Origin of the sequence: Bradyrhizobium sp. RDI18 (assembly GCF_043203335.1) — a bacterium.
GTDB classification, from domain to species: domain Bacteria; phylum Pseudomonadota; class Alphaproteobacteria; order Rhizobiales; family Xanthobacteraceae; genus Bradyrhizobium; species Bradyrhizobium retamae.
On the sequence record NZ_JBICRN010000008.1, the window covers coordinates 616,081 to 846,766 of the forward strand.

The 230,686-nt window shown below is 61.7% G+C and carries 192 protein-coding genes, 4 tRNA genes, 25 pseudogenes and 1 riboswitch (2 of these 222 running past the window's edge); of the genes and pseudogenes, 135 read left to right on the top strand and 86 right to left on the bottom strand.

The genetic code is table 11. From position 1 onward, the window contains the following. Window positions 1-154 carry the start of an ABC transporter substrate-binding protein gene (locus tag ACFXS9_RS11740; protein ID WP_392688892.1) on the bottom strand. The gene continues 791 nt to the left of window position 1, outside the view, so 154 of the gene's 945 nt are visible here — the first part of the coding sequence; the start codon lies at window positions 152-154; its stop codon lies beyond the left edge, outside the window. Window positions 155-220: 66 nt separating this feature from the next. Here ACFXS9_RS11740 and ACFXS9_RS11745 point away from each other — a divergent pair, with 66 nt between their 5' ends. The 4 genes from ACFXS9_RS11745 to ACFXS9_RS11760 all read left to right on the top strand — a co-directional run bounded on the left by ACFXS9_RS11745 (window position 221) and on the right by ACFXS9_RS11760 (window position 5,732). Next, window positions 221-1,204: a fumarylacetoacetate hydrolase family protein gene (locus ACFXS9_RS11745; protein ID WP_392688894.1), complete on the top strand. Its 984-nt coding sequence runs from the start codon at window positions 221-223 to the stop codon at window positions 1,202-1,204. Window positions 1,205-1,252: 48 nt separating this feature from the next. After that, window positions 1,253-2,029: a cyclase family protein gene (locus tag ACFXS9_RS11750; protein ID WP_392688897.1), complete on the top strand. Its 777-nt coding sequence runs from the start codon at window positions 1,253-1,255 to the stop codon at window positions 2,027-2,029. 40 nt (window positions 2,030-2,069) lie between these two features. Beyond that, window positions 2,070-3,167 carry an amidohydrolase family protein gene (locus tag ACFXS9_RS11755; protein ID WP_392688900.1) on the top strand — a complete coding sequence of 366 codons (1,098 nt, stop codon included), beginning with the start codon at window positions 2,070-2,072 and terminating at the stop codon, window positions 3,165-3,167. Window positions 3,168-3,920: 753 nt separating this feature from the next. Next, the gene (locus ACFXS9_RS11760; RefSeq protein ID WP_392688903.1) at window positions 3,921-5,732 is read left to right on the top strand and encodes a carbamoyltransferase; all 1,812 of its coding nucleotides are present in this window, start codon (window positions 3,921-3,923) and stop codon (window positions 5,730-5,732) included. A gap of 30 nt (window positions 5,733-5,762) precedes the next feature. Here the strand turns inward: ACFXS9_RS11760 and ACFXS9_RS11765 are convergent, their stop codons facing one another. Beyond that, the gene (locus ACFXS9_RS11765; RefSeq protein WP_392688906.1) at window positions 5,763-6,908 is read right to left on the bottom strand and encodes an OpgC domain-containing protein; all 1,146 of its coding nucleotides are present in this window, start codon (window positions 6,906-6,908) and stop codon (window positions 5,763-5,765) included. Window positions 6,909-7,137: 229 nt separating this feature from the next. On the opposite strand from ACFXS9_RS11765, the gene ACFXS9_RS11770 reads away from it, so the two are divergent. Next, the gene (locus tag ACFXS9_RS11770; RefSeq protein ID WP_392688909.1) at window positions 7,138-7,443 is read left to right on the top strand and encodes an ETC complex I subunit; all 306 of its coding nucleotides are present in this window, start codon (window positions 7,138-7,140) and stop codon (window positions 7,441-7,443) included. Between the two features lie 54 nt (window positions 7,444-7,497). On the opposite strand, the gene ACFXS9_RS11775 is transcribed toward ACFXS9_RS11770, so the two are convergent. Together ACFXS9_RS11775 and ACFXS9_RS11780 are read right to left on the bottom strand one after the other, a co-directional pair. Continuing rightward, the gene (locus tag ACFXS9_RS11775; protein WP_392688912.1) at window positions 7,498-7,995 is read right to left on the bottom strand and encodes an Lrp/AsnC family transcriptional regulator; all 498 of its coding nucleotides are present in this window, start codon (window positions 7,993-7,995) and stop codon (window positions 7,498-7,500) included. A gap of 7 nt (window positions 7,996-8,002) precedes the next feature. Continuing rightward, a complete protein-coding gene (locus tag ACFXS9_RS11780; RefSeq protein ID WP_392688915.1) occupies window positions 8,003-8,671 on the bottom strand; it encodes a TetR/AcrR family transcriptional regulator in 669 nt (222 codons plus the stop codon). Window positions 8,672-8,855: 184 nt separating this feature from the next. On the opposite strand from ACFXS9_RS11780, the gene ACFXS9_RS11785 reads away from it, so the two are divergent. The 4 genes from ACFXS9_RS11785 (at window position 8,856) to ACFXS9_RS11800 (ending at window position 14,662) form a co-directional block, all read left to right on the top strand. Continuing rightward, a complete protein-coding gene (locus ACFXS9_RS11785) occupies window positions 8,856-10,028 on the top strand; it encodes an isovaleryl-CoA dehydrogenase (RefSeq protein ID WP_392688918.1) in 1,173 nt (390 codons plus the stop codon). 112 nt (window positions 10,029-10,140) lie between these two features. Beyond that, window positions 10,141-11,745: a carboxyl transferase domain-containing protein gene (locus ACFXS9_RS11790; protein ID WP_392688920.1), complete on the top strand. Its 1,605-nt coding sequence runs from the start codon at window positions 10,141-10,143 to the stop codon at window positions 11,743-11,745. 2 nt (window positions 11,746-11,747) lie between these two features. Then, window positions 11,748-13,757, top strand: a complete 2,010-nt coding sequence (locus ACFXS9_RS11795; protein ID WP_392688923.1) for an acetyl/propionyl/methylcrotonyl-CoA carboxylase subunit alpha — start codon at window positions 11,748-11,750, stop codon at window positions 13,755-13,757. Further along, on the top strand, window positions 13,754-14,662 hold the full coding sequence (locus ACFXS9_RS11800; protein WP_392688926.1) for a hydroxymethylglutaryl-CoA lyase: 909 nt from the start codon (window positions 13,754-13,756) through the stop codon (window positions 14,660-14,662). Before ACFXS9_RS11795 ends, ACFXS9_RS11800 begins: the two co-directional genes overlap by 4 nt. 5 nt (window positions 14,663-14,667) lie before the next feature. Here ACFXS9_RS11800 and ACFXS9_RS11805 read toward each other — a convergent pair whose 3' ends face one another. The 4 genes from ACFXS9_RS11805 to ACFXS9_RS11820 all read right to left on the bottom strand — a co-directional run bounded on the left by ACFXS9_RS11805 (window position 14,668) and on the right by ACFXS9_RS11820 (window position 18,569). Continuing rightward, on the bottom strand, window positions 14,668-15,594 hold the full coding sequence (locus ACFXS9_RS11805) for a dihydrodipicolinate synthase family protein (protein WP_392688929.1): 927 nt from the start codon (window positions 15,592-15,594) through the stop codon (window positions 14,668-14,670). A gap of 76 nt (window positions 15,595-15,670) precedes the next feature. Beyond that, a complete protein-coding gene (locus ACFXS9_RS11810) occupies window positions 15,671-16,654 on the bottom strand; it encodes a TRAP transporter substrate-binding protein (protein WP_392688932.1) in 984 nt (327 codons plus the stop codon). 26 nt (window positions 16,655-16,680) lie between these two features. Next, window positions 16,681-17,946, bottom strand: coding sequence for a TRAP transporter large permease (locus tag ACFXS9_RS11815; protein WP_392688935.1), 1,266 nt, complete (start codon window positions 17,944-17,946; stop codon window positions 16,681-16,683). Further along, window positions 17,946-18,569 (bottom strand): TRAP transporter small permease, encoded by a 624-nt coding sequence (locus tag ACFXS9_RS11820; protein WP_392688938.1) that lies wholly within the window; start codon window positions 18,567-18,569, stop codon window positions 17,946-17,948. The genes ACFXS9_RS11815 and ACFXS9_RS11820 overlap by 1 nt, the downstream gene beginning before the upstream one ends. A 172-nt stretch (window positions 18,570-18,741) precedes the next feature. Here ACFXS9_RS11820 and ACFXS9_RS11825 point away from each other — a divergent pair, with 172 nt between their 5' ends. Beyond that, window positions 18,742-19,422: a GntR family transcriptional regulator gene (locus ACFXS9_RS11825; protein WP_392688941.1), complete on the top strand. Its 681-nt coding sequence runs from the start codon at window positions 18,742-18,744 to the stop codon at window positions 19,420-19,422. Window positions 19,423-19,441: 19 nt separating this feature from the next. On the opposite strand, the gene dctP is transcribed toward ACFXS9_RS11825, so the two are convergent. Next, window positions 19,442-20,464 (bottom strand): TRAP transporter substrate-binding protein DctP, encoded by a 1,023-nt coding sequence (gene dctP / locus ACFXS9_RS11830; RefSeq protein ID WP_392688944.1) that lies wholly within the window; start codon window positions 20,462-20,464, stop codon window positions 19,442-19,444. Window positions 20,465-20,665: 201 nt separating this feature from the next. Here dctP and ACFXS9_RS11835 point away from each other — a divergent pair, with 201 nt between their 5' ends. Beyond that, window positions 20,666-20,893 (top strand): pentapeptide MXKDX repeat protein, encoded by a 228-nt coding sequence (locus ACFXS9_RS11835; protein ID WP_392688947.1) that lies wholly within the window; start codon window positions 20,666-20,668, stop codon window positions 20,891-20,893. Window positions 20,894-21,016: 123 nt separating this feature from the next. Here ACFXS9_RS11835 and ACFXS9_RS11840 read toward each other — a convergent pair whose 3' ends face one another. Continuing rightward, window positions 21,017-21,370, bottom strand: coding sequence for a DUF6481 family protein (locus ACFXS9_RS11840; protein ID WP_334368889.1), 354 nt, complete (start codon window positions 21,368-21,370; stop codon window positions 21,017-21,019). A gap of 127 nt (window positions 21,371-21,497) precedes the next feature. On the opposite strand from ACFXS9_RS11840, the gene ACFXS9_RS11845 reads away from it, so the two are divergent. Then, entirely contained in the window at window positions 21,498-21,680 is a 183-nt protein-coding gene (locus tag ACFXS9_RS11845) for a hypothetical protein (protein ID WP_392688950.1), read from the top strand. Between the two features lie 8 nt (window positions 21,681-21,688). On the opposite strand, the gene ACFXS9_RS11850 is transcribed toward ACFXS9_RS11845, so the two are convergent. Then, window positions 21,689-21,934 carry a hypothetical protein gene (locus ACFXS9_RS11850; protein WP_392688952.1) on the bottom strand — a complete coding sequence of 82 codons (246 nt, stop codon included), beginning with the start codon at window positions 21,932-21,934 and terminating at the stop codon, window positions 21,689-21,691. Window positions 21,935-22,129: 195 nt separating this feature from the next. On the opposite strand from ACFXS9_RS11850, the gene ACFXS9_RS11855 reads away from it, so the two are divergent. From ACFXS9_RS11855 to ACFXS9_RS11865, 3 genes are all read left to right on the top strand, one after another. Beyond that, a complete protein-coding gene (locus ACFXS9_RS11855; protein WP_392688955.1) occupies window positions 22,130-22,378 on the top strand; it encodes a hypothetical protein in 249 nt (82 codons plus the stop codon). 44 nt (window positions 22,379-22,422) lie between these two features. After that, entirely contained in the window at window positions 22,423-22,722 is a 300-nt protein-coding gene (locus ACFXS9_RS11860) for a hypothetical protein (protein ID WP_392688958.1), read from the top strand. Window positions 22,723-23,798: 1,076 nt separating this feature from the next. Then, complete coding sequence (locus ACFXS9_RS11865) at window positions 23,799-24,122, top strand: H-NS family nucleoid-associated regulatory protein (protein ID WP_392688961.1); 324 nt, start codon at window positions 23,799-23,801, stop codon at window positions 24,120-24,122. Window positions 24,123-24,315: 193 nt separating this feature from the next. Here the strand turns inward: ACFXS9_RS11865 and ACFXS9_RS11870 are convergent, their stop codons facing one another. Together ACFXS9_RS11870 and ACFXS9_RS11875 are read right to left on the bottom strand one after the other, a co-directional pair. After that, the gene (locus ACFXS9_RS11870; RefSeq protein WP_392688964.1) at window positions 24,316-24,585 is read right to left on the bottom strand and encodes a hypothetical protein; all 270 of its coding nucleotides are present in this window, start codon (window positions 24,583-24,585) and stop codon (window positions 24,316-24,318) included. 207 nt (window positions 24,586-24,792) lie between these two features. Beyond that, window positions 24,793-25,044: a PilZ domain-containing protein gene (locus ACFXS9_RS11875; RefSeq protein ID WP_375293218.1), complete on the bottom strand. Its 252-nt coding sequence runs from the start codon at window positions 25,042-25,044 to the stop codon at window positions 24,793-24,795. A 260-nt stretch (window positions 25,045-25,304) separates the two neighbouring features. Here ACFXS9_RS11875 and ACFXS9_RS11880 point away from each other — a divergent pair, with 260 nt between their 5' ends. Then, window positions 25,305-25,580: a hypothetical protein gene (locus ACFXS9_RS11880; protein ID WP_057844215.1), complete on the top strand. Its 276-nt coding sequence runs from the start codon at window positions 25,305-25,307 to the stop codon at window positions 25,578-25,580. Between the two features lie 66 nt (window positions 25,581-25,646). On the opposite strand, the gene ACFXS9_RS11885 is transcribed toward ACFXS9_RS11880, so the two are convergent. The 3 genes from ACFXS9_RS11885 to ACFXS9_RS11895 form a co-directional block, all read right to left on the bottom strand. Then, a complete protein-coding gene (locus ACFXS9_RS11885) occupies window positions 25,647-25,916 on the bottom strand; it encodes a DUF3551 domain-containing protein (protein ID WP_392688967.1) in 270 nt (89 codons plus the stop codon). A 102-nt stretch (window positions 25,917-26,018) separates the two neighbouring features. Continuing rightward, the gene (locus ACFXS9_RS11890) at window positions 26,019-26,276 is read right to left on the bottom strand and encodes a hypothetical protein (protein WP_213289997.1); all 258 of its coding nucleotides are present in this window, start codon (window positions 26,274-26,276) and stop codon (window positions 26,019-26,021) included. A gap of 113 nt (window positions 26,277-26,389) precedes the next feature. Continuing rightward, window positions 26,390-26,466, bottom strand: a tRNA-Arg gene (locus ACFXS9_RS11895). Window positions 26,467-26,774: 308 nt separating this feature from the next. On the opposite strand from ACFXS9_RS11895, the pseudogene ACFXS9_RS11900 reads away from it, so the two are divergent. The 6 genes and pseudogenes from ACFXS9_RS11900 to ACFXS9_RS11925 all read left to right on the top strand — a co-directional run bounded on the left by ACFXS9_RS11900 (window position 26,775) and on the right by ACFXS9_RS11925 (window position 37,964). Further along, window positions 26,775-31,985 (top strand): annotated as a pseudogene (locus tag ACFXS9_RS11900) (alpha-2-macroglobulin). A gap of 12 nt (window positions 31,986-31,997) precedes the next feature. Further along, a pseudogene (pbpC, locus tag ACFXS9_RS11905) lies at window positions 31,998-34,141 on the top strand (penicillin-binding protein 1C). A 77-nt stretch (window positions 34,142-34,218) separates the two neighbouring features. Beyond that, complete coding sequence (locus ACFXS9_RS11910) at window positions 34,219-35,961, top strand: ArnT family glycosyltransferase (RefSeq protein ID WP_392688970.1); 1,743 nt, start codon at window positions 34,219-34,221, stop codon at window positions 35,959-35,961. A gap of 1 nt (window position 35,962) precedes the next feature. After that, window positions 35,963-36,808, top strand: coding sequence for a phosphatase PAP2 family protein (locus tag ACFXS9_RS11915; protein ID WP_392688973.1), 846 nt, complete (start codon window positions 35,963-35,965; stop codon window positions 36,806-36,808). A 74-nt stretch (window positions 36,809-36,882) separates the two neighbouring features. After that, window positions 36,883-37,626: a glycosyltransferase family 2 protein gene (locus ACFXS9_RS11920; protein WP_392688976.1), complete on the top strand. Its 744-nt coding sequence runs from the start codon at window positions 36,883-36,885 to the stop codon at window positions 37,624-37,626. Next, a complete protein-coding gene (locus ACFXS9_RS11925; RefSeq protein WP_213247201.1) occupies window positions 37,626-37,964 on the top strand; it encodes a lipid-A-disaccharide synthase N-terminal domain-containing protein in 339 nt (112 codons plus the stop codon). Before ACFXS9_RS11920 ends, ACFXS9_RS11925 begins: the two co-directional genes overlap by 1 nt. Window positions 37,965-37,967: 3 nt before the next feature. Here ACFXS9_RS11925 and ACFXS9_RS11930 read toward each other — a convergent pair whose 3' ends face one another. Continuing rightward, window positions 37,968-39,653, bottom strand: coding sequence for a Na/Pi cotransporter family protein (locus tag ACFXS9_RS11930; protein ID WP_392688979.1), 1,686 nt, complete (start codon window positions 39,651-39,653; stop codon window positions 37,968-37,970). 282 nt (window positions 39,654-39,935) lie between these two features. Here ACFXS9_RS11930 and ACFXS9_RS11935 point away from each other — a divergent pair. Both ACFXS9_RS11935 and ACFXS9_RS11940 read left to right on the top strand, forming a co-directional pair. Then, a pseudogene (locus ACFXS9_RS11935) lies at window positions 39,936-40,182 on the top strand (PilZ domain-containing protein). A 151-nt stretch (window positions 40,183-40,333) separates the two neighbouring features. Then, window positions 40,334-41,161, top strand: a complete 828-nt coding sequence (locus ACFXS9_RS11940) for a tetratricopeptide repeat protein (RefSeq protein WP_392688982.1) — start codon at window positions 40,334-40,336, stop codon at window positions 41,159-41,161. An 81-nt stretch (window positions 41,162-41,242) separates the two neighbouring features. On the opposite strand, the gene ACFXS9_RS11945 is transcribed toward ACFXS9_RS11940, so the two are convergent. The 5 genes and pseudogenes from ACFXS9_RS11945 to ACFXS9_RS11965 form a co-directional block, all read right to left on the bottom strand. Beyond that, window positions 41,243-42,526 (bottom strand): CpaE family protein, encoded by a 1,284-nt coding sequence (locus tag ACFXS9_RS11945; protein ID WP_392688985.1) that lies wholly within the window; start codon window positions 42,524-42,526, stop codon window positions 41,243-41,245. After that, window positions 42,523-43,265, bottom strand: a pseudogene (locus ACFXS9_RS11950) (CpaD family pilus assembly protein). Before ACFXS9_RS11950 ends, ACFXS9_RS11945 begins: the two are co-directional and overlap by 4 nt. 41 nt (window positions 43,266-43,306) lie before the next feature. Continuing rightward, complete coding sequence (locus tag ACFXS9_RS11955; protein WP_392688988.1) at window positions 43,307-44,740, bottom strand: type II and III secretion system protein family protein; 1,434 nt, start codon at window positions 44,738-44,740, stop codon at window positions 43,307-43,309. Between the two features lie 44 nt (window positions 44,741-44,784). Next, window positions 44,785-45,576 carry a Flp pilus assembly protein CpaB gene (gene cpaB, locus ACFXS9_RS11960; RefSeq protein WP_392688991.1) on the bottom strand — a complete coding sequence of 264 codons (792 nt, stop codon included), beginning with the start codon at window positions 45,574-45,576 and terminating at the stop codon, window positions 44,785-44,787. A 280-nt stretch (window positions 45,577-45,856) separates the two neighbouring features. Next, entirely contained in the window at window positions 45,857-46,516 is a 660-nt protein-coding gene (locus tag ACFXS9_RS11965; protein ID WP_392688994.1) for a GntR family transcriptional regulator, read from the bottom strand. Window positions 46,517-46,637: 121 nt separating this feature from the next. On the opposite strand from ACFXS9_RS11965, the gene ACFXS9_RS11970 reads away from it, so the two are divergent. The 9 genes from ACFXS9_RS11970 (at window position 46,638) to ACFXS9_RS12010 (ending at window position 57,561) form a co-directional block, all read left to right on the top strand. Then, a complete protein-coding gene (locus ACFXS9_RS11970; protein WP_392688997.1) occupies window positions 46,638-47,438 on the top strand; it encodes an enoyl-CoA hydratase/isomerase family protein in 801 nt (266 codons plus the stop codon). Between the two features lie 8 nt (window positions 47,439-47,446). Further along, window positions 47,447-48,697: a CaiB/BaiF CoA transferase family protein gene (locus tag ACFXS9_RS11975; RefSeq protein WP_392689000.1), complete on the top strand. Its 1,251-nt coding sequence runs from the start codon at window positions 47,447-47,449 to the stop codon at window positions 48,695-48,697. A 52-nt stretch (window positions 48,698-48,749) separates the two neighbouring features. Continuing rightward, window positions 48,750-49,742, top strand: coding sequence for a Bug family tripartite tricarboxylate transporter substrate binding protein (locus ACFXS9_RS11980; RefSeq protein WP_392689002.1), 993 nt, complete (start codon window positions 48,750-48,752; stop codon window positions 49,740-49,742). Between the two features lie 99 nt (window positions 49,743-49,841). Then, window positions 49,842-50,234 carry a tripartite tricarboxylate transporter TctB family protein gene (locus ACFXS9_RS11985; RefSeq protein WP_392699739.1) on the top strand — a complete coding sequence of 131 codons (393 nt, stop codon included), beginning with the start codon at window positions 49,842-49,844 and terminating at the stop codon, window positions 50,232-50,234. A gap of 11 nt (window positions 50,235-50,245) precedes the next feature. Beyond that, window positions 50,246-51,772 (top strand): tripartite tricarboxylate transporter permease, encoded by a 1,527-nt coding sequence (locus ACFXS9_RS11990; RefSeq protein ID WP_392689005.1) that lies wholly within the window; start codon window positions 50,246-50,248, stop codon window positions 51,770-51,772. Then, window positions 51,769-52,800: a 4-hydroxythreonine-4-phosphate dehydrogenase PdxA gene (locus tag ACFXS9_RS11995; RefSeq protein ID WP_392689008.1), complete on the top strand. Its 1,032-nt coding sequence runs from the start codon at window positions 51,769-51,771 to the stop codon at window positions 52,798-52,800. The genes ACFXS9_RS11990 and ACFXS9_RS11995 overlap by 4 nt, the downstream gene beginning before the upstream one ends. Before the next feature lie 226 nt (window positions 52,801-53,026). Next, a complete protein-coding gene (locus ACFXS9_RS12000; RefSeq protein ID WP_392689011.1) occupies window positions 53,027-53,272 on the top strand; it encodes a hypothetical protein in 246 nt (81 codons plus the stop codon). 1,306 nt (window positions 53,273-54,578) lie between these two features. Further along, window positions 54,579-55,793, top strand: a complete 1,215-nt coding sequence (locus tag ACFXS9_RS12005) for a LuxR C-terminal-related transcriptional regulator (RefSeq protein ID WP_392689014.1) — start codon at window positions 54,579-54,581, stop codon at window positions 55,791-55,793. Next, window positions 55,735-57,561, top strand: coding sequence for a M10 family metallopeptidase C-terminal domain-containing protein (locus ACFXS9_RS12010; protein ID WP_392689016.1), 1,827 nt, complete (start codon window positions 55,735-55,737; stop codon window positions 57,559-57,561). Before ACFXS9_RS12005 ends, ACFXS9_RS12010 begins: the two co-directional genes overlap by 59 nt. Before the next feature lie 200 nt (window positions 57,562-57,761). Here ACFXS9_RS12010 and metC read toward each other — a convergent pair whose 3' ends face one another. After that, complete coding sequence (gene metC, locus ACFXS9_RS12015; RefSeq protein ID WP_392689019.1) at window positions 57,762-58,955, bottom strand: cystathionine beta-lyase; 1,194 nt, start codon at window positions 58,953-58,955, stop codon at window positions 57,762-57,764. A 335-nt stretch (window positions 58,956-59,290) separates the two neighbouring features. Between metC and ACFXS9_RS12020 the strand changes: the two are divergent. The 4 genes and pseudogenes from ACFXS9_RS12020 (at window position 59,291) to ACFXS9_RS12035 (ending at window position 63,812) form a co-directional block, all read left to right on the top strand. Continuing rightward, window positions 59,291-60,308 (top strand): annotated as a pseudogene (locus ACFXS9_RS12020) (amino acid ABC transporter substrate-binding protein). A 24-nt stretch (window positions 60,309-60,332) separates the two neighbouring features. Continuing rightward, window positions 60,333-61,538 (top strand): amino acid ABC transporter permease, encoded by a 1,206-nt coding sequence (locus ACFXS9_RS12025; RefSeq protein ID WP_392689022.1) that lies wholly within the window; start codon window positions 60,333-60,335, stop codon window positions 61,536-61,538. Next, window positions 61,535-63,058, top strand: a complete 1,524-nt coding sequence (locus tag ACFXS9_RS12030) for an amino acid ABC transporter permease (protein ID WP_392689024.1) — start codon at window positions 61,535-61,537, stop codon at window positions 63,056-63,058. Before ACFXS9_RS12025 ends, ACFXS9_RS12030 begins: the two co-directional genes overlap by 4 nt. A gap of 10 nt (window positions 63,059-63,068) precedes the next feature. Beyond that, the gene (locus tag ACFXS9_RS12035; protein WP_057844192.1) at window positions 63,069-63,812 is read left to right on the top strand and encodes an amino acid ABC transporter ATP-binding protein; all 744 of its coding nucleotides are present in this window, start codon (window positions 63,069-63,071) and stop codon (window positions 63,810-63,812) included. A 108-nt stretch (window positions 63,813-63,920) separates the two neighbouring features. Here the strand turns inward: ACFXS9_RS12035 and ACFXS9_RS12040 are convergent. Continuing rightward, window positions 63,921-64,960 (bottom strand): annotated as a pseudogene (locus tag ACFXS9_RS12040) (cysteine synthase A). Between the two features lie 90 nt (window positions 64,961-65,050). Then, the gene (locus tag ACFXS9_RS12045) at window positions 65,051-66,280 is read right to left on the bottom strand and encodes a class I SAM-dependent methyltransferase (RefSeq protein ID WP_392689028.1); all 1,230 of its coding nucleotides are present in this window, start codon (window positions 66,278-66,280) and stop codon (window positions 65,051-65,053) included. A gap of 691 nt (window positions 66,281-66,971) precedes the next feature. Here ACFXS9_RS12045 and ACFXS9_RS12050 point away from each other — a divergent pair. From ACFXS9_RS12050 to ACFXS9_RS12090, 9 genes are all read left to right on the top strand, one after another. Then, complete coding sequence (locus ACFXS9_RS12050; protein WP_392699741.1) at window positions 66,972-68,384, top strand: efflux transporter outer membrane subunit; 1,413 nt, start codon at window positions 66,972-66,974, stop codon at window positions 68,382-68,384. Beyond that, the gene (locus ACFXS9_RS12055) at window positions 68,374-69,774 is read left to right on the top strand and encodes an efflux RND transporter periplasmic adaptor subunit (protein WP_392689031.1); all 1,401 of its coding nucleotides are present in this window, start codon (window positions 68,374-68,376) and stop codon (window positions 69,772-69,774) included. Before ACFXS9_RS12050 ends, ACFXS9_RS12055 begins: the two co-directional genes overlap by 11 nt. Window positions 69,775-69,822: 48 nt before the next feature. After that, window positions 69,823-72,972, top strand: coding sequence for an efflux RND transporter permease subunit (locus tag ACFXS9_RS12060; protein WP_392689034.1), 3,150 nt, complete (start codon window positions 69,823-69,825; stop codon window positions 72,970-72,972). Next, complete coding sequence (locus ACFXS9_RS12065; RefSeq protein ID WP_392689037.1) at window positions 72,973-76,077, top strand: efflux RND transporter permease subunit; 3,105 nt, start codon at window positions 72,973-72,975, stop codon at window positions 76,075-76,077. Between the two features lie 36 nt (window positions 76,078-76,113). Further along, a complete protein-coding gene (locus ACFXS9_RS12070; RefSeq protein ID WP_392689039.1) occupies window positions 76,114-76,845 on the top strand; it encodes a tRNA-uridine aminocarboxypropyltransferase in 732 nt (243 codons plus the stop codon). Between the two features lie 205 nt (window positions 76,846-77,050). Continuing rightward, entirely contained in the window at window positions 77,051-77,527 is a 477-nt protein-coding gene (locus ACFXS9_RS12075) for a hypothetical protein (protein ID WP_392689042.1), read from the top strand. Between the two features lie 393 nt (window positions 77,528-77,920). Next, the gene (locus tag ACFXS9_RS12080; protein WP_392689045.1) at window positions 77,921-78,781 is read left to right on the top strand and encodes a hypothetical protein; all 861 of its coding nucleotides are present in this window, start codon (window positions 77,921-77,923) and stop codon (window positions 78,779-78,781) included. 115 nt (window positions 78,782-78,896) lie between these two features. Next, window positions 78,897-79,577, top strand: coding sequence for a hypothetical protein (locus ACFXS9_RS12085; protein WP_392689048.1), 681 nt, complete (start codon window positions 78,897-78,899; stop codon window positions 79,575-79,577). A gap of 106 nt (window positions 79,578-79,683) precedes the next feature. After that, window positions 79,684-79,757 (top strand) — tRNA-Cys (locus tag ACFXS9_RS12090). Window positions 79,758-79,890: 133 nt separating this feature from the next. On the opposite strand, the gene ACFXS9_RS12095 is transcribed toward ACFXS9_RS12090, so the two are convergent. Next, complete coding sequence (locus ACFXS9_RS12095; protein WP_392689051.1) at window positions 79,891-80,685, bottom strand: hypothetical protein; 795 nt, start codon at window positions 80,683-80,685, stop codon at window positions 79,891-79,893. 517 nt (window positions 80,686-81,202) lie between these two features. On the opposite strand from ACFXS9_RS12095, the gene ACFXS9_RS12100 reads away from it, so the two are divergent. From ACFXS9_RS12100 to ACFXS9_RS12110, 3 genes are all read left to right on the top strand, one after another. After that, entirely contained in the window at window positions 81,203-81,490 is a 288-nt protein-coding gene (locus ACFXS9_RS12100; protein WP_392689054.1) for a hypothetical protein, read from the top strand. Window positions 81,491-81,833: 343 nt separating this feature from the next. Further along, window positions 81,834-81,989 (top strand): hypothetical protein, encoded by a 156-nt coding sequence (locus ACFXS9_RS12105; protein WP_392689057.1) that lies wholly within the window; start codon window positions 81,834-81,836, stop codon window positions 81,987-81,989. 538 nt (window positions 81,990-82,527) lie between these two features. After that, window positions 82,528-82,613 (top strand) — tRNA-OTHER (locus ACFXS9_RS12110). Between the two features lie 58 nt (window positions 82,614-82,671). On the opposite strand, the gene ACFXS9_RS12115 is transcribed toward ACFXS9_RS12110, so the two are convergent. Further along, window positions 82,672-82,851: a hypothetical protein gene (locus ACFXS9_RS12115; protein ID WP_392689059.1), complete on the bottom strand. Its 180-nt coding sequence runs from the start codon at window positions 82,849-82,851 to the stop codon at window positions 82,672-82,674. A 255-nt stretch (window positions 82,852-83,106) separates the two neighbouring features. Here ACFXS9_RS12115 and ACFXS9_RS12120 point away from each other — a divergent pair, with 255 nt between their 5' ends. Further along, window positions 83,107-83,364, top strand: a complete 258-nt coding sequence (locus tag ACFXS9_RS12120; protein WP_392699742.1) for a hypothetical protein — start codon at window positions 83,107-83,109, stop codon at window positions 83,362-83,364. A 33-nt stretch (window positions 83,365-83,397) separates the two neighbouring features. Here the strand turns inward: ACFXS9_RS12120 and ACFXS9_RS12125 are convergent, their stop codons facing one another. Beyond that, on the bottom strand, window positions 83,398-84,051 hold the full coding sequence (locus ACFXS9_RS12125; RefSeq protein WP_392689063.1) for a TetR family transcriptional regulator: 654 nt from the start codon (window positions 84,049-84,051) through the stop codon (window positions 83,398-83,400). Window positions 84,052-84,154: 103 nt separating this feature from the next. On the opposite strand from ACFXS9_RS12125, the gene ACFXS9_RS12130 reads away from it, so the two are divergent. Then, on the top strand, window positions 84,155-84,976 hold the full coding sequence (locus ACFXS9_RS12130) for an NmrA family NAD(P)-binding protein (protein WP_392689066.1): 822 nt from the start codon (window positions 84,155-84,157) through the stop codon (window positions 84,974-84,976). Between the two features lie 2 nt (window positions 84,977-84,978). Beyond that, a complete protein-coding gene (locus tag ACFXS9_RS12135; RefSeq protein ID WP_392689069.1) occupies window positions 84,979-85,464 on the top strand; it encodes a DUF1772 domain-containing protein in 486 nt (161 codons plus the stop codon). A 76-nt stretch (window positions 85,465-85,540) separates the two neighbouring features. On the opposite strand, the pseudogene ACFXS9_RS12140 reads toward ACFXS9_RS12135, so the two are convergent. The 3 genes and pseudogenes from ACFXS9_RS12140 to ACFXS9_RS12150 form a co-directional block, all read right to left on the bottom strand. Then, a pseudogene (locus tag ACFXS9_RS12140) lies at window positions 85,541-85,633 on the bottom strand (choice-of-anchor K domain-containing PEP-CTERM protein); the annotation flags it as partial. Between the two features lie 100 nt (window positions 85,634-85,733). Continuing rightward, window positions 85,734-86,312 (bottom strand): hypothetical protein, encoded by a 579-nt coding sequence (locus ACFXS9_RS12145; RefSeq protein ID WP_392689072.1) that lies wholly within the window; start codon window positions 86,310-86,312, stop codon window positions 85,734-85,736. Between the two features lie 288 nt (window positions 86,313-86,600). Then, a tRNA-Asn gene (locus ACFXS9_RS12150) sits at window positions 86,601-86,675 on the bottom strand. Window positions 86,676-86,958: 283 nt separating this feature from the next. Between ACFXS9_RS12150 and ACFXS9_RS12155 the strand changes: the two genes are divergently transcribed. From ACFXS9_RS12155 to ACFXS9_RS12180, 6 genes and pseudogenes are all read left to right on the top strand, one after another. Beyond that, window positions 86,959-87,165 carry a hypothetical protein gene (locus ACFXS9_RS12155; RefSeq protein WP_392699744.1) on the top strand — a complete coding sequence of 69 codons (207 nt, stop codon included), beginning with the start codon at window positions 86,959-86,961 and terminating at the stop codon, window positions 87,163-87,165. A 132-nt stretch (window positions 87,166-87,297) separates the two neighbouring features. After that, a complete protein-coding gene (locus ACFXS9_RS12160) occupies window positions 87,298-87,963 on the top strand; it encodes a protein-L-isoaspartate O-methyltransferase (RefSeq protein WP_392689075.1) in 666 nt (221 codons plus the stop codon). A 248-nt stretch (window positions 87,964-88,211) separates the two neighbouring features. Continuing rightward, window positions 88,212-89,618: a TolC family outer membrane protein gene (locus tag ACFXS9_RS12165; protein ID WP_392689078.1), complete on the top strand. Its 1,407-nt coding sequence runs from the start codon at window positions 88,212-88,214 to the stop codon at window positions 89,616-89,618. A gap of 318 nt (window positions 89,619-89,936) precedes the next feature. Then, window positions 89,937-90,631, top strand: a pseudogene (locus ACFXS9_RS12170) (PopZ family protein). Window positions 90,632-90,920: 289 nt separating this feature from the next. Continuing rightward, a complete protein-coding gene (locus tag ACFXS9_RS12175; protein WP_392689081.1) occupies window positions 90,921-93,788 on the top strand; it encodes a valine--tRNA ligase in 2,868 nt (955 codons plus the stop codon). Window positions 93,789-93,935: 147 nt separating this feature from the next. Next, window positions 93,936-94,322: a VOC family protein gene (locus tag ACFXS9_RS12180; RefSeq protein WP_392689084.1), complete on the top strand. Its 387-nt coding sequence runs from the start codon at window positions 93,936-93,938 to the stop codon at window positions 94,320-94,322. Between the two features lie 42 nt (window positions 94,323-94,364). Here ACFXS9_RS12180 and ACFXS9_RS12185 read toward each other — a convergent pair whose 3' ends face one another. Then, window positions 94,365-96,671 carry a glycoside hydrolase family 113 gene (locus ACFXS9_RS12185; RefSeq protein WP_392689087.1) on the bottom strand — a complete coding sequence of 769 codons (2,307 nt, stop codon included), beginning with the start codon at window positions 96,669-96,671 and terminating at the stop codon, window positions 94,365-94,367. A gap of 184 nt (window positions 96,672-96,855) precedes the next feature. Here ACFXS9_RS12185 and ACFXS9_RS12190 point away from each other — a divergent pair, with 184 nt between their 5' ends. Further along, complete coding sequence (locus ACFXS9_RS12190; protein ID WP_392689090.1) at window positions 96,856-97,086, top strand: hypothetical protein; 231 nt, start codon at window positions 96,856-96,858, stop codon at window positions 97,084-97,086. 819 nt (window positions 97,087-97,905) lie between these two features. On the opposite strand, the gene ACFXS9_RS12195 is transcribed toward ACFXS9_RS12190, so the two are convergent. Beyond that, window positions 97,906-98,511, bottom strand: coding sequence for a DNA-3-methyladenine glycosylase (locus tag ACFXS9_RS12195; RefSeq protein ID WP_392689093.1), 606 nt, complete (start codon window positions 98,509-98,511; stop codon window positions 97,906-97,908). Window positions 98,512-98,689: 178 nt separating this feature from the next. Here ACFXS9_RS12195 and lipA point away from each other — a divergent pair. The 5 genes and pseudogenes from lipA (at window position 98,690) to ACFXS9_RS12220 (ending at window position 103,433) form a co-directional block, all read left to right on the top strand. Next, window positions 98,690-99,650, top strand: a pseudogene (lipA, locus tag ACFXS9_RS12200) (lipoyl synthase). A 15-nt stretch (window positions 99,651-99,665) separates the two neighbouring features. Next, a complete protein-coding gene (locus tag ACFXS9_RS12205) occupies window positions 99,666-100,205 on the top strand; it encodes a DNA topology modulation protein (RefSeq protein ID WP_392689096.1) in 540 nt (179 codons plus the stop codon). Next, window positions 100,205-100,679, top strand: a pseudogene (locus ACFXS9_RS12210) (type II toxin-antitoxin system RatA family toxin). Before ACFXS9_RS12205 ends, ACFXS9_RS12210 begins: the two are co-directional and overlap by 1 nt. Window positions 100,680-100,735: 56 nt before the next feature. Then, window positions 100,736-101,650: an NAD(P)-dependent oxidoreductase gene (locus ACFXS9_RS12215; protein ID WP_392689099.1), complete on the top strand. Its 915-nt coding sequence runs from the start codon at window positions 100,736-100,738 to the stop codon at window positions 101,648-101,650. Window positions 101,651-101,760: 110 nt separating this feature from the next. After that, window positions 101,761-103,433 (top strand): annotated as a pseudogene (locus ACFXS9_RS12220) (thiamine pyrophosphate-binding protein). A 7-nt stretch (window positions 103,434-103,440) separates the two neighbouring features. On the opposite strand, the gene ACFXS9_RS12225 reads toward ACFXS9_RS12220, so the two are convergent. Continuing rightward, window positions 103,441-104,043 (bottom strand): CinA family protein, encoded by a 603-nt coding sequence (locus ACFXS9_RS12225; protein WP_392689101.1) that lies wholly within the window; start codon window positions 104,041-104,043, stop codon window positions 103,441-103,443. Window position 104,044: 1 nt separating this feature from the next. Continuing rightward, on the bottom strand, window positions 104,045-105,226 hold the full coding sequence (locus ACFXS9_RS12230) for a bifunctional 2-C-methyl-D-erythritol 4-phosphate cytidylyltransferase/2-C-methyl-D-erythritol 2,4-cyclodiphosphate synthase (protein ID WP_392689104.1): 1,182 nt from the start codon (window positions 105,224-105,226) through the stop codon (window positions 104,045-104,047). Between the two features lie 285 nt (window positions 105,227-105,511). Between ACFXS9_RS12230 and dusB the strand changes: the two genes are divergently transcribed. The 7 genes and pseudogenes from dusB (at window position 105,512) to hflX (ending at window position 114,959) form a co-directional block, all read left to right on the top strand. After that, on the top strand, window positions 105,512-106,513 hold the full coding sequence (gene dusB / locus ACFXS9_RS12235; RefSeq protein ID WP_392699746.1) for a tRNA dihydrouridine synthase DusB: 1,002 nt from the start codon (window positions 105,512-105,514) through the stop codon (window positions 106,511-106,513). Then, window positions 106,510-107,686 (top strand): annotated as a pseudogene (locus ACFXS9_RS12240) (nitrogen regulation protein NR(II)). The gene dusB and the pseudogene ACFXS9_RS12240 overlap by 4 nt, the downstream one beginning before the upstream one ends. A 9-nt stretch (window positions 107,687-107,695) precedes the next feature. Further along, window positions 107,696-109,139 (top strand): annotated as a pseudogene (gene ntrC, locus ACFXS9_RS12245) (nitrogen regulation protein NR(I)). 158 nt (window positions 109,140-109,297) lie between these two features. Further along, window positions 109,298-111,642 (top strand): annotated as a pseudogene (locus ACFXS9_RS12250) (ATP-binding protein). Continuing rightward, window positions 111,632-113,002, top strand: coding sequence for a sigma-54 dependent transcriptional regulator (locus tag ACFXS9_RS12255; protein ID WP_028346102.1), 1,371 nt, complete (start codon window positions 111,632-111,634; stop codon window positions 113,000-113,002). The pseudogene ACFXS9_RS12250 and the gene ACFXS9_RS12255 overlap by 11 nt, the downstream one beginning before the upstream one ends. 320 nt (window positions 113,003-113,322) lie before the next feature. Then, a complete protein-coding gene (gene hfq / locus ACFXS9_RS12260; RefSeq protein ID WP_006020546.1) occupies window positions 113,323-113,571 on the top strand; it encodes an RNA chaperone Hfq in 249 nt (82 codons plus the stop codon). A gap of 11 nt (window positions 113,572-113,582) precedes the next feature. Continuing rightward, window positions 113,583-114,959 carry a GTPase HflX gene (gene hflX / locus ACFXS9_RS12265; protein ID WP_392689113.1) on the top strand — a complete coding sequence of 459 codons (1,377 nt, stop codon included), beginning with the start codon at window positions 113,583-113,585 and terminating at the stop codon, window positions 114,957-114,959. Window positions 114,960-114,979: 20 nt separating this feature from the next. Here the strand turns inward: hflX and mazG are convergent, their stop codons facing one another. Continuing rightward, the gene (gene mazG / locus ACFXS9_RS12270) at window positions 114,980-115,834 is read right to left on the bottom strand and encodes a nucleoside triphosphate pyrophosphohydrolase (RefSeq protein WP_392689116.1); all 855 of its coding nucleotides are present in this window, start codon (window positions 115,832-115,834) and stop codon (window positions 114,980-114,982) included. A 129-nt stretch (window positions 115,835-115,963) separates the two neighbouring features. On the opposite strand from mazG, the gene queC reads away from it, so the two are divergent. After that, window positions 115,964-116,674 carry a 7-cyano-7-deazaguanine synthase QueC gene (gene queC / locus ACFXS9_RS12275; protein WP_392689119.1) on the top strand — a complete coding sequence of 237 codons (711 nt, stop codon included), beginning with the start codon at window positions 115,964-115,966 and terminating at the stop codon, window positions 116,672-116,674. 57 nt (window positions 116,675-116,731) lie between these two features. Here the strand turns inward: queC and ACFXS9_RS12280 are convergent, their stop codons facing one another. From ACFXS9_RS12280 to nthA, 3 genes and pseudogenes are all read right to left on the bottom strand, one after another. Then, window positions 116,732-117,118, bottom strand: a complete 387-nt coding sequence (locus tag ACFXS9_RS12280) for a nitrile hydratase accessory protein (protein WP_392689122.1) — start codon at window positions 117,116-117,118, stop codon at window positions 116,732-116,734. Beyond that, window positions 117,118-117,777, bottom strand: a complete 660-nt coding sequence (nthB, locus tag ACFXS9_RS12285; RefSeq protein ID WP_392689125.1) for a nitrile hydratase subunit beta — start codon at window positions 117,775-117,777, stop codon at window positions 117,118-117,120. Before nthB ends, ACFXS9_RS12280 begins: the two co-directional genes overlap by 1 nt. Further along, window positions 117,777-118,411, bottom strand: a pseudogene (gene nthA / locus ACFXS9_RS12290) (nitrile hydratase subunit alpha). The gene nthB and the pseudogene nthA overlap by 1 nt, the downstream one beginning before the upstream one ends. Window positions 118,412-118,563: 152 nt before the next feature. On the opposite strand from nthA, the gene ACFXS9_RS12295 reads away from it, so the two are divergent. Together ACFXS9_RS12295 and ACFXS9_RS12300 are read left to right on the top strand one after the other, a co-directional pair. Then, window positions 118,564-119,370 carry an enoyl-CoA hydratase/isomerase family protein gene (locus ACFXS9_RS12295; protein WP_392689127.1) on the top strand — a complete coding sequence of 269 codons (807 nt, stop codon included), beginning with the start codon at window positions 118,564-118,566 and terminating at the stop codon, window positions 119,368-119,370. Between the two features lie 207 nt (window positions 119,371-119,577). Next, on the top strand, window positions 119,578-119,955 hold the full coding sequence (locus ACFXS9_RS12300; RefSeq protein WP_392689130.1) for a rhodanese-like domain-containing protein: 378 nt from the start codon (window positions 119,578-119,580) through the stop codon (window positions 119,953-119,955). A 160-nt stretch (window positions 119,956-120,115) separates the two neighbouring features. Here ACFXS9_RS12300 and ACFXS9_RS12305 read toward each other — a convergent pair whose 3' ends face one another. Continuing rightward, window positions 120,116-121,318, bottom strand: coding sequence for a M24 family metallopeptidase (locus ACFXS9_RS12305; RefSeq protein ID WP_392689133.1), 1,203 nt, complete (start codon window positions 121,316-121,318; stop codon window positions 120,116-120,118). Window positions 121,319-121,459: 141 nt separating this feature from the next. On the opposite strand from ACFXS9_RS12305, the pseudogene ACFXS9_RS12310 reads away from it, so the two are divergent. Next, a pseudogene (locus ACFXS9_RS12310) lies at window positions 121,460-121,912 on the top strand (ATP-binding cassette domain-containing protein); the annotation flags it as partial. Window positions 121,913-122,057: 145 nt separating this feature from the next. Here ACFXS9_RS12310 and ACFXS9_RS12315 read toward each other — a convergent pair. After that, window positions 122,058-122,417: a MarR family winged helix-turn-helix transcriptional regulator gene (locus ACFXS9_RS12315; RefSeq protein ID WP_392689135.1), complete on the bottom strand. Its 360-nt coding sequence runs from the start codon at window positions 122,415-122,417 to the stop codon at window positions 122,058-122,060. Between the two features lie 297 nt (window positions 122,418-122,714). Here ACFXS9_RS12315 and ACFXS9_RS12320 point away from each other — a divergent pair. The 10 genes and pseudogenes from ACFXS9_RS12320 (at window position 122,715) to ACFXS9_RS12365 (ending at window position 133,507) form a co-directional block, all read left to right on the top strand. Continuing rightward, window positions 122,715-123,991 (top strand): annotated as a pseudogene (locus tag ACFXS9_RS12320) (amidohydrolase/deacetylase family metallohydrolase). A 130-nt stretch (window positions 123,992-124,121) separates the two neighbouring features. Then, window positions 124,122-126,413: a xanthine dehydrogenase family protein molybdopterin-binding subunit gene (locus tag ACFXS9_RS12325; RefSeq protein ID WP_392699748.1), complete on the top strand. Its 2,292-nt coding sequence runs from the start codon at window positions 124,122-124,124 to the stop codon at window positions 126,411-126,413. Beyond that, window positions 126,410-127,246, top strand: a complete 837-nt coding sequence (locus ACFXS9_RS12330) for an FAD binding domain-containing protein (protein WP_392689138.1) — start codon at window positions 126,410-126,412, stop codon at window positions 127,244-127,246. The genes ACFXS9_RS12325 and ACFXS9_RS12330 overlap by 4 nt, the downstream gene beginning before the upstream one ends. After that, a pseudogene (locus ACFXS9_RS12335) lies at window positions 127,243-128,447 on the top strand (2Fe-2S iron-sulfur cluster-binding protein). The gene ACFXS9_RS12330 and the pseudogene ACFXS9_RS12335 overlap by 4 nt, the downstream one beginning before the upstream one ends. An 80-nt stretch (window positions 128,448-128,527) precedes the next feature. Next, complete coding sequence (locus ACFXS9_RS12340; RefSeq protein WP_392689141.1) at window positions 128,528-129,682, top strand: ABC transporter substrate-binding protein; 1,155 nt, start codon at window positions 128,528-128,530, stop codon at window positions 129,680-129,682. 72 nt (window positions 129,683-129,754) lie between these two features. Continuing rightward, on the top strand, window positions 129,755-130,624 hold the full coding sequence (locus ACFXS9_RS12345) for a branched-chain amino acid ABC transporter permease (protein ID WP_392689144.1): 870 nt from the start codon (window positions 129,755-129,757) through the stop codon (window positions 130,622-130,624). Continuing rightward, window positions 130,621-131,667: a branched-chain amino acid ABC transporter permease gene (locus tag ACFXS9_RS12350; RefSeq protein ID WP_392689147.1), complete on the top strand. Its 1,047-nt coding sequence runs from the start codon at window positions 130,621-130,623 to the stop codon at window positions 131,665-131,667. The genes ACFXS9_RS12345 and ACFXS9_RS12350 overlap by 4 nt, the downstream gene beginning before the upstream one ends. Continuing rightward, window positions 131,667-132,449 (top strand): ABC transporter ATP-binding protein, encoded by a 783-nt coding sequence (locus ACFXS9_RS12355; RefSeq protein ID WP_392689150.1) that lies wholly within the window; start codon window positions 131,667-131,669, stop codon window positions 132,447-132,449. Before ACFXS9_RS12350 ends, ACFXS9_RS12355 begins: the two co-directional genes overlap by 1 nt. Further along, window positions 132,442-133,146: an ABC transporter ATP-binding protein gene (locus tag ACFXS9_RS12360; RefSeq protein WP_392689153.1), complete on the top strand. Its 705-nt coding sequence runs from the start codon at window positions 132,442-132,444 to the stop codon at window positions 133,144-133,146. Before ACFXS9_RS12355 ends, ACFXS9_RS12360 begins: the two co-directional genes overlap by 8 nt. Next, complete coding sequence (locus tag ACFXS9_RS12365) at window positions 133,136-133,507, top strand: Rieske (2Fe-2S) protein (protein ID WP_392689156.1); 372 nt, start codon at window positions 133,136-133,138, stop codon at window positions 133,505-133,507. The genes ACFXS9_RS12360 and ACFXS9_RS12365 overlap by 11 nt, the downstream gene beginning before the upstream one ends. A gap of 7 nt (window positions 133,508-133,514) precedes the next feature. On the opposite strand, the gene ACFXS9_RS12370 is transcribed toward ACFXS9_RS12365, so the two are convergent. Next, on the bottom strand, window positions 133,515-134,357 hold the full coding sequence (locus ACFXS9_RS12370; protein WP_392699750.1) for an alpha/beta hydrolase: 843 nt from the start codon (window positions 134,355-134,357) through the stop codon (window positions 133,515-133,517). Window positions 134,358-134,766: 409 nt separating this feature from the next. Here ACFXS9_RS12370 and ACFXS9_RS12375 point away from each other — a divergent pair, with 409 nt between their 5' ends. The 8 genes and pseudogenes from ACFXS9_RS12375 (at window position 134,767) to ACFXS9_RS12410 (ending at window position 144,253) form a co-directional block, all read left to right on the top strand. Further along, window positions 134,767-136,113 (top strand): PotD/PotF family extracellular solute-binding protein, encoded by a 1,347-nt coding sequence (locus tag ACFXS9_RS12375; protein WP_392689159.1) that lies wholly within the window; start codon window positions 134,767-134,769, stop codon window positions 136,111-136,113. An 89-nt stretch (window positions 136,114-136,202) separates the two neighbouring features. Continuing rightward, window positions 136,203-137,063, top strand: coding sequence for an ABC transporter permease (locus tag ACFXS9_RS12380; protein WP_392689162.1), 861 nt, complete (start codon window positions 136,203-136,205; stop codon window positions 137,061-137,063). Between the two features lie 29 nt (window positions 137,064-137,092). Beyond that, a complete protein-coding gene (locus ACFXS9_RS12385; protein WP_392699752.1) occupies window positions 137,093-137,953 on the top strand; it encodes an ABC transporter permease in 861 nt (286 codons plus the stop codon). A gap of 8 nt (window positions 137,954-137,961) precedes the next feature. Then, a complete protein-coding gene (locus ACFXS9_RS12390; protein WP_392689165.1) occupies window positions 137,962-139,068 on the top strand; it encodes an ABC transporter ATP-binding protein in 1,107 nt (368 codons plus the stop codon). A 25-nt stretch (window positions 139,069-139,093) separates the two neighbouring features. Then, a complete protein-coding gene (locus tag ACFXS9_RS12395; RefSeq protein WP_392689167.1) occupies window positions 139,094-139,582 on the top strand; it encodes a (2Fe-2S)-binding protein in 489 nt (162 codons plus the stop codon). A gap of 2 nt (window positions 139,583-139,584) precedes the next feature. Then, on the top strand, window positions 139,585-141,972 hold the full coding sequence (locus ACFXS9_RS12400) for a xanthine dehydrogenase family protein molybdopterin-binding subunit (RefSeq protein WP_392689170.1): 2,388 nt from the start codon (window positions 139,585-139,587) through the stop codon (window positions 141,970-141,972). A gap of 12 nt (window positions 141,973-141,984) precedes the next feature. Next, window positions 141,985-142,787: pseudogene (locus tag ACFXS9_RS12405) on the top strand (FAD binding domain-containing protein). A gap of 8 nt (window positions 142,788-142,795) precedes the next feature. Continuing rightward, window positions 142,796-144,253, top strand: coding sequence for an amidase (locus tag ACFXS9_RS12410; RefSeq protein ID WP_392689173.1), 1,458 nt, complete (start codon window positions 142,796-142,798; stop codon window positions 144,251-144,253). Between the two features lie 87 nt (window positions 144,254-144,340). On the opposite strand, the pseudogene ACFXS9_RS12415 reads toward ACFXS9_RS12410, so the two are convergent. From ACFXS9_RS12415 to ACFXS9_RS12450, 8 genes and pseudogenes are all read right to left on the bottom strand, one after another. Beyond that, window positions 144,341-145,171: pseudogene (locus ACFXS9_RS12415) on the bottom strand (LysR substrate-binding domain-containing protein); the annotation flags it as partial. A 646-nt stretch (window positions 145,172-145,817) separates the two neighbouring features. Next, window positions 145,818-146,174, bottom strand: coding sequence for a hypothetical protein (locus ACFXS9_RS12420; protein WP_392700328.1), 357 nt, complete (start codon window positions 146,172-146,174; stop codon window positions 145,818-145,820). Window positions 146,175-146,258: 84 nt separating this feature from the next. Then, a pseudogene (locus ACFXS9_RS12425) lies at window positions 146,259-146,627 on the bottom strand (TniQ family protein); the annotation flags it as partial. A gap of 4 nt (window positions 146,628-146,631) precedes the next feature. Next, window positions 146,632-147,654, bottom strand: coding sequence for an AAA family ATPase (locus ACFXS9_RS12430; protein ID WP_392689176.1), 1,023 nt, complete (start codon window positions 147,652-147,654; stop codon window positions 146,632-146,634). Window positions 147,655-147,704: 50 nt separating this feature from the next. Continuing rightward, window positions 147,705-150,677, bottom strand: a complete 2,973-nt coding sequence (locus ACFXS9_RS12435) for a hypothetical protein (RefSeq protein WP_392689179.1) — start codon at window positions 150,675-150,677, stop codon at window positions 147,705-147,707. 510 nt (window positions 150,678-151,187) lie between these two features. Further along, on the bottom strand, window positions 151,188-151,490 hold the full coding sequence (locus ACFXS9_RS12440) for a hypothetical protein (RefSeq protein WP_392689182.1): 303 nt from the start codon (window positions 151,488-151,490) through the stop codon (window positions 151,188-151,190). A 62-nt stretch (window positions 151,491-151,552) separates the two neighbouring features. Next, the gene (locus ACFXS9_RS12445) at window positions 151,553-152,086 is read right to left on the bottom strand and encodes a hypothetical protein (RefSeq protein WP_392689185.1); all 534 of its coding nucleotides are present in this window, start codon (window positions 152,084-152,086) and stop codon (window positions 151,553-151,555) included. Continuing rightward, window positions 152,083-152,802 carry a hypothetical protein gene (locus ACFXS9_RS12450; protein WP_392689188.1) on the bottom strand — a complete coding sequence of 240 codons (720 nt, stop codon included), beginning with the start codon at window positions 152,800-152,802 and terminating at the stop codon, window positions 152,083-152,085. Before ACFXS9_RS12450 ends, ACFXS9_RS12445 begins: the two co-directional genes overlap by 4 nt. 699 nt (window positions 152,803-153,501) lie before the next feature. Here ACFXS9_RS12450 and ACFXS9_RS12455 point away from each other — a divergent pair. The 3 genes from ACFXS9_RS12455 (at window position 153,502) to ACFXS9_RS12465 (ending at window position 156,332) form a co-directional block, all read left to right on the top strand. Next, complete coding sequence (locus ACFXS9_RS12455) at window positions 153,502-154,593, top strand: tyrosine-type recombinase/integrase (RefSeq protein ID WP_392689191.1); 1,092 nt, start codon at window positions 153,502-153,504, stop codon at window positions 154,591-154,593. Window positions 154,594-155,027: 434 nt separating this feature from the next. Continuing rightward, window positions 155,028-155,507 carry a hypothetical protein gene (locus tag ACFXS9_RS12460; protein WP_392689194.1) on the top strand — a complete coding sequence of 160 codons (480 nt, stop codon included), beginning with the start codon at window positions 155,028-155,030 and terminating at the stop codon, window positions 155,505-155,507. A 696-nt stretch (window positions 155,508-156,203) separates the two neighbouring features. After that, entirely contained in the window at window positions 156,204-156,332 is a 129-nt protein-coding gene (locus tag ACFXS9_RS12465; RefSeq protein WP_392689197.1) for a hypothetical protein, read from the top strand. Between the two features lie 330 nt (window positions 156,333-156,662). Here ACFXS9_RS12465 and ACFXS9_RS12470 read toward each other — a convergent pair whose 3' ends face one another. After that, on the bottom strand, window positions 156,663-157,073 hold the full coding sequence (locus ACFXS9_RS12470) for a hypothetical protein (protein ID WP_392689200.1): 411 nt from the start codon (window positions 157,071-157,073) through the stop codon (window positions 156,663-156,665). A gap of 609 nt (window positions 157,074-157,682) precedes the next feature. Here ACFXS9_RS12470 and ACFXS9_RS12475 point away from each other — a divergent pair. Both ACFXS9_RS12475 and ligD read left to right on the top strand, forming a co-directional pair. Continuing rightward, the gene (locus tag ACFXS9_RS12475; RefSeq protein WP_392689203.1) at window positions 157,683-158,150 is read left to right on the top strand and encodes a hypothetical protein; all 468 of its coding nucleotides are present in this window, start codon (window positions 157,683-157,685) and stop codon (window positions 158,148-158,150) included. After that, window positions 158,114-158,998, top strand: a complete 885-nt coding sequence (ligD, locus tag ACFXS9_RS12480) for a non-homologous end-joining DNA ligase (RefSeq protein ID WP_392689206.1) — start codon at window positions 158,114-158,116, stop codon at window positions 158,996-158,998. The genes ACFXS9_RS12475 and ligD overlap by 37 nt, the downstream gene beginning before the upstream one ends. A gap of 254 nt (window positions 158,999-159,252) precedes the next feature. Here ligD and ACFXS9_RS12485 read toward each other — a convergent pair whose 3' ends face one another. After that, the gene (locus ACFXS9_RS12485; RefSeq protein ID WP_392689209.1) at window positions 159,253-159,399 is read right to left on the bottom strand and encodes a hypothetical protein; all 147 of its coding nucleotides are present in this window, start codon (window positions 159,397-159,399) and stop codon (window positions 159,253-159,255) included. Window positions 159,400-159,698: 299 nt separating this feature from the next. On the opposite strand from ACFXS9_RS12485, the gene ACFXS9_RS12490 reads away from it, so the two are divergent. The 3 genes from ACFXS9_RS12490 (at window position 159,699) to ACFXS9_RS12500 (ending at window position 162,166) form a co-directional block, all read left to right on the top strand. After that, window positions 159,699-160,088: a response regulator gene (locus tag ACFXS9_RS12490; RefSeq protein WP_392689212.1), complete on the top strand. Its 390-nt coding sequence runs from the start codon at window positions 159,699-159,701 to the stop codon at window positions 160,086-160,088. Window positions 160,089-160,227: 139 nt separating this feature from the next. Continuing rightward, a complete protein-coding gene (locus ACFXS9_RS12495; protein WP_247520298.1) occupies window positions 160,228-160,452 on the top strand; it encodes a hypothetical protein in 225 nt (74 codons plus the stop codon). Window positions 160,453-161,419: 967 nt separating this feature from the next. Beyond that, window positions 161,420-162,166 (top strand): GGDEF domain-containing protein, encoded by a 747-nt coding sequence (locus tag ACFXS9_RS12500; protein WP_392689216.1) that lies wholly within the window; start codon window positions 161,420-161,422, stop codon window positions 162,164-162,166. Window positions 162,167-162,667: 501 nt separating this feature from the next. Here the strand turns inward: ACFXS9_RS12500 and ACFXS9_RS12505 are convergent. The 6 genes and pseudogenes from ACFXS9_RS12505 to ACFXS9_RS12530 form a co-directional block, all read right to left on the bottom strand. Then, a complete protein-coding gene (locus tag ACFXS9_RS12505) occupies window positions 162,668-163,558 on the bottom strand; it encodes a DUF1259 domain-containing protein (RefSeq protein ID WP_392689219.1) in 891 nt (296 codons plus the stop codon). A 390-nt stretch (window positions 163,559-163,948) separates the two neighbouring features. Next, window positions 163,949-164,185 carry a PepSY domain-containing protein gene (locus ACFXS9_RS12510; protein ID WP_392689222.1) on the bottom strand — a complete coding sequence of 79 codons (237 nt, stop codon included), beginning with the start codon at window positions 164,183-164,185 and terminating at the stop codon, window positions 163,949-163,951. Between the two features lie 418 nt (window positions 164,186-164,603). Continuing rightward, a pseudogene (locus ACFXS9_RS12515) lies at window positions 164,604-167,725 on the bottom strand (efflux RND transporter permease subunit). A 30-nt stretch (window positions 167,726-167,755) separates the two neighbouring features. After that, window positions 167,756-168,949 (bottom strand): efflux RND transporter periplasmic adaptor subunit, encoded by a 1,194-nt coding sequence (locus ACFXS9_RS12520; protein WP_392689225.1) that lies wholly within the window; start codon window positions 168,947-168,949, stop codon window positions 167,756-167,758. Window positions 168,950-169,386: 437 nt separating this feature from the next. After that, window positions 169,387-169,533 carry a hypothetical protein gene (locus tag ACFXS9_RS12525; protein ID WP_392689227.1) on the bottom strand — a complete coding sequence of 49 codons (147 nt, stop codon included), beginning with the start codon at window positions 169,531-169,533 and terminating at the stop codon, window positions 169,387-169,389. 449 nt (window positions 169,534-169,982) lie between these two features. Continuing rightward, complete coding sequence (locus ACFXS9_RS12530; RefSeq protein ID WP_392689230.1) at window positions 169,983-170,174, bottom strand: hypothetical protein; 192 nt, start codon at window positions 170,172-170,174, stop codon at window positions 169,983-169,985. A gap of 442 nt (window positions 170,175-170,616) precedes the next feature. Beyond that, a riboswitch (Fluoride riboswitch) is annotated at window positions 170,617-170,679 on the top strand. Window positions 170,680-170,706: 27 nt separating this feature from the next. Between ACFXS9_RS12530 and crcB the strand changes: the two genes are divergently transcribed. Beyond that, window positions 170,707-171,090 (top strand): fluoride efflux transporter CrcB, encoded by a 384-nt coding sequence (gene crcB, locus ACFXS9_RS12535; protein WP_392689233.1) that lies wholly within the window; start codon window positions 170,707-170,709, stop codon window positions 171,088-171,090. A 6-nt stretch (window positions 171,091-171,096) separates the two neighbouring features. Next, entirely contained in the window at window positions 171,097-171,522 is a 426-nt protein-coding gene (locus ACFXS9_RS12540) for an EamA family transporter (RefSeq protein ID WP_392699754.1), read from the top strand. 51 nt (window positions 171,523-171,573) lie between these two features. Here ACFXS9_RS12540 and ACFXS9_RS12545 read toward each other — a convergent pair whose 3' ends face one another. Further along, the gene (locus tag ACFXS9_RS12545; RefSeq protein ID WP_392689236.1) at window positions 171,574-172,848 is read right to left on the bottom strand and encodes an SLC13 family permease; all 1,275 of its coding nucleotides are present in this window, start codon (window positions 172,846-172,848) and stop codon (window positions 171,574-171,576) included. Window positions 172,849-173,035: 187 nt separating this feature from the next. Continuing rightward, window positions 173,036-174,310, bottom strand: coding sequence for a DUF2252 domain-containing protein (locus ACFXS9_RS12550; protein WP_392689239.1), 1,275 nt, complete (start codon window positions 174,308-174,310; stop codon window positions 173,036-173,038). A gap of 1,523 nt (window positions 174,311-175,833) precedes the next feature. Between ACFXS9_RS12550 and ACFXS9_RS12555 the strand changes: the two genes are divergently transcribed. Further along, a complete protein-coding gene (locus ACFXS9_RS12555; protein ID WP_392689242.1) occupies window positions 175,834-176,196 on the top strand; it encodes a hypothetical protein in 363 nt (120 codons plus the stop codon). Between the two features lie 149 nt (window positions 176,197-176,345). On the opposite strand, the gene ACFXS9_RS12560 is transcribed toward ACFXS9_RS12555, so the two are convergent. From ACFXS9_RS12560 to ACFXS9_RS12610, 11 genes and pseudogenes are all read right to left on the bottom strand, one after another. Beyond that, a complete protein-coding gene (locus ACFXS9_RS12560) occupies window positions 176,346-176,585 on the bottom strand; it encodes a hypothetical protein (RefSeq protein ID WP_392689245.1) in 240 nt (79 codons plus the stop codon). A 251-nt stretch (window positions 176,586-176,836) separates the two neighbouring features. Beyond that, window positions 176,837-176,991, bottom strand: a pseudogene (locus tag ACFXS9_RS12565) (SOS response-associated peptidase); the annotation flags it as partial. A 152-nt stretch (window positions 176,992-177,143) separates the two neighbouring features. Then, entirely contained in the window at window positions 177,144-178,544 is a 1,401-nt protein-coding gene (locus ACFXS9_RS12570; RefSeq protein ID WP_392689248.1) for a restriction endonuclease, read from the bottom strand. 327 nt (window positions 178,545-178,871) lie between these two features. Further along, window positions 178,872-179,534, bottom strand: coding sequence for an SOS response-associated peptidase (locus tag ACFXS9_RS12575; RefSeq protein ID WP_392689252.1), 663 nt, complete (start codon window positions 179,532-179,534; stop codon window positions 178,872-178,874). Between the two features lie 15 nt (window positions 179,535-179,549). Continuing rightward, the gene (locus ACFXS9_RS12580) at window positions 179,550-179,759 is read right to left on the bottom strand and encodes a hypothetical protein (RefSeq protein ID WP_392689255.1); all 210 of its coding nucleotides are present in this window, start codon (window positions 179,757-179,759) and stop codon (window positions 179,550-179,552) included. A 132-nt stretch (window positions 179,760-179,891) separates the two neighbouring features. Next, on the bottom strand, window positions 179,892-180,161 hold the full coding sequence (locus ACFXS9_RS12585) for a hypothetical protein (protein WP_392689258.1): 270 nt from the start codon (window positions 180,159-180,161) through the stop codon (window positions 179,892-179,894). 280 nt (window positions 180,162-180,441) lie between these two features. Next, window positions 180,442-180,714 (bottom strand): hypothetical protein, encoded by a 273-nt coding sequence (locus ACFXS9_RS12590; RefSeq protein WP_392689260.1) that lies wholly within the window; start codon window positions 180,712-180,714, stop codon window positions 180,442-180,444. Beyond that, complete coding sequence (locus tag ACFXS9_RS12595; RefSeq protein WP_392689262.1) at window positions 180,711-181,157, bottom strand: hypothetical protein; 447 nt, start codon at window positions 181,155-181,157, stop codon at window positions 180,711-180,713. The genes ACFXS9_RS12590 and ACFXS9_RS12595 overlap by 4 nt, the downstream gene beginning before the upstream one ends. Continuing rightward, on the bottom strand, window positions 181,154-181,633 hold the full coding sequence (locus tag ACFXS9_RS12600) for a hypothetical protein (protein WP_392689264.1): 480 nt from the start codon (window positions 181,631-181,633) through the stop codon (window positions 181,154-181,156). The genes ACFXS9_RS12595 and ACFXS9_RS12600 overlap by 4 nt, the downstream gene beginning before the upstream one ends. Next, window positions 181,633-182,097 carry a DUF433 domain-containing protein gene (locus tag ACFXS9_RS12605; RefSeq protein WP_392689266.1) on the bottom strand — a complete coding sequence of 155 codons (465 nt, stop codon included), beginning with the start codon at window positions 182,095-182,097 and terminating at the stop codon, window positions 181,633-181,635. Before ACFXS9_RS12605 ends, ACFXS9_RS12600 begins: the two co-directional genes overlap by 1 nt. A 155-nt stretch (window positions 182,098-182,252) precedes the next feature. Beyond that, entirely contained in the window at window positions 182,253-183,815 is a 1,563-nt protein-coding gene (locus ACFXS9_RS12610) for an AAA family ATPase (RefSeq protein WP_392689268.1), read from the bottom strand. A gap of 247 nt (window positions 183,816-184,062) precedes the next feature. Here ACFXS9_RS12610 and ACFXS9_RS12615 point away from each other — a divergent pair, with 247 nt between their 5' ends. Continuing rightward, on the top strand, window positions 184,063-184,593 hold the full coding sequence (locus tag ACFXS9_RS12615) for a hypothetical protein (protein ID WP_392689270.1): 531 nt from the start codon (window positions 184,063-184,065) through the stop codon (window positions 184,591-184,593). A 108-nt stretch (window positions 184,594-184,701) separates the two neighbouring features. Here the strand turns inward: ACFXS9_RS12615 and ACFXS9_RS12620 are convergent, their stop codons facing one another. From ACFXS9_RS12620 to ACFXS9_RS12640, 5 genes are all read right to left on the bottom strand, one after another. Beyond that, window positions 184,702-185,472: a metallophosphoesterase gene (locus ACFXS9_RS12620; RefSeq protein ID WP_392689272.1), complete on the bottom strand. Its 771-nt coding sequence runs from the start codon at window positions 185,470-185,472 to the stop codon at window positions 184,702-184,704. 10 nt (window positions 185,473-185,482) lie between these two features. Then, on the bottom strand, window positions 185,483-185,674 hold the full coding sequence (locus tag ACFXS9_RS12625; RefSeq protein WP_392689274.1) for a hypothetical protein: 192 nt from the start codon (window positions 185,672-185,674) through the stop codon (window positions 185,483-185,485). Between the two features lie 5 nt (window positions 185,675-185,679). After that, the gene (locus tag ACFXS9_RS12630) at window positions 185,680-186,219 is read right to left on the bottom strand and encodes a hypothetical protein (RefSeq protein ID WP_392689276.1); all 540 of its coding nucleotides are present in this window, start codon (window positions 186,217-186,219) and stop codon (window positions 185,680-185,682) included. Window positions 186,220-186,409: 190 nt separating this feature from the next. Beyond that, window positions 186,410-186,949, bottom strand: a complete 540-nt coding sequence (locus ACFXS9_RS12635) for a hypothetical protein (protein ID WP_392689278.1) — start codon at window positions 186,947-186,949, stop codon at window positions 186,410-186,412. 1 nt (window position 186,950) lies between these two features. Further along, on the bottom strand, window positions 186,951-187,136 hold the full coding sequence (locus ACFXS9_RS12640; protein WP_334367160.1) for a hypothetical protein: 186 nt from the start codon (window positions 187,134-187,136) through the stop codon (window positions 186,951-186,953). A 633-nt stretch (window positions 187,137-187,769) separates the two neighbouring features. Here ACFXS9_RS12640 and ACFXS9_RS12645 point away from each other — a divergent pair. The 11 genes and pseudogenes from ACFXS9_RS12645 (at window position 187,770) to brxL (ending at window position 202,175) form a co-directional block, all read left to right on the top strand. Continuing rightward, window positions 187,770-187,967 (top strand): ribbon-helix-helix domain-containing protein, encoded by a 198-nt coding sequence (locus ACFXS9_RS12645; protein ID WP_392689280.1) that lies wholly within the window; start codon window positions 187,770-187,772, stop codon window positions 187,965-187,967. Between the two features lie 8 nt (window positions 187,968-187,975). Further along, the gene (locus ACFXS9_RS12650; RefSeq protein WP_392689282.1) at window positions 187,976-188,554 is read left to right on the top strand and encodes a BrxE family protein; all 579 of its coding nucleotides are present in this window, start codon (window positions 187,976-187,978) and stop codon (window positions 188,552-188,554) included. Next, the gene (locus tag ACFXS9_RS12655) at window positions 188,551-189,321 is read left to right on the top strand and encodes a BrxA family protein (RefSeq protein WP_392689284.1); all 771 of its coding nucleotides are present in this window, start codon (window positions 188,551-188,553) and stop codon (window positions 189,319-189,321) included. The genes ACFXS9_RS12650 and ACFXS9_RS12655 overlap by 4 nt, the downstream gene beginning before the upstream one ends. After that, a complete protein-coding gene (locus ACFXS9_RS12660; protein WP_392689285.1) occupies window positions 189,318-189,893 on the top strand; it encodes a BREX protein BrxB domain-containing protein in 576 nt (191 codons plus the stop codon). The genes ACFXS9_RS12655 and ACFXS9_RS12660 overlap by 4 nt, the downstream gene beginning before the upstream one ends. 3 nt (window positions 189,894-189,896) lie before the next feature. Beyond that, window positions 189,897-193,438, top strand: a pseudogene (brxC, locus tag ACFXS9_RS12665) (BREX system P-loop protein BrxC). A 924-nt stretch (window positions 193,439-194,362) separates the two neighbouring features. Next, window positions 194,363-195,382 (top strand): Eco57I restriction-modification methylase domain-containing protein, encoded by a 1,020-nt coding sequence (locus ACFXS9_RS12670; protein WP_392689286.1) that lies wholly within the window; start codon window positions 194,363-194,365, stop codon window positions 195,380-195,382. Window positions 195,383-195,391: 9 nt separating this feature from the next. Further along, the gene (locus tag ACFXS9_RS12675) at window positions 195,392-197,554 is read left to right on the top strand and encodes a hypothetical protein (RefSeq protein ID WP_392689287.1); all 2,163 of its coding nucleotides are present in this window, start codon (window positions 195,392-195,394) and stop codon (window positions 197,552-197,554) included. A 17-nt stretch (window positions 197,555-197,571) separates the two neighbouring features. Next, a complete protein-coding gene (locus ACFXS9_RS12680; RefSeq protein WP_392689289.1) occupies window positions 197,572-198,264 on the top strand; it encodes a hypothetical protein in 693 nt (230 codons plus the stop codon). Window positions 198,265-198,313: 49 nt separating this feature from the next. Beyond that, the gene (locus ACFXS9_RS12685; protein ID WP_392689291.1) at window positions 198,314-199,252 is read left to right on the top strand and encodes a PglZ domain-containing protein; all 939 of its coding nucleotides are present in this window, start codon (window positions 198,314-198,316) and stop codon (window positions 199,250-199,252) included. Continuing rightward, complete coding sequence (locus tag ACFXS9_RS12690) at window positions 199,245-200,135, top strand: hypothetical protein (protein WP_392689293.1); 891 nt, start codon at window positions 199,245-199,247, stop codon at window positions 200,133-200,135. The genes ACFXS9_RS12685 and ACFXS9_RS12690 overlap by 8 nt, the downstream gene beginning before the upstream one ends. A 3-nt stretch (window positions 200,136-200,138) precedes the next feature. Further along, complete coding sequence (brxL, locus tag ACFXS9_RS12695) at window positions 200,139-202,175, top strand: protease Lon-related BREX system protein BrxL (RefSeq protein WP_392689295.1); 2,037 nt, start codon at window positions 200,139-200,141, stop codon at window positions 202,173-202,175. Window positions 202,176-202,209: 34 nt separating this feature from the next. Here the strand turns inward: brxL and ACFXS9_RS12700 are convergent, their stop codons facing one another. Then, complete coding sequence (locus ACFXS9_RS12700; protein ID WP_392689297.1) at window positions 202,210-202,425, bottom strand: hypothetical protein; 216 nt, start codon at window positions 202,423-202,425, stop codon at window positions 202,210-202,212. A gap of 399 nt (window positions 202,426-202,824) precedes the next feature. Here ACFXS9_RS12700 and ACFXS9_RS12705 point away from each other — a divergent pair, with 399 nt between their 5' ends. The 3 genes from ACFXS9_RS12705 (at window position 202,825) to ACFXS9_RS12715 (ending at window position 206,521) form a co-directional block, all read left to right on the top strand. Further along, a complete protein-coding gene (locus tag ACFXS9_RS12705) occupies window positions 202,825-204,063 on the top strand; it encodes a DUF4365 domain-containing protein (protein WP_392689299.1) in 1,239 nt (412 codons plus the stop codon). 14 nt (window positions 204,064-204,077) lie between these two features. Further along, window positions 204,078-205,493, top strand: a complete 1,416-nt coding sequence (locus tag ACFXS9_RS12710; RefSeq protein ID WP_392689301.1) for a hypothetical protein — start codon at window positions 204,078-204,080, stop codon at window positions 205,491-205,493. 92 nt (window positions 205,494-205,585) lie between these two features. Next, entirely contained in the window at window positions 205,586-206,521 is a 936-nt protein-coding gene (locus ACFXS9_RS12715) for a class I SAM-dependent methyltransferase (protein ID WP_392689303.1), read from the top strand. An 88-nt stretch (window positions 206,522-206,609) separates the two neighbouring features. On the opposite strand, the gene ACFXS9_RS12720 is transcribed toward ACFXS9_RS12715, so the two are convergent. Continuing rightward, window positions 206,610-207,407, bottom strand: a complete 798-nt coding sequence (locus ACFXS9_RS12720) for an ImmA/IrrE family metallo-endopeptidase (protein WP_392689305.1) — start codon at window positions 207,405-207,407, stop codon at window positions 206,610-206,612. A 264-nt stretch (window positions 207,408-207,671) separates the two neighbouring features. Continuing rightward, window positions 207,672-208,403, bottom strand: a complete 732-nt coding sequence (locus ACFXS9_RS12725; RefSeq protein ID WP_392689307.1) for a metallophosphoesterase family protein — start codon at window positions 208,401-208,403, stop codon at window positions 207,672-207,674. 147 nt (window positions 208,404-208,550) lie between these two features. Between ACFXS9_RS12725 and ACFXS9_RS12730 the strand changes: the two genes are divergently transcribed. From ACFXS9_RS12730 to ACFXS9_RS12745, 4 genes are read left to right on the top strand one after another with little or no spacing between them, the layout of a single operon-like run. Next, window positions 208,551-209,804 carry an MBL fold metallo-hydrolase gene (locus tag ACFXS9_RS12730; protein ID WP_392689309.1) on the top strand — a complete coding sequence of 418 codons (1,254 nt, stop codon included), beginning with the start codon at window positions 208,551-208,553 and terminating at the stop codon, window positions 209,802-209,804. Then, window positions 209,794-210,132, top strand: coding sequence for a hypothetical protein (locus tag ACFXS9_RS12735; RefSeq protein WP_392689311.1), 339 nt, complete (start codon window positions 209,794-209,796; stop codon window positions 210,130-210,132). Before ACFXS9_RS12730 ends, ACFXS9_RS12735 begins: the two co-directional genes overlap by 11 nt. Beyond that, window positions 210,077-210,790, top strand: coding sequence for a hypothetical protein (locus ACFXS9_RS12740; protein ID WP_392689313.1), 714 nt, complete (start codon window positions 210,077-210,079; stop codon window positions 210,788-210,790). Before ACFXS9_RS12735 ends, ACFXS9_RS12740 begins: the two co-directional genes overlap by 56 nt. A 4-nt stretch (window positions 210,791-210,794) precedes the next feature. Further along, a complete protein-coding gene (locus tag ACFXS9_RS12745) occupies window positions 210,795-211,808 on the top strand; it encodes a hypothetical protein (RefSeq protein WP_392689315.1) in 1,014 nt (337 codons plus the stop codon). A 381-nt stretch (window positions 211,809-212,189) separates the two neighbouring features. On the opposite strand, the gene ACFXS9_RS12750 is transcribed toward ACFXS9_RS12745, so the two are convergent. The 4 genes from ACFXS9_RS12750 to ACFXS9_RS12765 form a co-directional block, all read right to left on the bottom strand. Beyond that, window positions 212,190-213,845: a thiamine pyrophosphate-binding protein gene (locus tag ACFXS9_RS12750; protein ID WP_392689317.1), complete on the bottom strand. Its 1,656-nt coding sequence runs from the start codon at window positions 213,843-213,845 to the stop codon at window positions 212,190-212,192. 157 nt (window positions 213,846-214,002) lie between these two features. After that, window positions 214,003-214,557, bottom strand: coding sequence for a UGSC family (seleno)protein (locus tag ACFXS9_RS12755; protein WP_392689319.1), 555 nt, complete (start codon window positions 214,555-214,557; stop codon window positions 214,003-214,005). A gap of 20 nt (window positions 214,558-214,577) precedes the next feature. Next, window positions 214,578-215,702, bottom strand: coding sequence for a hypothetical protein (locus ACFXS9_RS12760; protein ID WP_392689321.1), 1,125 nt, complete (start codon window positions 215,700-215,702; stop codon window positions 214,578-214,580). Window positions 215,703-215,818: 116 nt separating this feature from the next. Then, window positions 215,819-216,736: a LysR family transcriptional regulator gene (locus ACFXS9_RS12765; protein WP_392699756.1), complete on the bottom strand. Its 918-nt coding sequence runs from the start codon at window positions 216,734-216,736 to the stop codon at window positions 215,819-215,821. 101 nt (window positions 216,737-216,837) lie between these two features. Between ACFXS9_RS12765 and ACFXS9_RS12770 the strand changes: the two genes are divergently transcribed. From ACFXS9_RS12770 to ACFXS9_RS12805, 8 genes are all read left to right on the top strand, one after another. Further along, the gene (locus tag ACFXS9_RS12770; RefSeq protein ID WP_392689323.1) at window positions 216,838-218,055 is read left to right on the top strand and encodes an acyl-CoA dehydrogenase; all 1,218 of its coding nucleotides are present in this window, start codon (window positions 216,838-216,840) and stop codon (window positions 218,053-218,055) included. 7 nt (window positions 218,056-218,062) lie between these two features. Continuing rightward, complete coding sequence (locus tag ACFXS9_RS12775) at window positions 218,063-219,289, top strand: CaiB/BaiF CoA transferase family protein (protein ID WP_392689325.1); 1,227 nt, start codon at window positions 218,063-218,065, stop codon at window positions 219,287-219,289. Window positions 219,290-219,334: 45 nt separating this feature from the next. Further along, the gene (locus tag ACFXS9_RS12780; RefSeq protein ID WP_392689327.1) at window positions 219,335-220,339 is read left to right on the top strand and encodes an ABC transporter substrate-binding protein; all 1,005 of its coding nucleotides are present in this window, start codon (window positions 219,335-219,337) and stop codon (window positions 220,337-220,339) included. Window positions 220,340-220,341: 2 nt separating this feature from the next. After that, complete coding sequence (locus ACFXS9_RS12785; protein WP_392689329.1) at window positions 220,342-221,172, top strand: ABC transporter ATP-binding protein; 831 nt, start codon at window positions 220,342-220,344, stop codon at window positions 221,170-221,172. 4 nt (window positions 221,173-221,176) lie between these two features. Further along, window positions 221,177-222,076, top strand: a complete 900-nt coding sequence (locus ACFXS9_RS12790; protein WP_392689331.1) for an ABC transporter permease — start codon at window positions 221,177-221,179, stop codon at window positions 222,074-222,076. 17 nt (window positions 222,077-222,093) lie between these two features. Then, on the top strand, window positions 222,094-223,074 hold the full coding sequence (gene trxB / locus ACFXS9_RS12795) for a thioredoxin-disulfide reductase (protein WP_392689333.1): 981 nt from the start codon (window positions 222,094-222,096) through the stop codon (window positions 223,072-223,074). A gap of 53 nt (window positions 223,075-223,127) precedes the next feature. Next, window positions 223,128-224,504: an FAD-binding oxidoreductase gene (locus tag ACFXS9_RS12800; RefSeq protein ID WP_392689335.1), complete on the top strand. Its 1,377-nt coding sequence runs from the start codon at window positions 223,128-223,130 to the stop codon at window positions 224,502-224,504. Between the two features lie 115 nt (window positions 224,505-224,619). Beyond that, window positions 224,620-225,534, top strand: coding sequence for a LysR family transcriptional regulator (locus ACFXS9_RS12805; protein ID WP_392689337.1), 915 nt, complete (start codon window positions 224,620-224,622; stop codon window positions 225,532-225,534). A gap of 18 nt (window positions 225,535-225,552) precedes the next feature. Here the strand turns inward: ACFXS9_RS12805 and ACFXS9_RS12810 are convergent, their stop codons facing one another. Further along, the gene (locus ACFXS9_RS12810) at window positions 225,553-226,074 is read right to left on the bottom strand and encodes a thiamine pyrophosphate-dependent enzyme (protein ID WP_392689339.1); all 522 of its coding nucleotides are present in this window, start codon (window positions 226,072-226,074) and stop codon (window positions 225,553-225,555) included. A gap of 83 nt (window positions 226,075-226,157) precedes the next feature. Continuing rightward, entirely contained in the window at window positions 226,158-226,613 is a 456-nt protein-coding gene (locus ACFXS9_RS12815; protein WP_334380476.1) for a phosphonopyruvate decarboxylase, read from the bottom strand. 310 nt (window positions 226,614-226,923) lie between these two features. Here ACFXS9_RS12815 and ACFXS9_RS12820 point away from each other — a divergent pair, with 310 nt between their 5' ends. Further along, a complete protein-coding gene (locus tag ACFXS9_RS12820) occupies window positions 226,924-227,934 on the top strand; it encodes a C-terminal binding protein (RefSeq protein WP_392689341.1) in 1,011 nt (336 codons plus the stop codon). A gap of 79 nt (window positions 227,935-228,013) precedes the next feature. Here the strand turns inward: ACFXS9_RS12820 and ACFXS9_RS12825 are convergent. Then, a pseudogene (locus ACFXS9_RS12825) lies at window positions 228,014-228,932 on the bottom strand (amino acid ABC transporter substrate-binding protein). A 301-nt stretch (window positions 228,933-229,233) separates the two neighbouring features. Between ACFXS9_RS12825 and ACFXS9_RS12830 the strand changes: the two are divergent. The 3 genes from ACFXS9_RS12830 to ACFXS9_RS12840 form a co-directional block, all read left to right on the top strand. Further along, window positions 229,234-229,770 carry a phosphonopyruvate decarboxylase gene (locus ACFXS9_RS12830; protein ID WP_392689343.1) on the top strand — a complete coding sequence of 179 codons (537 nt, stop codon included), beginning with the start codon at window positions 229,234-229,236 and terminating at the stop codon, window positions 229,768-229,770. Between the two features lie 37 nt (window positions 229,771-229,807). Next, window positions 229,808-230,485: a thiamine pyrophosphate-dependent enzyme gene (locus ACFXS9_RS12835; protein ID WP_392689345.1), complete on the top strand. Its 678-nt coding sequence runs from the start codon at window positions 229,808-229,810 to the stop codon at window positions 230,483-230,485. 129 nt (window positions 230,486-230,614) lie between these two features. Further along, window positions 230,615-230,686, top strand: the 5' portion of a protein-coding gene (locus ACFXS9_RS12840) for a DMT family transporter (protein WP_392689347.1). Its footprint extends 789 nt past the window's final position; 72 of the gene's 861 nt are visible here — the first part of the coding sequence; its start codon is at window positions 230,615-230,617; its stop codon lies off the right edge, out of view.

Here is a 230,686-nt window from a genome sequence, read left to right on the forward strand (position 1 = left end):
TGCCCTCGTCGATCGCGATCATTGCCGAGGCGCAATCCGAAGTCGCCGTGCAGCCGACCTGGATCTTGGCTTGCGCAAAGGCGGTACCGGTCAGCGCCGCGCTGACCGCAAGGGCGGCAAGGACCTTTTTCACGACGTTCTCCCCATCAAACATTTTTCAGGCTTGTTTATCGATATTTTTTTTGATCATATATTTCATCGGAAAACAAGAGGGCGTCAGGTGAAACTCGCAACAATAAGGTCGGGCGGTCAGGAAAAGGTCGCCATCGTGCATAGCGGCGACAGACTGCTGTTTGATCTCGCGGCGGCGGCCAGCCGCAACGGAGGTGCCAATCCTGCCTTCGCTTCGATGCTGGCGCTGATCGATGCCGGCGACGCCGCGCTCGAACAGGCGGCGAAGGTGTTCGACAAACACGGCGAGGACGAGAGCCTTTCAGTATCGGTGGATGCTACTGAGATTCTCGCGCCGGTCCCGGAGCCGCGGCAGATGCGGGACGGCATGTCGTTCCCACTGCATATCCTGCAGGCCCCGCGCGGGCAGCTCAAGCTCGCCGCACGCGCCAAGGGCGACATGGCCGAGTTGGCGCGGATCGAGGCCGAGCCGCTCGGCGAACTGCCGGAGGTCTATCGCAAGCAGCCGATCTACTACATCACCAACCGCTTCAGCGTGCGCGGCACCAACACCACGGTGAAATGGCCGCGCTACAGCCAGGTAATGGACTATGAGCTCGAATTCGGCATCATCACCAGGAACAAGGGCGCCAACATCTCCGCCGCCAAGGCCAAAGACCACATCTTTGGCTACACGATCTTCAACGACTTTTCCGCGCGCGATGCCCAGCGCATTGAAATGGAGGGACGGCTAGGTCCGGCAAAGGGCAAAAGTTTCGACGGCGGCAACGTGATGGGCCCGTGGATCGTGACGCCAGACGAGATCGGCGATCCCTACAAGTTGAAGATGGAAGCGCGCGTCAACGGCGAGACGCGCTCGCAAGGGGTGACCGAGGGCATGCTATTCTCGTTCGAGGAGATCATCGCCCATGTCAGCCAGGACGAGACCCTGATGCCCGGCGAATTCATCGGATCCGGCACTGTCGGCAATGGCTGCGGCCTCGAGCTCGGCTGGTATCTCGAACATGGCGACACCATCGAACTCGAAGTCGAAAAGATCGGCATCTTGAAGAACCGGGTCGAGCGGCAATAGTTGCTTCCGGCGACGCTACCCAAAAAGAACATCCAGCGAGGAACCGCCATGGCGCGCAGATTGATCGACATTTCCGTCCCCCTGCAAAACGACGTGCCGGCCGATCCGCCCGGCAACCACCCGACCATCCAATACATCGATCATCAGCAGGGGCTGCCGCGGATGCTGCAGTTCTTCGAAGGGTTGAAGGCGGAAGATCTGCCTTATGGCCAAGGCTGGGCAGTGGAGCAGGTATCGCTCTCCACCCACAACGGCACACATCTGGATGCGCCCTGGCATTTCCATCCCACCATGAACCGCGGCGAGCGTTCATGGACCATCGACGAGGTGCCGCTGGAATGGTGCTTTCAGCCGGGTGTGAAGCTCGACTTCCGGCATTTGCCGGATGGTTACGTCGCCACCGCCAAGGATGTCGAAGCGGAATTGAAGCGCATCGGCCATACGCTGTCGCCATTGGAGATCGTCGTGGTCAATACCAGCGCCGGCGCCAAATACGGGCAGCAGGACTACGTCACCTCCGGCTGCGGCATGGGCTACGAGGCGACGATGTATCTATTGGAGCGCGGCGTGCGCCTGACCGGTATCGACGGCTGGAGCTGGGATGCGCCGTTCGTCTACACCGCGAAGAAATATGCCGAGACGAAAGACGCCAGCTTGATCTGGGAAGGCCACAAGGCCGGGCGCCACATCGGCTATTGCCACCTCGAGAAGCTGCACAATCTCGAACAATTGCCGTCGACCGGCTTCATGGTGTCGTGCTTTCCGGTGAAGATCGAGCGCGCATCTGCAGGCTGGACCCGGGCGGTCGCCATTCTCGACGGCTGAAGGCTGCACGCAACAACAAGCAAGATCGGGGAGAGAACGAATGACGGATTTGCGCACGGCCCCGCTACGGGGGTGCTTCTGCTGTGGTCAATCGTATCAGTCATTCGCCGCACCAAGCCGGCGTGGCTTCATGCTCGGTGCCGGCGCGCTGGCCCTGACGACGGCGGTCGGTGGCGGCCGGGCAGAGGCACAAACCGCCGACGCAAAGCCGTTCCGGATCGACGTTCACCATCATCTCTCGCCGCCAACCTACGTGACCGCGTCGAACGACAGCGGCTTCGGCGACCCCTTGATGAAGAACTGGACGATCGAGAAATCGCTCGCCGATATGGACAAGGCCGGCATCGCCACTGCGATGCTGTCCGTCACCACGCCCGCGGTCAATTTCACCAAGGGCGATACGGCACGAAGGCTTTGCCGCGAGTCGAACGAATATGCCGCAAAGCTGGTCGCGGATTATCCGGGGCGGTTCGGCAATTTCGCGATGCTGCCGCTCACTGACGCCGAAGGCAGCCTGCGCGAGCTCGCCTATGCGCTCGACACGCTCAAGGCCGATGGCATCGCGTTGATGACGAGCTACGGCGACAAATGGCTCGGAGATCCGTTGTTCTTGCCGGTTATGGAGGAGCTCAATCGCCGCAAGGCGCTGGTCTACACCCATCCCACCGCGGCCAATTGCTGCGTGAACCTGGCGCCGACGCAGCCGCCCGTCATGATCGAGTTCGGCACCGACACGACGCGCACGATCGCCGACATCGTCTTCTCCGGTAACGCGAGGCGTTTCCCCGATATCCGATGGATCTTCTCGCATGCGGGCGGGACGATGCCGTTTCTGATCGAGCGCTTCGTGCGCCATCCGCTGCTAGTGCCGAAAGCCAAGGAAACGGTGCCCGACGGCACCCTCGCCGAGTTGAAGCGATTCTTCTACGACACCGCGCAGACGTCCAACCACGCCGCGATGTCGGCGCTGGCGTCGCTCATTCCGCCGTCGCAGATCGTGTTCGGGACGGATTTCCCATACCGGACCGGCAGCGATCACGTAAAGGGATTGCGCGAGGCGGGCGTGTTCACGGACGAACAGATCACGTCGATCGAACGCGGCAATGCTCTCAAGCTGATACCGCGGCTGGCAAGCTAGTTCGGAGGCCAAGCCGCCTGCTTATCGCGCGGTCGGAATCATTCCGCCAAAGAAAAAGGCGCGCCGGTTGCCCGGTGCGCCTGAATCTTTGTCTCGGATCTCGCCTGAGGCGACGACGATCGAGTTCATATCAATACCTGCAGACGCGCTGGCCGTAGGAGTTCCACCAGCAGCGGCCACGGGCACGGGGTGCCACGATAAGCGGAGCGCCATAGAAGCCATAGCCGCGACCGCGGCCCCAGCCTCTGCCATAGCCGCGTCCGTATCCGCGACCATAACCTCTGCCTCTGCCACGGTACGCCTGCGCGGACGTGGTCGTCCCGCCCACCAGAATCGCAGACGTGCTGGCCACGTAGACGAATAACAAAGCCAGCGCTGCAAGACAGCGGGTCAGGATATTGTAGCGTTTAGCCATTCGAGAATCTCCCGGTCACTTTCGAAACACCTGGACTTCGGCACTATCTCACTTAGACGCGCGAGAATGCTTTCCGTTCAGATGCGCTAACACAATATTTTCATAAGGTTCTTTCGAGCTCTTGGGACTTTATTGAGAAGGGCAGATAAGGTCAAGTTACGGTGGGTTTTGCTGCGGATTCCTGCGGCGCGCATTCATCTTCCTGAATGTTGGATGAACACTTAGGATTGTGCGCTGCAGAACTTCGATTGAAAAAATCCGCAACGCCACGCCAAGAACTTGATGTCGACACGATCTCCATTTTTCAGCGCAAGACGATCCTCTCCTGACGAGTACCCATGCCAAAAAAACACACTTATGTCCTTGGTCTGAACACCTATGACCATGATGTCAGCGCGTGCCTGTTGCGCGACGGCGCCATTGCATTTGCGATCGCCAAGGAGCGGATCACGCGGGCCAAGCACGCCTCGGGCTTCTACAAGGAAGTGATCGATTATTGCCTCGAAGCCGAAGGCATTACGCTCGACGACGTCGATCTGGTGGTGCGCAATTGCTACATCCTGCCGGTCCCGGAAATGGAAGAGCGGCTGGTCTATTTCGACGCGCCGGGCTTCCTGCCGGAGTTCGAGCGCGACGAGGCGGCCAAGCATCCGCTCTATCTGAAGCATTCGGACAAGGTGGTCACGATCTCCCATCACCTCGCGCACGCCTACAGCGCGTTCGCGGTGTCGCCGTTCGAGGATGGCGTCGTGATGATCGTCGATGGCGTCGGCAGCTACCGGTCCGACGTCATGGAATCCTTTCCCGCCAGCGACACGGCGACGCCGCTCGCGCGCGAGTCCGAGAGTTACTACAAGTTCAACGGAACGACGCTCGAATGCCTGAAGAAGGTCTGGATGGAGCCGGACCGCGGCTTCCTGAGCGATGAGTTCTACAACATGCCGGGGCTCGGCGCGCTCTACAGTCGCGCTTCGACCTACATCTTCGGCGACTGGAACAAATGCGGAGAACTGATGGGACTGGCGCCCTATGGCCGCCGCGATCAGGTCAAGCATTTGCTCGAACTGCACGACGGCAAGCTGCAGGTGCCGCACTGGACCGCCGAATTCAAGCAGCCTTACGTGTTCGAACCCGGTAGCAATTGGGAAAAACACCCCGCGATGCGGCACTGGGAAGACCTGGCCTGGCGCACGCAGGACGACACCGAGAACGTGCTGCTGGCCCGCGCCCGCTGGTTGCGCGAAACCACCGGCGCGAAGAACCTCTGTATGGCCGGCGGCGTCGCGCTGAATTGCGTGGCGAATGGGCGCGTCGCCCGCGAAGCCGGCTTCGAGAACGTCTGGGTCCAGCCGGCGGCCGGTGATGATGGCATTGCAATCGGCTGCGCCTACTACGGCTGGCTCGAAATCCTGAAGCAACCCCGCGCCTTCGTTATGGATCACGCCTATGTCGGCAGGCCCTACAGCGACCAGGATGCCGCGAAGGAGTTGCAGAAGTTTCTGGTGCGTGTCCAGGTCGATGCCGTCAGAAGTGAGAATGTCTGCCGCGACACCGCCAAACTGCTCGCCGACCAGAAGGTGATCGGCTGGTTTCAGGACCGTTCGGAATTCGGGCCGCGCGCGCTCGGCAACCGCAGCCTGCTGGCCGATCCACGCAAGCCCGAGATGAAGGACATCCTCAACAGCCGCGTGAAGCACCGGCAGGCGTTCCGGCCGTTCGCGCCGATCGTGCTGGCCGAGCGCATGAAGGAAGTTTTTGAAGGCGAGGAGGACTCGCCCTTCATGCTGATCGCCAAGCCGGTTCGCCCTGAATGGCGCGACAAGATCCCGGCGATCGTGCATGTCGATGGCACTGCACGCGTCCAGACCGTGCGCGAAGAAACCAACCCGATGCTCTACCGCCTGCTGAAGGAATTCGAGGCCTTGACCGGCGTTCCCGTGCTGATCAACACCTCATTCAACATCAAGGGCGAGCCCATCGTGGAAACGCCGCAGGATGCCGTGAACTGCTTTCTGACCACTGGCGTCGATCACCTCGTCATGCACGACACGATCGTATCGAAGAACGCGATGCACAAGGTGGTCGCACCGCTGGTCAATATCTACACCGACGTGCGGACGCTGGTGGCATCGACCGCGCAACCGGCCTGAACCGGCTGCCGCGATTCAGTGGAAAGCCGCTCAGGCGGCTTTCGGCGCTGCCGGCTTGAGCGGCTTGTCCTGCCGCTTCGACCAGGAAATGTAGTAGGCGACGACGGTCATGATCGCGATGCCGGTCACGCTGACGAGGATCTGCACGAGCAGCGAGCCTGAGCTCATCGATAGTTGGAAATGCCCGACAAAGGACAGGAACACGCCGACGCAGAAAACCGCGAGTGATTGCTGGCCGCAGACGACCAGCGGATCGAAAATCCTCCATTCCAGTCCGGGCCATTCCTTCGGCACGAAACGGATAACGAGGATCACGATCGCCACGAAATGCAGGAAGCGGTAGGGCGCGAGGTTGGTCTTGTCGTTCGGGTTGAACATCGAATAGAGCCACTGCGGGAACAGCTCGCCGAACGTCGGAAACCTGCCGGCCATGGTCATGACCAGCGCCAGGATCAGATAGGCGATGCACAAATACAGCGTGACCGGCGCGTTGATGATGTGCATGTTCTTGCGGGCGCCGCCGAGCGCGCACCATGCGCCGAACACGAACAGCAACTGCCAGGCGAACGGGTTGAAGTACCAGGTGCCGACCGGATAGGCGGGCAGGTTCCAGCCGGTCTGCCGCGACACCAGCCACAGCGCGATCGCCGCCGCCAGGGTCCAGTTGGGCTGCCGCAGCATGATCCACAGCACCGGCGGGAACAGCCCCATCAGCACGATGTAGAGCGGCAGCACGTCGAGATTGACCGGCTTGAACTTCAGGAACAGTCCCTGCCGCAGGGTTTCGGTGGCGTTATCGATCAGGCCGACCACATTGAAGTCGTTGACCAGTTGGGAATCGCCGAAGCGCAAGGCGAGATAGCTGATCGAGGCGATATAGATCACGAACAGGATGATGTGGGCGACATAGAGCTGCCAGACCCGCTTGGTGAGCCGCGTGGCGCCGACAATGAAGCCGCGTTCGAGCATCATCCGCGCATAGACGAACGAGGCAGTATAGCCGGAAATGAAGACGAACAGGTCGGCGGCGTCGCTGAACCCGTAATTGCGGACGGTGATCCAGTTTACGACGTTATCCGGGATATGATCCAGATAGATCCACCAGTTCGCGACCCCGCGAAACAGGTCGAGCCGGAGGTCGCGTCCTTTGTCGGGCAGGGTGGCGTTGATTTTCATGGGTGCCGCTTCGTGATGCTTTCGGGAAGATCGCGCCGCAAGACCGGGTCCCGGGCGCCGGATGGCCCTGGATTGTCACAGTACGGCATAATGACTATACCGGTACGGAAATGGTACATCCGGGCTTCCGGAATCACCGATCAAATTCCTGAAAGGTGTCTCTATACTATCCCGGCCGTTTCCACCAAACGCTTCCATGTCGCATATCGCTTGAGGACCCGACCATCCGATGACCGCCCGCATTTTCAAGCCTGCCAAGAACGCGATGCAATCGGGAAGGGCCACGGCCCAGGAATGGCAACTCGACTACGAGCCCGAGCTGCCGCAGGCGATCGAGCCGCTGATGGGCTGGACCTCGTCCTCCGACATGAAGCAGCAGCTCACCTTGCGCTTCGACACCAAGGAAGATGCGATCGCCTATTGCGAGCGCAAGGGCATCGCCTATCAGGTGATCGAGCCCAAGGATTCGGTGCGCCGGCCGGCCGCTTACGCCGACAATTTCGCCTTCAAGCGCATCGAGCCCTGGACCCACTAGCGGTCTGGTAGGCCCGCTTTGCAGCCGCGCGTCGCGAGACGTTGCCGGCGAGGGCTATTGTGCCGGGTCGGATGTCGCCGGATTTGGGGATATGGGCAGCGGCGCATCCTTGGCGACGCCTAGCACCGGGAAGGTCCTGATGTTGCGGACCTCGGGCATCGCTGAAAATTGCAGAAGCTGCTGGTGCATGCCCTCGACGTTTCGCGCCACGCATTTGAGCAGATAATCGGCGTCGCCCGAAATGCGCCAGCTCTGCTGGACCAGCGGTATCGCCGCGATCGATTTTTCGAACACCTGCAACGTCGTCTGAGCCTGGCTCTGCAACTGAATCAATACGTAGGAAATAACCTCGTAACCAAGCAGCTTTTCGTCGAGCGTGGCTTTGATGGCACTGACATAGCCGCGCTCGCGCAAGGACCGAACGCGCCGCCGGCACGGAGGCTCCGAGAGGCCGACCCTGTCCGCCAGTTCGTTGTTGCGGATGCGTCCATCCTTCTGCAACTCGGACAGGATTTTCAGGTCGAATTCGTCGAGGGGTTGACGTTCCGTCATCGGCACCTCATCCGCCCTCCGGCCTGCCGCGAGCCGTGACATCAGGGGAGGGCGCGCGCTTGGTTTGCGCCCGCTCAGGCGTCGCGCTGGGAGAGACGCCCGATAGTACCAGCTTCTCATGGGCGGCGACGATCGCCTCCTTGGTGAGCCGCCCGCCGGGCCGGTACCAGGCAGTGAGGCCGGTCAGGAGTGACAGGATCGCAAACGTCGCCACCTGGATGTCAACGACCTCGAACTCGCCCTCCGTGACACCCTCGGTGAGAATTTCCGCAAGCCGCCGCTCATAGGCTCCGCGCAGCGCCACGATCTCCTGATAGTTCTTCGGCTCCAGGCTTCGCAGCTCGGAATTGGCGATGAAGACTTCGCGCTTCTTGGTCATGTGGTAGCTGACGTGAAAAGCGACGAAAGCACGGAGCTTGTCGGCCGGCCCCTGTTTCCCCTGCAGGGCACGATCGAGCTGGCGCAGCAGCTCATTGATGTGGTCCCGTACCAGCACGAACAGCAATTCCTGCTTGGTCGAGATGTGGTTGTAGAGCGAGCCCGACTGGATCCCGACTTCGGCCGCAAGCTGGCGCAGGCTCATCGCCGCGTAGCCGTGCTCGAAGATCAGGCGCAGCCCGGCTTTGCGGATCGCCTCCATCGTCTTGGGGCCGTGTGAGCCGATCGTCCGCGCCATGGGGCCTCTGAGAGTGGAGGGCGTTCGCCGCTCTTGAAACGAGCAAGCGGCCGTATAATTATGACACGAAAATATAGTAATTTCAATCGTCTGCGGCGTTCATCTGGACCTCAATACGTCCCACTTGCAGGGATAGTAAAAAAACGTATGATCGTTTAATTCGAAGAAATGCAAGGGTGGAACAATGGCCTCAAACAGGGCGCTGCTTCTCAACTTCGACCTTGGCGAGACCGCGGACGCAATCCGCGAGACCGTGCATGCGTTTTCGCAGAACGAGATCGCTCCGCGCGCCGCCGAAATCGACCGCAGCAACCAGTTCCCGCGCGACCTCTGGCCGAAAATCGGCGCGCTCGGCCTGCACGGCATCACGGTGGAAGAGGAATATGGCGGCGCGGGGCTCGGCTATCTCGAGCACTGCATCGCACTGGAAGAAATCTCGCGGGCGTCCGCCTCCGTCGGCCTGTCCTATGGCGCTCATTCCAACCTCTGCGTCAACCAGATCCGCCGCAACGGCAGCGACGCGCAGAAACGCAAATATCTGCCGAAACTGATTTCCGGCGAGCATGTCGGCTCGCTCGCAATGTCGGAGCCGGGCGCGGGCTCGGACGTGGTCTCGATGAAGACGCGCGCCGAGAAGAAGGGCGACCGCTTCGTGCTGAACGGCAACAAGATGTGGATCACCAACGGCCCCGAGGCGGACACGCTGGTGGTCTACGCCAGGACCGATGCCAATGCCGGCCCGCGCGGCATCACCGCCTTCCTCATCGAAAAGGGCATGAAGGGCTTTTCCACCGCGCAGAAACTCGACAAGCTCGGCATGCGCGGTTCCGACACCTGCGAACTCTTGTTCGAGGATTGCGAGGTGCCGGAAGAGAACGTGCTGAGCGAGGTCGGCCGCGGCGTCAACGTGTTGATGAGCGGCCTCGACTATGAGCGCGCGGTGCTGGCGGCAGGCCCGATCGGCATCATGCAGGCCTGCATGGACGTGGTGCTGCCCTACGTGCATGAGCGCAAGCAGTTCGGCGAGCCGATCGGCAGCTTCCAGCTCGTGCAGGGCAAGATCGCCGACATGTACACCACGATGAACGCCTCGCGCGCCTATGTCTATGCGGTGGCAAAAGCCTGCGACCGCGGCGAGACCACGCGCGAGGACGCCGCCGGCGCGATCCTCTACGCCGCCGAGAAGGCGACGCAATGCGCGCTCGATGCCATCCAGCTCCTCGGCGGCAACGGCTATATCAATGACTACCCGACCGGGCGGCTGTTGCGTGACGCAAAACTCTACGAGATCGGCGCCGGCACCAGCGAAATCCGCCGCATGCTGATCGGGCGGGAGCTGTTCGAAAAGACGGCTTGAACTTCACATCGAGGCAAAGATGATACAGGCTGTCATATCTTCCTCGGACGTTACGTTCCGGCAGTCCTGAAGCCATTCCAACGGCTCCCTCGCATCCAAAGAAACGCCGATCATGCCGCTTCATTCCACTATCGATCCTACATCCTCCGAGTTTGCCCGCAATGCCGACGTGATGCGGGGTCTCGTGGCCGAACTGCGCGAGAAGCTCAAGGTGGTCGCCGGCGGCGGCGGCGAGGTGTCGCGCAAGAGGCATACATCGCGCGGCAAGATGCTGGCGCGCGAGCGCGTCGACCTGCTGGTCGATCCCGGCACGGCGTTTCTCGAACTCTCGCCGCTGGCAGCCCACGGGCTCTATGGCGGCGACGTCCATTCTGCGAGCGTCATTACCGGGGTGGGGCGTATTTCGGGCCGCGAATGCGTGATCGTCGCCAACGACGCCACCATCAAGGGCGGCACCTACTATCCGATGACGGTGAAGAAGCATCTGCGCGCGCAGGATATCGCGCGCCAGAACAATCTGCCCTGCGTCTACATGGTCGATTCCGGCGGCGCCTTCCTGCCGATGCAGGACGAGATCTTTCCGGACGAGCGGCATTTTGGCCGCATCTTCTATAACCAGGCGCAGATGTCCTCGCAGGGCATTCCGCAGATCGCCATCGTAATGGGCTCCTGCACCGCAGGCGGCGCCTATGTGCCGGCGATGTCGGACGAGAGCATCATCGTGCGCAACCAGGGCACCATCTTTCTCGGCGGCCCGCCGTTGGTGAAGGCCGCGACCGGCGAGGTGGTTTCCGCCGAAGAGCTCGGCGGCGCCGACGTGCATTCCCGCCACTCCGGCGTCACCGATCACTATGCGCAGAACGATGCACATGCGATCGGGATTGCCCGGCGCATCGTCGCCACGCTGAAGCCGCCGACGCGCGCGGTGCTGAATATGCGCGAGCCGCGGGAGCCGCTGTTTCCCGCCGAGGAAATCTACGGCGTCGTCCCCGCCGACGGCCGAAAACCGTTCGACGTGCACGACATCATCGCGCGGATCGTCGACGGCTCGGAATTCGACGAGTTCAAGAAGCTCTACGGCGCGACGCTGATTTGCGGCTTCGCCCACATCTGGGGCTACCCGGTCGGCATCATCGCCAACAACGGCATTCTGTTCAGCGAGAGTTCGCTGAAGGGCGCGCACTTCATCGAGCTGTGCTGCCAGCGCAATATTCCGCTCGTGTTTTTGCAGAACATCACGGGCTTCATGGTGGGCAAGAAATACGAGGCCGGTGGCATCGCGCGCGACGGCGCCAAGCTGGTGACGGCGGTCGCGACCGCCGGCGTGCCGAAATTCACTGTCGTGATCGGCGGCTCCTATGGTGCCGGAAATTACGGCATGTCTGGCCGCGCCTATTCTCCGCGTTTCCTCTGGATGTGGCCAAACGCGCGTATTTCGGTAATGGGCGGTGAACAGGCTTCCATGGTGCTGAGCCAGGTCCGCCGCGACAATATCGAGGCGAAGGGCGAAAGCTGGTCGGCCGAGGAAGAGGACAAGTTCCGCGCGCCGATCCGTGCCCAGTATGAAAGCCAGGGCAATCCGTATTACGCCACCGCGCGGCTGTGGGATGATGGCGTGATCGATCCCGCCGACACCCGCCTGGTGTTGGGCCTTGGGCTGTCCGCCGCGGCCAACGCGCCGATTGAACCCACGAAGTTTGGCTTGTTCAGGATGTGATGATGGACCGCTCGAAACTTTACCGGCGTTTTCGTACCCTCCTGATCGCCAACCGCGGCGAGATTGCCTGCCGTGTGATCTGCTCTGCGCGTGCCTTGGGCCTGCGTACCGTCGCCGTCTACTCCGAGGCCGACCGCGACGCCATGCACGTCGCCATGGCCGACGAGGCCGTGCTGCTCGGACCGGCGCGTGCGCGCGACAGCTATCTCAACGTCGAGCGCGTGATCGAAGCGGCGCGCCAGACCGGCGCCGAGGCGATCCATCCCGGCTACGGCTTTCTGTCCGAAAATGCCGAATTCGCGCAGGCCTGCCTGAATGCCGGGCTGGTGTTCGTGGGCCCCACGGCCGAGATGATGACGGCGATGGGCTCGAAGTCCGGCTCGAAAGCGCTGATGGAAAAGGCTGGCGTGCCATTGGTGCCCGGCTATCACGGCGAGGCGCAGGACGAGGCGACGCTGGCGACGGCCGCCGAGAAGATCGGCTTCCCCGTGCTGGTCAAGGCTTCCGCCGGCGGCGGCGGGCGCGGCATGCGCGTCGTCAGTTCGGCCGGCGAGCTTGCGGCGGCGATCGTCAGCGCCAAGCGCGAAGCGAAGGCTGCGTTCGGCGACGATCGCATGCTGATCGAGAAATTCGTTCAAAACCCCCGGCACATTGAGGTGCAGATCATCGGCGACAGCCACGGCAATCTGCTCTCGCTCTGGGAGCGCGAATGCACGCTGCAGCGGCGGCACCAGAAGGTGATCGAGGAGGCGCCGTCGCCGACGCTGGACGCCAAGCAACGCGAAACAGTCTGCGCGGCTGCGCGCAAGGCGGCTGCCGCGGTCAATTATGTCGGCGCCGGCACCATCGAATTCGTCTCCGATGGCAAGGAGGTGTTCTTCATCGAAATGAACACCCGCCTGCAGGTCGAGCATCCCGTGACCGAGCTCATCACCGGCGTCGATCTCGTCGAATGGCAGTTGCGGGTGGCGTTCGGCGAAAAGCTGCCGTTGGCGCAGAACGAGATCAAACTGAGCGGACACGCCATCGAGGCGCGGGTTTATGCCGAAAATCCGCAGAAGAATTTTATGCCATCAGTCGGTCGGATCAGGACCTGGCGCACGCCTGAGGCGGTCGACGGCCTGCGGATCGATGCAGGCTACCGCAGCGGCGATGCGGTGTCGCCATACTACGATGCCATGCTTGCCAAGGTCATTGCATGGGCGCCGACCCGGCAGGCGGCGATCGAGCGGCTGAACCGTGGGCTGGAAGAGACCGACGTCCGCGGCATCGTCACCAACATTCCATTCCTGTCCGCGCTGGTGACGCACCCGCAGGTGCGCGCCAATACCATCGACACCGGCTTCATCGAGCGCGAATTGAAGAAGCTGACGGAGTCCTCGGGAACGGCAGGGGATCTCGAGCTTTGCGCTGCGGTCGCCGCGATCGTCAACGACGAACAGAACGTCGCGCGCAAGGAAGCGCATTCACCCTGGCAGACGTTTGGGTGGATGCCGGTCGGCCAGCGGAAGCGGGTGTTCTCGTTCCGTCAGGGGCAGAGCACCGAGCAGAGGGTGACGCTGCACTATGGCAATGGTCCGTCGAAACTGACCATCGGTAAGCACGAGTTCGTTTTCGCGACGTCGCCCGCGGAGGAAGGCAGCTTCGATCTGACGATCGAGGGCATGAAATCGCGCGTCACGGCCGTGATCGAAGGCCACGAGCTTTACCTCCGCACCCGGAACGGCCGCTTCGATCTGCATTGGGTCGATCCGTTCGGCGGCGAGACCGAGGAACTGGTCGGCGAGGACAAGATCGTGGCGCCGCTGCCGGGGACCGTGGTGGCGCTATTGGCCGAGGAGGGCGCGACGCTGGAGAAGGGGGCGGCGATCCTGACGCTGGAAGTCATGAAGATGGAGCAGACCCTGCGCGCGCCCTTTGCGGGCGTGTTGAAGAAAATCAGGTGCAAGGTCGGCGATATCGTCGGCGAGGGTGTCGAACTCGCCGAAATCGAACCGGCGGCTGTGTCATGAGCGAAGGCGTTCACATTGTCGAGGTCGGCCCGCGCGACGGGCTGCAGAACGAGAAGACCCCGATCAGCATCGCTGACCGGATCGCGTTCGTCGAGGCATTGATCGGCGCGGGCCTCCACACCGTCGAGGTCGGCGCCTTCGTCTCGCCCAAGGCGATCCCGCAGATGGTCGGATCGGCCGAGGTATTGCGCGGCGTCAGCCATCACACGAATTGCGAACTGCCGGTATTGGTGCCGAACGAGAAGGGCTACGAGGCCTCTCAGGCCGCCGGCGCCAAACTGATCGCGGTATTTGCTGCGGCGTCGGAAAGCTTTTCCCGCGCCAACATCAATTGCTCGATCGCGGAATCGATCGAACGCTTCAAGCCGGTGCTCGCCCGCGCCAGGGCGGACAGCGTCCGGGTGCGCGGCTATATTTCCACCGTGCTCGGCTGTCCCTATGAGGGCGAGATCAAGCCGCAGGCGGTGGTCGATGTCGCAAAGGTGTTGTGGGATCTCGGCTGTTACGAAATCTCGCTCGGCGACACCATCGGCGTCGGCACGCCCTTGAAGGCGCGGCGGCTTTTGCGCGCGGTTGCAGGCCATGTGCCGATGGCCAATCTCGCCATGCATTTCCACGACACGTATGGTCAGGCGCTGGCCAATCTCTATGCCGGCATGGAGGAGGGCTGCCGCGTGATCGATTCCGCCGCCGGCGGTCTCGGCGGCTGCCCCTACGCCCCCGGCGCGACGGGTAACGTCGCAACCGAGGACGTGGTCTATATGCTCGAAGGCATGGGCATCGCGACCGGCGTCGATATGTCAAAGCTGGTCGCGGCAACCAATGTCGTCAGTGGGCTGATCGGCCGCCCGCCGGTCAGCCGCGTCGCCGCGGCGTTGAATGCGAAGGCGCGGGCAGCCAGGTAGGCCGCTTACGCGGCTTTCAGCCCGACGTTCGGCAGCAGCGGGCGGTTCTTCAGTGCTTTCGCCATCATCGCTTCGACCTCGGCCTTCTCGTGCGGCAGCAGCGCCAGCCGGGGCGGGCGGGTCAGCGCAGTGCCGCGGCCCATGATGTGCTCGCAGAGCTTGATGCACTGGACGAGGTCCGGACGGGCATCGAGGTGCAATAGCGGCATGAACCATTCGTACAGCGGCATCGCCTCGGCATAGCGCCCCGCCTTGGCGAGGCGGAACAAGGTCTCGCCCTCGCGCGGGAAGGCGTTCGACATGCCGGAGACCCAGCCGACCGCGCCCATGGCGACGCTCTCGACGATGACGTCGTCGAGGCCGGCAAACAGGACGAAACGGTCACCAACCATGTTGCGGGTGTCGATGAAGCGCCGTGTGTCGCCGGAGGAGTCCTTGAAGCAGACGACGGTCTCGACGTCGGCGAGCGACGCCAGAATGTCCGGCGTAACGTCGTTCTTGTAGATCGGCGGATTGTTGTAGAGCATCACCGGCAGGTCGGTCGCCGTGGCGACCGCGCGGAAATGTGCGGCAGTCTCGTGCGGCTTGGACGAATAGACCAGCGCAGGCATCACCATCACGCCGTCGATGCCGACGCGCGCCGCTTCCTTAGCGGTTTCAACGGCGAAGGTGGTCGTGAACTCGGCGATGCCGCACAGCACGGGCACACGACCTGCTGCGACGGATTTCGCCGCCTCCATGATGGCGACTTTCTCCTTACGCTCCAGCGAGGTGTTCTCGCCGACGGAACCGCAAACGATCAGTCCGGAAACGCCGTCGCGGATCAGGCCGTCCATGACCTTCGCGGTCGCATCGATGTTGAGCGACAGGTCGTCATTGAATTGCGTGGTGACGGCCGGGAAGACGCCTTCCCAGGAAATGCGTGGGCTCATTTGTTTAGCTCCATTGGAATTGTTCCGGCGGACTGATGAATCCGCCGGGCTTTGGCTTGAAAACGATGGGATGGGATCAGAGCGTCGCGCCGACCTTGCGCAACTCGGCAAGGACCGGGGCCTTGGGCAGCCAGACCTTGTCGAATTCGGCAATGACCGCTTCGGTATCTCCGGCCGGGACCTGACGGATCGGGATCGGCGCGTTCTTGAAGTTCTCGATCAGCTTGGGCTCATTGCCGGCCAATTCATCGATCTGCGTATCGAGCGTCGACTTGACCGTCTTGGCGATCAGCTCGCGGTCGGCCGCCGGTAGCGATTGCCAGACGCGGCCGGAGACGATCGCTGCCATTGGCATGAAGACGGCATTCATCTGCAGGATGACTTTTGACACCTTGTCAAAGCGCTGGTTCCAGGAGAACTCCAGGTCCGCCTCGAGGCCGTCGACCTGGCCGTTCGCCATGGCATCGAACACCTGCGGTGTCGGGATTGGCGTCGGCGCCGCGCCCAGCGACGAATAGAAATCGCGATAGACCGGCGTCGGATTGATGCGCAGCTTCATGCCCTTGATATCGGCCAAGGTCGTCAGGTCCTTCGACGAGAAGATGGCGCGCATGCCGGTGATGCCCCAGCCGAGGCCGATCGTGCCGGTTTCCTGCGGCAGCACCTCGAACAGCTTGATTGCGGCAGGATGGCGAACGAACTTGGCGACCGACGGCGTCGAGCGCACGATGTAGGGCGCATTGATCGCTGCGATATGCGGCACGCGCGAGCCGAGCTCGGCGGCCTGGATGAAGCCCATGTCGAGCGCGCCGGACTGCAATTGCTGCATCATCGCCGGCTCGTTGCCGAGCTGACCGGAGTGAAAGACAGTCATGGTAAGGCGGCCGTTGGTAGCAGCCTTGAGATCGTCGCCGAGCTTTAAGGCCGCCTTGTTCCAGGAATGGCCATTGGGCGTGATCAGGCCGAGGCGGAATTCCTTGGCTTGCGCCAGCGCCAACGACGGCGCGAACAGCGGCACGGCCGCGCTGACGGCAAGGAAGCGGCGACGTGAAAGCGACATGACAATGCGCCTTGAGCGGTTTGGACCTACTTGATGAGGACGAGGGAGAGGGAGGGATAGAGCGAGAGCAGCACCAGCAGAATGCAGGAGATGCCGAACAGCGGCAGCGTCACCATGAACATCTTGCCGGGCTTGGCGCCGGTTACGGCTGCCGCCACGAAGAAGCAAAGACCGACCGGGGGCGACAGCAATCCAAGCACCAGGTTGATCACCACGACGACGCCGAACTGGCGTGGGTCGATGTGATAGATCTCGGTCGCGACCGGCAGCAGGATCGGCACCGTCATGATCAGGCCGGGAATGCCGTCGATCACCGTACCGATCACCAGCAGGATCACGTTGCAAAGCAGCATGAAGCTGACGGGATCCTTGGCGACTGACTGGATCCATGCGGCGGTCTCCTGCGGCACCTTGCCGAACACCAGCACCCAGGAGAACACGGCGGCCGCCGCGACCAGGAACAGTACGATGGCCGAGTAGATCCCGGCGCGCAGCATCATCTGCGGGAGCTGCGAAAACCTGAACTCCTTGGTCCAGAATTTTCCGACGAGAGCGGCGGCCACCGCGCCGACTGCCGCGGACTCCGTTGCGTTGGCGAGTCCGCCGAGAATGCTGCCGACGATCACGATCGGAATCAGCAGCGTTGGCGATGTCCGCAGGATCGTCGCGACCCGCTGCCGCGGTGTCTGATAATCGGCCTTGGGATAGTTGTAGACGTATCCCATCAATGCGATGGCGATGCAGAACAACGCCGTCAGGATCACGCCCGGCACGATGCCGGCAATCAGCATGTCGCTGACCGATACCTGCGCCAGCACGCTGTAGACGACGAACATCACCGAGGGTGGAATGATCGGTCCGAGCATGCCGCCATAGGCGGTCAACCCGGCCGCGAAGGTCTTGTCGTAGCCCTTCTTTTCCATCTCCGGCACCATGATCTGCGCCATGATCGCGACCTGTGCGGTCGCAGATCCCAGGATGGAGGAGATGAACATGTTGGCGAGGATATTGACGTAGGCCAGCCCGCCCTTCAGCGAGCCGACAAAGGCCATCGCCATGTCGACGATGCGCCGGGTAATGCCGCCGCCGTTCATGATCTCGCCGATCAGAATGAAGAGCGGGATCGCGATCAGGCCGTAGCTGTCGACCCCGCCGAAGAGCTGCAGCGGGTAGGATTGAAACAGCACCGGATTGCCTGACGCGACGATGAAGACGAACCCGGCCAGGCAGAGGCAAAGGCCGATCGGCACCCCGACCAGCATGATCGCGATGAAGGCGGCTGACGTGATCACTAGTTGACCCCGTCGAGTTCGGAGAGTTGAAAACCCTTCAGCGGCGTCCGTGGCACCAGTTCGAGATCTTCGAGCAGGTTTGCCAGGCCATGAATCGTCATGGAAACCGCGAAGATCGGCAGCGTCAAATAGAGCACCCAGGTCGGCCAGTTCAGCGTTTGGGTGCGTTCGGTGTAGAGGAAGTTGAATGTCTCGGCGGCGAGCTTGCGCGCGTCGAAGCCGGCGCGGGCAAGCCCGATCGGATCCATCCAGAGGAAGCAGGTGATGACGAGCGCCACGCCGAACACGACGACCATGCCCGTCGCGATGATCTTCGCGAGCTTCTGTTGCCGCGCCGAGAGGCGCTCGGTCATCATGGTGACGGCGAAGTCGAGCCTGAGCCGCGTCATGGCGGAGGCGCCGATGAAGGTCAGCCAGACCACGCAATAGACCGCCGATTCATCGATCCAGTAGATCGGGAAGTGCGAGTAGCGGGTGACGACATTCACCAGGATCAGAGCCGTCAGCAAATACATCAGCCCCATCAGCGCGATGCGCTCGAAAGCGAGCAGAAGACTCGAAGCCCTGACGACGATTCCCCGGGCGCTGAACGCTGGCATGTCCGCAATTGCCTGCTCGATCATAAAGAGCCCCGCTGCCCGTCAAGATTTCTCGTGCCATTCGAAATTGTATAATTTATACAATCTTGTCAAATGGAGATTATGGGCGCCTCGGCTTTCGCTGCGGCGGACCATTTCAAAGTGCGAAACGGGGCCGCCTCGATCGGAAAGGCCGGCGATGACGACGGAAGATCAAATGAAAGTCCCTCTGAAGCACCGGACGCTGTCGGCTGCGATCGTCGATCAGCTCAGGCAGTCCATTCTCGACGGGACTTATCCAGCCGGCTCACAACTGCGGCAGGATGCGTTGGGCGAGGCATACGGCGTCAGCCGCATTCCAGTGCGCGAAGCGCTGTTTCAGCTCGAGGCGGAGGGGCTGGTGCGCATCGTCCCGCAAAAAGGCGCGATCGTCTCAGAGCTATCGCTGGACGAAATCAACGACGTGTTCGATCTTCGCAGAATCATGGAGCCGCGGCTCCTGGCGCAGTCGGCGCCGCACTTTGCGGAACAAGACTTTGCCGCGCTGGACGACATCCAGAAGCGCTTCGAGAAAGCGATCAAGGCGCGCAACGTCAGCGAATGGGGGCAGCTCAACGCTGACTTCCATATGGCACTATACGTTCACGCCCGGCAGCCGCGTACCAAGGCGATCGTCGTGGCACTCTTGCAGACCAGCGACCGCTACACGCGTCTGCAACTCTCCAATACCAAGGCGATGGGCACGGCCGAAAAGGAGCACGCTCACCTGATCGAGCTGTGCCGGGCGAAAGAAATCGACCAGGCCTGCCGGTTTCTGGAGCAGCATATCGAGGCTGTCAGAACCGACCTATTGCAGGTGGTGGGCGGCGGTTCGATCGCAGCTCGCGCGGGGCGTTGATCCGGAAGCGGACCATGCATCATGCGGGGACGTCGCTGGCGAGCTTCAGCAGATTGGCCGACATCGCCGACTTGGCGCTGTAGTCCTTCCAGGCGGTATCGCGCGCGATGTCGCGCCACTTGCTGACGGTCGCGACATCGAGCGTGCTGACCTTGGCGCCGGCCTTCTCATAGACCTTGGCGACCTCGATGTCGTCGTCCTGCGCGCCCTTGCGGCCGAACGCTTCCAGTTCGCTGCCGACCGCCAGGATGATGTCCTGCTGCTTCTGGGGCAGCTTGTCGAAGATTGCCTTCGACATCATCAATGGCTCCAGCATGAACCAATAGGAGGCGCCGGCGCCCGAGGTCAGCGATTTGGCGACCTCCGCGAGGCGGAACGAGATCAGGCTGGTGGAGGAGGTGATGCCGGCATCGCAGGCGCCGCTCTGCATCGCGGCGTAGATTTCGTTCGATGGCATCGACAGGACCGAGGCTCCCGCGGTCTTCAGCACCACATCCATTTCACGCGAGCCGCCGCGCACTTTCAGCCCCTTGGCGTCGTCAGGCGCGACGATCGGTCGGGAGCGACTGGCGACACCGCCGGCCTGCCAGACCCATGTGAGAAGGATAATGCCCTTGTCGGCGAGGAAGTCGGTCAGCGCCTTGCCGACCGGCGCGTTCTTCCAGCGCAGGCCCTGGTCGTAGGTCGCAACCAGGCCCGGCATCAGGCCGATATTGGTCTCCGGCAGCTCGCCGCCGGCATACGGCATCGGGTAGAGGCTGATATCGAGTGCGCCCTTGCGCATTGCCGAGAATTGCGCGTTGGTCTTGATCAGCGAGGAGTTCGGATAGACTTCGGCTGCGATCTCGCCGCCGCTGCGTTTGGCGACTTCGGCGGCAAAGATGCGGCACAGCCGATCGCGGAAGTCGCCCTTGTCGATGGTGCCGCCCGGGAACTGATGCGAGATCTTCAGCGTGGCGGCCGCATCGGCCGTGCCGGTGCCGAAACGAAGCCCGGCAGGCGCAGCGAGCGCAGATGCGATGACATGGCGGCGCGTGAGCATGGTTTGTCCCCTGCAAACGGTTCTTGGATCGGCAATCCGACCGGCTTCAGCCCATATTAGCTGAATTGGCTCGCTTCAACTAACCGTGAGAATTGCAGAACTTTGGGGCTTGGCCGGTAACAAAACCGGTCGCGCCATCGTCGTTGGGGAAGCGGCAGACGTCGCTTTCGAGAAGCCAACCCAAACCAAGGACGACCACCCATGACCACCACCACGACTCGTATCGGCCTCGGCCTTTCTGCCGCGCTTGTTTCGCTCGGCCTCGCGTTCGCGCCGGCCGCGTTCGCTCAGGACAAAATGGGCAAGGGCGACGGCATGAAGAAGGAGTCCATGTCCAAGGACGGCATGAAGAAAGAGGACGGTATGATGAAGAAGGAAGGCATGAAGCACGAGGGCATGAAAAAAGAAGACGGCATGAAGAAGAACTGAGCCGCACCGTCATTCCGGGATGGTCCGAAGGACCAGACCCGGAATCTCGAGATTCCGGGTCTGGTGCTAACGCACCATCCCGGAATGACGAGGGCTTTCCGGCATCGGCCGCGGATCGCAGGCCTACTTCTTCTTGCCCTTGGTCTTGCGCGCGGCGTAACGCGCGTCGCGCTTGGCCTTTTGCTCAGCCTCCAGCGCCGCCAGTCTGGCGGCCTCTTCTTCCTTTTCGCGCGCTAATCTGGCGGCCTCCGCCGCGGCGGCCTCGGCCTCGCGACGTTTCTGTTCGGCCTTTTCGGCTTCCTTGGCCTCTCTCGCCTTGGCGCGGGCGGCGGCTACGGCCTCGCGCTCGGCTTGGCGGCGCTTCACCTCGGGATCGTCGGGTCCCGGCTGGGTGCGAAACTTGTTCAGGATGTTCTGCCGCGCCTGCTGGGCGGCCTTCTGGCGGTCCGCGAAGCTCGGTTCCTTGAATCCACTCATAAAAGAGGCCTTGTCGCTTTCACTCTTGGGGTTGGACGCGCCACGCGCGCGGATTGGCGACTAGGTAAGTGAACCCGGGGCAAAATGCCAGCGTCGAAAGGGGGCGGGTAGAGCAGGGGAGGCTTGCGTGAGCAGCAAATGGCCCAAACTGATCCTAATGAGCGGGATTACGTCAGCTTGGCTGCTCTACGAGATGGCAACCGCGACCGAAGCCCCAGGGCGGACGCTGGCGATCCTTCAATATGGCCTTCTCGCCCGTGCGCTGATCGGGCTGGTCGGCTCGCTGGTGATGCTCGCTTCGGAGAAGTGATCGCTCTTCTAGAGATTATCGCGTCGGCCCCCGGGTCCAAGGACGCGTGCAACCGTCATCGCGGTCATCGCTACGCGGTCCGCGATCCGCTGCGCCTCCAGCATGTCGCGGGCCTTTTCCCTGATTATGATCTCGATCAGCTCGAGCCGTTTGGTCTCGTCGACCGCTTCCACCAGCAATTGCTTGTAGCGATGGTAGTCGTAGCTTGCTTCCTGCTTGCCGGAGTCCTGTTTGCTCGTTTCCTGCTCGTCCATCGCACGCCCCGCACACGCGCTCGCCCCGAGGGCAATGTCGATCAAGCGTTGCGCGCGCGCAACGGATTTGCGCGAGTTATACCCATTTCCGCGTCCATCGGGCTCACGCACAAACCCGTGTAGTGTGAAGTCGTTCACAGGCACCGCGGCGGGGTGATCCTATTCTCCGGGCTTTCGAAACAGGAGCGACCCGCCATGCCGCACAATTGGTGGACCCGCAAGAACCTCGTTCTCGCCGCCGCCATAGTCTCACTGGCCTGCGCCATCGGATTCTTTGCGCCCGGCCTGTCCAGGCCGGAGCCGGTCTTGAGCGCAGCGCTTGGTCCGGACTGGCAGTGCAGCCGGCTCGCGTTCGTTTTTACGACCTGCAGCCGGGTCAAGCACAGCCGGTCCATGCCCGTCCGCCTCGCCAAAATCCCGGTGTGCGGACGTTTGCGGACGTAATAGGATCAGGCTGGAAACGGAGCAGGCCAGAACCGGAGTTTTCCATGCAAAAGCCGTCTCGTCTTGTGCTGGCCGCGTCGGCGGCTCTCGTATTCCTGCCAGCCGTCGCGCTGGCGCAGGACGCGCCGGGTGGCAGCACTGCCGCAACGGCAACACCGTCCCCCGCCGCGCCGGAAGCCGCCGCGGCCGAAAAGGAGAAGGCGGCGCCGAAGAAAAAGAAACCGGCCAAGATGACCCGGCAGCAGGAGATCGACCGTTCGATCGACCGCGGCACGGTGCCCGCTCGTTACCGGAGCTCGGTGCCGAAAGAGTATCATCAGTATATTCCGTTCGATAAGCGGTAGAGGCGGGCGAATGGCTGCGCCTGGCGTAGCTCGCCGCAGACTAGCCTTTAGAGCGGGACGGAATGCAGTGATCGCCCGCCCGGACATTGCGTCCGATCCGCGCTACCGCGTTTTGCTGATCAATTTGTCACACAGAACCGCGCGACGCCTGCTCACCGTACTCGTACGGATTGGCTGTGCACGTAACGCCGATCTATAACGCCCTCGCTTGCAGCGGGGGCAGGGCGCTCGTTCATCACGACGCGCGCTACCACTGGAGGCCACGAGGCCCGGACTCCTAGGCACTCCGGGCCTCGTCTACTCCTGACCGCGAACACTCGAGCCGCCGCTTACCTCGCTTCATCGGCACCATCACGTCGCAAAACCAAAAGCGCGCCACGCGCTCGTTGGCATGCGCACAGAGGCTCACTGATCCATCCGGATCCCCTCAACCCAGCAGCCGGTAGATGATGCTGGTCGATGCGCCGGCCAGGCAGAACGCCAGCGCCACACACACCAGCGCCTCGTCGCAATCGAATTCGGGTGGTGGCGGACTCAAGGGGTCCTCGCGCTCGGCCGTTCATCACAAGACCGAGGGAAACGTGTCGAGAGCGTTACGTTTCCTCATTCCAAGGCCATTCGTGTCCGTTTCCGTCGTTTCGGTTGCCGCGGCAAGTCCGGGGGCTGATTCGGCGCGATCTGCGCTTAGACAAAATCGTTATGATTCAATGGCTTTTTAAAGTTCCCTTAAATCATAAATGAGTTCCTGTTCAGGCCGCACCGCCGCGCGGCCCGAATAGCCGGGTGCCGCTCCTATCACCTACCCCAGGGAGATGAGCGCTCGGCTATTATGGGCGCACCCAAATAGCGTAGGACAAAAGTCACAGATGGTCGCCGCCGGCGCTTCCTAATGACTGGGGCGAAGAAAATTTGGCGCAGCTTCTTGGTGCACCTTCGAGCGGATTCCGTTATGGTTGTGCTGTGTCACGATGCAGGGATGGAACTTTTTCTGCCCGAAGGAGGTTCTGAATCAGCCCTATTATATTCATGTTTTGCAACCAACGATGATAACCATCGAATCATGATTGGGGACGGTCGTGAACCAGAAAGCCTTAAAATCAATGTCCACGGATGAGCTGTGGGCACTCCACGAAGAAGTAACCGCCAGGCTTGCAACGACTCTGCTTGCAGAGAAGCGCCTCCTTGAAGATCGCCTGAAGCAACTCAAGGGCGTCGTCGAAGCTGAGCGCACGAAATCATCGACAGGGCGGCGTCCATATCCGACGGTCGTTCCGAAATTCCGGAATCCCGATCGGCCGTCCGAGACGTGGGCAGGCCGAGGGAAGACGCCTCGCTGGCTCGCTGCAAAACTGAAATCCGGCAAGCGGATCGATGATTTCCGAATTAGGAATGTAGCCTAGGCAGGCCTACGGTCGTTCGGTGGCGGCGTGGCTTGCACTTCGCCTGCGAGCGCGAGTTCTCGTTCGATTTGGAAATGCCGGGCTTGAAGCGTCTTCATGCTCTCCGGCACCATCTGCGTGACGTCGACTCGGGTTCGGATGCCGGCGTCACGGTCTTCCTTCAGCTTTGCTTTCTTTCAGCTTGCCTTGTCTTTCAGCTTGCCTTGGCGGGATCCCGGGGCTCCGCATCGAGCGTCGTTTCAATACTCGTCTCAAAGGCCCTGACAATTCCCATGCGCGCGAACAGCACGGGCCCACGATCTTCGGCAGCATCAATAAGCATCTGGATGGCAAGCCGCCATTCCTGACGTTCGCGTACGGGCTGAGGAAGGGTTCTGATGTAGTCGGCGGCGTCTCGCAGGGTTTGCGCTGGCGGCCCCTTTGGGAGCGGCACCGGCTGAGCGAACGGACGATCCCAGGACATGTTCGAACTCCCGTCACAAACTCCAAACGACCGAGAGCAAACGATACGCGAAGGCGGCTCGCCCGTCATTAGCTTGCGTGCCGGTGGAACCGAGGCAGGGATCTGACGCGGAGCCCCGCTGTTAGTTCCATTCTCCAAGGCTGTTTTGTCTCTAAGAGTCTTTTGTCTTCAAGGCTGTTTTGCCCGCTGCGCCTGGTCGCAGATCGATCAGTTTTGAAACGCAACACCGACGAAATCGCCTTGCCGCCAGATCACGCGGCATTCCCGAATGTTGTGAAAATTATCGAAGGTCAATTCGAAATTCAGGGGCAGCAGGTTGAGGTCGTGGAGTTCAATTCCAGCCCCGGAATTCGTGACATCCTGAACGCGGCAGGTGAACACACCGCGCTGAGCGTCGAAGAACAGCAACGCGCTTTTCGAAATCGTCGTCCTTGCGACAGATCGGCGGTCGAATTCCATCTGAACTACCAACGGTTCACGCTCGTTCTGGCAAGCAGAGGCTAGCGTATTCCTCCTGAGCGACAATCAGGTTCGGTCTTTTTCGTAAACAATCAATTTTAAGGATCGTAGAAAGTCGTGTTCATCGGGCGGAGCGGCGCCGTCGCGACGGTAATAGTTGCGGCTTAAGCACAGCTTCGACCGTTCCGTAGGCGGAACTCACAATCGGGCTTGATGCGTCGCGGAAACCCATGGCCCTCTGACACAGAGAGGGGAATCAGATGGCCTTACGTTGGATGTGTGTGCTGGCGCTGTGTCTGGGTACATCAAGCGCCGGATTTGCGGGCGACCAGTCCGGTGTCTTGCGTCGAATTTCGTGTCCGGTCGTGCGCTACTACGTGGCGAAATACAGTGCGCCGGCCGCGGAGCACTGGGCACGAAGCAAGGGCGCGAGCGATGCCGAGATCGAAGCGGCCCGGCGCTGCCTGCAGTCCGACACGACGCGAACGGCCAGGGCACCACGAAGGCCGCTGGCGCTCGGCAGCTACGGCTGGTGAGCAGCGGGGCGGGAGCGGCGAGGTGAGAGCCATGCCGAGCGCCGCCCCGTTGGGGCGAACGGATTCTCAGTAGGACGGGTACCGCTTCTGGCGCTTGCCGCGTCCGGCATAGTACGGGTTAACGACGCATTGCGCAGGGCGGCCCGATGCCGACGCCTGACACTGCGCCATCGTTCGATAGTGGCACTCGAAATAGTAGTCGACGAAGCCCTGGTAGACCTGCAGGCAAACGGGGTAGCTCGGATCGTAGGTCTGGGCTGCGGCGGGCGCGGGCAGGGCGATCGCCGCGGCCAAAATCGCCAGAGCCGCCGTGGCGGGTGCGTGCGGTAGTTTCATCCCAATATCCTCTCAGCCTTCCGCACAGAATTGTCGCGGTCCTCTCCCTACGCCAGAACACCAGCGCTCCGAGCTTATTCCAGCAGCTAGCACACTCGCCACTCAGACTTCCCAGTCCTGAAATCCGTACTCGCGATAGATGACGGCGCGATCGGCATGGGGGTTCAGCCGGCACTTGGCCTGGGCGAGGTGCAGGTTGAGGGTCCCAGGCTGACAATTGGCCGCCAGCAGTTTGCGGATGTCGTCCATCTGCTGGCGCGATTGCTGCGTCGGCTCGAGCTGCTCAAGCGCGACCAGCGCCGTCGCCAGCGCTTCCGTGACGACCCATTCGTCGTGGCCGGTGATTCCCTTTTTTGGCATGACGTCCGCATCCTTTGTCAGGGCAACGGAAGCAATCGCTGGCCGGCATCATAAGCCGAGAATCCAACCGAGACGAGAATGAAGTCGAAATTGCGGAAAAGCGCGAATGGTAGTGGCGATCCCAGCAGGATCTGAACCTGCAACCCACGGAGTAGAAATCCGTTACTCTATCCAGTTGAGCTATGGGACCGTCGGGGCGGCCTCGCCGCCTTGAGCCTTTCTACCATTGCCAATATGAAAAATCCGCCTTCCCGCCAAGACGGTCGAACCGATTTCCTCAAGGGTGCGACAAAGCCAGACGGCGGGCCGTAGCCTCGGGCCTGCCCCAATATACATGCCTCCCCGTTGACCGTCTGCTACGGGACGGCCGCGACCGTTTGGACTGCCTAAGCCATGCATGCGACCCTTCCGCAAGCCTTCACCCCCGCCATCAGTCCGTCACCTTTTCGCGCCTTTTTTGGTCGTTACGCGGCATCTGTCCGCGGCAAGGAGCCCATCATGATCGGTTTGGTTCGCGCCACAGTGATTTGCGCCACGCTGGCGCTTGGCCTGACGGCGGCGGGGGCCACGGACAAGGCATTCAAGCGAGATGAGCTGGCCGATTCGGCCGTGAAGCTGGAGGCCCAGATCAAGAGCGAGGCGGGGCCGGTGGCGAAATCCTCTGCGACGCTGCGCAACGACGCCGACGCCGCCTTCAAGCGTTCTGACTTCCGGGCGGGCCTGCAGATCCTCGGCCAGATCGCCGCCACCACGCCGGAAGATAGCGGCAACTGGCTGAGGCTTGCCAAGACCATCTTCCAGATCCGCGCCGCCAGCTCCAGCGAACAGACCTTCCTCTACGAGCGCGCCTCGACCGCGGCCTACATCGCCTATCAGCGCGCCAGCAACCAGGCCGAGGAGGCTGATGCGCTGGCCGTGCTCGGCAGGGCGATGTCCGAGCGCAAGCTGTGGCGCCCGGCACTGGATGCGTTGCGGCTGTCGCTCGACATGCGCGAGGTCGCCGAGGTCCGCGGCCAGTACGAGAAGATGCGGGATCAGCACGGCTTCCGGCTGCTCGACTATACCGTGGATTCGACGGTGCCTCGCCGCGCGCCTGTTTCCAGTTCTCCGAAGACCTCGCCAAGCGGGTCGATTTCGCGCCGTTCGTGGCGCTGGCCGGCACCGACAAGCCGGCGCTGACATCAGAGGGCAAGCAGCTCTGCGTCGACGGGCTGAAGCATGGCGAGCGCTACAACATCAACCTGCGCGCCGGCCTGCCGTCCACGGTGAAGGAGAGCCTGCCGAAATCGGCCGAATTCAACGTCTATGTCCGTGACCGCAAGCCGTTCGTGCGCTTCACCGGCCGCGCCTATGTGCTGCCGCGCACCGGCCAGCGCGGCATTCCGCTGGTCAGCGTCAATACGCCTTCGGTTAACGTCAACGTGTTCCGGATCGGCGACCGTAACCTGATCAACACGGTGGTCGACAGCGATTTTCAGAAAACGCTCTCCAGCTATCAGCTCTCCGATCTCGGCAATGAGCGTGGCGTCAAGGTCTGGTCCGGCGAGCTCGCCACCGCCTCGACGCTGAACCAGGACGTGGTGACGGCTTTCCCGGTCGATCAGGCGCTTGGAGACTTGCAGCCGGGCGTCTACGTGATGACGGCCGCCGCCAAGGGCCCGGGCAGCAGCAGCGACGATGACGGCACACTGGCGACGCAATGGTTCATCGTCTCCGACTTGGGGCTAACGGCGTTTTCCGGCAATGACGGCATCCATGTCTTCGTCAATTCGCTGGCTTCGACCGACTCGGTCGCCAAGGCCGAAGTGCGCCTGGTCGCGCGCAACAACGAGATCCTGGCCACGCGCAAGACCGACGATGCCGGCCACGTGCTGTTCGAGGCGGGGCTTGCGCGCGGCGAGGGCGGGCTCTCGCCGGCGTTGCTGACGGTGATGAGCGAGAAGGCGGACTACGCCTTCCTCAGCCTGAAGACCAACGCCTTCGACCTCACCGACCGCGGCGTGTCAGGACGGATCGTGCCGCCTGGCGCCGACGCCTTCGTCTATGCCGAGCGCGGCATCTACCGGTCGAACGAGACCGTCTACCTGACCGCGCTGCTGCGCGACGGGCAGGGCAACGCCATGGCCGGCGGGCCGCTGACGCTGGTGGTCGAGCGGCCGGATGGCGTCGAATTCCGCCGCGCCCAGCTCCCCGACCAGGGCGCGGGCGGCCGCTCCTTGGCCGTGCCGCTCAATTCGGCGGTCCCGACCGGGACCTGGCGGGTGCGCGCCTTTACTGACCCCAAGGGCTCGTCCGTCGGCGAGACCACCTTCATGGTCGAGGACTACATCCCCGAACGGATCGAATTCGACGTCTCGGCCAAGGAGAAGGTGATCAAGGCTGAGACCCCGGTTGAACTGAAGGTCGCTGGCAAGTTCCTTTATGGTGCGCCGGCGTCGGGCCTGCAGCTCGAAGGCGACTTGCTGGTCGCCCCCGCGGCCTCCGGGCGGCCCGGCTATCCCGGCTATCAGTTCGGCGTGGAGGACGAGGAAACCGCTTCCAACGAGCGCACGCCGATCGAGAATCTGCCTGAAGCCGACGACAACGGTGTGGCGACCTTCCCGGTGTCGCTGGCGAAGGCGCCGACCTCGACCCAGCCGCAGGAGGCGCAGATCTTCATCCGGATGGTGGAGACCGGCGGCCGCGCGGTCGAGCGCAAGCTGGTGCTCCCCGTGGCGCCGACCGCGGCCCTGATCGGCATCAAGCCGCTGTTCGGCGACAAGAGTGTCGCTGAAGGCGACAAGGCCGAGTTCGACGTGGTCTTCGTCAACCCGGACGGCAAGCAACTGTCGCGCGACGGCCTGCGCTACGAACTCCTGAAGATGGAGTCCCGCTATCAGTGGTATCGTCAGAATTCGTCCTGGGAATATGAGCCGGTCAAATCCACCAAACGCGTTGCCGATGGCGACCTGACGCTGACATCAGACAAGGCGGCGCGGGTGTCGGTCGCGCCGGAGCCCGGCCGCTATCGCCTGGACGTCAAATCGAACGAGGCGGATGGCCCGATCACCTCGGTGCAGTTCGACGTCGGCTGGTATTCCGACGGCAGCGCCGATACGCCGGACTTGTTGGAGACTTCGATCGACAAGCCGGAATACGCCTCCGGCGACACCATGGTGGTGTCGGTCAATGCCCGCACCGCCGGCAAGCTCACGGTCAACGTGCTCGGCGACCGCCTGCTGACGACCCAGACCATCGACGTCAAGGAAGGCACCCAGCAGGTCAAATTGATCGTCGGCAAGGATTGGGGCACCGGCGCCTACGTGCTGGCGACGCTGCGGCGACCGCTGGACGCGGCGGCGTTGCGGATGCCCGGACGGGCGATCGGCTTAAAGTGGTTCGGCATCGACAAGAAGGCGCGCACGCTCCAAGTCGCGCTGTCGCCGCCGCCGCTGGTTCGGCCCGGCACCAGCTTAAAGATTCCGGTCAAGATCGGCGGGCTCAATCCCGGCGAGGACGCCAAGGTCGTGGTTGCCGCGGTTGATGTCGGCATCCTTAATCTAACCAATTACAAGCCGCCGGCTCCGGACGATTACTATCTCGGCCAGCGCCGCCTGACGGCCGAAATCCGCGACCTCTACGGCCAGTTGATCGACGGCATGCAGGGCACGCGCGGCCAGATCAGGACCGGCGGCGATTCCGCCGGCGCCGAGATGCAGGGCTCGCCGCCCACGCAGAAGCCGCTCGCGCTCTATTCCGGCATCGTCACGGTTGGCGCCGACGGCACCGCCGAGATCAGTTTCGACATTCCGGAATTCGCCGGTACTGCACGCGTGATGGCGGTGGCGTGGAACGCGACCAAGCTCGGCCGTGCCACCATCGATGTCACGGTGCGTGATCCCGTCGTGCTGACGGCGACGCTGCCGCGATTCCTGCTCAATGGCGACAAGGGCACCATGAGTTTCGACCTCGACAATGTCGAGGGCGCACCCGGCGATTACAGCATCAGCGTGAAGACCTCGGGACCCGTGAAGGTGACGGGCAATCCGACCACGACGGTCAAACTCGCGGCCAAGCATCGGACCTCGATGTCGCTGGCGCTCGATGCCGGCGGCGCCGGCACCGCCAATCTGGACGTCGACATCAAGGGCCCGAACGGCCTGACGCTGGCACGGCATTATGCGCTCGACGTCAAGGCGGCGACGCAGGTGCTGGCGCGGCGATCGATCCGGACATTGGCGAAAGGCGAGAGCCTGACGCTAACTCCGGACATGTTCTCCGACCTCGTGTCGGGCACCGGCAGCGTCTCGCTGTCGGTCAGCCTCTCCACCGCGCTCGATGCGGCGACCATTTTGAAGGCGCTGGATCGTTATCCGCACGGCTGCTCGAGCAGATCACCAGCCGCGCGATGCCGCTGCTCTATGTCAATGATCTGGCGGCCGGCGCGCATCTGGCGATGGATACCGCCGTCGACCAGCGCATCAAGGACGCGATCGAACGGCTGCTGGCGCGGCAGGGCTCGAACGGCTCGTTCGGCCTGTGGTCGGCCGGCGGCGAAGACGCCTGGCTCGATGCCTATGTGACGGACTTCTTGACCCGCGCCCGCGAAAAGGGCTTCGCGGTGCCGGACGTGCTGTTCAAGAACGCGCTGGATCGCATCCGCAACTCCGTGGTCAATGCCAACGAGCCGGAAAAGGACGGCGGCCGCGATCTGGCCTACGGCCTCTATGTGCTCGCCCGCAATGGCGCAGCGCCGATCGGCGATCTCCGCTATCTCGCCGACACTAAGCTGAATAATCTCGCGACGCCGATTGCGAAATCGCAGCTCGCCGCGGCGCTGGCCTTGGTCGGCGACAAGACGCGGGCGGAACGGGTCTATGCGGCGGCACTCGATGCGCTGGCGCCAAAACCGGTAATCGAGTTCGGCCGCGTCGATTACGGCTCGGCACTGCGCGACGCAGCGGCGCTGGTCTCGCTCGCCAGCGAAGGCAACGCGCCGCGGGCGACACTGACGCAGGCCGTTCAGCGGGTCGAAGCGGCGCGCGGGCTGACTTCCTACACCTCCACGCAGGAGAATGCGTGGATGGTGCTGGCCGCGCGGGCGCTGTCGAAGGAAGCGCTGGCGCTCGATATCGATGGATCGCCGGTCAAGGCCGCGGTCTATCGCAGCTACAAGGCCGAGGCGGTGGCCGGCAAGCCGGTCAAGATCACCAATACCGGCGATGCGCCGGTGCAGGCGGTGGTCTCGGTCTCGGGCTCGCCGGTTACGCCGGAGCCCGCGGCTTCCAACGGCTTCAAGATCGAGCGCAATTACTTCACGCTCGACGGCAGGCCCGCCGACGTCACCAAGGCCAAGCAGAACGATCGTTTTGCGGTGGTGCTGAAGATCACCGAGGCCAAGCCGGAACGCGGGCACATCATGGTGGCCGATTATCTGCCGGCCGGTCTCGAGATCGACAACCCGCGCCTGGTGTCGTCCGGTGACTCCGGCACGCTGGATTGGATCGAGGACGGCGAGGAGCCGGAACATACTGAGTTCCGAGACGACCGCTTCACCGCGGCGATCGAGCGCGCCAGCGACGACCAGTCGGTGTTCACGGTGGCCTACATCGTGCGCGCGGTCTCGCCCGGCAAATACGTGCTGCCGCAGGCCCATGTCGAGGACATGTACAACCCTCGCGCTACGGCCGTACCGGCACCGGCTCGGTCGAGGTGCGTCCGGCGAAATGAGCGAGGGGAGGGATGAGCGACGCGGTGTCACCACAATCTCAATCGTCATGCCCGGGCAAGCCCGGCCATGACGGTGGTATTGGGCCTCGCCGCTTTTTCCGGATCGCCGTAACGCTGGCCTTTATCCTCGTCGTCATCACGACCGCCTTCGCGGGTTGGGTCTACTCACTGGGGCCATTGCCGCTGGAAGAGGCGCGCAAAGTCTCCACCACAATCGTCGATCGCAACGGCAAGCTGCTGCGCGCCTATGCGATGGCCGATGGACGCTGGCGGCTGCCGGTGGATGCGAAGACGGCGGTCGATCCCGGATATCTGAAGGTGCTACTCGCGTATGAAGACCGCCGGTTCTGGTCGCATGGCGGCGTCGATCCGCTGGCGCTGGGGCGGGCCGCGCTGCAGCTCGTCACGCGCGGCCACATCGTCTCCGGCGGCTCGACGATTACGATGCAGCTCGCGCGGCTGATGGAGCCGCGGCGCGAGCGCTCGGTCTACGCAAAGCTGCGCCAGATGGTGCGCGCGGTCCAGCTCGAGCGGCAACTGAGCAAGGACGAAATCCTCGATCTCTATCTGGCGCTGGCGCCGTTCGGCGGCAATCTCGAAGGCATCCGCGCCGCATCCATTGCCTATTTCGGCAAGGAGCCGAAGCGGCTTTCACTCGCTGAAGCCGCATTGCTGGTCGCGCTGCCGCAATCGCCGGAACGCCGCCGGCTCGACCGTCATCCGGAAGCCGCCCACGTCGCGCGGGACCGCGTGCTGGCACGGATGGTCGAGGATGGCGCGGTGTTGCAAGAGGACGCGGCGCAGGCCAAGGTGGTGGCGGTGCCGCGGCTGCGCAAGCCGATGCCGATCCTGGCGCCGCATTCCTCCGATGCCGCGATGGCGACGGTGAAAGATACGCCGCTGATCAAGCTCACGCTGGATTCGGTTTGCAGCAAACGCTGGAAGCCTTGGCGCGCGACCGTGCCGTGGCGCAGGGGCCGAACATCTCAGTCGCCATCATCGCGGTCGACAACGAAATGGGCGACGTGCTGGCGCGCGTCGGCTCGGCGGATTATTTCGACGAGCGCCGGGCCGGACAAGTCGACATGACCCGCGCGGTGCGCTCGCCTGGATCGACGCTAAAACCGTTCATCTACGGGCTCGCGTTCGAGGATGGCTTTGTGCACCCCGAGAGCCTGATCGACGACCGTCCGATCCGCTTCGGCTCCTATGCGCCGGAAAATTTCGACATGATGTTCCAGGGCACCGTGCCGGTGCGTAAGGCGTTGCAACTCTCGCTGAACGTGCCGGCGATCGCGCTGCTCGACCGCGTCGGCTCCAGCCGGCTGTCCTCGCGGCTGAAGCAGGCCGGCGGCAATCTCGTGCTGCCGAAGGACGAAGCGCCGGGCCTTGCGATGGGCCTTGGCGGCGTCGGCGTCACCTTGCAGGACCTGGCGCAGCTCTATGCCGGGCTGGCGCGGCTGGGCGCGGCGCGGCCGCTGCGCGAGATCATGCTCACCAAGGACGAGCGCGAATCGCTGCGGCTGATGGATCAGGCTGCCGCCTGGCAGGTCGGCAACGTGCTGCTCGGCACGCCGCCGCCGGAAAACGGCGTGCATAACAGAATCGCGTTCAAGACCGGCACCAGCTATGGCTATCGCGACGCGTGGTCGGTCGGCTTCGATGGCCGCATCACGATCGGCGTGTGGGTTGGGCGTCCCGACGGCGCGCCGGTGCCGGGCCTGGTCGGCCGCACTGCCGCCGCGCCGATCCTGTTCGATGCCTTTGCGCGCACCGGAAAAATCCCGGCGGCGCTGCCGAAGCCGCCAAAGGGAGCGCTCATCGCCAGCAACGCCAAACTGCCATTGCCGCTGCGGCGGTTCCGTCCGGTCGGCGAACTGATCCGGACCGGCAGCGATTCTGCGCCGCGCATCCAGTTTCCCCTGAACGGGTCGCGCATCGACGTCGACCGTTCAAGCGACGGGCAGGCCGCCGCGATGCCGGTCAAGGTTGCCGGCGGCGTGCTGCCGCTGACCATCATGATGAACGGCGCTTCAGTCGGCGAGATCGACAGCCGTCGCCAGCGCCTGGTCGATCCGCCCGGACCGGGCTTTGCCCGGCTGACGGTGATCGATGCGACCGGCGCGGCCGATACCGTGGTCATCCGGGTACAGTAAGGAAAAACGCTCTGTTGACCACGACTTAGGGGTTTTGCGGTGTTGTTTGCACTGCGGTTTCATCGTATGCGAACAGCATGGTGGAAACCTTGCACCCCCCACGCTTTGGAGCGGGCCAACAGCCTGTAAAACCTGCGCATTCCGGCCGCAGGCTGGCCGTTGTGTTCGACTTCGCCACCGCGAACCATTTTCGCGCGATCGTAGTTCTGGTGCTCTGCGGCATCGTGCTTTTCCTGCCCGGATTCTTCAACATTCCGGCGATCGACCGCGACGAGGCGCGCTTTGCGCAGGCGACTAAGCAGATGGTCGAAAGCGGCGATTTCGTCGACATCCGCTTCCAGGACGACGTCCGCTACAAGAAGCCGGTCGGCATCTACTGGCTGCAGGCCGCCGTGGTCGAAACCGCCTCATCGCTCGGCCTGCCGCGCGCTCAGTTGCGCATTTGGCTTTACCGGATTCCCTCCCTGATCGGGGCTATCGGCGCGGTTCTCCTGACCTACTGGGCGGCGCTCGCCTTTGTCACGCGGCGCGGGGCCGCGCTGGCAGCACTGATGATGTGCAGTTCCGTCTTGCTCGGCGCCGAAGCAAGGCTAGCCAAAACCGATGCGATGCTGCTCTTGACCGTCGTCGCTGCGATGGGGGCAATGGCGCGGGTGTATCTGTCCTGGCAGCGTGGCGAGGATCCGGCGCGTCCGCCCTGGGCGCCGCCGGCGATCTTCTGGACGGCGCTGGCCGGCGGCATCCTGCTCAAGGGACCGCTGATCCTGATGTTCGTCGGGCTGACCATCGTGGCGCTCGCGATCCTCGACCGCTCGGCGGCATGGCTTTGGCGGCTGCGCCCGGTCTGGGGGCTGATGTGGACGCTGGTGCTGGTACTGCCCTGGTTCGTTGCGATCTTCTGGCGCGCGGGCGAGGCTTTCTTCTCCAATTCGCTCGGCGGCGACATGCTGAGCAAACTCGGCGCGCAGGAGTCCCATGGCGCGCCGCCCGGCCTCTATCTGCTGCTGTTCTGGGTCACGTTCTGGCCGGGCGCGGCGCTGGCGGGAATGGCGGCTCCGGCGGTATGGCGCGCGCGGCGGGAGCCCGGCGCGCAATATCTTTTGGCGTGGCTGGTTCCGTCATGGATCGTGTTCGAACTGGTGCTGACCAAGCTGCCGCACTACGTGCTGCCGCTCTACCCGGCGATTGCGATCCTCACCGCCGGCGCGCTGGAGCGCCGCGTGCTGTCGCGTTCCTGGCTGATGCGCGGTGCGGCCTGGTGGTTTGTCATTCCGGCCGGGGCATCCGTGATCGCCGTCATCGGCGCCATCAAGCTGACGCATTACCCGGCATTTCCGGCCTGGCCCTTCCTGGCGGCGGCGATGATTTTCGGCCTGATCGCGTGGTGGATGTTCGAGGACAGCCGCGCCGAGCGCTCGCTGTTGAATGCTGTGGTCGCGGCGATGTTTCTGGCGGTCGGAATCTACGGCATCGTCATGCCGTCGCTGACTGCCATGTTTCCAAGCCCCGAGATCGCGCGGGCGCTTCGTAACGTGGTCTGCGTCGGGCCAAAGGCGGCTGCTGCGGGCTTTCACGAGCCGAGCCTCGTATTCATGACCGGCACCGGCACGCTCTTGACCGACGGATCGGGCGCGGCGGATTTCCTCGGGCAGGGCAGTTGCCGCTTCGCGCTGGTTGAATCGCGCACGGAGCGCGCCTTCGTCCAACGTGCTGAAGCGATCGGGCTGCGCTACAATGTAGCGAAGCGGATCGAGGGCTATAACATTTCGCAGGGCAAGGCGATATCGATCGCCATCTTCCGCTCGGAAGGTACGGAGTAAGATGGCTGCGAGCCCTGCTGTCGACGATTCCAAAAACTATCTTGCGCGTTTCGCCACGCTGGCGTGGCTGTCATTGGCGCAGCTCGTGCGGTCGCCGTCGCATTCGCGGCGAGCCGAAGCGGCTCGCCGCGCGGCGCGTCACGCCTTGTGGATCTCGGCAGGTCTCGGCGCGACGATCGTGGTGCTGATGTATGCGATCGACGCGTGGGAAATCGCCCAGATGCCAAAGCGCGGCACGCCCTCGCTGTGGTGGGTCCGCATTCTCACCGATTTCGGCAAGGACGAATATGTGTTGGCGGGGCTGGGAGGATTGCTGATCGCGGTTGCGATCACCGCACCGGCCCTGCATGGCATCAGGCGCTCACTGCTGCTCGGTCTCGGAACGCGGCTGCAGTTCATCTTCTGCGCCGTCGCCCTGTCCAGTGTGGTCACCGAGGTGCTGAAGTACAGCATCGGCCGCGGTCGGCCATTTGTCGGTGGCGAGGCCAACGCTTTCCACTTCTCGCACTTCGCGGGCAACCCGGCCTACTACAGCTTTCCTTCCGGCCATGCCACGACCGCCTTTGCACTCGCTTTCGCCGTGTCGGTCATCTGGCCGAAGGCTCGCTTTGCGATGGCCGTCTATGCCCTCGTCATTGCGGCGACCCGTCTGGTGCTGGTCGCCCATCATCCCAGTGACGTGGTTGCCGGGGCCCTGGTCGGCATCGTCGGTGCGATGTTCGTAAGATACTGGTTTGCGGCCCGCCGGCTCGGATTTGCGATCCAGCGCGACGGCAGCATCGTGTCCCTTGCCGGGCCCTCGTCCGGGCGCCTCAAAAGGGTTGCCCGGGGCGCTTTCGCCCCATAAAAGCGGACGCCGCCAGACGGCCCCCGATACGCCCCGGTTCCGCGTCCTTCCAAACCAACCAGACGAGTACCGATTTGACACCTGCCGACAGAGATGCGGTCGCCGTTTCAATCGTTGTGCCGGTGCGCAACGAGGCGGACAACATCGCGCCGCTGATTGCGGAAATCGTCAGCACGCTCGGCAGCCGCTGGGCCTATGAGATCATCTATGTCAACGATGGTTCGACGGATGCGACCGGCGAGCGGCTGACGGCGATGATGAAGCAGTATCCGCAGCTTCGGCAACTGAAGCACGCCGCCCCGGCCGGGCAATCGGCAGCGGTGCGCAGCGGCGTGCGGGCCGCGCGCGGCGCCATCGTGGCGACGCTCGACGGCGACGGGCAAAACAATCCGGGGTTCCTGCCGGACCTGATTGCGGCAGTTGAAAAAGGCGACGGCCACGTCGGTCTTGCGGCAGGCCAACGGGTCGGACGCAAGGATACCGGCTTCAAGAAACTGCAGTCGCGGATCGCCAACGGCGTGCGCAATGCGATCCTGCGCGACGGCACCCGCGACACCGGTTGCGGACTGAAGGCGTTCCCGCGCGAGGTGTTCCTCTCGATGCCCTATTTCGACGGGCTGCATCGGTTCCTGCCGGCGCTGGTACGCCGCGAAGGTTTCGACATCGCTTACGTCGACGTGATCGACCGCCCGCGCCATTCCGGCGTGTCCAATTACGGCTTCTTTGACCGGTTATGGATCGGGATCATGGATCTCGCCGGCGTGTGGTGGCTGATCCGGCGCAAGAAGTCGACGCCCGTTGCGATCGAGGTTCGCTGATGCTGATTCAATACGGCCAGGCGCTCGGCGACTATCTCTACGACGTGTTCGTCGCCAAGTTCGATTTCTGGCTGGCGTTCGGGCTGATCGCGCAATTGCTGTTCACCGCGCGATTCCTGGTGCAGTGGATATCGAGCGAGCGGGCCGGACAGAGCGTGGTGCCCATGGCGTTCTGGTTCTTCTCGATGGGAGGCGGCATGATGACGCTGATCTACGGCATCGCCAAGCGGGAGCCCGTGATCATCATCGGCCAGTCGCTGGCCACGATCATCTACATCAGAAACATCATGCTGATTGTGAAGAACCGGGCCACCGCTTCGAAGACGCTCGATCGCTGACTGTCAGCGGCCCGGCGCCGCCGTGGGCAGTGCGGGCAATTCGTTTTCGGCGCTGCGATGGGCGGCAAGTTCGCCGGCGGCATCGAGCACGGGGTAGGCGACCGAGCAGATGTGCGAGTGGATGCGCCGGAGGTCGCGCAACACGTCGAGATGAAGCGACGTGGTTTCGATGGTTTCGGGCCGGCCCTCGCGCAGGCGGTCTAGGTGCCGCTCGGTGGCGGCGAGCTCGGCATTGCGCAGTGCGGCCTTTTCGGCCAGCAATTTTCGCGCTTCGTTGAGGTCACCCGACATGAAGACCCCGAACGCGATCCGCAGCGAATCCATCGTGCGCTTGTGGAAAGCGGAAAGCTCCTCGGCGCCCTCGGCCGAGAACTGGAAGCGGCGCTTGATCTTCTTGGTTGCCAGTTCGCTCAGATTCTTGTCGATGATGTCGCCGATATGCTCGAGGTTGATGGCGAAGGAGACGATCTCCATCGCCCGGTGTCCCTCGCGCTCGTCGAGACTGCCGCGGGTGAGTTTCGTGACATAGAGCTTGATCGCCTCGTCGAGGCTGTCGACGCTGTTGTCCATTCGCGAGACCTCGTCGACCAGCGCGCGGTCGTTGGTCATCATCGCCGCCATCACTTTGCGCAGCATGATCTCGACGTGATCGCCCATATGCAGGGTTTCGCGGGCGGCATCCGCCAGCGCGAGGGAAGGGGTCTCGAGTGCACTCTCGTCGAGATAGCGTGGACCTGTCGGGTCGGCCTCCTTGACGCGCTCGGGCAGCAACCTCTTCAACAGCCGCGCCATGCCGTCGAGCAGGCCAATGAAGAGAGCTGCGGTCGCAACGTTGAAGGCGATGTGGAACAGGGCGGTTGCCTTGGCTGCATCCGGTTGCCATGCGATCAGAAGCTCCGCGATCGGCTGCAGGAACGGCGCCACCAGCAGCACGCCGACAAGCCGGTTGACGAGATTGCCGAGCGGAAGCCGATAGCTGGCGGGATTGTCGCGGCGCGCGCCCTCGACGATCGGATTGATGGCGCTGCCGAGATTGGCGCCGAGCACGAGCGCCAGCGCCGCATAGGGGGTAATGAAATGCGCATAGGCCAGCGACATCACCAGCAGCACGCTGGCAACAGAGGAATGCACGAGCCAGGTCACGATCGCAGCGAACAGGATGCAGAGCACGGGATCGCCGGTGATGGCGTTCATGAATACGCGCACGCCCGGCGCGTTCTCCGCCGGTGCCAGCGTATTGAGCAAGATGTGCAGCGCCAGCAGCATCAGGCCGAGGCCGATAAAGACGCGGCCGATATCCTTGATGCGCGAGCGCGGCGCGGTGCGGAAGGCGAACAGCCCAATGATGAACAGCACCGGTGCGACGGCGGCGATGTTGAACGACAGGATCTGCACGATCAGCGTGGTGCCGACGTTGGCACCGAGCATGATGGCGAGCGCAGGCACCAGGCTGACGAGCCCGTCCGACGTAAACGAACTCGTGATCAGCGCCGTCGCGGTGCTGCTTTGGAGCAGAGCGGTCAAGCCGAGGCCGGCGGCGAGGGCGGAGAAGCGGTTGCTCAGGGCCTTCGCCAGCAACATACGCAGGTTCGGCCCGAACGCGCGCAGGATCCCGCTGTGGACCATGTGCAAGCCCCACAGCAGCAATGCTACGCCGCCCATCAGGTCGAGAAGGACGAGGCTTCCCATACGCGTCAGTTTCCGCCAAATCGAGTCGAAGGGTCAGGCTATCGCCTAACGAGGGGCGATCAACCCTTTAATTTGCCGAAAATTGCAGTGCACGGGCGTTGCTCGAGCGTGGCTTGCCGGTGTTCGAAGGTCTTGTAGGCTCTTGGCGGCTCCGGGTTCGGTAAACGGAATTCAAACGCATCAGTTACATTGCGAGCCGTTGCGCTAGGTCAATTCCAACAATTCTTCGGTAAAGCTGAGGGCCACCTTCGGGTGAATCACTCCAGCAAGGCCAGGGTAGACATGTTAGCGAATCGCCGCAGAAGCGAACGACGTGCGTGCAGAAACTTTGCGAAAATACAGTTTGCGACCGGCGGATTGCCGCGCGATTGCATGATTACAGACATGTCGGATGGCGGCGTGAAGATCATCGCCGAATATCCCTGAAATTCCTCCCGAATTCACGGTGATCTTTTCGGAGGGAAGGCCGCGTCAGTGCAAGCTGGCCTGGCGGATCGGTTGCGAGCTCGGCGCGCAATTCCTCGACTAGGCGGCTCGGCAAAACGGGACGGCACGCGCGCGTGCCTGGCGGCGAGGCGCCTGCAAAGGTCGCCAATTACCGCAAAAGCGGGCCAGCTTAACCGGAACTTAGGGTTAAGCTGTGAACACTTCTGGACAGTCGCCGCCGTGAGTCCCGCTACATGTTCCAGAAGTTGCCCCATCCGCTCCGCGTCACGCGGCTCCTTGCGTGCACGTCGACCCTGATCCTGGCGTTGGGGCTTGGCGGCTGCCAGACCTCGGGACTGTCAGACATTACCGGTTCGATCGGCGAGAAGGCCGACACTGACCACGCCACCGATCCGCGCCGCGATATCCAGCTTTACCAGGAACGCTATCGCGCCAATCCGAAGGATGCCGACGCGGCCCTGAAATACGGTCAGGCGCTTCGCGCGACAGGTCAGCGGTCGCAGGCGGTTGCGGTGCTCGAACAGGCCTCCATCGCCCATCCGGGCAATAAGCTGTTGCTCGCAGCCTACGGCCGCGCGCTGGCGGACAACGGCAATTTCCAGCAGGCCTTCGACGTGCTCGGCCGCGCCCACAGCCCCGACGATCCCGATTGGCGGCTGCTGTCGGCGCAGGGTGCAACGCTGGATCAACTCGGCCGATACGAGGAGGCGCGGCAATACTATGCGAGCGCGCTGAAAATCGTGCCCGACCATCCGTCGGTGCTGTCCAATCTCGGACTGTCCTACGTGCTTTCGAAGGATCTGCCCAGGGCCGAGGATACGCTGCGCCGCGCCCACGGCCTGGCCAGGACCGATCCGCGCGTGCGCGCCAATCTTGCACTGGCGGTAGGCCTGCAGGGTCATTTTGCCGAGGCAGAAAAGATCGTGAAGGCCGACCTGCCGCCCGCCGAGGCGGCAGCTAACGTCGCGCAATTGAAGCGGATGCTGGCGCGAAAGGACAAGGAGAACGCGCGGGCCGAGGCCGACAGGATGCCGATCGCCGCGGCCCGGCGCGCCGACTAGTCCAGCGCTCTGCTGGTTCTGATCGATTCCGAAAACGCGATCAGCGTCGCCGTCCGACGCCGCTGCGCCGTCATCCTTTGCTCACGCCCTGCGGGCCGTCGCGCCCTGCAGCTTCTTGATGATCGGCGCCAGGAACGAAATCCGCGACCGCTTGGTCACGGCATGGCCCGTCATGCGCTGCGCGATCTGCAGGAACATCTGGGTGGTGCGATGCTTGGCGGCGATCTGCGCAATCATCTGGCCGTTGTTGGCGGCGGTCCCGAACATCTTCGAATCGAACGGAATGGCTGCGATCGGCTGGCTCTCGATTGCCTTGGCGAATTCGCGCGTGGATATCTCCGGACGCTTGTGCATGCCAACCTGGTTCAGGCAATAGAGCGGCGGGCGGTCGTTGGGTCGCGCCGCCTTCAGCACGTTCAGCATGTTCTTGGTGTTGCGCATATTGGCGAGGTCAGGCTCGGCGACGATCAGAATGTCGTCTGCGCCGACCAGCGTGCGCTTGGTCCATGCCGACCATTGGTGGGGAACGTCGAGCACGATGCAGGGGGTCGTCATGCGCATCGTATCGAAGATCGCATCGAACGCGTCGGCGCCGAAATCGTAGACCTGGTCCAGGGTCGCCGGCGCCGCCAAGAGGTTGAGGCGGTCGGTGCATTTCGCCAGTAGACGCTCCATGAAGGCGGAGTCCGGCCGTTCCTGCTGGAAGACGGCATTGGCAATGCCCTGTACCGGATCCTGATTGTAATCGAGGCCGGCGGTGCCGAAGGCAAGGTCGAGATCGATCACGACGGAATCGAGCGCGAGATCGCGCGCAATCGTCCAGGCCACGTTATGCGCGACGGTCGATGCACCGACGCCGCCCTTGGCGCCGACGACGGCGACGATGCGGCCGACGGCCACGGCCTCGGAGGCCGCGTACAGGCCGCATATTGCGCGCACGACGTCGATGGGTTCGATCGGTCCGGTAACGTAGTCGCTGACGCCGCGCCGCACCAGTTCGCGATAGGGCGTGACATCGTTGGCGCTGCCGATCACGACGACGCGCGTTCCCGCGTCGCAGACGGTCGCGAGTTCATCGAGCCCTTCGAGGATATCGCTGCCGGGTTCGGTCTCCAGCAAGATCACGTTCGGCGTCGGCGCCGTGTGGTAGGCGTCGATGGCGGCGGCAATGCCGCCCATGTGAACCGACAGGTGCGCCTTGCCGAGACGGCGGTCTTCGCTCGCCGCGCGCACCGCGGTTGCGATCGCCACACTGGCGCAAAAGGCCTGTACCGATACGCGCGGCGCCGGCGAGATGTATTCCTCGGGCTGCGCCGGCGTGTCGTCCAGTTGGTCGTCGGAGTTTTGAAAGACGCGGCTGATCATTTGCCTGTATCGCTGAGTTTGGCCTTGTCGGCTTCGGGATAGTCGGTCGTTGTCGAAAGACCCTTGCGGTATTTGTCAAAGGCGATGTTACGCCGCGACGTATAAGCGGCGCTCTCGGACGCGGCTGCTCGAGGTCCGCCGGATTGTCGATCATCGCGGCCAGGTTGCGCTGGTTGGCGCAGCCGAAATTGTGGTAGGAGCGGTTTTCGTTGTAGGCGACGTTGTCGATGTTCGGGCCGAGGTCTTGCGGCCACAGGCCGCACGGACCGGCCACCGCCTTGATCTTCGGATAGCTTAGCCTGATCGTCGGCAAGGTCCTGATATCGTCGGGGTGGTAGTGACGCCGCGTGATGGCGCGCGAGGGCACGCCGCCCGCCATCAGCACCGATCGGATCTCCTGATACGACGACGCGGCCGCGCGCGCGTTCGCCGTGTCGATCGGGAGATCGGCGATGATTGCGCCGGTGCCTTCGCGCATCCAGGCCTGCGCAAGGCCCATGACGTCGGCGCGTTGCGGCCCGGAGAGGCCGCCGCGGCCTCGGCCGACGAACACGACGATCGAATGGTCGGCTTCGGTCACGGCAATCGGATGACGGTGGCGGTAATCGTCAGATACGCTCGCGGTTGTCACGACTTCCGTGGACTGCCACGTGCAAGCGCCGAGTGTCGCCGAAAGGCCCAAGAGGGCACCAAGAACGCCCAAAGCCTTGACGCGATGGAGCGGAATTTTCGTTGTCATCGTTCTGTCCTCGTCCCCACTCGGTGAACAGTTCTGCGGTCTCAATCGATGATAAAGCCGAAATTGCCCTGGACGTCGCTGACGGGATCGATGCGAGCGGCGACGCCGTAGATCCGGTTGATGCGCCCGAGCAGCGTGGACTGGGAGTCGGATGCCGGCGCAAACCCGTCGTCGGGCCGCGACAACTCCTTCTGCGCGACCGCGCGCACGACGTAGGGCGTCACGATGACCATCAGCTCGGTCTGGTTGTTGACGAAGTCCTGGCTGCGGAACAGCGCGCCCAGCACCGGCAATTGATCGAGCCCCGGAAGGCCGTTGATGGCCTGCTTGGTTTGCTCCTGGATCAGGCCGGCCATCGCCATCGAGCCGCCGGAGGGTATTTCCAGCGTGGTCTCTGCACGTCGAGTCTTGATCGAGGGAATGGTCGTTCCACCTGCACCGCCGGTCAGGGAGTTTTCGGTCGAGACTTCCGACACTTCCGTCATCACCCGCAGGCTGATCCGCCCCTCGGTCAGGACTACCGGCGTGAAGTTGAGCGAGATGCCGAATTTCTTGAAGCTGACGGTCTGGACGCAATTTCCGATGCCACCGCCTGTTGTTGTTTGGCAGGTCACGCCGGTCGGAATGGGAAATTCGCCGCCCGAGATAAACGTTGCGGATTCGCCGGAGATCGCTGTCAGATTGGGTTCGGCGAGCGTCTTCACGACACCGGCCTTTTCCATCGCGCGAAGCACGGCCTGGACCGACGGCATCGTGCCGGCTGCTATGCCAAGGCCATTGCCAGGCACGAGGGGCGCGTTGTTTGCAGTGAAGGGATTGGTATTGTTGAAATTCACAGTCGTATTGCCGACATTCAATTGGGCGCTGAGATCGACACCCATCTGTTTGACGACATCCCGCCGGACTTCCGCGACAGTGACCTTCAACATCACCTGGTCGCGGCCGCGAACGACGATCGAGTTGACGACCTTCTCGGACCCGCCGACCAGCCGCGCGGCGATCTCGCCGGCCTGCTGGGCTTCGACCGGGCTCGAGACCGAGCCGGTCAGCAGCACGCTGTCGCCGACGCCTTCGATCTGGATTCCCGGCATCGATTGCCGCAGCGCGGCACGTACGCCGTTGAGATCGCGCTTGATTGCGATGTCGTAGGACGCGATCTGCTGGCCGTCGCCGTCGAAAAACACCACGTTGGTCTGGCCGACGGCGCCGCCGATGATATAGGCGCGTTGCGGGGAGCGAATGACGGCATTGGCGATCTTCGGATCGGCGACCAGCACATCCTTCACATCGCGCGGCAGGTCGACGATCACCGACTTGCCGACACCGAGCGACAGGAAGCGCATCTTGACCGGGCCGATGGCAGACGTCGTCACCGGATCCTTCTCGGACTCGGCTGCAACCACGGGCAGCAACGGGCCGAGCGTCAGCGCGCCGACGGCCGACAACAACAGGGCGCGCACCGCTGCGGTTCGCATCGCTGACTGATTTTCCCCAAACTTCATATCGGGCGTCCTTTCGGTCACTTCTGTGCCGTCGTTTGATTGGCGACTCCGTAGCGAACCACGTTGACGCTCTCGTTTCGTTTTTGAGCCTCGGAACGGCCTTCGGCCGCGTTGACATCGGTAATGCTGCGCAGCGCGAGCGACAGCGTGCCGCTCTGGCGCGCACGCGCCAGAGTCTCGGCCTGCTCGGGCTTCAGTTCGAGTGTGGCGGTGCGGCCGACGAGGGAGTTGCTGCCCTCTTTTTCCTTCGGTGCCTGATCGATCGCCAGCACGCGGATGTTGGAGAGAATGATCTCCGACTGGACGACGTCGGGTCCATTGCCGTCCGGATTCTTTTCGCGCCTGGAGAAGATGACGTCGACACGGTCATTGGGCAGGATGAAGCCGCCGGCGCCGGTTTCCGGTGAGATCTCGGTCGAGAGCGCCCGCAAGCCGGTCGGCAGGATGGCTGCCATGAAGCCGGAGCCTTTGGCTCTGACCAGCTTCTGTTCGCGGATCGGCTCGCCAGCGAAGAACGGGCTGCGCGCGATCGAGCCGGCGATTTCGTTGATAGCTTCGGCCTTGTGGGCGCGGTTGATCAGATTGCTGCCGGCGCTCGCGGCCGGCCAGGCCTGCCACTGCAGGTCCTCGGGCTTAACCGGTTGGCCGAGCCCGATGTCGGACTTCGTGACCAGGATTTCCACCGTCGGCAACGGTGCGACCGGTTCGGCCACTGGTCGAGATGTTTCTTCCGTGCCACGGGCGAGATAGGCGGCAACACCGCCGGCACTCAATGCGATGGTCAGAACGACGACACGTGCAATGTTCATACGCTTTACTACTCTTACGCAGGGACGCCCCACTGCACGGCAATGGCAGCCATCCCCGGAGGTATGACTAGGCATCAAAGGTATAAGGGAACTTGAGGGTTGAATTATTTGGTCGATCGCACGGCGGGATTCGCCGTCATGGTGAACGGGTGGTTATCGTTTTGGGAAAACGCTCCGCATAACCCCGGGGTCGTCTCGGCGTGGGTGTAGCAACGGCCGGATGCGGGTGGTGGAGATGGACGGGCGCTTCGGATGCGAATCCGCGTCAGGCTAGACGTTGCTATGCGCGAGCCTGATCTTGAGGCTCGGTCTCGGCGAAGCCGGCCTGCAAGACCTCCTCGCGCTTGTGGCGCAGATGCGCGCGCAGGATATGCGATAGCCCCACGCCGTCGCGGCGTTGGAGTGCATTGAGGATCGCTTCGTGCTCCTGCACCGCCAGCGCCCAGCGCCGCGGTGTCATCGGCGTGACGTAGCGCGCACGCCGAATGCGGGCCGTGACGGATTCATATAGGCCTGACAGCACCGGGTTGCCGGCCGCGGTGATGATCGCCTCGTGGATGGTGCGGTTGCAGCGGTAGTACTGGAGAAGGTCGCGATCGCCGTAGTGCTGCACCATCGCGGCGTGGACGGCGGCGACCTCGGCGATCTCGGCATCCGTGATGCGCTCGCAGGCGAGCTCGCCGGCCAGCGCTTCGAGCCCCTGGCACACCTCGAACAGGTCGCGCATGTCCTTGTCGGTCAGCCTGGCCGCGCGCGAGCCGCGGTTCGGCAGCAACTGAACCAGGCCCTCGGCGGCGAGCACCTTGAGGGCTTCGCGCAGCGGCGTGCGCGAGATCTGCAGCTTTTCACAGAGGTCGCGCTCGGGAATCCGCGCGCCCGGCGGGATCTCGCCATCGAGCAACATGGCGCGGACGCGGCCTACGACTTCCTCATGAAGCATCCGTAAGATCCAATTTGAATGCAAAAATGGCTATACCACCGGAATTTTGCTAGTTCCAGCTTGATAAATGGTATTTTTGCATTCAGAATTGGTTAAGGTCGATTAAGAAAGGGCCGGCGGCATGGATCAGGACGTGACTGCAGGGGAGGATGACCTCCTGTTTGCCCTTGATAACGGTATCGGCCGGATAACCTTCAACAGACCGCAGGCGCGCAACGCCTTCACCTTCGCGATGTACGAGCGGTTGGCCGAGATCTGCGAGCGCGCCAACCGCGACCAGGCGATCAAGGTGCTGCTGCTGCGGGGAGCCGGCGACAAGGCGTTTGCAGCGGGCACCGACATCAACCAGTTCCGGGCCTTCAAGACGCCGCAGGACGGACTTGACTACGAGAACCGCATCGACCGCGTGCTCGGCATTCTCGAAACATGCCGCGTGCCGACCATTGCCGCCATCAACGGCGCCTGCACCGGCGGTGGCGCGGGGATCGCGGCCTGCTGTGACCTCCGCATCGGCACAAGGAGCACGCGGATAGGGTTTCCGATCGCGCGCACGCTCGGCAACTGCCTGTCGATGTCGAATGTCAGCCGCATCACCGCGCTGATCGGCCCGGCGCGCGTCAAGGATCTGATCTTCACGGCACGGCTTGTCGAAGCCGAGGAGGCGGCCTCGCTGGGCCTGCTCAACGAGGTCGTCGATGATCTGGCCGCGCTCGACAGGCGCGCCGACGAGATCGCACGGCTCGTTGCCGGCAACGCGCCGCTGACGCTGAGCGCGACCAAGCAGGCAGTCGCCCGGCTGCAGAAACGGCTGACGCGCGAGGAGGGCGAGGACCTCATCCTAATGTGCTACACCAGCCAGGATTTCCGTGAAGGGCTCGAAGCGTTTCTCACCAAGCGCGCGCCGCAATGGCGCGGCCAATAGGAGCCCACATGTCCCTTCAAGACGAAACGCCGCGTCCGGGGCCGCTTGCCGGCCTCAAGGTCATCGATCTCACCCATGTGATGGCGGGACCGACCTGCACGCTGATGCTCGCTGACATGGGCGCCGATGTCATCAAGATCGAGAAATGGCCAAATGGCGACGACACGCGACACTCGGTGCCACCGAAGATCGGCGACGAGGCGGCCTCCTTCCTGATGATGAACCGCAACAAGCGGGGCATCGTGCTCGACCTGAAGACCGCAGGCGGCAAGGAGGTGCTGCGGCGGCTGATCGCGGACGCCGACGTGCTGGTCGAGAATTTCGCGCCGGGCGCGATGGAGCGGTTAGGCTTCGGCTATGAGGAGTTGCATCGGGATTTTCCGGCGCTGATCTATTGCTCGCTGTCCGGCTTCGGCCGCACCGGCCCGTACAGGCACCGCCGCGGCTTCGATCTGGTCGCGCAGGCGATGAGCGGCATCATGAGTTTCACAGGCGAACGGCCGGACGGCCCGCCGGTGAAATGTGGCCCGCCGCTGTCCGATATCACGGCCGGACTCCTCGCCAGCATGGGCATCCTTGCCGCCTATTCGCACCGGCTCAAGACAGGTGAAGGGCAATGGGTGGAGACCTCGCTCTACGAGGCGGCGCTGGTTCAGACCTATTGGCAGTCGACGATTGCGCTCGCCAGCAACATGGCGCCGCGCGCGATGGGCTCGGCCCATCCGCTCAACGCACCGTATCAGGCGTTCGAGGCATCCGATGGCTGGCTCGTGGTAGGCGGCGCCAACAAGAAGCACTGGCTATTGATGCTGGAAGCGCTTGGCGCGCTCGAACTGGCTTCCGACCCGCGCTTCGTCAACGGCTCGGACCGCATGGCGAATCTGAAGGAGCTCGAAGCCGAATTGAGCGGGCGTTTCCGCAAACAGACGCGAGCGCATTGGCTGGCGGCACTTGACGAGAAGGGCGTGCCCTGCGGCCCCGTGCACGACATGCTGGAAGCGTTGAGCGATCCGCAGACGCTCGCGCGCGAGATGGTGGTTGAGGTCGAACATTCGACGCTCGGACCGGTGAAGACGATCGGGCTGCCGGTCAAATTCTCGGCGACGCCCGGGAAGGTGCGTTCGGGCGCGCCTGTTTATGGCGAGCATACGCGCGAGGTGCTGCGCGAACATGGTTTTGATCAGGCGCAGATCGACGCGTTCGAGCGAGAGGGTGCGATCGTTGCCGCCTCGGCCGGCCGCAAGGAGCAGGTCGCCTGACGAGAAGACGAGAAGACGAACGACAACAAGAAATGCCTATCCGGAGGAAACCATGAAGATCACGTCAAAACTGCTGCTGTCCACGACGGCTTTCATGCTCGCGGGCGCGCTTCCGGCCACCGCGGCCTGGCAGCCGCAGAAGCCGATCGAGTTCGTCGCTACCGCGGGGCCGGGCGGCGGCACCGACAATCTTGCGCGCGCCGTCCAGAGCATCATCACCAAATACAAACTGACCGACCAGCCGATCGTGGTCGTCAACAAGGGCGGCGGCAGCGGGGCGGAAGGCTATGTCTACGGCAAGGCGTCCGCCGGCGATCCCTACAAGGTGATCTTCGGTACCTCGAACGCGTGGCAGCAACCGCTCGTCTCCAAGGTCGCCTTCAACTACACCGATCTCACCCCGATCGCCGCGATGGCGCAGGACGAGTTCCTGCTGTGGGTGAAACAGGATGCGCCCTACAAGACGGCGGGCGACTTTCTCAAGGCGGCGGCCGCGACCGAGTTCAAGATGGGCGGCGCGCAGTCCAAGGACACCGACGAGGTGCTGACGCGGATGATCGAGAAGGCGGCGCGCGTCAAATTCACCTACATCCCCTTCAAGAGCGGCGCCGAGGCTGCCGTGCAACTGGCCGGCGGCCATATCGATGCCCACGTCAACAATCCCTCCGAGAGCCTTGGGCAATGGCGCGGCAGCACCCAGCGCCCGCTCTGCGCGTTCAGCCCGAAGCGGTTGCCGCAGGGGCCGAAGGTCACGACGTCAGAAGGCTGGAGCGACGTGCCGACCTGCGTCGAGCAGGGGCTCGCGATCTCGCAATATGAGCAGCCGCGGACGGTGTGGCTGCCCGGCAAGGTCAGCCCGGAGCAGGCGGCGTTCTACGTCGATCTATTGAAGAAGGTGCAGGCGACGCCGGAATGGAAGGATTACATCGAAAAGACCTCGCAGGTTGATACCTTCCTGACCGGCGCTGCGCTCGACGACTTCATCAAGCAGGACCTCGAACATGTAAAGCAGGTCGCGGGCGAACAGGGCTGGCTGGTGAAGTAGGGCCGCACCGATGATATCACGACGCGCGCTCGAGATAGCGCCGCGGCGCTGACCGGAATCTTTGGCGTCGTTGTCATTGTTTCCAGCATCGACAACGGCATCGGCTGGTCGAGCGCCGGCGTCGACGCCGGTACGTTTCCGTTCCTCACCGGCATCATCATCGTGCTCGGCAGCTTTTACAACATGGGGCAGGGCGCCATGGGGCGCGGCACCCTTGCAATGGTCAGGATAGCCGTCACGCCGTCCGAATTGCGCCGCTTGGCGGGGTTGTTCGTTCCAGCCGCGATTTTCGTCGCCGTCATTCCACTGGTTGGAATGTATCTCGCCTCGGCGGGCTATGTTTTCGCGGTGCTGGCGCTGCCGAGGCGGCAATCGGTTTTGCGCACGCTTGTTATCGCCGCGGCAACTCCGCTTACGCTTTACGTCGTGTTCGAGCGCATGTTCCAGGTGTCGCTGCCGCACGGCGCGCTCGCCACAGCGTTCGGTTTCTGAAGGGGCGGGCGATGGAAAACCTTCAATCGCTGCTGCACGGTTTCACCATCGCGGTCACCGTTCCGCACCTGACGCTGATGGTGATCGGCGTTCTGCTCGGCATTCTCGTCGGCGTTCTGCCCGGCCTTGGTGCACCAAACGGAGTGTCGCTATTGCTGCCGCTGACCTTCGGCATGCAGCCGGTGTCGGCGATCATCCTGCTTTCGAGCATGTATTGGGGCGCGTTGTTCGGCGGCTCGGTGACGTCGATCCTGTTCAACATTCCGGGCGAACCTTCGTCGGTCGCCACCACGTTCGACGGCTATCCGATGGCGCGCGACGGCAGGCCGACAACGGCGCTGGCCACCGCTTTCGGGTCGGCGGCGTTCGGCGCGCTTGTCGGCGTGATTCTGATTACGTTTCTGGCTTCGTGGGTGGCACAGGTGGCGCTCGCCTTCGGACCGCCCGAATACTTCGCGGTCTATTTCCTCGCCTTCGCCAGTTTCGTCGGCATGGGCGGTGCGGCGCCGATCAAGACGGTGGTGGCACTCGCGATCGGCTTTGCCATCGCCGCGATCGGCATCGATACGGTCTCGGGCAGCGTGCGGCTCACCATGGGTATCGACGAGCTGGTGAAGGGCGTCAGCTTCGTCGTTGCCGTGATGGGGCTGTTCGGCATCGGCGAGTTGCTGATTGCGGTGGAGGAGGAGTTTCAGGCCCGCGCGGTATCGTCGAGGGTGGATTGGAAGGAAGTCTTCCGGGCGCTCGGCCGCCTGCCGCAGCACGGCATTGCATTGCTGCGCAGCGCCGCCATCGGCTGCTGGATGGGCATTACGCCGGGCGGTCCGACCGCGGCTTCCTTCATGAGCTATGGTATCGCCAAGCGCTTCTCGCGCAATGGCGCGCGTTTCGGCACCGGCGAGGCCGAGGGCATCGTCGCGCCCGAGACGGCCGACCACGCCGCCGGCACCAGCGCGCTATTGCCAATGCTCTCGCTCGGCATTCCCGGCTCGGCTACGGCCGCTGTCATGATGGGCGGGCTGATGATCTGGGGATTGAATCCCGGACCGATGCTATTCGTCGACCAGAAGGATTTCGTCTGGGGGCTGATCGCCTCAATGTATGTCGGCAACATCGTTGCGGTTGCGCTCGTGCTGCTGACCGTTCCCGTGTTCGCCGCCCTGATGCGCATTCCCTTCGCCGTCATCGCCCCCCTGATCGTCATCATCTGCGTCGTCGGGGCCTATTCGGTCTCGAACTCCTATCTCGACGTCGTCCTGATGCTCGGCTTCGGTGTCGTCGGCTATCTCTTCAAGAAGCTGCACTATCCGTTGGCGCCGTTGGTGCTTGCGATCGTGATCGGCGACAAAGCCGAGGACGCGTTCCGGCAGGCCATGCTGATGTCGAAGGGATCGCTCGGGATATTCTTTGCGAACCGGCTGGTGACGACCCTCGTTCTGGCCGGGATTGCGTTGCTGCTGCTTCCGCTCGCCCTGCAGATTGTGCGTCTGCTGCGAAAGCCGGACGAAGCCGCTGGTGAAAAGGTGAGGATCATATGAAGCTGGATAGCCCCGGCAAGCCGGTGATCGCGCTGGCGATGGGAGACCCCGCCGGCATCAGCCCGGAGCTGACCGTAAAACTCGCCTGCCTCGATGAAGTCCGTTCCCGCGCACGCCTGATCGTAATCGGAGACCGCCGCGTTTTCGACGAAGGCGCGCGCGTGGCCGGCGTCAGGACCGACCTGCCAAATGTAGCGCCATCCGCGGACCTGCGAACGATCGGCAGTGACGCCGCTTTTATGGACCTTGGCCATCTCGATCCCGCGACCGTAGAGCGTAGTGTCGCGAGCCAGGCCGGCGGCGCGTTCGCGCTGGAGAATTATCGTCGTGCGCTCACGCTGGCGCGTGACGGGCAGGCCGACGCCGTCTGCTTCACGCCGTTCAACAAGAAGGCGATGCGGCTCGCGCGCGCAGAGTATGACGACGAGATCGCGTTCTCCGCCGAGGTCGTCGGCCTGGAAACGCCAGCCAGCGAATTCAACGTGCTCGACAGGCTCTGGAATGCCCGCGTCACCTCGCACATCGCGCTCAAGGACGTGGCCTCGCGTCTCTCCGTCGAACGCATTCATCGCGCGCTGAAACTGACCGATGCCTGCATGCGGCAGGCCGGCTTTGCCGAGCCCCGTATCGCGGTGGCTGGGCTCAACCCGCATGCCGGTGACGGCGGCAATTTTGGCCGCGAGGAGATCGATGTGATCGAACCTGCTGTCATGGCCGGCCGGGCCGAAGGAATGGCGGCGGAAGGGCCGTTTCCGGCCGATACGGTTTTCCTGCGCGCCAAGAACGGGGCCTTCGATGCGGTGCTGACGATGTACCACGACCAGGGCCAGATCGCGATGAAGCTGATGGGCTTCGATCGCGGGGTGACAATTCTCGGCGGCTTCCCGTTTCCGATCTGCACGCCGGCGCATGGCACGGCCTATGACATCGCCGGCCAAGGCGTCGCCTCGGTTGGCGCCAGCCGCGCGGCCTTGTTACTCGCGGCCGAGATGGCGGGCGCGGCCAGGGTGGGAAATCGGGCTGCGTGAAGCGCCGGCCTAGTGTCCTGAATCGCAAGATCGGCGGACGAGGATTGGCGATGGTCGAGCCAGGTGGCAGCCTCGGAGCAGTCGGAGAGCTCCGGGGCCGCTGCTTGATCTCTCTGGTAGGTGGCCCGGTCCACCTTCCGGATGAACCCGCCGGACCGCGCCACTCAGTCAATCTATGCCGGATGCCATATTCAGACTGGCTGTGAATCTTGGCAGAATTTCGTGCATGTTACTCGAGCAGACGATCACCCTTGGGCAAATGCGGCAGTCCGGCGCGCGCCGGCTGCATGTGTTCTGCGGCGACTACAAGTGCTCGCATTCGGTTGTGATGGACGCCGACTGCTGGCCCGAGAGCCTGCGGTTGTCCGATCTGGAGACCCTATTCGTCTGCTCGGTTTGCGGCCATCGAGGCGCCGACGTGCGGCCGGATCATCAGGGAGCAGAACCTCGGCTCGCCAGCGTCGACGGGTGAGAACATTTGCCGAGACCTGGGGTCTTCGTAGAACTACGCGGACAATTTAGGAACGAACTCTTACGCCGGCGTACTACGGCCGCCTCGGAGGCAGGTCCCCGCGTTGGAGCACCGCCAGGAGGCCGCGGCTTGGCTGACCAGCGTGAGCGGGCTTCTCGATGAGCTGCAGCCTACGAACGGTCGACGTCGGGTCTAGGCTTTGTCTTTCGGCGGCCACAGCTCTCAGTTCCGTAGGAGGGTACAGGCAGCGATAATTGCCACTCGAATATGTAGTAGCAGTCTCTAGCTATCTGATCTTTTCCAGCAGAGCCTCTTTCTTCGGCCCCGGTGTCGACCCAAGCAGAGCTTTGGCCTCGCCTTTTCTGCAGCGATGCTCTGTTTGGAACGTAGGGCTTGGATTGCTTACGTCGCTTGCGGCATCTTAGTTCCGAGGCTGGAACTAACGCAACACGCTTACAGTAATCGGTCTGGAAGATCTCTGGTACTTGCACCGTAGGATCACTCGAGGGAAGCCAAGCGAACAGGGCGCTAGCTGCCGGACCAACTTGATGAGCTTGGTCGGAAACTCGCCCTGCTGCTATCGATGGCGACTGAAGTGAAACAGGGCCGGCCTTACTGCTCCTCTAATCGGCGAAGCTGAGCCAGTAACTCTGTCTCTAATTCCCGAAGGTGAGCTGCCGTTGGTTCACTAACGTACTCTTTGGCAAGCTGTCTACAGCGCGCCAACTTTTCATGGATTGCCAATTCTTCTCGCTCGCGATCCATAAAACGTAAGATACGGCAAAGCGAGAAATATTCAACATCAGTGCACTATGACCAAGCTTGCCGGATACAACTGACATCAGCCATTTTCGCGTCCAGTCCAATCGAGCAAGAACTCGGGCTTGCAGTGGGATACAAAAAAGGTTCATTCTGAACGCATGATAATTGAGAGTTCTAAGTGGGTTGGACGCATCCCGCAGCGCACCAAGACGCAAACCGATGGCAGCTTTCTCGCCTTCCCCTCGGGGAATGAGTTATCCGGTTCAGATATTGCGGCGGGCAACCCGGGCTGCCGGCGCCAGGCAATTTAGACTTGGCGTTGGGATAGCAAGAGGACTAAGGCACCGCGCTGGGCAGGCGAGGTCAAGCCTATGTTAGATGTGTCCGCGGACAAAGGAACATTCACGCGCTGCATCCGGCTGGTGATCGCAGATCGACAACCGATCGTTCTGCAGGGGTTGACGTCACTATTCGCAGCACAGCACGGCTTCGAGATTGTTGCATCGTGTAGCCGCGGAACAAGCTGCCTCGATGCGATCGGAATTTGGCACCCGACGTCGCGCTCATTGCTAACACGTTGCCTGACCTGACGGTATCCGAGATCCTCGCCATTGCGAAAGCCGAGAATCTTCCCACTCGGCTGGTGTTCTTTGCCGAACCCGAAGGAGACGACGATCTCACCGTGGCAATCGCGGCCGGCGCTTGCAGTGCAATTTCGAATTACGCGAACCCCGATACCATTCTGCGTTCCCTGAGGCTGATGACGGAGGGCACCAGCGCGCGACCGAAACCGTCCCAAGAGCTCTCGCCAAACGGGAAGGAAGTAGACGGCGCCAAAATCGAAAAAATGCTGAGGGTGCTCACGTGCCGCGAGCGCGAAATCATACGACTGGTGGCCGAAGGTTTGTCGAACAAGGAGATTGCGAGCCAGCTGAACGTTTCCCCAGGCACAGTCAAAGTGCACCTCTACAACATATTTCAGAAGCTTGAAATCAGTAATAGGACCGTGCTCGCCACGATCGCGTTGTTACAACGATCCACCGGCTCAGGGACGCTCTCGCTCGCCGCCCTGGCGTTCGCAATCTTGAGCGACATCAAGCCGTCGAACGCGAACAACACCTTCCTGGATGAGGACAGCACCGCCTACAAGGAGGATCTTGAGCACTCCGTATTTGAGCTCTGGAAGAAAGCGATCCTCCGGCACGTTATCGTTGCAGATCCCGGCGAGACGGTCGTGCTCACCCAGAGGGGCTCCCCAACTAAGGTGAACCAAGTCACGCACTCGGCGGCGAGAATGGAAGAGCTGCACGCGGCTGAGCAGTCCGTCCTCTCCAACTTCCCGAGAGGCTACGGCCCGATCGGATCCGGCACGCCCTATCTTTTCATTTCGCCGCTGCTGCAAGCGATTAGCCAGACCGGCGGCCCCACGGCACAGCAGCAGTTCCCGCCGCCGGAGTTTGCCTCGAATCCGATAAAGAGTCATGCAGGCTATGGCACCTTCAGCATGACGGCCGCCGGCGTGGGGATCTACACACTCGACAACTCCCATGCCGCAGTGCAGGTGCTCGACCCGGGCGAAACGCTGATCGACACATCCACGGTCGCCACCCTGGATGGCGCCACACAAGTGGCGACGATCACCATTCATGACGCCAGCCATGTAGACCCCAACGATGTTGACAACCTGGCTTCGGGGCCAGTTGTCCACGACCCGCCTGCCGCTCGCGTTTGGACACGACGGCGTCGCTGGAGAGGGTAACGCGGCCCGCATAATCCATGGCGTCGCCGGTGACGACATCCTCAACGGCACCGGCTTAGTGGATGTTATCTACGGAGGCTCAGGGAACGATACGATTAGGGGTACCGGTGGAGACGACACGATCTACGGAGGATCCGGCAGCGACACCATCAACGGCAACAACGGTAACGATACCATCATCGGCGGATATGACGGTGACCAGCTGACGGGCAGCAAGGATGATGACATCTTTGTCTATCTTTCAGCGATCGCTTCCAACTCTACCCAGTTCGACACCATCATCGATTTCACATCGGGGGAGGACAAGATCAACCTGGCGGCTTTCGGCGCTCTGGTGTTCCTGCACATGACGTCAGCAACCAAGTCCGTGCCGCCGCATACCCTCGCCTGGATCTACAACCCCGCGAGCAATGAAACAATCATCTATGTGAATCCGACGGATCGCAGCCTTGATATCGGCGATCCGGGCCTGCTGGAAATCCATTTGCAGGGAGTTGTGTCCGTTGCCGAGTCGGATTTCGTCTACGAGCAGGAAGCGGCGGCTGTCGCAGCGGTTTTGGAAGGAATCGATCCTGCGCTGCTGGTGGCGACTGCGAGCGATGAGACCGTTCTCACGGCGGGCACCGCCCTGGCTACGGCTGCGAGCGAGAGCGCGCTCGTAACGGCTGGTATCTGGGCCATGCCTGCCGACGACGGCTTGAGGTTCCATTTCGGGCGAGAGCGGGTCGGTTCCAACGTTTCGAGTAGGCTCACCAATTTCGGCGACGATCCAACTTACGCAACCGAGGAGAGCGACGAGGGTGCGGTTACTGTGCCGGTGCACGTATCATCAATCGAACTTGTTCATAACCAGGCGACGGTCCTGACCGAGGAAAATCTCACTTTCAAGAACGAGCCGGTCCACGCGAACAACGGGGCTATAGCAACGGGGAATGGCAAGGCATCCGCAGCTGTCGAGTTTGAAATTCTCGAGTTTGGGATGCAAAGCGCCGCCCCGGTCGCAGTCGCAGAGCCCGTCGAACCTGGCGTGACACGGGGTAATGGTGGCGGCCATGGCAACTCGCCGCACGCTTCGCCCTCGGCCTCTGGAAAGGCATTGGCGGCCGGCGAATTAACCGAACCGGACGTCGCATCGGGCAACGGCGTGGGCCACAACAACTCGCACTCTTCACACTCGGCATCCGCAAGCACTATGGAAGCGGTCGAGCCGGTCGAATCTGGCGTCGCACCGGCTAAGGGTGGCGGTCACGGTAACTCGCAGCATGCTTCACACTCGGCCTCTGCAAAGGCATTGGCGGCCGGCGAATTAACCGAACCGGGCGTCACGTCCGGCAACGGCGTCGGCGGCCACAACAACTCGCACTCTTCACACTCGGCATCCGCAAGCGCTATGGAAGCGGCCGAGCCCGTCGAATCTGGCGTGACACGGGGTAATGGTGGCAGCCATGGCAACTCGCCGCACGCTTCGCCCTCGGCCTCTGCGAACGCATCAGCGGCCACCCCCCAGCCGGCCGAACCCGCGTGCGGGACCGGCGGCGCTGGCCACGAGCTGGCATTCCACTTCAAAGATCAGGCTGCCCCTTCCACCCCCACCGCGGCCGTTGAGCTAGAAGAGCTTAACGATACGCCCGTTCTCCTCGTTCACGGCGCCGAGCTGGCGGCAGTCCTTGAGATGGGCTCAGCTGCCTTGGAGGAACACGCGACCAGTCACGACAATAACGGTCAGCACCATTCCAGAGCACATTTGCCCCACGAATTGCTCACGTGAAAAGTGTTGGCAGCGGAGTCCCCTATGATAGCAGCGAGCTGCCCTAGGGGGCTTAGCCCCCACTGGGCTGACGGCCCCAGCTAATTTTGCACATTCTAAGATTCGCTGCCCTTTGAGGCGGTGATCGTTCGCACCCTTGAGACCCAGCCCCCGACGCCATCCACCGGAGTTTGCGCGGCATGGTGCGGGCCAGTTGGCTGTCAGGCGGCAGCCTTCAACGCCGCAAAGCCGCGCTCGAGATCGGCCTTGAGGTCGTCGACATTCTCCAGGCCGATGTGGAGCCGCAGCGTCGGCCCGCCGGGGGACCATTTGGTCGCCGTGCGATAGGGATCGCAGTCGAACGGGATGATGAGGCTTTCGAAGCCGCCCCACGAATAGCCCATGCCGAACAGCCTGACGGCGTCGAGCAGGGCATCGACCGCCTTCTGCGGTACCGGCTTCAGCACGATGCTGAACAGGCCGGAGGCGCCGGTGAAGTCGCGCTTCCAGATCGCGTGGCCGGGATGGCTTTCGAGCGCCGGATGCAAGACCTGCAGGACCTCGGGGCGGCCGGCGAGCCAGCGCGCCATTTCCAGGCCCGAGCGGTAATGTTGCGCGAGCCGAACCGAAAGCGTGCGGGTGCCGCGCAGCGCCAGGAAGACGTCGTCCGGTCCGGCGCAGACGCCGAGCAGGCGGATACCCTCGGTGAGCAGCGGCCAGGCTTTCGCGTTCGCCGAAATCGTGCCGAACATGATGTCGGAATGGCCGCCGATATACTTGGTGGCGGCCTGCACGCTGATGTCGACGCCCTGGTCGAGCGAGCGGTGATACAGTGGCGTCGCCCAGGTGTTGTCGTCGATGACGAGCGCGTCCCTTGCATGCGCGACTTCAGCGATGGCGGGAATGTCGCTCATTTCAAACGACTGCGAGCCGGGCGCCTCGACCAGCACCGCCCTGGTGTTCGGTTTGAACAGTTTCTCGATCCCGGCACCGACCAGCGGATCGAAATAGCCGACCTCGACGCCGTAGCGGGTCAGCATGCCGTTGCAGAAATTGCGCGACGGCCGGTAGACATTATCGGTCACCAGCAGATGATCGCCGGCCTTCAAGACCGATAGGAGTGTAGTGGTGATTGCGGCAAGTCCCGATGGCGCGAGGCCTACGCCCGCGCATTGCGGGCCCTCCAGTGACATCAGCACGTCCTGCAGAGCCAGCGTGGTCGGGCTCCCGTGACGCCCATATGAGAATTCGGCGCGGTGCGCGTGCAGGTCCTCGGCGGTCGGATAGAGCACGGTCGACCCGTGGTACACCGCCGGATTGACGAAACCCCTTTGTCCCTTCGTGTCGCGGCCCCCGGTGACCAGTCTGGTTTCGGGCGTTTGCGGGTCGGACGGACCGTCGTGCGAAAAGCTCATGCGTTTGCATTATCCAAGACGTTATGCCGCAGCCACAACTTGATCGCGAAAACACCGGCGAGCGGCGGGTCGAGGCCGGGTGCGTTAATAACAAGAGACAGAAGAGGGCAGTCAACCCCTTGACCCGGCACGCCAGTCGTTCTGAGATGCGCGCCAACGAACAGTCGCTGCAAGTTGAGGGGCCTGCCGCGATATCAGATCCACCGCCTGACCGGATTGGCACGCTAAATGCACGGTCGGGACGACGCTTTTCAGCGAGGGATCAGCGGGTTGGCCCCACAACGTCAGGCGTTGCCTAAAACGATCTCCGGACGTCCCCTTGAAAGGCCTAACCCATGAAACGCGTATCTCTGGTTGTCACCCTTGCCCTAGCCGCCGGCCTCTCGGCCCAGGCCGCCTCGGCGCAAACCCTCAAGACGGTCAAGGACCGGGGCATGCTGTCCTGCGGGGTCAGCCAGGGCCTGCCGGGCTTCTCGACGCCGGACGACAAGGGTAACTGGACCGGGCTCGACGTCGACATCTGCCGGGCGATCGCGGCTGCCATTTTCAACGACGCGTCCAAGATCAAGTTCGTCCCGCTCTCGGCCAAGGACCGTTTCACCGCGCTGCAGTCGGGCGAGATCGACGTGCTGTCCCGCAACACCACCTGGACGCTGTCGCGCGATACTTCGCTGGGCGCCAGTTTCACCGGCGTTACCTATTATGACGGCCAGGGCTTCCTGGTGAAGAAGTCGCTGAAGGTGAATTCGGCGCTGGAGCTCAACAGTGCGTCGGTTTGCGTGCAGACCGGCACCACCACCGAGCAAAAACCTCGCCGACTACTTCAAGGGCAACAACATGAAGTACGAGGTGATCGCGTTCGCGACCGCCGACGAAACTATCAAGGCCTATGAATCCGGCCGCTGCGACGTGTTCACCTCCGACGTCTCCCAGCTCTATGCCGAACGCCTGAAGGTCGCCAACCCGGCCGAGCACGTCGTGCTGCCCGAGGTGATCTCGAAAGAACCGCTCGGACCGATGGTCCGCCATGGCGACGATCAGTGGTTCGATATCGTGAAATGGACGCTTTATGCGATGGTCGGTGCCGAAGAGCTCGGCTTGACACAGAAGAATGTGGACGAGATGGCCAAGTCCGACAAACCCGAGGTCAAGCGCGCCGTCGGCACAGACGGCAATCTGGGCGAGCAACTCGGCCTGACCAAGGACTGGATGGTGCGGATCGTGAAGGCGGTCGGCAATTACGGCGAATCTTTCGAGCGTAACGTCGGCTCCGGCTCCAAGCTCGCCATCGCCCGCGGCCTCAACAACCTGTGGAGCAAGGGCGGTATCCAGTACGCGCCGCCGATCCGCTAAGCGCCAGCGAGAGGGGCTGCGGCGATGGCTATCGAACCCCGACAACCACCGTCGCAGCTACTTCCCAAGCTGCAGCGGGCGCTCGGCGGCCGGGCGGGCTGGAGCGGCTTCGTACTCCAGCTCCTGTTCGTCGCCGCACTCGCCTGGATCTCCTACGAGATCGTCGCCAATGCCCGCGCCAATTTGCAGGCGCAGCGGATCACCGCGGGCTTCGGCTTCCTTGCCAACAATGCCGGCTTTGACGTCAGCCAGAGCCTGATCCCCTATTCGGGGTCCGATCCCTACACGCGCGTCTTTGTGGTCGGCCTGCTCAACACGTTGCTGGTCTCGGTGATCGGCATCTTCTTCGCCACCCTGATCGGCTTCCTGGTTGCCCTCGGCCGGCTGTCGCCGAACTGGCTACTGGCGCGAATCTCGGGCGGCTATGTCGAACTGATCCGCAACCTGCCGCTGCTGTTCCAGATCCTGTTCTGGTATCTCGCGGTGCTCGCCGCTTTGCCCAATCCGCGGCAGAGCATCTCGGTCTTCGACAGTTTCTTTCTCAGCAATCGCGGGCTGGTCATTCCGAAGCCGATCGGGGAGCCTGGCTTCGAGCCGTTCGTTGTCGCCTTGCTGGTTGCGGTCGTCGCCGCGATCATGTTGTGGCGCTACGCGCGCCGTCAGCTCTTCCAAAGCGGCAAGGTGATCAAGGTCTGGCCTTACGCGCTCGGCATGGTGGTCGGCCTGCCGTTGCTCAGCGTGCTGATTTTCGGCGCACCTGTCACGTTTGAGGTGCCCGTGCTCAGGGGCTTCAACTTCGCCGGCGGTTCTCGGCTCATTCCCGAATTCGTCGCGCTGACACTGGCGCTGTCGACATACACGGCGGCCTTCATCGCCGAGATCGTGCGCGCGGGTATTCTCTCCGTGCACAAGGGCCAGATGGAAGCCGGCTCCTCGCTGGGACTGCAGCGCGGCTCGGTGTTGCGGCTGATCGTGATCCCGCAGGCGATGCGCGTGATCCTGCCCCCGCTCACCAACCAGTATCTCAACCTGACCAAGAACTCATCGCTGGCGGTTGCGATCGGCTATCCCGATCTGGTCTCGGTGTTCGCCGGAACCACGCTGAGCCAGACCGGGCAGGCGATCGAAATCATCGGTATCACCATGGGCGTCTATCTCCTGATCTCGCTGGTCACCAGCGCAATCATGAGCTTCTATGGATGGCGGATCAGCCGGAGCATGGGCGGATGAGCGACACGACTTCATCCATTTTCGTCCGCCAGGACCTCGTGCCGGAGCGGGCCGCGCCGGTGAAGACCACCGGGTTCGTCGGCTTCCTGCGTACGCGCCTGTTCAATTCGCCGACCAACATTCTGATCACCATCGTCAGCGTGTTGTTGCTGTGGGTCATCCTGGTGCCCGCGCTGAAATTCGCGTTCATCGATGCGGTCTGGATCGGCAAGGACCGCACCGCCTGCCTCCCGAAGAATCCCGGCGATGTGGTTGGCGCCTGCTGGCCGTTTATTCAGGCCAAGTTTTCGCAGTTCATCTATGGCTTCTATCCGGAGCCGGAGCGCTGGCGCGTCAATCTGACCTTCATTCTTGCCGCTATCCTGCTGGTTCCGCTGCTGATTCCGCGGCTGCCGGCCAAGGGTCCCAACGCCATTCTGTTCTTCGTGGCGTTACCTGTCGTCGCCTTCTTCCTGCTGCGCGGCGGCGGACTCGGCGGCTTCGGCGTGAGCTGGACGGCCGGGCTTCTCTCGGGCTTCAACGACAGTATCGGCGACGGCGGCAGGAAGCTGGTGGCCTCCGGCGAGACGACGGCCATTATCGGACCGCTGCTATGGGTCATCGGCAAGCTGATCGTGCTGGTGAGCACGGTGGTCGGCTGGGTGCTGCTGCCGCTGACCTGGCTGCGCGATCAGATCCAGGCTTTTGGCCGTCCGGTCTGGGCGGATCTCGGGGCAACCGCCGTGATCGTGTCGGCGCTGCTGTTCTGGCTTGGCGGCGGCCTGCGGTCCGGCTGGCGTCCGCTTATCACCTGCCTTGGGATCTTCGTCGCCATCGCCCTCGTAATCGCCGTGATGGGGCTCGACAGCGGTGGACTTCCCGAGGTGGACACGCGCTTGTGGGGCGGCCTTCTGGTGACGCTGGTGGTATCCGTCACCGGCATCGTCGCTTCGATGCCGGTCGGCATTGCGCTGGCGCTGGGGCGGCGCTCGACCATTCCGCTGATCCGTATTTTCTCGATCGCCTTCATCGAATTCTGGCGCGGCGTTCCGCTGATCACCGTGCTGTTCTTTGCAACCTATATGCTGCCGCTATTCGTCCCGGCCGGCTTCACTATCGACGGGCTGATGCGTGCCCTGATCGGCATCGCGCTGTTCGCGGGCGCCTATCAGGCCGAAGTCATCAGGGGCGGCCTCGCGGCGATCCCGCGTGGGCAGGGCGAGGCGGCGAGCGCGCTTGGCCTGTCCTGGGCCAAGACCACGGCGCTGATCGTGATGCCGCAGGCGCTGCGCCACGTCATCCCCGGTCTCGTCAACAGCTTCATCGCGCTGTTCAAGGACACTTCGCTGGTCTCGATCGTCGCGCTGTTCGATCTGCTCGGGCAGCTCAGGGCTTCCTTCAGCGATCCGGTCTGGTCGACGCCGACGACGCTGTTCACCGGCTTTGCCTTCACCGGACTGATCTATTTCGTCTTCTGCTTCGGGATGTCGCGTTACTCGCTGTTCGTCGAGAACCGGCTGAACGCACATCGTCGCAACTGAGTACATCACCATGACCGCAAACTCGATCGTTGGCATCAACGCACTCAACAAATGGTACGGCGATTTTCACGTGCTGCGCGACATCAACCTCGATGTCGCCAAGGGCGAGCGCATCGTGATCTGCGGCCCGTCGGGCTCGGGCAAGTCGACGCTGATCCGCTGCATCAACGCGCTGGAGGAATTCCAGGAAGGCCAGATCGTGGTCGAGGGCATCGAGCTCGGTCCGAACCTGCGGCGGGTGGATGAAGTTCGCCGCGAGGTCGGCATGGTGTTCCAGAGTTTTAACCTGTTTCCGCACTTGACCGTGCTGGAGAACTGCACGCTGGCGCCGATCTGGGTACGCAACATTCCGAAAAAGGACGCCGAGGCGACCGCGATGAAATTCCTGGAGCGGGTCAAGATCCCGCATCAGGCCAACAAATATCCCGGCCAGATGTCGGGCGGTCAGCAGCAGCGCGTTGCCATTGCCCGCGCACTGACCATGAATCCGAAGGTGATGCTATTCGACGAGCCGACCTCGGCGCTCGACCCGGAAATGGTCAAGGAAGTGCTCGACACCATGGTCGATCTCGCCAAGGAAGGCATGACCATGCTGGTGGTCACCCACGAAATGGGATTTGCCCGCGAAGTCGCCAACCGCGTCGTCTTCATGGACGCGGGTCAGGTCATCGAGTCAAACACGCCGCATGAATTCTTCGCCAACCCGCAGCACGCGCGGACGAAGCTGTTCCTGAGCCAGATCTTGCGGCATTGATCAGTCGCGTAGGGTGGGCAAAGCGCAGCGTGCCCACCAAAAGCGCCGCCGCTGAGAGATGGTGGGCACGGCACAAGAGCGCCTTTGCCCACCCTACAACGCTTCCGCTCACACCTTCTCGAACGGCACCTCGATCTTGGTGCGCTTCTCCAGCCATGCCGGCACCGGCAGGTTCTTCGAGCGCATGAATGCCGGATTGAACAGCTTTGACTGATAGCGGCCGCCGGGTCGGCAAGGATGGTGACGATGGTCTTGCCGGGTCCGAGCTGCTTTGCCAATCGGATCGCACCAGCGACGTTGATGCCGGTGGAGCCGCCAAGGCACAGGCCTTCCTGCTCGAGCAGTTCGTAGATCACCGTTACAGCTTCCTCGTCGGAAACCAGGAAAGCGTCATCGACAACAGCGGTCTCGATGATGGGCGTGACGCGGCCGAGCCCGATGCCTTCGGTGATCGAGTCGCCTGGCGTCGATTTGGCGGTGCCATGCTTGAACAGCTCATACATCGCAAAGCCGTGCGGATCGGCACAGGCGGTCACGATGTCCTTGTTCTTCTCCTTCAGAAAGCGGCTGACGCCCGCGAGCGTGCCGCCGGTGCCGACCGAGCAGATAAAGCCGTCGACCTTGCCGCCGGTCTGCTCCCAGATCTCGGGTCCGGTGGATTCGTAGTGCGCCTTGGCGTTGTCGAGGTTGTTCCACTGGTCGGCGAACAAGACGCCGTTCGGCTCGGTCTTGCGAAGCTGGTCAGCGAGCCGCCGCCCGACATGCTGATAATTGTTCAGATTGGAATAGGGCAGTTGCGGCACTTCGATGAGCTCTGCGCCGCACAGCCGCAGCATGTCCTTCTTTTCCTGGCTCTGCGTTTCCGGGATCAGGATCAGCGTGCGGTAACCGCGGGCGCTGGCGACCACGGCGAGCCCGATGCCGGTATTGCCAGCGGTTGATTCCACCACGAGCCCGCCCGGCTTGAGATCGCCGCGCTTTTCGGCTTCGAGGATCATCCACTTGCCGGCGCGGTCCTTGACCGACTGGCCGGGATTCATGAATTCGGCCTTGCCGAGAATGGTGCAGCCGGTCGCTTCCGAAGCGTGCTTCAGCTTGATGAGGGGTGTGTTGCCGATCGCTTCGATGACGTCTTTGTTGAAGGCCATGTCTTTGAAATCGCCGGTTTGTTTGCCTAATCGTTAGGCGACCCTAAAGGAGGGCCGCCAGCCACACAAGCCAGCGTTGGGGCAGGGCGATCAGCCTGATTTCGCAAACACCACCTGGCGCACGTCGATATTTCCGGACAGGAAACCGGCCTCGCAATAGGCGAGGTAATATTCCCACAGCCGCCGGAAGCGATCGTCGTAACCCGACGGCGTCAGGTTCGGCCAGGCCGCGCGGAAATTGCTTCGCCAGATTGCGAGCGTCTTGGCATAATCTTGCCCAAAGATGCGTTCGCGGATGACGGGAACGCCGAAGCGTTCGCCGAGCGTTTTCAGGATCTGCGGCGACGGCAGCATGCCGCCCGGAAAGACGTAGCGCTGGATGAAGTCGACTTCGCGGCGATAGGCCTGGAACAGGCTGTCCTGGATGGTGATGGCCTGGATGCCGGCCAGCCCCCCAGGCAATAGGCGGTCGCGCAACTGTGAAAAATATTTCGGCCAGAATTGCTCGCCGACCGCCTCGATCATCTCGATCGAGACGATCCGGTCATAGCGGTCGCGCTCGTCGCGGTAGTCCTGCAGCTTGATCTCGACCCTATCGCTGAGTCCTGCGTTCTGAATGCGCGCTTGTGCGAACTCGCGCTGTTCCTTGCTGATGGTGAGGCCTACGACCTTGGCGCCGAACGTCTTGGCAGCGTATTCGGCAAAGCCGCCCCATCCGCAGCCGATCTCCAACAGCTTCTGGCCCGACCGCAGATCGATAGCCTCGGCGAGCCGCCGGTATTTGTTGTGCTGCGCAGCCGTCAGGTCGGGCGTGTCGTCCTCGAACAGCGCCGACGAATAGGTCATGCTCGGATCGAGCCACGCCGAATAGAAGGCGTTGCCGATATCGTAATGCGCATAGATGTTGCGGCGAGCCTGCCGTTTTGTGTTGCGGTTGAGCCAATGCCTGACGGCCTGGAAGGTGCGCGTCAGCGGGTTGCCGATCAGCATGGTCTGCATCCAGTCCTGGTTGACGCAGAACAGATAGAGGAATTGCGTGAGGTCGGGCGTGTCCCATTCGCCGCGCAGATAGGCTTCCGCAATGCCGATGTCGCCGCCGCGCAAGAGCCGCGAGGCAAAGCCGTAATCGTAAATCTTCATCACGGCGGCAGGACCCGGCCCGTTGCCGCCCAAGCGGACCACGCGGCCGTCGGCCAGTGTCACGTCGAGCGTGCCGTGTTGCAGCTTTGAACCAAAGCCCAGCGCCAGCCGGACCAGGCGGGGCAATTCCGGAAACGTCGCGTCTACAGTTTCCGATGTGACCGAAATCAACTCGGGCATGTGCGATCCATCGAATTGCGGTTTACCCGGGCTTCGCATGGCCGATCGACCCTGCTTCAATTCTTGGCACGGGTGGACAAAGCCGGCGAAGTATAGACGTTGATTTTTCCGCTCGCCAAGCCGGGATTGAAGGCCGCGCCCTGCCGTGGGACCGGCCGCATGCCTCGTGGAAGCTGTAGAGCGCCGCGCTGATTGACGCAGAAGCATTGCCGCGCGACCCGCATTTTGGCCCTCCATTGCATGGTGAGACATGGAGGGCCTGTTCCCGGAGTTTCAAATTGGCCACAGGCCGGGACTCGGCTGTGCGATGAGCCGGTGCCGGACGTCAGAACAGGGGAAAAGCCCCATGAAATCTTCGTAAGAATTCGGCGGTCCTGCGGCGTCCCGACATCGTTCCAAACCCTATAAAACAAGGGGAAGTGAGCTCCTTGTCGCCCGTTTTACGGACCTGAACGCACGACCGGCGAGAGACTGCGCGGGGCTGTCCGCGTGCTGATCGCAAGGCTAATATCGGAGTTCGGTTCCAACGGAAGCATCACCCCCGTGAACGTGTCGCAGCCCAACAGGAGAAGCGCTCAAATTGCGCCGGGCCGGGATTTGCCCGGTGGAGAACGGGTGTGACCCAGCGAATTGCAACTGCTGCGATCGAAGGTTGGCCTGTTCTCATTCCGGTCGGCAAGCGGCTGGCGCGATCGCTTGCCGTGCTGGGGCTCGTCGCCAGCCCGCGGGCTGCATCCTGACCAAGGACCTTCCCGACCCTGCGCTCGACATACCCGATGGCTACAAGGCGGCCCGGCTTTCGAAGGCTACCGACGCACCACCGACGCTCGACTGGTGGCGCGGATTTCGTTCGCGGGAGCTGACGGGCCTGATGGAGGAGGCGCAGACCGTCAATCTGGACATTGCGGCCGCCACCGCGCGGTTCAGGCAGGCCGATGCGCAGGCACGAATCGCGGGCGCTGCGTTGCTGCCAACTCTCAGCGGCACCGGGTCGGAGAGCTATTCCCGCACCTCCGGTTCGAGCGCCAGCGGCCTGTCCATTGGCGGCCGTGAGGTGGTCAACTATTCGGCATCGCTTAGCGCCAGCTATGAATTGGATTTCTGGGGCAAGAACCGCGACGCCGCGCAGGCGGCGGAGGAGACTGCGGTTGCCCGCCGCTTTGACCGCGACGTCATCGCGCTGACCACGCTGACGACGGTCGCCAATGCCTATTTCCAGGTGCTCGCGGCGCAGGACCGGATTCGTACCGCACAGCGAAACATCGCAAGCGCCGAGCGCATCCTGAACGCCATCAAGGAGCGCTTCAGAGCCGGCACCGGTACCGACCTCGACGTCGCGCAACAGGAAAGCGTGGTCGCCAATCAGCGCGCCCTGGTGCCGCCGCTGCGGCAGACGCTCGACCAGAACATCAACGCGCTGGCGACTCTGGTGTCGCGTCCGCCAGAATCCGTGCGTGTCACCGGCGGAACCCTCAATCGGATCGCCGCGCCACGTGTCACGCCGGGCCTGCCTTCCGAGTTGCTGACGCAACGCCCTGACATCCGCCGGCAGGAAGCGCAGCTTGCCTCGGCCACTGCCAATGTCGGCAGCGCCCGCGCGCAGTTCTTTCCGAGCATTCAACTGACGGGGCAGGGCGGTTATCAAAGCTCGGCGTTGACGGCGCTGTTTCAGCCGCAAGCCGCGTTCTTCAGCATGGTCGGCAGCCTGACCCAACCGATCTTCGACGGCGGCCGGATCCTCGGCAATTTCGAGCTCACCAAGGCGCTGCAGGATGAACTGCTGCAGACCTACCGCAAGACGGTGGTGCAGGCCTTTGCCGATGTCGATAACGCCCTGATGTCGATCCGCCAGACCACCGAGAGGCTGCGGCTGCAGCGCGAGGTCGTGGCGTCGTCGCGGCGGGCGTTTGAATTGTCCGAGCAGCAGTTGCGGGCCGGGACCGCCGACATCGTGGTTGTGCTAAATACGCAGCTAACATTATTCCAGGCCGAGGATGCGCTGTCGCAGGCTCAACTGGCCCGGCTGCTGGCAATCGTCAGCCTCTATCAGGCGCTGGGGGGCGGCTGGGAACCCAGGATGGAAAGGCCGGTCGATGCTCTTTAAGCCGGAAGTGAAGGACGACCCGAAGACGGCGCACAAGCGCGTCGTGCGCGGCATTGGCCGGCGGATGGTGTCGCTTTCGATCACGCTGTTGATCCTCGGCGGGCTCGGCTATCTCGGCTGGAACGCCTTTCAGCAGAAGCAGACCGGCCGTGGCGGGCCCGGCGCACGTCCCGATCTCCCGGTGCCGGTGCTGGCGGCTATGCCCCGCACGCAGGATGTGCCCGTCTATCTCGATGCCGTAGGCTCGGTCCGCGCGCTGAACACGGTGACGGTGCGCGCCCAGGTCGACGGCAAGCTGATCAAGGTGAACTTCGTCGAAGGTCAGGACGTCAAGCAGGGCGACGTGCTGGCCGAAATCGATCCCGTGATCTACCAGGCTCAGTACGATCAGGCGGTGGCGAAGAAGGCGCAGGACGAGGCGCTGCTCGCCAACCAGAAGCTCGATCTGGCGCGCTATCAGCAGCTCGCCGCCTCAAATGCCGGCTCCAAGCAGCAGGCCGATACGCAGCGCGCCGTGGTCGCCCAGCAGGAAGCGCTGGTGCAGGCCGACCAGGCCGCGATCGACAATGCCAAGGCGATGCTCGGCTATACCAAGGTCATCGCGCCGTTGTCTGGGCGCGCCGGCCTGCGCCAGGTCGATCAGGGCAACATCATCCGCGCCTCCGACATCACCGGCCTCGTCATCATCACCCAACTGCAGCCGATCGCGGTGCAGTTCAGCCTGCCGCAGCAGCAGATCGTGCGGGTCAATGCTGCCGCCGCCAAGGGCGTGCTGGCGGTGGACGTGTTCGGCAATGACGGCGTGACCGTCATCGACACCGGTACGCTCAAAGGCATCGACAACCAGGTCGATCCGACCACCGGCACGCTGAAGCTGAAGGCGGAGTTTCCCAACGCCAAATTCCAGCTCTGGCCCGGACAGTTCGTCAATGTGCGGCTGAAGGTCGAAACGCTGGAGAAGGCGATCGTGGTGCCGAGCTCGGCGGTGCAACGTGGTCCGGTTGGGACATTCAGCTATGTGATCGGCCCCGACAATGTCGCGACCGCAAAGCCGGTCGTGGTGACGCAGCAGAACGAAAACGATGCCGTCATCGCGAGCGGCCTTTCGATCTCCGATCGCGTGGTGACCACCGGCTTTGCCAATCTGTCCGACGGCGCCAAAGTCTTGATTGGCACCGACGACAGGGCGCCAACCGCCGACCTCGCGCCGCGCAAGCGCAGCCGCAGCCCCGATGCCAAGGGAGACTCCAAGGCAGCTCCGGGCAAGGAGGGTCAAGCAAACGATGGCGAGCGCCGCGGCAAGCGCGAGCGCGGCGAGGGCGATCAGAAGGGACAAACCGGCCCGGCACCAGCCGAGCCGTCGGGCGGCGCTGCGAAGTCGCAGCCATGATCGACGCGCCGCACGCCTGAAAATGAATTCGCAAGTGAGGACGCAACCATGAGCGTCTCCGAACCGTTCATCCGCCGGCCGATCGCGACCTCGCTACTCGGGATCGCGCTGATGATCGGTGGCGCGCTCGGCTATTGGGCGCTGCCGGTATCGGCGCTGCCGCAGGTCGATTTCCCGACCGTGCAGGTGACGACGCAACTGCCGGGTGCCAGCCCGGACGTGGTCGCCTCGCTCATCACGGCGCCGCTGGAGCGCCAGCTTGGGCAGATTCCCTCGCTGACCTCGATGCAGTCGACCAGTTCGTTCGGCGTCAGCCAGATCTCGCTGCAGTTCGACCTCAACCGCGACATCGACGGCGCCACCCAGGACGTGCAGGCCGCCATCAACGCAGCGGCGGGTATCCTGCCAAGGAATCTGCCGTATCCGCCGACCTACGCCAAGGTAAACCCGGCAGATGCGCCAGTCCTGACACTGGCGCTGACGTCGGAGACGATTTCGCTGCGCGCCATGAGCGATATCGCCGACACCATCCTCGGCCAGCGGCTCAGCCAGATTTCCGGCGTCGGGCGTGTTGCGATCCTCGGCGGGCTCAAGCCTGCGGTGCGGGTGCAGGCCGATCTGGCGCGGCTCGCCGCTTACGGCATCTCGATGGAGGATTTGCGTAGCGCCATCGCGGGCGCCAACGTCTCAGGGCCGAAGGGATCGCTCGACGGTGCGCAGCAGGCCTACACCATTGCCGCCAACGACCAGATCGCGGCAGCGGAGGCCTACAAGCCCATCATCATCGCCTATCGCAACGGCTCACCTGTCACGATCGGCGACGTCGCCACCATCATCGACGGGCTGGAGAACGATCGCACCGGCGGCTGGTATCAGGGCACGCCGGCCGTCATCATCGACATCCAGCGCCAGCCCGGCGCCAACGTCATCGAGGTCGTCAGGCAGATCCGCGACGAAATACCCAAGGTGCAGCGCGCGATTCCGGCCGGCGTCAATCTGACCATCGTCTCCGACCGCACCGTCACCATCCGCGCCTCGGTGCGGGACGTCCAGTTCACGCTGATCCTTTCCGTGGTGCTGGTGACGTTGGTGGTATTGCTGTTCCTGCGGTCGCTGCGCGCGACCCTGATCGCGGGCGTGGCGCTGCCGCTGTCGCTGATCACGAGCTTCGGCATCATGTATTTTTCAGGCTTCAGCCTCGACAATCTGTCGCTGATGGCGCTGACGATCGGCACCGGATTCGTGGTCGACGACGCCATCGTGATGATCGAGAACATCGTCCGCCACATGGAGAACGGCGAGTCGGTGATGGAGGCGTCGCTGAAGGGCGCCAGTGAAATCGGCTTTACCGTGATCTCGCTGACGGTGTCGCTGATCGCGGTCTTTATCCCGCTGCTGTTCATGTCCGGGCTGGTCGGGCGCATGTTTCGCGAATTTGCGCTGACGCTGACGATTGCGGTCGTGACCTCGGCGATCGTCTCGCTGACGCTGACGCCGATGATGTGTTCGCGGCTATTGAAGCATGTCGGGGAAGAGATGACGGTCCCGGGGCTTGCCGCCGTCAGCCGCTTCATCGACCGCATGGTTGCCTTCTATCATCGCACGCTGCTGTGGGTGCTGCAGCGCCAGCGCGCGACGCTGGCCCTGACGTTCGCCACCATCGCAGCGACGCTCTTCATGTATGTGATCGCGCCGAAGGGCTTTCTGCCGCTGCAGGATACCGCCTCGATCACCGCTGTGACCGAGGCCGGTCCCGACGTTTCCTTTGCCGAGATGCAAAGCCGGCAGGCGACGGCGGCGGCCGCGATCCAGGCCGATCCGGACGTGATCGGCGTCGTCTCCGTGATCGGGGCCGGATCGGTCAATCCGACCACCAATGTCGGACGTCTGGTGATGACGCTTAGGCCGCGCGGCGAGCGGCACGATGATATTTCCGTGGTGGTCGACCGGCTGAAACAGCGCACAGCGAAAATTCCCGGCATGACCATCTATTTCCAGCCGGTGCAGGACGTGCAGATCTCGACCCAGTCGAGCCGCTCGCAGTACCAGTATACGCTGACCGGCACCGATGCCGCGCAGGTCTCGCTATGGTCGCAGAAGCTCATTGCCGAGATGCGCCGGGATCCGCTGTTCCGCGATGTCTCGTCGGAAGCGCAGGAGGGCGGTTTGCGCGCCGCGCTCGACATCAACCGCCCGCGCGCCGGCCAGCTCGGCGTCAGCCTCCAGGCGGTCAACGACACCCTCAACGACGCCTTTGCGCAGCGGCAGATTTCGACGATCTACGGCCAGGCCAACCAGTATCGCGTGGTGCTGGAGGCGATGCCGATGTACCAGCGCGATCCGTCGATCCTGTCGAAACTCTATCTCCCGGGGGCCGCGAGCACCACCGCCGGCGCGCCCGGCGCCCAGGTGCCGCTGTCGGCGGTGGCGACGCTGACCCGCACCACCGCGCCGCTGGCGATCTCGCATCTGGCGCAGTTTCCGGCCGTCTCGCTCAGTTTCAACCTCGCCCCCGGCGAGGCGCTGGGCGATGCCGTCGAGGCGGTCAAGCAGATCGAAACCAGGATCGGCATGCCCGGCAGCATCGTCGGCGTCTATGCGGGCGATGCGGCCGAATTCTCCAAGTCGCTGGCCGGCCAGCCATGGCTCATTCTGGCGGCGATCGTTACCATCTACATCGTGCTTGGCGTGCTCTATGAGAGCTACATTCACCCGATCACGATTCTCTCGACGCTGCCGTCCGCCGGCGTCGGCGCCATTCTGGCGCTGATGCTGTTCGGGCAGGACCTGTCGGTGATCGGCCTGATCGGCATCATCCTGTTGATGGGGATCGTCAAGAAGAACGCGATCATGATGATCGACTTTGCGCTTGAAGCCGAACGGCATCAGGGCATGTCGCCGAACGAAGCCATCGTGCAGGCCTGCCTGTTGCGCTTCCGCCCCATTATGATGACGACGCTGGCGGCGCTGTTCGGCGCGCTGCCGCTGGCGATCGAAAGCGGCACCGGCGCAGAATTGCGCTTTCCGCTCGGCATTTCCATCATCGGCGGCTTGCTGCTGAGCCAGTTGCTGACGCTCTATACGACACCGGTGATTTACCTGGCGCTCGACCGGCTCAACCGGAAAATTCAGAAGGCCGTGCCGGAGCCGGGGCCCACCGGGCCGCCGGTCGCCGGCGCCACCGAGGGGATGCAGTAGATGGCATCAATCTCGGAGCCCTTCATCCGCCGGCCGGTTGGTACCACTCTGCTGGCGATCGGGCTCTTCCTGGTCGGCATGGTCGCCTATGTTTTTCTGCCGGTCTCATCAGTGCCCAATGTCGACTTCCCGATGATCCGGGTCTCCGCCACGCGTCCTGGCGCCGATCCTTCCGTGATGGCCTCGACGGTTGCCGCGCCGCTGGAACGCCGGCTCGGCCAGATTGCGGGCCTTGACCGGATCACCTCGACCAGTTCGCTCGGCACCACCAGCATCCAGTTGCAGTTCTCGATCGGCCGCAATATCGACCGTGCCGCGCGCGACGTGCAGGCGGCGATCAACGCCTCGCTGGCGGACCTGCCGACCGACCTGCCGTCGTTGCCACGCTTTCGCAAAGCCAATCCCGCGGCCGCCCCGGTGTTCGTGCTGGCGCTGACGTCGAAGACACTGACGACGAGTGCTATGTATGACGTCGCCGATACCGTGATTGCGCAGCGCATCTCGCAGGTTCCGGGGGTCGGCGAAGTCAACGTCACCGGCGCCGACCAGCCGGCGGTACGGATTGCGCTGAACCCGCTGGCGCTGTCGAATGCCGGGATTGCCACCGATGACGTGCGGCTCGCCATCATCAACGCCAATCCGCTGGGACCAGTCGGCATTTTCAACGGCGGCCGCCAGAGCGAGACGATCTCGACCAACAAGCAGATGCGCACCGCGGCCGAATTCCGCGACATCATCATCAAGAGCTCCGCCGGCAATTTTGTCCGCCTCGCCGATGTCGCCGAGGTCGAGGATTCCGTCCGCAACAGCCGCTCGATCGCCTGGTTCAACAAGCAGCCGGCGGTCCTGATCCAGATCACCAAGCAGGGCGATGCCAACGTGATCGATACTGTCGATCGGGTGAGGGCGCTGCTGCCGGAACTGAAGCAGTGGTTGCCCGGCGGCGTGGAAATTTCGACCCTCGTCGACCGCACCGGCACCATCCGCGCCAGCGTGCTCGACATGCAGTACACGCTGCTGGCGACGGCATTTCTCGTCATGGTGGTGGTGTTCGCGTTTCTGCGGCGGCTGACGCCGACCATCGCGGCCGGCGTTTCGGTGCCGCTGGCGCTGGCCGGCACCTGCGCGGGGATGTGGCTCGCCGGCTTCTCGATCGACAATCTGTCGCTGATGGCGCTGGCGATTTCCGTCGGCTTCGTGGTCGACGACGCCATCGTCATGATCGAGAACATGTACCGCAACCTCGAACACGGCATGGCGCCGTATCCGGCGGCGCTCGAAGGCGCCAAGCAGATCGGCTTCACCGTGCTGTCGATCAGTCTGTCGCTGATCGCGGCCTTCACGCCGCTGATTTTCATGGACGGGATCGTCGGCCGGCTGCTGCGCGAATTCTCGCTGACGCTGACCTTTGCCATCGTGGTGTCGACCGTCGTGTCGCTCACGATCACGCCGATGATCTGCGCGCATTATATCAAGGAAGCGACCTCCGATCGCGCGACCTGGTTCGACCGGCTGGTCGAGGGCACGCTGTCGCGCATCGTTTCCTTCTACACCTGGACGCTGCGGGCGGTGCTCGGCTTCCCGTTCCTGACCCTGCTCGTGTTCTTTGCCACCATTGCGCTGACGGTGGTGCTCTATATCAAGACGCCGAAAGGCTACTTCCCGACCGACGACAGCGGCCTTGTAATCGGCTCGACACGTGCTTCTCCCGATACCTCGTTCCAGGCGATGCTCGGGCTGCAGCAGCAACTGGCCGATATCGTGATGGCCGACCCGGCGGTAGCCGCCATCGGCTCTTCGCTCGGCGGCACCGCCGGTCCGGGCGGCGGCGGCTCCAACCGCGGCACCATGTTCATCAGCCTGAAGCCGCCGGAGGAGCGGGCCGGCATGTCGACGGCGCAGGTGATCGATCGCCTGCGCAAAAATCTCTATCGGGTCGCCGGCATCCGCCTGTTCATGTTCGCGGCGCAGGACCTCCGCACCGGCGGCCGGCAAAGCGATTCCGATTACCAGTACACGCTGTCGAGCACGAATCTCGAACTCCTGCAGAAATGGGCGCCGCTGGTCGCCAAGCGCATGGAGACGGTAGAGGGCATCACCGACATCTCCAGCGACCGCGACCCCGGCGGGCTGCAATTGTCGCTGGTGATCGACCGCAAGACCGCCTCGAGCCTCGGCGTTAGCGTCCAGGACATCGACAACGCCCTGAACAACGCCTTCGCGCAGCGCCAGATTTCGATCATCTATACCCAGCGCAACCAGTACATGGTGGTGCTGGAAATCGACCCGAAATTCCAGAGCGATCCTTCCAATTTGGAGCGGATTTATGTGGCAGGCGCCAACGACGCCCAGGTGCCGCTATCGGCCGTGGTGCGCTACCAGCGCGGCCTGTCGCCGCTTGCAGTGTACCACTCGCAATCGTTCCCCTCGACGACGGTTTCGTTCAATCTGCTGCCCGATGTGCCGCTGGAGGTCGCGACCTCCAATATCCAGCGCGCGGTCGAGGAGCTGCATATGCCGGAGGGCATCCGCGGCAGTTTCGACGGCAGTGCCGGCGACTTCGACAGGACCAGCGGGCGGCAGCCGCTTCTGATCCTCGGCGCGCTGGTGGCGATGTATATCGTGCTCGGTGTGCTCTATGAGAGCCTGGCGCATCCGATCACGATCATCTCCACCCTGCCATCCGCAGGCCTCGGCGCGCTGCTGGCGTTGCAGGTGACCAATACGCCGCTGACCGTGATCGCCTTTGTCGGCATTATCCTGCTGATCGGCATCGTCAAGAAGAACGGCATCATGATGGTGGATTTCGCGCTCGATGCCGAGCGCCACCGCGGCCTGTCGTCGGCTGACGCGATCTTCGAGGCCTGCCGCGCCCGCTTCCGGCCGATCCTGATGACGACGTTGGCGGCGCTGTTCGCCGGCATTCCGCTGGTCATCGCCACCGGCCCCGGCACCGAGCTGCGCCGGCCGCTCGGCATCACCATCATCGGCGGATTGGTCGTGTCGCAGATCCTGACGCTGTACACGACGCCGGTGATCTATCTCCTGATCGACCGGCTGCGGCGGCGATCGCGGCCGGCCGCGATCGCCGCGCCTGCCGAATAGTTGGATTACTGCCTGCGGAAAGCGTATAGCGGGCGGATGTCAGACCAATCCAAGTCCGAGGCCGGAACCGCGGTGGAGGCCGTTCCGGACTGTCCGCATTGCGGCAAGCCATTGCCGCTCTGCATCTGCGACAGCGTCAAGCCGATCGAGAGCAGTATCTCGCTCCTGATCCTGCAGCATCCGCAGGAACAGGACAGGACGCTCGGCACGGCGCGGCTGACGGCGATGCACTTCAAGGACGCGATCGTCAAAATCGGCCTGTCCTGGCCAAGCCTCTCCAAGGCACTGGGACGGAAGGTCGACGATCCTTCCCGTTGGGCGGTGCTCTATCTCGGCTCGGCCAAGGTCAGCGATCTCGACACCGATGCCGAGATCGTGGCGATCAACCGCAAGGGCGAGGTCGAGCCGCACCAGCGCGCCATCCTCTCCGACATCGAAGGCGTCGTGCTGCTGGACGGCACATGGAGCCAGGCCAAGGCGCTGTGGTGGCGCAACGCGTGGATGCTGAAATGCCAGCGGATCATTCTGGGCCCGAAGCACCCCTCTCGCTACGGCAAACTCCGCAAGGAACCGCGCCGTGACGGCCTCGCCACCATCGAGGCGGCCGGCCTGCTGCTCGCCGGGCTTGAGAAGCGGCCCGAGATCGCGGAGGCACTCAACGCCAGCTTTGACCGCATGCTGGCACGGTATCGGCAAGTGCAGGCAGCGATGCCGGAACTTGCACCGAAGCCGAAGAAGCGGGATTACCGCCGTCGCAAGCGCGGCTAACTCTTGGTTTTCAAGCAAAAGCTGTATCGATGAGGTCGCTGCATCTCAAATTGTGCAGCGTTGATCCGTCATCCGTCATGACCATGATACCAACACGGCGGTTCCAATGTCTGCAAGGAGACATAGCGACCTGTGGACAAGGATGACATTCCCATTGACGCTGCTAAATTCCTCGCTCTCCGCGTAACCATTTGGAGCAAAGTCGATGTCTTTGACCACAGAAATTCTCACTCGATCTCCATTGCTTGACGCTGATGAAATCGAAGGGGAAATCGGTACTCTCATCTACAACGCCCGGCGGGCGCCCGCTGTCCGAGAAATACCCCACAGCGATGACCACCCGCTGCCGAAAGGCCCGATGCCCGACTATGTCGAGCACAAGGAAGGGGTCAATCAGGTCGGCAAACTCTCGGCCGAAGCTGTGGTCCGCGAGTATGATGCGGCAGTGAAAGAGATTGAAGCACTCGGTGCGGAACTAACCGACGCCGCCAAACGATGTGAAGCCATGGTGGCCGGCGTTCACGCCATGGTGTCCGAGATCAAGGAATTGGCTGCGAACTATCGCGAGGAAGGCAAGCGCTACTTCCTGCAGATCGAGGATTGTTCCCTGATGACGTCCGAAGTCCGCACCGTCTGCGAGACGCTCAAAAAGAAAATTGCAGGTAGTAGTCTCGTCGCCTGATGTTCCGGCTGTGGCCGGTCTTGCTGGTGGCCGCGCCGTTCATCGTCGTGGCCATCAGCATGCTGTTGTAATCCGCGTACCGAGCATTCAGGCACAGTTCACCTTTGGCGGTTGTTAACTTGGCTGTTGAGCGCTTTCGCTGGAATGCGCTTGAGTCCGGCCGGAATGGGCCGCGGTCCGGATCTTAGCAAGTCGGTCAGATTGGCTGGTCAGGGCCTCGCCGTGCCGTCCCTATGCCATTGTGGCGATATGTCACCAACGCTACCTGAAGCGGGAACCCATTTACAGCCTTAGCGATTATCTGCGCCATGCATCTGGAGGCGAGCGGGTCGGGCGCGGCTCGTCTTCAGCGGTTTCAGAGTTCTGCGCTCCCAGGGAAAGGATATCGCCGCTTTGCCGTCTTCCATCACCTCGCATCTCCCTTTCGGCGGCGCCGAAATCAGCCTGCGAAAGAAATTCCGCCTGTTCTTCACGGTCGGCATCATCGTCCTGTTACTCGGCGGCGCCAAGGCAATCGTTCACTATTTCGGATTCGAGTTCCTCGAGCTCAACGGGCTGGTGACCAGCGGCATTGGCGGCGCCATCTTCATCATCGGCTTCCTGCTGTCGAGCATTCTCAAGGATTACAAGGAAGCCGAACAAATTCCGACGGCACTGCGCACCGCGACCGAAGCAATCGACGGCGATCTAGAATGCTTCGCGCGGACCAACGAGCGCTTCAATCTCAAGGAAGCGCGGCTGATCCTGATCGGGGTCATTGCAAAGCTGCGCGAAGGCCTGGACCGTGCCTACGACCACAAGAACATTGCTCCTGTGCTCGACGAACTCGGCAAGCTGACGCCCATCCTCGGTCGACTGGAGGGCATGGGCATGGCTGCGAATTTCGTCGTGCGTCTTCGCACCAATCAGGATGCGATCCGCAGGGCTCTGCTTCGCATCTACACCATCCAGCGCGTCGAATTCGTCCCATCGGTGCATGTGCTCGTGCAAACGCTGGTGTTCTCGATCATCGTCCTGTTGCTCCTGCTGAAGACGGGGGGCGATCCGGCTGCGGCCCTGTTGTTTGGATTCATCACCTACATGTTCGTCTACGTCCTGTATCTAATCCGGCTGCTCGAACAGCCTTTCGCCAAGGGCCAGGGCTCCGTCGACGATGTCAGCTTCTTCCTGCTTGATGAACTGGAGGCGCAATTGCGGCGCTCGCTCGACCCCACCGTCGGACGGCGGCGGCTTCACGCAATAGATCGGGTCTGAGCGGTGCACGATGTCTGGACGGCGCGGCGACGATGCCCGTCCGTTGCGGACACACGTTGCTCCATTCGGTCGCTCGAACTATGACTGACGCGTCGGATGCAAGCGGAGCAACGCGATGGAACTTGTGGCGCATTGGCGCCTGTCGAAACAGGCTTTGATCGATCTCGTTTTCTTCTGCGGCGTTCCGTTCGTGCTGGCAATGCTTTCGGTCGTTCTCGGACCGCATGCGGCCACCATGGGAGGCGCCGGCGCGACGCTTTATGTTCTCTCGCTCGCCATTGTGCCCTGGTGCCTGACCGGCCTCGCCACCCAATTGGTGAGCAAGACAGCCGGGCGAAGACTGCCGCTTTGGTTGATCGCAGCTATCGGCGCCGTCGTCTCCGGCCCCTTCGTGTCGCTTTACGTCTATTTCGTCAATTCGATCGCTTCAGACATCTGGCCTGCTCTGGACGCTTTGCGGCCGGCGACGTTCAGCGCCGAGCATCTCAAATCGGCCGCCCTGTCCGAGGGGCGGGCCATCGTTCTCTGGATCGCCTTTGTCGTCATTTTCCATGAGACGCTGGGCTGGGAGCGGTTTGCGGCACCGGCCAAGGAGACGGGCTGCGAAGACCGCTTTCAACTGAGCGGCGCCGAATGGACGGCGGAAGACGATGCGCTGCTGCGCTCGCTGATCGGGAGCGGCAAGCCCCCGAGGGCCATCGCGCTGGAAATGAAGCGGACGGTCGGGGGCATCCGCGCAAGGACCGCCAAGCTGGGTCTGCGGAACAATCGAATTGGGGATCCGTCTGGAGGTTGAGGAGGCGGCCTTTTTCCAACGGTGTCGGTTTGCTAACCAGCGGTGGCGGGAATTGCGCTGCTTGGTTGCCTATCCGGGGCGGGGCGTATATGAGTGCGCCCAATGGGGCCACGTGGCGGAGTGGTTACGCAACGGTCTGCAAAACCGTGTACACCAGTTCAATTCTGGTCGTGGCCTCCAATCTACCTCCTTGAAAGCGCAAATGAATTTTTAGACCCGATTTGTTCGCTCGGCGTATGTGCTACCGCTTTGCTACCCAATCGGGTTTTGTCTGCTAAAAATCGCCGCTTTTAGGGAAGCAAGGTAGACGGCATTAGCGCACTGACCACGGCCATGCCAATGGCGATTGCGGTTGTTTGGCTTGCGGCCGGGCCGGGGTTGGCGACGGCATTTGCGCCTGGGCGACATGGGCAGAGTGCCGCGGACGCGGCAGTGGTATCTCCGGCATCACCTTTCGCTCTTCAGGGCTCACCTTTGACTCTTCAGGCATCACCTTTGGCTCTGAAGCGTTGGCGATGACGCGGGCGAGTTGTTCCTGGCTTGCGTTGAGCCGCTCGGTGAGCGTCTGGCTTTCGCGCGCCATCTGGATCTGGGTCGCCTTGATCTGCTCGATGATACTGTTGTTGCGTGCCATTTCTTCCTGGCTCGTCTTGAGTTGGTCCGCGACATTTTCATTGTCGCGGATCAATTGTTCTTGCCTAACATTTAGCTGTTCAACCGCTTGCCTCAAGGCAGCGAGATCGCGCGTCATCGATTGGAGTTGCTGCGCCAAGTCGGAAGACAGGGCGACGGCAGTCGGCGCGGCGTCTTTAGGCGCGACGGCTCCCGGCGCGGGCTGTGTCAGAGGTGCTGGGTCCGAGGGGGCTATCATCGCTGTATGAGCGGAGGACGACCACCACCAAGCAGCGCCACCAATGGATGCTGCTACCAGAGAGCCGACGAAAACCACATAGCGCCAACCCGCCGATCGATGACTCGTTGCTCGCGGGGCGCGAGACGTCTTCATGGTGGTCGGCGGGGAAGGATTCACTCCCGCTTCGCTTAGCAGGTTCGAAAGACAGCTCTCGATCTGCCCTTCCGCGAACTTGTTGTCCGGCGTGGAAACCATTTGGTGCTCCGTGTCAAATGCAATGTCACCCGCCTGAGAGCGATCCGCGCATCTGCGCTACGACGAACTAACATTCGACGGGACGGTTTTGAGCCTACGAAGCCTCCCAAGGATGAGCTTACAACTGCACGTCACGTCGTCTTTTTACCAACTCACCCCAGAACTGTACCGGCGTTTTTAACGCAACCGAGAAGGCGGAACTATGTTCACGGCCGGAGAACTACGGAAGGAGCTCTGACCTTTCCGATGCCGACGGCGGCGCAGTCTTTTTTTTCATCAGGCGCTAAATTGAGGCTCAGCCTCGGATATTCCGTGTAGCTGCCTTTGATTTAATCGAGACGCCGAGTCGTACCTACTCGTCGAAGTAATCCCCACCACGCGGCTCGGGGTGCTGGCGTCGCTTGAGCACGCTGTAAGCCATGACACGGACGGCTTTGCCTGGCCCGATGAGTGGCGACGGCTTACTCGAGAACCTCCCAGAACAACCCCCGAAACTCTGGCCCGAAGGAGCGTCGGCATGAGCGAGCATCAACTCATCACGCCGCGCCGCAATTTCCTGATCCGCGCTCTCGGCTTCACTGCGGCCGGTGCTACAATGCCGATCCCGGTCATCACGCTTGCCGATGCCAAGGCCCGGATAGAGCACCATAAGGCCGAGCTGATGCGAGCTTGGTCCGACTACTACGCCGGTGCGAAATGCACTGTTCAAGGTAACCACCTTGAGCCGGACGTCATAAGAGAACAGCCTCGCGCTGGCGCCTGTCTCGTGTTCTATGCGTCGAAGCCTCGCGGTGGTGAGGGATAAAAGCGAGAGCGCTATCCTCGGCAAGCGGCTTGCCGGCATCTGAACAACTAAGGCCCGCCGGTTCACGCCGGCGGGCTTACCTCGTCATGCGGACCTGTTGTGAACTCTAGAGCCGTTCCTCGGGGGCATGACTGGGGAGACCGGAGCGGCCTCGGCAGGGAAGCGAGCACCCCAGACCGAGACCGCTTCTTTCTGCCCGCGGGTTGACGTTGCAGTTGAGCGTCCAATTCCGCCAAGAGTCCTTTGCAGAATCCAGCTAGCGTTCCCATCATCCGCCTGTACAGTGATGAGTCGTTACATCTCATGATCGTGGGGGCGAGTCATGCAGAGCGAGTGGGAATCAATGACGATCGATGATCTGTTCGCGCTGCGCGAACAGATGCACGATGTCCTCGGCGCGAAGCTGAAGGCTAAAAAGATCGAGCTCGAACGTCGGTTGAAACAACTCAATCAGCAGTCAAAACTAATCCAGACGGTGAAGCCTGGCCTGCCAGGCTGACCTTCGGACACTGCGGCCTCGGCTTGGACGCTTCTGCCGCTCGTATCGATTCTTTGAGCTTCTGATTTTCCGTCCTTCGATTGAGAAGATCGGCCGTGGTCTGCAAAAGACGCTGCTCGAAATCGTGGAAAGACTGTTTCATCTGAAATACTCCTGCCCACCAACAATTTACGTTGCCAATATCGTGCCACGCGTCCTTGGAGTACCGCGTTGCACGGTCTCACGATAGGCGAGATTTATTTCAGGACGTTGTCAACGAGTTCGGAAAACGACTTCGTGGCCGCCAGTTCACGCCGGGCTCAAGCGCATATCCGTATTCTTACGGGCCCACTAGGTGAGGAAGGCGATCGCGTCGGGGCGCTGGCTGTAAGACACTACGCAGACTTGCCAAGGTGAGATGAGGCACATAGCGCGGACGGTATGGTCCGACGATTCAATTATCGCTTGCTGCCGTGTTTGCTACCCAACTGCTCGGGACGGGTTGGGACGCGCAAACATTGGGGGACCGTCTAGCCGCCCGATTGTTCAAATAGATCAGGGCCAAGTGGGATTGGCTGGGGTCTGGATAAGACTGAGAGAACTGCAAAACCCTGTACACCAGTTCAATTCTGGTCGTGGCCTCCATTCATATAATCAATGACTTAGACCGATTATATGAGAGGCCGCCCAAGCCGGCCTGCGATCAGCAGGCGGCGTGCCAGCCCTCGGGAAACGGAACCAGCGGCCAAGAGGCTCCATTGTCGTTGGCGGCGCGTGGTGACGGATAAAAGCGCTGGGTCTGGACCACGAAATCATCCTCCGGGGCTGGCGCAATGGCCGTCTGCACGGTTTCCAGCAGCAGATCGTATTCAACTTCGCTCATCGCGCGCTCCGGGTTCCAGAGGCGATGATCTCAAAAGTATTTTGTTCCCAGATTGAGCGGATCGTTCGAATTTTATCGATCCGGCGGCCGCGGCAAAGCTGGTTAATAAAGTGCTGAACCTTCCGCACAAACACTAGGTCCGCTCACGCGCGGCGCGTGTGAGAAAAATCACATTATGCAGAAATCAACTCGCGTATTCGGCTTGGATGACGCCCGCCTTGCCAAGGCGGGGGCATGGTCCAGGAAGACGCGGTCATGAAGGCAAGATTTGCGCGAGGTGCGGCTCTTCTCTGTCGTTCTCGCCGGGCTTCGACGCTCGGTTTCCTGCTCACGCTGATGGCGAGCGGCTCTGCCGGTGCCCAGCAAGGCACGCCCGAACAGCGCAGGGCCTGCACGCCTGACGTCTACCGGCTCTGTGCCGGCGAGATCCCGAACGCGCGTGCGATCACCGCATGCCTGCGCCGGCAGAAGGCGAGCCTGAGCGCGGCTTGTGCTGCGGTGTTCGAGCGGTAGGGGCGGCCACACGGCATTCCCGCGCCGACGTTCTCAGGTCTCCAGCGCCGCCAGATTCTTCGGCAGCATTCGCTTGAACAAGGTGAGGATGCGGGCGGCTTCCTTTGTGTCCTGCGTGATGGCATGACGGACAGTCGCCGCGATCAGCGTCATCATCAGTTGGGAAAACGAGGCCAGCGCAGTTGCTGATACATCGGGTGCGATCCGCCGCAATGTGTCGCCGAGCAGCCCGGCGAGATAGACGCCGTCCTCCTCGTCAAGCTTTTGCAGCGCCCGGTCGGCCTGCGTCGCTTGCCAGATGTCGCGCATGAGCGGCACTTCCATGAACATCCGATAGTAGCTGTCGGTAATGCGGCACAGGGCAGGGTGCAGATCCCGGGTAGTCTTGACCACGGCGAGATCGCGCCGCACGCAATCGCGGCCGATCGCGTTGTAGCGTTCCGCGAGCGTGCCGATGATCGCGGTCTTGTCCGGAAAGTATTGATAGAGCGAGCCGAACGGCACGCCGCTGCGTTCGACGACGTCGCTCATGCGGAAGGCTTCGCTGCCTTTCTCGGCCATCAGCTCTGCCGCGCATTGCAGGATTTTCTCGAACCGCTCGCGGCTGCGCTGCTGGGTCGGGACCAGCCGCGCCAACACGGGCGCAGCCGTTGCGGCCACCTTCTGTCCGGCTTTTCGCCTCGCCATTGGTCCTCTCACATAAAAGCGACTTGACGTTTACCAATACGAGAGTTTATCGGGTTCAGCAAATACGAGATATCCTCGTATTATGTTCCGAAAGGAGTGATCCATGTCAGAACTCCCGATCCTGATCGTCGGTGGCGCAGGCAAGACCGGCGCGCGGGTCGATGCGCTGCTGCAGGCGCGCGGCATCCCGACGCGGCCGGTGTCGCGTTCGACACCAGTCCCGTTCGACTGGACCCGGCCCGAGACGTGGCCGGCCGCGTTTGCCGGCGTATCGATGGCCTATGTCACCTACCAGCCGGACCTTGCGGTCGAAGGTGCCGCTGATGCGATCGCGGAAGTGGGCCGGCTGGCGCGCGACAATGGGCTCGAGCGCGTTGTCTTGCTGTCGGGGCGGGGCGAGCCGGGCGCGCAGCGGGCGGAGGCGGCGCTGCAGCAATCCGGCGTTCCCTGGACCATCGTACGCGCAAGCTGGTTCGATCAGAATTTTTCCGAGGGTCATCTGCTCGAAGGCGTGCTCGCCGGCGAAATCGCGTTGCCGGCCGGCGCCGTGCCCGAACCGTTTGTCGATGCCGACGATATCGCCGAAGTCGTGGTCGCGGCGCTGACCGATCGGCGCCATGCCGGCAAGGTCTACGAGGTGACGGGACCGCGCGCGCTGACGTTCGCGCAAGCGGCCGCCGAGATCGCCGGTGCCGCCGGCCGGCCGGTCCGATACCGGCAGATCGCGGCGGAAGATTTTGCGGCCGGCATGCGGCCCCATATGCCGGAGGACGTCATCGAACTGATGTTGGAACTGTTCACCGTCCTGCTCGACGGGCGCAATTCGGGTGTCGCCCACGGCGTCGAGCAGGCGCTCGGGCGTCCGGCGCGGGACTTTTCCGATTATGCCCGCCGAACCGCCGCAACCGGTGTCTGGAGGGCATGATCATGCTGCAGATGTTGATCGCCGGTCTGCTGTGGTTTTGCGCCATCGGCTGCGGTCTGCTCGCCGGCCTCTACTTCGCGTTCTCGACCTTCATCATGACGGCGTTCGGCCGGATCGGACAGGCCTCCGGCATCGCGGCGATGAACGCAATCAACGTCACGATCGTGCAGTCGCTGTTCATGCCGATTTTCCTGGGAACGACGGCGGCGAGTGCGGCGCTGGCGGTGACCGCGCTGTTGCGCTGGAGTGAACCCGGCGCGATGGCGATGCTGGCCGGCGGCGTGCTCTATGTGCTCGGCATGTTCGTGGTGACGATGGTCTTCAACGTGCCCCTGAATAACGCGCTTGCCGCGGCTGATCCTGCAAGCCAGGAGGCCGCCTCGCTGTGGGCGCGCTATTTGACGGACTGGACGTGGTGGAACCATGTGCGGACGGTCTCATCCACGGTGGCTTGCGCCCTGTTCATCGCTGCGATTGCGGCAAGGTAGGGCGGCCGCGAATGTCGACAAACACAAAGCCGTCCGGATCAAAAGGCGGCTTTCGCGTTGTCTTCAGCGCGTGAGATCAGGCAGCAGCGAGCGCATTTCTGCCCCGCTTGCGGCGATAGGCCATGAAGCCGACGCCGCCGAAGCCGAGGATCATCATCGCCCAGGTTGCGCGGGGACATCGGCAGCAGGCACTGGATTGCGCGTCCCCGGGACCACCGGGGCCGCGCAAAGACGCATCAGCGGGGCTCGGACTTTGGCGGCGGTGATGCTCATCGGATTTTTACCGCCGCGCAGAACTGTTCCGTGACCGCCGTGGTTTCCTCGGTGACGTTCCAGCCGTTCGTCTCGGCGTTTTCCTTGGCCACCTTATGCTCGCTCTGAAGCATCTTTTTAATTTGCGCGTACGGTTTCCAGTCGGCCTTGGACAGCTTGGCGGGGGGCGCACCGCAGACGTTGTGGGCAATCGCTTTCTGCACACTAGTGCTGACGTCGCTCATGTGGTCCTCGACCACGGCGGTGAAGCGCGCCTTGGCGTATTGGCTGTTGGCTGCGATGAAGTCCTTGCAGAAGGCGACCCGTTGACCTCCATCGCGGGCCTTGATGTAGGCCGTCTGCGTTTCGTAATGGACGCGGTAGGCGAGTTTGTTGGCGCTCGGGTCGGATTTCACCGCTTCGAGCATGGCGCGGTGGTCACTCGAGGTGGCGTCATTGATCCTGAAATCACATACTTTGGCGAGGGAGACGACCGGAACGTAGGCCCGCACCTTGGCTTCCAAGGCATCGTTGGCGTGCGCAACTGGTGCGAACAAGCTGGCGGCAATTGCGAAAGCAGCGAGGCAGCGTTTCATTGGTGACATGCTCCAGATCACCGAACAGCAAGCGGCGGCGGGGCTGGGATCGCGGTCGCCGACCGCACACAAGCGCGGCGACCCAGCCGCGAAGCGTCCAGCCCAGAAAGCGGGTTGAGCAACTTACTGTGCGAATTCCTTGGGCGGCTGTCGAGCGCCCATCTTGATCTGGATCATGGTTCCGCTGCGTGACCGAGACGGCAGGCCGCAAACGCCACCTGCGCCGGACTTTGGCCGTCGGGTATTTGGGATGGAGGCGGACGGCGGCGGATACGGAAAATAAGCCGCTGGCTCCCCGGGCTGGATTCGAACCAGCGACCATTCGATTAACAGTCGAATGCTCTACCGCTGAGCTACCGAGGAATAGGCGAAACAAAGGTTCGCGAGCGGGCAGCGTATAACAAAGCCTTTCGGGCTTGCAAAGGACCAAATCACAGGTTGCGCATTTGCTTGAAGCAGGGCCGGAAAGTCCCCGCACTACAACGGTTTGTCGCCGCTTTCCTCCTCCGGGCAGACGGCGGACGGAACCGGGCGCAGGGCAATTGCGTCATCTATACGGGATCTATACGGGCCTTGGACCGGGCCACCAATTCGACTCAATCTGCCCGGAGCCTCGGTGGTGCCGGATTTCACGGGAGCTGATTCAATGCCAGCCAATGTGACCGAACTGACACGTGCGGCACCTCCGATCGTTCCGAGCGACATTCCTGCCATGAGCGACGACGAATGCCTGCCCGCCATGAGCGACGACGAATGCCTGCTTCGGCTCGCGCGAGCCGTCGAAGAACATGACAACGAACATCTGGATGAGGTGGCGCGGCTGATCGCCCGGTTAGCCGTCCCGATAGAGTAGGCGAGAGCAGCGGCTCCCCGGCGGCGGGCTCGCAACAGGTGCCCGCATGTTGCGTTTTGCCGGAGCTTGTACCAAAGATGGCCCGGTTCAGCTCCCCGGCGGCAACGCCGCATGCTTTCAGGGTCTTCGCCTATGTCCGGTTTTGCGACCCCGCGCCAGAAAATGGTCGATGGTCAGGTGCGTCCGAGCGACGTGACCGATATCCGCATTCTCGATGCCATGCTGGCGGTGCCGCGCGAGGCCTTCGTTCCCGAAAGCAAGCAGGCGCTGGCCTATCTCGACCTCGATCTCGATGTCAGCGAAGGGGGCTCGGCCAAGCGCTTTCTGATCAAGCCGGCAGTGCTGGCGAAGATGCTGCAGGCGGCCGAGATCAGGGCGACCGATCGCGTCCTCGTGGTCGGCTGCGCCACCGGCTACGCCGCCGCCGTGATCGCCCGATTCGCTACCCATGTGACCGCGACGGAGAGCGACTCGGCGCTGGCGGCGAGGGCACGGGCTATTCTGGCCGCCAATGGCTGTGGAAACGTGACGGTTCAGACCGCGGCGCCGGCCGATGGAGACCCGGCGAACGGACCTTGGGATGTCATCGTGCTGAACGGCGCAACCGAGATCGTGCCGGAACGGCTCTACGGGCAATTGCAGGATGGTGGCCGATTGGTGGGCGTTTTTGCGAAGTCGCAGCCGGCGCGGGCCACCATGGTGACCTGTTCGCACGGCGATTTCGGTCACCGGACGCTGTTCGATGCCGCTGCCCCGGTGCTGCCCGGCATGGAACTTGTTCCGGCCTTCGTTTTCTAGCCTTTCAGCCCTTCCCACGCCCAATAATCGCCCGCCGCGGCCGGCTAAATCCTCTTCGAAATCAGAAGTGTGGCCCGATTGCCCCACGTGAAGAGTTTCGACGGGGTTTGCTTGCGGGGGTGTTCCGTCCCGCCTACGTGCGGAATAAGGTGAGCCGGGACTCACTTCAAGTGAAGCGACGTTCGGTTAATGATCGTGTGCGATCATGTTCATGGGCCGGGCGTTCAAAAATGATTGGATTGCTTGGGATGCGTGGGGTGAAGGCATTTGCCGGGGCCGCGGCTTCGGCCCTTCTATTAGTGTGCATGGGCCCGACGCCCGTCTTAGCCGACACAATTGAGGCAGCGCTGGTGCGCGCCTATCAGAACAATCCGCAGCTCAACGCGCAGCGCGCGCAGGTGCGGGTCACCGACGAGAACGTGCCGCAGGCGCTGTCGGGCTATCGTCCAAGGGTTGCGGTCACCGCGAGCGCGGGCGTCCAATATACGGATACGCTGAGCACGCAGGGCGGCACCCCCGACAATATCGTGAGAACCCCTATTGTCGGCGCCAATTCGCCGCGCAGCATCGGCGGGACCGTCACGCAGACGCTCTTCAACGGCCAGCAGACCGCGAACAGGACCAGAGCGGCGGAAGGCCAGGTTTCCGGCGCACGCGAAGCGCTGCGGGCGCTCGAGCAGACCGTGTTGCTCAGTGCCGCTACGATCTACATGGACTATCTGCGCGATTCCGCGATCGTCGAGGTGCAGAAGAGCAACGTTCGCGTGCTGGAGCAGACGCTGAAACAGACGCGCGACCGCTTCAATGTCGGCGAAGTCACGCGGACCGACGTGGCGCAGTCGGAGGCGCAACTCGCCGCCGGCAAGACGCAGCTCCTGACCGCCGAAGCCAATCTGACGACGACGCGCTCGAACTTCCGCCGCATCATCGGAAACGAGCCGCAAAATCTTGCGCCGGGCTCGCCAGTCGACCGTTTCCTGCCCGCGACACTGCCGGCCGCCGTCGAACTCGGCCTGATCCAAAATCCGAACGTTACCGCGGCGATGTTCGGCATCGACGTCAGCTACCTCCAGGTCAAGGTTGCCGAAGGCGCGCTGTTGCCGACGGTCACGCTGCAGGCCTCGGTGCAGCAGGCCTATGAGCAGAGCCTGATCCAGTACCGCACGTTCGGCGCATCCGTGACTACGCAGCTCTCGGTGCCGATCTATCAGGGCGGCGCGGAATATTCGCTGATCCGCCAGTCCAAGGAAACGGCGGCGCAACAACGTCTCGTGCTCGATCAGACTCGCGACCAGACCCGCGCCAACGTGGTCACGGCATGGGGACAGCTCGTCGCCGGCAAGGCGCAAGTCGCCTCCGCGCAGGCGCAGGTGCAGGCGTCGGAAATCGCGCTGAACGGCGTGCGCGAGGAAGCCAAGGCCGGACAGCGCACCACGCTTGACGTGCTGAATGCCCAGCAGGCGCTGGTGAATGCGCGCGTCGCGCTCGTCACTGCGCAGCATGACCGCGTGGTTGCATCATACTCGGTGCTGAACACGATCGGGCGGCTGTCGCCGCAGGTGCTCAACCTGCCCACGACGGTTTATGACCCGAGCGTGCACTATCATCAGGTGCGTGATAGCTGGGCCGGCGTTCGGACACCCGACGGCCGCTGATACCTGCACATATTCCCGCGCAGGCGGGACGAATATTGTCGCCCGGTGCCTGAAGCGCCGGGCGCTTTGCTTGCAATCATTTGTGGCCATGACGTACCGTTTCCGGGGCGAGCTGAGCGATTCGCGCCGCGTCTTTGCATCTCATCGACGCGCGTCGGGTTGTGTTTTTGAGGGGAGCAGACCCTCCCGCGCGATGCCGCGGGCGGGCTTGATCTGGGGACAAGTCAGGCTTGTGCGGTGAAAATCCCGGCCTGCATTTCCGGAACCGGCAATTCCCTCTTGGCTTTGGTGTAAAATGGTTTCGATGTGGAGTCGGAGATGACGCAACCTGCAAAGGTCCAAGAGCCCTCGATGGAGGAGATTCTGGCGTCGATCCGTCGCATCATTGCCGACGACGAGGCAAAGCCTGCCGCTGCCAAGCCGGAGGCCGCGGCGCCGCCGCCGAAACCGGTGATGAAGGACATCCCGCCGTCAGCCATTGCCCCCAAGCCGGCTGCTCCGAAGCCCGCGCCGGCCCCGCCGCCGCCCGCACCCGCGCCTGAACCGGTCGCCAGCAACAGCCAGGACGACATCGACGCGATGCTGGCGAGCCTCGATGCGGCAACGCCCGAGGCCGATATCAGGCCGGCGCCGCAGCCGGAAGCCGACGTGTTCGAACTCACCGACGAGATGGCGCTGCCGGATCCGGCGCCGCCGAAAGCCTCCTTCAACAAGATCGAGCCGGAGGACGACATCGAGTTCAGCGAGTCCCACAGGGGCGGCAGCCAGCCCACGAGCCACCGCCGTTCGAAGCACCGCAGCAGCCGATCTTGTCGCGCTCGACCGTCTCCGCGGTCAGATCTGCCTTCAATTCGCTGGCCAATACCGTGCTGAGCAATAATGCGCGGACGCTGGAAGATCTGGTCAAGGAAATGCTGCGGCCGATGCTCAAGTCCTGGCTCGATGATAATCTGCCGGGATTGGTGGAGCGGATCGTCAAGGCCGAAATCGAGCGGGTTTCGCGCGGGCGCTAGTCCCAAGATTACATCAAGACTACAAGGCTACATCGAAGCTGCCTCAAGGCAGCGTCGGCGGCGGCGATCGGGGCCCATCCGGACATTCAAACCGGCGTTACCGCGGCTCCCCGCTGCCCCCGGACGTAAGTTGTCAGGTTGACTTGAGGCGCTGTGGCGGCTTTCTAGGGGCGGCTCGGCGCCTATCCCATCAGAACCGGGCGCTACCACGTTGATTTGATTCACATTCTATGAGCGGACCGGCGACGGATTTGCTCGAGAACGCCTCTACATCCCCAATTGCAGTGCCATGATCGAGAAAAACTACCAGCCCGCCGATATCGAAAGCCGCATGTCCCGGATCTGGGAGGAGAGCGGCGCGTTTAAGGCCGGCCGTCCTGAGCGCAAGGACGCCGCGCCGTTCACGATCGTGATCCCGCCACCGAACGTGACGGGCTCGCTGCATATGGGCCACGCGCTGAACAATACGCTGCAGGACATTCTGTGCCGCTTCGAGCGCATGCGCGGCCGCGACGTGCTGTGGCAGCCGGGCACCGACCATGCCGGCATCGCGACCCAGATGGTGGTCGAGCGGCAATTGATGGAACGGCAGGAGCCGGGCCGCCGCGACCTCGGCCGCGCCAAATTCCTCGAGCGGGTCTGGCAGTGGAAGGCGGAGAGCGGCGACACCATCGTCAATCAGTTGAAGCGCCTCGGCGCCTCCTGCGACTGGTCGCGCGAACGTTTTACGATGGACGAGGGGCTGTCGCGCGCGGTCGTGAAAGTGTTTGTCGAGCTGCACCGCGAAGGGCTGATCTACAAAGACAAGCGGCTGGTGAACTGGGACCCGAAACTGCTCACCGCGATCTCCGATCTCGAGGTGCAGCAGGTCGAGGTCAAGGGAAGTCTCTGGTATCTGCGCTATCCGATCGAGGGCAAGACATTTAGCCCCGACGATCCCGCGACCTTCATCGTGGTCGCGACCACGCGTCCCGAAACGATGCTGGGCGACACCGCGGTTGCCGTGCATCCGGAGAACGAGCGGATCGGGCATCTGATCGGGCAGCATGTGATCCTGCCGCTGGTCGGCCGCCGCATCCCCATCATCGGCGACGACTACGCCGATCCCGAAAAGGGCTCAGGCGCGGTCAAGATCACGCCGGCGCACGACTTCAACGACTTCGAGGTCGGCAAGCGTCACGGCCTGCCGCAGATCAACGTGTTCGATCGCGAGGGCTGCATGGCGCTCGTCGACAACGAGGACTATCTGCGCAGCCTGCCGGAAGGCGCGCTGATGCTCGCGGAAGAGCTGCACAATGTCGATCGCTTTGCCGCGCGCAAGAAGATCGCGGCGCGGCTGGAAGATTTCGGCTTCCTGGAAAAGATCGAACCGAACACGCACATGGTGCCGCATGGCGACCGCTCCGGCGTGGTGATCGAACCCTATCTGACCGACCAGTGGTATGTCGACGCCAAGACAATGGCGCAGCCGGCGATCGCGGCCGTGCGCTCGGGCGCGACCAGCTTCGTGCCGAAGAACTGGGAAAGGACCTATTTCGAATGGATGGAAAACATCCAGCCCTGGTGCATCTCGCGCCAGCTTTGGTGGGGCCACCAGATCCCGGCCTGGTACGGTCCTGACGGCAAGGTGTTCGTCGCCGAGACCGAAGACGAAGCCGTCGGCAACGCACTCGGCTATTACGTCGAGCAGGAAGTCATTACGCCGGGGCAGGGCCGCGAGATGGCGCTGGACCCCGCCAAGCGCGAGGGGTTCATCACGCGCGACGAGGACGTGCTCGACACCTGGTTTTCATCAGGGCTGTGGCCGTTCTCGACGCTCGGCTGGCCCGACGAAACGGCGGAAGTGAAGCGCTACTATCCCACCAACGTGCTCGTTACCGGATGGGACATCATCTTCTTCTGGGTCGCCCGGATGATGATGATGGGCCTGCACTTCATGAAGGATGCGCCGTTCTCGACCGTCTACATCCACCGCCTGGTTCGCGACGAGAAGGGCGCGAAGATGTCGAAGTCGAAAGGCAACGTCATCGATCCCTTAGGCGTCATCGACGATTTTGGCGCGGACGCGCTGCGCTTTGCGTTGGCACGTGGAGCGGCGCATAGCCATGACATCAAGCTCTCGCCGCAACTCGTCGAAACCAATCGCAATTTCGCGACCAAGCTCTGGAACGCCTGCCGCTTTGCCGAGATGAACGGCTGTGAGAAGCCGGACGGCTTCGATTCTGTGAATGTTAGGGAGACGCTGAACCGCTGGATCGCGCATGAAACCTCGCGCGCCACGCGTGAGGTGACCGAGGCGATCGAGGGCTATCGCTTCAACGATGCGGCGAATGCGATCTATCGTTTCGTCTGGAACGTCTATTGCGACTGGTATCTCGAACTCGCAAAGCCGGTGCTGATGGGCGAGGAGGGCGCGGCCAAGGCCGAGACCCGCGCCATGATCGCCTGGGCGCGCGACGAGATCCTCAAATTGCTGCACCCGTTCATGCCCTTCATCACCGAGGAGCTGTGGGCGGTTACGGCCAAGCGCGACGGCCTGCTGGTGTTGGCCGAATGGCCGCGCAAGGTCAGTTCGGTTACCGCCGAGCAGATCGCCGCGATGGCGATGGCAGGCCCCGGCGATCCAGTGATTGCACCGGCCATGGTCGCGCTCGATGCCGGCGATTTCAGCGATCCGGCCGCCGAGGCCGAAATCGGCTGGGTGGTCGATCTCGTCACCGCCATCCGTTCGGTACGCTCGGAAATGAACATCCCGCCGGCCACATTGATCCCGGTGGTGCTGTCGGGTGCGTCCGAGGAGACAAAGGAGCGGGCGCAGCGCTGGAACGACATCGTCAAGCGGTTGGCGCGGCTGGCCGAGATCACGTTTGCCGACCGCCCGCCGGAAGGCGCCGTTCAGTTGCTCGTGCGCGGCGAGGTCGTGGCGCTGCCGCTGAAGGGCGTGATCGATCTGTCGGCCGAAAAGGCCCGGCTCGACAAGGAAATCATCAAGGCCGACGCCGACATCAAGCGCGTCGACGCCAAGCTCGGCAACGAGAAATTCGTGGCCAACGCGCCTGAAGAGATCGTCGAGGAGGAAAAGGAAAAGCGCGAGGCGGCGGTCGCGCGCAAGGCAAAGCTGCAGGAAGCGCTGGAGCGGTTGAAGCTGGCGTCCTGACGCACGCCAGGCGCGGAATTATCCCCGTCATTGCGAGGAGCGAAGCGACGAAGCAATCCATCTATCCGTTATGCGGCGCGATGGATTGCTTCGCTTCGCTCGCAATGACGGCTGACATAGTCTTAGTCATCATCGAGGAACTGATCGATGCTGGACCACGTCTCCATCACGGTTTCCGATCTCGCCGCCGCCGAGCGCTTCTACGACGCGATCACGCAGGCGCTAGGCGTCGTCAAGGTCGGCCGCAGCGACCGCTGGCTCGGCTATGGCGAACGGGCCGACGCCGAGCATCCGGATCGCGTGTACATCGCGATCTACAGGGGCGCGAAGCCGGACGAGGCTTCCAGCCGGCACTGGTGCTTCAAGGCAAAAACGCGAAGCGAGGTCGACGCGTTCTGGCGCGCGGGTATCGCCGCCGGCGGCACCGATGACGGGCCACCCGGCCTGCGTCATTACCATGCCGCCTATTACGCCGCATTCCTGCGCGATCCCGACGGCAATAAAGTTGAGGCCGTCTGCCACCGTGCGGTCTAGCTGCTTGATGTATTGTCGGCGGCACCCGAGCGGCTGTCCCTGTCACACGAACAGAAAATCGCCGGCCTGGAGTTGGCTCATTGTCTTGTTCTGAATCTCGATCGTATTGTTGGCATCGACCGTGATCACGACGCTGGTGCCAAATTCGGCCGTGTGCGATTGGAGCGCGCTGAAATCGGCAAACACGGTCTTGTCGAACTGAATGATATCCTGCACGCCGTCGGTGTTCTGGAAGTCGGCAACGGTATCCTTGCCGAAGCCGGGGGCGAACACGAACGTATCGTTGCCGGCGCCGCCGGCTAGATAATCGTTTCCGCCACCGCCGATCAGCCGATCGTTGCCGCTGCCGCCGTACAGGAACTCGCTGCCCGTGCCGCCCTGCAAGCTGTCGTTGCCGTCGTCTCCGGACATTTGGGTTGCCGCCGGGCCGCCCTTGAACTGGTCGTCGCCGGCGTTGCCGTGCATCGTATCCAGTCCGCCGCCGCCGGAGAGATAATCATTGCCGTCACCGCCATTGAGGACATTGGCTACCCAGCTACCATAGAGCTGGTCTTTGCCGCTGCCGCCGTCGAGCAGGGCGCCAGTATCGCCGGTGCTGGCTTTGATGATGTCGTTGCCGTCGTCGCCATAAAGCTGATCGGTCGCCGTGGTGATGCCGGCACCGCTGTTGATCATGTCGTCGTCCGCCCCGCCGTGAATCACATCAGCGCCGGGGCCGCCGTTGAGGGTGTCATTGCCCACGCCACCCTGGATCATGTCTGTCGCGGCGCCGCCGTTGATCACGTCCTTGCCTAGGCCTCCTTCCAGATTGTCATTATCCGTCGACGAACCGAAGAACAGGTCCTGGCGGCCGGTCATGTCGTAGTGGATGGACTTGTTCTGGTAGAGGTTCCACGTCCCCGGCGAACTCGGATTGACGCCTTCCGACACGGCAAGGTGCTCGCCGTTGACGGTGATGTCCTTGATATAAAGGTTGCGGTCGCCATTGGCGTTGGCGATGTCGTTGATGAAGGCGAGATCGAGACTGGAGAGGGTAGCCGGGTTGGCGAATGTGAATGTGAAGGTCTGGAAACCCGATGGATCGGTCGCGCCGTGGAATTCAACCGTGCTGCCGATCTGCTGCCCGTTGATCAGGAGCTGCATTTTGGCGCCGACGCCGTCGACGACGGAGCTGTAGCCCGTCACCGTGACCGATGTCTCCGTGAGTTTCGGAATTGTATCGGGGCCGCCGGTAATGGTGTCATCGCCGCCGCCGGCCTTGATCGTGTCGTTGCCGACCCCGCCCGACAGCACGTCATTGCCGCCGCCGATATCCATCAAATCGGCGGAGGGAGAGCCCGTTAGGGTTTGGCCGGGCGGCTGGTGCTGACCTCCGTACCATTCGGTAATCAACCCCTGCGCAGGCTTGCCTGAGGGTGAATAGCCGATCGGCGAATACTTGTTATTCGTATCCCAGTTCCAGATCGACGCGCCCCTGAACCAGCTTCCGCCTTCCGATCCCCAGACCTGAAAGAAGGCGTTGAAGGCATCGTATTGCTCCTGGACATCTTGCGTCGTGCTCTCGGCCCAGCCGCCCGGGCTGATATTGGTTCCGTCGACACTGCGGTAGCCGGTTTCGGTGAAGAACACCTGCTTGTCGTACTGCAAGGCAAGGGAATGGAAGAAATCGACCGGCGACATGTGGTTCATCACCTTCGCCCAGTAGTCGTCGGTAGACATGGTGTTCCACGCATTGACCATCTCCTCGACGGTCGGGTCCGTTTTTGTCGTTAGCGGCGGATAAGCATTGATTCCGATGACATCGACCTTGTCCCAAAAGCTGACATTGATGGCTTCATCGGTTGCGGCCGCATAGGTGATCTCGCCGTGGAACACGGCGCGCACGGAATCGATGAGGTCGACCCAATAATTTCGGTATTCAGGGCCGGAGAGCTTGCCCAGCTCATTGCCGATCACAAGCATGCTGACGCCTGCTTGTTCGGCGATTTCAGCCATACGAACCATGTGGTTCTTGTAGGAAGCAAAGAATGCGGCGGGATCGCTCGGATTGAGCACGTATGCAAGCGAGCCGTCGAGGGCCGAGACCATGGGCTTCAGCGTGACCGAAAGGCCGAGCGCCTGTGCATTTGCAATGGCCTGCAGAATATTGGCGTCGCTCTCGGTCTTGTTGGGATCGGCGACGACGTCATTCGACGTCCTGGCTTGCATAAAGAGCCGCGGAGCCAGCTCGATCGAATTGGCATTCGTGCCCGCGATCGCCTGCATGGCGGTGAGCGCGGATCCAGCGACGAATGCGCCATTGTAGTTGGAGAGGAATCCAAATCCTTGAACAGGAAACACGCCGGCCATCGTACAGCTCCCTTTCTTTTGAAGTTTCTGCTGTTTGGTGGCGCCTTCGTTTGCGCAAATTCACCACTTTGCGTGTTCCGCGCGTCCGAGGCAGCACAATTTGTGAGCACTTCACTCGCGCAAAGCGAAACAGCAGGCCACACTTACGTGTTCAACGTGGGCGTGTCGTGACGGGATTGAGTCGATGTTGCGATTGTTGATGATGGGCATGGCGCTGATGGAACGCATAGTCCTCGATCCGCGCGACGGCCGCCCGGTCAACGCCCATATCATCCGATGGGGCAAATCACTTCGGATTTTCCGAAATCGGGTCAAGCCCTGGAATCAAAAATATTCCGCTTCGCGCCAGACCCAAATCACCGGTAAAACTCCCGCCATCCCGTCCCGAGAGAGGGGCGTTGGCCATCGTCACTGACGTTGGGGCGGGTTGCGGTGGACGCGGCAGCGTCGGGCGCGTGGATGCGGTCGCAGGGCGGTTATCCGTGAGCGAACACAGCGCGCAGGACGTACGGCGCTTAAACGCCTCCGTCGGTACTTTGGCTGGCACGCACTTGGCTGGTCGAAGTCTCTGGCAGAGGAAGCTGCGTACGGCAAAACCGTGTGGTCCTGGCGCCCGTGGCTGGTGTCAAGCTGGCGGAGGTTCTTCGAAACCGACCGGGTTCGATGAACCGCCAATCTGTCGGTGATGGAGGCAAAAGGAATTCGTCTCCAGGGAGAGCTCGGCATAAGCCGTCAACCCATCGCGCAGGGAATGCCGGGCTGCTCCGGCTGTACCTGTATGCTCGTGTGCGCACTTCTTAAGTGCATTTGCACACGAGACCGCGGGTGCAGCAAAGCACCCGGCATTCCCTGCGCCCTCTCATCGGACAGGGCGGGAAGTTTCAGGAAAACCTCGGGCAATTCATGTCGCGAGAATGCAGACGCACATTCAATCGTCGTCACCCGCCAACGGGTCGCGCGAATGCGCGCCCGATGACAGGCTCCGGCGGGTGACCCAGTATCCCAGAGATAGTCGTGACTGAACCGATAAGCCGCAACGTACTGGATTCCCCGCATGCGCGGGGTATGACAATCGAGGTGTTGCGTCGCTATCTCCACGTCATTGCGAGCGCAGCGAAGCAATCCATTTTCACCTCATGCGTGGCGCGATGGATTGCTTCGCGAAGCCTGTCATCGGGCGCGCATTCGCGCGAACCGTTGGCTCGCAATGACGGCTAAACGAGAAACCGCATTGTCAAAACGGCTTGCTCAAAAACCTCGACCCCTTCAATCCGTAGCGCCATGGCAGATCGATCGCTTTGGTGATGCCGATCCGCACGCCGGCGGCAACGTCGAGGCTGCCCATGCGCGCATGCAGCGCAATTGGCGACCTGTCGAGCGGCAGTTCATTATGCTTGATCGTGATCCCGAGCGCCTCGCAGAGCTTGCCGGGCCCCGAACACAACGCGCGCTCATCCTGCTGGCCGCGGCGGCGGCGCATCGCGGGTATGCCATGAGTCGGCTGCAGCGCGCGGATCAGGACGGCGCTGGCCGAACCTTCCTCTTCGCAGACGAAATTTACGCACCAGTGGATGCCATAGGAGCGATAAACATAGGCAAAACCCGGCGGTCCGAACATCACGCGGTTGCGCGGCGTCGGTCCGCGAAACGAATGCGCGGCCGGGTCCAGATGGTGATAGGCCTCGACCTCGACGATGGTGCCGCCGACGCCGTCGACCAGGAGCGTCGCCCCGATCAGGTCGGGCGCGACCTCGTGCACGCTGCGGTCGAAAAACGAGCGTTTCAGCGGCTTGCCGAGCTGGAGGGCGGCGGCGCCGGCAGGCTTGGAGTTTTGAACCATTTTCAGGTGAGAATCGTTCGCGGAACAGGTGAAATTGGTCATTATCTTGCACGATCTGCCAGGTTTCGCGAGGCTGGCCTGTGGGCCTTCCGCGGGCTGGGTTGCAGTTTTCCGCAACAGAGTTGCAGCCATCTGCAACACGGATTAGCTAGATGTTCTCGCAATTTCCGGACTTAACATGGTCGTCCTCGTCGATACCGTTTCCCTGAACCAGGTTCGCCCGCGTCACCCCGAAAAGGTGAACCGGCCGGATGCGCTGTCGCCGCCGAAGCCGGACTGGATCCGGGTACGCGCGCCGAACACCCGCGGCTATGCCGACACGCGAAAGATCGTCAAGGAGAACGGCCTCGTCACGGTGTGCGAGGAGGCCGGCTGCCCGAATATCGGCGAGTGCTGGGACAAGAAGCACGCCACCTTCATGATCATGGGGGATACTTGCACGCGGGCCTGCGCGTTCTGCAACGTCAAGACCGGCATGCCCGGCGCGCTCGACGCCAATGAGCCGGAGCATGTCGCGGAAGCGACCTTCAAGCTCGGGCTGACCCACGTCGTGGTGACCTCGGTCGATCGCGACGACCTCGCCGACGGCGGCGCCGAGCACTTTGCGCAGACGATTCGCGCCATTCGCGCGCGCTGCCCGACCACGACCATCGAAATCCTCACCCCCGACTTCCTGCGCAAGGAAGGCGCGCTGGAAGGTGGTCGCGGCAGCCAAGCCCGACGTATTCAACCACAATCTGGAAACCGTGCCGGCGCGTTATCTCACGGTACGCCCGGGCGCGCGCTATTTCCATTCGATCCGGCTCCTGCAGCGGGTCAAGGAGATCGATCCCACGATCTTCACCAAATCAGGCATCATGGTTGGCCTCGGAGAGGAGCGCCATGAAGTGCTGCAGGTGATGGACGATCTGCGTTCGGCGGACGTCGATTTCCTGACCATCGGGCAGTATCTGCAGCCGACCCGCAAGCACCACGCCGTCATGCGCTACGTGACGCCGGACGAATTCGGGGGCTACGAGAAGGTCGCCTATACCAAGGGTTTTCTGATGGTGTCGGCCAGTCCGCTGACCCGCTCGTCGCATCATGCGGGTGAGGATTTTGCCAAGCTCCAAGCGGCCCGTGTCGCACGAGCCCGCTAGCCTTGGATTGAACCAATGCAACGCGTTCTTGTCATGGGATCGTCGGGGTCCGGCAAATCGACATTTGCCAGGCGGCTGTCGGATATAACAGGCATTCCCTTCTTTTCGCTGGATGCGTTGTACTGGAGGCCCGGCTGGGTGACTTCCGACAATGCCGAGTTCGAACAGCGCGTGGCCGAGGTTGCGCTTCAGCCGCAATGGGTTATCGATGGCAATTACACCAGGCACGGCGCCGGCGAATTGCGCCGCGAGGTCAGCGACACCGTCATCTGGTTCGACTTGCCGCGCAGGACCTGCATGTTCGGCATCATGAAGCGAATCGCCAGCAGCTACGGCCGTGTTCGCCCGGAAATGGCCGAGGGCTGTCCGGAGAGAATCGACTTCGAGTTCCTTCACTACGTCTGGACCTATCGCCGGCAACAGCGGCCGAAACTTTTGGAGTATTTTCAGGGACTGCGCGCCGATCAATCGCTTGTCTGCTTTACCGATCGGGCGCAGGCAAATGATTACTTGAAGAAAATCGCGTTCAAGCAGAGCCCGGCGAGTATTCACTGATGCCTCGCTTTTCCAGCAAGCGCCGCGTTCATCATACCGCGTCGCACATGTTCGATCTGGTCGCCGATGTCGAGCGCTATCCGGAGTTCGTGCCGTTGTGCCAATCGCTGAAGATACGGCAGCGTACGCAGAAAAGCTGACGGCACTGAAGTCGTCGTCGCTGACATGACTGTATCGTTCAAGCTGGTACGGGAGTCCTTCACCAGCCGGGTGACGCTGGATCGGCCGAACCTGAAGATCATGGTCGAATACCTGAAGGGCCCTTTCAGCAATCTGGAAAACCGCTGGACGTTCGAACCGAAATCCGAAACCGACTGCGACGTCGGGTTCTTCCTGTCCTACGAATTCAAGAGCCGGATGCTGGCGATGCTGATGGGGACGATGTTCGATACGGCCTTCCAGCGTTTTGCCGCCGCGTTCGAAAAGCGGGCGGACGTGATCTACGGGAAGCCCGCCGCCGGGACCCGAAGCTAGCTCCGCAACTCGGCGCTCTTGGAAAGATTCCAGGAAACAACAACGGAACGGTTGAAATGACGACATTCGAACGCGTTGGCTTTATCGGCCTCGGTGGAATGGGACGAGGCTTGGTCAAGAACCTCGTTGCCAAGGGCGTGGCGGTCACCGCCTATGATCTCAACCCGGCGGCAATGGCCGTTGCCAAATCGTTCGGCGCGACCGCTGCCAGCGGTCTTCAGGAAATTCGCGACAATTGCCGCATCGTCATGATTTGCGTCAACGAGGCCGAGGATGTCGAGGCGTTGATGACTTGCAGCGATGGGCTGCTCGCCAGTCCGGCGCCGGGATTCATCATCGTGGATCACACCACCGGCAGCCCGCAGATGGTGGCAAAGCTCGACCGCATGGTGCGGGCAGCCGGCGGTCGGTATGCCGAAGCACCGATGACGCGAACCCCGAAACACGCCGACATCGGCAAGGTCAACGTGCTGTTCGGCGGCGAGCGCGACCTGCTTGACGACCTCAGGCCCTATTTTGAGCTCTATGCCGAAAACATCTTCCACATCGGTCCGTTGGGGCACGCGATCCGCCTCAAGCTCATTCACAACTATATCGCTTTCGCCAATGTGGCGGCGTGGTGCGAGGGGTTTGCGCTCGCGGCCAAGGATGGGCTCGACCTCTCGCAACTCATCCGCATCATCTCGGCGGCCGGTGGCAAGAGCGGCATGCTCGATCTTTACGGCCAGGCCACGCTCGATGGCGACTTCACCCCGCTGATGTCGCTGGCGAACGCCCGCAAGGACGTCCGCTACTACGCGCGCTGGCTGGAGGAGGCGGGTCTGCCCGGGTTCATGGCTGAGGCCGTGCACCAGACCTACCGGCAGGCGGCGCTGCTCGGGCACGACGGCGAGTCCTGCACAGCCGTCATCAAGGCTTACGAGGCCGTAACTGGCGTGGACGCACGGGTGCGGCCGAAAGACCAACAATAGGGAAAATGCCCAACCGCATATCTGATTTCGCAGGAAACCGGTTGCTGGTGCCGATGCCAGTCTTTAAGCCGGTCGCAAATCCGTAATCCCCGACACGGAAGGACAGGGCGATGGAAGCAAATCTTCGAACCGGTGGCCATATTCTCATCGAGCAACTGGCCTTGCACGGCGCCGATACCGTGTTCGGCGTGCCCGGCGAAAGCTTCCTGGCTGCCCTCGACGGCATGTATCAGAGCCAACGCGTGCGGTTCATCAACGCGCGGCAGGAGGGCGGCGCCGCCATGATGGCGGAGGCCTATGGCAAGCTGACGGGACGGCCCGGGATCGTGTTCGCCACCCGCGGCCCCGGCGCTACTAACGCGTCCTCCGGTGTCCATGTCGCGTTCCAGGACTCGACGCCGCTGATCCTGCTGCTTGGCCAGGTCGGACGCGACATGATGGAGCGCGAGGCGTTTCAGGAAATCGATTATCGCCAGATGTTCGGACCGATGGCGAAATGGGTCGCCCAGATCGACGATGCGCGGCGGATTCCCGAGTTCATTTCGCGCGCCTTCTTCACCGCGACCTCGGGCCGTCCCGGCCCGGTCGTGCTGGCGCTGCCCGAGGACATGCTCACCGACACCGCGGAGGTGGCGGATGCGCCGCCCTACAATCCGATTCCGGTCGCGCCCGATGACGGCGCGTTGCGGCAATTCCATGCGCTGCTGTCGGAGGCGAAGCGGCCGTTCCTGATCGTCGGCGGCGGCGGATGGAGCGATCAGGCCCGCCGCGATCTCGAAACGTTTGCCGCTGCGCATGAGGTTCCAGTCGGCGTCTCGTTCCGATGCCAGGACTATTTCGACAATCTGCATCCTACCTATGGCGGCCATGTCGGCATCGGTCTCGACGCAAAAATCGCCGACCGGATCCGCACCAGCGATCTGGTGATCGCGCTTGGCGCGAGGCTGGGGGAGGCCACCACATCCGGCTACACACTGTTCGATATTCCGAAACCGAAGCAGCCGCTGGTTCACATCTATCCCGATCCGGAAGAGATCGGCCGCGTCTATTCGCCGACGCTCGGCGTGGTCGCGAGCAGTGCGGCCTTTGCAGCCGCCATCAAGCGGCTGGAGCCGAAGCATCAATCGCGCGCCGACTATGTCAAGGCGGCGCATGCCGACTATCTCGCCTTTACGGAGCCGACCCGCTCGCCCGGCGACGTGCAGCTCTCGCAGATCGTGCGCGGTTTGAGCGATCGCTTGCCGCATGACACCATCATCTGCAACGGCGCCGGCAATTATGCCGTCTGGGTGCACCGTTTCTGGCGTTATCGGCAATTTCGTACCGAACTCGCGCCGACCTCGGGATCGATGGGCTATGGGTTGCCCGCAGCCGTTGCCGCCAAGCTCAAGCATCCCGAGCGAACCGTGATCGCGTTCGCCGGTGACGGCTGCTTCCAGATGACCGGGTTGGAGTTCATGGCCGCGGTCGAAAACCGGCTGCCGCTGATTGTGATCGTCTGCAACAACGGCATGTACGGCACCATCCGGATGCACCAGGAGCGGACCTATCCGGGCCGTGTCTCCGGCACCGATCTGGCCAACCCCGACTTTGCCGCACTGGCTCGCGCCTGTGGCGGGTTCGAGCATATGTCGAGCGCACCGAAGATTTCGCGCGTGCGTTCGACGAAGCCGTGGCAAGCGGACTTCCGGCCATCATCGAGCTTTCGATCAGCCCAGAGGCGTTGACGCCGGTGAGCTCGCTGAGCGAAACGCGCGCTAAGGCTTTGGCCGCGGCGGTTTGATGCTGGTTTATGGCCGCGTCGGCCGGCGCCGTTTAACGGCGCTGCGCCGCGGCGTACGGGCCACCCGTGGGCGTAGCCGGCTCATCGTTTCGCGTCGCGGCTTGACCGGCGGCTGCGGTCCGCGTGCCAGCTCCATCAGCATGCGCAGCGCTTCCACCACCGAGCGCTGGCGCACAGTGGTGCGGCCGATCGCACCGAAACGGAATTCGCGATGCAGGATCTTGCCGTCGCGCGACGCAACCGCGAAATGCACGAGGCCGACCGGCTTGCCCGGCGTGGCCCCGCCGGGGCCAGCGATGCCGGTAATCGATACTGCAAGATCGACGCCGGCCTTTTCCAGCGCGCCGACCGCCATCGCGGTCGCAGTTTCCTTGCTGACCGCACCAAAGGTCGAGAGTGTTGAGGCCTTGACGCCGAGCATCGCGCGCTTGGCTTCGTTGGAATAGGTGATGAAGCCACGGTCGATCACATCCGACGAACCGGGGATGTCGGTGAGGGCGCCGGCGACCAGGCCACCCGTGCAGGACTCCGCCGTCGCGATCGTCAGCTTGCGCATTCGGCACAAATCAAGCAGCGAGCGGGCGAGGGCGCGGGCGTCGCTGCCGCTCATATTACTCGCCCCAGGGGAGACGGATGGTGGCGCTCGCAGTTGCCGCGATGCCTTCCTCGCGGCCGGTAAAGCCAAGCCGTTCGCTGGTCGTCGCTTTCACCGCAACGCGGGAAATGTTGAGCCCGGTGATCTCGGCGATGCGGGCGCGCATGACATCGCGCAGCGGCCCGATCTTCGGGCGCTCGCAAATCATCGTGACTTCGAGATTGGCGATCCGTCCGCCCCGCGCGGTGACGCGATCGACGGCATATTTGAGGAATTTGTCGGACGCCGCACCCTTCCACTGCGGATCACTCGGCGGAAAGTGCGAGCCGATATCGCCGTCGGCCAGCGCGCCGAGGATGGCGTCGACCAGGGCGTGCAGGCCGACGTCGCCGTCGGAATGGGCGAGAAAGCCTCTGACGTGCGGCACCCGTACGCCGCAGAGCATCAGATGATCACCGTCGCCGAAGGCGTGCACGTCGTAGCCGGTGCCGGTCCTGATGTCGCCGAGCTGGGCGGCGAGCCGGGCTTCCTCACGAATGAAATCTTCAGGCGTCGTCAGTTTCATGTTTGCAGGATCGCCTTCAAAGGTCGCCACCGTCAATCCCGCCCATTCCGCGAGCGCCGCATCGTCGGTGAAATCGCTGCGGCCGTCGCGCGCGGCGCGGCGATGGGCATCGAGAATGACATCGAAGCGAAACGCCTGCGGCGTTTGCGCGATTCGCAGCCTTGCACGTTCGGGCGTCGCCTCGACGTGACCGGCATCACCGACCTGCTTGATCGTATCGGTGACGGGAATTGTCGGAATAGCAGCGCCCGTCCGACCGGCGGCATCGATCGCACGCGAAATTACCGCGGAGGTCACAAAGGGACGCGCGGCATCGTGGATCAGGACGATGTCGGGCTTGTCTGCAGCCAGCGCCTCGAGTCCAGCATGCACCGAGGCCTGACGGGTGGCTCCGCCACTGGTGGGAGGTTGATGGCGCAGCCCTGCGACGGCTTCGTTGAAGATGGCGGCGTCATCGGGATTCACCACCGGCTGCACGGCGAAGATGTCTGGATGCCGGCTGAACGCTTGCATGGCGCGGAAGATCACCGTCTGCCCACCGATCTCGCGATATTGCTTGGGTCCTCCGGCGCCAGCGCGAAGCCCGCGTCCGGCTGCGACGAGAATGGCTGCGGTACGCTCAGGTCTGGGCATCTGCACTCAAATACGAACGAATGAGGGTTGAGGAGGGTGTCGGCCGCGCTGGCGCACAGCCCTTACCATGCCAGATACGGAAAAACAGAGCGTTTCCCATGCGCTGTGGGAAAAGCGGTTTTTGTTGCAGTGCACTTGCACAAATGATAGATCTGTCTAAAGTGTAGGCAAGAAGCTTGACTGCCCAAGATTTGTGCTCACAATATGCGCCGACGGTTGCAATGAAGCCGCCGCCCCAACCATGAGAACGCCGTGACCGGCCCGGAAAGTTCACGCTCTAAGCCGTTGAAAATAGGCGAGATTGCTGTCGCTAACCGGGTCCTTCTGGCGCCGATGTCCGGCGTCACCGATGCCCCCTTTCGACGCCTTGCCGCCACGCTCGGCGCCGGACTGGTCGTTTCCGAGATGACCGCCAGCGACGAACTCGTGCACGGCAGGCCGATGTCGCTTCTGCGCTGCGAGACAGCCGGTGTCGGACCGCATGTCGTTCAGCTCGCGGGCTGCGAGGCGCATTGGATGGCGGAGGGGGCGAGGGTTGCGGAGGCTGCCGGCGCCGACATCATCGACATCAACATGGGCTGTCCGGCGCGTCATGTCACCGGCGGCCAGTCCGGCTCGGCGCTGATGCGCGATCTCGATGATGCGCTCAAGCTGATCGAAGCCACGATCGCGGCGGTCAAGGTGCCGGTGACGCTGAAGATGCGGCTCGGCTGGGACGATCGCTCGCTCAACGCGCCCGAGCTGGCGCGCCGCGCGGAAGCCGCCGGGGTGCAGATGATCACCGTGCACGGGCGCACGCGCTGCCAGTTTTACAAGGGCGTCGCCGATTGGACCGCCGTGCGCGCGGTCAGGCACGCGGTTTCCGTGCCGCTCGTCGTCAACGGCGACATCACCTCATTCGAGCAGTCGGTCCGCGCACTGGAAGTGTCGGGCGCGGACGCCGTGATGATCGGGCGCGGTGCGCAGGGCCAGCCCTGGCTGCCGGGCCAGATCGGCCGTCGGCTTGAGACCGGACAGGCTGAGACTGCGCCGTCGCTGGCCGAACAACTCGCGCATGTGCGCGCACTCTACGACGAAATCTGCAGCCATTACGGACTGCGCATCGGGCTCAAGCATGCGCGCAAGCATCTCGGCTGGGCGCTGGAGGTGGCGGCGCAATGCAGCCGCGCGCCTGCGGAGACGCTGAAGGGCTGGCGGCAAAAGATTCTGACGTCGGAGGATCCGCACCGCGTCCACCGGTCGCTGCAGGACGCGTTCGACGATTTCGCATGGAGTGCTGCTGCATGAATTCAGCCGCAGAATATCGCCGCGCCGTGCCCTCCGAAAGCGAGGCCATTCTCAACGCGCTGCCCAACCCGGTGCTGCTGGTGGCGCCGGACGGCCGTATCATCGACGCCAACATCGCCGCCGAATCCTTCTTCGAGATTTCGACGCAGTTCCTGCGGCGGCAGTCGCTGAAAGAATTGGTGCCGTTCGGCAGCCCACTGCTGGCGCTTATCGACCAGGTGCGATCGAGCGGCTCGCCGGTGAACGAATATAAGGTCGATCTCGGCACGCCTCGCATCGGCGGCGATCGCCAGGTCGACCTGCACGTAGCGCCGCTCACCGAACGGCCCGGCCACATCGTCGTGATGCTGCAGGAGCGCACCATCGCCGACAAGATGGACCGTCAGTTGACGCACCGGAGCGCGGCGCGCTCGGTAATCGCGCTGGCCGCGATGCTGGCGCACGAGATCAAGAACCCGTTGTCGGGCATCCGCGGCGCGGCGCAATTGCTGGAGCAGGCGGCCTCGTCCGAAGACCGCATGCTGACGCGGCTGATCTGCGATGAGGCCGACCGCATCGTCACCCTGGTCGACCGCATGGAGGTGTTCGGCGACGACCGCCCGGTGGCGCGCGGGCCAGTCAACATCCATTCCGTGCTCGACCACGTCAAACGGCTGGCGCAGTCCGGCTTCGCCCGCAACATTCGTTTCATCGAGGACTACGATCCGTCGTTGCCGCCGGTGCTGGCCAATCAGGACCAGCTCATTCAGGTCTTCCTCAATCTCGTGAAGAACGCCGCCGAAGCGGTCGCCGATCTCGGCAGCGATGCGGAAATCCAGCTCACCACCGCCTTTCGTCCCGGCGTTCGCCTGTCGGTGCCGGGCAAGAAATCGCGGGTATCGTTGCCGCTGGAGTTCTGCGTCAAGGACAATGGATCCGGCGTGCCGGAAGACTTGCTGCCGAACCTGTTCGATCCCTTCGTGACGACGAAGCAGACCGGGAGCGGGCTGGGTCTCGCCCTGGTTGCCAAAATCGTCGGCGATCACGGCGGCATCATCGAATGCGAGATCCCAGCCGCGGAAGACGACGTTCCGGGTGCTGATGCCGATGTTCAATCCCGCCAAACAGTTCGACCAAAGCAACCGCGACGGCGTTCCGGGTACGCTGCCGCCTGCCTCACAGGACGCAAGATGAGGAATAGCAATGCCCGCAGGTAGCATACTCGTTGCCGATGACGACACCGCCATCCGCACGGTTTTGAACCAGGCTCTTTCGCGCGCCGGATATGAAGTGCGCCTGACCGGGAACGCCGCGACGCTGTGGCGCTGGGTGAGCCAGGGCGAGGGCGATCTCGTCATCACCGACGTGGTGATGCCGGACGAGAACGCGTTCGATCTCTTGCCCCGCATCAAGAAGATGCGGCCGAACCTTCCCGTCATCGTCATGAGCGCCCAAAACACCTTCATGACGGCAATCCGGGCGTCGGAACGCGGCGCCTATGAATATCTGCCGAAGCCTTTCGACCTCAAGGAACTCATCACCATCGTTGGCCGCGCATTGGCCGAGCCGAAGGAGCGGGTGACGAGCGCCGCGGACGAGGGTGAATTCGATTCGATTCCCTTGGTCGGCCGCTCTCCGGCGATGCAGGAGATCTACCGCGTGCTGGCGCGGCTGATGCAGACCGACCTCACGGTGATGATCTCCGGCGAGTCCGGCACCGGCAAGGAACTGGTTGCCCGCGCGCTGCACGACTACGGCAAGCGCCGCAACGGCCCGTTTGTCGCCGTCAACATGGCGGCGATCCCGCGCGATCTGATCGAGATCGGAGTTGTTCGGCCACGAGCGCGGCGCGTTCACCGGCGCCAACACCCGCGCCTCAGGCCGGTTTGAACAGGCCGAGGGGGGCACTCTGTTTCTTGACGAAATCGGCGACATGCCGATGGAGGCGCAGACGCGGCTACTGCGGGTGCTGCAGCAGGGCGAATACACCACCGTCGGCGGCCGTACCCCGATCAAGACCGACGTACGGATCGTGGCGGCAAGCAACAAGGATTTGCGCATCCTGATCCAGCAGGGTCTGTTCCGGGAAGACTTGTTCTTCCGCCTGAACGTGGTGCCTCTGCGCCTGCCGCCGTTGCGTGAGCGGATCGAGGATCTGCCCGATCTCATCCGGCACTTCTTTTCGCTCGCCGAAAAGGACGGCTTGCCGCCGAAGAAGCTCGACACGCTGGCGCTGGAACGGCTCAAGCAGCACCGTTGGCCTGGCAACGTGCGCGAGCTCGAAAACCTCGCGCGCCGGCTGGCCGCGCTTTATCCGCAGGACGTCATTACGGCCTCGGTGATCGATGGTGAGCTGGCGCCGCCGGCGGTCACCTCGGGCGGCAACGCCCCGATCGGCGTGGAAAACCTCGGGGGCGCGGTCGAGGCCTACCTGTCCTCGCATTTCTCGGGCTTTCCGAACGGCGTGCCGCCGCCGGGCCTCTACCACCGCATCCTCAAGGAAATCGAGATACCGCTGCTCACCGCGGCGCTGGCGGCCACGCGCGGCAACCAGATTCGTGCGGCCGACCTGCTCGGCCTCAACCGCAATACGCTGCGGAAGAAGATCAGGGATCTCGATATCCAGGTCTATCGGAGCGGCGGCTAGCGATTGCACCTGCTTCCTTCCGCAATAAAGACGGGTGACCCCCCGCTGGGGATCGATCGCTTTAACGGTCGGATTCGCCGTGGAATTGTCGCAATTCGGCAACATTGTGATATGAATGCATCAGTCCGCACCTGGCGGGCCCTCACCGAATTGCCGGAATGACCACCGCAGAGACGAACTCGGCACCATCGTTCGACCCATCGCTTACCGAATCCGGAGGGGGGATCCTGCGGAAGTGGGTGGCGCCGTTTGCGGTCGCCGTCGCGCTGCTGTCGGCATTTCTGACCTTCATCGTCTTGGCCGGCCTGACGCCGATCGAGCCGACCCGCCAGGTTGTCTATTCGTTCCTGCTGATCAATGCAGCGACCACACTTCTGCTGGTCGCAATCATCGCCCGCGAAGTCTGGCTGGTGATCCAGGCGCGGCGGCGCGGCCGGGCCGCGGCACGGCTGCACGTTCAGATCGTCAGCCTGTTCTCCATCATCGCCGTGCTGCCGGCCGTACTCGTCGCGATCGTCGCCAACGTGACCATCGACCGCGGCCTCGACCGGCTGTTTTCGGGTCCGACACGCGAGGTCATAGAGAACTCGCTGACCGTTGCCCGTGCCTACATGCAGGAGCACGCAAGGCTTATCCGTGGCGACATCCTGGGTATGACGGAAGATATTGCCCGTGCGCGACCGTTGTATGATCAGGACCGGCGGTCGTTTCAGGAACTGCTGACCGCGAATGCGGCCGCGCGAAACCTGCCAGCCGCGATGCTGGTTGACAAGGATGGCAACATCCTGGTCACGGCGAAGACCGGAATCCAGCAGGAATTCACGACACCGCCGCAGGAGTTTCTCAGCAACGTCAATGAAGATGAGCCGCCGATCGCGGTCTTTCCCGAAGCCAATTATGTGGCCGCGGTGATCCGGTTGCGCGCCTTTGACGATACCTTCCTTTACGTGGCACGCCTGCTCGATCCGCGTGTGATCAGCCAGCTCAAGCAGACCGAGGCCAGCGTCGCCGAATATGCCCAGATCGAAGCCCGTCGACTCGGCATTCAGGTCGCCTTCGCGCTGATGTTTGCGGTGATTGCGCTGACCATTCTGATGGCGTCGGTGCTGATCGGGCTGAATTTCGCCAACTGGCTGGTGGCGCCGATCCGCAATCTAATGAGCGCGGCCAACATCGTTTCGACCGGCGATCTGCATGTCCAGGTGCCTGTCCATAAATCCGAGGGTGATCTCGCCCAACTCGGCGAGACCTTCAACAAGATGACGGCCGAATTGCGCACCCAGCGCGACGAGCTGGTCAGCGCCTCGGATCTGATCGACAGCCGACGCCGCTTCATCGAGGCGGTGCTGTCCTCGGCCAGCGCCGGTATCATCGGCGTCGACGCTTCGGGCAGCGTCGGCATTCTGAATCGCTCGGCCGAGAAACTGATCGGCCATGCGGAATCGGAGACGCTGGACCATCCGCTGTCGGACGTGCTGCCCGAGCTCGACGACATGATGAAGACCGCGCGTGAGGGGACGCAGCGCCTGGTGCAAGGCCAGATCACGATCACCCGCGACGGCCACGAGCGCAACCTGTCGGTCCGCGTCAGCGCCGAGCAGACCAGCCACTCGCGCGACAGCTACATCATCACGCTCGACGACATCACGGAGCTCGTCTCGGCGCAACGTACCTCGGCATGGGGCGACGTGGCGCGCCGCATCGCCCATGAGATCAAGAATCCGCTGACGCCGATCCAGCTTTCGGCCGAACGCATCCGCCGCAAATTCGGCAAGGTCATCACCGAAGACAAGAACATCTTCGAACAATGTACCGAAACCATCGTGCGACAGGTCGACGACATCAGGCGGATGGTCGATGAATTCTCCGCTTCGCGCGGATGCCAAAGCCGGTCATGGAAGGCGAGGACGTCGCCGATACCGTGCGGCAGGCGGTATTCCTGATGAAGGTCGGACATCCCGATCTCGATATCGAGGCCGATATCAAGCAGGACCCGATGCGCGCGCAGTTCGATCGCCGGTTGATCTCCCAGGCGCTGACCAACATCATCAAGAACGCGACGGAGGCGATCGAGCAGGTGCCGCCGGAAGAACTCGGCAAGGGACGCATCGACGTCATCGCCGCGCGCGAAAACGACGACATCGTGATCGACGTGATCGACAACGGTATCGGCCTGCCGAAAGTGAGCCGCGCGCGGTTGCTGGAGCCCTATGTGACGACGCGCCAGAAGGGCACCGGTCTCGGGCTTGCCATCGTCGGCCGCGTCCTGGAAGACCATGGCGGCCGCATCGAGCTCAAGGACGCCTCTGATTTCCGCCCCGGACAGCGCGGCGCCTGGATGCGGCTGCGGTTCGCCGTATCCGGCCATGCGCCGAAGCAACCGGCTCCGGAGGCAAAACCACAGATTGACGAAACCAATGAGGCGGCATCCGCGACCAATGATGAACAAAAACCGAAGCCGCAACGGGCAACTGACAAGGCAGGTGTAACCCATGGCCAGTGACATTCTGATTGTCGACGACGAAGCCGATATTCGTGACCTCGTTGCGGGCATCCTGGAAGACGAAGGCTTCAATACCCGTACCGCGCGCGACAGCGATTCGGCGTTGGCTGAGGTCGCCAACCGCCGCCCGCATCTGGTGTTTCTCGATATCTGGCTGCAGGGCTCCAAGCTCGACGGCCTGCAACTTCTCGAGCAAATCAAGAAGGAGCACGCCGACGTTCCGGTGGTGATGATCTCCGGCCACGGCAACATCGAGACCGCGGTGGCGGCGATCAAGCGGGGCGCCTATGACTTCATCGAAAAGCCGTTCAAGTCCGACCGCCTGATCCTGGTGGCGACGCGGGCGCTGGAGACCTCGCGCCTCAAGCGCGAGGTGAAGGAACTCAAGCAACTGGCTCCCACCGCGAGCGTTCTCACCGGACGCTCCGCCTGCATGAACCAGTTGCGCCAGACCATCGACCGCGCCGCCAAGGCCAACAGCCGTATCCTGATCGTCGGCCCCTCCGGTTCGGGCAAGGAATTGGCTGCGCGCACGCTGCACAATGCATCGAGCCGTGCAGAAGGCCCGTTCGTCGTCATCAACGCCGCGGCGATCACCCCGGAACGGATGGAAGTCGAGCTGTTCGGCATCGAGCAGACGAACGGCGAGCAGCCGCGCAAGCCTGGCGCGTTGGAAGAGGCACACGGCGGCACGCTGTTCATCGACGAAATCGCCGACATGCCGCGCGAAACCCAAAACAAGATCCTGCGCGTACTGGTCGATCAGACCTTTCAACGCTCGGGAGGTGCCGCCAAGATTCATGTCGACGTCCGAATCATCTCCTCGACCGCGCGCAATCTGGAGGAGGAGATCGCGGAAGGGCGATTCCGGGAGGATCTCTACCATCGACTGTCAGTGGTGCCGATCCGTGTTCCCCCGCTGTCGGAACGCCGCGAGGACATCCCCGAACTGATCGATTATTTCATGGACCAGATATCGGCGGCGACGGGCTTGCCGAAGCGGCAGATCGGCCAGGATGCAATGGCCGTATTGCAGTCCCATGTCTGGCCCGGCAACGTCCGCCAGCTCCGGAACAATGTCGAGCGCGTCATGATTCTGGCCGGCGGCGGACCGGAAGCGATCATCACGGCCGATATGCTGCCTCAGGACGTCGGCTCGATGGTGCCGGCGATGCCGACCAGCAACAATGGCGAGCACATCATGGGCTTGCCGCTGCGCGAGGCGCGGGAAGTGTTCGAGCGTGACTATCTGATCGCGCAGATCAGCCGGTTCTCGGGCAATATTTCGCGTACGGCCGAATTCGTCGGCATGGAGCGTTCGGCGCTGCACCGCAAGCTCAAGGCACTGGGTGTTGGCTGAGGCTGATTGAATCGCTTGACGCTGATTGAATCGCTTATGCGATTCAGATCGAACGCGCGCCCAAGCCATTGGGGTCTCTCCGATCCATGCATCTGCTTGGGAATATTTATCTCTTTCCGGACACTTGCGGAGAATGGCCACTGGGTTCCGCGCCGGTGGCGCCCGAACTGGCTTGCCTAATAACCGCGCGTACCCTCTAATCGTGCTGCCGAGCCGACCGGAGGGGGATCTCAGGGTGGGCCGGCAGGTCGGAGCAGGCTCCGTGAGAGAGTAACAACCGGCTTAATAAAAAAGAAGCACAAGACGGCGGGACAAAAACAATGGCGGCAGACCGCGCACAAAATCTACAAGACACCTTCCTAAATCACGTTCGTAAAACAAAAACGCCACTGACGATCTTTCTGGTCAACGGAGTAAAGCTGCAGGGGATAGTCACCTGGTTCGACAATTTCTGCTTGCTGCTTCGGCGCGACGGCCACTCGCAGCTAGTCTACAAGCATGCGATCTCGACCATCATGCCCGGCGCTCCGATCCAGTTGTTCGAGGGCGGCGAGGATGCTCCGGCTTGAGAGTGAACTGATTGGAACCCTTCGACCGTGAAGGGAGCGTCGACCGTCCGCGGTCGGCGGGGGCCAAACAAAGCGGGCGGGTGATCGTCATCGGCCCATATTTGCGAATGCGCCGCGGCGATGCCGATGCGCAGGCGAACGAGGCTGCGCGCGATTTCGAGGCCCGGCTCGAGGAAGCCACGGGTCTGGCGCGTGCCATCGACCTCGCGATCGCCGATGCGCTGATTGCGCCGGTGACCCAGATCCGTCCAGCGACTTACCTCGGCAAGGGCAAGGTCGAGGAGATCACGGGCCTGATCGCAGGCCATGACATCGAGCTGGTGGTGATGGATTGCGCGTTGTCGCCGATCCAGCAGCGCAACCTCGAGAAGGCCTGGAACACCAAGGTGCTCGACCGCACCGGGCTGATTTTGGAAATTTTCGGCCGCCGCGCCAAGACCAAAGAAGGCGCGCTGCAAGTCGAGCTCGCGCACCTGAACTATCAGCGCAGCCGTCTGGTGCGGTCCTGGACCCATCTGGAGCGCCAGCGCGGCGGTTTCGGCTTCATGGGCGGCCCCGGCGAGACCCAGATCGAGGCCGACCGCCGCCTGATCGGCGACCGCATCACGCGGCTGGAAAATGAACTGAAGAAGGTGCAGGCGACGCGGCGGCTGCATCGCGCCGGCCGGCAGCGGGTGCCGTATCGCGTGGTTGCGCTGGTCGGCTACACCAATGCCGGCAAATCGACTCTATTCAACCGGCTCACACGCGCCGACGTGCAGGCGGCCGACATGCTGTTTGCGACGCTGGATCCGACCTTGCGCGCGCTGAGCCTGCCGCATGGCGGCAAGGCGATGCTCTCGGACACCGTCGGGTTCATCTCCAACTTGCCTACGCAGCTCGTCGCCGCCTTCCGCGCCACGCTGGAAGAGGTGCTGGAGGCCGATATCATTCTCCACGTCCGCGACATCTCGCATGAAGACGCGGAGGCGCAGGAGCGCGACGTTGATGCCGTGCTGCGTCAGCTCGGCATCGATCCGGATGCCGGCGCACGTATCCTCGAGGTCTGGAATAAGATCGATCGCTTCGATCCCGAGGAACGTGAGAACCTGCGCAACATCGCCGCGCGTCGCCCGCCGGAACGGCCATGCTTCCTGGTCTCCGCCGCGTCAGGCGAGGGGATCGATGCGTTGCTGACCGCGATCGAGGACCGCCTGGCGGCGACGCGCACGACGCTCGACCTCTCCATCGACGCTTCCGACGGCGCCGGCATCAGTTGGCTGCATCGCAATGCCGAAGTGCTCAACAAGGAACTCCGCGACGGACGCTTCGACATGACGGTGCGCGTCGACGAGACCAAGCGCGATATCGTGGTGTCGCGGTTTGATGCCGTTCCGCGGGTGGCGTAATTGTCGCGCGAACGCGCGTCCTATCTCCGATCACTCCGCGCTGAGGCTGAGGCGGCCGGCTGTTCAGCTTCCTTGGCTTCATCCCACAACGCATCCATTTCGGCGAGCGATGCGTCCGCGAGCGAGCGGCCTTTGGCCGCCAGTACGCGCTCGATATAGGCAAAGCGGCGCTCGAACTTGGCGTTGGTGCCGCGCAGCGCGGTTTCGGGATCGGCGCCGACATGCCGCGCCAGATTGACCAGCGCGAACAGGAGATCGCCGGTTTCGGCCGCGAGTTCGTCAGGCTTGCCGCTGTCGAGGGCTGCTTCGATCTCGTCAGCCTCCTCGCGAATCTTGTGCAGGACTGCGCGGGGATCGTTCCAGTCGAAGCCGACGGTTGAGGCCTTGCGCTGCAATTCCATCGCGCGCGTCAGCGCCGGCTGGCCGGCCTTGACGGTTGCGAGCAGCGATCTGTGCGCGGTCTCCTCCGGCGGCCGCCGCGCCGCGCGCTCGGCCTTTTCCTCAGCCTTTATGCGTTCCCACGCGCTCTTGACGCCCGCGGGAGCGATGTTGCCGTCCTTGTCGGCGAACACATGCGGATGACGGCGTATCAGCTTGCCTGTGATCGCCTCGACCACATCGCCGAAGGAAAAGGCGTTTTGCTCTTCCGCCATGCGGGCGTGATAGACGACCTGCAGCAGGAGATCGCCGAGTTCCTCGCGGAGATCATCGAGATCGCCGCGTGTGATCGCATCGGCCACCTCATAGGCTTCTTCGATGGTGTAGGGCGCGATCGTCGCAAAGTTCTGTTCGAGGTCCCACGGGCAGCCCGTGACCGGCGTGCGCAACGCCGCCATGATCTCGATGAGGCGGGAAATATCGCGGGAAGGGGTCATGGGATTTCCATCGCTTGGAGGGCAGGCCGCTTTATGCCGCAAGCGGTCGACCGATCCCAGCGGAACAGGTTAAAATCGAGGCAATTTCCACCGGTTGGCCTTGGGGCGCGGGAGTGCTAATTGCCCGTCATGAGCGACCAATCACCGTCCGAAACCGCGCTGGTGCTGTTTTCCGGCGGGCAGGATTCCACCACCTGCCTGGCCTGGGCCCTGCGGCGCTTTGCGCGCGTCGAAATGCTCGGCTTCAGCTACGGCCAGCGCCACGCCATCGAGCTCGAGTGCCGCGACCGGCTGCTGTCGGGCTTAAGGTCGTTGCGGCCGGATTGGGCGACAAAACTCGGCGAGAGCCACACGCTGGAGATCCCGACGCTTGCAGAGATTTCCGATACCGCGCTGACCCGCGATGTCGCGATCGAAATGGGCGCCGACGGCTTACCCAACACCTTCGTGCCAGGCCGTAACCTGGTGTTTCTCACCTTCGCCGCGGCGCTGGCGTACCGGCGTGGCATCCGCCACATCGTCGGCGGCATGTGCGAGACCGATTACTCCGGCTATCCAGACTGCCGCGACGAGACCATCAAGGCGCTGCAGTCCGCACTCAATCTCGGCATGGCGAAGAATTTTGAGCTGCATACGCCGCTGATGTGGCTCGACAAGGCATCCACCTGGAAGCTTGCGCATGAACTCGGCGGAGCAGGACTGGTCGATCTGATCCGCGAGCATTCCCACACCTGCTATCTCGGCGAGCGCGGCGCGCAGCACGATTGGGGTTATGGCTGCGGCGAATGCCCGGCTTGTACGCTGCGGGCGAAGGGCTGGCGGGAATATGCGGGGGCGTAGTCGGGCGGGACTTGCGCCGTGCGTTCGCTTGTCGTGGCCTGCGAAAGCGGGCGGTGGCTACTTCCCAAAATCCTCCGCCGTCAGCTCGATCGGCGCGCCGTGGGGCGTGCGGTCGGCGGCGTGATCCCAGGCGTCACGGTAGCGATGCAGGACATCTGACGTCGTGACGCCCTTGGCGGCGACGAGGGTTTCCAGCGTCGCGAGCCAGTGCCGGTAGTAGGTCTCGCCCGTATCTGGATCGCCTTCGGCCTGCGCGCGCTTGATTTGCGCCCCCAGCGTCTCCGCCCATTCGTTCCAGGTGAAGATGCCGGCCTCATGCAGCGCCAGTGCCATCGCAAAGGCACGCGCTTCCCACGGCTCGCGAAACACCGGGCCGTCTTCATCGCGCGGCACGCCGGGAACGGCGACCGCGGCGCGCATTGCCTGCTGCGGGGTCAAATCCATCACACGCGCTCCAGATAGGATTCCCAGGCGTCGACAGAGACGCTGAGCGTCGGGTCGCCGTCCTTGCCCCACAATTCCGGCCCGTCGAAACGCACGGTGTAGAGCCATTGCGGGTCTTCGCCCCGGCCAAGCGAATTGGTGTCAGGAAACACGTGGCAGCCGTGATTGAGCTCGATGGTGCCGAGATGGCCACGGACATATTGCGGCAGCCGCGTATGCGTCACTGGGTGGATGTCTTTCATCCGCACGGTGTCGCCGACCGCAAACATCGCAGGCGCTTTCGCCTCGCGTTCGGTCGGGCCGCCGCGGCGGATCGCCGGCGTGACCTCATTTGGAGCGATCGGCTTGACGCCGGGCTTAGGCGGCGACAGCACTTTGCCCGCCTCGATTTCCTCGCGCGTCACCAGCCCGCGCTCGATCATCAGCGTTTCCAGCCCGGCCAGCCATAATTCGAAATAGCTCTTGCTGAGGTAATCATCGGGCGACCGGTTCTCGCGCGCAAACCGCGACATATCGATGTTCCAGCCGCCCGGGCGCGCCATGGCAACCGTCAGCGCAAAGGCCCGGCGCTCCCAGTCAGCATGAAACACCGGCTCGTTCGGCTCGGGCACGACGGGCCCAAAACCCTTGGCGCCGCCCATGTCATGCGCGCCATCCATCAGGCAGCCTCACGGGGCTGTTTGGGCAGGCCGGTACCGATCATGCTGTCTCGGGTGACGAGTTCGGCGAGCTGTTGTTCACTCCAGCCCTCAGTACCCTCAGGGCGCATCGGCAGCACGAGGTAGCGGATTTCGGCGGTCGATCCCAGACCCGGATTTTGGAGGTGTCCGGCAGCGTCACGCCGAAATCCCTGAGCACGCCACGCGGATCGGAGACGGCGCGCGAGCGATAGGGCGCGGATTTGTACCAGACTGGCGGAAGCCCCAGCACGGGGTGCGGGTAGCAGGAGCACAGTGTGCACACGACCATGTTGTGCTGCTCGGGCGTGTTCTCCACGACGACCATGTGCTCGCCCTGGCGGCCGGAATAGTCGAGTTCTGCAATCGCAGCCGTTGCGTCCTTCATCAGCCGTTCGCGGTAGGCGGGATCGCTCCATGCCTTGGCGACCACGCGAACGCCGTTGCGCGGTCCGATTTTCTTTTCATAGAGATCGATCAGGAGGTCGAGCGCGGCCGGATCGACATAGCCCTTTTCGGTGAGGATCGATTCCAGTGCGCGCACGCGCAGCTCGGTCTCCGAGAGTTCGGAGTGGTCGTGGTGGTGATGATGGGTGTCGTGGTCATGGTCGCTCATGGCGTCAGGATAGGCGCAAAATCCGGGCTATGTCGAGGCAGGAAGTCCGCGGTTTCGCGAACAAGACGAACAGGAACCGACGAAGGATTCAGGTTCGCCGGAATTCTTTCTGGTCTAAACTTTCGAAAAGATGACGGACAGGGAGCGATGGATTGACCGGGTTAGTGACGATTGAAAAAGGCCTCGGGCCGGACGGCCGTATCGCTGTGGTGCGTTTCGACCGCGGCGACGGCATCAACGCGTTGTCGCCGGAGGCGCTGCGCCAGCTCACTGCTGCTGCTCGCAGTTTTGAAGATGATGGCGACACCTCTGTCGTGGTGCTGACCGGCGGCGCAAAGTCGTTCAGCGTCGGCTTTGATCTCAAGGACCCCGAGGGTCGTTCGCGCAAGACCATGGACCTCGGAGCCTTGCGCCGGCACTTGAAGCTTGGGCCGCGGCTGACCCAGGCCTGGCAGGACATGGAGCAGATCACGATCGGCGCCATCGAGGGCTTTTGCGTCGGCGGCGGCGTGGCGCTGGCGGTCGCGCTGGATTTCCGGGTGATGGCCAGAGATGCCCATATGCGCGTGCCCGAGATCGGGCTTGGCATGAACATGAGCTGGCAGAGCGTGCCGCGCATGCTGCATCTGATGGGACCGGCCCGCACCAAGCAGGCCGTAATCCTGGCCGACCAGCGCATCACTGCTGCCGAGGCTTACGAATGGCGCCTGGTGGAGGAGGTCGCTGATCCCGGCAAGGCGTTCGACGCAGCGATGGCGCTCGCCGCCAAAATCGCCGCTCAGCCGCCGCTATCCGTCGCCATGACCAAGCTGACGGTCAATCGCCTTGCGCACGCGCTCGATGATCTCGCCAGCCACATGGACGTCGACCAGTTTGCGCTGGCGAGCATGACCGAGGATCACAAGGAAGGCGTGGCAGCGTTTCTGGAGCGACGCAAACCGAAGTTCAGGGGGAAATAGCGCAGTATGGCCGCGCTGGCCAGATCTACCGCGACAACCCGTGGGATTGCCACACCCAAGAATATAGCGCAGCATCCTTCAATTGCATGATCGAAATCAAAACAGGATGGGCTATTTGCCCCTTGCAGCCTGCGAGCATTGAGTGCCTTGCGGGAGCTTAGATTATACACCGCCATTGCTGGCGAGCCCACATATGGAGAAGGCCCAATGAAAACCGTACAGGCGATGCTCGCCGAAGCCGATGCTGAAGTCCCGCGTATCAGTCCCGATGAAGCCAAGGGATTGCTGGGGAGGGCCGATGTGCTTTTTCTCGACGTTCGGGAGCCGGCGGAAGTTACTGCCTCTGGAAAAGTTCCGGGTGCCGTCGCCATACCGCGCGGCCTCGTGGAGTTCAAGGCGGATCCTGCCTCAGCGATGCATGATAAGGCCTTCGACCGGGCCAAGACGGTTATTGCTTACTGCGCATCCGGCGGGCGTTCCGCGTTGGTGGGAAAGACGCTGAAGGATATGGGTTACGGCAACGTACGCAATCTCGGCGGCTTCAAAGGCTGGTTGGACGCAGGCGGAGACGTCGAAAAGGGCTGAGGCGCAAGCTAGCGTTCGCGCACGACCGCGCATCGCGCGACGGTCGTCGCAACCTTCAAGTCACATGGTCTTCGGCCAATGGCTTGCCGGCGCCCGCGGCGGTCCACTGCGCTGCCGTGAAGTTGGGCCTTTTTTGACTTCAAAGGCCCAACGAACAACCTCACCGCGCCACTGCGCTGCCTCCAATATTCCAGCCGCGGCTGCCTTCGCCGAAGATCTCGTAGCCGGTTGCGGTCACTGCAACCGTGTCCTCCAGCTTGATGAAGCCGCGGCGTGGGTGCTTCATCGTCGTTTCGATCGACACCACCATGCCGGGCTCCAAGGGCCGGCGCGCGTCCGGGTCATCGTAGGGAATAGGGCCCTTGGCCGTCAGGCGAGGGGCCTCGTGGCTGACTAACCCCATGCCGTGCGCCAGGAAGTCGGTGCAGTCGCGCTGGTTCGACTGCGCGAGCCGCTTTTCCGCCGCGGCATAGATTTCGCCGCCCATCGCGCCCGGCCGCACCGCGGCGAACGTGGCCCGCTGGATGGCTTCGATTTCGGCCAGCAGGTCCTTGAGCTCGCTGTCCGGTTCGCCCAGCACGGCCATCCGCGCGAGGTCGCCAATATAGCCGTGATAGTTGCCGCCGGAATCCAGCGACAGCACGTCGCCGCTTTCCCAGCGGTCGGCGGAAGGCGCCCGGTTGTGGCTGGCGCCGCAGGCCAGCAGGCAATACTCGAAAGTCAATCCGCGCTTGACCTCTGCGATCCTCAGTGCGTCGAAAAGCTGCTGCTTGGTGGTGCCCGGGCCGTGGTTTGCGATCACCTTGTCCATGGATTCGATCACCAATTCCGAAGCCTTTTTCAGCTTGGCCAGCTCCGCCGGCGACTTCACGGCACGCAGGCGCTCGAGCACCAACAGCGCATCCTTGATCTCGCTATCGGGCAGGGCGTCCGAAAGAGCCCTGCCGGCATCCATCGGCAGGAACGGCATTTCGACGCCGATGCGCTTCATCGGTACGCCCGCGCTCTTGATCAGGCTTGCCGCCAGCGAAACGGCATCCAACGAGCCGTTGCCCTCGGTGCGGACTTGCGGAACCCAAAGTGGCGCCACGGCCCGCTGGTGCGTTTCCAGCCGGTGCCCGACATAGGCCGCCTTGTCGGACGCGCCCTTCGGGTAGATCAGGACGGGCAGGTACCGGCTGACGCCGAGCGCGTCCATGTAGTCGAAGAAGATCGCGCGCTCCGCGTCGAGCAGGTATTGGACATTGTGCTTCGACGTCGCGACGAGGATATCGAGACCGGCCGCTTCCATAAGGGAATCGAGCTTGGCGGTGTCAAATGGAATGGCGCGAGATTCGGTCGGGCGACTGACGCGTTCTTGCATGATGAGGACCTCCGTTGCGGCCGGCTTGAACCAACCGGCCTCGGGGCTTTGTGTTTCGCCTGGAACTGCATTGTGAGTGGGAAGCGGGGTTCCTACCAGCGATGAAATCGGCGAGCTCCAATGCAGATTGACGAACGCTGGCCGCTGCTGCGGCTCGGCGGCATGCGCCCGGGCGACGCGTTGTGGCAGCGGGTGGAGGAGTGCGCGCAACGCGTGGGACTCGGGATCGAACTGCTGACGCGCTTTCCGCATCAGATTTCGGGCGGCCAGAAGGCGCGCGTCGGCATCGCCTGCCGGCCGCGCCTGTTGGTGCTGGACGAGCCGACGGCGGCGCTCGACGTTTCGGTGCAGGCGGTGGCGCTGCAACTGCTCGACCGGTTGCGCCGCGAGGATGACTTGGCGTTCCTCTTCGTCAGCCACGACCTCAACGTCGTTCGCATGATGTGCGATCGGACCATCGTGCTGCAAAATGGTCGTATCGTCGAACAGGGCGAGAGCCGCGCGATGTTCGACAATCCGAAAACCGCTTACACACGCGAACTGGTCGAAGCCGTGCCGCATATCGAGCCGGAGCTGGCTGCATTCGCGACCTGATGACTGCCACGAGGCCCGCAAGAGCCGCTTTCGATCGATCGGTTGTAGCGGCGTTCCGCTGCGTCCGATGGAATAAAGCGCTGGTTTCGCGTGATTACAAATTATGCAGCTCGCGCTAAAAAGGCGGCAGATGGCACCGTGGTTCTCAATCGAATAGGGCAGTAGCGCTGTCGCGATTGGAGTGCGCCGCGACGATGCGCTGCATCATGTCGACGAATGCGGCTTGCTCCCGTTCGCTTAAATTGTCGAGCGTGGCGCGGTGTGCGGCCCGTGCTGAGGCCTCGATTTTTGCCAGAAGCGCCGCTCCCGCCGGGGTCAATTTACAGAGCCGCGCGCGGCGGTCCTCGTCATCCACGGCTCTTTCGACGAAATTGCGGGCGGCCAGCCGCTTGAGCGCTCCGGTCGTCGTCGTCCTGTCCAGCGCGATATCGGCCGCTAACGTGGTCTGATCGGCGGTTTTCCGCGCCGCAAGTGCCGAAAGCAGGCTGTATTGCAGCGGCGTCACCTCGAAGTCTCCGCATGCTTCCTGAAACAGCGCGACATGAATCTGATGCAGCCGCCGGATCAGAAAGCCCGGTCGTTCTGACAGCGGCCACGGGCGATGTCTGGTCTCGCCATGACGCTTTTTTGCCTTCCGCAACGCACTCTCCCAGCCTCGGAACGTCAGCGCGAATAGCTCGATTCGATCGGTTTCGCCACGGGGAAGATCATGGCATGAAGTTTGCTCTTGTAAAATACGAAGTATGCTTCGTATTCTGACGAGGGCGGGTAGCGCCGCCGGCGAAGACAGGGGAGATTGTTCATGTCGATCAGCGCCACCTTCGACCAGCTTCTGCGCGGCGGCCGCGTGATCTGCCCGGCTTCGGGCATCGATGGCATCAGGGACGTCGCCATTCGCAACGGCAAGATCGCGGCCGTGCAGCCCGACATCTTACCGACCAGCGCCAAAGAGGTGATCGACGTGACTGGCAAGCTGGTATTGCCCGGACTGATCGATACGCACGCGCATGTCTATCAGTATGTCACCGGCCGCTTCGGCATGAATGCCGACATGGTGGGCGTTCAGTCCGGCGTGACGACGTTGGTCGATCAGGGCGGTCCGTCCTGCATGACGCTGCCCGGCTTCCGGCATTTTGTCGCCGAGCCTGCGAAGTCGCGCGTTTATGCGTTCCTGTCGGCTTACCTGGTGGGCGGGCTCGAGGGTCATTACTATCCGCAACTCTATAGTCCCGAAGGTGTCGATATCGACGCCACGGTGAAGGCGGCGACGGCCAATCTCGATGTTGTTCGCGGCATCAAGGCCCATGCCGAGATCGGCGGTTTCGCGCGCTGGGGCATTCGCGTCATCGAAATGGCGGCCGAGATCGGACGCCGCGCCGATCTGCCGGTCTATGTGCATTTCGGCCAGCTCTGGGGCCTGCCCGAAAGCGGCACTAACGGCGAAGACGTCGATACGATTCTGGCGCGCGTGATTCCTTTGCTGCGCGAGGGCGACGTGCTGGCGCATCCGTTCACGCGCCATCCCGGAGGCTTCGTCAACCGTGAGGGTGAAGTGCATCCGGTGATTCAGGCGGCGCTCGATCGCGGCTTGAAGGTCGACGTCGGTCACGGCAGCCACTTCTCTTATCGTCTCGCCAAAAAGCGATTGCCGCCGGCATTATTCCCACCACCCTCGGTGCGGACATTCACGGCTACAACACCCATGTGCCTGCGCCCGCCGGCACCCCGGACCAGCACGAGGATGACGAAAATCATCCCTTCGCCGGCCAGGCGAAGTTCAGCCTGGTTCAGGCGATGAGCTCGATGATGGCTCTCGGCCTCGCGCTTAAGCAGGTCGTGCCGATGGTCACATCCAACCCGGCTAGGATGCTCGGCCGCGCTGACGAAATCGGCGCCCTCAAGATTGGCAGGGACGCCGACGTCTCGGTGATCACGGAGCGAACCGGACGATTTGCCCTTCGCGACAATGAGAACAATGAAGTCATCGCCGAGCGCCTGCTGCAGCCTGAGTTCTGTCTGCGCGCCGGTGCGCGATACGACGCAGTGGCGCCAATTCTGCCGCAGGCCGTTGCGGCGTAGCTAGGTCAGCGCCAGTTCGATCGGGGAGAACGTCACCGTGCGCAATGAGCGCGAGTTTCCTTCCGCAGGCGGAGCGGGCGCCGGACAAGGCGTCGGCGCTCGGTTGCCGCGAAAGGAAGACGATCGGCTGATGCGGGGCCGCGGCCAGTTCGTGGCCGACATCCGCCTTGCCGGGCTGCAGGATGTCGCGTTTGTGCGCAGCCCTTTGGCGCATGCGCTGGTCCGTGGCATTCACGTGCCAGAGCGCTATCGCGGCTGCGTTTTCACTGCGGCGCATCTTGCCGACGTCAATCCGATCCGCGCGGTTTCAGGGCTGCCGGGATTCAAGATTTCCGAGCAGCCGGTGCTCGCCACCGGCAAGGTGCGTCAGGTTGGCGAACTCATCGCCATGTGCGTGGCGCCGACGCGTGCCGAGGCCGAGGACATTGCGGCGGCGGTGACGCTCGATCTGGAAGAGCTTCCCGCCGTCCATGACATGCGAAAAGCGCGCGAGCCGGGCTCAGTGCTGGTGCACGAGCATTGGGGTGACAACGTCTTTCTCGAAACCAACTTCGAGGTCGACATCTCCAAGGCGTTCGATGCGCCGATCAAGGTGTCGCGCGAGATATCGACCGCGCGGCAGTGCATGTCGCCGCTCGAGGGGCGCGGGGTGGTCGCGACCTTCGATCACCGTCTCGACCAGCTCACGCTATATTCCTCGGCCCAGATGCCGCATGTCACGCGGAGCGGGCTTGCCGAATGCCTCGGCATGGAGCAGGGCCGAATCCGGATCGTTTCGCCCGACGTCGGCGGCGGCTTCGGACACAAGGGGATCTTGCTGCCGGAAGAAGTCTGCCTTTCCTGGCTGACGATGCGTCGCGGCCATCCGGTGCGCTGGACCGAGGACCGCCGTGAGCATCTCATCGCCAGCTCCAACTGCCGCGAGCACCATTACAGGATCACCGTCTATGCCGATCGCGACGGGCGGCTGCGGGGCATCGACTGCGAAGCGACCGTCGATTCCGGCGCTTACTCGTCCTATCCGTTCTCGGCATGCCTTGAGGCGGCGCAGGTCGCCAGTATCCTGCCGGGACCTTATTTGATGCCGGCCTATCGCTGCCGGACGTTTTCGGTCGCGACCAACAAGTGTCCGATCCTGCCCTATCGCGGCGTGGCGCGAACCGGGGTCTGCTTCGCGCTGGAACTGATGCTCGACCTGGTCGCGGCGGCAGCCGGGCTGGAGCCGGGCGAAGTGCGGCTGCGCAATCTGGTGCGGCCGGAGCAGATGCCATTCGACAACATCACCAACAAGCACTTCGACAGCGGCGATTATCTCGAGGCGATGCGCCGCGCCCTGACGTCTATCGACATCAAAGGCGTGCGGGAGCGCCAGCGCAAGGGCGAGGCAGATGGACGCCGGATCGGCGTCGGCGTCTCCATCTATTGTGAGCAGGCCGCGCATGGAACGTCGGTCTATTCCGGCTGGGGCATTCCGATGGTGCCCGGCCACGAACAGGCCTCGGCGCGTCTGACGCCGGACGGCGGCCTCGAACTGAGGGTCGGAGTGCATTCGCATGGGCAGGGCATGGAGACGACGCTGGCCCAGGTGGCTCACGAGATGCTGGGCGTCGACGTCGCCAAGGTGCGCCTGATCCACGGCGACACGGCGATGACGCCGTACTCGACCGGCACGTGGGGCTCGCGTTCAATGGTGATGGCGGGTGGCGCCGTCGCAACCGCCTGTCGTGAGCTGGGCGAGCGCACCAGACGCATCGGTGCCAAGCTGCTGCAGCACGATCCGGCTGCGGTGGTGCTGCAGAAAGGCGAAGTGCGCGGCGTCAACGGCAGCGTCACTTTGAAGGAGATCGCCCATACCTGGTATCGCCGGCCGCAGGATCTGCCTGCTGACGTCGACCCCGGCGGGTTGGAGGTTACGGCAGGCTACAAGCCGCAGCGCGATACCGGGACATTCAGCTATGCCGCGCATGCCGCGGTCGTCGCCGTCGATCCGGATCTCGGAGAGGTCGAGATCCTTGATTACGTCATCGTCGAGGACGGCGGCGTTCTCGTCAATCCGATGGTCGTAGATGGCCAGATCTATGGCGGTCTGGCCCAGGGCATCGGTACTGCGTTGTACGAGGAGATGCCGTTCGATGCGGCCGGCCAGCCGCTGGCGACGACGCTCGCAGACTATCTACCGCCGGGGCCGACCGAAGTGCCGGCGCCGCGTCTCGATCACATGGAGACGCCGTCGCCCTATACGCAGTTTGGCGTGAAGGGCATCGGCGAGGGCGGCGCGATCGCTCCGCCAGCCGCGATCGCCAACGCCATCAACGACGCGCTTCGGCCGCTTGGCGTGGAAGTGATGCAGTCGCCGATTACGCCATATCGCGTCGTCGAGGCGGTTCTGGCCGCGCGCGACGCAGAAAGGTCGGCGGCATGAAACCGGCGCCTTTCGGCTACGAACGGCCACGCGACTTGCAGGCGGCACTTGCCGTGCTCGGCGAAGCCAAAACTTCCGCCAAGATCATTGCCGGCGGCCAGTCGCTTGGTCCCATGCTCAATCTGCGGCTGGTGGAGCCGCAACTGATCGTCGACATCACGGGTCTTGCCGAACTCAAGCAGGCCGAGCGGCGTGGCGATGAACTCGTGCTCGGGGCCTGTGTCACGCACGCCGACATCGAAGACGGACGCATTCCGGACGTCACGCGCGGCGCCATGCAGGGCGTTGCCGGCAACATCGCCTACCGCGCCGTGCGCAATCGCGGCACGGTCGGCGGATCGCTCAGCCACGCAGATCCTGCGGCAGACTGGGTGTCTGCGCTCTCGGCGCTCGGCGCGCGATTGACGCTGCGAAGCCTTTCGGGCGCGCGCATGGTGGCGATGGAGGACTTCATCGTCGGTGCGCTCGAATCTGCGCTGCGCGAAGGCGAGATCGTCGAGACCATTCACGTCCCGGCGATGCCGGCATCGGCGCGCTGGGGCTATGCCAAGAGTTGCCGCAAGACAGGCGAGTTCGCGCATGCGATCGGCGCAATCCTGATCGATCCGAGCGCCGCAACCGCCCGCGTCGTGATTGGTGCGATCGATTCCGCACCGATCGTCATCACGAATGCGGCGGAATTGTTCGGCGGACGCGTTGCCGCCGACTACAAGGATCGCTTCGACGCGCGTGTAGCTGACGTCCTGCTGGCAAAGGCGGGCGTCTCGAATGCGGTGCATCGCCATATTCATGTGAACGTGCTCAAGCGCGCGGTCAGCGAGGCCGCCGCATGAACATGATTGCACTTACCGTGAACCAACGCGCGGTGCGGGCTCTTGCTGAGCCGCGCACCCATCTTGCAGACTTCGTTCGCGAGAAGCTGGATCTGACCGGCACCCATCTCGGTTGCGAGCACGGCGTCTGCGGGGCGTGCACCGTGTTGCTCGACGGTGTGCCGGCGCGTTCGTGCATCACCTATGCGGTGGCCTGCGAAGGGGCAGAGGTCACCACGATCGAAGGACTCGATGAGGACGAGGTTACGACGGAACTGCGCGCGGCCTTCACCCGCGAGCATGCGCTGCAGTGCGGATACTGCACACCGGGAATGCTGGTCTCGGCGCGCGATTTGGTGATGCGTCTGCCGCAAGCCGACGAGCGCCTGATCCGCGTTGGTTTGAGCGGCAATCTGTGCCGGTGCACCGGCTATGTCGGCATCGTGCGGGCGGTCCAGGCCGTGATCGCAGCGCGGCGCGCCCGCGATATCGCGCCCGAACCGGACGGAGGCCGAAAGATCCTGGGTCCCGCCGGCTCAGGTCGACGCGTGCATGACGGTGCCGACCGGGTCGAACGCATTCGGCCGGCAGCAAGCGAACAAACGTCGTCTGAAACAGCCAGTTCGGTTCCTGCGATTCGGACTTCACTCCGGCCACTGTCCTGAAGCAGCAGTTCAGCGTTGCGCACCCGCCCGAGCAGGTGTTTGCGCTGTTCAACGACATCGCAGCCGTCGCAGCCTGCCTTCCCGGCGCATCGTTGACGGGATCCCCGAAGCCCGAGCGCGTCGAAGGAGCGATCCGTGTCAGGATCGGTCCGATCGCCGCGACGTTCCAGGGCGCCGCACGCGTCGAGCGAAGCCCCGCCGATATGTCCGGCCGCATTGTCGGCATCGGCAACGACCGGCGCAGCCGGTCTTCGACGCAGGGAGAAATTCGTTATCGGCTGGTGCCGATCGAGCGGGGGACACGTGTCGATCTTTCCATCGGATATACGCTGACGGGCATGCTGGCGCAGGTCGGGAGGCCGGGGCTGGTGCGCGATCTTGCGGCACGATTGATCGCGGAGTTTGCCGGCAATCTCGACCGCCGCCTGTCGGGTACGTCACCGGGTGACGCCACGGCGGTCGAGCTGAACGGAATGGCGCTGCTTTTCGGTCTTTTGCGCGCGCGGGTCGCGGGCTGGGTTGGTCGTTTCTCGTCCAACAAGGACGGAGCGACGTGACGGATCGAAGTCTCCGCGTGACGCGGAAACGACGAGGTTTGGACTGCGGATAGATGAACAGCGTGAGATTGGAGAACCATATGACACGGACTTTCAGAACTATTCCGGCGATTGCGCTGGCGGTCGGCTTGCTGGGTGGTGCCGCGGAGGCTCAGACCATCAAAATCGGTGTCAATGAACCTCTAACGGGTGCGTTCGCCGCGTCCGGTACCTACGTCGTGAACGGCGCCAAGATCGCGGCCGATGAGATCAACGCAAAGGGCGGCATTCTCGGCAAGAAGCTCCAGCTCGTGATCGAGGACAACAAGAGCAATCCGACCGAAGCAGCCGCCGTCGCCGAAAAGCTGATCACGAGCGACAAGGTGCCGGTGCTGATGGGAGCGTGGGGCTCGAGCCTGACGCTTGCCGTGATGCCCAAGCTGATGGAATACGAAACGCCGATGGTGGTCGAGACGTCCTCGTCGGGCAAGATCACCACGACCGGCAATCCATATATCTTCCGTATCTCGCCGCCGTCAGCGATTGAGGCTGCGGCGTTCAAAGGGATCGTCGACAAACTCGAACTGAAGAAGGTCGATTTCCTCGTCATCAACAATGACTGGGGTCGCGGCACCGCTGAAGACTTCAGCAAGATGATGAAGGAAAAGGGGATCACGGTCGGGGCCGTCGAGACCATGGATCAGGGCGCCCAGGACATGAGCGCGCAGCTTTCCAAGCTGAAGGGCACCGATTCCGAGACCATCATCGTGACCACAGCGGTGGACCAGCTCACATTGATCTTCAAACAGGCCGCAGCACTCGGCCTCAAGAAGCGCATCATCACCACCGGCGGTTCGCAGAATCCGGATCAGATCATCGCGCAGGCGGGTGCCGCCGCCAACGGCACCATGCATCTGACGACCTTCCTGCCCTGGTTCCCCGAGAAGACGCCGAACCCGGAGGCGACCAGCTATTTCATCGCCGAATGGAAGAAGCGCGGCTACGACTTCGCCGGCTGCACCGAAAGCTTCCGTGGCTATGATGGTATCCGCACCGCGGCGGCGGCGATCGAAAAAGCAGGCAAAGCGGAGCCTGCGGCGATCAAGGCGGCACTTTGGGACATCAAGGTGAAGGGCCTCAACGGCGACATCGTGTTCCGCAAGTCCGGTCCCGAAGGCAAGGAAAGCGGTCAGAGCCAGCCCAACGTTTATCTGATCGAAATCACCGACGGCAAGATCGGCATGAAGACGCTCTGACGTCACGTTACTGACGGCGAGGGCCGCGGCAGGCGACGGCCCTCGACGGCACAGGACATTTGGGGAGCCACCTTGAGCGAGTTTCTGCAACATCTGATCAACATGCTGGTGCTCGGCGGCACCTATGCCCTGCTGGGCATCGGGCTGACCTTGATCTTCGGCATCATGAACGTCGTGAACTTCACGCATGGGGTGCTGTACACGTTCGGCGCCTACATCATGTTCATCGTGGTGCATCAGCTCGGAGTTAACTTCTTCCTGGCGCTGCCGCTCGCCGTCATGGCCGGCTGGCTTCTTGGCGCGGCGATCGAGCTGACCTTGCTGCGGCCGCTGCGCGGCTCCGACATCGACACGACCATGCTTGTCATGATCGGCGCCTGGATCGCGATGCAGTCCGGAGCGCTGTGGATTTGGGGCGGCGTCGCGAAATCGGTGACGACGCCGTTTCCCGAGGCGCCGCTGGTGCTGGGACCGGTCTCGGTATCCTGGCTGCGGCTGTTCGTGCTTGCAGCGGCGGCAATGCTGATCGTCGTCACCTATCTCCTGATCAACAGGACAAAGCTCGGCTGTGCGATGCGGGCGACGTTTCAGGATCAGGACACCGCCTCGCTGATGGGCGTCAATGTCGACCTGATCTACACCTCCACCTTCGCGATTGGTTCTAGCCTTGCCGCCGCGGCCGGCGCGCTGCTGGGTCCAGTCTACGTGATCTTCCCGCAAATGGGCGACCTCGCCGCCGTCAAGGCGTTCGCGATCGTGATCCTCGGCGGGCTCGGCAACATCACCGGTGCGGTTATTGGCGGTTTCATCCTGGCGCTCGCTGAAGAACTCGGCGCCTACGTTTCGTCGGGCTACCGCGACGCCATGGGCTTTTTGATCATTATCGCAGTTCTGATCTTCAAGCCGACCGGACTTTTCGCGCGCTCGGAGCGGGTCGGATGAAGTCAGGGATCGCCATTCTCACAGTCGTCGCGCTCGCATCGGTGCCGCTCTGGTTACGCGATCCGTATCTCATGAACGCGCTGATCACGACCGGCATCTTCATCATCGGTGCGATGAGCCTCAATCTGCTGCTCGGGTTCACCGGTCAGCTCAGCCTCGGTCACATCGCGTTCTTCGGCATTGGCGCCTATGTCAGCGCATTGACGTCGCTTGGCTTTGATGTCGGCTTGCCGTTCGGCTTCCGCATTGTTCACGCCCCATCGCCGCCGATTGCGGGCTTCGTGTTGGCCATCGTCGTTGCTGGATTATGCGGATATCTCGTGGGGCTGCTCTCGTTTCGGGTCCGGGGCGCCTATTTCGTAATCGTGACGATTTCCTTCGCCGAAGTGGTCCGGCTGGTAGCGCTGAACTGGGTCGAGTTGACGCAGGGTCCGCTGGCGCTAACCAACATTCCCTCGATTACGATCGGATTGCCGGGTCTCGGAGATCTGACCCTCCGTACTAAGCTTCAGAACTATTACCTCGTGCTTGTCGTTGCGGTTGTCACCTATGTGATGATCTGGCGCCTGGTCCATTCGCATTTCGGCCGCGCCATGCGCGGGCTGATGGAAAACGAAACCCTGGCAGTGTCAGTCGGCATCGACGTGACAAAGACCCTCACCCTAGCAGCGGTGATCTCGGCCGGGATCGCAGGTGCAGCCGGCAGTCTCTACGCACACTACATCCGGATCATCGATCCCGAGGTGTTCGCCTTCATCAACACGGTGACGATGGTGATCATGGTCATCACCGGCGGCAAGGGGTCGCTCGCCGGTCCCGTGGTGGGCGGCATGATCTTTGGACTGCTGCCCGTAATTCTGCGGCCGATCATGGCGCCGGAGGCGCAATGGATCGCGTATGGCGGCGTGCTGATCGCCATCCTGTTCGTATTGCCACGCGGCATCGTGCCGTCGCTGGCGCTGCGATTTGCGAAACGGCCAAGCCGGGCCGAAAAGGCCGTTCCGGTCGCCTTTCCCGACCGCGGCGTCAAGGAGCATGCGTGATGACGGCTCCTGCGACCGCATTGAAGATAGAAAAGGTTGCCGTACACTTCGGCGGGCTCGTCGCACTCTCGGACATGAACTTTACGGTCGGCGAGGGCGAGATCGTCAGCCTGATCGGGCCTAACGGCGCCGGCAAGACGACGGCTTTCAACGTCGTCACCGGTTTCCTGGATCCAACCCACGGCGCCGTGAGCTATCGCGGGACGGCACTCAACGGGTTGAAGCCGCATCAGATCGCCGATCTCGGCTTGATCCGCACCTTCCAGCGCACCAGCGTGTTTCCGAACGACACCGTTTACGACAATCTACTGGTCGGCCTGCATCGCCAGGGTAGGGTCAGCCTGCTCGAGGCCATTCTGGGCCTGCCGCGCGCCCGGTCGTCGCAGCGCAAGCTGCGCGAACGCGCCGGCGAGCTTGTCGAATGGGTTGGCCTCGAACGTCGCGCCCACGATCTTGCGGGCTCGCTGTCCTATGGCGAGCAGCGGCTGGTTGGCGTGGCGCTGGCGCTGGCCGCCGAACCGTCGATGCTGCTGCTCGACGAGCCGGTCTCCGGCATGAACGCTTCGGAAACCCACACCTTCGTGCAGTTGGTCCGCAACATCAGGGATCGCGGCGTCACCATCTTGCTCGTCGAGCACGACATGCCGATGGTGATGAGCGTCTCGGATAAGATAGTGGTGCTGAACTACGGCCGGATCATTGCGGAGGGGACGCCGAACGTGATCCGGAACGATCCGGCCGTCATCGAGGCCTATCTCGGGCAGGGAGCGACACGTGCTTGAGATCCGCGACATGGTGTGTGGCTATGGCGGTGTAACCGCTCTTCGCGGCATTTCGCTGGAGGTTAAGGCCGGGCAGCTCGTCGCCTTGATCGGTGCCAACGGCGCCGGCAAGAGCACCACGCTGCGCGCGATCTCCGGGCTCGTTGCGCCGCGTTCCGGATCGATGCTGTTCGAAGGCAAGGACATTGCAGGCGCCAAGCCGCCGCGCGTGGTGGCCAGCGGAATTGCGCATTGTCCGGAGGGGAGGCGGGTATTTCCGCATATGACGGTCGAGGAAAATCTCGACATGGGAGCCTATCTGCGCACCAGCTCTGCCGAGATCGCGGCCGATCGCGATCGGATCTATGCCGAATTTCCGCGCCTGGCCGACCGCAAGCGGCAGGCCGCCGGCACCTTGTCGGGCGGCGAACAACAGATGCTGGCGATCGGCCGGGCGCTGATGTCACGCCCACGCCTGATCATGTTCGACGAGCCTTCCCTCGGGCTTGCGCCCAACATCGTCGAGCGGACTTTTGCGATCATCCGCGGCATCCGCGATGCCGGAACGACGGTCCTGCTGGTGGAGCAGAACGCGTTTGCGGCGCTCGAGATGTGCGACCACGCCTATCTGCTGGAAGGCGGCCGTATCGTCCTATCCGGGCCTGGCGCGGAGATGATCGAGAACGAGCACGTGCGAAAGGCCTATCTTGGCGGATGAGCGGCCCGAAACGGCGGCGTTGTCAGGCGACGAGCAATGGATGCCGATCTGCGGGCTCAGCCGGCTGATTTCACAAACGATTGTCTGTGTCCGCGTGACCGGCGTCGATTTGATCCTGATATGGAGCGAAGGACGCGCGGTAGCCTGCGAACGGATGTGTCCGCACGAACAGGCCGACCTCAGTCTCGGACACCTGTCAGGAGGACGCCTGTTCTGTCCCCGTCACGCTGCTTCGTTCGATCTCCGTAATGGCCGGATTTCCTACGGCTGGCCGAGCCGGCCGTTGCGGCTACACCCGGTCCAGATCAGGGACGACCAGGTCTGGATGGACGCAGGCGCGATCAAGACGCCAATAGTCTAGGCAAGGGCTATAGGACGAGCTTGCGGGCGATATCGACAAGCGCGCCGTCCGGGCGTCGCAGTTCTGCGAGGATGCTGAAATGGTCCGCGCCTTCGATCGGGAAGAGCTTGCCGGACCCGCCAGCGGCGATGCGCATTTCATGAAGCTTGATTGAATCGAAAACCAGCGCCGGTAGTTCGGCTGTGCCATAGGCGATGTCGAGGCGCTTGTGGACGGCGGGCAGGCGAAGCGGCGACAATGCCGCGACTTCCGCACTGGTTAGCTTCAGCGCATTGTTAAGGCCAGTATCGCGGATGGGCCCAAGATCGTACACGCCGGAAATCGCCAGTCCTGCGGCGACGCGCGGGTGATCAAGTGCCATTGCAACGAGGTGGGCGCCAGCCGACCAGCCCGAAAGCACGACGGGCCCGGAGATGTCGTGCCCCTCTCCGTTTTTGGCCAACCAATCGAGCGACTGGGATATCTCCGCTACGATGTCCGTCAACGAAACGTCGGGCGCCAGCGAATATCCGGGAATGGCAACCGACCAGCCATGGGCCGCGACGCCGTCGACCAACATGGCGAACACTTCGCGTGAATTGCGCTGCCAATAGCCGCCGTGCAGGAACACCAAGCAGGGTGCTGTCTTGTCGGCGGCCGGATAGAGATCGATCTTCGTCCTTTCGCGGTCGCCGTAGGGTACATCAAGAAAAGACTTGAGGCTGGCACGCCGCGCTTCGGACAACTGGTTTCTCTCGGCGATCAGTGCGGCGCTGTTCTTTACCGCAGCGTTGTTGTCATAAGCAGCATCGCGCTCTGCTTGGGAAAGCGTGGCCCAGTTCAACCGGGGATCGAGCAAACCGTCCTTCATCGCCGACATATCAGTCACGCACGTCACTCCTGCGGAAACCAAACGTTCGTTGTTGTTCAAGTCGCTCAGCGACGATCACTAGTATATTGCCGCTGCCAATCCCCGCAATCGAAAGAAGAACGAGCGACTGCGAACACCTCCAGATCTTCGAAAAGTTGCGGCTGCGCGGCAGTCAGGACGGGAGCTTGCCGCCGGTCGTTCGCCCAAAGTAAAGGCCAAATTGTGGATCGGCATGCTGCCACATTAAGCAGGCCGCGATCTCCATTAGTCGCCCTTATACGTGGAATTTTAACTTCCGATTTTACAACCCGATTTCTCCGTCGCTACGCTTCATCATCAACACGGTCGCGAAACGAACGAGCCGGTTGGGTTAGCAGGCTGGTCCATCAATCCGCGGACGGAGAGAACGATGTTCAATGATGACAATGGTGATGCGAAAGGCACTTTGCCCGAGCCTCCGGCGAAGAAGAAAGGCGTTTCAAGACGCGCCGTTCTCAAGGCCGGTGCGGCTGTAGCCGGCGCAGCGATCGGGTCCGAAGTTATCAGCGGATTTCCGACTATCTGGGCGCAGGAGATCAAGGACATCGAACTCCGGCACGTCGGCGTCTCCTATTCGGTAGTCAAGGCGATCGGGGACCAGGCTGCAAAAGACCTCGGCTTCAAGGTCACGATGCAGAACCTCGACACGTCGGCTGCGATCAACCGCTTCATCAGCCAGCCCGACTCGGTCGATATTGCCGACCTCGAGGGATGGCAGGCCAAGCTCGCCGCCAAGCGCGGCGTGATCCAGGGCATCGAAGTCAAGAAGATCAAGGAGTTCGATAACATCCTGCCGATCTTCACCAAGGGCGAAATCGACGGCCACAAGATTCCGCGGCAGGGCATTTCTCCCTATGAGGCGATGTATATCGCAAAGCCTAACGCAACCGAGCTGCATGACGGCGTTACTGAATGGGCGACCTTCCTGCCGCAGGTCTATAACGCGGACTCGATCGGCTATCGTCCTGATCTCGTGGGTCACGAGGTGACCGAGTGGAAGGATCTGATCGACCCGAAATTCAAGGGCAAGGCGGCGATCCTCGATGTGCCGGCGATCGGCATCATGGACGCCGCGCTCTGCTTCGAAAGTGCCGGCCTGATCAAGTATGGCAACAAGGGCAACATGACCAAGCAGGAGATCGATTTCACCTGCGACAAGCTGATTGAACTGAAAAAGGCGGGTCAGTTCCGCGCGACCTGGACCACCTTCGATCAGTCCGTGCAGTTAATGGCAGCAGGGGAGGTCGTGATCCAGTCGATGTGGTCGCCGGCGGTCGCCGCGGTCCGCGTCAAGGAGATCCCCTGCGTCTACGCGCCGGTCAACGTCAAGAACGGCAAGGAAGGCTATCGCGGCTGGTGCAACGGCATGGGCCTGATGAAGCACCTGTCCGGCAAGAAGCTCGACGCAGCCTACGAATATCTCAACTGGTATCTGTCGGGCTGGCAGGGCGGCTTCGTCGGCCGTTACGGGTATTACAGCCCGGTGCCGTCGACGGCCAAGAAGTTTCTGACCGCGGCGGAGTGGGACTTCTGGTACGACGGCAAGCCTGCGCCATCGGTCATCAACGATCCCTATGGCGTGCCGATGGAGAAGGCCGGCACCAAGCGGGACGGCGGTTCGTTCCTCGACCGGGTAAAAAACATCTCGTGCTGGAACACGCTGATGGATGAAGCGGCCTACATGAACAAGCGCTGGAACGATTTCAAGATCGCTTGAGGCGAACTGGCCTGCCGGCGCCGGAGAACGTCGGCGGAACGGAAAATGCCGCTCCGGAGATCCAGAATGAAATCCAGTCAGGCCAGGTAATGCGGCGACCAAATTTGAGTGCATGGCTATACGTGACGCCGCTGATGCTGGTGCTGGTCCCGTTTTTCCTGCTGCCGACGCTTGTCGTGCTGGTCGCGAGCTTCTTCGAGACCGATGGCTTCGGTGGGTTACTGCCGACATTTACACTGGCGAACTATGTCGATCTGCTCACATCGGCGCAGACCTTCCTTCTTTATGTGACGACGCTCAAATTTGCGATCCTGACCTGGCTTTTCACGCTGATCATCGGGTTCCTGGTCGCATACTTTCTCGTCTTTCACGTCAAGAACCAGTTGCTCGCGATTGGCCTGTTCCTGATCTGCACGATCCCGTTCTGGACGTCGAACATTATCAGGATGATTTCCTGGATTCCGCTGCTGGGAAAGGAAGGGCTGGTCAACTCGACACTGCTCGGCATCGGCGTCATCCGGGAGCCCCTTGAAGTACTGCTCTATTCAGGGCTCGCAGTCGTCATCGCCTATGTGCACCAACTGACGATTTTCATGGTGGTGCCGATCTTCAATTCGCTGGCGCGCATCGATAAGCGGGTGGTCGAGGCGGCGCTCGATGCCGGCGCCAGCCGGCTCGACGTGATGCGTTACATCATCATTCCGATGTCGAAGAGCGGCATCGCGCTCGGATCGACGTTCGTGATCTCGATCGTGATGGGCGACTTCTTCGTGGTCAAGGTGATGTCCGGCGGTGGTTCGGCCTCGGTGGTCAGTGCGTTCTACGAAAACGTTGGCGTGCTGCAATATCCGATCGCGGCGGCCAGCGCGGTGCTGCTTACTCTCGTTCTCATTGCCATGATCGCCTTGATCCTGCGCGTCGTCGACATTCGCCGGGAGATTACGCAATGACGGTCGCTCTTGGCGAGGCCGATGTGCCCATGATCAGAACCCGGCGCATTTCCGTGGTCGCGCGTGGCGACCGCCGTCCCTGGACCTTCTACGCGCTCGCCACCGTCTTCACGCTCTACGTCGCCGCCCTCTACGGGCCGATGATTTGCATCTACATCCTGTCGTTTCAGGATATCCGCGGCGGGCTGGTTTTTCCGATGAAGGGCCGCTCGCTGCACTGGTTCGTCGACCTGGTCACGCAGGCGCGCACCGGCGACGTCAAGGGATCGTTCGACCGCTCGATCAAGCTCGCGGCGCTGGTCACCGTGATCACGCTCGTCGTTTCGCTGATCGCGGGGCTGGCGTTTCGCCGCCGCTTTTATGGTGACACGGTCGTGTTCTACCTGATGATCGGTAGCCTTGTCGCGCCCGGGCTGGTGCTCGGCCTCGGCATTGGCCTCTTGTTCCAGTGGATCGGCATCAGCCCGAGTTGGTACACGTCGGCGCTCGGCGCACAATTGTCCTGGACGCTGCCGTTTGGCGTGCTCGTGATGTTCGCCGTAATGTCCCGCTTCAACAGCGCGTGGGAGGAAGCGGCGCGGGATCTCGGGGCCACTCGCTGGCAAACCATCAGGCTGGTGGTTATCCCTGTGCTGGCGCCGGGCCTTGTCGCGGTCGCGCTGTTCGGTTTCACGCTCTCCTATGATGAATTCGCCCGCACGCTGCAGACTGCGGGCTCGCTCAATACCTTGCCGCTGGAGATATGGAGCATGACGCTGAACGTCACTTCGCCGTCGCTCTATGCGCTGGGCACTGTCACCACGATCGTGTCCTTCATCATCATCGGTGCCTGCATCAGCGCCATCATTGTCATCAACAAGCGTCGCGGCATGCGCGCGAGCGGTCATTGAGGTCTGGAATGCGCGCAGGCTCCGGCGATATCGAACTGGCAGGTCTCTGCAAGAACTATGATGGAGTCACCAATGTGGTTGACGGCGTCAATCTGAAGATTCCCGACGGCGCCTATTGCTGTTTCCTCGGGCCCTCCGGCTGCGGCAAGACGACGATCCTGCGGATGATTGCCGGCCACGAGGAGCCGACCGCCGGCGAGATCGTGATCGGTGGCGAGAATGTCGCAGGAATGGCGCCAGTCGAGCGGCGTACCGCGATGATGTTCCAGTCCTACGCGCTGTTTCCGCATCTCACCGTTCGGGACAACATCGCATTTGCGCTGCGGGTGCGCGGTCAGTCGAAGGCGGAGCGCTACAAGGCAGCCGACCTGATGATGGAAAAGGTGCGCCTGACTGAGCTGGCGGATCGCCTTCCGGCCAATCTGTCGGGCGGCCAGCAGCAGCGCGTGGCGCTGGCGCGGGCGGCGATCACCGAGCCGCGGGTGCTGTTGCTCGACGAGCCGCTATCCGCCTTGGACGAGCAGCTTCGGGTGCAGATGCGTCAGGAGTTGCGGCGAATGCAGCGCGAGCTCGGGATCACCTTCATTCACGTCACCCACACCCAGCTCGAGGCAATTGCGCTCGCCGATATCGTCGTGGTGATGGAAAAAGGCAAGATCAAGCAATCAGGGCCGGCGCGCGACGTCTATGCCTATCCGCGCGACCGCTACGTTGCTGAGTTCTTGGGCGGGCAGAATGTGCTTTCGGGCAAGGTCGAGAAGGTCGGCGACAGGTTTGTCGTACTCTCTCAGCCCAACCGCAGTGGAATCCAGGTCCGGCTGGGGGCCGAGGCAGGGGTAGCTGTGGGCGATCGCATCGATCTGGCGGTGCGGCGCGACGATATCGAACTGGTGCGCGCCGATGCCGGTAGCCCCGACGATGGCACGACGGCGCTGCCGAGCCGGGTGACCGCAATCGAATATCAGGGCTCGTTCGTCAAGGTGATGCTCGACACGGTGCCTGACGAGGATTTCGTCGCCTACGTTTCGGAACGAACCTTTTTCCGCGATCCCTTCAATGTGGGTGACGTGCTGCTGGCCACCTGGTCGGCCGGCCGCGCCCGTGTTCTCGCTTGATGGTCGCCTATGACGGAGGTCACCCATGATAGTCAGTTTCACGCTCAACGGCCGGTCGCGGACGGTTGACATCGAGCCATCGACGCTGGTCGCCGATCTCTTGCGCGAGAACCTTAATCTGACGGGGACCCATGTCGGCTGCGATACCGGCCAGTGCGGGGCCTGCATCGTGCTCTTCAACGGCGAGGCGGTAAAGAGCTGCACCTTGCTCGCGCCGATGCTCGACGGGGGCATGTTGACGACGATCGAAGGCCTGTCGGGCCCGGGCGGTTCGAACGCGCTGCATCCGATGCAGCAAGCGTTTCATCAGAATCACGGCCTGCAATGCGGCTTCTGCACCCCAGGCATGGTGATGACAGCGGTGGCGCTGGCGACGAAAAATCCAACGCCCACGGAGGCCGAGGTTCGCCACGGCCTCGAGGGCAATATCTGTCGTTGCACCGGCTATCAGAACATCGTGGCGTCGGTGCTCGCCGGTGCGGCCGCCATGCGTGCGCCCGGCATCGGAGAATAGCTATGTCGAACGTGATCGGGATTGGCGCCGCACCGCGCCGCAAGGAAGACTTCCGCTTTCTGACCGGCCGCGGCAACTATGTCGCCGACATCAAGCGGGCCGACATGACATTCGGCGTGTTCATCCGTTCGCCTCATGGTCATGCGGCGATCCGTGGCATCGACAAGGCGCCCGCACTGGCGCTGCCGGGCGTCCAGGCCGTGCTGACCGGTGACGATGTCGCGGCCGACGGGCTTGGTTCGCTGCCTTGCGGCTGGGGCATTCATGGCTCGGATGGCCTGCCGATGAAGGAGCCGCCGTTCCCGATGCTGGCGCAGGGCAAGGTGCGCTTCGTCGGCGACATGGTCGCCTTTGTGGTTGCCGACACGGTGGAGCAGGCGCGGGCGGCGGCAGAAGCGGTGGCAATTGATTATGAGGTGTTACCATCCGTCGTCGGCGTGCTCGAAGCCGTGCGTCCGGGCGCGCCACAACTGTTCGACGACGTGCCCAACAATCTCTGCTGTGACTGGGAGCTCGGCGACAAGGCCGCCGTCGCGACGGCATTCAAGAAGGCGGCGCATGTTGCGCGTCTCAGCCTCGTCAATAATCGGCTGATCGGCAACCCGATGGAGCCGCGCGCAGCGGTCGCCGAGTACAATGGCGGGACCGGCCAATATACTTTGTGGACGACCAGCCAGTTTCCGCATGTGGTGAGGTTCCTCATGAGCGCCCTGGTGCTCAAGATTCCCGAGCAGAAAATGCGTGTGGTGGCGCCCGATGTCGGTGGGGGATTCGGCGTCAAGCAATTCCACTATGGCGAGGAAGCCGTGATCACGTGGGCGGCGAAGCGGGTCGGTCGCCCCGTCAAATGGGTCGCGGATCGTTCCGAGGGTTTCGTCTCGGACCGCCACGGTCGAGATCACGTCACCGAGGCCGAACTGGCGCTGGACCAGAACGGAAAGTTCCTCGCGCTGAAGGTCGTCACATCGGCCAACATGGGTGGCTATCTCTCCACCTTCGGCCCCAACATCCCGACCAATCTATACGGACCATTGTTGAGCGGCGTCTACACGACGCCCGCGATCTACTGCAACGTGAAGGTGATCTTCACCAACACGGTGCCGGTCGATGCCTATCGCGGCGCCGGGCGGCCGGAAGCGACGTTCGTGGTCGAACGCTTGGTGGATGTCGCGGCCAAGGAAATGGGCATCGATCGGGTCGAATTGCGCCGTCGCAATATCATTGCCAAGGAATCCTATCCGTATCAGACGCCGGTGCTGGTCGAATATGATTCCGGCGATCCGATGGGATGCCTCGAAGGCGCGCTGGCGGCAGCGGATGTTGCAGGTTTTGCGGAACGCAAAGCGGCGTCGGAGCGCAACGGCAAGTTCCGCGGCCTCGGATATTCGACCTATGTCGAAGCCTGTGGTCTCGCACCGTCGCGCTTTGCCGGACGCCTTGGCGCCCGCGGTGGCCTCTACGAAAGCGCTACCGTTCGGGTGCATCCGACCGGGCAAGTGACGGTGCTGATCGGTACGCACAATCACGGGCAGGGGCACGAGACCACCTTCGCGCAGATCGTGTCGGAGAAGCTCGGCGTCGCCTTCGAAAACGTCGACATCGTGTTCGGCGATACAGATCGCGTGCAGTTCGGCATGGGCACCTATGGCTCGCGATCGCTGGTCGTCGGCGGCGCCGCGCTCTCGAAGGCGAGTGACAAGGTAATTTTGAAGGGCAAGAAGATCGCGGCACACCTACTCGAGGCGAGCGAGCACGACATTCAGTTCGAGGCCGGGGCATTTTCGGTTGCGGGTACTGACCGCCGCAAGACGTTCCAGGAAATTGCGGGCGCCGCCTACGTGCCTCACGACTATCCGCTCGAAATCCTCGAGCCCGGGCTGGAGGAGCAGGCCTATTACGATCCGGTCAATTTCACCTATCCGGGCGGCTGTCACATCGCCGAAGTTGAAATCGATCCCGAGACGGGGATTGTGACGCTGGAAAAATACACCGCAGTTGACGACGTCGGCACTGTCATTAACCCGATGATTGTCGAAGGACAGTTGCACGGCGGCATCGTCCAGGGCGTAGGCCAGGCGCTGTATGAAAACGCCGTCTATGACGACGGCTCGGGGCAGCTGCTGTCAGGCTCGTTCATGGATTACACAATGCCGCGCGCCGATCACCTGCCGAATATGACGATCAAGACCCATTCCACGCTTTGCACACACACGCCGATCGGTGTGAAGGGGTGTGGCGAGGTCGGTACAATCGGATCGCCCGCGGCCGTCATCAACTCCGTCGTCGACGCGCTATCGCATCTCGGCGTTCTTCACGTCGACATGCCGGCGACACCGAACCGGATCTGGCGCGTCATTCAGAACGCCACGATGCCGCGCGCCGCAGAGTAGGGGGAGGCGAAGATGAGGTCATTTGCATTTCACAGGCCGACCAGCCTCCACGAAATGTCGGCGTTGCTTGGCGGCGTTGCCGACAGCATGCCGCTTGCCGGCGGGATGACGTTGCTGCCGACCATCAAGCAACGGCTTGCGGCGCCGGCCGCGCTGATCGACCTGTCGAATATCCCTCAGCTACACGGGATTTCGGTTCAGGGCGATATCCTGACGCTCGGTGCGATGACCCGCCATGTCGATGTCGCGGAGTCGGAGTTGGTTCGCAGCAAGGTACCGCTGCTTGCCAGCCTTGCAGCCGGCATTGGCGATCCCGCGGTTCGCAACCGCGGCACGATCGGTGGTTCGGTCGCCAATAACGATCCCTCTGCCGACTATCCGGCCGCCGTGCTCGCGCTCGATGCGACGGTTGTGACCGACCGCCGGGAGATCGCCGCAGGCGCGTTTTTTCGGGGACTTTTCGAAACGGCACTTGAACCGGGGAGATCATCACCGCCTTGCGCTTCCCCGTGCCGTCCGCCGGTGGCTATGGCAAGTTCAAATCGCCGGCGTCACGTTATGCGGTGGTCGGTGTATGTGTGGCGAAGAAAGCCGGGAAGGTTCGGGTCGCGGTAACCGGGGCCGGACACGGCGTGTTTCGCGTCGCTGCGATGGAAGCCGCGCTGGAGCGCGCCTTCACGCTTGACGCGATCGCGGCAATTAAGGTGGATTCTGAAAACCTTAGTTCCGATATCCACGCGGATGCGGAGTACCGCGCCCATCTCGTGACCGTCATGGCGAAAAAGGCCGTAATGTCTGCCCTTCAAACATTGTGAGGCGCACGGTGAAAATAGGGAGCGTCGGCGCCGACGGTGTCGTTGAGGCGAATGAATTGGCGAGGCTTTCGGCCGTTGAATTGCTCGAGGGTTATCGCACGAGACGGTTCACGCCGCGCGAGGTCATCGAGGACGTGATATCGGCGCTGGAAGTGACCAATGCCGCCTGCAATGTGGTCGTGACCCCAGCATACGAACAGGCGCGAGCCGCCGCTGATCGCGCCACGGCGGCCTGGTCCTCCGGACGACCGCAGGGCAAATTGACCGGAGTGCCTGTCAGCATCAAGGACCTCGTCTATGTCGCCGGCGTGCCGGCGCTGGGCGGCGCTCCCGCCAACAAGGATTTTGTGCCGGGCGTCGATGCGGCCGCCGTTTCGGCACTCAAATCGGCGGGTGCGATCATCACCTGCAAGACCACCACCTGCGAGTCCGGTTACAAGCTGACCGCCGATAGCCCGGTGTCCGGCATCACCCGCAACCCCTGGAACCGCGATCGGACCAGCGGCGGATCGAGCGGCGGCGCCGCGGCTTCGGTCGCCGCCGGATGTGGCCCGCTTGCGATCGGCACAGATGGCGTCGGCTCGATCCGCGTCCCGTCCGCGTTCTGCGGCGTGGTCGGTATCAAGCCGACCTTCGGATTGGTCCCGAGATCGCCCGGCTTTTCGCCGCCGTCGTGGGCGTCGCTGGCGCACACCGGCCCAATCGCGCGCACGGTTGCCGACGCCGCGCTTCTTCTGGAAGCGGTTGCGATCCACGATCTGCGCGATGCCGCCAGTCTGCCGGTGCCGGCGCGGAGCTTTGACGCGACACCGGTGAAGCTCGACGGGATCAGGATTGGAAGCAGCGTTGACTTCGGCTATGCGGCGGTGGCGCCGGAAATTCGCGGGGCATTTTGCTCGGCGGTTGAGACGCTCGGCTCACTTGGCGCCGACATCCTTCCCGATTGCGTTCAATTCGAAGCGGATATGCTCGAGCGGATCTTGAAACCGATTGCTTATACCGAACAGGCGGCGGCCGTGTCGGCCCGCGGTGCCGATGCGCTAACGGCCTCCGACAGCGACTACCGCGATGTGGTGGCGAGGGGCGCTTCCTATAGCGGCATTGACTATGTCGGGGCCGGCTATCGTCGAAACAGCCTGCGCATGTCGTTCCTGGAAATATTCGGGAAGGTCGATGCGATCGTCACCCCAACGGTTGCGGTGACGGCGTTTCCTGCGGGCGCCCTGGGCGTCGACGAAATCGACGGTGTCACCGTCGACCGCCATCTAGGTTGGTCGCCGTTCTCTTGGCCGATAAATCTGACCGGGTTGCCGGCTGCCACGATTCCCTGTGGCTTCGACGCCGATGGGCTTCCGATCGGGCTTCAGATTATTGCGCCGTGGCTCGACGAGGGCTTGATTGTGCGTATCGCTGCCGCGTTCGAGTGCGCGCGACCCTGGAGCCGGTTTCGCCCCCGCATGTCCTGACCAGGGTTCGTCGCTGTCAACGGTGGACAAAGGTAGCTCCTTGCCCAGCAGGAGTTCGTCGTCGAGATTGAGATAGTGCGCGAGATAGTCGTGCAGGGCGCTCGCGGCCTTTGATGTCGCGGTCGGCGATTTATACAGCAGAAGATCGACCTTCGGCAGCGGCGGCAGCCCCTCGTTGTCACCGATCTCCCGCATGTTGCGCACCAGCGCGGAGCGACCGAGGACGGTGACCGCCATGCCGGCGAAAGCGGCGGCCTGCAAACCACCGACGCTCGGACTGACGCAGGCAATGCGCCATCGGAGCCTTGAGGCTTCCAGCCGCTCGATCGCATGATCGCGAAAGATATTGCCCGGCGGCAGCAGCGCCAGGGGGATCGGCTTTTCGTTATGCGCCGTGGATTGCTCCCCGGTCATCCAGATCAATTGCTCCTGCCGCACCACTTGTCCGCCGGTGAAGTCATTCATGCGCGTCACCAGCGCGATATCGACCTCGCCGCGCTTCACGCATCCGACAAGAGGTGTCGAGAGGGAGCAGTTCAGCTCGAGCTGAACGCGCGGAAAGGCTTTGCGGAAAATCCTCAGGATCGAGGGGAGCATGAAGGCGGCATAGAGATCGGGGGTGCCGAGCACGACGTGGCCTTCGATGTCCGGAGAAGCGAGTTGCGACAACATTTCGTCGTGAAATCCGACGATCGATCGCGCGTAACTCAGGACTGTCTCACCTTCCGCCGTCAGAAACAGCCGGCGGCCCTCGTGGATGAAGATCGCTTTTCCAGTGAGTTCCTCCAGCCGCTGCAGTTGAAGGGTGATTGCGGGCTGGGTGCGGCCGAGCCGCCGCGCGGTCTCGGTGATGCTGCCGGTTTCGACGACCGACATCAGCGAGCGCAGCATGCGGATGTCCAGATTGATCAGGTTCATGATGTTGCTCGCTATGCAGGCAGGGCAATTCCATGCAATTTTCGTGCTTGGAAATCAGAGTTCGGCGCCAGCGCCAATAAAAGAGGCGGGGTGTCCGCAGCCACCGCAGGACTTTCCACAACCCGATCGAGCGAGAGTTTGCGACTACGGTGAAAGGGCGAGGTGTCGGTTCCGGTTAGATTTGAGTCTACACTCTCGAAAAACATGATTTTTCGACGGGCATTTTCGGCCTCCATTCGAGTCCAATTTGGTTCCATCGGAGTCGCCCGGCAATCATTTTGGTTCCATCGGAGTCTATCTCCGAACATCCGCGATATCTACCCGAGCCGAATTCCCGGCACCGGCACCGCATATCAGCTCGCTGGCCGCTGATGTCGCCTCAAGGCGCGGCCGTCGCGTTAAAGGCCGCCGAGCGGTTATCAATGGGCTGCACCCGGTTCCTAGTTTCCACTTGTCACCGATTTCAGAGAACGAAGCGCGAGGGCCGTTCCGCTGCTTGCATCGGCAACGCCGCACTCAAACAAGCCATTGGGCTTCCGGACCACGTCCACGTTCCAAACCGCTCCATCGCTGTGCTTAGGCGCAACACCACTAGCTTCGCGTACGCGCTTTTCTTTCCACATATAAAGTATTCCCAAGCTGCGGCCTACTTAGGAGACGGAAGGTCCAATATCGCGCGTTCAACGGGTCGACGCTGGCTCTCGGGTAGATGATCCATAGTTTGCGCTAATCGTTTGAGAACCAGCGTGCCGCCACCTATCCTCGGGCGACGCGCCGACTCGTCAAGCTCACCCAGAAACTCTGCGAATTTTAGCAATTTTGCGACATCATAGTTTCGGACTTCCGGATCGAGCATCAAGCGGGCTTCCATGCGCTTCCAGGGTTTGAAGGAATACATCGACGCCCAAAAACGGCTCACTTCAATTTCCTCGTCCGTGCCAAGGGCTGCTGGGATTGATCTTAGGTCTCGCCCACAGGCATCGCATTCCAACAAGCGGTACATGCTCCGCCACCACAATGGTTGGCCACAGGTACAGCGGTCGATCAAACGCTCTCCGGACGTGGGGTCACAACTGATCACCCGTATTGACCACAACGCGCGCAAGAAGGGCGCTTGGCCCTTTGTTAGTCGACCAGGAGCAATCCGGCGCTTACTACGCTCGAGTGCAGACCACGGAATTGTCTGATCGAAGAACGTGGTTACCACAGGATCGATGCCGGAGTGCATCATTGCACGGATGGTCGCGGCTCCGCGCCCGGTCACGCGTCCCAACGCGAGAGCATGTTCGTCGCGGGTGGCGAGTGCGGCAAACTCTCGCGAATCTCGCCCTATGATCTGCGCACTAAACTCCGAAGTGGAGATGTCGTTTGCCGCGCATAGCCGGGACAGCCAACTCAGCAAACATTCGCCAGGGGCGGCAGGGAACGTCGTAGCGAGGCGAACAAAGCTGACCATGTTTCTAGCGCCAGATCAAAGCGCCTTTCCCCTTCGGGGATTTCGGCAACCGAAGCTTCTTCCTTTTCCTGTTTTCCTCCAGTTCCTTTCGCGCGTCTTCTATCTCCCCCAGAGTGGGTGCATCAGCCCGCTTGAACGGATTGAATTTGAGCGGCGACTCCTGCGCAAATTGCAGCCGCCAAGCCTCGGCAAAATCTTCGCATTTGATGGTGTATCTAGAATTTCGTCGCTGTTGAGTGTGCGATCTAACAATCGTGATGAGCGTCTCCCGGACCAACGCGATAATCTTACCATGAGATCCCCAAGTGCCTCCCCAAACCCTCTTGGCCCAATCATCTGTTGCGAGTGTCATGCTGATGCCGAGTTGATTTAGGATTGGAGATAGATCTCCCTGGATAATCAGCAAGAAATCGCGGATTTGGCCTAGGTCGGCTCCACGCGCGTAAGGGAGGGGAGAGAGCTTCACGATTTCCATGACCTGCCCGACCATATCTATGAGCCGTCTTGCTACGGTCGAAGTGCCGTTCCGGCCTGACAAAATTAGCGGCACGACACCCGACGCAATAATTGCCGCCAAGATTTCGAGAGCCTCCTCGTTAAGTAAATGCGCATTGTCGAGCGCAAGCAGCACGGGTTTGCGCTTGTGCTTGTCTATCCGCGTGCAGATGTATTGGCCCAGCCTAGGCATGTTGCCGAGTCCGATGGCGGGAGCGTCCAACGCGCGGCACAATAGTAATCCCAGTGTGCTTCCATCAGTTACGGACTCGCACTCCGCGCGACATGTCCATCCTTCAATTCGCGGCGCATAAGCGCTCCGAATATCTCCACTGATGAGATCCAACACTCTAGTCTTGCCTAACATTGGGTCAGATTCCATAACGAGAAGCTCAGCCGGCTTTAGCGGACTTCGATAGACGAGAGCGTGAGCTCGTTTGACCGCGGCGCATTGGTCTGGCAGATCGATATGGATTCGCTTTATTGCTTCGCGCAGCTGCGCTTCAATCGAGTTGGTCTCTGGTTCAACCATATCAGTACTCATCGTCACTAACGCTGGAATCGTTGGTTGGGCCGAAATCGCTAGAATGGCTCGGAGTTGAAGACGGAATCGTCTCTAGCCCGGCGGCCATCAGCCGCGCGCGAGCGGCAGCCGGATCGGCTGTGGTGTCGTTCTCTGCCAGGAGCTCGGGCCGCGGAGTTCGGTGTTGGGGGAGGCTCCGGTTGGTCCTGCAATGGAAATGGTGTGGCACCGCCGGACGTCATCAATTGGCCAAGTCGAGCTACGTGGCCGATGGTTCTTGCAGGTGCTCGGCGCTTCATGACCTTTTCGACTCCGCGGCGAGTAACTGCTTCGTAGGTGTCTAGAAGTAGCTGTTCATCAATCTTCTGACGCTCCTTCTTCGCTTTTGTTGCGGCGTTATGAATGATTTCGTGGACATCCATTGATTTGCCAGGAGCGTAGTCCCTGTAGAGACACTCTATCTCTGGGGGCTTTCGCCATCCTCCAGTTGTTGGATGCGGATCGTGAATAATCACGTCAGTAACGTGGTCGGGGTGAATCCGCATTTCCGCTTTGGGATTCCCCTTTGAATGCGAGTGATGATCGGATCTGATTTTTTGGACGGCTATGCCGTTGTACGGAAGATCAAGCCACACCAAGCCTTCCCTGGTTGCGCTCTTTGTGATGCTTACGCGAAGTTCTCGATCGAGCTCTTCCTCTGAACTCGCAGTATCGGGTGACCAGCCGGGGTTCGCCTTCTGATAGTTCAACCATGCCGTGCGAGGCGAATGCGTGCGTGTCCGGGCGGTGTGGTTTGCGTACCGATTGCAGACCCAGCGAATGAATCGCCGATCGAGCTCGTCGACAGCCAGCATTTCGCCTGGACTCGCGCGCCGCTCCGGACGAACGAGGACACTGCGGCCGACTGCACCAGGTAATTTTGAAAAGAAATCCGTCTCGACGAAGCCGAAGAACCGCTCAATGTTGGGGCGCTTGTCCCCTCTTCCCTTTTCATCAAGAACAATTTCAATTCCGAATTTGCCTGCGGCTCTTAGGACGTCATGGGCAAGATTTGCCTTGCCATGGTCAAGCTTCAGCAGCTTCATGAAACCGCCCGCCAGCCACTCTTGTGCCCCAAGGTGGCTATAGCTTGGTTTGTACCTGCAGATGTGGGCGAAGGCGCGCATAATGTCTGCCTCGCTCGGTCCCCCAACAGACCAGGTATAACCAACGGGCCACGCTGTCGTGAAATCTATGCCAGCGATCAGCCATAGGCGAGGCATGGCGATGCCCGCCAGCTCACCTAGGAATTTTGCTTGGGCCGGATACCTGGTCTCAAGGTCGATCATGTGCCAATCGAACTCGACGATCGTCATGGGTTCTTTCGGCTTCGGGAGCTTGCCTACAATCTGGTACTCTTGGCGAGCGCGTTTGCGGTCGAATTTCGCTTCGCACAGGTCCATGCCAGGAAGTGTCGAGATCAAGTTTTCAACTGCTTCGCGGCCGATCTTGGGCAGTTGGTCCTCGGGGGATTGCAGCTTATTTTCAGCAGCTAATCGTTGGTTTACCCTGTCGACGGTGCCTGACACGCTCTCAAACGTTCTGGTGGCGAATTCGCTTTCAATGACGTCCAATGCAGTCCGTTCTACAACTCCTTTCGTGCGCCTGGGGTGGTAGGCAATCGTTCGACCATCTACTAATTGGTCTGCCGGAATCACTTCCAGATGGTCGAATTCTTTCAAGGTTTTCGCGACCGTCTTCCAGCTCGGCTGCTCGCCAACGGGAAGACCCTTGTCCTCCGCAAGATTTGCAATCAGTTCAGCGAGATTTCTCGGCGGACGGTATGGTTCAGAGCGTCCACCTTCCTCACGGGGGCCGCTTTTTGGCAGGCGAGGCAGCCCTTCCGCCCGGCGTCGCCGATACTCCTGTCTGATTAGGGGAATAAAGATCCGGTTATCCCAGGCTTGCGGCTTGGGCGTCCTAAGATGTCCATTGCTAATCATCCCCGCCGCTGCTGCTTCATGCGCGCGCGATGGGTGCGCACGCTTTCCACGCTCGAGGCGCACAAGAATTCGCTCTGCGAATTCTATCCGCAAGCGCCAAGCCGAACGCGATAGCGGCGTAGCGCCGTCCTCAGGTTCAAAATAAAACACGCCCGTTGTAGTACGTCTCTTATAGACGAAGACGCCGCCAGCGAATCGAAACCGTTCTCCGACCCGCATCGGGAAAGGGGGACTGTCGTCCGGCTTTGTGCCAGGATCTCCGGGCCATTCTTCGTAAAGGCCGGGCAGGGTGGGATCATTCGTCTTGGGTTGTGATGAATTGATCATGGCATGCGGGCCTGTGTACGAACCGAGATCAATACTGCCGAGACGGACGGACGAGTAGTCGCCGATTGGGCCAGCGACCAGATCAATCGTGATCGCTCCTTCAGCGTGGAGAGCGAGAGCGCGCCGAGGATCGCCAGGCCCGAGAATTGCGATAACATCTGCTATAGGTAGAGGACCGCAAGCCAGTGCGGAGAGGACCTGATCGCGCGCTTCGGCTTCCACCCGGACTCGTCTTGCACGCCAGATCGCGTCGACCGCGTCGGCAAGAGGCTGTCGATACAGGTCCATACCGGTGACGGACTCAAATAACAGTCCCTTTTGCGCGTAGGCGCGGGTGATCGCGTCGAGCTTGTCTGAAAGCCAGGTGGCGTGCGCGAAAGCGGTCACGCCTTTCACACCAAGGCGGACCGAACCTTTGGGTCGTTCAACCAGAAAATCGGTCACATGGTCGACCACCATGCCGTCGATCTCGAAGCGAATAACTTCTGGTTGTGACCGAGCACTAATGGCGCGACGAACAAAGCGTTCGAACCATAACGTTAGCCGTTCGTTCTCGCCCTCCCATTTGATTTGCTCACCATCGAAAACTGGGCTGATGCCCTTCTTGGTCCAAACCATTTTCATGACGTCACGAACCGGCCCTCCGTCAGCTGGCGTCGCGATGCCGATTGTTGTGACCGGTGCCCTCCAGTTGATTGTGGCGTCTCGATTGCGTCTGGCCATGCCTGCGCCCTCTGAAGTCGCGGCTGCTAAGGACTGAGCCGGCTCAGGTCATTGCGCGCATGAGCTTGCGTTCGGCGACCACTAGCCGTTCCGCTCAGACCAAAACCTACGAGTTATGGGGTACGATTCCCGGAACCCGGGTTGCCGATGATGGCGCCCCCGCGCTAGGGGAAGCGGATGGGCGGGTTGGTTCCCGCAGCTCATGAGCAAGGGAGTCCTTATGGCGCTACCTTTAGCCCGAACGATCTTTGCCATTGGCTTTAATCCTTACAGCTAGGATTCGGGGCAAGATGGCCGGCAAGGTCACGCTTCGGGATGCCTAAAAAAGCGGCAGTTGCCGCGGGCGCAACCTGGTCGACTAGCGGTCTCCCCGATCGACCAAGCCCAGCCAGTCTAGCCTCTTGAGGGACAGCTTAAAAAGGGGGCAAAGATAAAAAAATGGCAGAATTGTCAGTTGCTTGAGAGCAGTTTTTCAAGGATCTGATGAATAGGAAAATCCCCGCCACCGTTTCAAGGATCTGCGTTTTCAAGGATCTGATTGCCCCCGCTATTCCTGATTTTGGCTTTGATGATCGGGGCTATCGGCAGCGGGTCAAGCAAAGGGAGGCGTTTGAATCCTTGAAAAACCCACAGCCTCGAATCCTTGGCGGTACGGTTGGGGAGGGACGGCGCTTTTTCCGGTCGCGTGCACTTCGGGCGAGCGTCGGCAATTAGAGGCGTCGCAGCACGCGGGAACAACGCCTGCCCGCCGCCACATACAAGTTCTCGGTAGACATTTTTGATTTCGAGGTATTTTAGTACCGCGCGCGTCATGGGCACGGCTCGGATTTGGCGTTCAGCCGAGTTTCGCGTGCTCCCAGCGACTCATATGGCGATCAGTCAGTGAGCCGCGGATCTACGTCCACAAAAGCGTCGAGTGTCCGGTCATAATGCCGGCACTGAACAATCTGGATGTCCGTTTCAACGTATCCTCTAACGAGATGGGCATTGGCATGACCTAGTGGCGTAGGCACCGGTGCGCCACGCGCATGCTCAGCACAGGCCGTGAGAAGCCAACCGCCATCGCTGAAAAGGCGCGCTTCTGCGCCGCATCTTGCGCAGGTGCAGGCTGATGCTGCCTCGGCCAGTGCGACGGCTTCCTCGACTGCCTGCTCGACTTCTTGAGGTAGGCTTGCTTTGCTAGTCCAATAAATCTGTAGCCGGCCCCATTTCTCGCTGATCTGAATGAAGCGTATGGGGTAATTCGCGGCAGCTTGTGAAATCCTTTCGACCAACTTAACCACGATATCGCGCCAACCGGGTCCGCATATGGGATAGCCGGGTGCGAAGGGAGCACCGTGGAAGCTCCGGACGAAGAGGCTCGGATACATTTGGACAAGCATTTGCTCCCAACGCTTGGGTTCGTTCATCGCTTTGGCTTTCCGTTGATTGGAAACGGCATTCGGGCGGAGCGGTCGACTTGACCGACCGCGCGGGTAACAAGCGAGTTGGGGCTCAGCGGCTTGGAAATGTTGGCCTCGATTATACCTCGGCAGATCAGCGCGCACGCTGTCGGCATCGGATCTCGCAGCCCGACCATCGCACCCAAAGCGCGGATTGCCAGACGGCGGCGTCCTGGCAAAGCGGACACGACCTTCTCGAGGACAGGCTCCGAGACTGCGTAGTGGCGGTACCGCCAGATCCGCCGGCAATTGGCCGCACGGGGCTCGGCATCGATCACCGAGCTATCGATCTCGACCAAGCGTATCCCATAGTGCTGAAGAGCAATCAGCAGCAGGCCTTCGGCGTCGATATCTCGATGAGGTCGTTTGTCGATGATGTCGTAGGCGACGCGACCATCGTCCCTATCAGCCACAATCATACGAACCGGAACTTCGCTACCATTAAGCGCGAGGGATTCCACGAAGCTGATGGAGCGGACGGACGGATCAAGCGAAAGCTGAATGCCGAGGTTGCGTAACGACGGGGAGCGGCTGGAATTGATCGCTACTTCGATCCGGCGCGGCGAGGTGGCATCGGCCGACACTTTGCGACGGGAGGATCCTTCCGCGAAGCTGGCCCGCGCACCATGGCTGCGACCACGATGGGATTTCACCGCTTTTGGTGGCAGCTCCTTGCGCCCCATAGTGCCTACTTCCTCGGCCGGTCGGGCCAACAACAGCATAAGCCTAGAATACTCCGAGACCGTGGGACAACACTAAGCAGCCGCTCCGGTTGAGTCAATAGATAGCTGGCTATCTAGCTATCTATACGGAGATCGCCCGCGGTGAAACTTGTGGAATGCCGGACCAATTGCGCCAAATTCAGCTTTCGACTCGGGGAGAGGGATGGTATTTAGCGGACAGATAGTCGGCTATCTGGAGACCCCGCCGATCTGTCGAGGAGAGAGTTGGTGCGAAAGCCCCGAGAAGACGCTTCTAGCGTCCGCAAGCGAGCTGACGGCCGCCGTCAGCTTCTTATCTACTTGTCGGGTGATATTATTAGGGAGCTTAAGCATGCCGCGCTTTTGCAAGAAAGGCCGGCCTACGAACTCGCCGAGGAGGCGATTGCGGAATACCTGAAGAAGGGCAAGCGTAAGAGTAGATCATAACCGCAGTGTAATGGAACGGCGGCAGAGCAGGACAGCACGCGACTAGACCCGCCGGATGACGAGGCGCCCTCCAGCGAAACGAGGGCGATCGCGCTGGATTTCGGTCGCCGGCCCGCACAGTGCAAGACTCTTTTGTTCGCATATCATTGCGATGCTATACTGCAGGCTGGGCGGCGGTGTGGCCGACTTATTTTGGCACCTTTCGTTCGGTCGCACACAGGTCGGGAGTGAGCGGTGCGGTCACGCAGTTTACTCGAAAGAGGCTCAGCTACTCAGATCGACGCGGTCTTCCTCGAAGACGGAAGGCCTGCTGAGTTGCCCGGATTTGATCCGCACTTTGGCCGTTGGGTTGCGCAGCTCAGAGAACAGCAGAAGTCGCATTCAACGCTTTGCACTTACCCGCCGGCACTTGCTCGTTGTATCGCAACGCTACAAGCAATCTGCGGCACTGAGGTCACGGTGTGGACAATATCATCTCTGGAGCCTGCAATCTTTGAGCAGATGCAGCAGCAGATGCTGGAGGAGGGCGCGGTAGATCGGACCATTATGGTACGGATGGCCGCGCTCCGTTCGTTCGCCAAATTTCTCAATCGGTGTGGGTATGCTCGATGTGATGCCTTGCTGGTGAGCCATTTGATTGATTTTGCACCGCGCTCGTTACACACTCCCGGAGAGGAAGACTGCAACAATCTGATCCCTTCTGATGAACAGGGCATTACTTGGCAGACGCTGCGGAACAGAGCGGTTCTGCGATTGATTTCAGCCCACAGCCTAACGATTGCTGAGGCATTGGCAATCGACCGCGAACATTTTTGTTTCGTGCGGCACACGCTTAGCATTGTGGGAAGTTTACGGCCGCGGACGATTCCGGTCGAAACGCACGTTGTCGAAGACATCGCTGCTTACCTAGAAGTCTGCCCTTACGAAATTGAGAATGGATCACCGCTGTTCCGCGGAACGCGCGGAGCTCGGTTAACCGCGAGAGTCGTTCAGTTAGCTGCCGAGGCTCTGCGTAACCAACTCGGGCTTCATGTTGAGACGACTCCGCGCACAATACGAAAGAGTCGGGTCTTACAGTTGGTAGCGAGCGGCGTGCCCACGTATGAAATAATGCAACAGGTCGGCATCTCAGCTTCGGCGATGAGCGCAATACTGAGTGAAGCACCCGTTAATCCGTTGCTGGCGGAGGAAGCCGTCCGCAAGGCGAACTTGATCTTGGAAAGACTTCGTTCGATGGGAACTGACGATGACCATGAGCAGCATCGGAGGCTTAAGTCAGATCCAAATAACAACGTTCCGAAATCGAAGAGCCAGCGAAGCGAATGATCGGTCGCGGCTGATTTGGCGCATTTCAAGGATTGCCGACTCGCTCGAATGAGCAGCGGGCGCTACGGCCTGATCCGGGATCTAGGTGCAGTAAAGGGCGGGAAGGGATTGAAGCACCATGAGATGGTGGTGGACTTCACTCCTGGTGTCCTCTTCTGGTTTCGAATACTGGTTGGCTGACGTCGTGCTGCCAAGCATCTTACAATAATCGTCAGAGTGCAGCTAGGTTTTGTTCCATGCTGACCCAAATCTATGAGATTTCAAGCCCCGACGAAGCGCGGGCCATTTCGGAGATCGGAATTGATCACGTCGGCGTTCTAGTCGGTGACGGCGAGTTTCCGCGCGAACAGCCACTCTCGCGGGCGGCGGAGATTGCGGCGGCGATAGCAGCTCCGGCGCAGTTTTCGGCGCTCTTTCTCACCGCGCGAACTGGCTTGGTCATCGATTGGGCGCGGACGTTGAAGCCCCCGGTCGTGCACCTCGGGGCGGCACCTGAACTGCTCCATCCGGCTCAGGTTGCCGTCATTAAAGCGGCGCTGCCGGGCAGCTTAATCATGCGAAGCGTGCCTGTTTACAGGGAGGAAAGCGTCCGCATCGCTCGGAGCTATGAAGCCCTTGCGGACTATCTTCTGTTGGATAGCCACCGCTTCTCGGACAAGCAGATTGGCGCGCTTGGCGTCCCGCATGATTGGAGCATCAGCCGACGGATCGTTGAAACGGTCGGCACCCCAGTCGTCCTTGCCGGAGGACTAGGTCCGGACAACGTTGCGCAGGCGATCAGCATGGTTTGGCCGGCTGGCGTGGATTCGAAGACAAGGACGGACCGGGAAGGCACTCACGCCAAGGATCTAGAGCGCGTAAGACGATTCCACGATGCCGCGCGCGCTGCTGCGCGCCGGCCTGATCGGGTGTAGCTCGGCTGGATGCGCAATCTGGTCGTCCGCAAGTGGACCGACATCCCTTTGAGGCCTCCGGCGAAGTAATCGACCGTTGGACATTATCGCGGCAACGCCCTTGACTAGTTGAGCCATCGTCCGCCGTTTGAGAACGGCGCCTGTAGCGGATAGCCAAAGGCTCATGTCCGTTGCTCAAAACATGCGCTCGCGCGGATAAAGGCGGTGGTCCGTTCCGCGCGATGAAAGATCAGCTTGAAGAAGCCGGCAAAAACGCGCGAAGAACTCGAGTCCGCGATCAGGATGGAGATGTGGAAGACATTGGCTGCAACTTGATATCCGGAAATCTGATCGGAACCGGTACGATCTCAGGTCCGACCGAAGCCGAACTGAGCAGCCTGCTGGAATTAACGCTTGCTGGCACACGACCCATCACGCTCCCAAAGGGAGAGCGCCGAGGGTTTCTCCTTGATGGGGATGAAATCAGGTTCGAGGGCCGTTGCGCGAGGAAAGGTTATGCTTCAATCGGTTGGAGCTTGCGTCGGTCGGATTGAAGGGACGGCTGAGAAGCTCCAACATGTCATAACCCGAAGCTCCACCCGCGAGCCCCCCGAATCCAAAAACGGGTATTTGCACACGATTTCTGATTAGGCGTGGCTTGAACCGCAATAGGGGGCCGAGGGGACAATGGAAAGCTGCCTCGTCATAGAACACGCGATGAGTATGATGCCGGACCTCGAAATGGATGAGGTGCATTTCGGGCAGCTCATCATTCTCGCGCTAGGATTGTTCCTCGGAGGTGTAGGAAGAGTTATCGATGGGCTCAATCTGCTGATCTTCGCATAATGGTGGTCATTGATGGGATTAAAGACGGGACTCATTGGCGAGAACATGCTGCTGGGATACCCAAGGACAGCGGCCTCAAGGCGGAGCAGGCAAAGCATCTGTAAACAACAATCAGCGTCCGATCCCCGATGGCCGACTTTTGCGAAGAATTGATGGTCATGCCGGACGGCAAGCCGCTCAAGTGGCTGTCGAATGCAAACGTCTCTGGACAGAATTGCTGCCGGAGTCTCGGGAACTTTCCCATGCTCGCTTGATTCCTTTGCGTGTCATCGCGCGAGAAATTCGCGGTGCGGCTTCCCCCGACGTTCGATCAGGTCCGGGACAAAACCTTCATTCAATCAGCGGGAACGCTTCGGCAGTTTTGGGAGTTCTATCGGGATTGAAAGTTGGCGGCGCGCTTGGCTTTGGTGCGCTCGGCGCTTCTTCGCTGAGAATGAGCGTTCTTTCCAGGAGCACACCCGGGACCTGTTCTGCCGTGCCGACGTACTTGGCTATTTTGTCGGAGCACGTTCCCTGAAGCCTCAGCGTGAGGTCATCGGCACCGAAGACGGTTGCATGCCCTTCGGTGTGCCGTTTGAGCGTTATGATGGCGGTGAATCGATCGCCGTCGACTTCGCAAGTGCCGCTGTAGCTCATGATGCTATCACGACCCCAGATTCTCCCGTCTGCGAGATGGGCGATGCCCGTGCCTTGGCCGAGCGGGGTCTTGAACCACGCCGCGTAAGTGCCGTCTTTGAGCATCGGAGGAATCCTGTCATCAGCGCCCCGCATGATCGGCACGGCTACCGCTAAGACTTCGTTAATGCTGATGCCCGTGCAAATCCGGTACCCCGATGGTCGGCGTGCCTACGGACGCTTTCATTTTCGCAGGTGGCCGATCATCGTCACGATGGCTCCTAGTTTTTCGGTGATCAGGTCTTCGGTCACTTGTTCCGCCATCAACCTTTGCAGATCGCTGATCTCGCCGTCGAGACCCATGAGATCATGAGGACCTTTCCTTGAAGCTCTGGATCAGTGCCGTCGCGCGCGAGCTTGCGCGTTAACAGGTCATAAGCGTCCCGCATGTCAGCGATCGAAACCGTCCGCCATTCCCGGTCGATCTGGGCTTCCTCGCGCAGTGCTCAATTGCATCGAGCATTGCGGAAATAACTTCATCATATCCATTTGAAAATGATCTATTGCGCTATGAATGGGCTGCCGAATTCGCCTGGGGTTTCCCCGTCAGGGTCTGGGAAAGGCGTTTGAGCAGGAAGCCTCTGAAGTCGAGCTTCAGAGGCCGCACTATCGGAGGTCGTCGTGGTCGTTGCTGCGGGAGCTGCTCAGCCACATGCAACAGCGGGACTTTGCCAAATGCTGACGGCTTCGGCCGAAGCCCTCCTCCAGAGGATGCTCGACAAGATTGATCGCCTTTGCGCCGACCGCGACCGGCTGTGCGGAGCTGCCAATGCCAAAAGGCAGGGTGCTGGGAGGACGGAAGTGGTGAGCTACTTCCAGGACGATCCCAACCCGCCTCCTTTCCACAAGGCCCTCGCGGAAGCCCGGCAACTAGCGACGCGCGAAGGCTACTGCTATCAGCACGTCCAGGCGATCACGGTCGCGATCGACCAGTACGCGGAGAAGGCGCTCGGCAACCGCGACTACTTCCTCAACAAGCCCTACGGCATGGTGGTGGCAGGAAGGATCACGTCCCCTGATTGTTCGAGATTTCTGAGAACTGCGCAAGAATGCCCGCTTTCCGGCGGGCTTTTTTGTGAGTTGAGTTATTGCCAAAGCGTATTCAGATGCCGGGCTTCATTAAGCCCCAGCTTGCGACGCTGAGGTCGAAGGCGCCGAAGGGCGATCAGTGGCTTCATGAGATCAAGTTCGATGGATACCGCGTTCAGGTTCACATAGATGGAGGGCGAAAGAAGGTCTTCACCCGCAACGGGCTGGACTGGACCAAACGCTTCTCGGTCATTGCTGGTGCCTTCGATATTGCGGGACAAGCCATCGTCGATGGCGAGATAGTCGTAGTTCATGAAGGCCGTACTAACTTTTCCGAACTTCAAGCCGAACTCGCCGCGGGCAGACAGGATCGACTCGTCTTTTATGCTTTCGACCTCCTCTGGCGCGACGGAGACCTTCGCAGGCGACCGCAAATCGAACGCAAGCAACTGCTGCTCGATGTTCTCGGGGAGAACGATGTCGAGTTGCCCGTGCTATACTCCGAACACCTCACCGGAGACGGGCAGAAGATGTTTGAGCACGCTGCGAAGCTCAATTGGGAAGGCATCATCTCCAAGCGCGCCGATGCTCCGTACAAGTCGGAGCGGGGCGAAGCATGGGTGAAGATCAAGACTGTCCAGCGGGAGAAATTTCCCGTCGTGGGTTTTGTGAAGGACCCGACAGGCGTTGCCGCGCTCTATCTCGGCAAGCAGGAAGGCAAAGACCTTGTCTACATGGGTAAGGTCGGGACTGGATGGTCTCGCACTGTCTCAAGCCAGATCAGGAAGCAACTCGACACAGTGGTCAGCCCCAAGTCAAAGCTAACCAAGGCAATTAGGAAGCCGAAGGCGACATGGGTTGAACCGAAGTTCTTCGCTGACGTTGAGTACCGAGACCTCACATCGGAGGGGTTACTGCGTGCCAGCTCGTTCAAAGGACTTTCTCGGAAGGATCAATCCTGATTGTCGGACCTGCTTCGGAGTAGGATGGGTATGCGAAAATCATCCCAAGCGGGCTTGGAGCGAAGAGCTGGGTTGTCAATGTGGCGCGGGCATGCCGTGCGAGTGCGTCGGTGCTGATGGGCTTGAGGAGCCTGACATCAGCCAAGTCCTCGAAGCCCCGTCAACGCGCCATTAGTGTCTTCTTCCGATGATTGTTACGGTATGAAGTAAAACAACGTGCTGCTCACTAGGAGTAATGCATCGTTTGGCCATTATCAGAATTCCGCGATCTGCCGGAGTGCCCGATGAGAACCGAAAGCAGGAGTGGCGGAAAAAAGGCGGGGCTGCTCTGCGGCGCTTGTAACAAAATCGCGCGCCGCGACGTCATCGCCGATGTGGAACGGACGCAACAGCAGCAGCACGATAAGGTCTCCAGCGGCAGCCGTCGCGAGCAGGCCCTCGCCAAGGCGCGCTCGCCGAGCTCGTAGCGGCGGCCAGCGCGCGAGGTAGCGCGGGAGGCGGTGGCCTGCGCGAAGCGCTTCGCGCGGGGCTGATCCGGCGCGCACGGGTGCCGGCGGGCCTGCCGACGAGAGTGGCATCGTCGCGCCCGAGACACGCCGCAATCTCACGCGATGCGGAACTTTTCCTTGGGTTCACATTTGTACATAAGCCGCCTGCGTACCATTGCGTCGGCTCCAGATGCCCTGCCATGAGGGAAAACGTGTCGGATGTACCTCTCGTCCTCGTCGTGGAGGACGAATACCCGCTGCAAGGCCTCGTCGAGGAAGCGCTGCGGGAAGGCGGCTTCGAGACTGCCATCCTGTCCTCCGGGGAGGAGGCGCTCACATTGTTCAGGGGCAAGGTCGCGCCCTATCGCGCGCTCGTCACCGATGTCAATTTGAAGGGGGCGCTGGGCGGCTGGGATGTGGCGAGGCATGTTAGGGAGATGGAGGCGGGCTTCCCGGTGATCTACATGACTGGTGCAAGCGCCGACGAATGGACGTCACAAGGCGTCCCCAACAGCATCCTGCTGCAAAAGCCCTTTGCGCCCGCGCAACTGGTCACGGCGGTCTCGCAGCTTCTCAATACCGCAGGCCCGACGGCCAGGTAGCGCCAGGACGGAACATTATCGCGACGATGTCTTTGTCCCTTTGGAGCATCGCCCGCCGTTTGAGTACGGCGCCTGTAGCGGACAGCTAAAGGGACAGTCAAAGGCGGTGGTCCCGTTTCCGCGCGGCGAAGGAAACAGCTTGAAGAAGCCGGCGAAAACCCGCGAAGAACTGGAGTCTGCCATCAGGCTGGAGATGGAGGACATAAGCGACTGGCCGACGGACCTGGCCATCTCGGTCGTGCCGCACGAAGATTCATGGAAAGTCGAGATCATGAGGGACGGGCCGCAGCGAGACGCGGATCGTTGCGACATGATCGAAGCCATTGCCGATCGGCTGCGCAGCCAGTTCGATCTGAAAGCTTGATTATCCATCCCGGTCTTCATCGACAGCTTTGGGCAACGCTCGCCACGTTCGCCGCGAGCTCCCACGGAAGATCTCGGCAAGCTTGGGCGGTAAGGGCCCCCTTGTCCAGCCTAGGCGGGCAGTGAACTTTCGGTACCATCCTCAAGGTGCTGGTGAGCTACCCCGACGGATCCGCGAACCAGCCCGAGAACGTCCGTCCTGAAACGGTGCCGTCCAGCAGGTCGCCAATGGTCCAACCCCTCTGGCATTGCGGCAGTGTGAGAAGATGTCGTCGTGCTCCCAACGAAACAATGGTGCAGAGCTCACGAAACCATTTTGGAGTCCACGAAGACATTCGGAAACGAAGGCCTGATATCAAGAACCTCGATCAGACAGCGGGGGGCGATCATGTGGCTACTCGATTTCCTTTACCGCGAGTATTACCGGGCACGGGTGGCCGAATTCCGCAGGTACAACGTGGCATGACCGAGCCCGATCTAGACAAACTGTTGAACGTTGTTCCCATTGGGAAGCCAATGCGGCAGCGGCAAGCACAATTTGGGAGCAGCTCGATATGTACGCTCGCTCAACGGTACAACACCAGCTGAGTTGGATGGCGGATGCGGGGCGCATTTGCCGCACATCGCGCTGCATGCCAATGGGCGGTGAGGTGCGTCTGTACTATCGAATGCAGCACGAATGACTCGCAACAAAGTGGACGCCGAGGCGGCGATATCAGCAATTTGAGCTTCGTCCTTAGGCTGGCGTTAACGGTGTCTCCGGACCAAAGCGTGTCTTAACCTGCCGTGAAGTTGAAGGAGCTCATGCTGGTCGTTTTACGACGGCAGAGCCAATGGCTACCGATATCATTACGCACACGGATGCGCTGCGCCACACCGCGGCTCGCTCCGCCGTGAGCGTAGGCCTGACCATCGTCTTGACGTTGTCCTTGTGCCTCCTGCAATTCGGAGCCGATCCGGATGCGTTCGTGCGCACCGGCTTCGTGACCAAATCGTCGCTTGTGATCAGCATGATCATTTCGGGGCTGCTGACGGCAGGCCTGAGCTACCGGTCCGCGCTGATGATGCGCGAGCTGGCGCTGACGCGCGCCGAGCTGCAGCGAATTTCCGGCACCGATCAGTTGACCGGGCTGCTCAACCGACGGGGCTTCGACCAAGCCGCCGAATCGGCCCTGACCAAGGCGCGCGATGCGAACCTGCCAACCACCGTGCTGATGTGCGACATCGACCGCTTCAAGGCGATCAACGACCAATTCGGGCATGAGTTCGGAGACAAGGTGCTCATCGCGATCGCGGAGGTGTTGCGCTCCTTCGCCGTGCGAAGACGGATGCTGGTGGCAAGGCATGGCGGGGAGGAATTTGCCGTTCTGATGACCGGGATATCCAAGGAGCGCGCCGCGCAATATGCGGAAGAGCTTCGGCAGGCCTGCGCCGCCGAGGAAATCTCAAACGAAGAGACTTCGGCTTGCGTGACTATCAGCATCGGGCTGGCCGAATGCCACGGTGAAACGGACCTGGCCAAGGTCATGCGCATGGCCGATCAGGCTCTCTATGCGGCCAAACATCGAGGGCGCAATCGCGTCGTCCGGGCGGACGTGTTGGCGGATCTCGATCGCGGCGTAATCCCGGGGGTGTGCCGGACCGGTGGCGGCCTAGTGATCGCAAGTACGGCATCGGTTGTGCGGCTCCGGCCCTGTAGCAGCATCAGCCGTTGAATTCGTCGACGTTCCCGCGCGGTCGTGTGGCGGGAGCGCGCTGAGCACCTTTCCTCGCAGCCGGGCCATTCGAGAGAAGCGCTTGGCACCGCTACTATCACAGCATCCCTTGCCGGAACAGCAGATGAACCTGATCTATCCCTGTCACCGACATCCATCCAACCCGGTCAGGACTATCTGGAGTTCTGTCAGAGCTACCTCCCGTAGATCATTCGGGTCTGTGAAATCGGCGCTTCCGCATGAGCGGGCCGCGTCCCCCAAGCGCTTCTGCGAAGGTCGGCTAGAAGAAGTCACAGAAGACACGTAGAATGTCTGCAACGGCCACTTTCGGACTTCGGCGCGCGAGTAGCGAAGTCTGCTTTGCCGCGATGACCTGACATAGTCGGGCCGCTTCGGAACGTGCGGAAAGTGCCAAGCGCGGACAATAGCGACCGACAGTCAGAATAGCCCGCAACAGTGCATTGTGGATCGTGGGCCCATCGTTCGTATTCCCGCGATCGGTCAATGTTGCGCGACATCCGTCTTGTCGAGCGCAGCGCGGACGTTGCGCGCCAGTTTCAGAGCGTCGTCATTGGCCCAGAAATGGATGAAGAACATCCGCGGCTCTTCGCCGAGCATGTGACTGTGAATCGCCGTCACGTCGATATCGCCCGACCGCAGCGCCCGGATCAGCGGATTGACCTCGTTGCCAGTCACCAGGAAATCGCCTGTTATCGCCGCTTTACCGCCGCCTGTCGGCTGAAAGTTGATGGCGTTGGCGCCGCCAAGCGCGGTGGTGACCTGCATTCCGCCTTCTTTGGCCGGCTCGCGTCGCGGAATGCCGAACTGGTAGACGCCGCCGGTCGCGGTGCCCTTGGCCCGCATGATTTCGTCGAGCTTCGCGGTGTCGAGATCGATCGTCGGAGCTGCCCCCGCCGTCGCAGCGGGCGGATCGAACGGTGTCTTGCTTCCCACCGACAGAGCCGCGCGGATCGCAGCGGCCATCTTCTCCGGATCGCCGTGACCGGCGACGTGCATGTAGAACGTCGCGGGAGAGGCGCGAAGGATGTGATTATGGATGGCCGTGATCTCCAATCCGCTGTCGAGCAGCTTGGTCATGACCGGCGTAATCTCGGTCTCGAGCAGGACGAGATCGCCCATGACCATCGCCTGGCCGTGCATCGGCGCGAAAGCCACCCATCCGCCGAGCGCTAATGCCGGTTTGATTGCGATGCCGTCCAGCGTAACGTGGAGGTCGGATCGTGGCAGCCCATAGCGGTGAACTTCACCACTCACGGCGGCGGTTTTGCCTAAGGCTGCATCCACCTTCTTCCAGTCAATGTCAGCCGCGCGGGCCGGCAACGACAGCAACAGCGCGGCGCCCAGCGTGAATACTGTAAGGGGATGTTTCATAGTTTTCTCCTATATTACGCCCGAAACTTTTGGGCCGCGCAAAGCGGCTCCGGCGACACGATGCATCGCGGCTGAGCTCTGATAAGTCTTTTGATGAGACGGAGACGTACAGACATACGTGCGCCCTCGTAAAAACGGGACGCGATACTTGGGCATGTCGCCTCGTGGGGGGATCGCTGTGCCCCCATGCTCCGAATAGAACGCTTGCCACTTACGCTGTCAATGCGTTCTCAGACGATCAGCGCCGGGCTTGAATTAACAACAGCGTGAACACGAGCTTGGCATTCGTTCGACGGGCGTGACGCTCCGCCGGATAGCAAAGAGGAAGGGCGGATCGAGAACTGCCAACAAGCGGCAGACGTCTTGCCGGCGACGGCTTGCTGCCAGTTTCTAGCGCCGCTCCTGGATTTTGCCGCTGCTGTCGACGACGAGGGACACTTCCTTGCCGTCTTTCATCGCCTTGACGGCCGTACCTTCGGCGGTGGATTTGATGTCTCGAATTTGCGAGTAACCGGCGGCTTCAAGCTTGGCTATAAGCTCCTGCTCGGTCAGGGCGTGGGCAGGCGACAAGGCGCCAACCATTACAAGAGAACAAAGTACCGCTCGAAAGATTGCTCGGGCCGACATGTCTGTGCTCCTCTGCTGGTGCGAACCACAAAAACATGCTCCGAGACGCTTCAACGCCTATTCGAGACAGCGGTTCCGCCTTCAGACCCATGTCGTGCTGCGCGGCCCGGCGGTTTCGGGCACGCAGCACCCAAAGGTTTCGTACGGAATTGTGCATGTCCGTTCGGGGGTCATTGCCTGATCTCGGCCCGCGCAAACGCTATGTCCGCTTCTGTGCGCCAAACTATCCAGAAGTCCACATCGCTCGTGAGACATTTTCTTACGGCAGCAATTGAGGCTCATGCAGTGATTGGCTCGGCGATAGTCTGACAGGAAAATCCCTCCGTGCGGAGCAGGGCGACAGCCGCCTCTCTGTCTGTTCCAGCGGCGCTATCTCCAGGAATGCGCCGGGTCAAGAATCGGCAGAGGAAGAGCGGCGCTATCGTGCCCGGCGTGAGAAGTAGGAGATCAGCACCGGCAGCGTTACCAGGATGACCAGCGGCGCCAGCATCATGCCGGCGACGACCACGACCGCGAGCGGCTTTTGCACCTGCGAGCCGATCCCCCCGACATCGCCGCCGGCAATAATCCGACGCCGGCGACCACGCAGGTCATCAGCACCGGCCGCAGTTGCAATTCGCCGGTGCGGATCACCGCCCGCATCCGGTCAAGACCTTCGTCGATCAGCTGATTGTACTGCGTCAGGATGATGATGCCGTCCATCACGGCGATGCCGAACAGTGCGATGAACCCGATCGCCGCCGACACGCTGAAAGGAATGCCCGAGATCAACAACCCGAGCACGCCGCCGAAGATCGCCATCGGGATCACGCTCATCGCCAGCAGTGTGTCGACCATCGAGCCGAAATTGAACCACAATAGCACCGCAATCAGCGCCAGGCTAATCGGCACCACGATCGACAGCCGCTTGATGGCGTCCTGCAGATTGCCGAACTCGCCGACCCATTCGACCCGCGATCCCGGCGGAAGCTTGACCTCTGCTGCGACCTTGTCCTGCGCTTCCTGGATCGCGCTGCCGAGGTCGCGTTCGCGCACCGAGAACTTGATCGGCAGATACCGCTCCTGCTGCTCCCGGTAGATGTAGGCCGCGCCCGAAACCAGATTGATCGACGCCAGCTCGCTTAAAGGTATCTGCGTGACCGTGCCGTTCGGGCCCGGCGCCCCGATCCGCAAGTTCTGGATGGCCTCCGCGCTCTTGCGATATTCGGGCGCAAGCCGGACGATGATCGGGAAATGCCGGTCGCTGCCGGGTTCGTAGAGATCGCCGGCGCTGTCGCCGCCGATCGCGACACGGATGGTGGCGTTGATATCGCCCGGCGACAGGCCATAACGCGCCGCACGCGCGCGATCGATATCGATCTGGATGGTCGGCTGGCCGAGCGAGGTGAACACGGCCAGATCGGTGACGCCCTGTACGGTGCCAAGCACGGATTTGATCTTGTTGGCGGTGTCGGTGAGCGCCTGAAGATCATTACCGTACAGCTTGATCGAGTTCTCGCCCTTTACGCCGGAGACCGCTTCGGAGACGTTGTCCTGCAGATATTGCGAGAAATTGAACTCGACCCCGGGGAATTTATCCTGCAGCTGCGCCAGCAGTTGCGCGGTCAATACGTCCTTGTCCTTGGTATCGGGCCATTCGCCGACCGGTTTCAGCGGCGCAAAGAACTCGGCGTTGAACAGGCCGGCGGCGTCGGTGCCGTCGTCGGGACGGCCGTGTTGGGACACCACCGATTCCACTTCCGGACGGGCGCGGATGATCTTTCGCATCTCATTGACGTAGGTATTGCCCTCCTGCAGCGAGATGGTCGGCGGTAGCGTGGCGCGGATCCACAAATTGCCTTCCTCCAGCTTGGGCAGGAACTCGAGGCCGAGCAGCCGGGCAAAGAAGATGGTCATCATCACAAGTCCGATGGCGCCAGACATCACGGGCTTCCGGTTACCGACCGCCCAGTGCAGCACCGGCATATAGAGCCGGTGCAGGAAAGCCATCAGCCGGGTCTCGGTCTCATGCATATGCGACGGCAGAATGATCGCGCTGAGCGCGGGCGTGACCGTGAACGTTGCGAGCAGTCCCCCGGCCAGCGCATAGGCATAAGTCCGCGCCATCGGTCCGAAAATATTACCTTCGACGCCGCTCAGCGTGAACAGCGGCAGAAAAGCTGCAATGATGATGGCGGCGGCAAAAAAGATCGAGCGCGACACGTCCGCGGCGGCCGATAGGATGGCGTGGCTTTTCATGGCCATGGTGGTGTCGGCCGCGATAAGGCTCTGCTCGGCTTTCGACAGCGCAATGGTTTGCGACAGCCGGCGGAAGATCGCTTCCACCATGATCACGGTGGCGTCCACGATCAGCCCGAAATCGATCGCGCCGACCGACAGCAGATTGGCGGATTCGCCACGCAGCACCAGGATGATGACGGCGAAGAACAGCGCGAAGGGTATGGTGGCGCCGACGATCAGCGCGCTGCGAAGATCACCCAGGAACATCCATTGCAGCAGCACGATCAGGACAATGCCGAGCACCATGTTGTGCAGCACGGTCGCGGTGGTGATGTCGATCAGGTCCTTGCGATCGTAGATCCGCTCGATCTTCACGCCCGGCGGCAGGATGCTGGAATTGTTGATCGAGGTAACAAGCTGCTCGACCCGCGCGATCGTCGGCGAGCTTTGCTCGCCGCGCCGCATCAACACAATGCCCTGCACGATGTCGTCAGACTGATCGAGGCCGGCGATGCCGAGCCGCGGCTTCTCGCCGACCGCGACGGTCGCGATATCCTTGACCAGCACCGGGTTGCCGCTGCTTTGCGCGACCATGGTGCTGGCGAGATCGTCAATCGAGCGAATCAGGCCGACGCCACGCACCACGGCCGATTGCGCGCCGATATTGACGGTATTGCCGCCGACATTGATGTTGGAATTGCTGACGGCCTGCAGCACCTGCGGCAGAGTCAATCCGTAGGCGATCAGCTTGTTGAAATCGACTTGCAGCTCGTAGGTCTTGGTCTTGCCGCCCCAGCCGGTGACGTCGATCACGCCTGGCACGGCGCGGAAGCGGCGCTGCAGGACCCAGTCCTGCAAAGTCTTGAGGTCGAGCACGCTGTATTGCGGCGGCCCGGTCAGCCGGTAGCGGTAGATTTCGCCGATCGCGCTGAGCGGAGAGATGCCGGGCTGCGCGTTGCCGGGCAGCGGCGCCAGCTGCGACAGCCGGTTCAGGACCTGCTGCAGCGCCTCGTCATAGGTGTAGTCGAACGAGAATTGCAGTTTGACGTCGGACAATCCGTACAGCGAAATGGTGCGGATGGTGCGCAGGTTCTTGATGCCTGCGACCTGGGTCTCGATTGGAATGGTGATGTAGCGTTCGACCTCTTCCGACGACAGCCCCGGGCTTTGCGTCACGATGTCGACCATCGGCGGGGTTGGATCGGGATAGGCCTCGATGTTGAGCTGCTTGAATGCGATCAGGCCGCCGACCAGCACGGCTATGAACATGCCGACCATCAAATAGCGGCGGCTGACAGCTAGGGCGACTAGGCGATCCATTCAGATCGAAGCTTTCAAATGAGCGAGGGATCAGCTGCCGGACGCGGCGCGGTCGATGAATAGCGCACCTTTGGTGACGATCTGTTCGCCGGGCTCGAGATTGCCGACCACCTCGACGAGGTCGCCGTTGGTGAGGCCAGGCTTGATCTGTCGGAGTTCAATCGTCTTGTCGGGATGCGCGACCCAGATCCGGACCTGATCGCCCTCATAGATCAACGCCTGCTTCGGCACGCCGACCGAAGGATGGTCGCTGGCCGAATAGATCGTAACGTTGGCGAACATTTCCGGCTTCAACTGGCCGTTACTGTTGTCGATGGTGGCGCGCACCAGGAGCCGGCGCGTTGCCGGATCGATCGCGGTGGCGACGTAATTGATGCGCGCCGACATTTGGCGGCCCGGCAGCGCCAGTACGTTGAACGTCACGTCCTGCCCGACCGCGACGTTGGCGCAATCGCTCTCGCGGACGAAAGCGGTCATCCAGACGGTGGAGAGATCGCCGATCACATAGACGGGATCGCTGGCGCCGGCATTGACATACTGGCCGGGGCCGATCTTGCGCTGGACCACGGTGCCGCTGATCGGCGCGAAGATCGTGGTCTGGGGATTGATGCGGCCCTTCTCCTGGAAGGTCGCAATGTCGTCGTCGGTCAGGCCGAGGATGCGCAGCTTGTTGCGCGCCGCCTCGAGTGCCGTCTGCGAGGCGCGCACGTCGTTCTGCGCCTGGATCAGCGTCGCTTGGCTCTGCTGATAGTCTTTCAGCGGGACGGCCTTGCCTTCGTAGAGGTCCTTGGCGCGCTGGCCCTGCAACTCCGCCAGATCGAGTGCGGACTTCGCCTTGTTCATGGCGCTCATCGCGGCGATGAAATCGTTCTGCGCCTGAATATTGTCGGCGGCCTCGATCACGAACAGCGGCTGGCCCGTGACCACGTTGTCGCCCGGCCGGGCCAGGAGCCTGGTGACGCGGCCGGCATAGGGCGAGAACACCGGCGTCGAGCGATCCTCGTCGATCGCAATCTTGCCTTCGGTGATGTGCTCGGCGCGAAAGCCCCGTTCGTTGACGGGCTGAATCGACAGGCTGGCCCATTCGGCCGGGCTCGGCGTGTAGCGCTGCAGTCCGCCCTTGCGGGACTGGCTCGAGACTTCCGAATGCCCCCGTTTTGGGCCGCCGAGATGGGTCGCGCCGTAAACGGCCGCCCCAGTCAGCGCCACCAGGGCAATCGCCATGGCCCATCGCCGCGGGCTAACCGACTGCAATCGCTTATAAAATTTGCCAAACATACGGACCCGACCCACAGCGACAATTTGTCTCAGCCGGCCTAATAGTTCCCAATTGGCGCTCGCACAACCCAAAAAACGAAAAATCCTGAGAGGTGAGGTTAAAGCATGTCCCAGATGAAGAGGATCGACGATCGCGCCGTCCAACTCTAGCTCGTCAGCATGTTATTCCAGATGTCTCGATGCAGACGACACCATGTGCGAGCAGTGCAAACAACTCGACGCCAAGATCGAGCACTATCAGAGGGTCGCCAGGAACATCACCGACCAAGAAGACCGTCGACGGCCTGAATAAGCTCGTCGCCGACATGCAGCGGAAGCGCGCCGCTCTGCACCTCGAGCCATTCCACGATGGGCGTGGGTAGCGAGCGCTTCGCGCTACCGCTTCATCGGCAAGACATCCCGTCGCTTATCTCGCCCCAGAAGCCACATTGCGTCACTGACGGTAGAGCGACCGAATGCCCGGTGCTGTAGATCAGCATGGTGGCCGACCCGATGAGTATCAGCAGGGCCACCGCGATCACCGTGATCAAGATCCGTTCCATGATGACCAAATGAAACGGAAGTGGCTTCCGTTCCAGCATACTTGGGTATAGCCGGCGAGCGCTCCGCGCAGACAGAAGACTCTCGCCGGCGCCGTTGACGGTCTGTTCCGATCTGGAAGGAGATTGCCCTTTTCCGGAACGACTTTCCGGACACGGAACGTCCCGTGACCGCAGAGCAATCTGCGGCCATTCCGTTTGCGGGTAGCGAGCGCTTCGCGCTGATAGAAGCTCCAGTCCGCGCCGGCCGCCCAGCGCGAGCGACCGGCGACGGAAGGAGAACGGCCCAGCTGGGGGCATTGGGGGACATGGAGAGGCCAGGCCGCCTCAAGCATGCAGTCCAGCCACGCCTGGGGCAACGTCGTCTATCCACAAATGTTCGTGCAAATCACGATGGAACGTTGTGAACGAACCGGGTGCGGCCGCCAGCCCCTGAGCCCTCAGCGTTGGTGACCGAGCCCGATGCCGAGCTGGTGCGCCTTCGCCCTCAGCGCGGGGACCGACCTCTTCATCTGCCTGGAGATCTTGGCGATCGGTGTCTTGGCCTTCGAGTGCGCCTTCAGAGCCTTCACGTCCTCGCGGGTGTACTCGCGCCGCATCACCTTCTTGGCCTTCGCCATACTTCCTCGCATTGCTGTTCCAGTCCCCGCCTGTAGTACTGAGCGGCCTCGGTTCGAAGTGTCTGAAGCTTGGACCGAGGCCGCCTGGAGCCCGCCGAACGTGCTGCTACCGGCAGGTCGACGCTGTGAGATCGGCCGCGCCACCGGGCTGGTGGTGGCGGGCCGTCCCACCGGATGGGCCTCGGTCCAGGGTTCTGATCCGAGACGCACGCGGTAATACCGGCGCTCGGCAAGCGTTCCGCAAACGATCAGGCAAACGGCCATGCAAATACTCGCATTGACAACCACGGATTCACCGCGGGCGCTTCGCGCTACCTGAGCGCTGTCCCGGAGTGGGATGCTGGGACAGGTGTCGCGCTCACGGCTTTCGGATCATCTCGCTCTTCAAGGCGGGTGCGACCTGAAAAAAATAGCTAGTTGGGTTGTCGATGCAGACTGTTTCGCTTATCTCATCCACAGTGATGGGGATGGGGTTCCCCCGATAACCGCCATTTTGGCTGATGACTCCTACTGAGCGCGAGAGCGCAGGTAGGAGCATGTGCAAATGACCCCTCAAGTCATTCTTGCAGTAGGCGCCGGCGGCGCAATCGGATCAGTCGCGCGGTATTTGGTCGGCGTCGGATCGGGAAGGTTATTCGGAACGGACTTTCCTTGGGGCACGCTCGTAATCAACGTGACTGGCTCATTTCTGATCGGTGCATTTGTCGGAGTGTTCGCTGCCAAATGGGACTTGTCACAGACAATGCGAATATTCTTGACAGTCGGCATCTGTGGCGGCTTCACGACGTTTTCCACATTTTCTCTGGACACCTACTACCTGATTGAACGTGGACAGACGTTGGCATCATTTGCTTACATGGTGACTTCGGTGACGCTGTCCATTGGTGCCCTGATCGCGGCGCTGCGATTTGTTAGGGCACTTGTATAAAATCTCCTGCTCTCCTGGGTATTTTGGGCGCTGCTTTCCGCAGGATTCGCGGCACTAACAGCCATCTTCGCAAAGATCGGTATCGAGAACGTCAATTCGGACTTTGCGACGTTTATTCGTACCGTCGTCATCCTTTGGGTGGCCGCACTGATCGTCTACGCCTCAGGGAACTGGCAGCAGCCGTCCAGCGTGTCCGCGAAAACGTGGCTGTTTCTTATCCTATCGGGTGCCGCGACGGGCGCGTCTTGGATTTGCTACTTCCGCGCCTTGAAGCTCGGAGATGCCGGGCGCGTTGCTCCGGTGGACAAGCTCAGCGTCGTCTTCGTCTCAGTTTTCGCAGTGCTCTTCTTGGGTGAACGGCTTGCGCTGCCAAATTGGCTCGGCGTGGTTCTGATCGCGTGCGGTGCCGTGCTTGTTGCCTATCGAGCCTAGGGGAGAGGGCGTCGTATCGGCTAAAACTGTTCTTGAATGGACCGAACTGGTTCAGAGCCACAAGAGCCCAAAAGCAATCGTCAGAACCGTGAGTGGCGCGCCCACCTTAAAATACTCTCCAAAGTTCAATTCCACGCCTCGCGCCTTGGCACGCTGCGCGACAATGAGATTGGCAACAGAACCGACCAATGTAAAATTCCCAGCCAGCGTCGCCGCCATCGCGACTACAAGCCAAGCACGTTGCGGATCTTGTAAGTTCGGAACGAACGACTTGAGGAGAAGCACGGCCGGAACGTTGCTAACCAGGTTGGACAGCACCGCCGTGAGGCTGGCCAAGATTGTTGGGTTGTCGAGGTGCTGGCGGGCGATCGCAGCGCTGACATCGGCCGTGATGACCGCTTTCTCGAGACCGCCGATGACGACAAACAATCCGACAAACATCACAAGAAGCGGCCAGTCGATCTCGATATAAACCTTTTCAGGTCTCACGCGCCGCGTCAGCAGCAGAAAAGCACCACCCATTATAGCCACCTTGGCGACTGGCTGGCCGAAGAAGAACAGCACGACCATAACCGCCATAACGACAAGTGACTTCGCCAATAGCGGTCCATGATAGCGGGCTGAGACGTCGATTTTGTCAAACCGGTCAGGCGTAAAGAATTCACTTCGATAGGAGAATGCGATGAGGACAGAGGTGATCATGAGCCCGATGACTGCGACCGGCACAAGCGCTGCAGCGAAATCGCCGTAGGGAATACCTGAGAGGCTTCCAATGATAATGTTCTGGGGATTTCCCGTGATAGTTGCTACACTACCGATGTTGGATGCGGTCGCCACCGCCAAGAGGTAGGGAATAGGGTTTCGCTTTAGCCGTGTCACGAGTTCGAGCACGAGCGGGGTCATCACCAGGCAGATCGTGTCGTTGACCAGGAACGCTGAAAGAATCCCGGAGGAAAAAATTACCGTTCCAAGCAACGTTATCGGCCGTCTAACGTAGGCCGCGGTCCAGTAGGTGATGACGCGAAAAAATCCCGAAAGCCGGAGATTGGCGACGACGATCATCATGCCAAGCAGCAACACGATCGTATTGAAGTCGACCGCTCGATACGCTTCGTCGAGCGACAATACGCCGGTGGCGACCATCAAACTGCCGCCCAGCAGGGCCGCCCCAGCCCGGTCGATCCGGTACACCGGTATCTTGCCGACGGCCATGACGGCGTAGGTTGCAAGAAAGATCAACCACGCAGCAGCACTCGTTGCTTCAGGCATCCAGTTCATTCCGCCCATCAAGCCTTCGCGTAGCGCCAACGACAAGCTGTAAGCCATGTCTCAAATGGGTCAAACGTGAGGCTTTCGCGATGTCTGCGGGACCTCCGCGTTCCCCCGGGATAGCGACCGAAGAGAGACATGGCAGCAGTCCGAAAAGAGCCAGTTTGCGGACTTTCGTGCCGCACAGCTAGGCGATTGACGCCGCCTAGGTCTTGGAAACCGGAGCCTGGCTCTGTCTTTGCGACTAAGCCACTTGCGCTTTCTTCGTAGCCGTGGGTTTGGTCCCCTTCGCTTTCACCAGAGCGGCGTGGTCGGCGCTTGTCTGATCGGCGTAGGCCGTCGCGAAGGACGCGATCGCGTCATCGAGCGCGTCGCTCCTGCCACTGTAGCCAGCGATCGCGGCCGGGTCGCCGGAGCGCGCATGGGCACGCGCGAGCGTTCGACCGCATAGCTGGGCGTAGTCGGAGAGTGCCTCGCCTTCGCTGATTTCGCTGACGGCGCCAAGCCTGCGGTTTTTCAGCGTCCGAACATAGAACTGACGGCCGGTCGCATTGTCTTGCGTAGCACCGAGGAAGATGTCGCTGGCGGCCTGCATCATCTGCTGGCCCTCCACAACCCGGCGGCCTTGATTTCCTTTGTAGGTAAGCTTGCCGTCGAGCCGTTCCAAAACCGATCGCTGCGCTTGTTTGACCTGCAAGAACAAGGGCTCGTTGTCGTCGGTCATGAACAATGCCACGCAGCAGAATGTGCCGACCGATCCGACGCCCACCGCCTTGAAGGCGAGATCCTTCATTGCGAAACGGTCGAGCAACCGCTGCCGATCAGGGTTGAGGCCTTTACGATAGGCAGCGAACACGCGCTCGACATCGAGCCGGTGTCGCGGATCGGCCTTGGGATCGAGATGGAAAATGGTAGGGGGCTTGTCGACGATCTTCGGATTATCGCCGCTGACCAGATGCGGGAAATTATCGTCCTTCGCCAAGCCCTCGCCCCGCGCCTTAGCGATCACGGCAGCGAGCTGGCGCCGCAGATCACTATTGCCGATCTGCTTGATCTCCTGTTCGAGGTCGATCCGGCTGTGCCAGATCTCCAGCGGCGACAGCTTGGCAAGTGCGGAAATATGCGTCCGATAGGCCTTGACCGTCGCAGCCGCGACCGCGCGAGCCTGTTTCTTGTTTGTGCCTGCGGCCGATGCCGCTACCGCTACGCTCGCTGCGAGACGCTTCAGATCGACGGTGAAATCGACGCCAGGCAGCGTCTCATCAAAATCGTTCACGTCGAACAGGATGTTGTCCTCGGGAGTAACGAAGGCGCCGAAGTTCATCAGGTGGCTGTCGCCGCCTGCCTGCACCGGTATTCCGGCCACTGGCTGGGCGGCCAAGTCTGTCGCCATCACCGCCGCGGCGCCGCGCAGGAAAGCGAACGGATTAAGCATCATGCGCGCATAACGCTCCGGCACAAGCTCCGGAATTCGATCCGGATCGCTCTCGGCGAGAATTGCAACGGCATTGCGCGACATCGATCCGTTAAGGTCGGCATGTGCTTCTCGCGGCGTCTTGCGTCGGAGCGCTTTGCCAACTTGGAACCGTTCGCTACGCGAACCAAAAGTGACCGTCATCTGGAAGTGCTCCAATGAAGGAAAACGGCGCATGAAGCCACCTAGCTGTCCGCAAGCCGGCAAGGGCGGCTGTGCGGGACGCCGGTCCGGCCGTGGACACCCAGGAAGCGGATGGCAGCGCGCCTTTGTTCTTAATCTCGTGCGCAGCCACAGTCGTCGCACCCGCCCTCGACCGACGGCGAGCTGCCCCGGTCCACAGCCGAGATCCAGTACCGGCTTCTTCAGCAAGACCGCAACGCTCCGCAAACAAAAGCGATGGCGCCTCGGGATAGGGCATGCGGTGATTATAGAAGGGAACCGTTGAACGGAAGCGGTGGGGCTCGAAAGGGAGTGTCATGTTGTTCATGTTAGAGCTCCTAAACGAGGAGGCTACGTTGTTTCGGACTCATCCCAAGCGAGCCTCTGGAAGGGCGTGGACGGCCTCGACATTCAGCGCACGCTGCGAGCTTATGAAAGCATCGACGCAATGGTCTGTATGTGGTCAGCTCCCGCCGCTACAAGATCTGCGTAACTGGTGCGACCCTGCGCCGCTGCTGCGAGTATGCATTCGGCGAGATACGCTTTCGTAGACACGTTGCAGAACTCCGCGGGGACTTTCAGCATTACCTCCTCAAGCGCTATCCGCATGAGTGCAACAACTTCAGTATCGAATTGCGGCATATGCAGCCCCCTCTCACTCCTGCAGCTTACGCTCTCCGGTCCGAAAGGCAGTGTCGTGAGCACTTTCTCTCGCCATTGATAAAGTCGGCGTCGATCTGCTGGTCCAAATTTCATCCACTCGCTGGTAACATCAACTCAATTGAGCGGGAGGTATGTGACAATTAGGTAAGGACCAAGAGCGCGCCGTGCGGTCCGTCGAAGCACAGATCCGGGGCATCATCGTGTTGCGAGCCAGGGCGGGCAAACAGGCTGACTTCGCCTGCCACGTCATGCAAGTCATGAAGGTAGCTCGAGGCCGACACAAGAGTACGTCAATTATCCGCATCCGCCCAAACGGTCATCCGTTGCCACTATACTAGCCGAGCTTCGTCGACAGCTTACCTTGATGATCGCTAGGTCGGCAGCCCCGCAGTGGCATCCTAGGGCACGGACGGCTAACAGCAGTGGCCGCTTGTCATCGATCCTTTCGTTCGCGGTCCTCTGCAGGCATCGAGACCAGCCGATGTTGGAAACATGTCGCGACAACGATGAGCGGCGACATCGCTGGCGTTCAAGTCAACGTCAGCGTGCTAAATCGCCGCCGCGAGGAGTTCATGACGAGCCCGTAATGAAACATCGTCTTCTTGCATAAGGCCGTGCATCGCGCGCACATCACATTCGGATCGCACGAAATTCATTCGAACCGCTTTGCGGATCGGCGATGAATACCCTTGCAGCACTCAGCAATGACGCTGGATCTGTTCAAAAGATGTGGGGAAGTAAACATGCTCAAGAAGTTAATCGGAGCAGCCGCAATGGCTGCCGTTGCCTACGCCGTGGTTCCAGCCTCCGCCGCGAAAATGGCAGGCTGCAGCGGTGAAAACTTGGAGAAGACCGAATCTGCAACCGAAGCCATGGCCGATGGCCCGGGCAAGATCGCGGCCGAAAAGGAAGTCGAGCAGGCCCAGGAGGCCCTGCTCGGTGGCAAGATGGGTGCATGTGCGATGCATCTGTCCACGGCGATGCGCTCGGGCAGGATAAACCATGCTTCGTACGGAGCCACGATGATCCAAGCCCCGGCCGAAACCAGAGCCCAAGCCCCGTACCAATACCATTGGCAATGGAAACCGATCCAACCGGCACTGTAAGTCTGGCAAAAGGGCTGATCGCGAGGCGATCGGCCCGTCGCCTTTCGTTGCACTTGCAAGGCACTCGGGACCGCAAACGCAGCCCATTGACTCGTATCGGACGCCTTGGCGGAAATATTCCGCCGAGGTGCAGCGACATGCGTGCGCTCTCACTGATGTCGTTGTGCCTTCTCACCGTGGCCAATTCCGATTCCAGACAGTGAAGGTTGGTTGTCGCTCAAGCCGTCAAAGAGACGAGCCATTATCGACGCTCGCGACTGCGGATCGGCGCGTTCCTGCATCCAGCCGTGCTCCTCGCATTCCCTTAAACCGCCGGCCTCCTGCAGCACGGAGATCGCCCAGCCGCGTAGCGTCCGGATCGCGGGCCGCCGTTCCTTGGTCATCAGCATCGAGATGGCTCCTGCACAGAGGCGAGATCCTTCAGACCCGCCCTGCGTTCGGCTGCTAACACATGCCAAGGATTCGGAATTACGGGGACGGCGGATTTTCCACCTGTTCCGCCGGCCTGTGCAAACGGCGGTCGGCTCGAATGCTGGCGACGTCGGTAAAGAAGGCCGGCTTTGGGGGCGGTGACCACCGGCCCCAAGGTTGCGATTTTGGATAGTTTGCCCTCTGGCGGGGCACTCTGTCGACGAGAGCGCTAGGCGGCGGTCCGATCTTCCTTGTCGGCGCCCCGCATGACGATCCTGAGCGCATCGTCCGGCAGCGGCGCTGCAGCGCCTTGGCCTTGTCCCACGGGGCTCGCATCCAGACGCCGCGCTCCTCTTCCGTGGTCAGGATGACCGGCATCGCCTTGCGGCGGTCACCATCATCATCAAACGGGGCGTGGAGCGCGAGCTCTATCGCAGCCGGATCGAGCGGGAACAGCGCCTGCTGGACGAGCTCCGGGCGGGCTTCCCGGATCGGTTCGCCGCGCAAGTGCGCTTGCACTCGGACACGAGGCGGACTCAGGTACTGAGATTGACCTTCTCGAGTTCGTCAGCCGCTTTCGTTAGCTGCGGTAGCTCAAACTTTACGTGCACATCGAACTCACGTGAACCGTCTTCGACGCCACGGAGCGCCTCGCTCCATTTGTTCGCGAATGCTTCAAAGACAGCAACAGCCGTGGCTCCAATCCCTCTGAAACTTTCATGGACCGTACGGAAGGCGTCAGGCGGTTCTATTCGGGCTAGTTCTATCTCGAAATCCAATGACTCCAAACAGTAGCCTTCGAGCGTTTCGACAGCCCGAAGAAGTCGGACGGGATCAGCGGGAGTGCCCGGCGGCCCCAAGGCAGCGGGAATATCATCAGTAACGCAAACCTCCGCTCGTTGGCTTTGGACGCCCAGTCTCGCCAGTCTCTTGCCGGAAAAGTCGAGATAGCGTGCCAGATCGTACTGCCTCCGGCTCTTGCGATTGCGAACTCTCTCGATATCTTGTGCTTCGTCATTCAACGATGAGAGCCTGGAACGCAAAAGCTCCTCAACCAGCAGAAACGCCCAGAGCCTCGGCCGGGACGAGACAAGTTCCATCACCCTTTCTCCCTCTCGAGCGAAGATCACCGTCGTGTCCTCGACCGGACGCTCTTCGTCATCGGACTCGACAGGATCTTCCAGCTCGTCGGGTTCGTCACGCTCCTCCAATACTTCATCGAAATCCAGTAGGTCGTCTCGGTGCAGGAGAAGTACGCCCGTCTGACCTGCAAGGGCGCGAGCCGCCTTCGTGTAAGCGGCATTCGTGACTACGCACGCAAGATCCGCGCCCTCGAATTGCATGGCTGCGTAGGCTTCCTGAACCGCCTTGTTGCCGACCGCCTTTGAGTACAGTTTGCACTGCAAGACTACGCGGAATCCCTCGCGTTCGGCGATCACGTCTGCGCCCTGATCCCCGGAGCCCTTCGTGGTTCTCGCATCCCACTCTTGCGCACTGAGCTGTTCGGCGCACCATCGCTCGAAGTCGATCGGATCGACAATATCGTCCGCGTCATCAGCGGTCGCGCTCTCGTTTCGAATCGCGTCCTCGATCAGATCAAAACAAAACGCCTCGAACTCCTTGTCGGATTCGTACTTCAACAATGCAGCGGGGTCGGTTGCTCCAGGTAGAGAGAAGACGAGGACGTTTCGATAGAAATGCTCCTTCTCCTTCATCCACTTGTCGATATTGACTTCCTGGTAGGCTCCAAAGAAGACTGTCTGGTCGCGGCGGCGCCTGAGTGTTTTCGCATGCTGTTGGATGATGGCCTTGGCAGCCTTGCCGACCTCTTCTTTCCGGTGAACGTAATTTGCGAGAAAGCCAACGCCGAAAGCGACGATCACCGCGCCAATCAACAGCGCACCCACCGGGTGTTCGCTGGCCCAGTTATAGGCCATTACGCAACCCACCAACCCCAGCAGCACAAGGCAGCCGAGAGCGTTATCTCGTCCGGACGACATGTGATTCCTTCGATCCCCTGCGAAGCGGAGACCGATTAGATTTTGAAAGTTTTGGTGTCAATCCGGGGCGTTACGAACGTGCACGGGTTCCGGCATTCGAGGAACCTCTTCGCGTCGATTCCGCCGCGCATAAAGCGCTGCATGTCGATACTCATCGATCGTTGAGTTGTGAGTCGGCACGAAAGGCCATGCCAACCATCGTCAAAGCTGTCCTTGCAAGATTCTCGCTTTTCCACCTGTTCCGCCGCGCCTGTGCCCATTCGGTCAGGTAGGTGCCTTGTCCTCCTTGTCGGATCCTCGCATGACGATCCTGAGCGCGTCGTCGGGCAGCGGACGCTGCAGCGCCTTCGCTTCATTCCAGGACGCGCGCATCCAGACGTCGCGTTCCTCTTCGGTCGTCAGGATCACAGGCATCGCCTTCGGATGGATCGGCTCGACGATGACGTTCGGCGACGTCGTCAGGAAACCATAGACCAGATGGGGCCCGGGAATTGGCTTCGACTTCGTGCCATGGTCGCCCTTGAACTCGGTCCAGATGCCGGCGAACGCGAACAGCGGCCGGTCTTCGTTCAGCGCGAACCAGACCACGTCCTTTTTCTTGGTCTGCGGATTCGGCTCAGGAGCGTACTCGGCGAAACTGTTGGCCGGCACAAGGCAGCGGTTCTCCGGTTTCAGCCAGCCGCGCCAGTGCGGTGACGACGTGTTGCGGATGTTGGTGACCGGCGGGCCACCGGTCCTGGGCGGCGGAGGCATACCCCAGCGCATCAGCACCATCTCCTCGGCGTTGCCGGCGTTGCGCACGACCGGTGCCGGATAGTCCGGAAACACGCCGGGCATCGGCGGCAGGTTGCCGACGTAACGGTTCATGCGGCGGAAGAGCGCGGCGATGGCGGCCTGGTTAGTCGTGATCGAATACAGATTGCACATCGAATCGCCCTGCGTTCAATCCTGCTCGGTCGCGTCCGGCGGGTTGTTGCGTTCGGCGTGGGTCAATGGCTTCCGCCCCGCCTCCGCCATATCCATGAACATGTCGATGTACTCCGCATGGCGCCGCACCAGACTCTCCACCAGCGTCGGCACGTCGATCCGATCCATGCCCGCCAGACGCTCGGCTATGGCGAAGATCTCGTCGCTCATTTCGATCCTGGTCATCGAAAATCCTTTCCGTCCCGACGCGGCGAGCTCAGCGCTCGTGCTCCGAATTTCAATGCGGGCTCCTTGCGAAGCCTAACGATGCTGCCTGCCGGCGCTGTCGGCGCAGGGCCCGCAGTGTCGAGCTCGGCGTCAGTCAGGGCCGGGATCGATCGTTAACAGGAATTCCCATCCTCGCTCCGTCATCTGCAGGACGCTGCGGGTCTGAAATTCCCAGTACCAGTCGCCAGTCTGAGCGCCGGCATCCGCCAATTCACGGCTTCCGGAGAGGATCAGGCTGCGCTTTTCGGACGCGGCGGCCGCCGCCCCCGGAAGTGCTGCGACCGCGACGGTGGCCGCCGCGCGCACCACGACATCTCTGCGGGTGAGGGGCGCGGCTACTCCTCGACGTGTACGGTGCATGAAATTGGCCTTTCGATTTCTCTGATCTCAGTGTTCGTCTTATTGCTTGCGCGAAGAACCTCGATCGCTCGGTCGAAGACGCCTTCCAATTCGTCAGGGTCGATCGGCCGGCGGTACGTGTCACGAAAAATCTTGTCGACAACATCGCTAGGCCAGAATGGTCGCCTCTCGGGAGGTATCTGCACGGGCAGCCCTGCCGCACCAGGGATGCGCGACCAGACCGTCGCCAAGGTTCCGAGTATGATGCCCCGCCTGGAAAATCCCATGATAAATCTCGCTCTCACTGCCGATTCGGCCACTGCCAGAGCTTGTAGGTTGCCCGCGGATGCCAACTCGCGCGATCTCCGTGCAGCACGCGCCGGCGTTCGACCGCGCGATGTAGGCAGGGCTCGCAGATATTGATCTCAAGCCATCCCGGCTCGGCGTCGAACACCGCGCTCGGCCAATGTCCGGAGCACTGAAAGGCCAAACCGCCGACCGGCTGGTTGTCTCCGCCGGACCAGTTCTCGAGCGCCCTCCCGCACATGATGCAGCCGACCCGACACTCCCTCATGGCCCGCCGCCTCGGCAGCCGGATGTGGCCGCTCTCGTCGCAACCGAGCATCCGGCAGCGCTCCTGATACTCCTCGTCCGTCTCGTCCTGATCGCGTTCCAGATGGTAGAGATCGTCGTCCGCCACCACCCTGCCGGGGGCCCACCTCTGGTCCCATCATCCCGATCCGGCGAGATGTCGGGGGAGGTGGCGGACAACGCCGCATCGGCATCCGGCGCTGCCTGGCGAGACTCCTCCGCCTCCAGCGCGTCGAGCAGGTCGTCGCGCTCGGCGACCACGCGGGCTGCATGCGCGACCCGGTGCCAGAGACCGTCGTAGGGGCATTCTTCCATGACGTGGCGGTGAATGACGGCGACAGCGCCGGCGCGATCGATGAGATTGCTGCGATCGAATTCGATCTCGTCGAGCAGCTCGCCGTTCTGGGTGATGCTGACCTTGATCATGGCTCCTCCGATGGTGTCCACCAGATGCCGTCGTCGCACACCGCCCACTCGCGATGGGCGTCGATCCACAGGATCTGGCCGGTCGGGTCGACACGACCGTGTTCGCCAATCCCGAGCAACACGGTGGGTGGACTGTAGAAATCGTCATCCTCGGGATAGCGCATCGCATCGATGGCGAAGTGCGCTCTGTGCAGGGTCCGCTGTGGGATCTCCGCATCGATCTCCTTCGGGGCAGGGCGCCACCCGGTCGTCACGCGCTCGACCAGACGATTGATCCGGATCAGGCGCGCCTCTGCCTGCACGAGGCCCGTCAAGATGCGGTGCAGCAACCGCCATGTCGTATCGCCCTCAACGTCCATCGGCACGCGGAAGCGAATCGCGCTCTCGCGATCACGGTCGAACACTGTGACGTCGCCATCGTGCCGCACATGCAGCATCGTCGCGCGGTCGCCCTCGATCAGTGCAAACGATCTCATCACCATCGGTCCACCCATGGTGCTTCGCGCTCCAGCAAGCGGCAGGCCTGCTGCAGAGCGATCTTGACAGCTTCCCGCGACAGCGATGGATAGTCGATGCGCACGATCTCGTCCGCCGATTGGTCGGCCAGCATGGAAAACACCGGGCCGGGCGGCACGCGCGTGCCCCGGAAGACCGGATCACCGCTCATCACACTAGGGTGCCGCACGATGACGGGCTCATCCGCCGAGAGGCGGCCCGCGATGGTGTCGATGATGGCGATCCGCGCCAGAAACTCGATGTTCGTTTCATTCGATTTCCTCTGGCCGCTCCTTATTCTGCTCATCATTCCCGGGGTGACGAGATGAACCCCGCATCCGAGAATTTCGGCAATCGCCGCCTTGGCGCCGAACAGGGCGGCGGGGCTTCCATGGAGGACGAGCAGCAGCTCGCCGTCCAGCACACTTGTGTCCAGCAGTCTCATGGCTACACCTCAAATCCGTTATTGGCCGCGTACCCGGCGGCTTGGAAAGGCCGCGCGTCACTGCGGTGGTCGGTGCTGCCGCAGATTTCGATGCCGCAGCCGCGGTGCTGCGACAGCCCGGTGTCGATGGGGACGTTGACTGGCCAGCCATGGTGTCAATTCCTTGCTGCACGCGCGTCGCGCTCGCGCAGGATCGCTTCCACGATACGGCGGAGCCGACGCACCGAACCGCCGTGCCAATATTGAGCGATCGCGGCGCGCTCGATGCCGTCCAGCGGGGGGATCCAGCTCTGGTCGAGACCACGCTCTCGCGCGAGGTCGGCAATCACGGCCGGCAGCAGAGCGTCGAGATCATCCGCGGTCGGCTTCGGAAACATCACAACGCGGAAGCGGTCCCGGATCGGGTTCGGCAGCGGATCCAGGCTGTTGGCGGTGGCGACGTACGAGACCTGCGACAAATCGAGGGTCGTCTGCAGCGCTGGATCAGGGTAGCGGGCATTGGTCTCGGGCTCGAGAAAGCCGAGCAAGCAATCCCATAAGCGTCCATAGTCTGACCGTGTGCCGGCCTTCTCGATCTCGTCGATCATGACCAGGGGATTTGCGATCCTGCCTTGCGCAATCGCAAGAAACGCATGACAAGGTTCGGCCGAGTACCAGCGCCGATCTGTCCCCCCGAATACCGCGCCATCAGCGCGTGAAGCGTCCTCTCGCCAGACGCTGACGCCCAAGATCTCGCCAAGGCGGCGAGCAAACCGGCTCTTGCCGCCGCCGGGATCACCGACCAGCAACAGTGGTCGCAAGCGGATCGTCACACGGCCAACGAGATCGGCAAGCGCGAAATCGATCGCGGCAACAGCATAGGGAAATTCGAACAGAAGAGCGTTGCGGACTTCGTGTAAGGGAGGCAACTCGACCAGCGGCAAGGGTGTGTTGATGGCGCTCTTTAGCGGACCCAAAATATCCTTGAGCTTCGGGTTCTTCATCTCGTCACTGGAGAGGCGCGCGACCACGAGATGATGGTCCGGAATGCTTTCCGCTTCACCGGAGGCCTGCTGCTGCACCGCGGCCGTCTTTTCCTCGGCCTCTTGCTTCCTGCGCTCTTCCTCCTCGATGGCCTTCCGCCGGGCGACTGCTTTGACCGCGAAGATGCGATGTTCCGCCATGTTCGCGCCTAGGATGGCTGCGTTCATCGCAGCAGAGAAATCCTTCGGTAGAACGTCGGTGCAGGCCGGCAGCGCCGCCCAGCCGAAGGTGAACCGTTCGAGATCGCAGCAGAGCTGCTCTCCGGCGTAGCGGGAGGTCACGTGAAAGGCCTTTACCAGCGCCTTGCCCACCCTGCGGTATTCCTCGAAGTGAGTGGCATCGCGCGGTGTCGGCAGGCACAACAGCCGCACGCAGTCGGCAAAACTCCTGAGGTCTGGCTCGTTGCCCGTGACAGCGCGTCGGTCGAGCTCTGCTGCCAGCTTGAGGCCAGTGGCGGTGTTGAGCGCCGCCGCCCAGGCTGCGTTGTGGGAAAGTTGCGGACAGAGCTCGTCGATCTCAGCGATCAGCCGCTGCTCGATATGGGAGGCTTTCTCGATGAGCAGCATGGCGTAGCGCAGGAGCCGCGGCAGACCTTTGAGGCGTTCGTCCCAGTCAGCCGAATCGACTGCCGCTCCGGTCGAGATGGCATCTGCGGCGGCCAGGTAGGGGTCTTCGGCATCGTCGGTCGCGGTCATGCCTCATCCTCCAGGCTGTCATCATGTGCGATGTTGCGTGCACAGCCTTCGTCTTCGAAAGGAACCGCCTTGACCTTCGAAAGACGGACTACATCTGTGCGCAGCTTGGCTGCGGACTCGGCGAACGTCACAGCTCTACAGTGGTTCGCACGGCACGTGCTGTGTGCCTACGATCGGTGCACACGGCGAAGTCGATGGAATCTGCCGCTCATGCGCGGTACCTCGCAATGGTGAGGGGTCCCAAGGGGTGGGACGCAAGATCAAGCGAAAGAAGATTCGCGCAGGCGAGCGCCATTACCGCCGGCGCCGGATCGCGTTCGCTACGGATGCTCTTAAGGAGTTCCCCGAGCGGCATCGGTCCATCATCAAGCAGCATTTGCAGGATGCGCATGCGCAATCCGACTGGTACTGGGATCTCGCGATACGACCAGACAAAGCGCGCATTCGTATAGCGAGGCTCGCAGCGGATTTCTTCGGTGGTCAGAATGATCCGCTTCAGTCCGAGCTCGGTGAGCGCAATCTGGGCGAGCCCTTTCTCCTCGAGACCGCGGATGCGCCGAGCAGGAACAACGTCGAGCAGGAAGCGGCCTTCGTCGCGCTGTACGACGACGGCATCGAGCTCTACCTGCTCGGACGCTACAGACTTCGACGCGACGTACGCAATCGAACGCACTTCCAGGTCGAGCGACGCCTGGATGAGCGCGTCTCGCAGAGCAGGGTGTCGCGCCGGAATAGCGGTAGCCGCCTTGGCGGAAACGAACAGGTCGGAGCGGACTGAGGAATGGGGCGACAGCATTTGATCGTACTCCAAATCAAGGCAGAGGGTTCGCGGCGTCGATCTGTGTCGGACGTTTGTCGGTACTGTCGGTCATGCTTGTCTCCGCTGCTAGATTTCCACGATCTGAGTCGGGTCGAACTCTGAGTTTTCCCAGGTCTCACCGATCTTCCACGGGCCGTAGCCCTTCGCATTGCTGACGACGCGGGTATCGCCCACGCGGAAGTCGCGGGTCTCGTGCGTGTGCCCGTACACCCAAATATCCGCACCCTGGATCGGAGCGCGGCTGGTGTAAGCGGCCGAAATAAGATCGTGCTCGAATCCGCGGCGGACAGCCTCCGCATGAAAACTCATGTGCGTGACCACTACGCGCGGCAGCGTTTTCGGCCGGCTCAATTCCCGCTGCAGGAACGCGCGGGTCTCCATGTGGCGCGCCAGCGTGTGCGCCGGACGCAACCGCAGCTCATAATTCCTCAAGCGGATTTTCTTGTAGTCGTTCATCACCGCGCCGGCGGCCTGCATCGCGCGGTCCTGATCGCCGAACAGGTTGAAGTCGGTCCAACCGGTTGCACCGAGAAAAATCGTGCCGTTGATGGTGACGCAGTCGTTCTGCAGGATGTGGAGATTCGTCCCCGCTGCGGCGATGCGGGCCTTCTCGATCGTGCGATCGAGATCCGTGCCGTAGCCCTCATGATTTCCGGCGACGTAGACGACATCGCGATCCTTCACGCGTTCCAACAACCACTTCACGCCGCGCTCCATACGGGTGACTAGGTCGCCGGCGATGACAAGGACATCGAAATCCGGACGAGCGGCACCCGCCGGCAGGTCCCAACCGCGGGTCGATTCCAGATGCAGGTCTGACAAGATCCACAAGCGCATGATTCGGCTCTCAGTCGTCGACCGGGGGCGGGTCGTTCTCGGCAAGCTCGGTCAAGGCGGCAAGCAACGGGTGGTCGTCAGCCAATTCCTCGATCGAGAGCGCGAACTGGACGTTGTCGGAGCCGCATTTTGGGCAGGCATGATGGCCGATGTAATCGAACGTGCTTTCTTCGCCGCAGGCGCGGCAGCGGAAGCGGGCCATTTTCGCTACTCCTCGCGGGCTGCCGGCGGGGTGGCTACGAACGCGTCGGTGGCGCGGTCGTAGTCGCGACAGAAGAAGACGCGCATATCGTGCAGCTCCGTCAGGCGGATGACGTGGAAGCTCTCGAGGCCGGCCTCGATGCGGACGGGTTCACCCTTTGCATGCGCAGGGCAGCGCGTCATCCACATCCCGCCATGTCGGTACAGGCGGCCCGCTTCGCCGCATTCCTCACAGGTGCAGGCAGAGCGGGCCTCTGCCAGCGCGATCGCTTCCTCGACCTTCGTCCTGGACTCGTCTGAAAGCTCACCGCGCCAAGAGAAGCGAAGTGTGCCGTATTTCTCCTGGATCTCGAGGATGCGGAGCCAGCCGCCGCCCTCGGCCATTGCAGCCTCGATCCTGGTGAAGAGACGCTCCAGCAGATCGCGCCAGCCATGACCGCAAGTGGGATAGCCCTGCGTCGCCTCCGGCGCGCCGACCGGCGGGTGAAAGAGGTTCGGATGCGCCTCGATCAATTCGATCCGCCAATCACGGACAATACGTGCCATGCCGCTACTCCTCGATTCCAAATGAGCCGGGCGGGACGCCTATGAAGGCGTCGGTCGCGCGGCAATCCGGTCGTCGATGGCGAGGGCGACACGACATCGGACGAGCCGCAGCGCGGGCACTCGTGGCGCTCGGCGTCGTAGACGAATTCGCCTTCTCTGCCGCAGGGGATGCACCGAAACCTGGCCATCGCTATTCCTCCCCGTGCGGCGGTCGCGGCGAGACTTCGGTCAACGTGTCGGTCGCGCGGTCGTAGCGCGCGTAGTACATGTTTGCCGTGCCGGGCGTGCGGCGCAGGAAGCGAACGTTCTCGTAGCCGGGCCTGACCGGCACCGGATCGCCCGCCGCCGCGTGCTCCGCGCAGCGCGTCGCAAGCCAGCCGCGGTTGCTGTACAGCCGACCCTCCGCTCCGCAGATTTCGCAAGAGCAGGCCGAGCGTGCGACTGCCAAGTTGATGGCCTCTAAAATTCTGAGCCTGGTCTGATCCGAGACCTCGCCGTCCCAATCGAAACGCGCGACACCGAACTTCTGCTTGATGCGCACGAACTGGAACGTCTCGCCGTCCTGCAGCGTGTCCTCGATCCTGACGCAGAGCCGCTCCATGACGTCGCGCCAGCCTGCCTCGCAAAGCGGGTAGCCGAACGAGTGCTTCGGCTCTTCGGCCACGATTTCGAAGAGGCGGGGGTGCGCCCGCATCAAGTCGATCCGCCAGTCGTTGACGATGCGCGCCATCTCACTCCTCCTCGATGCCCAAGGAGCCAGGATCGATAGCGATGAAGCTGTCGGTCGTGCGGTCGTAACGGCGGCAGATAATTTCGCGCCGCCGACCCACGATCCGCTCCTTGACGCGGACGTTCTCGAAGGACGGCTCGACCCCACCGCGCGCCCCTCGGCGTGCAGCGCGGAGCGGCGTCATCATCCAGCAGCCCGATAGGTACAGCCATCCATGCTCGCCGCAGAGCCTCGCAGGTGCAGGCGGAGCGCGCCTCCGGCAGGTCGATGATCTCCTCGACCTTGGCGTTGGCCTCGGGCGACAAGGTGCCCTCCCGGTAGAAGCGCAAGGTCGCGTACTTTTCCTTGATCTGCGTGGCCTTGAACGAACCGCCGTCGGCCTGGATCGCCGCCCGGATCCGGGCGCAGGCGCGCTCCAGCAGGTCACGCCATCCCTCGCCACATTCCGGAGAAGCCTGGGCCACCCCAGGTGGTCCGCCAGCGGGTGAAAGAGGTCCGTGTAGGCCTCGACCAATGCTGCCCGCCAATCCCGAACGACGCCCGTCATGACACGCCTTCGCAAACAATAACGCCACGAATGAGAACAAAGCAGGAACGCAAATTTGAGTCAATAGATATCTATCAATCTATTTCGTATAGGCACCTATGTTAAGCCTCGTTTGGCGAAATTGCCGTGCTTTCAACGGGATGATAGGGAGACGAAAATCGATGAAGGGCGGCCGATTGTCGGGGAAAATCGCTGGACGGCAGGCCCGATCCCTTGCCGCAGCCCGCAACCCGTGGGACGGTTTTCGGGATGGCACAACGCACGGACAGGGTGATGGCAGACGCGAAACCGTCCCCAAAAAAGGGGCGGAAACCCCCTCAAGGCGACAAAAGGCAATTCCTGACGTCCCTCGATCCGGAAGTCATCAAGCAGATCAAGCAGGCCGCGATAGGCCTGGAAAAGACCGCGTCCGAAGTCATGGAAGAGGCCGCCAAGGAATGGCTCGCGCGGCATCACGCCGGCAAGAAGTAGCGGACGCTATGGGAGCAGCCAACACCTACAACGATATTGAAATGGCCTGGCTGATGAAGCTAAGGACCGTCGTCGCTCGTCTAGGCGAGATGGATTGCGAGCGGTGGTGGAATTCCGATGGCCAACTCGGACCCCAAGGCGCCTCTGTGCTACGGCGGGGACTTCCTCGCACGCATCATTTCGCCCAGGCTCGATCCGTTTGGACGATTGCCGGCCTGCGTTGCGCACAGATTTTCGATCCCCCCGGCGCCGTCACGCTTTGGCGGCTCACGGACGCGCTCGAAGAGCGTCTGGATGTTCTCTGGGAGGGTTGGCTCGACGACGCTGCGAGTTGGCGGCCATTTTTCGAGCGCGTCGCCCGCTTGAAGCATACCGACGTGCCGACCGCGCTGAAGGATTTCGACCTGGTTACCGATGACGAGATCGCCTCCGGAGCCAAGATCAAGAGAGCCAGCGACGGCCGTTCGATTATGGTGCCCGGTGTCTTTGACGAAAGGCGGCGCTCAGTTGCTTTGCTCGCCCTTTCGTTTGCGGCAGGCAGCCAGGGGAATTTGGTCGTTCCGCATGCTCGGAGGGCGGGCGCGTGAAGCCTTCCCCCGATTGGTCGCAGCGACTGCTCCGCAAGGGCGTTCTTGTAAAGGAGACCTACGAGGTCTTTGGAGCATGGAATGATAATCTCACGGAGAGCCAAAACCTAAAGGCGACGCTTTCCGGAAGGTTTGCTACAGCCGGCTGGGGGCGCGAAGTAGAATCCACGCTGCATCGGCGGTTGCGTCACCTTGATCTGATCCGGCCGCTGATCGCCCTTGCCAAGAGTGGGATGTCCTTGGCGGATTGGCGGGACTGTTTGCGTCTTTGGATTGGCGCTACCGAGCAACCTTTCCACGACTTCGCGATAACTTGGCTTTTCGTCGAGCATGAAAAGGGGCGTTATCAGATCCAAACCGAAGATGTCCGTGCGTTCTTCGACAAGGTTGCAGCGACGCGCGGTCCGAAGGCCAAGCCGTTCTCCGATTATGCGAAACTGCGCGGCGCCCGCGACCTTCTGCGGATGGCGACCGAGCTTGGCATGTTATCCGGACTCGGTCCCGCGAAAACCTTCGCGTCCATCGCGATGAGCGACGACGTCATGATGTTCTATGCCCACATGATCGCTGATTTTGAAGGTAATTCCTCAAAGATGCCGGGAAGCAAGCTTTGGCGTCTGGCTTACATGGCGCATCCCGATGTGCATCTTGCGCTGCTTCGGCTTCATCAATTCCGGCGGCTGAACTACGAGATCGCCGGCAACATCGTTCAGGTCGGATTACCTTACAAAAGCGCCCTCGAATGCGCCGAAAGGGTAGCGGCATGACCGATTTCGAACGGCGTCTCCGAGATGATCTGGAGCCGATTCTCGGCTTGCCCGATCCCAGAGAGAAACTGAGCGCATACCACGACATGCCGTACGCGCTCTTCCGCTACGATCCGGAGCAGGAGTACCCGCTGCGGCGTGAATTGACGATGCTCCGGACGCGTCTGATCCAGAAATCAAAGCGAGTGACTCGGATATCTTTGGCCGAGTGCCTTTATGAGGCAATAGCCTCGATGCGCCCAATGGAAGATTGGTATGACGCCGAACGCAGCGGCACCATCGAGGAAACGGTTCAGACGATCACCAACATCCTCGAGAAATACGCGCCCCTGGTCGACCTGGTGGCGAAGCGGATGCCGGCTAATCCGGACCCGCGCACTGATGTCGTGTTGATCAACCGGACGGGAGCACTATTCCCCGTGTACCGCACTTTCTCGTTGCTGGAGCAACTGAAGGGTAGGGTGGTGGTACCGACAATTCTGTTTTACCCGGGCGACCTCGACGGAGCATCTGGGCTCCGTTTCATGGGCGTGCTCGATGCCGAGCATAATTATCGTCCAAAGATCTTCTGAGGGATGAACGCAGTGGACAAGATCGCAACGCTATTCGACAACGACGTCACTCGGCAGATCGAGGAAGTCATTAAGGTCGACCAGACCTCCGCGGAGATCATTGCCTCGGAAATCGACGAATACGTCGTGACCGACGCTATCAAAAAGCACTTCGTACACGTGTTGGAACGATATCAGGAAACGCCGCAGAAGCCGCATGAGGGTGTGGCCATCTGGATCTCAGGCTTCTTCGGATCCGGCAAGTCCAGCTTCGCCAAGGTGCTGGGACTGGCGATCGAGGATCGGAATATCCTGGGAACGCCGGCGGCGAAGCGGTTTGCGGCTCGCGCGAACGACGCCAAGCTCAACGTCGTCCTCAATACCATCAACGAGAAGATTCCAACCCACACCGTCATCTTCGACGTCTCCACCGACCGCGGCATCCGGTCCGGCAACCAGATGCTGACCGAGATCATGTACCGCCTGTTCCTGGCGAGCCTCGGTTACGCCAAGGATATCGACCTGGCCGAACTCGAAATCGCCCTGGAGGCGGAGGGTAGATTTGAGGAATTCAAGAAGACCTTCCAATCCCTGCACGGCAAGGCGTGGGACGAGCAGAAGGGGATGACCATCTTCGCGCTCAACGAGGCGAGCGCCGTCCTGCACAAGCTCAATCCGGTGACCTACCCGATGGCTGACTCATGGTCGAAAGGTCGGCCGAAGATGGACATCACCGCCGGCCGGCTGGCCGACCGCATCGTCGAACTCATGAAGCGCCGCAAGCCCGGCCACTCGTTGATATTCGTCGTCGACGAGGTCGGGCAGTTCGTTGCCCGCGACACCCAGAAGATGCTGGACCTGCAGGCAATCGTGCAGCAGCTCGGCGTCAAAGGGCGGGGCAAGTATTGGATCGCAGTGACCTCCCAGGAGCGTCTCAGCGAGGTCGTCAGCGGGCTCGATGATCGGCGCATCGAGCTTCCCAAGCTGATGGACCGCTTCCCACTACAGGTTCATCTAGAACCGTCGGATATTTCGGAAGTCACGAGCCGGCGCGTGCTGAAGAAGAAGTCCGCGGCCGAGGCGGTTCTCGGCAAGCTCTTCGACGACAACCGGGCTCGGCTTGATCTCAACTCGCGTATTACCGCCGAGGTCACCTTCCCGGGCTTGTCCGGGAGCGCTTCATCGACCTTTACCCGCTCCTACCGTACCAAATCGAACTGATCATCGACATCGTTTCTGGCCTTCGCATGCAGGGCGGCGCGAGCAAGCACGTCGGTGGTGCAAACCGCACCATCATCAAACTTGCTCAGCAGCTGCTCATCAATCCGGCCACCATGGTGTCCGATGCGCCGATCGGCACGCTTATTCGGCTCGACCAGGTCTACGACCTGATCGAGGGCAATATCTCATCGGATATCCGGGCCAAGGTCATTTCGATACCCAACAAGGTGAAGCATCCGCTGGCGCAGGCCGCAGCTAAGGTCGTTTGCCTGCTTCAGTTCGCGAAAACCGTTCACCGCACGGCGGAGAACATCGCCGCCACGCTCATCGACCGGGTCAACGCCGAATCCAAGCTGACGGAAGTCCGCGAGGCACTCGCTGAGCTCGAGAAGGCGCTGATGGTCAGGCAAGGCGAGGGCGGATATCGGATTCCCACGCCGGCCGAGGACGACTGGGATCTCACCCGCTCCTCAATGAATGCCAAACGCGGGGACGAGAAGCGGATCTATGCTTCAGTCATTTCCAACTCGTTCTGGGCGCCGCAACCCGGATTCACTCTTGGCGATGCCAAGGTGTTCAAGGCTGGCTTGATGGTCGGCGGCAACGAAGAGGTTGCTGGCGACATCATGTTCCACATCGAGCTCGCCGAAAACGCGAAGGAAGCAGAAAACGACGCCGAGAATCTCCGCAAACGAAGTCAGCTAGAACCCAAGGCGGTTTTCTGGTCGGTGGCGCTTGACGATGAAATCCGGCGGGAGATGCGCGAGGCGTTCCGCTCGGAGGAGATGATCAAGCACAAGACCAGGGGCGCGACCACGGCCGACGAGACGGCGTTGATCGCAGAAGAGAAGGTGCGTCAGCGGACTCACTTGCAGGAGCTGCAACGGCGCGTGAAGGCCGCATGCCTTGCGGGGAAGGTGTACTTCCGCGGCAATGACCGCAGTCCCTCCGGAGCGGTGTCCGAGGTGGGCAAGGCGGTCTCGGCGGTGCTGGAGCAGGTCCTCCCAGACGTCTACAACCGCTTTTCAGAGGCCTCGGCCAAGAAGACCGACGTCACTAAAGGCATCGACGCACTCTTGAGCGCGGAAAACCTATCGGGCCTGCCGCATGTCTTCACGCACCTCGAGCTTCTCCGGGACGAACAGAACAAGCGCGTCTTCAAGACCGATGTTGTGCCGCTGTCCGAGGTCCTAGCCAAGATCGAGGAGCGCGCGGCCTACGGCGAACAAGCGACCGGCAAGTACCTTGAAGACGAATTCCTGAAGTCTCCGTTCGGATGGGATTTCGACGTCATGAGGCTTCTGACGCTGGCGCTGCTGCGCGCCGGCGCGATCGAGGCGACGTCCAAGGGGCAGACGATCGAGCAGGCGACCAGCACCGCAGCCAAGGAGTGCTTTTCCGGAAACAACCTATTCCGCGCAGCAAGCTTCCGGCCCAAAAAGGGCATTGATTTCAAAGTTCTCGTCCAGGCCGGCGACAACTACCGCGACACTTTCGGGGAAGACGTCAAGGAGATCGCCGCTGCGCCGATTGCCGCCGAGATCAGGGCGGCAGTCGAACGTCACGAAGAGGCGCTCGACGGTGTACTGGGCACGATGCGCAGCACCCAGCTTCCCGGGGTGGACTTTATCGAAGCGGCGGTCAGCCAGATGCGCGGGATCCGCCGTGGCAACGAAGAGAATGCCATCCTGTCGTTCAACGCGTCCCATAAGAACATCAAGGACGCCATCCAGCGCGGAGCCGACCTCATCAAGGCCCTTACCGATTCCACCCTGAAGGACATCGAAAGCGCCAGGGGCGCGGTGTCGACCATGCCGACCCTGGTCGAGGAGCCCAATCTCGATGCCAGCTTCGTCGAAAAAGGTACCCTCCTGGAAGACCTGCTCAAGCGCGAAACCTTCTTCCGTGAACTGGGGCCCATCGCACAAGCCGCGACGGCGATCAACGGTGAGTACAAGCGCCGCTACAACGAAGCCTTGGACGGTAGGGTCAAGGCCTACCTAGTGGCCTTCGAAGCGCTTTCGAAGGAGCCGGGGTGGGAGCGGCTCGACGACGCGCAGCGGGACGAGATCTCCCGCCACCTTCGTCAATGCGCCGACAAGAACTGGAACAACCAGACCCTCCGCCATCTGCGGTCCGAGACCGAGCTGTGCGAGAGCCGGTTGGCCACCGCCGTGACCAAGATGCATCAGGTCTTGGAGGGCGAGCGCCTTGCCACGGTCTCTGTTAGCCAGTTCTTTTCGGGCGGCATCGAGACCGAAGAGCAGCTTGACCAAGCCCTGGGTGGCATCCGGGACGAATTCTCCCGCCTGATCGGCGAGGGCAAGAAGGTCATCGTGAAGTGAGCATTCGCTGATGGACAAGGAGACCAGAAACGCGATCGAACGCGCGACCCAAAAGGCCCGGCGCCTCCTTGAGGAGGATTTCGCCGAGCAACTGGACGGCGTATTCGACGTCAGACCGGATGGTCGCATCGCCAGCAAGGGCGGTGCGCATCTGACCGGTCGTCAGCATCTGCTGCGCGACAAGATCGTCGCCGCCATCGAGCACAAGCGCGGCGTCGGAATGAAGCCGGACGAGGCCGTTGCGGACTACGTCCGGGATGCCGCCTTCACGGCATTGAACCGGTTCGCGGCGTTGAAGATGCTGGAGGCCCGCGAGCTTGTCCAGGAATGCGTCAGTCGGGGCGACAATTCCGCCGGTTTCGTCGAGTTCTGCGGCTTGGCGCCGGCGCTGAAGACCGCCGACGGCGTCGGATATCGACTCTACATCGAGAGCATCTTCGACGAGCTCTCGACCGAGGTGAAAGTTCTGTTCGACCGGCGTGACCCGGCTTCGGTGCTTTGGCCGACCAAGCTCGCCTTCGACGATCTGCTGGAGATTCTGAATCACGCCGACCTGGTCGGGATCTGGTCGGAAGACGAGACAATCGGCTGGATTTATCAGTTCTTCAATTCCGGCGAAGAACGCCGGAAGATGCGGGATGAAAGCCAGGCCCCACGCAATAGCCGTGAGCTTGCGATCCGGAATCAGTTCTTCACGCCGAGCTATGTTGTGCAGTTTCTTTGCGACAACACGCTGGGGCGGATTTGGCATGGGATGCGGGGAGGCGATACTCGCCTCTCGGCCGTTTGCGAATACCTGGTTCACGACCTGACGGCGATGCCGAAGGTCAGGGTGCCGATGGACGAGCCAAGAAAGATCCGCGGGACATCAGGATTATCGATCCCGCGTGCGGTTCGGGGCATTTCCTTCTGTATTGCTTCCTGTTGCTGCTCATCATCTACGAAGAGGCCTGGGCAGACGAGGGGGCCCCAGCGAGTGGCGCAACTGGCAAGCCGCTGCGGGCTGACTACCCGACCCTGGAAGAGCTCCGCAAGGCGGCGCCGGCTCTCATTTTGAGCCACAACCTCCACGGAGTGGACATCGACCCTCGCTGCGCGCAGATCGCTCAGCTTGCCCTTTGGATGCGCGGCCAGCGCGCCTTTAAGGAGGCGGGCGTGCCGCGTTCCGATCGTCCGGTTATCCGTAGGGCGAATATCGTCATCGCCGAACCGATGCCCGGAGACACCAAGCTCCTGGATGAGTTCGCGGCAACGGTACGCCCGGCATTCATGGGCAGCTTGTTCAAGGAGATTGTCTCCGAAATGCGCCTAGCGGGAGAGATGGGCGCGTTGCTGCCGATCGAGCGCAAGCTGTCGGCATCGATCCAAAATGCTCGGGTTGCGTTCTCCAAACAGGCTGAACGATCAGAGAATTTTCTGCCGGGGTTCGAGCCCGTGAAGCGCCAGGGCGAGCTCGATCTTTCAGGCATCGACAATTTCGCGTTCTTTGAACGAGCCGAGGAGCAAATCTTTGGTGCTCTCCAAGCGTATGTAAGCGATGCCGTCAATGGCCGTGGCATCCGCCGCCGCCTCTTCGCAGACGACGCGGAGCAGGGCATCGCCTTCGTTGAGACGATGGGACGCAAGTTTGACGTCGTCTTGATGAATCCTCCTTTTGGAGCAGGCAGTCTAATCGCTAAGAAGGAATTCGAGAGTAGCTATCCGCGGACGAAGAATGACATCTTTGCGGCCTTCGTCGAGCGGGGCGTCGAACTTTTACTCCAGCGCGGCATGCTTGGTGCCATCACATCTCGCACAGGCTTCTTCTTGTCGAGCTTTCAGCAATGGCGTGAAGAGATATTGCTCAAAGATGCGCCGCCAGTAGTGTTTGCCGATCTTGGATATGGGGTTCTCGACAGCGCTATGGTTGAGGTCGCAGCTTACTGTCTTGAAAAAAAGCCATGAGGCTCTTGGATGAAGACTATTTTTTTCCGGATTCTTGAGGCGGTAGACAAGGCGCCAGCGCTACTCGCCGCAATAGGCGAGCCCGCTAAAGCGATGGGTCGTCAGCGCTTCGAGGTGCAAACGGCAAGCTTTGCCGCAGTTCCTAGTTCACCGTTCGCATACTGGGTGAGTGAAAAGCTTCGACAATTGTTTGTCGACTTCCCCGCCTTCGAGAGTGACGGGCGCGTCGCTCGCCAGGGGGGTGTCACTGGAGATGACTTCCGGTGGCTGCGTATTTGGCTGGAGACCGATCCTCGCCAGGGTTTGAGTCGACATGTGCCGATAGCTAAGGGCGGCAGCTTCTCTCCCTTTTACGCTGATCTCGCGCTTCAGGCGTCTTGGGACTCGTCAAGGGACACGTTCTGGGCATTTACTGGGCTTCCACACCGTCCTTCGCTGAAGCCGGCTTCATTCAATTTCTATTTTCGTCCCGGCCTTACTTGGCCCCTCCGGACGAATGGCCTGTCCGTTCGGGCGTTGCCGGCGGGCTGCATTTTTTCCCATAAGGGGCCGTCAGTTTTCATCGAAGGAGACGATGGCGACGACCTGCTCGCTCTAGCGGCTGTTACCAATAGCAAAGCATTCGCGCTGCTCGTTTCACTTCAATTAGCGAGAACAGAGTTGGCGCAATCATATGAGGTCGGGCTTATTCAACGAACTCCGATCCCGAAACTGAACCCGGTGGACCGATCGAGGCTTTCCGGTTTCGCTCGACGCGCTTGGTCTCTCAAACGTAGCCTGGACACGTGTACGGAGACCTCTCGCGCCTTCGTCCAACCTGCGTTGCTACAGGTCGAGGGGCAGACATTGGTTGCGAGAGCGAACGCTTGGCGCGAGCGCATCCGCGCCGCGGACGCCGAATTGGGTGCCATCCGCAACGAGATCGACGAGCTCTGCCTGGAGTTGTACGGGATCAGCGAAGCCGAATTGCGCGCAATTACTGATGGCTTGGGGGCCGCTGCCGCTCCTGGAGAACTCGCAGGTGTGAACTCGGTTTCCGACCCGGAACTCGATGACGAGGACGACAGTGGGAGCGGAGTCGAGCCGGTTGATCTAGCCACTGAACTGGTGGCTTGGGCAGTGGGCGTCGCGCTCGGTCGCTTTGACGTCCGGATCGCCACAGGAGCGCGTTCTATACCGGCGGAGCCGAGCCCGTTTGACCGGTTGCCCGTATGCTCACCCGCGATGCTTACGGACGAAAACGGGCGGCCGGAAGCCGACGCCCCTAAGGGATACCCAGTCACGTTCCCAGAAAACGGAATCCTTGTCGATGACGCCGGACATGTACGTGACTTGGTCGCCGCGGTTCGCGAAGTCTTTGAGGGGGTATTCAAAGCGAGCGCCGACAGTTGGTGGAATGATGTGGAGGCCCTGCTCGATCCGAAGGATCGGAATTTACGGGCGTGGTTGTCGTCAAACTTCTTCGGGCACCATCTGAAGAAGCACTCAAAGAACCGTCGCAAGGCTCCCATTGTTTGGCAACTGGCAGTTCCGAGCGGACGCTACAGCGTCTGGCTATATGTCCATCGGCTCAACCGCGATTCCTTCATCCAAATTCAGAATGATTTCGTGGCGCCGAAGCTCGCCCATGAGGAACGCCAACTCACCAGCTTGTTGCAAGGCGCGGGTGCTGCTCCAAGCGCAAACGAGCGAAAGGAGATTGAGACGCAAGAGGCCTTCGTCGCAGAACTCCGCGAACTGCTTGAAGAGGTGGCCCGTGTGGCACCACTGTGGCATCCTACTTTTGATGATGGCGTGGCTATCACGATGGCTCCCCTCTGGCGTTTAGTGCCGCAACACAAACCTTGGCAAAAGGAGCTGAAAAGCAGGTGGAATGAGCTTGCTGCCGGTAAGCACGATTGGTCTCTTCAAGCCATGCATCTATGGCCCGAGCGAGTAGTGCCCAAATGCACCACAGATCGCAGTCTCGCCATCGCCCATGGTCTAGAAGATGTTTTTTGGTTTCAGGAGAACAGCGGAAAATGGAAGGCCTATGAGAAGCCGGCGCAATCGATCGTAGAGGTGATCCGTGACCGCGCTTCGACGGTAACCAAGGGTGCGCTAAAGGCTCTTCTGGGCGCTCCCGAGCGCGCTTCGATTCCTAAACGTGGCCGCAGGACCAAAGCGGCTTGAACCGAGTATCAATTCAGATGCACCCTCTTCACGACTACATCGCAGGGCAGATCAGCGACCGTCTTAGGGCGCGGCGCGTGGTTGTGATGTACGACAAGCGTGAGGAATTGAGGCCGTTTTTCAACGAGCTCGTAGCCGAAACGGCTGATGGCCAGCTTGTTTCCGTGAAAATTGGTCAACAGAAGGCGAAGCTGCACGTCTTTGAAGGTTCATTCCTAAAAACGCGTACGATTGTTGAGGATGTCACCCAGGGCGACCAGCCTGAGCAGGTTGTCATATATGTGCCGTCGCTGGATCGGGATGCGGAAGGCTCCCTGCTGATGGAGCTTGAGAAAGCCGGAACCGTCTACCTGCAGCCGGCGCTCAAACAGCTGGCGCGACTTGTCCTTCGAAAGCGTTTCACCGACGTCCATCTTGACGACATGCTGAAGTCGGACAACCTGACGTACGCCGACCTAGCGCGGATGGCGCAGGACGAGACGGCGGCCGAGGGGGCGTCTCTTCTCAAGAGCATCTTCGGCGGGTCCGATACGCTGGCCATCCTGACCACGTGGATCGGAGACCAGGAAAAGGACGGCGAGCTCGACGCAAAGGGCGCGCTGGGGGAGCTTCGTTCCGCTGCGCTTGCGCGCCTTGGCCTGACGTTGCCGAGCGACGGGACTAACGGCCGGATGCGTTCGATTACCTGCCCGATACGTACTGGCCAATGAGTTTCGCTTCGACCTGGACGATCAGGGCAGGAGCGGGCCGGCAGCCGGCTTGCTTAAAAATATCACCGAGCCCGGCACCCCGGACCAACAAAAGGCCCTTCGGGAAGTGGCTAAACGCCTTCGGGAACGTCACCCGAAGGCTTACGAAGCCCTCGCCGACGGCATTCAATCCGAACTGGGCTTGACGGCTGAGCAGGTGGACGGCAGCCGACTCGGGGCGATCGACACCTTCCGGTTCGAGGAAGCTGCCGTCGTCTCAGCCTGCTTCGATCTGATTGCCGAGGAAAAGTTCTCCGAGGCGAGCGGCTTGATGGCATCGCGCGAAGAGAGCTTCTGGGTCAATCTTGATGTCGGCCGGAAAACTGTTTGGGCTGTCTGCAGGCTCATGGTTGACCTGGGGCTGGTTGCTGCCTCGGCCTGCGAGACGATCGCGAAATCCAACGGCAACCCCTCGCTCTGGATCGAACGCTACGTCTCAACCGGCGGAGACGGATGGTATCTGCTCGATCATGCCCAAAGGCGCCTCGAAGGGTTTCTGGCGTCGGTCGAGGACCCTGTTGACGAGCGCGCTGTTGCGAAGGTCCGCACCGTCTACGAGAACGCCGTCCGCCGGATGACCGACGGTTTCGTAAAGGCCTTCCAGAAATCCGATTGGACCGTTCCGGGCGTCCTCCAGCAAACCCGGATCTGGTCCGATGTCGTGGCCAGTCGTCCGGTTCCGGTCGCGTACTTGCTCGTTGACGCGATGCGCTACGAAATGGGCCAGGAGCTCGTGGGGAGGCTGACGCAGGCCACCGAGGTCGTCATCCGTCCTGCGATCGCCGCGCTGCCGTCCATCACTCCGGTCGGGATGGCTGCCTTGTTGTCGGGGGCCGCCGGTACATTCTCCGTCGTCACCATGAAGGGGAAGTTCGGCGCGTCCGTCGACGGGACATTCCTCCCGGACCCTAGCGGCTCGACAGAAGTTCATGAAGTCGAGGGTGCCTGACCTGGTCGATCTCGAACTCGACGAGGTCCTGTCTTCAACCGCTAAGGCGCTGCAGAAAAAGATCGGCGAAGCCAAAATCGTCGTGGTGCGCTCCAGCGAAATCGACGGCGCCGGCGAGAACACCAGCACATTCTACGCCCGCCGGATCATGGACCGAGTTGTCGAGGACCTGGCACGTTGCCTGCAGCGTCTCGCCAGCGTAGGCATCGGCGAAGCGGTCATCACCGCCGACCATGGCCACCTGTTCTTCGCGGAAGACCGCGATCCGTCGATGCGGATTGATGCTCCCGGTGGCGAGACCGTCGACTTGCACCGGCGTTGTTGGATCGGACGGGGCGGGACTACGCCTGCAGGATCGGTCAGGGTGTCGGGGCCTAAGCTTGGCTACAACTCCGATCTGGAATTCGCGTTTCCTACCAGTACCGCGGTCTTCAAGAGCGGCGGGGACCTCGCGTATCACCACGGCGGCCCGTCGATCCAGGAACTGGTGATCCCGGTCATCACCGCGAAGCTGCGGGTCGACGGCGCCGTCAAGGCGGAAAAGAACGCTGTCACAGTGGCTCACGACTTTGATGCCGTCACCAACAGGATCTTTACGGTCCGGATCGAGCTTGGTGGGGCCTCAAAGAGCCTGTTCGAGAACGCGAGAAAGCTGCGTCCATTGGTGCTTTCCAACGACAAGCCGGTAGCGAGGGCCGCCATCGCCACAGGTGCCGTGCTTGAAGACGGGCGTCTGACCCTCGGGCCTGGCGTCCAGGCGAACGTGGCTTTCATGCTGACCGACGACGAGGTGAAGTCGGTGCGCATTCAGGTTCTCGACGCCGAGACTGATGCGGTTCTGTACCTGTCGCCGAAAGACATTCCTGTTCGGTTGGGAGTTTGATTGATGAGTAGCGTTCCGTTGCGAGATGCCCTCGACGACAAGGTCAATCGGACTTTCGCCGGCAAGGTGGTCCGGAAGGACCTCGTCCGGAAGGTCAAGGTAGGCGCCAACGTCCCGGTGTTTGTTCTCGAATTCCTGCTCGGCAAATACTGCGCGTCGTCCGATGAAATGGCGATCCAGATGGGGTTGCAGGTCGTCAACGATACTCTGGCCAACAACTACATCCGTGCCGACGAGTCGATGAAGGCTCAGAGCAAGGTGAAGGAAAAGGGCAACTGGACCTTCATCGACAAGATCAAGGTCAGGCTGGTCGATTCGGACTATTGGGCCGAGGTGAACAACTTCGGCAGCAAATTCGTGCACGTCCAGAACCACTACGTTCGGGACTATGAACGGCTGCTGACTGGCGGCATTTGGGCGCAGATCGACATGCGGTTCGAATACGACGAGGAGGGCAAGGGTAAGAATCCGTTCTGGATCGAGAAGCTGACGCCCATCCAGATCGCCGCCTTCGATCTGGCGGAATACCAGCGTCTCCGGAGCGAGTTCACGACCGAGGAATGGATTGATCTCATGCTACGGAGCATGGGGTACGAGCCGGCGGAGATGAGCAAGCGGCTGAAGCTGCTGTTCCTGACGAGGCTGATCCCGCTGTGCGAGCGCAACTATAACCTAGTGGAGCTTGGCCCTCGCGGCACCGGCAAGAGCTACGTGGTTCAGGAAGTCTCTCCATACGCGGCGTTGATGACCGGTCCGACCACGGTCGCCAATCTGTTCGGACACATGGGTGGCCGGGCCAAGGGCCTCGTCCAGATTTGGGATGTCGTCGGTTTCGATGAGGTCGCCGACTTAGAGAAGATGCCCAAGGAAGTCATCACCACGATGAAGACCTATTGCGAGTCCGGGTCGTTCCAGCGCGGCCAGGAAGCGGCATCCGGGGATGCCAGCATCGCTCTGTTCGGGAACACCCAGCAGGCGATCGACATCATGGTGCAGACCGGCCACCTGTTCGAGCCGATGCCCGAGGTGATCCGGAATGACATGGCGTTCATCGACCGCCTGCATTTCTATCTACCGGGCTGGGAAATTCCAAAAATGCGGAATGACCTGTTCACGGACCACTACGGGTTCGTTGTCGACTACCTAGCCGAAGCTTTGCGCGAGCTTCGCCGCCATAACTTCACGGAAATTAGCGACCGCCACTTCACCATGGGATCGCACCTGGTCACGCGCGACCGGAAGGCGGTCAAAAAGACAGTTTCGGGGTTGATGAAGATCATTCACCCGAACGGCGAGGCGACCCAGGACGAGATTGCCGAACTCCTCGAATTCGCCATGGAAGGCCGCCGCCGCGTGAAGGAGCAGCTCAAGAAGATGGGCTCCTTCGAGTATTACCACACATCCTTCAGCTACAGCCTGAACGACACCGGCGAAGAACGCTTCGTTGGCGTGCCAGAGCAGGGCGGCCGCAACATGATTTCCGCCGATCCGCTCCCGCCCGGCAGTATCTACACCGCTTCCATTGGCGCGGACGGGACTGTCGGAATGTATCGTATCGAGGTTTCGGTAGCCTCCGGGTCCGGCAAGCTCAGGACGGCCGGCGGTGTCAGCGGCATTACCAAGGAATCGATTGGACGGGCGTTCAGCTACATGCTGGCCAAGAAGGGTGAGCTTTCGATTGCGCGTGAACTGGACGTTTCCGACCTCCACGTCGAGGTAATCGACCTCATGAACAATCGCGTCGAGGGTGAGATCGGCCTCGGATTCTTCATCGCGGCGTTTTCAGCGCTGAAAAAGGCGCCGCCGGCCGCCGCGATGTTGGTCCTGGGAGATCTCAGCGTCCAGGGCAACATCAAGGGGCTCCGGTCGCTTGCCGAGCCGCTGCAGCTTGCGATGGACAATGGAGCAAAACGGGCGCTGATCCCCTTGGAAAACAAGCGGAGCTTCCTCGAGGTCACGGGCGACGTCGTCGAGCACGTCGACCCGATCTTCTTTGGGGATCCGAAGACAGCCGCCTTCAAGGCCCTGGGGCTCCATTGAGCCGCTAAAATGGCCCGCTACCGCACCGAATTAGTCAATTGCCGCCGGGATCGAGCTTTGCGACGGGCTGCTTCGGCGTCCATCCCTGACCTAGGACGAATTTTGCGAACTGAGATTTTCGTCCCGTGTGCTTGTCGATCCAGGCGATATTGCCACCCCACGATGAGATCTCGCCCTTCAGCTCATTCGGCGGTTCGGGCAGCGAGGGGGTAAGGCGGTCGCTTCTGAAGGCTACCGCGCACTTGGCCAAGAAAGTCGAGACGAGATTGCGATATTTCTTCGCAGCCGATCGCGCGTCTTGATCGACGGGCGCTCTTTCGGACCAGCGTTTTTGGGACGGCCCCTTCGTCAGAGGGAATTCAGGTCCTTCCTTGAATCGCGGGGTCCCATCCTCATCGTACGTGCCGGAGGTGCTTCCGCCGGGAAAATGCCCTTTGCCCATCAAGTCGTCCCGAACCTTTTGACCTGCATTGTGGCTTGAAACTCTTCGGCAGCACAGTGGACTTTGGTGTTGATCGCACGAAAAGCGGGGAAATCACATTCTTCATCTGGATATTCATGTTCTGTTCCCTACAATCAGGGAATGAAACAGCTGTCGCAGAGTCAACTGATTGGAGAACGTGGCGAACTCCTTGCCGGAGAGCGCGCGATGTCCATGGGCTTTGCCTTCGACCAAAAAGGACGTCTTGAGACCGGCGTGGACGGCATGCTGGAGCTCCGGGATCCGCGCACCGGACGTACGTTGGCGAAATGGATCGGGGCGCAGGTCAAAACCACCGAGAACGGCCGCTACACCCGCGAGGACGAGGGCCGGTTTGAGTATCTGCTCGAGCCAGCGGATCTGAACTACTGGCGCGGCTCGAACCTCCCGGTGATCATCGTCTTGGTGCGCCTGAGCACCAACGAGATGTACTGGAAGCAGGTCGATGCCGGGCCTGTCTCCGAGCCGCGGCGACTTTACTTCGACAAGAATGCGGATCGCTTCGACAAGTCGGCGGCTGACCGGATCGCCTCGCTTTGCATCGAACGCGACAAGCTCGGTACCTACGTTCCGCCGATGTTGTCCGGGGAGGGCGTCCACATCAACATGGTCAACGTCGTGTTGCCGGAGAATATCTTCGTCGCCACCTCGCTGTTCGCCTCCGGCCGGGATGCCTTGGCCGAGCTGGATGCGGACGCCCCATTCGATTGGGTCATCCGCGACCGGCTTTTTATCTCCTTCCGGGATCCCGAAGGCACTTCCCTGATGGAAGTGCTCGACGAGGGGACCGTTGAGACCGTCGAGACCAGTGCGATCTCGGCGTCCGACGATATCGACGACGAGAACGCCTTCATCGAGCTTCTGGGGCGGACGGTCCGGGTCCAGTTCGAGGACAGGCTTTCGTTCGACCGGGATAGCAAGGCTCTCTACTTTCGCGCCAAGGCGATGAACAAGGGGTTCAAGTATTCCTATCGATCGTTGATCAACGAGACGTCCGCGTTGGTCGTGGCCCCTTGGGTTCGGAAGAAGGACGGCAAGATCGGAAGCGTCAGGCATCACGCCTTCGTTCCTCGATTCTACCGAATTGGCGACGAGTGGTTTCTTACGGTGACGCCCACCTTCGTGTTCACCCGGGACGGATACCGGCCGCACAACTTCTCGAGCAGCCTTCTCGCGGGCAAGAAGAAGAAGGAAAAGAACGGCGCCGTACGCGGCCAGTTCTTGATGTGGCGCTATCTGCTGACGGGCGACGGACAACAGCAGAGCGACCTCCTCCAGTCCGCCAGCGGGCCGCTGCGCTTCGAAGCGCTCGAACCGATCCAGATGCCAATGGCCGTTCCCGAAGAGGCGTGGAAGAAGGAGGATCCAAATGCGGAGGCCATGGAGGACCGCGAATGGCTTCTCTGAACTTTAACGCCAAGGTGATTGCCGAGCCCGAGCTGGAGTTCGGCGACGGCGGGCGTCACGTTGATCCACGCTTTGGACTGGTCGAGCACGGGCCTTTGCAACCCATGCTCGGTGACACGGTCCGGATCGGCGTGATTGGTACTGGGGATACCGCTGACGGTTTTGCGCAATTCATGGAGCGGTGTCGGGTTGGTATCGAAGGCAAGAACCAGAAGCTTGCCAACCTCTTTCCACCGTTTCCTGGCGTGGGAAATCTGAACCCGTTTCGTTGCACGTTTGAGGTCGACCAGATCGCCCGCCGCATCGTTCCGGAGAAAGATATTCGCCGCATCACCGAGATGCGCAAACAATCGGAGGCCGCAACGGCCGCGTCCGAGATGTTCGCCGAGCTCGCTGGTTCGATGCTGGAGAGCTCCGCCAGGCCTGACGTGATCGTCTGCGCGTTGCCCACCAATCTGATTGAAAAGCTGGTCAACGCGAAGAGCGATCAGGACGAAGAGGTCGAGGACGATCAGGAGCTGAATTTTCGGGACATGCTGAAGGCGCGTACGCTGCCTTTGAGCGTCCCGACCCAAATCGTGTGGCCGACCCTCTGGGACGATCGCGCGAAGATCCCGCGCAAACTGAAGGAGACGCTGCGGGAGGTCCAGGATCCGGCGACGCGCGCCTGGAACTTACTGAACGCGATCTTTTATAAAGCCGGAAAGGTACCGTGGAAGCTGCCGAAGGCTGAAGGGGCGTTCGCAGCCAGCTTCTTGGGAATCGGTTTCTACAAGGACTTGGCCGGCCAGAGGCTGCTTACCAGCACCGCGCAGATGTTCGACGAGCGCGGCCGCGGCCTGATCTTGCGAGGGGCGAGGGCGCGCACCGACAAGGGCGACCGTCATCCCTACTTGGAGCGGGAAGACGCGTACGATCTGCTGGTCCGCTCGATCAAGGCTTATCGCGGCCACCATGGTCACGCGCCGGCGCGTCTGGTGGTCCTCAAGACGTCCCGATTCCAGAGCGGCGAGGCTGACGGCATTGCGCAGGCGTGCGATGAATTCGGCATTGACCGACGTGATTTGATCTGGGTGTCGGAATACCAAGACACGACGCTGGTGCGGGACGGCAATTATCCCATGCTGCGAGGAAGCTTCATCCAGATCGGTCGGAACGGGCTACTATTCACCAGAGGCAGCGTGCCATACTACCGGACCTACCCTGGTCTTCGGGTGCCTCAGCCGATTCTGCTGCGACCGCATTCCTGCGATACTCCGATATCCGAGCTGGCCTCGGAGGTTCTCGCGCTGACCAAAATGAACTGGAACTCGACGCAGTTCGATCAGGCATCGCCCATTCCGATCTGCGCTGCGCGACAAGTCGGAAGGGTCCTTAAATATGTTCCATTCGGGCAGATCGAGCAGCCCGACTATCGCTTCTACAGCTAGGCGCCAAATGGTTGATTGGTCGTCACGCGCTTACTATGAGAGGCGTGTGATTCTGATCATGCCTGCGGACGCTGTAACGGTGTTGGATTTCCATGCGCGCTGAGATTATTAAACTTTGGCCAGACGAGAATACGGTTCAGTCTATCGACGCCATTCTCAGAGACAATTGGCTCTTGGATCTTCAGCCTGACATCGAGCTAATTGGTGCGCGACATCCCGAGATGCAGGAAGTTATTTGTCGCTATGACGAAGCTCATGAGAGGGCCGTACAAAAGGCCGGACGGAGCGGTAAGATAGACGAACGCGAGATGTTCAGACTGTTGGCCCACCCGGGTCTCTTTGCTTTTGCGGCCGCAGCCAGACGACACTACATCCTAGACGGAGTGGCACTGGCGATTGGAGTGTTGAAGCACTTCGCACTTGGCGGACCTGTGTTGGACGTTGGATGTCATATCGGGGTGTCGACGAACATCTTCGGGAGGCTCACGGCCAACAAGATCGTCGGTCTAGATCCCGTTGGCGCAGCCATCGATTCGGCGAGGAAATTATCGGCTGATTTGCCCAACGTCGAATTCGTTCGCGGGATGCTACCTTGGAGAAGCGCGACACAATTTGATCTGGTTTTCTGCCAAGACGTGCTGCATCACGTTGGACAAAGCAATCACCCCGGGATCATTGCTTCCCTGGGCGATCTGGTAAAAGAGGGCGGCGTTCTGATCTTGTCGGCGGACGACGTGATTGATCAGGACTGGCTGAAGCGGAATAACCCCGTGCTTCAGAAGGCGCAACTGGGGTACTTCGATTCTGATGTTCTCGGTGGGTTCGGCGGCAATCCAGCGAAATTCCAGGCGGCCACAGCCGTCCTCTTGAGGAAGGGCGACACTACGGCGATCCCGATGGATGTAGCATCAATCTCCGCGCGAGAATGGGAGACGCATTTCAAAGATTTCGCCAACACTCCTGGAAGGTCTGCGCGCGAAAAGACCCAAGCATTTGAGCGGGCGACCCGCAGGACTTCGGAACATTAAGCGGCGAGATCGTTTTCGGCTTCACGCGTAACGTCGCCACTTAGCGCGTCTGCCTGTCGACTTGATGCGCCCACGCAAATGTCCTGGTTCACGATGTGAACCGTGATTGCCGATGTTTCAACCGCTCCTTCGCCGTCCGCCCGCCGTCTTCGTCGTAGTCCGGATCGTCCGCCGGCTCGTACCAGAGCATGATCAGGGCGAAGCCGTTGGACTGCAAATAGACCTGCTCGCTCATCCTCGGCGCCTCGCGACCGCGCTCGACGTCGATCCAGTTGTCCGGAAGACGCGTATCCACGTCGCTTGGCACACCGACCTGAGGGCCCTTGCGATAGAACAATGACCTCTCGGGTACGGCCTTGCCGCGGAGCACGGTGATGAAGGGAAACCTGATTTTGTTGCGGTAGTTCCGGACGACCTTGCCGTCGCGGACCACCACGAACGCAATCGGCTCCGGGTGATATTTCGCATACGTTCTGGCCATCGCATCCTTGCTGACGTCGAACTTCTTCGCAAGCGCAAGCATGTGTTCAAGGCTTGGCGCCGACTTCTTGCCGAGTTCGACCCGCAGCGCGGGTGGCGGCATAAGGATCAGGGACGAGAAGCGGTTTGCCTCGACTTCCATCTTCGCGCGGCGGTCGCCTTCCTTCGGATTGAGAAGCAACAAGTCTTTTTCCGAGCAAAGTAAGCGGCCTTGGGTGTCGGGTACGTGCGACGGCATCAGGAAATGCCCGAGTTCATGGCCCAGCGTGAACCGGCGACGCTGCGGCGACACTCCGTTCTTGACCAGGATGATCCCGTTGCTCCGCTCGCGGTCTGTCAGCAGGCCGCCCTCGAAGCCCGCAGTCGTCAACGCCTGGATCTCGATGATGTCAAGCCGGCGGCACAACTCCTCGATCGGGACGGGGATCGGCAGGCATACGGCCGCTGCCCAAGCTGACGTTACTGCGCTTTAGCTTTATCTCTCTTCAGCCAGCGCCGTTGCAGCACGTTCAACATCGACTTTCCACATATTGGCGAAAAGGTATCGAGTCCGATTCAGCGAACGTGGCTTGCTGTTGCTGGGACTCGTCTGAGAATGGTCGCGCAGATGATAAGAAAACTAAGGTAGCGTACTGAAATAGACATGCCGGTCGGCGTGTCGTTTTCGGTGCTAGGCGCTCTTTGGGGTTCGCATTGTTGTTGGCCCGGACCGCGGTTCGAACTTCAAACCGTCGCTGTTTACAAAGAACAGGGGCCCTAACTGGACTGAACTAAAGGCTGCTGCCGTGAGAGGTCCCCCAAAGCAGGCTCCCGTATCAAGATTGACGCGATTGGTTTGAACGTCGGGAGCGCGCGTTGTCGTTGGCGTATGGCCATGCACCACAAGAGCACCGTGCCAAAGCTTTGAAGATAGGAACGGTTCACGTATCCACAACATGTCGTCTTTGGATTGAGCGTCCAATGGAACGTCGGGTCTTATTCCGGCATGAACGAAGAACCTATTCTCGTCGCTAATATGAAGAGGCAGCGTTCTTATCCACGCAAGGTGCTCCGCCGGGAGATCGGCGGGGTCATCTATGCCGTAGGCATCCAATGTCTCCTCGCCGCCGTTCGCCCACCACTGAATGAGGTCAGCATCGGAGCGGTCCCGATCCGCGGCAAGGGAAAGCATCTGATCGTGATTCCCGAGTAAGCAGCGGACTCGTGATGAGCTTCTAGCCTGTTCTCGAATCAGGTAGGCAATGACCTGGTCGGAGGCGGGCCCTCTATCGACATAATCGCCCAGAAACAGGAAGCCGTGCGGGATGTCGCCAGCGCTCTTGCGACAAAAGGCGAGCAAGGACCTAAGCTCCTCAAAGCATCCGTGGATGTCTCCAATCGCGAAAGTAATGCGTTCGCCCATAACATCCGTCCCTTGTAGCCATTCTCGTTGACATCAAAAGCGCCGGTTCGCCATGAAAATATTTTTTGCGAATGTTCCATAACGTGTAAATTTCTTAGGGCCTCGATTGAATATAGTAGATTGGAATGATGGGGACGAGGTAACGTAGTGAGATTGCGGATTCATCGGGGAACGCGGGAGATTGGTGGCACCTGTATCGAGCTGGAGAGCGATGGGGCCCGAATCCTGCTTGATCTTGGTCTTCCGTTGAACGCTAACGATCTTGCTTCTACACCACTGCCCAACGTCGATGGGCTTTCCGCGGTCAGTGCAAGCCTTCTCGGCATCGTCCTGTCTCATGGTCATCGGGACCATTGGGGCCTGGTGCCGAAGGTCAACCCCGCGATTCCGCTTATCATGGGGAAAGCGACCGAGAGCATTATTCGGGCGGCCGCCGATTTCGTCCCCGACGCCGTCGCCTTGAATGCAAGTCACTACCTTGAGCATCGCAAGCCAATTCAGATCGGCCCTTTCACTGTCACTCCGCGCCTCGTGGATCATTCGGGCTTTGATGCCTACGCCATGGAAATCACGTCCGGCGGTAGGCGCGTATTCTACTCCGGTGATCTTCGCGCTCACGGCCGGAAACACAAGTTGTTCGACGCGCTGATCAGCGATCCGCCTCGCAACATCGATCTCATGTTGATGGAAGGGTCGAGCCTCGGCCGTTTGTCTGACGACGAGACGTTTCCGTCAGAGGAAGACCTTGAGGAGACGTTCGTCACGCGCTTCGAGCAGACCGAAGGCATGGCCCTGGTCGCTTGCTCAGCCCAGAACATTGACCGTGTGGTAACGATTTATCGCGCGGCAAAGCGAACGGGTCGCAGCCTCATCATTGACGCTTACGCTGCTGAGGTGCTGAAAGCCACGGGGCGCGACAGCATTCCCCAGCCCGCGCCGGGTTGGTCAAATCTCGCAGTCTACATTCCGCAAAGACAGCGGGCTCAGTTGAAAGCCAAGGGGATTGCGGCCCTGGTCGATGGTTATCGTGGCTTTCGGATTTGGCCCGAGCAACTCGCCGGGAGTGCCCCGCGCTCGGTCATGCTCTTTCGAGGGTGGATGATATCCGATCTTGATCGGGCCAACGCGCTTACGGGAGCGCGGGTGTTCTGGTCGCAATGGGATGGCTATTTGGCCGACGGCCAGGCTGGGGCAGCCTTGAAGACCGATTGTGATCACCGCGGCATTCCGTTCGAAACGATACATACCTCTGGACACGCTGGTCCATCCGACCTGAAGCGCCTTGCCGCTGCCGTGGCAGCGAAGCGCGTGATCCCGATACATACGTTTGAACGGCTTCGGTTTCCGGAACTTTTTAGCAACGTGGAATTGGCAAACGATGGTGAATGGATTGAAGTCTGAACTGAACTTCCTCAAGCGCGGTCTGTCCGACTCGCAAATCGCAGGTTTGAAAGGGCTCGCGGATAGCCCGGCTGACAATTGGTGGAAGGAGGTGCTGGAGAGCAAGGACCTGCTGCTTGCAGTCCGAAATGGATACCTGAACGCTTATGTCAAAGGTCAGAGCGTTTTCAAAATTGCTTTCGAGAAAAACAGCAGCGCTGGTAGCCAGCCCCGCCTTGCCATCCACTACAAATATCTGGTGAAGCCGGACCTTGAGAAAAAAGGATCCGTATGTGTCGTTCGATGGAAAGGCGTTCGATCTCAACCCGGCCGCCATCGTGAACACTGAGTACGAGTCCAAGCTCACCTTGCCGCAACTGATCAAGACCGCTGCGCGATTTGCCGGGCCCGAGAAAAGCGGCGTGCACAAGATAGCGAGGAAAGAGCCGAAGGTTGTTGATCTCGAAATTGCGTTCACGAAGGCTGGAGAGAACGGCGATCTATCTGCGCCGCGGATGGATATCGCCGTACTAATGCCGGGAAAATCGGGCGGAGCGGAGCTGGTATTCTGCGAAGCAAAATGCGCGGACAATCCCGAATTGTGGAACCTGGAAAAGCCTCCCAAGGGAGAAAAGAACCTTCCGTCTCTCCCGCGTTCCACGGCCGTGATCGCTCAAATCAGGAAGTACGAGCAGTTCATTCAGGCCAAGGAGAACCAGCAAAGCCTGATTGAAGGCTACATCAGCGTCTGCAGGAATCTGGTGGAGCTCAGCGGTCAAAGCTCGGCCAGGCAGGTCGATGACCTCGTCAGGCAGGTTGCAGAGGGGAAACTCGAGCTATCGATCCACTCGCACGTTTATCTCCTGATCTACGATTTCGGCCAAGACGAGAAGGACGGCCGGATCAAGAAAAAGCGGCAGGAGCTGAACAAGGCAGGGGTAAGGACCATCGCTAAGGGCGAGCCCGGCGAATTCCGGTTGGCGAATGACATATTGCGGGTGAGATGAAGGAATGGACTGGTTCGAGCGGCTGACGGGGTTTCGCGAGAGCAACTACGCTGACACGCGTGCCAAGATCAAGGTGGAGGGACGTGAGCTCCAGTCCCTCGTAAACGGGAAAAGCTATGGCATCGGCGAGCTTGAGCTGGTGTCGTTACAGTCATTGCGTGAGCGGGCAATTTCCCTTGGTGGTCCGGCGGAACGGCTGAAGTTGGAGGCGGTCAGCGGTGATGTGCGACGAATGCATCGACTGCCCGCGAACGCCGGTGCCTTGTTTCAGGTCGCCTCCCAATTCAACTTGTTGGAGATGATTGGTCCGGAGGTGACTCCTGAGGATGGGGTCACCCGCTATCAAAGTGACCCGACCCAAGGTCCAGCGTGCGCAATCGCCGCCGGAGCGGCCACGATCTACAGGAACTACTTCGCTCCAGTTGGCGACAGTTACGGACAGACAGCAACGCGCCAGCTCGACGGACTGGCCGACGTTGGTGAAGCCCTGGCCGCGGACCTGAATAGGCCGGTCGAGGCTTTGTGGCAGATGACCAACGGCTACGCCCTGTGCACCCGCGTCGGACTTGACGCTATTGCGGAGCACCTGAAAGAAATGACGCCAGTCCAGCTCGATACGTTGCGCGGCAGGCTGCACGTCGGTGTGCATAGCGACGTGGAGGTCACTGACGCTGAGGGATCGCATCGACCGCGGGTTTCGCAGGTGTTTTGCTCGGCGCTCCCGATCAATTATTCGCGTGTTCCGTCGGCGCACTGGAAGCCCTTCGCGTCGCTCGTTCTGGAGGCGGCCTATGAGGCCACCTTGTTGGCTGCTGTCCTGAACAAACAACGGGGCATGTCGAATGTGGTTTTGCTCACACATCTTGGTGGGGGGGCCTTTGGCAACGAGGACGGGTGGATTGACGCTGCCATCCGGCGAGCTCTGACGACAATGTCGCGTTTTGAACTTGATGTGAGACTTGTAAGTTACAGAGAGCCAACGCGGAAAACTCGGCAGTTGGTCGAGGACTTTAGTTGAAAATTGCTTTGGCGATCACCCGAGCCCCAGAACGGCTCAGTCGCGTACTGATAAGAAACTAAGAAAAGCTTATCGTTTGCAGCCGATTTATTGGCCTGAGTAAGCAGAGCCGCGCCCTCTACTCGATCAACTGTGGTGAAATCTTTTCAGTCGCAGACCGACTCGACGTGCGAAGAAGTTTGACGGAGCAAGAGGAAGCTGTCCATGATTCCGAGATGACAACCGCCATCTTTCCGGCTTACGTTTTACCTCGGGCTGAGAGATTCCAAAACTTGTCCGGCTCGAACGCCCGGACTTTTTGAAGAGGCAAAGGCGAACATTTCGCGTTCTCGCTTTTTCTCGGCCGCCGCGGCGTATCCTCGCGTGATCGTCGATGCCGACCTAGACCGTCTTGTCGACCATCACTTCGATTAGTTTCGGCTCGGGTCTCTTGAACGCGGAAGGCAAGACATCAAGCCCGTCGGCCGCATCAATTCGAATAGCTTCCAATCCGAGCCCTCGTGCAATCGCCGTGAAATCGACGGCGGGATCCGCAAAGTCCATGCCGACGAAATGATCATCTCGGTGGAACGCCAGCAATCGCTGCTTGATGATGCGATAGCCGCCGTTGTTCACCAGTACGACCGTGAGCGGCAGTTTGTGATGGGCGGCGGTCCAGAGGGATTGGATCGAGTACATCGCGCTTCCGTCTCCCGAATAGCAGACGACCGGCCGGTCCGGGTTGGCAAGGCTGACGCCGACGGAAGCCGGCAGGCCCCAGCCGATTCCGCCCGATGCGAGCGCATGATAGCCGAAGCGATCCTGATGTACTCGCAATGACGGGATGTAGCGTGACGACGTCAGCCCTTCGTCCACGAGAATGGCATTGGGTGGCATTGCTTCGATGACTTGAAGAGCCAACCAGTCGGGATCGATCGGGGAGCCCCCGGACTTCGCCGATATCTGCTCGACTATCGCCTTTCGTCTCGACGACCAGTTCTCGGACATAAACTTAGTGGTACCCGCCAGCGCCCGCTCGACGAGGGTCTTACCTCCCGTGGTGGAAAGGGCGGGGGTGAGGACCCGAAGCGTCTCCTTGACGTCGGCTTTGAGCGCAATCTCCACCGGGAAGTTCTTCGCCAGATCGCCGTCGACGAGCCCGATCTGCACGATCGGCATGTCGCTGGGGAGCGGCGCGTTTTCGCTGAAGACCGACATGCGGACCGGATCTGCGCCTAGGACGATCAGCAGGTCGTGGGCGCCGATGATTTCGCTGGTCTGCCTCTGAACTCGGGGCAGCGGTCCCATGAAACACGGATGCTCCGAGAGGAAATGCGCCCCGTAGGCGATTGTCTGCTGGTAGACCGGGCATCCGAGCACACTCGCAAATCGCGCAGCTTCCTCAAGCGCGTCGCTTTTCACGATTTCGTCTCCGACGACGATGACCGGTCGTTCGGCGGACAAAATGCGCTGCACGAGGGCTTGCAAGGTCTCCCTCGATGGCGCGACACGCGTATCGACGCGTGTGGATCTACCGAGATCGATTCCGGCTTCGCCGTTCAGGATGTCGCCCGGAAGGGAGATGAACACCGGCCCCGTCGGCGGCGTTGTCGCGATCTTGGCGGCACGCCGTACCACGCGCGGCAGATCCTCTAGACGCGTCACCTCCACGGCCCATTTCACGAGCGGCTCGGCCATCCTTACCAGCGAGTCGTACAGCAGCGGCTCCATGAGGCCATGGCCCTGCTCCTGCTGGCCGGCGGTGAGGATCATCGGCGTGCCGGTGAATTTCGCGTTGTAAAGCGAGCCCATCGCGTTTCCGAGACCGGGAGCGACGTGAACGTTGCAAGCGACGAGCCGGCCGGACGCCCTGCTGAAGCCGTCGGCGATTGCCACTACCAGGCTTTCCTGCATGGCCATCACGTAAGTCAGATCGGGATGGTCCTTGAGCGCATGCATGATGGGCAACTCGGTCGTTCCCGGATTGCCGAACAGATGGGTGATGCCTTCATCCTTCAGAAGGGCAAGAAAAGCCGATCGGCCGGTGATGCGATTCATGAGGCGACTCCGCTAGGGCTTCGAACGCTGCGTTGGGGCCTTCCGTCGGCGCGCGGCGTGGAGGGTGCCGACTGAGGCGCAAGGCTGCGAATTGACGGTCAAAAAAAGCCCCGGCTCTTTCAAGTCGGGGCCGCCAGTTTCGGGAGAAACGTTGAAGTTATTCGCGACCCAGCCAGACCTTCGGCGCCAGCAAAGCTACCTGGGCAGCGCGCGATTCGACTTCGGCTTGGGTGATTGAGCTGACCGGGTGGTCGATGACGACCGGGATCAGTCCTTGCATCCCAAGCGCGGTACGCGTGAGTTCTGTCTCGCGTTCGAACTCGGTCGTGATGATAGCGGCCGCAGGGATTCCGAGCTTCTCGAGAGCGACGGAATCACGGATGCAGCACGAGCAGCACGAGCCGCAATCGCCGATCGCGGTCAGGACAAGATCGTTGTTCGCGGCGATCTCGGCGATCATTTCCGGCGCCGCATCCTTCGAGAAGCTGTGCTTCACGTAGTAGTTCACCTTGGCGAACTTCACGGTCTTTTCGAGGGCGACGGTGGACGTGCGCAGGATCTTGTTCGCATTCCACTTCGAATTGTCGAGGATCGCGAGCCGCAGGCCGTCCAGCTTTTTCGGGCGGGCCGCGATCGGCGTGTTCGCGGACTCCACGATGCCGCGAGGATCGAACACGAGGACCGAGTTGGCGTCTGTTACCTTCATCAACATTTCAATTTCCTCCTGGTCTTTTACAGCGCGCACACGCCGTCGGTGCATCCGTCGTCTGCCGGACCGGCGGCAGGATTGATCGGCTTGAGAACCGGCGTGCTCATATGACCCCAGCCGGGAATGAAGGCTGAGAAGCGTCCGGCGTGTCCGCCCATGATGAAGAGGTGGATGTTGTCAGCTGAGGGCACGATCGGAATACGGCTGTCGGGATCCCGCTTCAGCCACTTGGGCAGGTTGCGATTGTAAACCTTGCCGTAACGGTGATCCCGGGAGATTGCCTTGAAGGCGTTGCCCGAGTTCATCCAGAGATAATGGCGGATGTCGGAGCGCGTCCAACCGGCCTTGGCGATAGTCTTGGCATGCTCGAGACCGAGCACCACGGTGCAATGCCCGCCTAGAACCGCCGAGTTGGAAGCAATGGTACTCATCGCCGAGCACATCGTATCCAGGATGCCTTCCGGGTCGTTGCATTGGTGGTCCGTGACGCTGTGCGGGGCCTCGGCCGCGATCGCGAAGACGGTCGAATCCATGGGGCTGTAGCCATGCTCGACATGGTACGGAGCGAACGGGCTATCGAGCTCGTTCTCCGCGACGCAGTAGCTGTACTTGCCGGGATGGCCGAGGGTGCTCTTGTCGAAGTCCGGCGGCCAACCGCCACCAACGTTCAGCATGATAAGACGCACGGCCCGGCCGATCGTCGCATTGGCGCGATTACCCGATCCAAAGACGTTCGGGCCGCCATTCATGCCGACTTCGGCCGCGAGCGGCCCATTCACGACGATAAGGGGAGAAGCAACGTGGGTGGTCGCTTGCACACCGTTCAAGTTGAATGCGCGATCGGTGAGCGCCAGCATCGACGCGCGGACGATCGGAGCATATTCGGGGCGGCAACCGGCCATCACCATGTTGATCGCAAGCACTTCGCGGGTGAGGGCACCCCAGCGCGGCGCGACCTTGCATTCGACGAATTGCGGATCGCCGCCGAGGGCCGCGACGACCGCATCGATTTTGTCCTGCGTCGGAGGAACGACGGGAAGTCCGTCCGACCACCCCCGCTCGTAATAAAGTTCGATGAGATCAGTGTTCGTCGGGACGCTCTCGACGGCGGCGGATGTGCCGACCTGTTCCAATGCCTGAAGTGCCATTTTCTCGCTCCGGCTGTTTCAACCCGGAGCTCACCCTAGACTCAATCCATTATATGCCAAGGAAATCCTGATAGCCTAGATTAATGCAAAAACCGTATAAATGGCGGCGGGCTGCGCTATGGGACCGGCTTGTTCCAGGAAGACCGCACCAGAGACATCAGGCCGGCTGCCGCAGGCGACGGCTCGCGTTCCCCGAGAGTTATGACACCAAGGTCGCGTGCGAGAGGTCGCCCTCGAATAGGTACGGCGCTCAGTTCCTTTCCAAGAAAACTTGCGACGCCGCTCTTGGGAGCGATCGCAAGACCGATACCCGCTCTCACGAATCCGAGCATCGTTGCAAACTGCGAGACCGTAACGACGTGGTTCAATGTCAATCCGATGGACGAAGCCGCGCTGTCGATGACGCGCCGCGTCCGGGAATCGCTTGGCAAAGAGACGAGAGGCGCGCCCTTCAGGTCGGACAGTGAAAGGCTCTTCTTCTTCGCCAGTTCGTGATGGTGGGGAAGCACCACCGTGAACTCCTCCTTGCCGAGGGGAACCGACATGAACGGATCCGGAAGATCATCGAGGTAAGTGATGCCGAAGTCCGCGGCGCCGCTGCGCACGTCTTCCATGACCGTGCCGTGCACGCCGTCACGGACATGGAGTTCGATTCCTGGGTGATCGAGACGATATGCCGACACGAGACCTGGGAGCCTTCCGTTCGCGACCGACATGATGCTGGAGATGATGACTTGGCCCCTGCGCTGATCGGAAAGTTCACGCATGCTGCGGATGGAGATTCTCAGGTCGTTCAGGATGCGTCCTGCTACGCCGACGAACTCCTTGCCCGCGGCGGTTATCTGCACCGAGCGCGTGCTGCGATCAAAAAGCTTGATCCCGAGCACTTCCTCCACATGCTTGACCGTGCGCGTTACCGCGGGCTGTGAGGTCTTCAGCAATGCCGCCGCAGCGATGAAACTGCCGTATTCGGCCAGCGCCAAAACCGTCTCTAGCTGACGTGAGGTGAGATCGGGCAGGCCAGAGCTCTTCATGTGATTTATACCTCGTTTGCAATTATCGATGATATCAGAAACTCCTTGATATAGCCACCCGTTCGTTGGACGGTCATCGCGCCAGCAGCTTGGAGCGACAGATGGGTCAATCGGAACGAGCGCCGCGTCCAAGGACGTCCTATCCTCAGTTTCGATGGGACGACGCCTTCCTGCTCGAGCAGCAACTCACCGAAGACGAGCGGATGATTCGGAATACCGCGCGGGATTATGCGCAGGAAAAACTGCTGCCACGCGCAACCGACGCCTACCTCAACGAAGAGACGGATCGCGAGATCTTTCGCGAGATGGGCGAACTGGGTCTGATCGGCGTCACCTTCCCGGAAGAATACGGCTGCGCTGACGCTGGCTACGTGTCGTATGGCTTGGTGGCGCGCGAGATCGAGCGGGTCGACTCAGGCTATCGCTCGATGAACAGCGTGCAGTCCTCGCTCGTGATGTATCCGATCTATGCGTACGGCGACGACGCCCAGCGCAAGAAATTCTTGCCGAAGCTCGCCACCGGCGAGTGGGTCGGCTGCTTCGGACTGACTGAGCCGGATGCTGGATCCGATCCGGGCGCCATGAAAACCCGCGCTGAAAAAATTTCGGACGGCTATCGGCTGACCGGCTCGAAGATGTGGATCTCGAACGCGCCCATCGCCGACGTGTTCGTCGTCTGGGCGAAATCGGCGGCTCACGATAACCAAATTCGCGGGTTCATTCTCGAGAAAGGAATGGCAGGCCTATCGGCACCGAAGATCAAGGGCAAGCTCTCGTTGCGCGCCTCGATTACCGGCGAGATCGTCATGGACGGCGTGGTCGTTCCGGAAAGCGCCCTGTTGCCCAACGTCTCCGGGCTCAAGGGACCTTTCGGCTGTCTCAACCGGGCGCGTTACGGCATTTCCTGGGGCGCGATCGGAGCCGCCGAAGACTGCTTCCATCGCGCCAGGCAATACGTGCTGGACCGCAAGCAGTTCGGTCGGCCGCTCGCGGCCACGCAATTGGTGCAGAAGAAGCTTGCCGACATGCAAACCGAGATAGCCCTGGGTCTACAGGCATCCTTGCAAGTCGGGCGATTGATGGATTCGGGCCAGATGGCTCCTGAAATGATCTCAATCGTCAAGCGCAATAACTGCGGCAAGGCCCTCGACATCGCGCGCATTGCCCGCGACATGCACGGCGGCAACGGGATTTCCAGCGAATTTCAGGTCATGCGACACGCCCAGAATCTGGAGACGGTGAATACCTACGAAGGTACCCATGACGTGCATGCACTGATCCTCGGCCGTGCGATCACCGGCATTCAGGCGTTTTCGTGAGGCGGCCATGAAACCATGCTTGGACGGTTTGCGCGTTCTCGATCTAAGCCGGATCCTCGCCGGCCCCTGGGCGACGCAGCTTCTGGCTGATCTCGGAGCCGAGGTCATCAAGGTCGAACGGCCTGGCGAAGGCGACGATACACGGGGTTGGGGACCACCGTTCGTCACGGGAGAAGACGAAAGCGACCTGTTCAGCGCCTATTACCTCGCGGCCAACCGGGGCAAGAAGTCGGTCTCCGTCGATTTCAGCACCCAGGAGGGGCGTGAGATCGTCTCCGCCTTGGCAAGGTCCTGCGACGTGGTGGTCGAAAACTTCAAGGTGGGCGGCTTGAGGCGCCTGGGGCTCGATTACGAAGCCCTCTCGGCCGTCAACCCAAGGCTGATCTACTGTTCGATCTCCGGCTTCGGGCAGACCGGGCCCTACAAGGACAAACCTGGTTACGACCTGCTGGTGCAGGCCATGGGCGGGCTGATGAGCATCACGGGCGCTGCGGACGGCGAGCCGATGAAGGTTGGCGTCGCGGTCGCGGATATCTTCACGGGGTTGTATGCCACGGTCGCCGTCCTTGCGGCCTTGAACGAGCGGCAGACCAGCGGGGAGGGGCAGCATATCGATCTTGCACTTCTCGACGTGCAGATCGCGACCCTCGCCAATCAGGGAATGAACTTCCTTGCATCCGGCAAGGCGCCGCAGCGGCACGGTAACGCCCATCCGAATATCGTGCCGTATCAGGCATTCGCCACGTGCGACGGTCACATCGTCGTCGCGGTTGGTAACGATGCGCAGTTTGTTCGCTTCGTCTCCATCCTCGGCATCCCCGAACTGTCGACCGATCGGCGTTTTCAACGGAACGAGGACCGAGTGAGGAATCGGGGCGAACTCGTCGGGATACTCACCGAGAAAATCCGGATGCGAGGCAAGATGGAGCTTCTCCGGGCGCTCGACGGCGAGAAGATACCGGCGGGGCCGATCAACGAAATGCATGAGGTGTTCGCCGATCCCCACGTTGTTTCGCGGGGCCTGGTCGTCGAGCAGAGCCTGTACGCCGGAGGACCTCCGACGAAAATGATCGGCAATCCGATCAGGTTTTCGCGGACACCGATCGAATATGGTCGTGCACCGCCGCGTCTCGGGTCTCACACATCTCAGGTCGTGCGGGGCGATCTCGCAATGCCGGAGTCCGAACTGAACCGCTTGGCGGAAAAAGGGGTCATCTCGAAACGCAGCGCGTGAATCCGCCGAAGAAGCGGAAGCGCATAACAGTAGGAGCGAGGAAACATGACAAGGATCGAATTTTCGCGCCGGAAGGCGCTCGGCGCCATAGCCGGAGCGATGGCTCTCCCGGCCATAGCGAAGGCGCAGTCGGCTACCGAAGTGCGCGCCATCATACAGTATGGCGTCTCATATCTGCCGTTGATGATGATCGAGGATGAAAGGCTCCTCGGCGCCGCGCTTGCCGAGCAAGGTGATCCGCGCATCGAGCTGAAACTCCAGAGGGTCAGCGGCTCAACGGCCGTGAACGAAGGGCTGCTCGCGGGAACAGCCGATATGGGGGTAATGGGAGTGCCCTCGCTGCTAATCATCGCCGAGAAGACGCGCGGCGGCGTCAAGGGGCTGGTCGGATGCTCATCGTTTCCCATGGTTCTCAACACCGTGGTCGAGCGGATAAAGACGATTGCCGACTTCACGCCGCAAGATCGCATCGCGACGCCGGCGATCACGGCGCCCCAGAATCTCTGCCTTCGAATGGCGGCGGAGAAATTGCTGGGCGATGCCAAGAAGCTCGACACCAACGTGGTCGCTCTGCCGCATCCGGATGCCATGGCGGCGATGTTGTCGGGCACCGAAGTCACCGCCCATTTCACCAACGCGCCGTTCGCTCAGTTCGAGGCCGACGACAAGCGCGTGCATAGAATCTTGAGTTCCGAGGACATCCTCGGAAAATCGTCGACGTTCGTTCTGCTCGCTGCAACCGCCCGATTTGTCGATCAAAATCCCAAGGTCTCCGCGGCAATGGTGAAGGCCATGGACACCGCGATGCAGCGGATCAAGGCGGATCCGGCCAAAGCGGCCGCGCTCTATCTCAAGCACGAACCGTCCAAATCCATGAATGTCGAGTACGTAGAACGTATTCTGCGGGATCCCGAGAACGTGTTCAGCGTCTCGCCTGGTGGCGTCATGACCTACGCCGACTTCATGCAGCGTACGGGTCAACTCAAGTCGAAGCCCGCCAAGTGGCAGGATGTGTTCTTTCCGTTCATTCAGGAAAGGCAGGGAAGCTGACGATGAACATGATCAATCAGCCCCAGATCAAGCAGGCCTACGGTGCCGGTGACGCGAAACCGGTGCTGCGCCTGCAGAACGTGACGCTGCGCTACCGAACTGACGCCAGCATCGTCACGGCGGCGCACGACGTGAGCTTCGACGTATACCGGGGCGACAGGTTCATCCTGCTGGGCGCTTCCGGTTGCGGAAAATCGTCGTTGCTCAAGGCAGTTGGCGGCTTCCTGAAGCCGGCGGCCGGCGAGATCAGGCTCGATGGCCGCATCGTTGATGCGCCGGGGCCGGACCGAATGATGGTCTTCCAAGAATTCGACCAGTTGCTGCCCTGGAAGACGATACTCCAGAACGTCGCGTATCCCATGCAGAAGTCCAAGAAATGGTCTTCAGCCGAGGTTCTCGACCGGGCACGACTGTTCACCGCCAAGGTTGGCCTCGAAAAGTTCGGCAACGCATATCCGCATACGCTTTCGGGAGGCATGAAGCAGCGGGTCGCCATCGCGCGTGCGATGGCGATGGAGCCCAAGATCCTGCTCATGGATGAGCCGTTCGCCGCACTCGACGCCCTGACCAGGCGGAAGATGCAAGACGACCTCCTGGAGCTTTGGAGCGGTACGCATTCCACCATCCTGTTCGTCACGCACTCCATTGAGGAAGCCGTGGTGGTGGGCTCGCGTATTCTGGTGTTGACGCCCCATCCGGGGCAGGTCCGTGCCGAGATCAACGCGCATCAGTTCGCCTTTGGCGACCTTGGAACTGCGGAGTTCGGAAATCTCTGCGCCCGCATCCATCACATGCTCTTCACGGCATGTCCGCGGCATCCGAAAGGACAGTAAAGCGATGGCAACGATCGAGCAGACTGCCGGACTGGCACTTGTACTCCCTCCGGTTCGCGACGAATTCGAACTCCAAAGCGTGGTCGAGCCTTCGGCCGAGGTGGAATGTCCGCTACCGCTGCATGAGCGCATCCTTCAAAGCACCATAGTCCGCCGGCTCATCGTCGTTGGAATCTTGGCTGCTGTCTGGGAAGGCTATGCGACCTATCTCGATAATCCGCTCATGATGCCGCGCCTTTCCGAGGTGATGGTCGCTCTCGTGTCGTCGCTCACTTCGGGCGGCCTCGTCATGCGCATACTGATGACCATGAAAGTTCTCGTGATCGGCTATTCCGCTGGCATCGCCGCGGCGGCGGCAATCACAATCCTGGCCTCCACGACGCGCTTCGGCAGCGATGTGTTGTCCACTCTGACCTCGATGTTCAATCCACTGCCCGCCGTGGCGCTGCTGCCACTTGCATTGCTCTGGTTCGGCCTCGGCATGGGAAGTCTGGTTTTCGTGATCATTAACTCCGTCCTCTGGGCCGTCGCCCTGAGCACGCATACGGGTTTCCAATCCGTCAGCGAGACCCTTCGGATGGCGGGGCGCTGCTTCGGCCTCCGAGGCCTTTCGCTTGTCGCCGAAATTCTGATACCGGCGGCGCTCCCGTCGATCCTGGCCGGCCTCAAAATCGGTTGGGCCTTCGCCTGGCGAACCCTGATAGCCGCAGAACTCGTTTTTGGCGTGAGCTCGGGGCAGGGTGGCCTCGGCTGGTTCATCTACGAAAACCGCAACAATCTGGAGACTGCAAACGTATTCGCAGGACTGCTGTGCGTCATCCTCATCGGCCTGCTCGTGGAGAGCGTGATCTTCAGGACGATCGAACGCAAGACGGTTCGGCGTTGGGGAATGCAGAAGTTCTAGTCAAACGAGGACGACAAATGACCGAACACCGGACGGACATCATCATCCTGGGCGCGGGCCCAGCCGGGTACACGGCCGCGATCTACACTGCGCGCGCCAGCCGCCGGCCGATACTCCTGACCGGCATGCAGCCCGGAGGACAACTGATCACAACCACCGACGTCGAGAACTATCCGGGGTTCGCCAACGTCATCCAGGGACCCTGGCTCGTCGAGCAGATGCAAGCGCAGGCCGAGCATATGGGAACGCGCATCATCTACGATCACATCGTTTCGATCGAAGCCGAGCGACGTCCATTTCGTTTGATCGGGGATAGCGGCGACCACTACCTCTGTGATGCGCTAATCTATGCGACGGGCGCTCAAGCGAAGTGGCTTGGCATTCCGTCCGAGGAGACGTTCCGCGGCTTTGGAGTGTCGGCATGCGCCACTTGCGATGGCTTCTTCTTTCGTGGAAAGCGAGTAGCGGTCGTGGGCGGGGGCAATACGGCTGTAGAAGAGGCGCTCTATCTAGCGAACATCGCGAGCGAGGTTGTTCTCGTCCATCGACGCGACACCCTACGCGCCGAGCGCATTCTGCAGGAGCGCCTGTTTGGCAACCAAAAGATTGCGATCCGGTGGAACAGCGAGATCCAATCCTTTGTTGGCGATACCGCTCCGGCCAAAGTGTCAGGTCTCCTTCTCAGAAGCACAATCGACGGGACGACTGATAAGATCGATGTGGATGGGGTGTTCATCGCCATAGGACACGCGCCCGCCAGTGGACTGCTGGAAGGCAAAGTCGACTTGCACCCGGACGGATACGTGAAGGTGACGCCTGGAACGACGACGACCAGCATTCCGGGCGTTTTCGCCGCGGGCGACGTCGCGGACGGCATTTATCGTCAAGCCGTCACAGCGGCGGGCCTGGGCTGTATGGCGGCTCTCGAAGCAGATCGGTACTTGACCATCCACTCGGATTCTCGCCAGGGAGCCCTCGCGGAAATAGAGGCGGCATGACACGCGTCTGGCCACCGGAAGGCCATCTGATATATGTCGATCAGTTCAGGTACATGCTTGGACCGACCGGCTGTCTCGCCGAGCCCGAAGCGATGGGGCCGTATGCGACAGATTGGCGAGGCATCTTCAAAGGCCGACCGCTCTGCGTGCTGCGTCCCTCGACCGTCCGCGAGGTAGGCGATGTGGTCTTGTTCTGCAGGGACAATCAAATCGCCATCGTTCCACAGGGAGGCAACACCGGCTTGACTGGCGCCGCGACGCCAGACGGAAGCGGTACCCAAGTCGTTTTGTCGACCGGTCGACTAAGGCGGATCCGCAACGTCGACGCCGCAGACATGTCGATCATTGCGGAGGCGGGAGCAACGGTTTTGGAGGTGCAATCCGCCGCTGCCGACTCTGGCGCCCTGTTTCCGCTCTCGTTCGCGGCGGAGGGCAGCGCGACAATCGGAGGCGCAATCGCGACCAACGCCGGCGGGACCTCCGCTGTCCGCTACGGCGGTGCACGCGACCTGGTGCTTGGGCTCGAGGTGGTTTTGCCCGACGGGACCGTCTGGAACGGGCTGCGGACCCTGCGTAAGGACAACACCGGATATTCGCTTCGTCACCTATTTGCCGGCTCGGAGGGCACACTCGGTATCATCACGGCCGCCGCGGTGAGGCTTGTGCCCAAATCACGGGCTTGCGAGGTCGCGATGTGCTCGCTGCGGACGGAAGAGGACGTAAGCAAGTTCTGGGAGATGCTACGGCTCGAATGCGGCGATTGCGTCAGGGCCGTAGAATACATGTCGGGTGCCAGCTTGAGGATGGTGGCCGAGGACATGCGACTGCGCCCACCGTTGGCGGTGGCGGGCCACTTCGTTCTCGTTGAACTAAGCTCCAACGATTCGGATCTCTCGCTTCGGGAGAGGCTGGAGCGTGCGCTGGGCGCGGCAATCGAGGGCGATATCGTTATCGATGCAGCCATTGCCCAGAGCGTGCAACAACGGGCGACGTTTTGGCGGTTGCGGGAGGACCAGGGTGAAGCGCAAAGGAGAGCCGGCATCAACATGAAGCACGATGTTGCCGTTCCGGTATCGCGTGTCGGTGAATTACTGGTGCGGTGCCGCGCGGAGATAGAACGGCGCTTCCCGGGTCTGCTCGTCCTTCCGTTCGGTCATTTAGGCGATGGCAACATACATATGAACGTCATACGTCCGCATTCTGCTGGCGCACCTTCGTCTTCGGAAGCGAATGACGTCGCCGCAATCGTCTATGACATCGTAGGCTCGTTAGGGGGAACATTTTCTGCCGAACATGGTATCGGCGTGGCGAAGCTGGAGTATCTTGAGCGGAGACGCTCTGAGCCTGAACTCCACTTGATGCGTCAGATAAAGAGAGCGCTGGATCCGGCAAATCTGATGAATCCAGGCAAAGTGCTAAAACTCGGCTAGGCTATTCACGCATTTGCTGTCTAGGGGGCGGAGGGCCAATGGAAATTTGTTCAATGGATTGTATTTGATGCATTATTTGCTAAATCAATGATCGTAGGCTTGCTCAGAGTTCGTCATGAATCTCAGATCCGTCGATCTCAACCTTTTGGTCGCTCTCAACGCTCTTCTCACGGACCTTCACGTAACCCGCGCGGCTGACAGAATTGGCCTTAGCCAGCCGGCCATGAGCAATGCGCTCTCTAGGCTACGTCACATCTTTAAGGACGAGCTTCTGGTGCGCACGGCCAACGGGATGCAGGCCACGCCACGCGCGATCGAACTGGCGGAGCCGGTGAAGCGGCTTTTGCGGCAGCTAGAGCGCCTTCTAGATAGCGAAGCCGCTTTCGATCCGACCACGACCACACGGAGCTTTTCCGTCAGGTTGTCCGACCTTCTCAGCCGTCTTCTCCTTCCGGCCGTCGGAAAAGCCATCGAAACGATGGCGCCCTTCGCGCAGCTCGACGTCGTGCACTACTCGCCGACGCAGACGGTCGAGGCTCTCGAGAAGGACGAGATCGACCTGGCGATCAGCATGGGCTTGGCGCATTCGAATTCCATCAAGTCGGTCGTCCTGATGAAAGACCGGATGGTGTGCGTCATGCGCGAAGGACACCCTTTGGCGCAGCGACCCCTGACGATGGAGACGTTCCTCCAGGCGACGCACCTCAAGGTCTCGATGTCGCCGACCGATCTCCGCTTCGTGGACGACGTGCTCGCCCGGCAAGGGTTGACCCGCCGGGTCGCGGTGAACGTCCCGCACTGGCTGCTCGTCCCGCACGTGCTGCGGGATTCCGACCTCCTGTCGGTCATGCCACGTCGCCTGGCCTTCGCGATGGTCGCGGAAGATCTCGCGATCCGGGATTTGCCGTTCGCCTCCGACCCCTTCGAATGGTCGATGTATTGGCACCGAAGGCACGACGCCAGTCAGGACCTGAATTGGTTGCGTTCGATCTTCGTTGATGCCGCGCGGGGCCTTCCCGAAAGTGACTGAGCGGGCCCGGGCAAGCTACTATTCGAACGCCGCTGCACCGAGAAGAGCGGATCGGAAACGGTCCTTGAGATAGGAGCCGTCGCGTGGCGGCATAACGCGCGGCACGGGACTCGCGTCGATCTTCACTTGGGCGAACAGGGTACTCTCCTTCTGGCGGATCCGTCCGCAGAGCCTGTCGACGTCTTCCTCGGAACGGACCATATGGGATTCGCCGATGCCGAAACCGGAGGCGACGGCGGTCAGATCGACGCCCATACCCGTATGGGTGGGTTGCGCCCCGGTTTCGAAGTAGCACTCGTTGTCGAGTACAACGATGCTCAGATCCGTCGGCTTCTGTGCCGCGATCGTGGCCAGCGCACCGACCTGCATCAAGATCTCACCGTCTCCGGTGATGACCAGGACCTCGCGAGCCGGCTGGGCGACCGCGACGCCGAGACCGACCATCGCGGCGGCACCCATCGCGTTCCAGAGCGGAAAGGTCAGCGGATGATCGCCGGCGGCGGCGCAATCCCAAACGGTCGAACCGACTCCCGCGATCACCAGCCTGTCTCCGCGATCAGCGAGAAGCTTCTCGACCACCCACCGGCGCTGAAGTCTGCTGTCTTCGGGCATGAAAGGCGCTTTCAGTTGTTGAAGGATTTGGCGCCGAGCATGCTCTGCTCGACCAGGAGCACGACGCGCTCGTTGCCGCTGAACGCGTGCTGAAGCGCGGCCCTCATGGTGTCGCCGGCGCGAGAGGCGTCCGTGAGGTTGTAAATGCTGAACCCGAACAGCTCAAAGCATCCGCGGGTCGCCTTTCCCATCGGGACCTGCCACGGATTGAACTCACCCCAAACGCCGCGCATGGTCACGACCATGACGGCCGGGAACGTGCAGGTCGTCAGCAGGGAGAACATGTTCACGCAGTTGCCCACTCCGCCGCACTGCATGAGGAGGGCGGAGCGATCGCCGCCAAGCCAGGCGCCCGCGAGCAGCATGACGCCTTCCTCTTCCGTCGTGAGCGGGATGGCGCGCATGGAGGAGTCCTCGCGGCAAAGGTCGATCAGCGGTGCGAGCGATCCGTCCGGCAGGTAGGGCACTTGCTTGATGCCGAAGTCCTTCAGCGCCCGATAGACCTGATCTGTCCAGGAGGCTTGTGCGGGATGCGACGCCGGAGCGTCGGAGTGCCTGCGGGAAGTCATGTTTGGTCGGATTCCTGCTCCGCTTCGGCCCTCCTCGGTTGATGGGGGCTGCGTCACCATAGGGGAGGGGCCATTCAGGAGCCAATCGATATTTCCCATGGGTCAATCCGCCCTGTGAATGATGACATATCGAAGCGCGATTAGCGTCGCGCCGGCGACGGGCCGAGGATCGGGCGCCTGAACAAGGGGATCGATCCAGGAGCTTCCGATGAGCGCGACTTCGAAGAACGCCGAGCTCCCGCGCGGATCTGTCGTCATCACGGACCACGTCAAGGATTGGTCCATCGCCCGCGAGGTACTGGGTGACGCGCTCGGTGATCAGTTGAACGCCGAGACCAGAGTGGCGGTCGTTTGGCGCCATCGAGTCGACGATGAGTTTTTGAGCGCGCATCCCCGGATCTGCGGGGTCGTCCGCTACGGCGTCGGCTTTGATAACATCGACGTGGAGGCCGCGACGCGGCACGGCGTGGTCGCCTGCAACAATCCGGCTTACGGCGTCGATGAAGTAGCGGACACGGCTGTTGCGATGGCCTTCGCGCTAGTTCGCGGCATTCTCAAATACGACGAGATCGCCAGGAAATTGCCCTCTAACTGGCAGGAGAACGTACAAGCCACGATTCGTCGCACGAACCGGACCATGGTTGGTATCGTCGGAGCCGGACGGATCGGGAGTGCCGCTCTCTTGAAATTCAAGGCGCTCGGCTTCCAGACCCAATTCTTTGATCCATATGTGCCCACCGGCTTCGAGAAGGTGCTGGCAAGCAGGCGAGCGGAAACGCTCGCGAGCTTGTTGGAGGAGTGCGACGTGGTTTCTCTCCACACGCCGCTGAATGCCGAAACGGCTGGCTTCGTCGATCGCAGGTTCGTCGAAGCAATGAAGCCGGGCGCCATCCTGATCAACACGTCACGAGGCGGCGTCGTTCGAGAGCTCGACGTGATAGCGGACGCTCTAGAAGGCGGTCGTCTCGGCGCTGTGGGATTCGACGTAATGCCGGAGGAGCCGCCTCAACCGAATAACCGCTTGATCAAAGCCTGGCACGATCGATTGCCGTGGATCGTCGGCCGATGCATCATCAACCCTCACACAGCGTACTACTCCGTCGAGTCCCAAGCCGAGATGCATAGGTTCGCGGCCGAGACGGCCAAACGCATTCTGCTCGGAAATTGGCCGCCGAACGCGCTCAATCCGGAGATTCGTGAACAATGGCTACTGGTCTAACGTCCGAACGCGCGCGGTCGTCGATGTCGCTGCGGATTTCTTCCATGCTCCTCGTCGGCCCTGGGACGGCCGAAGATGACTACCTATACGCGGCCGGATCCGCGCTATCGGTCGGTGCAGCCAAGACCTTCGACAGCGCGTCGCTGATAGGCATAGCCAGAGTGTTGCCGCGGGGAGGAATTGGTCGGAGGAACCACTTCGCGTAGATCTCCTTCATCTTCGGGCTCTTGAAGAGATCCGCAATCGCCTTGTCGACGACCGTCTTGAACTCGGGATCGTCGCGCCTCATCATGAAGCCATAAGGCTCAAGAGACAGCGGCTCCTGAGATATCTGATAGGCAGATGGATCCTTCGAGCCGCTGACGAAGCCGGCGAGGATCACGTCATCCATCACGAAGGCCATCGCTCGGTCCGTCTCGACAGCCAGGAAGGCTTCCGCGTGATCCTTCACCGCAAGGATGTTGATGCCGAGGTTCCTCGTGGCGTTTAACTCGGTCAATTGTTTGATGTTCGTCGTGCCCGATACCGAGACGACAGTCTTGCCCTTCAAGTCGTCGAACTTGGCCAAGTTCTGGGTCTTCTTCGCGACGAAACGATTTGAAGTGACGAAATGGGTTACGGAAAACGACACGTGCTGCTGGCGCTCGGTGTTATTTGTGGTCGCGCCGCATTCCATGTCGATCGTCCAGTTGGCGAGCAAGGGAATGCGATCTCGACGAACTCACAGGCACAGGAACGATCTTGAGATTGTCGACGCCCGCGGCCTTCGCAATGGCTGGGATGATTTCTAGACAGATTTCGGCGGAATAGCCGACGACCTTCTGATCCTGGTCGTAATAGGAAAATGGAATGAGGCTTTCTCTGTGCCCGACGGATATCGCGCCCCGCTCTTTGATGGTCTTGAGCGTGGTTGACGAGGTTTGAGCGTTCGCCAAGGATATCGCGCCACTTCCAACGAGCGCGACGGTCGCATACTTCAGTGTTTGCCGAATGTGCATCGTCCCTGCCTCCTTGCTAGATCGCATTGATGCTCGTCGAGGCTAGGGGCGGCGACGGGTTGGCAATAATGGATATTTGAAATGGCGTCATTTGTCCGTTGGATGATGGCCGAAGAGACCGTCAAGCCGCTGGCAGAGGTCGGTTGCCCGCTGGTGAAGAGCTGACGGCGACCATTCACGCCGTCAATGTCGAAAGACATTTTCGCGATTTCCACGATTGCGTCCGGTCCCTTAGTATCCGCGCGCCACTGGAGCCTATGGGGGGCTTTCGTGGCGCGCGCTGCAAGACAGTGATTCAGGCATGTCGATCGACAAGGAACAAGCTATCAGGCCTTGGCAACGGGACATCTACTCGGTGTTCAAGTCCGCGAACATCCAGCACGTTTGCTACGTTCCGGACGGCGGCCACCGCGGGCTAATCGATCTCTGCACAGCCGATCCAGAGATCGGCACAACCGTGCTCACGACTGAGGAAGAAGGCGTCGGCCTGGCGGCCGGACTTTTCCTCGGCGCACAGCGCAGCGTAGTGCTGATGCAATCTTCGGGGGTCGGCAACTGCCTGAACCTCTTCACGCTCGCCGAAAACTGCCGACTTCCGCTTGTTCTCCTGGTGACCATGCGCGGCGAGTTCGCGGAGTTTGTGCCGTGGCAGATCCCGATGGGCAAGCGCGCCGGCGCCGCGTTGGAATTGATGGGTTTCGACGTCTTCCGTGCGGAGGACTCCGCCACAGTCGGGGAAATCTGCGCCGGCGCGATCGATCAGGCGTTCTATTCCAGCCGGTGCACCGCCGTTCTGCTCTCGCAGCGGCTGATCGGCAGGAAGAACTGGTCGAAATGACGATGGTCCGGGCGGATTATTAATTCAGAGGTTCAAGATGATCGAGCGTCGTCCAGCAGTCGCGGAATTGCTCAAAGATCGCGGAAACGCACTCGTCGTCGCAGGCCTGGGGTCGCCGGTCTACGACGTGTTCGCCGCAGGCGATCACGACCTGAACTTCTACGATTGGGGCGCCATGGGTTCGGCCGCTATGGTCGGATTGGGTCTCGCATTGTCGCGTCCGGAGCGGCCCGTCATCGTCTTCACCGGAGACGGCGAGATGCTGATGGGGCTCGGGGCGTTTTCGACCATCGCCCAACACCTCCCGACCAATCTCTCGATTCTCGTTCTCGATAACGAACAATATGCCGAGACCGGGATGCAGAAGACCGCCACCGGTTTCGGCACCGACTTGGCGGCGGTCGCCCGCGCTTGCGGAATCCAGAACGCGTCGGAGCTCACCGGTCAGGACGAAATCGCGACGCTGCGGCCTAAGCTCTATGGGCGGGCCGGCACGTTGGTCGCTGTGCTTAAGATCAAGCCGGGAGATCAGCCCCGCACGGTGCCGGAGCGGGAGGGAACCCTCATCGCTTCCCGATTCATGCGGAGCCTGCTTGCCGATGATCAACGGCGAGTCCGACACCGTGCGCGCCACGGCCGAATGTCGGTGACGGCCGGTGACCCAGCCGACGTCGGCGGTGCACCAGTAGATGTCGCCGTCCCTGAAGAATCGTGACCGACCTTGGGATTAAGGTTGATCAGGCAGGCCGCTATCGCGTGAGCATCTCTGACGTTGACGGGCTTCGAAGCCAGGCGCGAAGCCCCTGACGCTGCTAGACCTAATGGTCTTACGAGGAAGGATGCCATGTCTGCAATTCAAATCGTCTGCGCGGTGGCCGTGCCCTTGCTGTGGGGTTATCAATTCGTAGCCATCAAA

Excerpts from the sequence above, each read along its gene's own strand:
- ACFXS9_RS11915 (WP_392688973.1), top strand. The coding sequence starts at position 35,963 with ATGGCTGCGAGCCCTGCTGTCGACGATTCCAAAAACTATCTTGCGCGT.
- ACFXS9_RS12610 (WP_392689268.1), bottom strand. The coding sequence starts at position 183,815 with ATGACCGCGACCGACGATGCCGAAGACCCCTACCTGGCCGCCGCAGAT.
- ACFXS9_RS12135 (WP_392689069.1), top strand. The coding sequence starts at position 84,979 with ATGCTGCAGATGTTGATCGCCGGTCTGCTGTGGTTTTGCGCCATCGGC.
- ACFXS9_RS11790 (WP_392688920.1), top strand. The coding sequence starts at position 10,141 with ATGCCGCTTCATTCCACTATCGATCCTACATCCTCCGAGTTTGCCCGC.
- ACFXS9_RS12085 (WP_392689048.1), top strand. The coding sequence starts at position 78,897 with ATGGAACTTGTGGCGCATTGGCGCCTGTCGAAACAGGCTTTGATCGAT.
- ACFXS9_RS11765 (WP_392688906.1), bottom strand. The coding sequence starts at position 6,908 with ATGAAAATCAACGCCACCCTGCCCGACAAAGGACGCGACCTCCGGCTC.
- ACFXS9_RS11995 (WP_392689008.1), top strand. The coding sequence starts at position 51,769 with ATGAAGCTGGATAGCCCCGGCAAGCCGGTGATCGCGCTGGCGATGGGA.
- ACFXS9_RS12505 (WP_392689219.1), bottom strand. The coding sequence starts at position 163,558 with ATGAAACATCCCCTTACAGTATTCACGCTGGGCGCCGCGCTGTTGCTG.
- ACFXS9_RS12385 (WP_392699752.1), top strand. The coding sequence starts at position 137,093 with ATGATCAGAACCCGGCGCATTTCCGTGGTCGCGCGTGGCGACCGCCGT.
- ACFXS9_RS12570 (WP_392689248.1), bottom strand. The coding sequence starts at position 178,544 with ATGGCCTATAACTGGGCCAGCGAACACCCGGTGGGTGCGCTGTTGATT.
- ACFXS9_RS11775 (WP_392688912.1), bottom strand. The coding sequence starts at position 7,995 with ATGACGGAACGTCAACCCCTCGACGAATTCGACCTGAAAATCCTGTCC.
- ACFXS9_RS12305 (WP_392689133.1), bottom strand. The coding sequence starts at position 121,318 with ATGCAAGAACGCGTCAGTCGCCCGACCGAATCTCGCGCCATTCCATTT.
- ACFXS9_RS12835 (WP_392689345.1), top strand. The coding sequence starts at position 229,808 with ATGATCGAGCGTCGTCCAGCAGTCGCGGAATTGCTCAAAGATCGCGGA.
- ACFXS9_RS12060 (WP_392689034.1), top strand. The coding sequence starts at position 69,823 with ATGAGCGTCTCCGAACCGTTCATCCGCCGGCCGATCGCGACCTCGCTA.
- ACFXS9_RS12380 (WP_392689162.1), top strand. The coding sequence starts at position 136,203 with ATGCGGCGACCAAATTTGAGTGCATGGCTATACGTGACGCCGCTGATG.
- ACFXS9_RS12775 (WP_392689325.1), top strand. The coding sequence starts at position 218,063 with ATGAAACCATGCTTGGACGGTTTGCGCGTTCTCGATCTAAGCCGGATC.
- ACFXS9_RS12025 (WP_392689022.1), top strand. The coding sequence starts at position 60,333 with ATGGCTATCGAACCCCGACAACCACCGTCGCAGCTACTTCCCAAGCTG.
- ACFXS9_RS11885 (WP_392688967.1), bottom strand. The coding sequence starts at position 25,916 with ATGAAACTACCGCACGCACCCGCCACGGCGGCTCTGGCGATTTTGGCC.
- ACFXS9_RS11820 (WP_392688938.1), bottom strand. The coding sequence starts at position 18,569 with ATGATCGAGCAGGCAATTGCGGACATGCCAGCGTTCAGCGCCCGGGGA.
- ACFXS9_RS12215 (WP_392689099.1), top strand. The coding sequence starts at position 100,736 with ATGACGACATTCGAACGCGTTGGCTTTATCGGCCTCGGTGGAATGGGA.
- ACFXS9_RS12830 (WP_392689343.1), top strand. The coding sequence starts at position 229,234 with ATGTCGATCGACAAGGAACAAGCTATCAGGCCTTGGCAACGGGACATC.
- ACFXS9_RS12475 (WP_392689203.1), top strand. The coding sequence starts at position 157,683 with ATGCTGACGGCTTCGGCCGAAGCCCTCCTCCAGAGGATGCTCGACAAG.
- ACFXS9_RS12780 (WP_392689327.1), top strand. The coding sequence starts at position 219,335 with ATGACAAGGATCGAATTTTCGCGCCGGAAGGCGCTCGGCGCCATAGCC.
- ACFXS9_RS12160 (WP_392689075.1), top strand. The coding sequence starts at position 87,298 with ATGTCCGGTTTTGCGACCCCGCGCCAGAAAATGGTCGATGGTCAGGTG.
- ACFXS9_RS12770 (WP_392689323.1), top strand. The coding sequence starts at position 216,838 with ATGGGTCAATCGGAACGAGCGCCGCGTCCAAGGACGTCCTATCCTCAG.
- ACFXS9_RS12095 (WP_392689051.1), bottom strand. The coding sequence starts at position 80,685 with ATGGTTTCCACGCCGGACAACAAGTTCGCGGAAGGGCAGATCGAGAGC.
- ACFXS9_RS11980 (WP_392689002.1), top strand. The coding sequence starts at position 48,750 with ATGAAGATCACGTCAAAACTGCTGCTGTCCACGACGGCTTTCATGCTC.
- ACFXS9_RS11910 (WP_392688970.1), top strand. The coding sequence starts at position 34,219 with ATGGTGGAAACCTTGCACCCCCCACGCTTTGGAGCGGGCCAACAGCCT.
- ACFXS9_RS12805 (WP_392689337.1), top strand. The coding sequence starts at position 224,620 with ATGAATCTCAGATCCGTCGATCTCAACCTTTTGGTCGCTCTCAACGCT.
- ACFXS9_RS12205 (WP_392689096.1), top strand. The coding sequence starts at position 99,666 with ATGCAACGCGTTCTTGTCATGGGATCGTCGGGGTCCGGCAAATCGACA.
- trxB (WP_392689333.1), top strand. The coding sequence starts at position 222,094 with ATGACCGAACACCGGACGGACATCATCATCCTGGGCGCGGGCCCAGCC.
- ACFXS9_RS12395 (WP_392689167.1), top strand. The coding sequence starts at position 139,094 with ATGATAGTCAGTTTCACGCTCAACGGCCGGTCGCGGACGGTTGACATC.
- ACFXS9_RS12560 (WP_392689245.1), bottom strand. The coding sequence starts at position 176,585 with ATGCTGATGACCAAGGAACGGCGGCCCGCGATCCGGACGCTACGCGGC.
- ACFXS9_RS11750 (WP_392688897.1), top strand. The coding sequence starts at position 1,253 with ATGGCGCGCAGATTGATCGACATTTCCGTCCCCCTGCAAAACGACGTG.
- ACFXS9_RS11785 (WP_392688918.1), top strand. The coding sequence starts at position 8,856 with ATGGCCTCAAACAGGGCGCTGCTTCTCAACTTCGACCTTGGCGAGACC.
- ACFXS9_RS11975 (WP_392689000.1), top strand. The coding sequence starts at position 47,447 with ATGTCCCTTCAAGACGAAACGCCGCGTCCGGGGCCGCTTGCCGGCCTC.
- ACFXS9_RS12650 (WP_392689282.1), top strand. The coding sequence starts at position 187,976 with ATGGGAGCAGCCAACACCTACAACGATATTGAAATGGCCTGGCTGATG.
- ACFXS9_RS12530 (WP_392689230.1), bottom strand. The coding sequence starts at position 170,174 with ATGCGAGGAAGTATGGCGAAGGCCAAGAAGGTGATGCGGCGCGAGTAC.
- ACFXS9_RS12750 (WP_392689317.1), bottom strand. The coding sequence starts at position 213,845 with ATGAATCGCATCACCGGCCGATCGGCTTTTCTTGCCCTTCTGAAGGAT.
- nthB (WP_392689125.1), bottom strand. The coding sequence starts at position 117,777 with ATGGATGGCGCGCATGACATGGGCGGCGCCAAGGGTTTTGGGCCCGTC.
- ACFXS9_RS11755 (WP_392688900.1), top strand. The coding sequence starts at position 2,070 with ATGACGGATTTGCGCACGGCCCCGCTACGGGGGTGCTTCTGCTGTGGT.
- ACFXS9_RS12675 (WP_392689287.1), top strand. The coding sequence starts at position 195,392 with ATGAAGACTATTTTTTTCCGGATTCTTGAGGCGGTAGACAAGGCGCCA.
- ACFXS9_RS11945 (WP_392688985.1), bottom strand. The coding sequence starts at position 42,526 with ATGATCAGCCGCGTCTTTCAAAACTCCGACGACCAACTGGACGACACG.
- ACFXS9_RS12440 (WP_392689182.1), bottom strand. The coding sequence starts at position 151,490 with ATGACGCGCGCGGTACTAAAATACCTCGAAATCAAAAATGTCTACCGA.
- ACFXS9_RS12145 (WP_392689072.1), bottom strand. The coding sequence starts at position 86,312 with ATGAAACGCTGCCTCGCTGCTTTCGCAATTGCCGCCAGCTTGTTCGCA.
- ACFXS9_RS12510 (WP_392689222.1), bottom strand. The coding sequence starts at position 164,185 with ATGTCGGCCCGAGCAATCTTTCGAGCGGTACTTTGTTCTCTTGTAATG.
- ACFXS9_RS12660 (WP_392689285.1), top strand. The coding sequence starts at position 189,318 with ATGACCGATTTCGAACGGCGTCTCCGAGATGATCTGGAGCCGATTCTC.
- ACFXS9_RS12195 (WP_392689093.1), bottom strand. The coding sequence starts at position 98,511 with ATGGTTCAAAACTCCAAGCCTGCCGGCGCCGCCGCCCTCCAGCTCGGC.
- ACFXS9_RS12625 (WP_392689274.1), bottom strand. The coding sequence starts at position 185,674 with ATGGCCCGCTTCCGCTGCCGCGCCTGCGGCGAAGAAAGCACGTTCGAT.
- ACFXS9_RS12120 (WP_392699742.1), top strand. The coding sequence starts at position 83,107 with ATGAAGGCAAGATTTGCGCGAGGTGCGGCTCTTCTCTGTCGTTCTCGC.
- ACFXS9_RS12155 (WP_392699744.1), top strand. The coding sequence starts at position 86,959 with ATGCCAGCCAATGTGACCGAACTGACACGTGCGGCACCTCCGATCGTT.
- ACFXS9_RS12550 (WP_392689239.1), bottom strand. The coding sequence starts at position 174,310 with ATGTCGCGCAATGCCGTTGCAATTCTCGCCGAGAGCGATCCGGATCGA.
- ACFXS9_RS12705 (WP_392689299.1), top strand. The coding sequence starts at position 202,825 with ATGTCCATGGGCTTTGCCTTCGACCAAAAAGGACGTCTTGAGACCGGC.
- ACFXS9_RS12470 (WP_392689200.1), bottom strand. The coding sequence starts at position 157,073 with ATGCTCAAAGACGGCACTTACGCGGCGTGGTTCAAGACCCCGCTCGGC.
- ACFXS9_RS11855 (WP_392688955.1), top strand. The coding sequence starts at position 22,130 with ATGCCGCACAATTGGTGGACCCGCAAGAACCTCGTTCTCGCCGCCGCC.
- ACFXS9_RS12555 (WP_392689242.1), top strand. The coding sequence starts at position 175,834 with ATGCTCAAGAAGTTAATCGGAGCAGCCGCAATGGCTGCCGTTGCCTAC.
- ACFXS9_RS12400 (WP_392689170.1), top strand. The coding sequence starts at position 139,585 with ATGTCGAACGTGATCGGGATTGGCGCCGCACCGCGCCGCAAGGAAGAC.
- ACFXS9_RS12100 (WP_392689054.1), top strand. The coding sequence starts at position 81,203 with ATGAGCGAGCATCAACTCATCACGCCGCGCCGCAATTTCCTGATCCGC.
- dctP (WP_392688944.1), bottom strand. The coding sequence starts at position 20,464 with ATGCTCACGCGCCGCCATGTCATCGCATCTGCGCTCGCTGCGCCTGCC.
- ACFXS9_RS12180 (WP_392689084.1), top strand. The coding sequence starts at position 93,936 with ATGCTGGACCACGTCTCCATCACGGTTTCCGATCTCGCCGCCGCCGAG.
- ACFXS9_RS12545 (WP_392689236.1), bottom strand. The coding sequence starts at position 172,848 with ATGGCTTACAGCTTGTCGTTGGCGCTACGCGAAGGCTTGATGGGCGGA.
- ACFXS9_RS12790 (WP_392689331.1), top strand. The coding sequence starts at position 221,177 with ATGGCAACGATCGAGCAGACTGCCGGACTGGCACTTGTACTCCCTCCG.
- ACFXS9_RS12065 (WP_392689037.1), top strand. The coding sequence starts at position 72,973 with ATGGCATCAATCTCGGAGCCCTTCATCCGCCGGCCGGTTGGTACCACT.
- ACFXS9_RS12800 (WP_392689335.1), top strand. The coding sequence starts at position 223,128 with ATGCTTGGACCGACCGGCTGTCTCGCCGAGCCCGAAGCGATGGGGCCG.
- ACFXS9_RS12125 (WP_392689063.1), bottom strand. The coding sequence starts at position 84,051 with ATGGCGAGGCGAAAAGCCGGACAGAAGGTGGCCGCAACGGCTGCGCCC.
- ACFXS9_RS11890 (WP_213289997.1), bottom strand. The coding sequence starts at position 26,276 with ATGCCAAAAAAGGGAATCACCGGCCACGACGAATGGGTCGTCACGGAA.
- ACFXS9_RS12000 (WP_392689011.1), top strand. The coding sequence starts at position 53,027 with ATGTTACTCGAGCAGACGATCACCCTTGGGCAAATGCGGCAGTCCGGC.
- ACFXS9_RS12585 (WP_392689258.1), bottom strand. The coding sequence starts at position 180,161 with ATGCACCGTACACGTCGAGGAGTAGCCGCGCCCCTCACCCGCAGAGAT.
- ACFXS9_RS11965 (WP_392688994.1), bottom strand. The coding sequence starts at position 46,516 with ATGCTTCATGAGGAAGTCGTAGGCCGCGTCCGCGCCATGTTGCTCGAT.
- ACFXS9_RS11940 (WP_392688982.1), top strand. The coding sequence starts at position 40,334 with ATGTTCCAGAAGTTGCCCCATCCGCTCCGCGTCACGCGGCTCCTTGCG.
- ACFXS9_RS12595 (WP_392689262.1), bottom strand. The coding sequence starts at position 181,157 with ATGATCAAGGTCAGCATCACCCAGAACGGCGAGCTGCTCGACGAGATC.
- ACFXS9_RS12760 (WP_392689321.1), bottom strand. The coding sequence starts at position 215,702 with ATGGCACTTCAGGCATTGGAACAGGTCGGCACATCCGCCGCCGTCGAG.
- ACFXS9_RS12370 (WP_392699750.1), bottom strand. The coding sequence starts at position 134,357 with ATGAAGGACGGTTTGCTCGATCCCCGGTTGAACTGGGCCACGCTTTCC.
- ACFXS9_RS12190 (WP_392689090.1), top strand. The coding sequence starts at position 96,856 with ATGTTGCGATTGTTGATGATGGGCATGGCGCTGATGGAACGCATAGTC.
- ACFXS9_RS12820 (WP_392689341.1), top strand. The coding sequence starts at position 226,924 with ATGAGCGCGACTTCGAAGAACGCCGAGCTCCCGCGCGGATCTGTCGTC.
- ACFXS9_RS12765 (WP_392699756.1), bottom strand. The coding sequence starts at position 216,736 with ATGAAGAGCTCTGGCCTGCCCGATCTCACCTCACGTCAGCTAGAGACG.
- ACFXS9_RS11770 (WP_392688909.1), top strand. The coding sequence starts at position 7,138 with ATGACCGCCCGCATTTTCAAGCCTGCCAAGAACGCGATGCAATCGGGA.
- ACFXS9_RS11805 (WP_392688929.1), bottom strand. The coding sequence starts at position 15,594 with ATGAGCCCACGCATTTCCTGGGAAGGCGTCTTCCCGGCCGTCACCACG.
- ACFXS9_RS11800 (WP_392688926.1), top strand. The coding sequence starts at position 13,754 with ATGAGCGAAGGCGTTCACATTGTCGAGGTCGGCCCGCGCGACGGGCTG.
- ACFXS9_RS12115 (WP_392689059.1), bottom strand. The coding sequence starts at position 82,851 with ATGAGCGAAGTTGAATACGATCTGCTGCTGGAAACCGTGCAGACGGCC.
- ACFXS9_RS11850 (WP_392688952.1), bottom strand. The coding sequence starts at position 21,934 with ATGGACGAGCAGGAAACGAGCAAACAGGACTCCGGCAAGCAGGAAGCA.
- ACFXS9_RS12605 (WP_392689266.1), bottom strand. The coding sequence starts at position 182,097 with ATGAGACTGCTGGACACAAGTGTGCTGGACGGCGAGCTGCTGCTCGTC.
- ACFXS9_RS12630 (WP_392689276.1), bottom strand. The coding sequence starts at position 186,219 with ATGGCACGTATTGTCCGTGATTGGCGGATCGAATTGATCGAGGCGCAT.
- ACFXS9_RS12340 (WP_392689141.1), top strand. The coding sequence starts at position 128,528 with ATGACACGGACTTTCAGAACTATTCCGGCGATTGCGCTGGCGGTCGGC.
- ACFXS9_RS12105 (WP_392689057.1), top strand. The coding sequence starts at position 81,834 with ATGACGATCGATGATCTGTTCGCGCTGCGCGAACAGATGCACGATGTC.
- ACFXS9_RS12450 (WP_392689188.1), bottom strand. The coding sequence starts at position 152,802 with ATGGGGCGCAAGGAGCTGCCACCAAAAGCGGTGAAATCCCATCGTGGT.
- ACFXS9_RS12375 (WP_392689159.1), top strand. The coding sequence starts at position 134,767 with ATGTTCAATGATGACAATGGTGATGCGAAAGGCACTTTGCCCGAGCCT.
- ACFXS9_RS12055 (WP_392689031.1), top strand. The coding sequence starts at position 68,374 with ATGCTCTTTAAGCCGGAAGTGAAGGACGACCCGAAGACGGCGCACAAG.
- ACFXS9_RS11870 (WP_392688964.1), bottom strand. The coding sequence starts at position 24,585 with ATGTCCTGGGATCGTCCGTTCGCTCAGCCGGTGCCGCTCCCAAAGGGG.
- brxL (WP_392689295.1), top strand. The coding sequence starts at position 200,139 with ATGAGTAGCGTTCCGTTGCGAGATGCCCTCGACGACAAGGTCAATCGG.
- ACFXS9_RS12635 (WP_392689278.1), bottom strand. The coding sequence starts at position 186,949 with ATGGCGCGCATCGTCAACGACTGGCGGATCGACTTGATGCGGGCGCAC.
- ACFXS9_RS11825 (WP_392688941.1), top strand. The coding sequence starts at position 18,742 with ATGAAAGTCCCTCTGAAGCACCGGACGCTGTCGGCTGCGATCGTCGAT.
- ACFXS9_RS12165 (WP_392689078.1), top strand. The coding sequence starts at position 88,212 with ATGCGTGGGGTGAAGGCATTTGCCGGGGCCGCGGCTTCGGCCCTTCTA.
- ACFXS9_RS12185 (WP_392689087.1), bottom strand. The coding sequence starts at position 96,671 with ATGGCCGGCGTGTTTCCTGTTCAAGGATTTGGATTCCTCTCCAACTAC.
- ACFXS9_RS12355 (WP_392689150.1), top strand. The coding sequence starts at position 131,667 with ATGACGGCTCCTGCGACCGCATTGAAGATAGAAAAGGTTGCCGTACAC.
- ACFXS9_RS12590 (WP_392689260.1), bottom strand. The coding sequence starts at position 180,714 with ATGAGGGAGTGTCGGGTCGGCTGCATCATGTGCGGGAGGGCGCTCGAG.
- ACFXS9_RS11930 (WP_392688979.1), bottom strand. The coding sequence starts at position 39,653 with ATGGGAAGCCTCGTCCTTCTCGACCTGATGGGCGGCGTAGCATTGCTG.
- ACFXS9_RS11780 (WP_392688915.1), bottom strand. The coding sequence starts at position 8,671 with ATGGCGCGGACGATCGGCTCACACGGCCCCAAGACGATGGAGGCGATC.
- ACFXS9_RS12430 (WP_392689176.1), bottom strand. The coding sequence starts at position 147,654 with ATGGTTGAACCAGAGACCAACTCGATTGAAGCGCAGCTGCGCGAAGCA.
- ACFXS9_RS11880 (WP_057844215.1), top strand. The coding sequence starts at position 25,305 with ATGGCCTTACGTTGGATGTGTGTGCTGGCGCTGTGTCTGGGTACATCA.
- ACFXS9_RS12745 (WP_392689315.1), top strand. The coding sequence starts at position 210,795 with ATGGACTGGTTCGAGCGGCTGACGGGGTTTCGCGAGAGCAACTACGCT.
- ACFXS9_RS11840 (WP_334368889.1), bottom strand. The coding sequence starts at position 21,370 with ATGAGTGGATTCAAGGAACCGAGCTTCGCGGACCGCCAGAAGGCCGCC.
- ACFXS9_RS12715 (WP_392689303.1), top strand. The coding sequence starts at position 205,586 with ATGCGCGCTGAGATTATTAAACTTTGGCCAGACGAGAATACGGTTCAG.
- ACFXS9_RS11990 (WP_392689005.1), top strand. The coding sequence starts at position 50,246 with ATGGAAAACCTTCAATCGCTGCTGCACGGTTTCACCATCGCGGTCACC.
- ACFXS9_RS12230 (WP_392689104.1), bottom strand. The coding sequence starts at position 105,226 with ATGCCCAGACCTGAGCGTACCGCAGCCATTCTCGTCGCAGCCGGACGC.
- ACFXS9_RS12030 (WP_392689024.1), top strand. The coding sequence starts at position 61,535 with ATGAGCGACACGACTTCATCCATTTTCGTCCGCCAGGACCTCGTGCCG.
- ACFXS9_RS12445 (WP_392689185.1), bottom strand. The coding sequence starts at position 152,086 with ATGAACGAACCCAAGCGTTGGGAGCAAATGCTTGTCCAAATGTATCCG.
- ACFXS9_RS12575 (WP_392689252.1), bottom strand. The coding sequence starts at position 179,534 with ATGTGCAATCTGTATTCGATCACGACTAACCAGGCCGCCATCGCCGCG.
- ACFXS9_RS12075 (WP_392689042.1), top strand. The coding sequence starts at position 77,051 with ATGTCTTTGACCACAGAAATTCTCACTCGATCTCCATTGCTTGACGCT.
- ACFXS9_RS12785 (WP_392689329.1), top strand. The coding sequence starts at position 220,342 with ATGAACATGATCAATCAGCCCCAGATCAAGCAGGCCTACGGTGCCGGT.
- queC (WP_392689119.1), top strand. The coding sequence starts at position 115,964 with ATGAGCGACCAATCACCGTCCGAAACCGCGCTGGTGCTGTTTTCCGGC.
- ACFXS9_RS12330 (WP_392689138.1), top strand. The coding sequence starts at position 126,410 with ATGAAACCGGCGCCTTTCGGCTACGAACGGCCACGCGACTTGCAGGCG.
- ACFXS9_RS11760 (WP_392688903.1), top strand. The coding sequence starts at position 3,921 with ATGCCAAAAAAACACACTTATGTCCTTGGTCTGAACACCTATGACCAT.
- ACFXS9_RS11955 (WP_392688988.1), bottom strand. The coding sequence starts at position 44,740 with ATGCGAACCGCAGCGGTGCGCGCCCTGTTGTTGTCGGCCGTCGGCGCG.
- ACFXS9_RS12130 (WP_392689066.1), top strand. The coding sequence starts at position 84,155 with ATGTCAGAACTCCCGATCCTGATCGTCGGTGGCGCAGGCAAGACCGGC.
- ACFXS9_RS12420 (WP_392700328.1), bottom strand. The coding sequence starts at position 146,174 with ATGTACCGCTTGTTGGAATGCGATGCCTGTGGGCGAGACCTAAGATCA.
- crcB (WP_392689233.1), top strand. The coding sequence starts at position 170,707 with ATGACCCCTCAAGTCATTCTTGCAGTAGGCGCCGGCGGCGCAATCGGA.
- ACFXS9_RS12175 (WP_392689081.1), top strand. The coding sequence starts at position 90,921 with ATGATCGAGAAAAACTACCAGCCCGCCGATATCGAAAGCCGCATGTCC.
- ACFXS9_RS12645 (WP_392689280.1), top strand. The coding sequence starts at position 187,770 with ATGGCAGACGCGAAACCGTCCCCAAAAAAGGGGCGGAAACCCCCTCAA.
- ACFXS9_RS12435 (WP_392689179.1), bottom strand. The coding sequence starts at position 150,677 with ATGGCCAGACGCAATCGAGACGCCACAATCAACTGGAGGGCACCGGTC.
- ACFXS9_RS12255 (WP_028346102.1), top strand. The coding sequence starts at position 111,632 with ATGGCCAGTGACATTCTGATTGTCGACGACGAAGCCGATATTCGTGAC.
- ACFXS9_RS11835 (WP_392688947.1), top strand. The coding sequence starts at position 20,666 with ATGACCACCACCACGACTCGTATCGGCCTCGGCCTTTCTGCCGCGCTT.
- ACFXS9_RS12325 (WP_392699748.1), top strand. The coding sequence starts at position 124,122 with ATGCGGGGCCGCGGCCAGTTCGTGGCCGACATCCGCCTTGCCGGGCTG.
- ACFXS9_RS12300 (WP_392689130.1), top strand. The coding sequence starts at position 119,578 with ATGAAAACCGTACAGGCGATGCTCGCCGAAGCCGATGCTGAAGTCCCG.
- ACFXS9_RS12755 (WP_392689319.1), bottom strand. The coding sequence starts at position 214,557 with ATGTTGATGAAGGTAACAGACGCCAACTCGGTCCTCGTGTTCGATCCT.
- ACFXS9_RS11810 (WP_392688932.1), bottom strand. The coding sequence starts at position 16,654 with ATGTCGCTTTCACGTCGCCGCTTCCTTGCCGTCAGCGCGGCCGTGCCG.
- ACFXS9_RS12580 (WP_392689255.1), bottom strand. The coding sequence starts at position 179,759 with ATGACCAGGATCGAAATGAGCGACGAGATCTTCGCCATAGCCGAGCGT.
- ligD (WP_392689206.1), top strand. The coding sequence starts at position 158,114 with ATGCCGGGCTTCATTAAGCCCCAGCTTGCGACGCTGAGGTCGAAGGCG.
- ACFXS9_RS12350 (WP_392689147.1), top strand. The coding sequence starts at position 130,621 with ATGAAGTCAGGGATCGCCATTCTCACAGTCGTCGCGCTCGCATCGGTG.
- ACFXS9_RS11860 (WP_392688958.1), top strand. The coding sequence starts at position 22,423 with ATGCAAAAGCCGTCTCGTCTTGTGCTGGCCGCGTCGGCGGCTCTCGTA.
- ACFXS9_RS12640 (WP_334367160.1), bottom strand. The coding sequence starts at position 187,136 with ATGATGACGCCGCTCCGCGCTGCACGCCGAGGGGCGCGCGGTGGGGTC.
- ACFXS9_RS12390 (WP_392689165.1), top strand. The coding sequence starts at position 137,962 with ATGCGCGCAGGCTCCGGCGATATCGAACTGGCAGGTCTCTGCAAGAAC.
- ACFXS9_RS12045 (WP_392689028.1), bottom strand. The coding sequence starts at position 66,280 with ATGCCCGAGTTGATTTCGGTCACATCGGAAACTGTAGACGCGACGTTT.
- ACFXS9_RS12725 (WP_392689307.1), bottom strand. The coding sequence starts at position 208,403 with ATGGGCGAACGCATTACTTTCGCGATTGGAGACATCCACGGATGCTTT.
- ACFXS9_RS12600 (WP_392689264.1), bottom strand. The coding sequence starts at position 181,633 with ATGAGATCGTTTGCACTGATCGAGGGCGACCGCGCGACGATGCTGCAT.
- ACFXS9_RS12620 (WP_392689272.1), bottom strand. The coding sequence starts at position 185,472 with ATGCGCTTGTGGATCTTGTCAGACCTGCATCTGGAATCGACCCGCGGT.
- ACFXS9_RS12070 (WP_392689039.1), top strand. The coding sequence starts at position 76,114 with ATGTCAGACCAATCCAAGTCCGAGGCCGGAACCGCGGTGGAGGCCGTT.
- ACFXS9_RS12680 (WP_392689289.1), top strand. The coding sequence starts at position 197,572 with ATGCACCCTCTTCACGACTACATCGCAGGGCAGATCAGCGACCGTCTT.
- ACFXS9_RS12465 (WP_392689197.1), top strand. The coding sequence starts at position 156,204 with ATGAGTATGATGCCGGACCTCGAAATGGATGAGGTGCATTTCGGGCAG.
- cpaB (WP_392688991.1), bottom strand. The coding sequence starts at position 45,576 with ATGAACATTGCACGTGTCGTCGTTCTGACCATCGCATTGAGTGCCGGC.
- ACFXS9_RS12280 (WP_392689122.1), bottom strand. The coding sequence starts at position 117,118 with ATGGATTTGACCCCGCAGCAGGCAATGCGCGCCGCGGTCGCCGTTCCC.
- ACFXS9_RS11970 (WP_392688997.1), top strand. The coding sequence starts at position 46,638 with ATGGATCAGGACGTGACTGCAGGGGAGGATGACCTCCTGTTTGCCCTT.
- ACFXS9_RS11875 (WP_375293218.1), bottom strand. The coding sequence starts at position 25,044 with ATGGAATTCGACCGCCGATCTGTCGCAAGGACGACGATTTCGAAAAGC.
- ACFXS9_RS12520 (WP_392689225.1), bottom strand. The coding sequence starts at position 168,949 with ATGGCGATTGCCCTGGTGGCGCTGACTGGGGCGGCCGTTTACGGCGCG.
- ACFXS9_RS12225 (WP_392689101.1), bottom strand. The coding sequence starts at position 104,043 with ATGAGCGGCAGCGACGCCCGCGCCCTCGCCCGCTCGCTGCTTGATTTG.
- ACFXS9_RS12035 (WP_057844192.1), top strand. The coding sequence starts at position 63,069 with ATGACCGCAAACTCGATCGTTGGCATCAACGCACTCAACAAATGGTAC.
- metC (WP_392689019.1), bottom strand. The coding sequence starts at position 58,955 with ATGAGCTTTTCGCACGACGGTCCGTCCGACCCGCAAACGCCCGAAACC.
- hfq (WP_006020546.1), top strand. The coding sequence starts at position 113,323 with ATGGCGGCAGACCGCGCACAAAATCTACAAGACACCTTCCTAAATCAC.
- mazG (WP_392689116.1), bottom strand. The coding sequence starts at position 115,834 with ATGACCCCTTCCCGCGATATTTCCCGCCTCATCGAGATCATGGCGGCG.
- ACFXS9_RS11925 (WP_213247201.1), top strand. The coding sequence starts at position 37,626 with ATGCTGATTCAATACGGCCAGGCGCTCGGCGACTATCTCTACGACGTG.
- ACFXS9_RS11795 (WP_392688923.1), top strand. The coding sequence starts at position 11,748 with ATGGACCGCTCGAAACTTTACCGGCGTTTTCGTACCCTCCTGATCGCC.